The 228,785-nt window shown below is 38.4% G+C and carries 200 protein-coding genes, 2 tRNA genes, 1 other RNA gene, 1 pseudogene, 1 CRISPR repeat array and 2 other annotated features; of the genes and pseudogenes, 164 read left to right on the top strand and 40 right to left on the bottom strand.

Going from position 1 to position 228,785, the window contains the following annotated elements; all coding sequences use genetic code 11:
• The 17 genes from ACYSNQ_RS07575 to ACYSNQ_RS07495 form a co-directional block, all read left to right on the top strand.
• Positions 1-314: transposase (locus ACYSNQ_RS07575; protein WP_426082300.1), on the top strand; the 314-nt coding region annotated here is incomplete at its 5' end.
• A gap of 38 nt (positions 315-352) precedes the next feature.
• Positions 353-616, top strand: coding sequence for a hypothetical protein (locus ACYSNQ_RS07570; RefSeq protein WP_426082299.1), 264 nt, complete (start codon positions 353-355; stop codon positions 614-616).
• Between the two features lie 31 nt (positions 617-647).
• Positions 648-899 carry a hypothetical protein gene (locus ACYSNQ_RS07565; protein WP_426082298.1) on the top strand — a complete coding sequence of 84 codons (252 nt, stop codon included), beginning with the start codon at positions 648-650 and terminating at the stop codon, positions 897-899.
• 161 nt (positions 900-1,060) lie between these two features.
• The gene (locus ACYSNQ_RS07560; protein ID WP_426082297.1) at positions 1,061-1,384 is read left to right on the top strand and encodes a hypothetical protein; all 324 of its coding nucleotides are present in this window, start codon (positions 1,061-1,063) and stop codon (positions 1,382-1,384) included.
• Between the two features lie 396 nt (positions 1,385-1,780).
• A complete protein-coding gene (locus ACYSNQ_RS07555) occupies positions 1,781-2,164 on the top strand; it encodes a hypothetical protein (RefSeq protein WP_426082296.1) in 384 nt (127 codons plus the stop codon).
• A 236-nt stretch (positions 2,165-2,400) separates the two neighbouring features.
• A complete protein-coding gene (locus ACYSNQ_RS07550) occupies positions 2,401-3,159 on the top strand; it encodes a hypothetical protein (RefSeq protein WP_426082295.1) in 759 nt (252 codons plus the stop codon).
• Positions 3,143-3,451, top strand: a complete 309-nt coding sequence (locus ACYSNQ_RS07545) for a hypothetical protein (protein WP_426082294.1) — start codon at positions 3,143-3,145, stop codon at positions 3,449-3,451. The genes ACYSNQ_RS07550 and ACYSNQ_RS07545 overlap by 17 nt, the downstream gene beginning before the upstream one ends.
• Positions 3,452-3,458: 7 nt before the next feature.
• Positions 3,459-3,806, top strand: a complete 348-nt coding sequence (locus ACYSNQ_RS07540; protein WP_426082293.1) for a hypothetical protein — start codon at positions 3,459-3,461, stop codon at positions 3,804-3,806.
• 169 nt (positions 3,807-3,975) lie between these two features.
• Positions 3,976-4,296, top strand: coding sequence for a hypothetical protein (locus tag ACYSNQ_RS07535; RefSeq protein WP_426082292.1), 321 nt, complete (start codon positions 3,976-3,978; stop codon positions 4,294-4,296).
• Between the two features lie 176 nt (positions 4,297-4,472).
• A complete protein-coding gene (locus ACYSNQ_RS07530; protein ID WP_426082290.1) occupies positions 4,473-4,964 on the top strand; it encodes a hypothetical protein in 492 nt (163 codons plus the stop codon).
• A gap of 482 nt (positions 4,965-5,446) precedes the next feature.
• Positions 5,447-5,755 (top strand): hypothetical protein, encoded by a 309-nt coding sequence (locus tag ACYSNQ_RS07525; protein WP_426082288.1) that lies wholly within the window; start codon positions 5,447-5,449, stop codon positions 5,753-5,755.
• A 313-nt stretch (positions 5,756-6,068) separates the two neighbouring features.
• Entirely contained in the window at positions 6,069-6,410 is a 342-nt protein-coding gene (locus ACYSNQ_RS07520; protein ID WP_426082287.1) for a hypothetical protein, read from the top strand.
• 144 nt (positions 6,411-6,554) lie between these two features.
• Positions 6,555-6,947 (top strand): hypothetical protein, encoded by a 393-nt coding sequence (locus ACYSNQ_RS07515; RefSeq protein WP_426082285.1) that lies wholly within the window; start codon positions 6,555-6,557, stop codon positions 6,945-6,947.
• A 505-nt stretch (positions 6,948-7,452) separates the two neighbouring features.
• On the top strand, positions 7,453-8,358 hold the full coding sequence (locus ACYSNQ_RS07510; RefSeq protein ID WP_426082284.1) for a class I SAM-dependent methyltransferase: 906 nt from the start codon (positions 7,453-7,455) through the stop codon (positions 8,356-8,358).
• Positions 8,359-8,489: 131 nt separating this feature from the next.
• Positions 8,490-8,816 carry a hypothetical protein gene (locus ACYSNQ_RS07505; protein ID WP_426082283.1) on the top strand — a complete coding sequence of 109 codons (327 nt, stop codon included), beginning with the start codon at positions 8,490-8,492 and terminating at the stop codon, positions 8,814-8,816.
• Between the two features lie 124 nt (positions 8,817-8,940).
• A complete protein-coding gene (locus tag ACYSNQ_RS07500) occupies positions 8,941-9,312 on the top strand; it encodes a hypothetical protein (protein ID WP_426082281.1) in 372 nt (123 codons plus the stop codon).
• Between the two features lie 24 nt (positions 9,313-9,336).
• Positions 9,337-9,627 (top strand): hypothetical protein, encoded by a 291-nt coding sequence (locus tag ACYSNQ_RS07495; protein WP_426082280.1) that lies wholly within the window; start codon positions 9,337-9,339, stop codon positions 9,625-9,627.
• A 195-nt stretch (positions 9,628-9,822) separates the two neighbouring features.
• Here ACYSNQ_RS07495 and ACYSNQ_RS07490 read toward each other — a convergent pair whose 3' ends face one another.
• From ACYSNQ_RS07490 to ACYSNQ_RS07475, 4 genes are all read right to left on the bottom strand, one after another.
• Positions 9,823-10,194 carry a YxeA family protein gene (locus ACYSNQ_RS07490; RefSeq protein ID WP_426082278.1) on the bottom strand — a complete coding sequence of 124 codons (372 nt, stop codon included), beginning with the start codon at positions 10,192-10,194 and terminating at the stop codon, positions 9,823-9,825.
• 304 nt (positions 10,195-10,498) lie between these two features.
• Positions 10,499-11,599: an SIS domain-containing protein gene (locus tag ACYSNQ_RS07485; protein ID WP_426082277.1), complete on the bottom strand. Its 1,101-nt coding sequence runs from the start codon at positions 11,597-11,599 to the stop codon at positions 10,499-10,501.
• A gap of 66 nt (positions 11,600-11,665) precedes the next feature.
• Positions 11,666-12,472: an HAD family hydrolase gene (locus tag ACYSNQ_RS07480; protein WP_426082275.1), complete on the bottom strand. Its 807-nt coding sequence runs from the start codon at positions 12,470-12,472 to the stop codon at positions 11,666-11,668.
• Positions 12,472-13,533 (bottom strand): LacI family DNA-binding transcriptional regulator, encoded by a 1,062-nt coding sequence (locus tag ACYSNQ_RS07475; protein ID WP_426082274.1) that lies wholly within the window; start codon positions 13,531-13,533, stop codon positions 12,472-12,474. The genes ACYSNQ_RS07480 and ACYSNQ_RS07475 overlap by 1 nt, the downstream gene beginning before the upstream one ends.
• A gap of 186 nt (positions 13,534-13,719) precedes the next feature.
• Between ACYSNQ_RS07475 and ACYSNQ_RS07470 the strand changes: the two genes are divergently transcribed.
• From ACYSNQ_RS07470 to eno, 11 genes are all read left to right on the top strand, one after another.
• A complete protein-coding gene (locus ACYSNQ_RS07470; RefSeq protein ID WP_426082273.1) occupies positions 13,720-14,688 on the top strand; it encodes an ROK family protein in 969 nt (322 codons plus the stop codon).
• Positions 14,681-17,068, top strand: coding sequence for a glycoside hydrolase family 9 protein (locus ACYSNQ_RS07465; RefSeq protein ID WP_426082272.1), 2,388 nt, complete (start codon positions 14,681-14,683; stop codon positions 17,066-17,068). The genes ACYSNQ_RS07470 and ACYSNQ_RS07465 overlap by 8 nt, the downstream gene beginning before the upstream one ends.
• 3 nt (positions 17,069-17,071) lie before the next feature.
• A complete protein-coding gene (locus ACYSNQ_RS07460; protein WP_426082271.1) occupies positions 17,072-18,382 on the top strand; it encodes a PTS sugar transporter subunit IIC in 1,311 nt (436 codons plus the stop codon).
• Positions 18,383-18,505: 123 nt separating this feature from the next.
• Positions 18,506-18,715 (top strand) — a binding site (T-box leader).
• A 147-nt stretch (positions 18,716-18,862) separates the two neighbouring features.
• Positions 18,863-20,161: a histidine--tRNA ligase gene (hisS, locus tag ACYSNQ_RS07455; protein WP_426082270.1), complete on the top strand. Its 1,299-nt coding sequence runs from the start codon at positions 18,863-18,865 to the stop codon at positions 20,159-20,161.
• A 217-nt stretch (positions 20,162-20,378) separates the two neighbouring features.
• The gene (gene aspS / locus ACYSNQ_RS07450; RefSeq protein ID WP_426082269.1) at positions 20,379-22,148 is read left to right on the top strand and encodes an aspartate--tRNA ligase; all 1,770 of its coding nucleotides are present in this window, start codon (positions 20,379-20,381) and stop codon (positions 22,146-22,148) included.
• Between the two features lie 524 nt (positions 22,149-22,672).
• Complete coding sequence (locus tag ACYSNQ_RS07445) at positions 22,673-23,548, top strand: YitT family protein (RefSeq protein ID WP_426082268.1); 876 nt, start codon at positions 22,673-22,675, stop codon at positions 23,546-23,548.
• Between the two features lie 377 nt (positions 23,549-23,925).
• Complete coding sequence (locus tag ACYSNQ_RS07440) at positions 23,926-24,963, top strand: sugar-binding transcriptional regulator (protein ID WP_426082267.1); 1,038 nt, start codon at positions 23,926-23,928, stop codon at positions 24,961-24,963.
• Positions 24,964-25,001: 38 nt separating this feature from the next.
• Positions 25,002-26,003, top strand: a complete 1,002-nt coding sequence (gene gap, locus ACYSNQ_RS07435; protein WP_426082266.1) for a type I glyceraldehyde-3-phosphate dehydrogenase — start codon at positions 25,002-25,004, stop codon at positions 26,001-26,003.
• Between the two features lie 425 nt (positions 26,004-26,428).
• Positions 26,429-27,622 carry a phosphoglycerate kinase gene (locus tag ACYSNQ_RS07430; protein ID WP_426082265.1) on the top strand — a complete coding sequence of 398 codons (1,194 nt, stop codon included), beginning with the start codon at positions 26,429-26,431 and terminating at the stop codon, positions 27,620-27,622.
• Between the two features lie 160 nt (positions 27,623-27,782).
• On the top strand, positions 27,783-28,538 hold the full coding sequence (tpiA, locus tag ACYSNQ_RS07425; protein ID WP_426082264.1) for a triose-phosphate isomerase: 756 nt from the start codon (positions 27,783-27,785) through the stop codon (positions 28,536-28,538).
• A gap of 160 nt (positions 28,539-28,698) precedes the next feature.
• Positions 28,699-29,997, top strand: a complete 1,299-nt coding sequence (gene eno / locus ACYSNQ_RS07420; protein ID WP_426082263.1) for a phosphopyruvate hydratase — start codon at positions 28,699-28,701, stop codon at positions 29,995-29,997.
• Positions 29,998-30,616: 619 nt separating this feature from the next.
• Here the strand turns inward: eno and ACYSNQ_RS07415 are convergent.
• The 9 genes from ACYSNQ_RS07415 to ACYSNQ_RS07375 all read right to left on the bottom strand — a co-directional run bounded on the left by ACYSNQ_RS07415 (position 30,617) and on the right by ACYSNQ_RS07375 (position 40,688).
• A complete protein-coding gene (locus tag ACYSNQ_RS07415; protein ID WP_426082262.1) occupies positions 30,617-31,444 on the bottom strand; it encodes an enhanced serine sensitivity protein SseB in 828 nt (275 codons plus the stop codon).
• A 182-nt stretch (positions 31,445-31,626) separates the two neighbouring features.
• Positions 31,627-33,060: a gluconokinase gene (locus tag ACYSNQ_RS07410; RefSeq protein WP_426082260.1), complete on the bottom strand. Its 1,434-nt coding sequence runs from the start codon at positions 33,058-33,060 to the stop codon at positions 31,627-31,629.
• A gap of 2 nt (positions 33,061-33,062) precedes the next feature.
• Complete coding sequence (gene gnd, locus ACYSNQ_RS07405) at positions 33,063-33,968, bottom strand: phosphogluconate dehydrogenase (NAD(+)-dependent, decarboxylating) (protein WP_426082259.1); 906 nt, start codon at positions 33,966-33,968, stop codon at positions 33,063-33,065.
• 121 nt (positions 33,969-34,089) lie between these two features.
• Positions 34,090-35,502, bottom strand: a complete 1,413-nt coding sequence (locus ACYSNQ_RS07400; protein WP_426082307.1) for a glycoside hydrolase family 1 protein — start codon at positions 35,500-35,502, stop codon at positions 34,090-34,092.
• A 25-nt stretch (positions 35,503-35,527) separates the two neighbouring features.
• Positions 35,528-36,841: a PTS sugar transporter subunit IIC gene (locus ACYSNQ_RS07395; protein WP_426082258.1), complete on the bottom strand. Its 1,314-nt coding sequence runs from the start codon at positions 36,839-36,841 to the stop codon at positions 35,528-35,530.
• Positions 36,834-37,892: a mannonate dehydratase gene (gene uxuA, locus ACYSNQ_RS07390; protein ID WP_426082256.1), complete on the bottom strand. Its 1,059-nt coding sequence runs from the start codon at positions 37,890-37,892 to the stop codon at positions 36,834-36,836. The genes ACYSNQ_RS07395 and uxuA overlap by 8 nt, the downstream gene beginning before the upstream one ends.
• A 134-nt stretch (positions 37,893-38,026) precedes the next feature.
• Positions 38,027-38,710 (bottom strand): FadR/GntR family transcriptional regulator, encoded by a 684-nt coding sequence (locus ACYSNQ_RS07385; RefSeq protein ID WP_426082255.1) that lies wholly within the window; start codon positions 38,708-38,710, stop codon positions 38,027-38,029.
• 208 nt (positions 38,711-38,918) lie between these two features.
• Entirely contained in the window at positions 38,919-39,764 is an 846-nt protein-coding gene (locus ACYSNQ_RS07380; RefSeq protein WP_426082254.1) for a TIGR03943 family putative permease subunit, read from the bottom strand.
• 12 nt (positions 39,765-39,776) lie between these two features.
• Positions 39,777-40,688 (bottom strand): permease, encoded by a 912-nt coding sequence (locus tag ACYSNQ_RS07375; protein ID WP_426082253.1) that lies wholly within the window; start codon positions 40,686-40,688, stop codon positions 39,777-39,779.
• A 392-nt stretch (positions 40,689-41,080) separates the two neighbouring features.
• On the opposite strand from ACYSNQ_RS07375, the gene ACYSNQ_RS07370 reads away from it, so the two are divergent.
• The 13 genes from ACYSNQ_RS07370 to ACYSNQ_RS07310 all read left to right on the top strand — a co-directional run bounded on the left by ACYSNQ_RS07370 (position 41,081) and on the right by ACYSNQ_RS07310 (position 60,796).
• The gene (locus ACYSNQ_RS07370; RefSeq protein WP_426082252.1) at positions 41,081-41,755 is read left to right on the top strand and encodes a response regulator transcription factor; all 675 of its coding nucleotides are present in this window, start codon (positions 41,081-41,083) and stop codon (positions 41,753-41,755) included.
• Complete coding sequence (locus tag ACYSNQ_RS07365) at positions 41,728-42,867, top strand: sensor histidine kinase (protein ID WP_426082251.1); 1,140 nt, start codon at positions 41,728-41,730, stop codon at positions 42,865-42,867. Before ACYSNQ_RS07370 ends, ACYSNQ_RS07365 begins: the two co-directional genes overlap by 28 nt.
• Before the next feature lie 94 nt (positions 42,868-42,961).
• Positions 42,962-43,621, top strand: a complete 660-nt coding sequence (locus tag ACYSNQ_RS07360) for an ABC transporter ATP-binding protein (protein ID WP_426082250.1) — start codon at positions 42,962-42,964, stop codon at positions 43,619-43,621.
• A 1-nt stretch (position 43,622) separates the two neighbouring features.
• Positions 43,623-46,097, top strand: coding sequence for an ABC transporter permease (locus ACYSNQ_RS07355; protein ID WP_426082249.1), 2,475 nt, complete (start codon positions 43,623-43,625; stop codon positions 46,095-46,097).
• Positions 46,098-46,505: 408 nt separating this feature from the next.
• On the top strand, positions 46,506-47,819 hold the full coding sequence (locus ACYSNQ_RS07350; RefSeq protein ID WP_426082248.1) for an ABC transporter substrate-binding protein: 1,314 nt from the start codon (positions 46,506-46,508) through the stop codon (positions 47,817-47,819).
• A gap of 78 nt (positions 47,820-47,897) precedes the next feature.
• Positions 47,898-48,761: a carbohydrate ABC transporter permease gene (locus ACYSNQ_RS07345; protein ID WP_426082247.1), complete on the top strand. Its 864-nt coding sequence runs from the start codon at positions 47,898-47,900 to the stop codon at positions 48,759-48,761.
• Complete coding sequence (locus ACYSNQ_RS07340) at positions 48,761-49,585, top strand: carbohydrate ABC transporter permease (RefSeq protein WP_426082246.1); 825 nt, start codon at positions 48,761-48,763, stop codon at positions 49,583-49,585. Before ACYSNQ_RS07345 ends, ACYSNQ_RS07340 begins: the two co-directional genes overlap by 1 nt.
• 27 nt (positions 49,586-49,612) lie before the next feature.
• Positions 49,613-51,895: a glycoside hydrolase family 65 protein gene (locus tag ACYSNQ_RS07335; protein ID WP_426082245.1), complete on the top strand. Its 2,283-nt coding sequence runs from the start codon at positions 49,613-49,615 to the stop codon at positions 51,893-51,895.
• 269 nt (positions 51,896-52,164) lie between these two features.
• Positions 52,165-53,823, top strand: coding sequence for a glycoside hydrolase family 13 protein (locus ACYSNQ_RS07330; RefSeq protein WP_426082244.1), 1,659 nt, complete (start codon positions 52,165-52,167; stop codon positions 53,821-53,823).
• 20 nt (positions 53,824-53,843) lie between these two features.
• Positions 53,844-55,496 carry a glycoside hydrolase family 13 protein gene (locus ACYSNQ_RS07325; RefSeq protein ID WP_426082243.1) on the top strand — a complete coding sequence of 551 codons (1,653 nt, stop codon included), beginning with the start codon at positions 53,844-53,846 and terminating at the stop codon, positions 55,494-55,496.
• Between the two features lie 79 nt (positions 55,497-55,575).
• Positions 55,576-56,532 carry a LacI family DNA-binding transcriptional regulator gene (locus ACYSNQ_RS07320; protein WP_426082242.1) on the top strand — a complete coding sequence of 319 codons (957 nt, stop codon included), beginning with the start codon at positions 55,576-55,578 and terminating at the stop codon, positions 56,530-56,532.
• A 1,097-nt stretch (positions 56,533-57,629) separates the two neighbouring features.
• Complete coding sequence (locus ACYSNQ_RS07315; RefSeq protein ID WP_426082240.1) at positions 57,630-60,167, top strand: fibronectin type III domain-containing protein; 2,538 nt, start codon at positions 57,630-57,632, stop codon at positions 60,165-60,167.
• Between the two features lie 329 nt (positions 60,168-60,496).
• Complete coding sequence (locus ACYSNQ_RS07310) at positions 60,497-60,796, top strand: DUF1700 domain-containing protein (RefSeq protein ID WP_426082239.1); 300 nt, start codon at positions 60,497-60,499, stop codon at positions 60,794-60,796.
• A 67-nt stretch (positions 60,797-60,863) separates the two neighbouring features.
• Here ACYSNQ_RS07310 and ACYSNQ_RS07305 read toward each other — a convergent pair whose 3' ends face one another.
• Entirely contained in the window at positions 60,864-63,092 is a 2,229-nt protein-coding gene (locus ACYSNQ_RS07305; RefSeq protein WP_426082237.1) for an ATP-binding cassette domain-containing protein, read from the bottom strand.
• An 80-nt stretch (positions 63,093-63,172) separates the two neighbouring features.
• Between ACYSNQ_RS07305 and ACYSNQ_RS07300 the strand changes: the two genes are divergently transcribed.
• Positions 63,173-64,108: a helix-turn-helix transcriptional regulator gene (locus tag ACYSNQ_RS07300; RefSeq protein WP_426082236.1), complete on the top strand. Its 936-nt coding sequence runs from the start codon at positions 63,173-63,175 to the stop codon at positions 64,106-64,108.
• Between the two features lie 185 nt (positions 64,109-64,293).
• Here the strand turns inward: ACYSNQ_RS07300 and ACYSNQ_RS07295 are convergent, their stop codons facing one another.
• From ACYSNQ_RS07295 to ACYSNQ_RS07285, 3 genes are read right to left on the bottom strand one after another with little or no spacing between them, the layout of a single operon-like run.
• Entirely contained in the window at positions 64,294-64,953 is a 660-nt protein-coding gene (locus ACYSNQ_RS07295; RefSeq protein WP_426082235.1) for a methionine ABC transporter permease, read from the bottom strand.
• Positions 64,938-65,978, bottom strand: coding sequence for a methionine ABC transporter ATP-binding protein (locus tag ACYSNQ_RS07290; RefSeq protein WP_426082234.1), 1,041 nt, complete (start codon positions 65,976-65,978; stop codon positions 64,938-64,940). Before ACYSNQ_RS07290 ends, ACYSNQ_RS07295 begins: the two co-directional genes overlap by 16 nt.
• Before the next feature lie 9 nt (positions 65,979-65,987).
• Complete coding sequence (locus tag ACYSNQ_RS07285; RefSeq protein ID WP_426082233.1) at positions 65,988-66,839, bottom strand: MetQ/NlpA family ABC transporter substrate-binding protein; 852 nt, start codon at positions 66,837-66,839, stop codon at positions 65,988-65,990.
• Positions 66,840-67,202: 363 nt separating this feature from the next.
• Positions 67,203-67,465, bottom strand: a binding site (T-box leader).
• Between the two features lie 183 nt (positions 67,466-67,648).
• On the opposite strand from ACYSNQ_RS07285, the gene ACYSNQ_RS07280 reads away from it, so the two are divergent.
• Entirely contained in the window at positions 67,649-68,833 is a 1,185-nt protein-coding gene (locus ACYSNQ_RS07280) for a DUF6630 family protein (protein ID WP_426082232.1), read from the top strand.
• Positions 68,834-68,999: 166 nt separating this feature from the next.
• Here ACYSNQ_RS07280 and ACYSNQ_RS07275 read toward each other — a convergent pair whose 3' ends face one another.
• Positions 69,000-69,758 (bottom strand): IclR family transcriptional regulator, encoded by a 759-nt coding sequence (locus ACYSNQ_RS07275; protein WP_426082231.1) that lies wholly within the window; start codon positions 69,756-69,758, stop codon positions 69,000-69,002.
• A gap of 201 nt (positions 69,759-69,959) precedes the next feature.
• Here ACYSNQ_RS07275 and ACYSNQ_RS07270 point away from each other — a divergent pair, with 201 nt between their 5' ends.
• From ACYSNQ_RS07270 to ACYSNQ_RS07175, 20 genes are all read left to right on the top strand, one after another.
• Positions 69,960-71,414: an aldehyde dehydrogenase gene (locus ACYSNQ_RS07270; RefSeq protein ID WP_426082230.1), complete on the top strand. Its 1,455-nt coding sequence runs from the start codon at positions 69,960-69,962 to the stop codon at positions 71,412-71,414.
• A 14-nt stretch (positions 71,415-71,428) separates the two neighbouring features.
• Positions 71,429-72,202, top strand: a complete 774-nt coding sequence (locus ACYSNQ_RS07265; RefSeq protein WP_426082229.1) for a 2-keto-4-pentenoate hydratase — start codon at positions 71,429-71,431, stop codon at positions 72,200-72,202.
• Positions 72,203-72,218: 16 nt separating this feature from the next.
• On the top strand, positions 72,219-73,088 hold the full coding sequence (locus tag ACYSNQ_RS07260; RefSeq protein WP_426082228.1) for an acetaldehyde dehydrogenase (acetylating): 870 nt from the start codon (positions 72,219-72,221) through the stop codon (positions 73,086-73,088).
• 13 nt (positions 73,089-73,101) lie between these two features.
• A complete protein-coding gene (dmpG, locus tag ACYSNQ_RS07255; RefSeq protein ID WP_426082227.1) occupies positions 73,102-74,112 on the top strand; it encodes a 4-hydroxy-2-oxovalerate aldolase in 1,011 nt (336 codons plus the stop codon).
• Positions 74,113-74,127: 15 nt separating this feature from the next.
• The gene (locus ACYSNQ_RS07250; protein ID WP_426082226.1) at positions 74,128-74,919 is read left to right on the top strand and encodes a 2-keto-4-pentenoate hydratase; all 792 of its coding nucleotides are present in this window, start codon (positions 74,128-74,130) and stop codon (positions 74,917-74,919) included.
• A gap of 15 nt (positions 74,920-74,934) precedes the next feature.
• Entirely contained in the window at positions 74,935-75,126 is a 192-nt protein-coding gene (locus ACYSNQ_RS07245) for a 4-oxalocrotonate tautomerase (protein ID WP_426082225.1), read from the top strand.
• Between the two features lie 21 nt (positions 75,127-75,147).
• Positions 75,148-76,176 (top strand): VOC family protein, encoded by a 1,029-nt coding sequence (locus ACYSNQ_RS07240; protein ID WP_426082224.1) that lies wholly within the window; start codon positions 75,148-75,150, stop codon positions 76,174-76,176.
• Between the two features lie 172 nt (positions 76,177-76,348).
• Positions 76,349-76,807, top strand: coding sequence for a GNAT family N-acetyltransferase (locus ACYSNQ_RS07235; protein WP_426082223.1), 459 nt, complete (start codon positions 76,349-76,351; stop codon positions 76,805-76,807).
• 20 nt (positions 76,808-76,827) lie between these two features.
• Complete coding sequence (locus ACYSNQ_RS07230) at positions 76,828-78,336, top strand: hypothetical protein (protein ID WP_426082222.1); 1,509 nt, start codon at positions 76,828-76,830, stop codon at positions 78,334-78,336.
• A gap of 100 nt (positions 78,337-78,436) precedes the next feature.
• Entirely contained in the window at positions 78,437-78,955 is a 519-nt protein-coding gene (locus ACYSNQ_RS07225; RefSeq protein WP_426082221.1) for a GNAT family N-acetyltransferase, read from the top strand.
• A gap of 35 nt (positions 78,956-78,990) precedes the next feature.
• A complete protein-coding gene (locus ACYSNQ_RS07220) occupies positions 78,991-79,512 on the top strand; it encodes a hypothetical protein (RefSeq protein ID WP_426082220.1) in 522 nt (173 codons plus the stop codon).
• Positions 79,513-79,769: 257 nt separating this feature from the next.
• The gene (locus ACYSNQ_RS07215) at positions 79,770-81,362 is read left to right on the top strand and encodes a hypothetical protein (protein WP_426082219.1); all 1,593 of its coding nucleotides are present in this window, start codon (positions 79,770-79,772) and stop codon (positions 81,360-81,362) included.
• An 18-nt stretch (positions 81,363-81,380) separates the two neighbouring features.
• A complete protein-coding gene (locus tag ACYSNQ_RS07210) occupies positions 81,381-81,683 on the top strand; it encodes a hypothetical protein (RefSeq protein WP_426082218.1) in 303 nt (100 codons plus the stop codon).
• Positions 81,684-81,781: 98 nt separating this feature from the next.
• Positions 81,782-82,300: a hypothetical protein gene (locus ACYSNQ_RS07205; protein ID WP_426082217.1), complete on the top strand. Its 519-nt coding sequence runs from the start codon at positions 81,782-81,784 to the stop codon at positions 82,298-82,300.
• Positions 82,301-82,421: 121 nt separating this feature from the next.
• Positions 82,422-82,751 carry a nucleotide pyrophosphohydrolase gene (locus ACYSNQ_RS07200; RefSeq protein WP_426082216.1) on the top strand — a complete coding sequence of 110 codons (330 nt, stop codon included), beginning with the start codon at positions 82,422-82,424 and terminating at the stop codon, positions 82,749-82,751.
• Between the two features lie 1,216 nt (positions 82,752-83,967).
• Positions 83,968-84,189, top strand: a complete 222-nt coding sequence (locus ACYSNQ_RS07195) for a hypothetical protein (RefSeq protein WP_426082215.1) — start codon at positions 83,968-83,970, stop codon at positions 84,187-84,189.
• A gap of 184 nt (positions 84,190-84,373) precedes the next feature.
• Positions 84,374-85,066 (top strand): hypothetical protein, encoded by a 693-nt coding sequence (locus ACYSNQ_RS07190; RefSeq protein WP_426082214.1) that lies wholly within the window; start codon positions 84,374-84,376, stop codon positions 85,064-85,066.
• A gap of 158 nt (positions 85,067-85,224) precedes the next feature.
• On the top strand, positions 85,225-86,205 hold the full coding sequence (locus tag ACYSNQ_RS07185) for a DUF975 family protein (RefSeq protein ID WP_426082213.1): 981 nt from the start codon (positions 85,225-85,227) through the stop codon (positions 86,203-86,205).
• A gap of 212 nt (positions 86,206-86,417) precedes the next feature.
• Entirely contained in the window at positions 86,418-86,819 is a 402-nt protein-coding gene (locus ACYSNQ_RS07180; protein WP_426082212.1) for a hypothetical protein, read from the top strand.
• Positions 86,820-87,137: 318 nt separating this feature from the next.
• A complete protein-coding gene (locus ACYSNQ_RS07175; protein WP_426082210.1) occupies positions 87,138-88,055 on the top strand; it encodes an LCP family protein in 918 nt (305 codons plus the stop codon).
• Positions 88,056-88,159: 104 nt separating this feature from the next.
• Here the strand turns inward: ACYSNQ_RS07175 and ACYSNQ_RS07170 are convergent, their stop codons facing one another.
• Positions 88,160-88,603 carry a flavodoxin gene (locus tag ACYSNQ_RS07170; RefSeq protein WP_426082209.1) on the bottom strand — a complete coding sequence of 148 codons (444 nt, stop codon included), beginning with the start codon at positions 88,601-88,603 and terminating at the stop codon, positions 88,160-88,162.
• 79 nt (positions 88,604-88,682) lie between these two features.
• Positions 88,683-90,755 (bottom strand): LTA synthase family protein, encoded by a 2,073-nt coding sequence (locus tag ACYSNQ_RS07165; RefSeq protein WP_426082208.1) that lies wholly within the window; start codon positions 90,753-90,755, stop codon positions 88,683-88,685.
• A gap of 131 nt (positions 90,756-90,886) precedes the next feature.
• Between ACYSNQ_RS07165 and map the strand changes: the two genes are divergently transcribed.
• The 16 genes from map to ACYSNQ_RS07085 all read left to right on the top strand — a co-directional run bounded on the left by map (position 90,887) and on the right by ACYSNQ_RS07085 (position 107,677).
• Positions 90,887-91,651 carry a type I methionyl aminopeptidase gene (gene map / locus ACYSNQ_RS07160; RefSeq protein WP_426082206.1) on the top strand — a complete coding sequence of 255 codons (765 nt, stop codon included), beginning with the start codon at positions 90,887-90,889 and terminating at the stop codon, positions 91,649-91,651.
• A gap of 114 nt (positions 91,652-91,765) precedes the next feature.
• On the top strand, positions 91,766-92,680 hold the full coding sequence (locus ACYSNQ_RS07155) for a YihY/virulence factor BrkB family protein (protein ID WP_426082205.1): 915 nt from the start codon (positions 91,766-91,768) through the stop codon (positions 92,678-92,680).
• A gap of 131 nt (positions 92,681-92,811) precedes the next feature.
• The gene (locus tag ACYSNQ_RS07150; protein ID WP_426082204.1) at positions 92,812-93,954 is read left to right on the top strand and encodes a glycosyltransferase family 4 protein; all 1,143 of its coding nucleotides are present in this window, start codon (positions 92,812-92,814) and stop codon (positions 93,952-93,954) included.
• Positions 93,955-94,319: 365 nt separating this feature from the next.
• A complete protein-coding gene (locus ACYSNQ_RS07145) occupies positions 94,320-95,102 on the top strand; it encodes a glycosyltransferase family 2 protein (protein ID WP_426082203.1) in 783 nt (260 codons plus the stop codon).
• The gene (locus tag ACYSNQ_RS07140; protein WP_426082201.1) at positions 95,102-95,944 is read left to right on the top strand and encodes a glycosyltransferase; all 843 of its coding nucleotides are present in this window, start codon (positions 95,102-95,104) and stop codon (positions 95,942-95,944) included. The genes ACYSNQ_RS07145 and ACYSNQ_RS07140 overlap by 1 nt, the downstream gene beginning before the upstream one ends.
• Positions 95,941-96,654, top strand: coding sequence for a glycosyltransferase family 2 protein (locus ACYSNQ_RS07135; protein WP_426082199.1), 714 nt, complete (start codon positions 95,941-95,943; stop codon positions 96,652-96,654). The genes ACYSNQ_RS07140 and ACYSNQ_RS07135 overlap by 4 nt, the downstream gene beginning before the upstream one ends.
• Before the next feature lie 116 nt (positions 96,655-96,770).
• Positions 96,771-97,637, top strand: a complete 867-nt coding sequence (rfbA, locus tag ACYSNQ_RS07130; protein WP_426082197.1) for a glucose-1-phosphate thymidylyltransferase RfbA — start codon at positions 96,771-96,773, stop codon at positions 97,635-97,637.
• A 15-nt stretch (positions 97,638-97,652) separates the two neighbouring features.
• Positions 97,653-98,225 (top strand): dTDP-4-dehydrorhamnose 3,5-epimerase, encoded by a 573-nt coding sequence (rfbC, locus tag ACYSNQ_RS07125; protein WP_426082195.1) that lies wholly within the window; start codon positions 97,653-97,655, stop codon positions 98,223-98,225.
• 25 nt (positions 98,226-98,250) lie between these two features.
• Positions 98,251-99,279, top strand: coding sequence for a dTDP-glucose 4,6-dehydratase (gene rfbB / locus ACYSNQ_RS07120; RefSeq protein ID WP_426082194.1), 1,029 nt, complete (start codon positions 98,251-98,253; stop codon positions 99,277-99,279).
• Positions 99,280-99,552: 273 nt separating this feature from the next.
• Complete coding sequence (gene rfbD, locus ACYSNQ_RS07115; RefSeq protein WP_426082193.1) at positions 99,553-100,392, top strand: dTDP-4-dehydrorhamnose reductase; 840 nt, start codon at positions 99,553-99,555, stop codon at positions 100,390-100,392.
• Between the two features lie 109 nt (positions 100,393-100,501).
• Entirely contained in the window at positions 100,502-101,236 is a 735-nt protein-coding gene (locus tag ACYSNQ_RS07110; protein WP_426082192.1) for a glycosyltransferase family 2 protein, read from the top strand.
• Between the two features lies 1 nt (position 101,237).
• The gene (locus ACYSNQ_RS07105) at positions 101,238-101,585 is read left to right on the top strand and encodes a DUF2304 domain-containing protein (protein WP_426082191.1); all 348 of its coding nucleotides are present in this window, start codon (positions 101,238-101,240) and stop codon (positions 101,583-101,585) included.
• A complete protein-coding gene (locus ACYSNQ_RS07100; protein WP_426082190.1) occupies positions 101,585-101,923 on the top strand; it encodes a hypothetical protein in 339 nt (112 codons plus the stop codon). The genes ACYSNQ_RS07105 and ACYSNQ_RS07100 overlap by 1 nt, the downstream gene beginning before the upstream one ends.
• Positions 101,924-101,950: 27 nt before the next feature.
• Positions 101,951-103,870 carry a DUF2142 domain-containing protein gene (locus ACYSNQ_RS07095; RefSeq protein ID WP_426082189.1) on the top strand — a complete coding sequence of 640 codons (1,920 nt, stop codon included), beginning with the start codon at positions 101,951-101,953 and terminating at the stop codon, positions 103,868-103,870.
• Between the two features lie 68 nt (positions 103,871-103,938).
• Positions 103,939-104,901, top strand: a complete 963-nt coding sequence (locus ACYSNQ_RS07090) for a glycosyltransferase family 2 protein (RefSeq protein ID WP_426082188.1) — start codon at positions 103,939-103,941, stop codon at positions 104,899-104,901.
• Positions 104,902-104,926: 25 nt separating this feature from the next.
• Positions 104,927-107,677: a YfhO family protein gene (locus ACYSNQ_RS07085; RefSeq protein WP_426082187.1), complete on the top strand. Its 2,751-nt coding sequence runs from the start codon at positions 104,927-104,929 to the stop codon at positions 107,675-107,677.
• A 722-nt stretch (positions 107,678-108,399) separates the two neighbouring features.
• On the opposite strand, the gene ACYSNQ_RS07080 is transcribed toward ACYSNQ_RS07085, so the two are convergent.
• Positions 108,400-109,362, bottom strand: coding sequence for a lysylphosphatidylglycerol synthase domain-containing protein (locus ACYSNQ_RS07080; protein WP_426082186.1), 963 nt, complete (start codon positions 109,360-109,362; stop codon positions 108,400-108,402).
• 277 nt (positions 109,363-109,639) lie between these two features.
• On the opposite strand from ACYSNQ_RS07080, the gene ACYSNQ_RS07075 reads away from it, so the two are divergent.
• From ACYSNQ_RS07075 to ACYSNQ_RS06980, 20 genes are all read left to right on the top strand, one after another.
• Positions 109,640-112,486, top strand: a complete 2,847-nt coding sequence (locus ACYSNQ_RS07075) for a GBS Bsp-like repeat-containing protein (RefSeq protein ID WP_426082185.1) — start codon at positions 109,640-109,642, stop codon at positions 112,484-112,486.
• Positions 112,487-112,771: 285 nt separating this feature from the next.
• Positions 112,772-113,587, top strand: a complete 816-nt coding sequence (locus ACYSNQ_RS07070) for an ABC transporter permease (RefSeq protein WP_426082184.1) — start codon at positions 112,772-112,774, stop codon at positions 113,585-113,587.
• A gap of 27 nt (positions 113,588-113,614) precedes the next feature.
• Positions 113,615-114,823 (top strand): ABC transporter ATP-binding protein, encoded by a 1,209-nt coding sequence (locus tag ACYSNQ_RS07065; RefSeq protein ID WP_426082183.1) that lies wholly within the window; start codon positions 113,615-113,617, stop codon positions 114,821-114,823.
• A complete protein-coding gene (locus ACYSNQ_RS07060; RefSeq protein WP_426082182.1) occupies positions 114,820-118,029 on the top strand; it encodes a glycosyltransferase in 3,210 nt (1,069 codons plus the stop codon). Before ACYSNQ_RS07065 ends, ACYSNQ_RS07060 begins: the two co-directional genes overlap by 4 nt.
• A gap of 14 nt (positions 118,030-118,043) precedes the next feature.
• Complete coding sequence (locus ACYSNQ_RS07055; protein WP_426082181.1) at positions 118,044-120,191, top strand: glycosyltransferase family 2 protein; 2,148 nt, start codon at positions 118,044-118,046, stop codon at positions 120,189-120,191.
• Between the two features lie 183 nt (positions 120,192-120,374).
• Positions 120,375-121,301, top strand: coding sequence for a tRNA (adenosine(37)-N6)-dimethylallyltransferase MiaA (miaA, locus tag ACYSNQ_RS07050; RefSeq protein WP_426082180.1), 927 nt, complete (start codon positions 120,375-120,377; stop codon positions 121,299-121,301).
• A 5-nt stretch (positions 121,302-121,306) separates the two neighbouring features.
• Positions 121,307-122,548: a GTPase HflX gene (gene hflX, locus ACYSNQ_RS07045; protein ID WP_426082179.1), complete on the top strand. Its 1,242-nt coding sequence runs from the start codon at positions 121,307-121,309 to the stop codon at positions 122,546-122,548.
• Positions 122,545-123,807 carry a methionine gamma-lyase family protein gene (locus ACYSNQ_RS07040; protein ID WP_426082178.1) on the top strand — a complete coding sequence of 421 codons (1,263 nt, stop codon included), beginning with the start codon at positions 122,545-122,547 and terminating at the stop codon, positions 123,805-123,807. Before hflX ends, ACYSNQ_RS07040 begins: the two co-directional genes overlap by 4 nt.
• Before the next feature lie 314 nt (positions 123,808-124,121).
• Positions 124,122-124,505, top strand: coding sequence for a MerR family transcriptional regulator (locus tag ACYSNQ_RS07035; RefSeq protein ID WP_426082177.1), 384 nt, complete (start codon positions 124,122-124,124; stop codon positions 124,503-124,505).
• Between the two features lie 36 nt (positions 124,506-124,541).
• Positions 124,542-125,882 carry a type I glutamate--ammonia ligase gene (glnA, locus tag ACYSNQ_RS07030; protein WP_426082176.1) on the top strand — a complete coding sequence of 447 codons (1,341 nt, stop codon included), beginning with the start codon at positions 124,542-124,544 and terminating at the stop codon, positions 125,880-125,882.
• Positions 125,883-126,211: 329 nt separating this feature from the next.
• The gene (nifJ, locus tag ACYSNQ_RS07025) at positions 126,212-129,895 is read left to right on the top strand and encodes a pyruvate:ferredoxin (flavodoxin) oxidoreductase (protein ID WP_426082174.1); all 3,684 of its coding nucleotides are present in this window, start codon (positions 126,212-126,214) and stop codon (positions 129,893-129,895) included.
• Between the two features lie 234 nt (positions 129,896-130,129).
• Positions 130,130-131,017: a diadenylate cyclase CdaA gene (gene cdaA, locus ACYSNQ_RS07020; RefSeq protein WP_426082306.1), complete on the top strand. Its 888-nt coding sequence runs from the start codon at positions 130,130-130,132 to the stop codon at positions 131,015-131,017.
• A complete protein-coding gene (locus ACYSNQ_RS07015) occupies positions 131,014-132,135 on the top strand; it encodes a CdaR family protein (protein WP_426082172.1) in 1,122 nt (373 codons plus the stop codon). The genes cdaA and ACYSNQ_RS07015 overlap by 4 nt, the downstream gene beginning before the upstream one ends.
• 48 nt (positions 132,136-132,183) lie before the next feature.
• On the top strand, positions 132,184-133,542 hold the full coding sequence (glmM, locus tag ACYSNQ_RS07010; protein WP_426082170.1) for a phosphoglucosamine mutase: 1,359 nt from the start codon (positions 132,184-132,186) through the stop codon (positions 133,540-133,542).
• Between the two features lie 568 nt (positions 133,543-134,110).
• Positions 134,111-135,922 (top strand): glutamine--fructose-6-phosphate transaminase (isomerizing), encoded by a 1,812-nt coding sequence (glmS, locus tag ACYSNQ_RS07005; RefSeq protein ID WP_426082169.1) that lies wholly within the window; start codon positions 134,111-134,113, stop codon positions 135,920-135,922.
• Between the two features lie 229 nt (positions 135,923-136,151).
• Positions 136,152-136,442: a hypothetical protein gene (locus tag ACYSNQ_RS07000; protein WP_426082167.1), complete on the top strand. Its 291-nt coding sequence runs from the start codon at positions 136,152-136,154 to the stop codon at positions 136,440-136,442.
• A 123-nt stretch (positions 136,443-136,565) separates the two neighbouring features.
• The gene (locus tag ACYSNQ_RS06995; RefSeq protein ID WP_426082166.1) at positions 136,566-137,534 is read left to right on the top strand and encodes a hypothetical protein; all 969 of its coding nucleotides are present in this window, start codon (positions 136,566-136,568) and stop codon (positions 137,532-137,534) included.
• Between the two features lie 355 nt (positions 137,535-137,889).
• Positions 137,890-138,744 (top strand): hypothetical protein, encoded by an 855-nt coding sequence (locus ACYSNQ_RS06990; RefSeq protein ID WP_426082165.1) that lies wholly within the window; start codon positions 137,890-137,892, stop codon positions 138,742-138,744.
• A gap of 244 nt (positions 138,745-138,988) precedes the next feature.
• On the top strand, positions 138,989-139,792 hold the full coding sequence (locus ACYSNQ_RS06985) for an SGNH/GDSL hydrolase family protein (RefSeq protein WP_426082164.1): 804 nt from the start codon (positions 138,989-138,991) through the stop codon (positions 139,790-139,792).
• 483 nt (positions 139,793-140,275) lie between these two features.
• On the top strand, positions 140,276-140,683 hold the full coding sequence (locus ACYSNQ_RS06980) for a pyridoxamine 5'-phosphate oxidase family protein (RefSeq protein ID WP_426082162.1): 408 nt from the start codon (positions 140,276-140,278) through the stop codon (positions 140,681-140,683).
• Between the two features lie 328 nt (positions 140,684-141,011).
• Here the strand turns inward: ACYSNQ_RS06980 and ACYSNQ_RS06975 are convergent.
• Positions 141,012-141,083: transfer RNA gene (locus tag ACYSNQ_RS06975), tRNA-Arg, on the bottom strand.
• A gap of 59 nt (positions 141,084-141,142) precedes the next feature.
• Here ACYSNQ_RS06975 and rpoN point away from each other — a divergent pair.
• Positions 141,143-142,471, top strand: coding sequence for an RNA polymerase factor sigma-54 (gene rpoN, locus ACYSNQ_RS06970; protein ID WP_426082160.1), 1,329 nt, complete (start codon positions 141,143-141,145; stop codon positions 142,469-142,471).
• Between the two features lie 671 nt (positions 142,472-143,142).
• Complete coding sequence (locus tag ACYSNQ_RS06965; RefSeq protein ID WP_426082159.1) at positions 143,143-143,895, top strand: alpha/beta fold hydrolase; 753 nt, start codon at positions 143,143-143,145, stop codon at positions 143,893-143,895.
• Positions 143,896-144,393: 498 nt separating this feature from the next.
• Here the strand turns inward: ACYSNQ_RS06965 and ACYSNQ_RS06960 are convergent.
• Together ACYSNQ_RS06960 and ACYSNQ_RS06955 are read right to left on the bottom strand one after the other, a co-directional pair.
• Positions 144,394-144,466: transfer RNA gene (locus tag ACYSNQ_RS06960), tRNA-Thr, on the bottom strand.
• Positions 144,467-144,844: 378 nt separating this feature from the next.
• Positions 144,845-146,353, bottom strand: coding sequence for a helix-turn-helix domain-containing protein (locus tag ACYSNQ_RS06955; RefSeq protein ID WP_426082158.1), 1,509 nt, complete (start codon positions 146,351-146,353; stop codon positions 144,845-144,847).
• Positions 146,354-146,612: 259 nt separating this feature from the next.
• On the opposite strand from ACYSNQ_RS06955, the gene ACYSNQ_RS06950 reads away from it, so the two are divergent.
• From ACYSNQ_RS06950 to ACYSNQ_RS06875, 16 genes are all read left to right on the top strand, one after another.
• On the top strand, positions 146,613-147,602 hold the full coding sequence (locus tag ACYSNQ_RS06950; protein WP_426082157.1) for an immunoglobulin-like domain-containing protein: 990 nt from the start codon (positions 146,613-146,615) through the stop codon (positions 147,600-147,602).
• A gap of 384 nt (positions 147,603-147,986) precedes the next feature.
• On the top strand, positions 147,987-148,949 hold the full coding sequence (locus ACYSNQ_RS06945; RefSeq protein ID WP_426082156.1) for a ribose-phosphate diphosphokinase: 963 nt from the start codon (positions 147,987-147,989) through the stop codon (positions 148,947-148,949).
• Positions 148,950-149,312: 363 nt separating this feature from the next.
• Positions 149,313-150,215, top strand: a complete 903-nt coding sequence (rarD, locus tag ACYSNQ_RS06940; RefSeq protein ID WP_426082155.1) for an EamA family transporter RarD — start codon at positions 149,313-149,315, stop codon at positions 150,213-150,215.
• A gap of 68 nt (positions 150,216-150,283) precedes the next feature.
• The gene (locus ACYSNQ_RS06935) at positions 150,284-151,429 is read left to right on the top strand and encodes a cysteine desulfurase family protein (protein ID WP_426082154.1); all 1,146 of its coding nucleotides are present in this window, start codon (positions 150,284-150,286) and stop codon (positions 151,427-151,429) included.
• An 82-nt stretch (positions 151,430-151,511) separates the two neighbouring features.
• On the top strand, positions 151,512-151,853 hold the full coding sequence (locus tag ACYSNQ_RS06930; protein ID WP_426082152.1) for a DUF1831 domain-containing protein: 342 nt from the start codon (positions 151,512-151,514) through the stop codon (positions 151,851-151,853).
• Positions 151,854-152,338: 485 nt separating this feature from the next.
• Complete coding sequence (locus ACYSNQ_RS06925; protein ID WP_426082151.1) at positions 152,339-153,724, top strand: extracellular solute-binding protein; 1,386 nt, start codon at positions 152,339-152,341, stop codon at positions 153,722-153,724.
• 71 nt (positions 153,725-153,795) lie between these two features.
• Positions 153,796-154,674: a carbohydrate ABC transporter permease gene (locus tag ACYSNQ_RS06920; protein ID WP_426082150.1), complete on the top strand. Its 879-nt coding sequence runs from the start codon at positions 153,796-153,798 to the stop codon at positions 154,672-154,674.
• On the top strand, positions 154,671-155,483 hold the full coding sequence (locus ACYSNQ_RS06915; protein ID WP_426082149.1) for a carbohydrate ABC transporter permease: 813 nt from the start codon (positions 154,671-154,673) through the stop codon (positions 155,481-155,483). The genes ACYSNQ_RS06920 and ACYSNQ_RS06915 overlap by 4 nt, the downstream gene beginning before the upstream one ends.
• A gap of 73 nt (positions 155,484-155,556) precedes the next feature.
• Positions 155,557-156,585 (top strand): LacI family DNA-binding transcriptional regulator, encoded by a 1,029-nt coding sequence (locus ACYSNQ_RS06910; protein WP_426082148.1) that lies wholly within the window; start codon positions 155,557-155,559, stop codon positions 156,583-156,585.
• A 93-nt stretch (positions 156,586-156,678) separates the two neighbouring features.
• Complete coding sequence (locus ACYSNQ_RS06905; protein WP_426082147.1) at positions 156,679-158,988, top strand: glycoside hydrolase family 65 protein; 2,310 nt, start codon at positions 156,679-156,681, stop codon at positions 158,986-158,988.
• A gap of 157 nt (positions 158,989-159,145) precedes the next feature.
• The gene (locus tag ACYSNQ_RS06900) at positions 159,146-161,329 is read left to right on the top strand and encodes a glycosyl hydrolase family 65 protein (RefSeq protein WP_426082146.1); all 2,184 of its coding nucleotides are present in this window, start codon (positions 159,146-159,148) and stop codon (positions 161,327-161,329) included.
• On the top strand, positions 161,317-161,949 hold the full coding sequence (gene pgmB, locus ACYSNQ_RS06895; protein ID WP_426082145.1) for a beta-phosphoglucomutase: 633 nt from the start codon (positions 161,317-161,319) through the stop codon (positions 161,947-161,949). The genes ACYSNQ_RS06900 and pgmB overlap by 13 nt, the downstream gene beginning before the upstream one ends.
• 566 nt (positions 161,950-162,515) lie before the next feature.
• The gene (gene tsaA / locus ACYSNQ_RS06890; RefSeq protein WP_426082144.1) at positions 162,516-162,971 is read left to right on the top strand and encodes a tRNA (N6-threonylcarbamoyladenosine(37)-N6)-methyltransferase TrmO; all 456 of its coding nucleotides are present in this window, start codon (positions 162,516-162,518) and stop codon (positions 162,969-162,971) included.
• A 68-nt stretch (positions 162,972-163,039) separates the two neighbouring features.
• Positions 163,040-163,738: an alpha/beta hydrolase gene (locus ACYSNQ_RS06885; RefSeq protein WP_426082143.1), complete on the top strand. Its 699-nt coding sequence runs from the start codon at positions 163,040-163,042 to the stop codon at positions 163,736-163,738.
• A 185-nt stretch (positions 163,739-163,923) separates the two neighbouring features.
• The gene (gene mnmA / locus ACYSNQ_RS06880) at positions 163,924-165,042 is read left to right on the top strand and encodes a tRNA 2-thiouridine(34) synthase MnmA (protein ID WP_426082142.1); all 1,119 of its coding nucleotides are present in this window, start codon (positions 163,924-163,926) and stop codon (positions 165,040-165,042) included.
• A 165-nt stretch (positions 165,043-165,207) separates the two neighbouring features.
• A complete protein-coding gene (locus ACYSNQ_RS06875) occupies positions 165,208-165,576 on the top strand; it encodes a DUF1033 family protein (protein ID WP_426082141.1) in 369 nt (122 codons plus the stop codon).
• A 196-nt stretch (positions 165,577-165,772) separates the two neighbouring features.
• Here the strand turns inward: ACYSNQ_RS06875 and ACYSNQ_RS06870 are convergent, their stop codons facing one another.
• A complete protein-coding gene (locus ACYSNQ_RS06870) occupies positions 165,773-166,450 on the bottom strand; it encodes a DsbA family oxidoreductase (RefSeq protein ID WP_426082140.1) in 678 nt (225 codons plus the stop codon).
• A 327-nt stretch (positions 166,451-166,777) separates the two neighbouring features.
• Between ACYSNQ_RS06870 and ACYSNQ_RS06865 the strand changes: the two genes are divergently transcribed.
• Positions 166,778-168,865 carry a DNA topoisomerase III gene (locus tag ACYSNQ_RS06865; protein WP_426082139.1) on the top strand — a complete coding sequence of 696 codons (2,088 nt, stop codon included), beginning with the start codon at positions 166,778-166,780 and terminating at the stop codon, positions 168,863-168,865.
• Between the two features lie 235 nt (positions 168,866-169,100).
• On the opposite strand, the gene ACYSNQ_RS06860 is transcribed toward ACYSNQ_RS06865, so the two are convergent.
• Complete coding sequence (locus ACYSNQ_RS06860; RefSeq protein ID WP_426082138.1) at positions 169,101-169,388, bottom strand: MerR family transcriptional regulator; 288 nt, start codon at positions 169,386-169,388, stop codon at positions 169,101-169,103.
• Positions 169,389-169,508: 120 nt separating this feature from the next.
• Here ACYSNQ_RS06860 and ACYSNQ_RS06855 point away from each other — a divergent pair, with 120 nt between their 5' ends.
• From ACYSNQ_RS06855 to cydC, 9 genes are all read left to right on the top strand, one after another.
• Positions 169,509-170,537, top strand: a complete 1,029-nt coding sequence (locus tag ACYSNQ_RS06855) for an SDR family oxidoreductase (protein ID WP_426082137.1) — start codon at positions 169,509-169,511, stop codon at positions 170,535-170,537.
• Between the two features lie 90 nt (positions 170,538-170,627).
• On the top strand, positions 170,628-171,035 hold the full coding sequence (locus tag ACYSNQ_RS06850; protein ID WP_426082135.1) for a hypothetical protein: 408 nt from the start codon (positions 170,628-170,630) through the stop codon (positions 171,033-171,035).
• Positions 171,036-171,778: 743 nt separating this feature from the next.
• Positions 171,779-172,447, top strand: coding sequence for a CHAP domain-containing protein (locus tag ACYSNQ_RS06845; RefSeq protein WP_426082133.1), 669 nt, complete (start codon positions 171,779-171,781; stop codon positions 172,445-172,447).
• Positions 172,448-172,609: 162 nt separating this feature from the next.
• Positions 172,610-172,816, top strand: a complete 207-nt coding sequence (locus ACYSNQ_RS06840; RefSeq protein WP_426082132.1) for a hypothetical protein — start codon at positions 172,610-172,612, stop codon at positions 172,814-172,816.
• A 21-nt stretch (positions 172,817-172,837) separates the two neighbouring features.
• A complete protein-coding gene (locus tag ACYSNQ_RS06835; RefSeq protein ID WP_426082130.1) occupies positions 172,838-173,515 on the top strand; it encodes a lysozyme in 678 nt (225 codons plus the stop codon).
• Between the two features lie 303 nt (positions 173,516-173,818).
• Positions 173,819-175,228 carry a cytochrome ubiquinol oxidase subunit I gene (locus ACYSNQ_RS06830; protein WP_426082129.1) on the top strand — a complete coding sequence of 470 codons (1,410 nt, stop codon included), beginning with the start codon at positions 173,819-173,821 and terminating at the stop codon, positions 175,226-175,228.
• A complete protein-coding gene (gene cydB / locus ACYSNQ_RS06825; RefSeq protein ID WP_426082128.1) occupies positions 175,225-176,250 on the top strand; it encodes a cytochrome d ubiquinol oxidase subunit II in 1,026 nt (341 codons plus the stop codon). The genes ACYSNQ_RS06830 and cydB overlap by 4 nt, the downstream gene beginning before the upstream one ends.
• Positions 176,247-177,980, top strand: a complete 1,734-nt coding sequence (cydD, locus tag ACYSNQ_RS06820) for a thiol reductant ABC exporter subunit CydD (protein WP_426082127.1) — start codon at positions 176,247-176,249, stop codon at positions 177,978-177,980. Before cydB ends, cydD begins: the two co-directional genes overlap by 4 nt.
• Entirely contained in the window at positions 177,973-179,721 is a 1,749-nt protein-coding gene (gene cydC, locus ACYSNQ_RS06815) for a thiol reductant ABC exporter subunit CydC (RefSeq protein ID WP_426082126.1), read from the top strand. Before cydD ends, cydC begins: the two co-directional genes overlap by 8 nt.
• A gap of 166 nt (positions 179,722-179,887) precedes the next feature.
• On the opposite strand, the gene ACYSNQ_RS06810 is transcribed toward cydC, so the two are convergent.
• Entirely contained in the window at positions 179,888-180,868 is a 981-nt protein-coding gene (locus tag ACYSNQ_RS06810; protein WP_426082125.1) for a polyprenyl synthetase family protein, read from the bottom strand.
• Positions 180,869-180,996: 128 nt separating this feature from the next.
• On the opposite strand from ACYSNQ_RS06810, the gene ACYSNQ_RS06805 reads away from it, so the two are divergent.
• On the top strand, positions 180,997-181,899 hold the full coding sequence (locus ACYSNQ_RS06805; protein WP_426082124.1) for a prenyltransferase: 903 nt from the start codon (positions 180,997-180,999) through the stop codon (positions 181,897-181,899).
• Between the two features lie 31 nt (positions 181,900-181,930).
• Positions 181,931-183,142, top strand: coding sequence for an NAD(P)/FAD-dependent oxidoreductase (locus ACYSNQ_RS06800; RefSeq protein WP_426082123.1), 1,212 nt, complete (start codon positions 181,931-181,933; stop codon positions 183,140-183,142).
• Between the two features lie 500 nt (positions 183,143-183,642).
• Here the strand turns inward: ACYSNQ_RS06800 and ACYSNQ_RS06795 are convergent, their stop codons facing one another.
• From ACYSNQ_RS06795 to ACYSNQ_RS06785, 3 genes are all read right to left on the bottom strand, one after another.
• On the bottom strand, positions 183,643-183,882 hold the full coding sequence (locus tag ACYSNQ_RS06795) for a hypothetical protein (protein WP_426082122.1): 240 nt from the start codon (positions 183,880-183,882) through the stop codon (positions 183,643-183,645).
• A 14-nt stretch (positions 183,883-183,896) separates the two neighbouring features.
• A complete protein-coding gene (locus ACYSNQ_RS06790; protein WP_426082121.1) occupies positions 183,897-184,592 on the bottom strand; it encodes a CdiA C-terminal domain-containing protein in 696 nt (231 codons plus the stop codon).
• A 132-nt stretch (positions 184,593-184,724) separates the two neighbouring features.
• Positions 184,725-184,868 carry a hypothetical protein gene (locus ACYSNQ_RS06785; RefSeq protein ID WP_426082120.1) on the bottom strand — a complete coding sequence of 48 codons (144 nt, stop codon included), beginning with the start codon at positions 184,866-184,868 and terminating at the stop codon, positions 184,725-184,727.
• 59 nt (positions 184,869-184,927) lie between these two features.
• Between ACYSNQ_RS06785 and ACYSNQ_RS06780 the strand changes: the two genes are divergently transcribed.
• From ACYSNQ_RS06780 to rlmN, 9 genes are all read left to right on the top strand, one after another.
• The gene (locus tag ACYSNQ_RS06780; RefSeq protein WP_426082119.1) at positions 184,928-185,431 is read left to right on the top strand and encodes a hypothetical protein; all 504 of its coding nucleotides are present in this window, start codon (positions 184,928-184,930) and stop codon (positions 185,429-185,431) included.
• Between the two features lie 22 nt (positions 185,432-185,453).
• Positions 185,454-185,951: a hypothetical protein gene (locus ACYSNQ_RS06775; protein WP_426082118.1), complete on the top strand. Its 498-nt coding sequence runs from the start codon at positions 185,454-185,456 to the stop codon at positions 185,949-185,951.
• 265 nt (positions 185,952-186,216) lie between these two features.
• Positions 186,217-186,588: a tyrosine-type recombinase/integrase gene (locus tag ACYSNQ_RS06770; RefSeq protein WP_426082305.1), complete on the top strand. Its 372-nt coding sequence runs from the start codon at positions 186,217-186,219 to the stop codon at positions 186,586-186,588.
• Between the two features lie 117 nt (positions 186,589-186,705).
• A CRISPR array of direct repeats spans positions 186,706-187,129; the repeat unit is 30 nt; unit sequence ATTAACATTACAGTCTGTTTAGATTAAGAG.
• 400 nt (positions 187,130-187,529) lie between these two features.
• Positions 187,530-189,914, top strand: coding sequence for a DNA translocase FtsK (locus ACYSNQ_RS06765; protein ID WP_426082117.1), 2,385 nt, complete (start codon positions 187,530-187,532; stop codon positions 189,912-189,914).
• 489 nt (positions 189,915-190,403) lie between these two features.
• Positions 190,404-190,820: a YjdF family protein gene (locus ACYSNQ_RS06760; protein ID WP_426082116.1), complete on the top strand. Its 417-nt coding sequence runs from the start codon at positions 190,404-190,406 to the stop codon at positions 190,818-190,820.
• Positions 190,821-191,036: 216 nt separating this feature from the next.
• Positions 191,037-191,738 (top strand): GntR family transcriptional regulator, encoded by a 702-nt coding sequence (locus tag ACYSNQ_RS06755; RefSeq protein ID WP_426082115.1) that lies wholly within the window; start codon positions 191,037-191,039, stop codon positions 191,736-191,738.
• Positions 191,739-191,921: 183 nt separating this feature from the next.
• Positions 191,922-192,671, top strand: a complete 750-nt coding sequence (locus tag ACYSNQ_RS06750; protein WP_426082114.1) for an ABC transporter ATP-binding protein — start codon at positions 191,922-191,924, stop codon at positions 192,669-192,671.
• On the top strand, positions 192,661-194,490 hold the full coding sequence (locus ACYSNQ_RS06745) for an FtsX-like permease family protein (protein ID WP_426082113.1): 1,830 nt from the start codon (positions 192,661-192,663) through the stop codon (positions 194,488-194,490). Before ACYSNQ_RS06750 ends, ACYSNQ_RS06745 begins: the two co-directional genes overlap by 11 nt.
• 483 nt (positions 194,491-194,973) lie before the next feature.
• Complete coding sequence (gene rlmN / locus ACYSNQ_RS06740) at positions 194,974-196,044, top strand: dual-specificity RNA methyltransferase RlmN (protein ID WP_426082112.1); 1,071 nt, start codon at positions 194,974-194,976, stop codon at positions 196,042-196,044.
• Positions 196,045-196,662: 618 nt separating this feature from the next.
• On the opposite strand, the gene ACYSNQ_RS06735 is transcribed toward rlmN, so the two are convergent.
• The 3 genes from ACYSNQ_RS06735 to ACYSNQ_RS06725 form a co-directional block, all read right to left on the bottom strand.
• The gene (locus ACYSNQ_RS06735) at positions 196,663-198,390 is read right to left on the bottom strand and encodes a DUF4037 domain-containing protein (protein ID WP_426082111.1); all 1,728 of its coding nucleotides are present in this window, start codon (positions 198,388-198,390) and stop codon (positions 196,663-196,665) included.
• 326 nt (positions 198,391-198,716) lie between these two features.
• Entirely contained in the window at positions 198,717-199,487 is a 771-nt protein-coding gene (locus ACYSNQ_RS06730; RefSeq protein ID WP_426082110.1) for a DeoR/GlpR family DNA-binding transcription regulator, read from the bottom strand.
• Positions 199,488-199,503: 16 nt separating this feature from the next.
• Positions 199,504-200,265 (bottom strand): hypothetical protein, encoded by a 762-nt coding sequence (locus ACYSNQ_RS06725; RefSeq protein ID WP_426082109.1) that lies wholly within the window; start codon positions 200,263-200,265, stop codon positions 199,504-199,506.
• 201 nt (positions 200,266-200,466) lie between these two features.
• On the opposite strand from ACYSNQ_RS06725, the gene ulaG reads away from it, so the two are divergent.
• From ulaG to ACYSNQ_RS06640, 17 genes are all read left to right on the top strand, one after another.
• Positions 200,467-201,531: an L-ascorbate 6-phosphate lactonase gene (ulaG, locus tag ACYSNQ_RS06720; protein WP_426082108.1), complete on the top strand. Its 1,065-nt coding sequence runs from the start codon at positions 200,467-200,469 to the stop codon at positions 201,529-201,531.
• Between the two features lie 85 nt (positions 201,532-201,616).
• Entirely contained in the window at positions 201,617-202,075 is a 459-nt protein-coding gene (locus ACYSNQ_RS06715; protein WP_426082304.1) for a PTS sugar transporter subunit IIA, read from the top strand.
• Between the two features lie 15 nt (positions 202,076-202,090).
• Positions 202,091-203,560 (top strand): PTS ascorbate transporter subunit IIC, encoded by a 1,470-nt coding sequence (locus ACYSNQ_RS06710; RefSeq protein ID WP_426082107.1) that lies wholly within the window; start codon positions 202,091-202,093, stop codon positions 203,558-203,560.
• A gap of 44 nt (positions 203,561-203,604) precedes the next feature.
• Positions 203,605-203,904: a PTS sugar transporter subunit IIB gene (locus ACYSNQ_RS06705; protein WP_426082106.1), complete on the top strand. Its 300-nt coding sequence runs from the start codon at positions 203,605-203,607 to the stop codon at positions 203,902-203,904.
• A 104-nt stretch (positions 203,905-204,008) separates the two neighbouring features.
• Positions 204,009-204,650, top strand: coding sequence for a 3-keto-L-gulonate-6-phosphate decarboxylase UlaD (locus ACYSNQ_RS06700; protein WP_426082105.1), 642 nt, complete (start codon positions 204,009-204,011; stop codon positions 204,648-204,650).
• 1 nt (position 204,651) lies between these two features.
• Positions 204,652-205,512 carry an L-ribulose-5-phosphate 3-epimerase gene (locus ACYSNQ_RS06695; RefSeq protein ID WP_426082103.1) on the top strand — a complete coding sequence of 287 codons (861 nt, stop codon included), beginning with the start codon at positions 204,652-204,654 and terminating at the stop codon, positions 205,510-205,512.
• 13 nt (positions 205,513-205,525) lie between these two features.
• Positions 205,526-206,206 (top strand): L-ribulose-5-phosphate 4-epimerase, encoded by a 681-nt coding sequence (locus ACYSNQ_RS06690; RefSeq protein WP_426082302.1) that lies wholly within the window; start codon positions 205,526-205,528, stop codon positions 206,204-206,206.
• Between the two features lie 788 nt (positions 206,207-206,994).
• The gene (gene comGA / locus ACYSNQ_RS06685; RefSeq protein ID WP_426082102.1) at positions 206,995-207,951 is read left to right on the top strand and encodes a competence type IV pilus ATPase ComGA; all 957 of its coding nucleotides are present in this window, start codon (positions 206,995-206,997) and stop codon (positions 207,949-207,951) included.
• On the top strand, positions 207,905-208,948 hold the full coding sequence (gene comGB, locus ACYSNQ_RS06680; RefSeq protein ID WP_426082100.1) for a competence type IV pilus assembly protein ComGB: 1,044 nt from the start codon (positions 207,905-207,907) through the stop codon (positions 208,946-208,948). The genes comGA and comGB overlap by 47 nt, the downstream gene beginning before the upstream one ends.
• Entirely contained in the window at positions 208,945-209,268 is a 324-nt protein-coding gene (comGC, locus tag ACYSNQ_RS06675; protein ID WP_426082099.1) for a competence type IV pilus major pilin ComGC, read from the top strand. Before comGB ends, comGC begins: the two co-directional genes overlap by 4 nt.
• Positions 209,243-209,698 carry a competence type IV pilus minor pilin ComGD gene (comGD, locus tag ACYSNQ_RS06670; protein WP_426082098.1) on the top strand — a complete coding sequence of 152 codons (456 nt, stop codon included), beginning with the start codon at positions 209,243-209,245 and terminating at the stop codon, positions 209,696-209,698. Before comGC ends, comGD begins: the two co-directional genes overlap by 26 nt.
• Complete coding sequence (locus tag ACYSNQ_RS06665) at positions 209,673-209,999, top strand: competence type IV pilus minor pilin ComGE (RefSeq protein ID WP_426082097.1); 327 nt, start codon at positions 209,673-209,675, stop codon at positions 209,997-209,999. The genes comGD and ACYSNQ_RS06665 overlap by 26 nt, the downstream gene beginning before the upstream one ends.
• A complete protein-coding gene (gene comGF, locus ACYSNQ_RS06660) occupies positions 209,962-210,444 on the top strand; it encodes a competence type IV pilus minor pilin ComGF (RefSeq protein WP_426082096.1) in 483 nt (160 codons plus the stop codon). The genes ACYSNQ_RS06665 and comGF overlap by 38 nt, the downstream gene beginning before the upstream one ends.
• Positions 210,428-210,763, top strand: a complete 336-nt coding sequence (gene comGG / locus ACYSNQ_RS06655) for a competence type IV pilus minor pilin ComGG (protein WP_426082095.1) — start codon at positions 210,428-210,430, stop codon at positions 210,761-210,763. The genes comGF and comGG overlap by 17 nt, the downstream gene beginning before the upstream one ends.
• Before the next feature lie 222 nt (positions 210,764-210,985).
• Complete coding sequence (locus tag ACYSNQ_RS06650; protein WP_426082094.1) at positions 210,986-211,993, top strand: class I SAM-dependent methyltransferase; 1,008 nt, start codon at positions 210,986-210,988, stop codon at positions 211,991-211,993.
• Positions 211,994-212,026: 33 nt separating this feature from the next.
• A complete protein-coding gene (locus ACYSNQ_RS06645) occupies positions 212,027-213,214 on the top strand; it encodes an acetate/propionate family kinase (RefSeq protein WP_426082093.1) in 1,188 nt (395 codons plus the stop codon).
• 111 nt (positions 213,215-213,325) lie between these two features.
• A complete protein-coding gene (locus ACYSNQ_RS06640; RefSeq protein ID WP_426082092.1) occupies positions 213,326-214,144 on the top strand; it encodes a GNAT family N-acetyltransferase in 819 nt (272 codons plus the stop codon).
• Positions 214,145-214,462: 318 nt separating this feature from the next.
• On the opposite strand, the gene ACYSNQ_RS06635 is transcribed toward ACYSNQ_RS06640, so the two are convergent.
• The 5 genes from ACYSNQ_RS06635 to ACYSNQ_RS06615 form a co-directional block, all read right to left on the bottom strand.
• Positions 214,463-214,933, bottom strand: a complete 471-nt coding sequence (locus ACYSNQ_RS06635) for a universal stress protein (protein ID WP_426082091.1) — start codon at positions 214,931-214,933, stop codon at positions 214,463-214,465.
• Positions 214,934-215,068: 135 nt separating this feature from the next.
• The gene (locus ACYSNQ_RS06630) at positions 215,069-215,338 is read right to left on the bottom strand and encodes a hypothetical protein (protein ID WP_426082090.1); all 270 of its coding nucleotides are present in this window, start codon (positions 215,336-215,338) and stop codon (positions 215,069-215,071) included.
• Positions 215,339-215,407: 69 nt separating this feature from the next.
• Positions 215,408-215,599, bottom strand: a non-coding RNA gene (gene ssrS / locus ACYSNQ_RS06625) — 6S RNA.
• Between the two features lie 55 nt (positions 215,600-215,654).
• Complete coding sequence (locus ACYSNQ_RS06620; protein WP_426082089.1) at positions 215,655-216,935, bottom strand: replication-associated recombination protein A; 1,281 nt, start codon at positions 216,933-216,935, stop codon at positions 215,655-215,657.
• Between the two features lie 237 nt (positions 216,936-217,172).
• A complete protein-coding gene (locus ACYSNQ_RS06615; RefSeq protein ID WP_426082088.1) occupies positions 217,173-217,961 on the bottom strand; it encodes a hypothetical protein in 789 nt (262 codons plus the stop codon).
• A 595-nt stretch (positions 217,962-218,556) separates the two neighbouring features.
• On the opposite strand from ACYSNQ_RS06615, the pseudogene ACYSNQ_RS06610 reads away from it, so the two are divergent.
• From ACYSNQ_RS06610 to ACYSNQ_RS06575, 8 genes and pseudogenes are all read left to right on the top strand, one after another.
• Positions 218,557-219,185 (top strand): annotated as a pseudogene (locus tag ACYSNQ_RS06610) (DNA-3-methyladenine glycosylase).
• Entirely contained in the window at positions 219,127-219,615 is a 489-nt protein-coding gene (locus ACYSNQ_RS06605) for a DUF3013 family protein (RefSeq protein ID WP_426082087.1), read from the top strand. Before ACYSNQ_RS06610 ends, ACYSNQ_RS06605 begins: the two are co-directional and overlap by 59 nt.
• 18 nt (positions 219,616-219,633) lie before the next feature.
• Positions 219,634-220,581, top strand: a complete 948-nt coding sequence (prmA, locus tag ACYSNQ_RS06600) for a 50S ribosomal protein L11 methyltransferase (protein WP_426082085.1) — start codon at positions 219,634-219,636, stop codon at positions 220,579-220,581.
• A gap of 1 nt (position 220,582) precedes the next feature.
• On the top strand, positions 220,583-221,344 hold the full coding sequence (locus ACYSNQ_RS06595; RefSeq protein ID WP_426082084.1) for a 16S rRNA (uracil(1498)-N(3))-methyltransferase: 762 nt from the start codon (positions 220,583-220,585) through the stop codon (positions 221,342-221,344).
• 2 nt (positions 221,345-221,346) lie between these two features.
• Positions 221,347-221,982 (top strand): deoxyribose-phosphate aldolase, encoded by a 636-nt coding sequence (locus ACYSNQ_RS06590; protein ID WP_426082083.1) that lies wholly within the window; start codon positions 221,347-221,349, stop codon positions 221,980-221,982.
• A 361-nt stretch (positions 221,983-222,343) separates the two neighbouring features.
• Complete coding sequence (locus ACYSNQ_RS06585) at positions 222,344-224,557, top strand: RelA/SpoT family protein (RefSeq protein ID WP_426082082.1); 2,214 nt, start codon at positions 222,344-222,346, stop codon at positions 224,555-224,557.
• A 10-nt stretch (positions 224,558-224,567) separates the two neighbouring features.
• The gene (gene dtd, locus ACYSNQ_RS06580; protein ID WP_426082081.1) at positions 224,568-225,014 is read left to right on the top strand and encodes a D-aminoacyl-tRNA deacylase; all 447 of its coding nucleotides are present in this window, start codon (positions 224,568-224,570) and stop codon (positions 225,012-225,014) included.
• Positions 225,015-225,186: 172 nt separating this feature from the next.
• Positions 225,187-225,480, top strand: a complete 294-nt coding sequence (locus ACYSNQ_RS06575) for a choline/carnitine O-acyltransferase (protein ID WP_426082080.1) — start codon at positions 225,187-225,189, stop codon at positions 225,478-225,480.
• Between the two features lie 196 nt (positions 225,481-225,676).
• Here the strand turns inward: ACYSNQ_RS06575 and ACYSNQ_RS06570 are convergent, their stop codons facing one another.
• Positions 225,677-227,611 carry an ABC-F family ATP-binding cassette domain-containing protein gene (locus tag ACYSNQ_RS06570; RefSeq protein ID WP_426082079.1) on the bottom strand — a complete coding sequence of 645 codons (1,935 nt, stop codon included), beginning with the start codon at positions 227,609-227,611 and terminating at the stop codon, positions 225,677-225,679.
• Between the two features lie 197 nt (positions 227,612-227,808).
• On the opposite strand from ACYSNQ_RS06570, the gene ACYSNQ_RS06565 reads away from it, so the two are divergent.
• Positions 227,809-228,462: a redox-sensing transcriptional repressor Rex gene (locus ACYSNQ_RS06565; protein WP_426082078.1), complete on the top strand. Its 654-nt coding sequence runs from the start codon at positions 227,809-227,811 to the stop codon at positions 228,460-228,462.
• A gap of 168 nt (positions 228,463-228,630) precedes the next feature.
• Here ACYSNQ_RS06565 and ACYSNQ_RS06560 read toward each other — a convergent pair.
• Positions 228,631-228,785: transposase (locus ACYSNQ_RS06560; RefSeq protein ID WP_426082301.1), on the bottom strand; the 155-nt coding region annotated here is incomplete at its 5' end.

Here is a 228,785-nt window from a genome sequence, read left to right as displayed (position 1 = left end):
CAGAATGCAAGAAGAAGCTTTCAGATGAAAAAACAGGTTCGATTTATCGACAACGGAAAATCGATGTAGAACCAGTGTTTGGGCATCTAAAGGCTCATTTGGCGTTCCATCGTTTCCATTTACGTGGAAAACAAGGAGCGAAGATTGATGTTGGTTTGGCTCTCATGGCACTAAATCTAAGAAAATTAGGAAAATATATGGAGAGAAAGAGAAGGGAAGAAAAAAAAACAAGCCCGATTTTGACATTCATCATCAAAATCGAGCTTATTTTCTTTTTGAGAGTGGATTATGTCCCACTCCCGATTACAAGGTAAACGAAGCCTATAGGGAATGGGCGGAAAAAGAATTTGATTTGTATGGGCGTGAAATTAAGCGGGGCAACGATATAGATGAAATGAGCCGCTTAGCCATAGAGCTGCGTGAAGGGGTGGATTACGACACCGGACGTCCTCTAACTGATGTAGAAAAAGCCCAGCGCTGGTCCATCGTATTGAGCAGTATTGCTCAAGTGAGTATCGCAGCGTATTATGCAGGACATCCGTTGACTGTGGATGATGTGGTGTTGAAGGATAAGGGAACTAGTGGGGCTGTTCATGAAACTGGTGGAATCAGGTAGAACATGGATACCTTGGGAGGAATAAGAAGATATGGCAATTTATATGTTAATGGTTAAGGATTTTGAAGACGAAAAAAGAGTTGTATATAGTATTGGTCCTAATGAAAATAGATTAGGAAAAATTGAATATAATAAAATCGAAAAGAAAACATTTCTTTTGCAAAAAGTTGATGATGAAAAAATTCCGGATAAAATGTATGTACAATGGGCAACTCAAAGAATAGGACAGATACTTTATCGAGAAGACGGGAAATTTCCAGATAGAACTTCTGTAGAAAGATAAATGTAGAAATAAAAAGGTATTTTATCATGAGACGGGTAATCAATTGATAAAGTCTTGAATTAGTTTGACGAAAGGTACTAGTAATTTAAAAACTAATACCTTTATTTACATAGAAAGAAAAGCCATTTTAGGATATTAAAAACTTGAAAGGAAGATACTTTATGGAACCGTGGTATAAAATTGATAAGAAACTAAAAAGTGGTGAATACTCTACTGAAGATTTATTTAATTATTTATCACATGATAATGATGGTGTACTGTATAATACCCTTTCGGTAATTGCAGAAAACAAAATTCAAGATATATTGCTTATTGAAAAAATAACAAAAATAGCAACTGGAAAAGATATAGCTTTAACTAAGGGATTGCCTGGAGTAACTATCAAGTTTGTTGCGATAGCAACACTAAGAGAATTAGGTACTACAGAGTATTTTGATTTGTTGAATGATGAAGAAAAGAACATAGTGCTAGGTGCTTTTTCATAATAAAGATTTTAATGAGCTTTTAGCTTTGAAAACGATGAAAGTTTATCGAAACTATTTTAGAACAATTGGTATTTGATTAGTTGTCAGACACAAGCTAGTTTATGATGAAAAATTTAGGTCTCGCTTACCAGTTTAATAGATTCTGAGGGTGAAATAGGAAAGGTATATATTGAACTTCGTCATCTGTATAAATATTTTATAAGCAAAGTGTGTTTCTACCAGTTGAGGTAAGTGCGCTTTGTCTATTTTAACTGTTAGTAGATAAGGGAGTTAATTTGATTTGGCTCAGTTGGATAAAAGGCTCTACGGGAAGAGTCAAGCTAGTTGATGATACGTATATACGTACACATGATGACAAAGCAACTATCATACTAAGAGATAAGTGAGATGAGATAAATGAAAAAACTAACAATAGAACAGTCTTTTAAATACTACCTTTCTTCTTTAAATAGATTAGGTATGAAAATAATTAATTTAGAAGATAAAGAAATCAAACATCAAATATTTGAAGAATTAGCGATTGATTATCCAGCTTCTTTTAGTCAATATACACGGGAAGTATTAGAAGAAAATGATATAATTGATAGAAATATTTCTCTTCTAAGTAAACAGCTACAAACAAAGCTTTTAGAACTCGAAAGAGGAGAAGTTTTATGGCATGTAAAAGCAGTAAAAACAGCATCAGAATGGAAAGAAATTTTGCAATTGTCTGATGAAATCAAGAAATTGATACATCAAAAATGGACAAACGAAGAGTTAGATTTTTTATTAGGTAAATAATTCTTTTTACTATTAGATGTCCTTAAGTTATCAATGGATAACAAAAATGCTAGCTGTATTTATTTTACAAAAGTGTAGTGTTTTTCTATTAATAGAATTAGTATTTAGCAAATTTTTTGGTGTTATTGAGGAGGTATTAGCGAATCAAAAGCTGATACCTTTTGGTATGTAAAAAAACAAGATATTTATATTGCTCTCTTAATAAACTCAGTGCTGGTCACTGGGAACAAAAGTGATTGACCTTCCATGCGTTTTCTTCTATGCTGTTTACAGAAGTGAATGCTCTAAAGGCAGCGGTGAATACTGGTTTGGCGCAAATCAAAAGCGGCAGTGCCTACAATGCAGAATACGGTGTCTTTGATATGTCCCGTATGAATATGGACTGGGCGACAACGATTGCAGAAAAGGCAGCCGACTGGCGCAAGCGCAAACTAAAAGAAGAAGGCATGGACCTTGATGAGAAGCTGAAAACCAGAAGATACGTTCAGGTTGATTTATATGGAATGAAAAGCTGGATGTGGCTGGAAAATCCACCGTATATTTCAGCGGATGATTATAAGGTAAACGAAGCCTATAGGGAATGGGCGGAAAAAGAATTTGATTTGTATGGGCGTGAAATTAAGCGGGGCAACGATATAGATCAAATGAGCCGCCTAGCCATAGAACTGCGTGAAGGGGTGGATTACGACACTGGACGTCCTCTAACTGATGTAGAAAAAGCCCAGCGCTGGTCCATCGTATTGAGCAGTATTGCTCAAGTAAGTATCGCAGCGTATTATGCAGGACATCCGTTGACTGCGGATGATGTGGTGTTGAAGGATAAGGGAACTGTTAACACTAAAACAGATTTTGGTGCAGAAAATCCAGTATCTGGGAACGATTGGAATAATTATTTTAAAGAACAGTATGGAATTGATAATGTTAGATGGAAAAATCCAGTTACTATTGATGAAATTTTTGATACACCAAGCTTTTTACTTGGAAAAAAATCCTAAGGATATTGTCGATTTATTAAAAAATCAGGGGTGGACAGTTACTCCGCTAAAAGATGGAAGATATGCCGGAATCTCTTTTGATGAAGGGGGAGGATATAGTATGAATCCGCCAGTTGGAACTAGTGGAAGTTCACGCTATGTTCAATATCATCCGGGAAAAGGTCATCATGGTGAGTTTCCATATTATAAGGTTTCTGCTCCAAATGAACCAGTTGTAAGAATTTACTCTAATGGCAGATATGAACTGGATTTCAAAAAATTAGGAGTTAAGACTTACCATATTGAAAGGTGATAAAATTATGAGGTATGATATAGAGGAATTATCGAAGATATATGAACTTTTTATCAATGGAATGAAATTTTTTTCCAGTGATTTTAATAAGCAGAGCCAAAATTTAAAACATGCAGCTCTTTCTGATGAATTAGCCTCCGATTTTTTGCACACGGATTTTGTGAGAGCAGAAATATTATGTGAAAATGAATGGATAACAGAAACGCAAATGGATTTAATGAAAAAAATTAAATCCATATTAGAGCAGATGAGTTTAGAGAAAAATTTATGGAGTGATGCTGCTGTGAAAAATTCTATAGAGTGGAAAAAATGTCGAGAAATAGGAAAAGAATTACTTGAATCATTGGGGTATTAAGTTGTTACTTAAGTTATGTAGAATTAGCTACTTGTTGATATGCTGTTTTTTATAGTTTATAGTTTATAGTTGTATCCAAGCACTGTCTTTTGGCAGTGCTTTAGCCTTTTTAAAATATAGATAAGAAAAAATCCAGAGTTGGTCCATCGTATTGAGCAGTATTGCTCAGGTGAGTATCGCAGCGTATTATGCAGGACATCCATTGACTGTGGACGATGTGGTGTTGAAGGATAAGAAAACTGGTGATCAGGTAATAAAAGAGAATATATCATATGAGAAAGTCAGTGGGACAGTGGACGATTCTCCATATGATTATCCAAAAGATATAGACGGAAATCCTATTCCTCTTAATAAGCATGGTGAGGTGGGAAATGAAATACCTTTACCAGATCCTCTAGCAGAAGGTCGTCCTCACACTATTTTGGGCGGGAAAGCTAGTTCTAAAACTGGTGAAGTATACAGACAGCTGAATTTAATGGATCATGGCTAAAAGTGGATGGGTATGATGTACCCTTAAGTGAAGTGCATTGGGGAAATCATGGACAACCCCAAGATCATCCTGATGTTCATCAACATGTTTTTACTTACGATTGGGTTCAAAAACGTTGGATACGTGGAGGAGTGGAAACATTCCATTTTCCAAAATAAAAAAAGAGGTGGTGTGTTATGGAATATTCGGTGGATTTATTTATCAAAGAGGAATATATTATTGCTTTGGGATTAACTGAAATACTTGTTCATTGGGGGAATGAATGGTTTTCACAAGATCCACAGCAATTTTCATTTAATGAAGAATTAATTTTCAAGAAAAAAGAGGATATAAATTTTTTTAAAAAATCATATGCCCTATTTATGAACAATGCTGAGATAACTGATAACTATATTGGATTTAGATTATTAGGTGAGCATGAGCTAATTAAAGACTTGGAGTGGGCTGTTAATAAAGAAAAGTCGGAATTAATTGATAATAAACTGCTTAATTTTTTTAGAAAAGTTTATGCATTACCTGACTTCATCGTCTTTTTTGTAAAAAATGGAGATGAAATTGATAAACATATCAGTGTTGATAATGAAAAAGAAATGGTAAATGCAATTTGTGATAGGTTGGATTTGAAAAATACTTTAGGAGGAGTTTTAATAACTAAAAGTGTTAAATAAAAAAATTTGATTACAAGGTTGACAATAATGACATTATAGAATTGATTCAACCCACAGCACATGGTTGGGAAGGGCTAGCTTTATATTATCATCTTGATTCAGGTTGGTACGAGGAAAGCCTTTGGGAAATAAAAGATAAAAAAGTACACTAAATCAATTTCAAGGTTTAGATATAAACGAGTTGAGATATATATAGTCTAAATTAATTCTAAAAATAATTTGTGGAATATTAAATAATGCAATCAAAGATAGTAGGACTGTTTGGATTGCTTTAGCATAAAAAACGCGAATCCCTTAACTAATAGAAATGCATGCATAATATTAGACGACTAAGGATTGAGATTTGGCAAAGTAGCTGTTTGAAAGCTATATTAGAGAAAAATATAATTAGAAATATTTTACATGAATGAAAAAAATGACAAACTTTCAACAATAATTCCAAATAAAATGAAGATTTTAATTTAGGTTAGGAAGGTTTTGAAATGATCAATTCAGAAAAAGTAAAAATATTACTAGAAGAAAGAATAAAATTATTACCAGATGAGCCAAAAGTTAACAGAATTTGGGAAGAATTAATCGAGATTTTTTCAAAAAATAAAAAAGAAACAAATGAATATTTAGCAATGGCTTCGAGAAAGCAAATAGAATGGATAAGTGAGGTTTTTGAAGATATTTCTGAGAACTTGCAGAGCAAAGAATTTATTAGTTTACTCAAAGAGTTAGAGAAAAAATTTTCAGATTTAGATTTATCTGTTGATATTTTATATGCTGAGAAAGCATTAAAAAAATAAACATACAAAATGGCACTCTGTTACTGGATTACCAGTCAAATCAGAAATCCTTGATAGAGAGTATACAATTACTAGTTGTTAACAAAGCTATATTTATTCTACAGAAATTTAAATTTTTTCTACTAGTATAATAAGTGTTTGGAAAAACGTTAATATGATAAAAAAGGTTTAGTGATTTAAATGACAATTCACTTGAGTAATATTTCAATTTCTAACATAGTAAGGTATTACAAAAATGGTAAATACATTGATTTTCATAAACCAATAGGAAAGATAATATTATTTGGAAAACAATAAAAAGGAGAGTAAAGTTGTGTGGAAAAAGTTATCTTTAAAGAATGTTTCAAAAATTGAGCGATGTGTTGGTGAATATAATATTTGGATGATAGGAATTCTTCCGTTTGGTAAAATGAAAGTAAAAATTTATGAAGATAAATCAGGCACTTTCTCTGGTTATACAGATATTAATATAAAATTGAGGTCTGATGATAATTACCCAGAGTCTGCTGTTGGTTTTGGTAAAACTCAGCAGGAAGCATTGAGTGAAACAATAAAAAACTTTAACGAACTTTTAGAAAGAGAATATCCAAAAGAACAGTTTCCAGAAGGTTTATCAGATGACCATATTGAATATACAGAACCATCAGATTTTTAGTAATATAGGAAAAAATTATGCCATCTGATTGGCATTAGTTAGTAAAGCTTTGAATAGTATACAGGTACTTATTAATTAACTTGAACGAATATTTCCTAATATAAATTTTGTTATAAAATACAAAAAATAATTTGGAGGTTAAATATGTATCAATACGAAATATATTTCGCAAATGATTATCTTTTTGAAATAATGACAGACCTATCACAAATTATGGGAATAAAATATGATAATGATAAACTACAAAAAGTATTTAAGTTTAAGGAAAAGAATAATGCAGAAAATCTTTTTATCAGCTATGAAGAAAATAGACAATATTTTATTTGTATTGATTGCGATAATGTAGATTGGATATATCCTTTAATTGTAAGATGTTCTGTTAAACAACATGAAGGAGTTAATAAGTGTATGTTGGAATGGGATAATAGAATTAGAGAAGAGTATGGACAAGATTTAACAGAGCGGATTGGCAATAGCTATGGAAATGAAGATACCTTATTAAAAAGAATTGAATCAAAATATAAGATTAGTATTTAATAAAAAAGACACTCTATCACTTGTTAATCAAGCTGCCAATGGCTAAAAAAACAACTTGTGATTATTGTACGAAAAATGCAGTGTTTTTCTATTAATGGAATTAGTATTTAACAAATTTCTAATGTTATTGAGGAGGTATTAGCGAATCAAAAGCTAATACCTTTTAATACATAAAAATTAAGATATCCACATTACTTTCATAAAAAAATCAATACCTTCAACCACATTGAGTGATGATTTCTTATAAAATTCAGTATTGGTTATTTAAAACAGAAGTGATTGTCCATCCATGCGTTTTCTTCTAAGCTGTTTCCAGAACCGAATGCTCTAAAGCCAGCTTTGAATATTGGTTTGACTGAGATAACAAGCAGCTGGCTAGTCCAAGTGCAAACTGAAAGAAGACGGCGTGGATCGTTATGTACGATGAGGTAGGGACTTGATGAAAATTTATGGATAATATCACCAGATTAGACGGTTTTTAAGAAAAGAGGAGAGGGAAAGTTAAATGAGAATAACATTTGATGCTGTAATACCGGCTGTTGATAGTGGCCGATTGTTGATGAAGATACCTGCTGAAGCAGCTGCAGGATTAGAGAAGGAGACAACACAAAAGGTACGTGTAACAATTAATGATAAAACTTACATATGTAATCTACTCTGTAAGATGGATGGCTTCTATCTGCATATTATCAGTAAAATAAAAAAAGATATAGGCTTAGGTGCACCCACTTCATTTACCCTTGAATCTATTGATAATAACGAAGAAAAACAGGAAGGGATTCACGGACAGGTTTTAGCTTGGGAAACAACAACATGCAAATCATTAATGCAAAAGGTTGGTATGAAAAAAGATGCACGTGTGATTGATTTCGGTTGCGGGTATGGGCACTATACAATTGGCTGCTCGCTGGCATTAGAACAAACAGGCGAAGTGTTTGCAGTAGATTGTGACGCGAAAGCATTGAAGTGGATCAAGGAAAAAGAACAGAGATATGCAATCCATAACATCAAAACTATTCATACAAATGGAGCTTCAGCGCTTGATTTTCCTGATAATAGTATAGATGTGATTTTGCTTTATGATATCGTTCATATTCAAGATAAAGAATCAAAAAATTCGATGGCGTCGATTCTTTTTAAGGAAGCGTACAGAGTGTTGAAAAAAGGTGGGATACTCTCAACACTTAACTTCAGCGGTGATCTTAAAAAAATGATGATTGAAAATGAAAAGAAGGCGATGACTGTTGAATCCATAGAACGTGAAATCCTTGAAACAGGATTTGAGTATAGTCATTCGGTAGCTGATGGTATTCATTTTGATTGGTATCACAGCAAATACAGATTGGAAAAGGGCTTATTGTTTAGTGAGTTGGAAAGAGGCCATATTTATAATTACGTGAAACCGGGATAAAAATTTATGTCACAAAGATGGATTTCATTTTAGTTCTAAGTATGAGCGACCCACGGTTATGAGAATATTTAGTGATAACGTCATTCAATACGGAATACATCAAAGCCTTTTTCAAATGAGGAGAGATAGATTTGAAATCAACCTATAAAATATTAGAGCAACTTAGAAATAAAGAGTTGTCAACAAAGGAAATTGAAGCTTATTTAACGATTGAAGATACATTACTGATGTATCATATTGTTGGATATATTTCGATGAATAGTATAGATACTTGTGAGGTAAAAAAATATTTGTTGGAAATGTCATTTAAAGATGATGATAAGTTTTATGCCAATGGCTATTTATTAAGTCACATAGGTACAGCTGGATTAAAAGCCTTGGGGCAAATGGAACAATACAATAATGCAAAACCAGTGGAAAAAGAAAGAGTGGACTCGTTATTGGAAGATTGGAAATGAATCAGCGAACAGACTGGAAGTTACACGAATTATCTATTGATAGTGACTTAGCTAGTGTCGAAGAGCAAGGGAAGTAGTCGAGCTAAAATTGACTTTAAAGATTTGGGAATTGGGATGTACCCTATTGAAAGGTGTTAAAAGTATGAACTACGATATAGAAGAATTATCAAAGATATATGATTTTTTTATTGGGGGAATAAAATTTTTTTCAAGTGATTTTAATAAGCAAAGTCAACATTTAAAAAATGCAGTTCTCTCTGATGAATTAGCTTCTGATTTTTTGTATACAGATTTTGTGAGAGCAGAAATATTATATGAACATGAATGGATAACAAAGAAGCAGATGGAGTTAATGAGCAAAATCAAACTCATGCTAGAACAGATGGGACTAGACAAAGATTTATGGGACGACGATGCTGTTAAAAATTCTGAAGAGTGGGAAAAATGTCGGAAAATGGGAAAAGAATTACTTAAATCATTAGATAATGGCGAATGATTCAATTAGTATAGGAGAATGAAAATGAAAAAAATAGATAAATGGAAGATGGAAGAAGAACTGCAGAAAGCTTTAGCAATAGAGTTTGTTAGTGACTATTGTAGAGAGAATAAGTTATCAATTAATAAATTAGAAAAACAACGATTTAGTCTAAGTTATAATGAATGTGGTTTTCTTCAACCGAGTGATGTAAAACCAAATGGTCTTATAAACGATCAAGAAACTATGTCTAAAGCTACATTAATAATTAGAAAAAGTGGTGATGAGTTGATAATAGAGGAGACACCTTATACGAGGGAGTATTTAAAAAAATAGCATAGAAACTCTTTTTATTTTGCGGCGTAATTAATAGAAAGTGTTAGATGTTCATAGATAACAGGAAAGTCTTGATAGGGGGAGAAGTTTTAAACAAATTTATCCTTTCACAATGCATCAAAAAAAGCCCTTCTTCACAACTAAATAAACCACCTAAGCAAAGGCTGAACCAGTTTTTGCTTAGGTGGTTTATTATTATTCAATCGTAGTTAATGCTTTTTCCGGGACAGCCTCTCTGGCTACTTCTTCGTAAGTTTCAATGTACGCGCCCTTGTTGTACAGCTTTAAGTATTTTCCAGTGGTTAATTCGCTAATGGCATTGAAATCGACTTCTCTTGTTTTACCATTTTCATCAGCTGCTTTCTGGATATACCGGGCGGTTCCATAGCCGTTAATCTCATCGGCTTCTTTGGTTTTTACGTATACTTCGCCTTCGGAAACAAGGGGATTGAAACGATCAACGATTCCTGCAAGCTCACCGGAAGAATTTCTGGTAAACAAAACCAGTCCTCCTAATAGAATAACTCCTGCTGCTAGTAACCCTGCTAATCCTTTGACTAATTTCATAAATAAAATTCCTCTCTTTCTTTGGGGGGGGGCTGAAAATTTCGAGACAGTTATTCTTGTGTGCCGTTGAAATCTCAAACACGTATTGGTAAGACAAGAGCTATTTTATCATGTACAGAAATTTTGAAATCCGTCTACAGGTTGATTTCTAAGTCAAACTTATTGATGAAAGACTATCCTGCGGATGGCTTAGTTTTTCTTTGCTTGGAGCACAAAAACGCCTTTACAACAGCTGATCCTTGACGAACGATTGTAAAGGTATTTTTGCTTTGAACGGAGTTTATTCTATTTTTATAGATTGGACTTATACATAATCCTGAACGGTTGTCTTGCTTTTTACTGCTTGTGAGAAGTCAGTAAAGATGCGCTGAGTAATATCGATTCCTTTTTCTCTGGAAATATACCAGCAGAACACTTGAAAAGGAATAATCGCTAGATAAGGAGCCTTGCGTTCATCTTTGCAGTTTCCTAGGGCTAAAGTATGTTTGTCTGCTGCAGCCTCAGAGCGTAATGAAATTGTAAAGACATGAGAAGTATGTTTTTGCTCGTAGGCTTTTAAAAGTCCTGCTTTTTCAATAATTTCAGGCCTTGCCGGCGTATCAAGGAAAAATAAGCGGTGCTCCGGATTGATTTCTAGATAAGGTCCATGCATAAAGGCTTCAAGTTCAACCCCTTGAGAAGGAACCCGAATGGTTTCTGAAAATTTTGTCTCCATTTCCTTTGCTGTACCGACAGCAGGACCATAGGCAATAGAGGTAAAGCGCGGTGCTTGTTGAAAGTCCTGACGGTGCTGCTCAAAGAAAGCTGTCGCACGCTCAATTGACTGATTAAAGCGGCTGGTCAATTCAAGGAACTCATCCAATTCAGCAAGCTCTTGTTCTTCGGAAATTAAGCCTTTCTTAACACCGATTCTAAGACCTAAAAGCATCAGTGCCAGTACAGTTGCCGAAAAGCCCAAGGTCACATAGCCTACTCGTTCACGACCGGATAGAATATCTAATGTAGTCGTAGTAACTTTTGTGATTTCACTGTCTGGAATACTGGTAACTGCCATTGTATGAACGGAATGATGGGCGGTTACCTTAGCCATAGCTTCAATGGTTGAAGTGCTTTGTCCGCTCTGGGAAATACCTAAAACGACCTGCAGCTCAGGATCAATTTTTTCATAATGAGTAAAGTTGTAGGGCTCTTCGATCGCCAGCTTCACCCCGGCAACAGCCTCGATATAATACTTGGCGCTTTTGGCTGCATTGATACTGGAACCAGTTCCCAGAACCAGCCAGTTATCAGCAGTTAAGCTCAGACCTTGGATCGCCTGATCAATATTTTTAGGATAGCTTTTAATTGCGTTTGTCAGCTTGTCCTGTTCTTCTAAAATATAAGAAAGCATTGTGGGTTTTGTCATGTTCATGGACTCCTTTGTACTAGGGACTGTCTGAAATGGTCATTTCTCAATCATTTTAGGCAAGTCCTAATTAAAATAGTTGATTAGGAAGTTGGCAATGCCATCTTCTGTATTTGTACCGGTTACATATTTCGCCTGGCTTTTTAGCTGATCAACAGCATTTCCCATCGCCACACTGACGCCGGAGGCCTGCAGCATTTCCAAATCGTTCAGACCATCGCCAAAGCTGATAATCCGTTTTTGAGGAACCGCTAGGCTTTTTTGAATTTGTTGGATGGCGGTGGCCTTATTTACTCCTTTGGGAATCAGCTCGATATTGTTTGGATGGGAGGAGGAAACAGAAAGTAAATTACTTTTTAAGAGTATTTCCCGAATAGCATCGAGTTCTGATTCCCGTTCGTCAGCGATGACAATGCCGTTAACGATCCGTGTGCTGACAGACATTAAAGTGTCTAGAGAATCAACGAACAGAAAATCCTCTTCTCCATTAGCAATGCGGGACTGATCATTTCTCTGCAAGTATTCCGGCAGCTGTTCTGTGTAAAAAACGGTATGTTCTCCAAAGAAAAACATCGGCAGCTGACAAGCAGTTACTGTTTCATAAACTAGCGCCAGTGCTTCTTTTGATAGCTGCTTTTTATGCAGTGTTTCATTTACTGAGTAAATACTGCCGTTTGATGCTACAACCTGAGTTTGCAGGGTTAGCCGCTGAGCGACTTGGAGAGCCGAAGAATATTTGCGCCCAGTGGCAACATAAAACTGATGACCTTCGGTTTGCAGCTCAGTAATGACAGTTCTGGTTTTCTGAGAGATATTTTGTTCCCGGTCAACTAGTGTGCCATCGATATCCATAAAGATTAAGTGTTTTTCCATTACGTTGTTCTACCCTTTCTAATGCCGCAGGACTCGCGAATAATCAAATCTGGCGAATGCAGCTCAATAGAACCAAGCGGCTCCTCGTTGATTAGCTTCAGCAGTCGTTTAACGGCTAGCTGTCCTAATATTTGGTTATGCTGATTGATTGTTGTGATGCGGGGAATCTGATACTCTCCATCTGGAAAGCTATCGCAGCTGGCAATGGCGATATCATCTGGACAGGAAAGTCCGTGATCCGCCAATGCCCGAAAAGCACCCACAGCCACTCGATCATTGATAGCTAGAACCGCATCAGGCATTTCTTTTTGTCGGATGATTTCTGTCATGGTTTGATACCCATCCTCAGTATAGAAATCGCTTAAGTAAAGCAGAGAGGAATCAAAAGTGCTGTATAGTGAAAGTGCCTTTTCGAATGCCTGAACCCTCTGAGTGGTAATTTTAACGCCAGGTTCTCCGCCAATAAAACCAATCCTTCGATAGCCGAGTGCTAATAAATGCTGCATGGCTAAAAAAACACCTTTTTCTAAATCACGTTCAAGAAAGGAGCAGGAACAGTCTTTTTGCTTTTGACCGACAATCAGCACAGGCACCTGTTGATTCAAGTGCTCCAAGGCCAGTAGATATTCCGGATTGGGTTCATCTAAGTCGATTTCGCCTCCGAGAATCAGAACCCCGTCTACTTTCTTTTCAAGAATGGTGTTGAAGGTATCCCGCTCAGTAAAGCTGCTGTCTGCCTTTTTTTGGTGTCCTGCAGTCATTGTATTGAAAAGCAGCAGGGAATAGTTTTGGTCCTGACTGGCAAGTTCAATTTCTGAAACAAGAGAAGTGAAGTACGGGTTAGTAATATCTGAAACAACGACTGCCAATGTTCGTGTTTTATTTGAAACCATGCCTCGGGCGAGCATACTGGGTTGAAAGCCTTCTTCCTTGATGATTGCCTGAACCTTAGCTCTTTTAGCAGGAGAAACAGATGGATGATTATTTAAAACACGGGAAACTGTTGAAACAGAAACACCGCTTTTTTTTGCTATTTCTTTAATCGTTATATTCTTTTTCATGTGAAAGGTCCTCCTCACTTCTTAGTGTATGTTAGGTATGAAAAAAAATCAAGAATTTTTGGTAACGTTTCTAAAATGTTTTAAAAAGTATTGACAGACGTATTTGAGTGAGGTTATTATAAGCGTGTAAGCGAAATCAATATATAATTATTTGGTAACGTTATCAGATTGCTGAGGTGAGTAAAAATGATGCAGACTGTTTTGGCTGTTGATTTAGGAGGAACAAAGATATTGGTAGGGGAGGTCACCGAAAATGGTGAGATTCTGTCCAGTGAAAAATATCCTTCGAATGTAGAAAACCAGCGGGTTGCTGTAGATAAAATAAAAGAGGCCATAAAAGACTATTTACATAACCACGTTCTTCACGGAAAGCTTGTGGGTATTGGGATTTGTGTAGTTGGTCGTGTTGATACTGAACAGGGCGAATGGCTGGAAATCCACCCCGGTCTTTCAGAAAAGATTTTTGTTGCTGATGAGATAAGCGGGCTGTTCCATTTGCCGTGCTGGGTAACGAACGATGTTTCTGGGGCTGCCATGGCTGAAAATATGCTTGGAGTGGGAAAAAAAGTTAAAGATTTTGTCTACATCAATATTGGTACAGGAATTGCCGGACGGATTATTACAAACGGCAGGTTAATCACAGGAGGACACTTCAATGCCGGTGAGGTTGGTCACATGGTTGTTGATATGAACAGTGAAGAGCAGTGTGCCTGCGGACGGACTGGCTGTGTAGAGCTGTTTGCTTCAGGTTTAGGCATGCATAATCAGACGATGAAGCTGGCAGCTGATTATCCTGAGAGTTCGCTGATTTCAGCGAAGGAGGAGAACAAGCGGATCTCATTTCAAGCGTTAATTCAAGCATATGAGGCAGAAGATTTGCTGGCACAGAAGGTAATTAATCAAGCGCTGCAGGCAGCGGCGGCATTGACGATGAATCTGGTTCGCGTCAGCGATCCTGAAGCGGTTGTATTCGGCGGTGGTGTGATGAACAGCGGGTGGTTTTTGAATCATTTGGTAACGTTTCTAAATGAGAAAACAATCCGTTTTGTTACAAAAGGTTTTTCTGTAACAGCCCTTGATCCTAATGCCGTGGCTTTGAAAGGAGCAGCAGCATTGGTTTTTATAAAACAGAAAGGAGAAAGAAAGAATGCATAATTTAGAAAAAGAACTGAGAGCTTCCGGCTATATCCATCGGCCGCTTCCTTTGGAGAGAACCTGGTCCTTTGAAAAACAGCAGCTGGACAAAGAGGTCATTCTGGCACAGCGGGCATTAGTTAATGATTACCGCAGTTGGCAGCATCGAGGGCGAGGTGAGATTGAAACCGCTTCCGACTCAGTTTCTTTGTTTAGCAGTACGCGCTATGATTCTTGGGCGGAAGGGGCGCCTGAGGATGGCGACTATGTGAACTTTGGTGAAGTCGAAGCTTATCTTCCTCTTACCAGAGAAGATTGGACGGATTTTACCCAAATAAAACTGGATATTTCAGCTGCTTGTGTGAATGTCGTCAATCCCTATGTAACGATTACGCTGGAAAATGACGGTGAAATTAAGATTCCAGATATCTACAATCGGGAAGGAACCCACGTTATCAATTTAGAAGGACAGTCGGTCAGTACCTATGTGCTTGATATCAGCAATTTACCGAGGGAAGCGGTTATCGGTATTCGAATTTTTTCCGGAGCAAATGGTTCCTATATGAATCTTCCGGGGCAGCTAAGCTATACCATCAGCAATGTACGTTTGGAGAAAAATCAACATAGTACTTCTGCCAAGGGCTGGCAGGCTCCTAATAGGGAAATTGTGTTTTCTCATATCGGCTATCATCCTCAATTTACGAAAACAGCTATTATTAATCGGGATGATTTTTCTGAAATGGGGTTTATATTAAACGATTCAAAAACCGGAGCTATCGTCTTCCAAGGGGACATCCAAACAGCTGAAACAGAAAATGGTCGATTTGGCTTGCTAGACTTTTCAGAGGTTCAAAATGAAGGTGAATACTATCTTCAAATTGGTGAGGTAAGGACTCAGCCGTTTCAAATTGGTCAGGTAACTGCGCTGAAAGAAGCGTCTATCTGGAAATCCTTAAACTTTATTTTCTGTGAGCGCTGCGGCTGTCCTATACATGGTATCCATGGAACTTGTCATGAGGATTTGACAGTGGAGTATAAAGGAGCGTTAGTCAATTTCAGCGGCGGCTGGCATGATGCTGGCGATTTGTCACAGCAATTGGTCCAGACTGCGGAAGTAACGGCAAGTCTTTTCGAAGCCGCAGAAGCGGTGCAGGAAAATGAATCCTTGTATCTGCGGCTGCTGGAGGAAGGCGAGTGGGGCATTGATTTTATCCTGAAAACACGTTTAGACAGTGGGGATCGGATTACCAGTGCAGGAATTACTCGTTGGACAGACAATCGCATTGGCACGATGGATGATGCTCTACCTCGAATTCACAACAGCCCCTATGATAATTTCCTGATTACAGGATTACTGGCAAAAATAATTAAAACACTGCCGGTAGAATATGTATTGAGGGAAAAGCTGCTTCAGGTGGTGAAGGAAGATTATCTTCATGCACTGTCTGGATTTGAACAAACAGGCTTTAAGCATGAACCTGTCTTTTGGGAGCATACCTACAGCATGTCTAAAAGCGGATTTTTAGCAACGATGTCTTGGACTGCAGCGCTGATGTATCAGTTGACAGCGGACAGCAGTTATTACAAACAAATGACGGGCTGGTTTGAAGAGCTTCTGGAATGTCAGGAGCATGAGGGAATCCAGTTAGATGACGGCACTATTTTGAAAGGAATGTTTTATCGAGATGAACGTCATCAGGTTTTTCAGCATTTCAATCATCAGGCGAGAGAGCACCTCTATGCTCAGGCGTTTGAAGAGGTACTAGCTGTCGTAGGCAACCAACACTCTGCTGAATGGCGGGAGCGGGCAGAAGAGTATGCAGGATATCTAGCATATCTTGGTCAGTTTACTGATCCGTATCCAATGTATGCCAGCGGTGTCTATAAAGAGAACGAGTGGCAGGAAAAAGAAAGCTTTTACAAACAGCATTTACTTGTGGACGTAGAAGCAGAAGACAGCTATCAAAAGCAGCTGCAGCAGGGAATAAAAATTGGTGAAGGGTTATATGTAAAACGCTTTCCTGTCTGGTTCTCCTTCCGCGGCAACAATGGCATTCTGCTCTCAATGGGAAAAAGTGCAGCAGTGATGGGACGTCTTTTGGAAAAGCAGCAATTAGTAGATATGGGGCATCAGCAGCTTCAATGGATGGTAGGTAAGAATCCATTTGGGCAATCGATGATATATGGTGAAGGTTATAACTATCCACAGCAGTATTCTGTTTCTTCAGGAGAATTGACAGGAGAGATGCCGGTTGGGATGCAGACCTTTGGCGATGAGGACCAGCCGTACTGGCCCCAGTTTAACAATGCCACCTATAAGGAAGTCTGGGTTGGTATAGCGGGGAAATGGCTATCATTGACAGCAGAGTTAATCAAATTTGAAAATAGAAAAGGGGAATAACACATGATGAAAGACGGCGCTTTTAACAAAGAAGCTTTAGGGGAAAAAATTGCTTTATATGCAAATAAAGTCGCAAGCAATCGTTTTATCGGAGCTATTCGTGATGCCTTTGCTACAACGATTCCAATTACTATTACAGCAGCATTTTTCCTGCTGGTGAATAATGTACTCTTGACAGAGAATACAGGACTTCTGCGCGGGATTCCCGGCAGAGAAATAATTTCAGAAATTTGTCTGCAGGCGTACAATGGCACACTTGGAATTTTAGGCTTAATGGTAACGTTTCTAATTGGTGTTCGTTTAGCTCGTTCTTATCATTCAGATGGTGCGTTAGAAGGAATCATCGCCTTAGCATGCTATGTTTCACTTGTGCCAAACGTAATTAATATTACTGGCTTTGATGGAACAGAGATTCAGACATCCGGTGCATTAACGCAAACCTTTACAAGTGCTTCTGCCATGTTGCTAGGTATTCTGGCTGCCTTAATCAGTGTGCCAATGGTCACAAAATTATCGGCAAATAACCGTTTGAAAATAAAGATGCCTGAAAGCGTACCGCCAGCAATCGCAAAATCCTTTAACAGCTTAATCCCAGCTGTTCTGACAATAAGTGTTTTTGCTATCGGTGAGGTTGTACTGCGCACGGTGACTGGTCTGACTATACCGGAAATCATTGTCAATATTTTACAGGCACCACTAGTAGGCGGCTTCCAAACGCTTCCGGGAATTTTATTATATGTTTTTCTTTCAACCTTTGTATTCATTTTTGGTATTCATGGTGCTTTTGTTTTTGGTGCTATTTCTGGTCCAATCCTACTGACATCACTACAGCAGAATGTGGAAGCAATCAATGCTGGTTCGGCAGCACCGAATATTGTTACACAACCATTCCTTGATGCGTATGTTTATATGGGCGGCGGTGGAACTATGATTTGTCTGGTTATCGCGGTGCTGTTGTTTTCTAAAAGAGAAGATCAACGGATGATTGCTAAGCTGGGCGGTGTATCTAGTCTATTTAATATCAGCGAACCCATGATGTTTGGTCTGCCAATCGTGTTTAATCCAGTTTATGCAATTCCATTTTGTATCGTACCAATGGTATCTACCTTACTAGCTTATATTGCAACAAGTCTGCAGCTGGTAAATCCGACCTATATTCTTATTCCTTGGGTTACACCTCCAGTTTTATCCGGATATCTAGCAACAGCAGGAGATTTCCGGGCAGCTATTTTACAGATTGTAATCATTGTCGCAGGTACATTCATTTACATGCCGTTTGTTATGTTTTCCAATAAAATGGAAGAAAAGGCATAATCCAGCTGGAAGAATCAGATAGTATACTATAGATAATGATGAAGTAGCGAGTATTCGGTTAATAAAATTCAGAGAATTTCTTCTTGACTTTCATGAAAATCTCTAGTAGTTTATATATAATATTGAAAGTCAAAGAAGGAACGAGTAAATCTTGAATCCTATGTACAAGAGAAGGCTGCCGCTGGCTGAAAGCAGCTTCAAGGAGACGATTGAAAGACATTCCGGAGATGAATGGAGGAAAAGCCATTCCGTTGCGAGCGTTAATCGTTGAGATGAAAGAGCAATCTTTCAAAATTAGGTGGTACCACGTATGATTATTCATCCGTCCTTGTAGTGATACAAGGACGGATTTTTTTATTCTGTAAGACAGCTTTCAGCTGCATCAGAAGAAGTCAGCACTGAATAAATCCTAATATGCTGATAAATGATAAAACCGATAGTTAGATTTAATGAGGAAAAGAATGAATGGAGGAACAATCAATGAACTATCAAAAGCCGAAGGGCACAAGTGATTTATTGCCGGGAACAACAGAGCAATGGCAATTTATTGAAGAGACAGCCCGTCTCCTTTTCCGGGATTACCAATATCAGGAAATTCGCACACCAATTTTTGAACATTATGAAGTGATTTCACGCAGTGTAGGTGATACAACAGATATTGTCTCAAAAGAGATGTATGATTTTTATGATAAAGGGGACCGCCACATTACCTTACGGCCGGAGGGGACCGCGCCAATTGTTCGGGCATTTGTTGAAAACAAGCTATTTGGACCTGAATATGCGAAGCCGTATAAGGCATATTATATCGGACCAATGTTTCGTTATGAACAGCCTCAGGCTGGACGTATGCGTCAGTTTCACCAGATTGGGGTAGAAGCCTTTGGCAGTGAAAATCCTGCAGTTGATGTGGAAACAATGGCTATGGCTATGGATTTCTTCAAACAGCTTGGTGTCAATCAAATCAAATTGGTTATCAATTCTTTAGGAGATAAAGAAAGCCGTGCAGCTTACCGTCAGGCATTAATCGATTATCTTGAGCCGAAAGCAGATGAATTGAGTGAAGATTCTAAGCGCCGCCTTCATGAAAACCCACTAAGAGTGCTGGATAGTAAAGATAGAAAAGATAAAGCAATCGTTAAAGATGCACCCTCAATATTGGACTATCTGAATGAGAAATCAAAGACACATTTTGAAACAGTGACAGATATGCTTGATGAGTTGGGAATTTCTTATACAATTGATAAAAATATGGTTCGCGGTCTGGACTACTATACACAGACAATTTTTGAAATTATGAGTGAAGCCCCTGGTATGGGTGCACAGTCAACTGTCTGTGCGGGCGGACGTTATGATGGTCTGGTGGAAGAGCTGGGCGGACCGGAAACACCTGGTTTTGGTTTTGCGATGGGAATTGAACGGATTTTATTAACCTTGAAAGCTGAGGAAATCCTACTACCGGAAATTGATGAATTAGATGTCTATGTTGTGGGCATTGGAGCAGAAACCAATATTGCTTCATTAAAACTGGTTCAGGCTGTGAGGAATTTCGGATTTTCAGCTGACCGTGACTTTATGAATCGTAAACCAAAGGCTCAATTTAAGTCGGCAGCGAAGCTAAATGCCAAACTGGTTCTGACAATCGGTGAAAGCGAGCTTGCAGAAGGAATCGTGAATGTTAAAGGAATGGCAAGCCGGGAAGAAAAGCCGTTCAAGCTGACTGATATCTATGAAAATTTTGGTGAAGTTTATGATGAGATGACAACTGTGATGTTTGATTAAACTGATATTTTTGAAAGAGGTTGAGACAAAAGTGTTTTGCTCCGAGAAATAAGACGGATTATCCGAAAATAGCTTTTCATATTTTTGAGATAGTTCGGCATATTTCCGAGAGAGCTACTTTTGGAACACCGTTTATTCAGATTTTAGAGAAAGAAGAGTCCAGGCATTAACTTATGTCCCAAACGCAGGTTCAACTCAAATGAAAAGGAGAATGATGATGGTACAACGAACAGTATATTGTGGAAATGTAACGAAGGAATTAGTTGATAAAGAAGTCGTATTGAAGGGCTGGGTTCAGAAACGCCGGGATCTTGGCGGCGTCATTTTTATCGACCTTAGAGATAGAGAAGGGATTGTTCAGATTGTATTTAACCCTGAACATTCAAAAGAAGCATGGGAAATTGCAGACAAATGCCGCAGTGAGTACGTTATCGAAATTACCGGGAAAGTCCGCTATCGGGATGCAGATGCGATTAACCCTAAAATGCCGACAGGTGAGTTTGAAGTTATGGCAACAGCTATTACCATTCTTAATAAGGCAAAAACACCGCCGTTTCTGATTGAAGATGACAATAATGTCAACGACGAGCTGCGGATGAAGTACCGCTACCTTGATCTACGCCGTCCGGCGATGACTGAGAACTTCAAGCTTCGCCATCAAGTGACTAAATCAATTCGTCATTATTTAGATGACAGTTCTTTTATGGATATAGAAACACCTTATCTAGGCAAATCATCTCCTGAAGGGGCACGGGACTACTTAGTTCCTTCAAGAGTACATGCAGGGCATTTTTATGCATTGCCGCAGTCGCCGCAAATCTTTAAACAGTTATTAATGGGTGCTGGCTTCGACCGTTATTATCAAATCGTTCGTTGTTTCCGTGATGAGGACTTGCGTGGTGACCGTCAGCCGGAATTTACCCAGGTGGATATTGAGACAACCTTTCTGACTGCTGAAGAAATTCAGACAATGACAGAAGAGATGCTGGCTAAGGTAATGAAAGAAGCTAAAGGTGTAGAGCTGCCGCTGCCGTTTCCTCGTATTAGCTATGATGAAGCGATGGCACGCTACGGTAGTGACAAGCCGGATACCCGCTTTGATATGGAGCTGATTGATATTGCGCCAGTTGTTAAGGATGTTGAGTTTAAAGTGTTCCAAATGGCGCTGCAAAGCGGCGGACAGGTAAAAGCACTGAATGCTAAAGGAGCTGCAGACAAATACTCTCGTAAAGATATGGATAATTTAGGGCAGTATGTGAGTCAGTTTGGCGCTAAAGGCTTGGCTTGGCTGAAGGTAGAAGAAGACGGTCTGAAAGGACCAATTGCCAAATTCTTAACAGAAATTACTGATGAGCTGATTAAAGTAACTAACGCTGAGGTGGGTGATTTGCTGATGTTCGCGGCAGATACTCCGGGAATCGTTGCCGCCTCTTTAGGAGCTATCCGTACACGTATGGGGAAAGAGCTGAATTTGATTGATGAATCTAAATTCAACTTCCTGTGGGTTGTCGACTGGCCGCTATTTGAATATGATGAAGATGCGGAACGCTATGTCTCTGCGCACCATCCATTTACGCTGCCGCGTGAGGAGCATATTGAGTTGCTTGCTACAGCACCGGAGAAGGTTTACGCACAAGCGTACGACGTTGTATTGAACGGTTATGAGCTGGGCGGAGGTTCTCTTCGTATCTATCAGCGTGAGCTGCAGGAGAAAATGTTTGAAACGCTAGGACTTGAGCCTGAAGTTGTCCAAGAGCAATTTGGCTACTTGCTGGATGCACTTTCCTACGGTTTCCCGCCTCATGGGGGAATTGCTTTAGGATTGGATCGTTTGGTCATGTTGCTTGCTGGTGAGGAAAATATCCGTGAAGTGATTGCCTTCCCTAAAAATGGTAAAGCGGCTGATCCAATGAATAACGCGCCAAGTACAGTATCTCCGCTTCAGTTATTCGAACTGAATCTTGACGTAACAGCAGTAGATGAGTAAATAGACCAAGAGACATCACGCCGTTCGCGGGATGTCTCTTGTTTTTTTATATAAATAAGCTAACTGCCGCAGGGATGAATGTAAAAAAGGAGGCAACGGGTATTAATCGAAACAGTTACTGGACTACTCTTTAAGTTTTTTATAGACGCAGATAATCTTCTTTCATTATTAAGAAAATTTCGTATAATATATATAATCCTATTTAGAGCGTGTGTGGAAATTACACAAATATCTGATTTTTGGAGACAAATGATTTTTAATGGACCAAGATTAGGGGGAGACAGTACCATACTCCCATTACCTAAAATCGAATAAACAGCGTTTCAGGGGCTACTTCCTCAAAAAAATAAGTCGAATCATACTGAAAATGAAAGAACGCTTTAGACAGGTATCAATCAACAGCTCCTTGATTCCTGTCCAGTCTTTCGTGACAATTTCGTTGTACCCGCCTTATTTCTCAGGGTAGAAGACTATGTCCTATTTTCTTTGGAGAAAATGCAATATAGATGAGAGGCAGATAATATATGAAAAAAACAATTGCTGATATACCAGTTAACGACTACACAACAAAGCTGTCCGTATCGATTGTGTATGCAATTTTAGCTTCTGTAGCTATGAACTTTTTTTATCAGCCGGGAAATATTTATTCCAGCGGTATTACCGGATTAGCACAAATTCTGACCACACTTTCAACCAAACTGATTGGATTTAATGTACCGGTTTCTGTTACATTATTCGCTTTAAATCTGCCGCTGTTCTTTCTGGCATGGCTGAAAATAGGCAAGAAATTTACTATCTTTACATTTATCACTGTAGCTCTGACGTCAATTTTCATGCAGATTGTTCCCCAGACTGTGCTGTCTACGGATCCAATCATCTGCGCTATTTTTGGCGGCGGTGTGATGGGAGCAGGAATCGGGTTTGCCTTGAAAAATGGTCTATCGTCTGGCGGATTAGATATTTTCAGTATTACAATTCGTAAAAAAACAGGTCGTTCTGTCGGCTCAATTTCAATTTACTTTAATGCATTGATTGTCTTTGTAGCCGGTTATCTATTTGGCTGGCAGTATATGTTTTACAGCGCATTATCCATTTTTGTCAGTGGTAAAGTAACTGATGCTGTGTATACTAAGCAAAAGAAAATGCAGGTAATGGTCATCACTAAAAATCCAGATGCGGTAATTAATGAAATTCAAGGGAAAATGCGTCGTGGAATTACAATCATCCACGAGGCAGAGGGGGCTTATAAGCACGACAAACAGACGGTTTTATTAACAGTTGTGACACGCTTTGAACTACCGGCATTAGAATCAGCGATGAAAAAGGCAGATCCTTCAGCCTTCGTTAGTATTTCAGATAACGTCAAAATTTTAGGACGGTTTTATGAGGAAGAGTTATAACAGCGTTTTGGAGTGAACGCGGGATTAAAGGACCCGGCTCAGAGAAATAGAATGAAATGAGCCGGCTTAAATTTGGAGGTTTGAAACATAATAGCAGTGGCGGCTATCTCCGTTTTATCTGCTTTTATCTATTATTAAGAATGCTTTGAAAATGTAAAAATATTCAGAAAAATTTCACTCTGAAAGAAAATGTATGAAAGCAAAAAAAAGTGAGTTCTTTTCCTTGAAAAGAACTATGAAAACTGCTAGAATTACTTTGTGAGGTTAAAAAAAGTCTATTTAACTGAAAGAAGTTGAGTAGCTAGATTATTTTTTTAATGTTCATAGGTCGTTTTTAGTCTTACTTGGACATTTTTTGACCAACGGAGGAATCCATCATGCTGGAAGAATTGAAAATGATTGAGGCAGTTGCTCCAGATATGCTTGATGTAATGCAGGAAAGATACCATATTCTGCGAAACATTTACTGGATGCAGCCAATCGGCAGAAAAAGTCTTTCTGAAAGTATGGGATTGACTGAACGTGTTTTACGTACAGAAACGGATATGCTAAAGCAGCTCCAGTTAATTCAGTCATCTAAAAGCGGTATGACCTTGACTGAAAAAGGGATGGACGTTTATCAGGGACTTGAAAAGATGATGAATCTCCTATTCGGTATTCAACAGATTGAAATCGAAATTGCTCAGCTTTTTGGTATTCAGCGCTGTATCGTAATTGCCGGAAACAGTGATAATCAGCGCAAGGTATTAGATGAATTTGGCGAAGTACTGACGCATTCGCTGGACATGCTTTTACCTGAGGGCAACAACGTGATTGCCGTCATGGGCGGAACAACAATGGCTCAGGCCGCTGAGCACATGGGTCTTCTTGAAACTGAGACAAGACACAATCTGTTTGTTCCTGCAAGAGGAGGCATCGGAGAAGCACTGACCGTTCAAGCCAACTCAGTGAGTGCAGTAATGGCTCATAACACTGGGGGGCAGCATCGGGCGTTGTATATCCCCGAGCAGCTGAGTAAAGAGACGTATGATTCTTTGCTTCAGGAACCTTCTATTCAAGAAGTTTTAGAGCTAATCAGCCGCTCCAATGGAGTTGTTCACGGTATTGGAAGGGCGCTGCATATGGCAGCCCGGAGAAAAATGTCCGATGAAGAAATGATTATGCTGAAACAAAAAAATGCTGTAGCAGAATCTTTTGGCTATTTCTTTAACGAAGAAGGAGAAGTAGTGTATAAGATTCCAAGAATTGGTCTGCAGCTGAAGGATGTACAAAGTATTCCTTATGTTGTAGCAATTGCCGGAGGAAAATTGAAGGCAAAGGCCATTCGGGCATATATGAAAAATGCGCCAGAACAAACGTGGCTTATCACAGATGAAGCCGCAGCAAATGAGATTTTAAAAGGGGCAACCCTTTAAAATAAAAATTTTTGATTTTCATAAGGAGGAAATCTTTAATGACAGTTAAAGTAGGTATTAATGGATTTGGACGTATCGGACGCTTAGCATTCCGTCGTATCCAAGATGTAGCAGGAATCGAAGTAGTAGCAATCAATGATTTAACAGATGCTAAAATGTTGGCTCACTTGTTAAAATATGACACAACTCAAGGACGTTTCAACGGAACTGTTGAAGTTCATGATGGATCTTTCAACGTTAACGGTAAAGAAGTTAAAGTTCTTGCTAACCGTAACCCAGAGGAATTACCATGGGGCGAATTAGGTGTAGACATCGTTCTTGAATGTACTGGATTCTTCACTTCAAAAGAAAAAGCTGAATTACACTTAAAAGCTGGTGCTAAACGTGTTGTTATCTCTGCTCCTGGTGGAAATGACGTACCAACAATCGTTTACAACACTAACCATGATATCTTAACTGGTAAAGAAACAGTTATTTCAGGTGCTTCATGTACTACTAACTGTTTAGCTCCTATGGCTAAAGCTTTACAAGATAACTTTGGTGTTGTTGAAGGTCTAATGACTACAATTCACGCTTACACTGGTGACCAAATGACTCTTGACGGACCACACCCAGGCGGAGACTTCCGTCGTGCGCGTGCCGCTGCTGAAAACATCGTTCCTAATACAACTGGTGCTGCTAAAGCAATCGGTTTGGTTATTCCAGAATTGAACGGTAAATTAGATGGAGCTGCTCAACGTGTTCCTGTAGCTACTGGTTCATTAACTGAATTAGTTTCTATTCTTGACAAAAAAGTTACTGTTGAAGAAGTAAACGAAGTAATGGCTAAAGCTGCTAACGAATCTTACGGATATAACGAAGACCAAATCGTATCTTCTGATATCGTAGGTATGACTTTCGGTTCATTATTCGATGCTACTCAAACAAAAGTAATGACAGTTGGCGACCAACAATTAGTGAAAACTGTTGCTTGGTACGATAACGAAATGTCTTACACTGCACAATTAGTTCGTACTTTAGAGTACTTCGCTAACTTATAATTTCTGGTTTCGACATTCGTCTTAACAGAAATGCAGAGAATATTAAGCGGGGAAGCAACGCGCTTCTCCGCTTTTTGTTAGTTCTACTGTTGCAGGAGCTTCTAGTAGAATAATATGCGTACGAGAGTAGGACTCATTTTTAAATCGTTTTTACAGAAAAATGATTTCTGAAAAATGAGCTAGCCATGTAGTCTAGCTCTATGCGTTCCGCTTTTCTTTTTATGAAAATCATAAATAGTGGTAAAATAGACGGCGACAGAGAAAACCTTTGGGCGTTTTCTGCCGTAAACATACTAACTATATAAATTCTTTAGAAGCTACTATGTATGAAGAGCAGCCTTTTTCTGCGGTAGTAGATTGCAGGTACACATATATTGCTTGCTTCTGTAATAGGGTTTATATACAAACAGGAGGGAAATTTACGAATGGCTAAAAAGACAATCAAAGATGTAGATTTAAAGGACAAAAAAGTATTAGTTCGTGTGGACTTCAATGTACCATTGAAAGATGGCGTGATTACGAATGACAACCGTATTGTAGCAGCACTGCCGACAATTAAATATGTGATTGAAAACGGCGGAAAAGCAATTCTTTTCTCTCATTTAGGTCGTGTGAAAACGGAAGAAGATAAAGCTGGTAAATCATTAAAACCAGTTGCTGAACGTTTAGGTGAGTTATTAGGCAAACCAGTAACATTTGTTCCTGAAACACGCGGAGCTGAACTGGAAGCTGCAGTAAATAACATGAAAGACGGCGATGTTTTAGTATTTGAAAACACTCGTTTTGAAGATATTGATGGTAAGAAAGAAAGCGGAAATGATGCTGAATTAGGTAAATACTGGGCTTCATTAGGCGATGTATTTGTCAACGATGCATTTGGTACGGCTCACCGTGCACATGCTTCAAATGTTGGAATTGCATCAACTGGTATTCCAACTGTAGCTGGTTTCCTGATGGAGAAAGAAATCAAATTCATCGGTGAAGCAGTAGAAGCACCAAAACGTCCATTCATAGCTATCCTAGGCGGTGCGAAAGTGTCGGATAAAATCGGCGTAATCGAAAATCTAATTTCTAAAGCAGATAAAATCCTTATCGGCGGTGGAATGACTTATACATTCTACAAAGCAAAAGGCATTGAAATCGGAAACTCACTAGTAGAAGAAGATAAAGTGACTTTGGCTAAAGAATTGATTGAAAAAGCTGGCGACAAACTAGTATTGCCAATCGATTCTGTATGCGCAAATGAATTCAGCAATGATGTTGAAACTGTTGTAACTGATGGAGAAGCTGTTCCAGAGGGCTACATGGGCTTAGATATCGGACCTAAATCAATCGAGCTGTTCACAAAAGAATTAGCTGGTGCGAAAACAGTTGTCTGGAACGGACCTATGGGCGTATTTGAAATGAGCAACTTTGCTAAAGGAACAATTGGGGTTTGTGAAGCAATCGCTAATCTTGAAGATGCAACAACAATCATCGGCGGTGGCGATTCAGCGGCAGCTGCAATCCAATTAGGCTTTGCTGATAAATTCACACATATTTCAACTGGCGGCGGCGCAAGCTTGGAATTGCTTGAAGGTAAAACTTTACCAGGACTTGCAGCTATTAACGATAAATAATAAAAGCTGAAAGATTCGTTTAAACTCAGAGCAAATTAGGAAAATTAACTAAAGTCAAAGTAAGTGTTTAGTTTAATTTTATCTATTTGCCGAGGCGGTTGAATCGAGAAGCTGGATAATAATAAAAGCTGGATATTAAAAGAAAAGGAAGTGTCTTTAGATGCGTAAACCAATTATCGCTGGTAACTGGAAAATGAATAAGAACGCTAAAGAAGCAAAAGACTTTGCTGAAGCAGTAAAAACGAAGATTCCTACAAATGATAAAGTAGATTCTGTCATTGGATCTCCTGCATTATTTTTACAAGAGTTAGTTGAAGCGGCAAAAGGAACTGATTTGAAAATTTCAGCTCAAAACTGCTACTGGGAAACATCAGGTGCTTTCACAGGAGAAACTTCTCCTGCGGCATTGGCTGATTTAGGTGTTGACTATGTAATTATCGGCCATTCAGAACGTCGTGAGTATTTCCATGAAACTGATGCAGAAATCAATAAAAAAGCCAAAGCAATCTTTGCTAACGGCATGATTCCAATTTTCTGTTGCGGCGAATCTCTGGAAACCTATGAAGCAGGAAAAACTGCTGAGTGGATTGAAGGTCAAATCACTGCTGGATTGGAAGGCTTAACAGATGGACAAGTTAGTAATTTAGTTATTGCTTATGAACCAATCTGGGCAATCGGTACTGGTAAATCTGCAGATGCCAACATTGCGGATGAAATCTGTGGTGTTGTTCGTTCAACTGTAGAAAAATTATACGGTAAAGAAGTATCAGAAGCAGTTCGTATCCAATACGGCGGCTCTGTAAAACCAGAAAACATTGCTGAATATATGGCAAAAGAAAACGTTGACGGTGCTTTAGTCGGCGGAGCAAGTCTTGAAGCTGATTCATTCTTAGCATTGTTAGAGGCTGTTAAATAAAACAGACTTATAATTAAGATACGCAATAAATCGAAGATTCATCGAATAATTTATGAAATACGCAAAAAATGTTTGCATAGCTTAGGATTATTCACTACAATCATAATTAAGGGAGCTCGAATCCCCTTAGTATAAAACAAACTCAAAGGAGAGACAAAACATGTCAATTATTACTGATGTTTACGCACGCGAAGTCTTAGACTCACGCGGTAACCCAACAATCGAAGTAGAAGTATACACTGAAAGCGGAGCTTTTGGCCGTGGAATGGTTCCATCTGGAGCTTCAACTGGTGAATACGAAGCGGTTGAATTACGTGATGGCGACAAATCTCGTTACCTAGGTAAAGGGGTTGTTAAAGCAGTTGACAACGTTAATAACATCATCGCTGAAGCAATCATTGGCTACGATGTTCGTGACCAAATGGCAATTGATAAAGCAATGATCGAATTAGATGGAACTCCTAACAAAGGTAAATTAGGTGCTAACGCTATTCTTGGTGTTTCTATCGCTGTAGCTCGTGCTGCTGCTGATTACCTAGAAGTACCTTTATACCACTACTTAGGCGGATTCAATACAAAAGTATTGCCAACTCCAATGATGAACATCATCAACGGCGGATCTCATGCTGATAACAGTATCGACTTCCAAGAGTTCATGATCATGCCTGTAGGCGCTCCTACATTTAAAGAAGCGTTACGTTATGGTGCTGAAGTATTCCATGCATTAGCAGGAATCTTAAAAGCTCGCGGTTTAGCTACTTCTGTAGGTGACGAAGGTGGTTTCGCTCCTAACCTTGGTTCAAATGAAGAAGGTTTCGAAGTAATCATCGAAGCAATCGAAAAAGCTGGTTATGTACCTGGTAAAGATATCGTTCTTGCTATGGATGCTGCTTCTTCTGAATTCTACGACAAAGAAAAAGGTGTTTACGTTTTAGCTGATTCAGGCGAAGGCGAAAAAACAACTGAAGAAATGATCGCATTCTACGAAGAATTATGCGCGAAATACCCAATCATCTCAATCGAAGATGGCTTAGATGAAAATGACTGGGATGGTTTCAAAAAATTAACTGTTGCTTTAGGCGACAAAGTTCAATTAGTTGGTGACGATCTATTCGTAACAAACACAACTAAATTAGCTGAAGGTATCGAAAAAGGTATCGCTAACTCAATCCTGATCAAAGTAAACCAAATCGGTACTTTAACTGAAACGTTTGAAGCAATCGAAATGGCTAAAGAAGCTGGCTATACTGCTGTTGTATCTCACCGTTCAGGTGAAACTGAAGATTCTACAATCTCTGATATCGCAGTTGCAACAAACGCTGGACAAATCAAAACTGGTTCTCTTTCACGTACTGACCGTATTGCAAAATATAACCAATTATTACGTATCGAAGACCAATTAGGCGATGTAGCTGAATACAAAGGGTTGAAATCTTTCTACAACCTTAAAAACAAATAAGAATCCTTGATATAAAAGGGATGTTTGTAGTTTGGTTTAATTAAATGAATTACAAACATAAAACACTATCTTTTCTCTATAAAATTTAGAGGAGAGGTAGTGTTTTTTTGTGCTGTTAAGTGAATTGTTAGAAGAATATTTGCTGAATCGTGATGTGAGAGGACTCTCAATATAGGCAACAGAGCTTTGTCTGTTGGTAAGTAAAAAATTGCTGAATCTTAAATAAAAGAAGGTGAAAAAAATTTTTATACTGTCAGTATTTCATATGATGACTATGATTTAATAAGTTTTCTTTTAAAGGATATATCAACCTGGTAGTGAAGTAAATATAGGAGTAGCGTTTTTCTATTTTCACGAATACATTTTTGTAAATCTGATTTTTATATAGCAGCAATCACTGGTGTTGCAGAGATATAGTCAGAATGATTTGAAAATACGAATCTGCTGAAAATGGAAAAAAGTCGAATATTGGCGCAGTAGATGGCTTTCATCTCACTGTCACTTCTATTGGTCTGAAGCATGTTTAGCCATTAATTTTTCTTTGCAACACTAGTGATATTTTATTGAGAATTAAGTAGCATTTGCACTTTATTTATTTGATCTTTGATAAAATTGCAGACTAGTTATTTCGTGAATAGAAAGGAGCCAGATTCAGAGTGGCATTTTTTACAAAGCCTTCCTCAGAAGTATAGGGAATCATATCGATATACAAGCCATTAAGATAAGGCGTTGTGATTTCTGCAATGACAGGAAATAGCTTGTTTTTATCTCCTTCGAAGTCAACAATTAATAGATAGCTGGTTTCAGCTTCTTTCTTCATTAATTGAATCCAAGCACGGTTCACCGTTGTCTGCTTGTTAAAGAAGTTGTCTAGTTGACGGACTAATTCAGTTGGATAAGGCTCCGGCTGCCCCAACTGAACGGCAGTATCTTCGGTTACTTTTATTTCCGAATGTCCAGTTTCCAGAATGTCTTTTCTCATTTTTAAATGCTGAATAAGCTGTTTGGATAAGACAATATTTTCATTAAATGGATTAATGGACAGGCCAGTGATAGTCGGATTGCCTATAATCATTGAAGCAAGGTCATCAAAAGAAAAGACAAAAGCATTGTTTGATGGAGCCTGCTTCCAATGACTAACAGCCTTCCAGTCAGTAAAGGCAGGATAGTAATGCTCATTATTGGCATTTTCTAGTAAAGGAAACACAATGCTGGTCTTTTCTTTTAGCACATTGGTTCCGTTTGCAAGCTTCGTATCCAATGGTGCAGCGAGTAATAGAAAAACTGCCCGAGTACATACTTCTTCATAGAATTGATTAAGGTGTTCATCAGTCGTATCAGCAAGGTAATTTTCCCACCGTGCCAGCAGCTGTGGATTTTCAACAGCTTCGACTGATTGCTTAGAAGCTCCAGCTTTTTTCTTTTTAAATTTATCAAATAACCCCATTTAGATTTTCCTCCGATGATTTCGAATAGTTGGACTTGTTTAGAATTTTTGGATTGAGACATTTTTGAATCTTATGGTCTAACGTTAATTATCCTCTATTTTTCTAAGACTGTAAATGTCCTTTTGAAAAACGACAGAAAAAGCCTCAACTATCTTGGGAATTTCAGATAGTTGAGGACTGTTCAATTTTCTTGTTGTTGAAGTTTATACTGCTCAATTTTAGTTAAGAAATTCTCATAGATGTCCTGATAGGCAGAAGCTAACTCATTATTTTTTTTGATGCGCTGAAACGAAGTAGAAGGAACGGCAGTGAATGTTTGTTTCGCTAAACTAAGTAGACCAAAGCCTGGCTCATTGTTAGTTGAAAGTAGACAGTCTTTGCCGAAAATGGCACCCGCTAGTTTTGCTAATTCTTCATGGCGAAAAGCACCGCCGTTAATAGAAACCGCATCCTCCTCAATTTGGTTTGCGTCCATAATCATCCGCAAATTTAGCAATATGCCCTCGGCTGCTGCTCGAACAAAATGCTTCCTGTTGTGTGTCATAGTAATATTTTGAAAGGAACCTTTGAAAAAGGAATTCCAGAAAGGGGCACGTTCGCCATTGATAAAGGGGAGGAAAGTCAGACCATCAGCACCGATACTGGTCTCTTTTAAAATCAGATTCAAGTGATCAAAGAGTGTAGTAGGATTTTCCCAGAACAGGTTGCTAACCCATTCTAAGACAGCGCCACCATTATTGCTTGGTCCACCGATAACCCATAAATCTTTTTTTAGATAGTAGCAGAATGTCTGCCCGTTCTTATCCAGCTGTCGTTTGTTGGTTAGCTGCCTAACAGCACCGCTGGTTCCCAAGGTGATGCTGGTTGTTAGTCCAGTATTTAAATAGCCGGCATATGCCGCCAGACAGCCATCGCTGGCACCTGCTAAGAGCTGGACATTTGAGGCCAATCCCAGCTGTTGTTTTGTTTCCAATTGGATAGGCAGAAGCACATCTGTATCAATTAGCTCTGCCAACTGTTCGCGCTCGATAGAAACGTAACTGAGGATATCCTGATCCCAATCCAGATCGAGACTGTTAAACAGACCCGTTGCAGAGGCAGTGGAGTAATCAAGACAGTAGCTACCGGTAAAGTAAGCAACAACAAGCTCCTTTAGCCCAATCCATTTACCTACATTATTTTGCAAAATATCTTGTTGTTTAAAATAAAGCAGCTTGGAAAAAGGCGACATATAATGAATCGGTGTTCCGGTTTTTTGATAGACTTCCCGGCTAAACGGCAGCTTCTTAAAGGCCGCTGTTGAAGCTGCTGCCTGACTGTCTGACCAAAGCAGCAGCTCGCCATAGCTGCCGTCTTTAAAGACCGGCAGGAGACTGTGCATGGCTGTACTTAGAGCAATTGTGGCAATTGATTTCAGTTCCAGCTTTGAAAAGGCTGTGATACCGGCTTTCAGCTGAGTCAGAATTTCCTCAGGTTTTTGGTAGATTTTCCCGTTTTCGCCAGTATAGGTTTGAATACGAGCTTCTCTTTTTTCAATCAGATTCTTTCCCTGATAGAGGGAAAATTTAATTGCAGTTGTGCCGATGTCGATGGTTAGTACGCTGCTGTCTGACACATTTATTCCTCCTTGATTGTGGCATGTCCGCCAAATTGATTTCGTAGAAGCGCAACAACTTTTTCTGTTGTACGGTCGGTATTCTCTGAAGAGTAGCGGAAGAGAAGGGACTGAGTAATAATTGGCGCTGGTATTTTCAAACGAAGGGCTTCTTCAATCGTCCACTGACCTTCACCTGAAGAAGGAATGATACCTTCGATAGTATTTAACTGTTCTGGATGCAAAAAGATATTTTCTGTCAATTCCATCAGCCAGCTTCTAATTACTGAGCCGTGATTGAAAACATGAGCAACCTTAGCAAGGTCATAATCGAAGGGCGCATGATTCAAAATGTCAAAACCCTCTGCGATTGCCTGCATCATACCGTATTCAATACCGTTGTGAATCATCTTCAGATAATGACCACTGCCGGCCGGACCACAATAAAGAACACCTTCAGGAACGCAGAGGTCTTCGATTAACGAGGCTATCTCCTGGTAATGCTTTTCTTTGCCGCCGACCATCATACAGGCTCCTTCTAATGCCCCAGTCATCCCGCCAGATGTTCCTACATCAAAAAAATGTACCTTCTTTTTTAAGCAGTGTTGATAATTTTTCTGGCTATCGGTATATTTCGAATTACCAGCATCGATTAGTATGTCGCCTGGCTTCAAATAGGTCAAGCAGTCTTTAACCAGCTGATTTGTAGTCTTTCCAGCTGGCAGCATTAGCCAAACAAGTCGTTGTTCTTCATGTCTAGCGGAAAGCAGCTCTTCCAAAGTGTTGAAAAAGCGTGCACCAGATTGCTCAACCGAATTCCGCAAAGTTAAATCAAGGTCTGTACAATGAATAGAGTAGCAGTTTTTCTGAGCTAGATTATTTAAGATACCCATCCCCATTTTTCCGATACCAATCATTTCTATATTCATGTAGTATATTCTCCTCATTATATGATATAGGAAAAGCTCTTCCTAATCCACCAGCAAATTCTTTCCATCGAGGAAAGAAGCTGTTGTAAAAAAGTAGAAAGAGCGATTCGCAAGGTTCTGATTAAGTTAAGTTGTTTGTTAAATGAAGCTTCCTTTCAGTAACCAGTGATTTATACCAGCCGGCGGATTTTTTCAAAGACCGTGTTCGTTCTTCATTTAATTCGATTCTTACAAGGCCATAACGATTTTTAAAAGCGTTCATTGGCGAGACACAATCGGTAAATGCCCAAAGCATGTAGCCTTCGCAGTTAGCACCTTCTGCCACTGCACGCAAGAGCCAGGCAAGATGTTGAGAAATAAAATCTATTCTGTAATCATCCTGGACGATGCCTGCTTCATCTATATAAAGCTCTTCCTGTTCACGTCCCATCCCGTTTTCGGTAACCAGCCAAGGGATATCACCGTAGTTCTCCTTTAGATAGATAGCCATATCGTACATTACTTTGGGATAAATTTCCCAGCCGCGGGAGTTGTTCATTTTTCTTCCGGGTAAGTCGAAAGTTTCGTAAAACATTTCTGGGTGGAAGGGTGTTTCAGGGTTCCATTGGTAGCGGGGAGCCCGCACTCTTTTAGGATAGTACTGATTGATTCCTAGGAAGTCAACTGTATGTTCTTTAATCAGCTTCAGCTCTTCTTTTGTTGCTGGGAACATGATATTGTTCGCTTGACATAGTTCAATCAGCTCTTGAGGATATCCGCCTAAAATCATTGGGTCGAAAAATACTTTGTTAAAGAACAGGTCATACATATGAGCAGCTTTCTGGTCATGGACAGCACTGGAACGGGCATAAACCATTTCTGGGTTTAAAATACAGCCGATACGTCCTGCATACTCTTTCTCGTGGAAGAGCTTAACAGCTTTAGCAGTTGCCAATGCTTTGTGGTAATTCCAGGTCATCCATTTTTTAGAGTCTTGCTCGTGAGGCCAGCGAACAGCATCAAGATAACAGCGGGTTTGAGGCACAATTGGCTCGTTAAAGGTAAACCAGTGCTTCACTCGGTCAGCATAGCGTTCAAAGGCAATTTCAGCATATTTAACGTATAATTCAACAACTTTTTTTGAGCTCCAGCCATCGTATTTCTCTAAAAGAACACCTGGGACTTCATAATGCTCAAGACATAGCATTGGTTCAACACCAGCAGCAATAAGAGCGTCCACTACTCGATTGATATGGGCTGCATAGTCTTCATCGACAGTTAGTGCTTCATAATCTGTAAAAAAGCGAGACCAGTTAATGGAGGTTCGGTAATGAGTAAGTTTAATTTCCTTCATTAAATCAATATCCTTTTGATAATGGGTCATGAAGTCAGTTGCTTCGTCAGGTCCATAGCCATCATGCCAAACAAATGCTTCATTTTTATACCAGAGATCAAGAAAGGAATCCTGATTTTCTTTTTTTCCTTTCCAGCCTTCTGTCTGCCAAGCAGAAGAAGCCGCTCCAATCACAAAATTTTCAGGAATAGTTATGTCTATCATTTATTTTACCTCCAGAAAGAATTTAGTTTTCTAAATTAAGCTGCTGCCGATTAGAAATCTTAACAAATGGCAGATAAATTAATACTGAAACAATAATACAAATCAATTGAGTGATGACTGCACCCAAATCTCCAGCTGTAGCCAGATAACCATTGACCAACGGCGGCATCGGCCATGGAACCATCACGACAGCTTTTGCAGCAAAACCGAGAGCCGTTGCCACGTAACCAATGGTTCCTGTCACTAAAGGGGTTAAAATAAAGGGAATAGCTAAAATCGGATTCAGCATAATCGGCATCCCAAAAATAACAGGTTCATTGATATTAAAAATACCAGGAGCAGCAGACAGTTTAGCGATTTCCCTCATATCATCTCGTTTACCTACCATGAATATAGCAATCAGCAGTCCGATGGTCACTCCTGAACCGCCCATGCTCATGTACATATCCCAAAAAGGCATGGTGATGATGTTTGGAACTTCTTTCCCTGCTTCGAAAGCTTCCGTATTAACAGCAATAGCAGCTAATAGCAAGGGTTCTCTAACTGGTTTGACCATTTGATTTCCATGAATACCAATAACCCAGAAAACCTGAGCAATAAACATTAACAGCAAAATGCCCGGCAAACCTTGTACAACGTTTTCCAAAGGTTTTTGAACTAAGTTATAGATAATATCATACATATACATGCCGGTTAACGCTTTAACAGTAAAACCTAAGGTAGCGATGATAGCAATTGTTAGAACTGTAGGGAATAGAGCAGAAAAGCTGGCAGAGACATTTGTGGGTACAGTATCTGGCATTTTGATTTTGAGCTTATCCTGTTTTCCAAGCCAACAGTACAGTTCGATAGAAAGAATAGCAATAAACATTCCTAAAAAAAGTCCTTTTGTATCAGTAAATTGTTTAGCAAGAACATTTTCAGCGATTACTGATTTTTCTTCAAAAAGAAATTCGTAGGTGGTTGGGTTCACCGAAAGATAAGACATAACAGCTATGATACCGGGGAAAACACCTTTAACTTGATTTAGCTTAGCCAGCTCGATTCCTATCAAAAATACAGCATAAATTGTTAGAAAGCTAAGTGTAACATAAGAGATACTGTTAGCAATCGGTTTTAGCTGTCCTAAAAATTGAAGCGGTTTCAACTGAGCTAGTCCGTTTTCGGTATCGAAAACCATCGCTGAGAAGAGGGTACCGAATGCACCAGTAATAATCACTGGAATTAATGCAGCAAAAGCTTCTTTGATAACTTTGATATAACGAAGACTGTTGATTTTTGTAGCGACATTTCCTAAAACATCTGCAAAGCGGTCCATAAAGTTGCGGTTATCCATGTTTCTTTCCTCCTTTTGCTTGTAACGTTTCCCAAATTCCGTTTAAGTAGCTAGCTCCCAGCGCCCGATCAAATAATCCATATCCCGGACGTCCAGATTCCCCCCAAATCATGCGGCCGTGATCAGGTCTTAGATAGCCTTGATAGTGGTAGTCGTTCAACAGCGAGAGTACCTTTACCATATCAACAGAACCATATTTTGACATGTGGGCAGTTTCTTCAAAGCTATTATTTTCATGGAGCAGGATATTACGGGTGTGCATGAAGTACACGCGCCCCTTTTTCAAATATTTTTCCAGCATGGTATAGATATCGTTATCCACCCGTGCACCTAATGAACCGGTGCAAAATGTAATTCCATTAGCCGGACTGGGATTTAGCGCAAGAAGCTTGTCTAAGGCAGCATCTGTAGTGATAATCCGTGGTAATCCAAAAATAGCATAGGGCGGATCATCTGGATGAATCGCCATCTTTATCCCAACTTCTTCTGCAATAGGCAGAATCTGATCTAGAAAATATTTCAGATTTTCCCACAAATCTGCTTCTGAAATTGTCTGATAAGCATCGAATAAATCTTTCAGTTGATCCTTACTGTAGGATTCATCCCATCCTGGCAACGAAAAATCTCCTTTAAACGGATCTAAATTCTTTATTTTTTTAGTATCTAGGATGAGAGAAGTTGAACCATCTTTATTGACATAACTCAGGTCTGTTCGGGTCCAGTCAAAAACCGGCATGAAATTGTAGCAAATGGTTGTAATACCAGCTTTGGCTAAACGTCTGATGTTTTCTTGGTAATTTTGAATATATTTTGTTCGTGTAGGTCGTCCTAATTTAATATCTTCATGTACGGGAACGCTTTCGACTACCTGAAAAATCATCCCTTGTGCTTCAATCTTTTCTTTTAGTGAATAAATGGCTTGTTCTGGCCAAATCTCTCCAGCCGGCACACTATAGACAGCGCTGACAATTCCTTCCATATTGGGAATTTGGGCAATGTTTTCAAGCGAAATGGGGTCTTCATTTCCATACCATCTGAAACTAAATTTCATTTGAAATCCTCCTTTAAATCATCTGATGATTTAACTATAAAATACGTCTGATGATTTGTCAATAGAGAACGCTTTCTTTTTTATATAAAAAAAGAACCAGACCTCTCGGCAGATTCTTTCGATGGATTTAACAGCTATTCAAAGTGAGTTAAGCTCATACGGTTATAGGCCATGTGAATCATCATGGCATCGTAGGCGCCATTGCTATCATGCTTTTTGATAGCTTCAACGATTTCTCTATGCATGGTTAACGTTTCCTGCTTGACCTGCTGATTTGTATAATGGTCGTTGTATAGCAGGACAGATTCATTGATTATTGGGATTAAGTGATGCATGGCTACGTTGTTGCTGGCTTTAGCAATCAACGAATGAAACTCAATGTCTAGCTGCAGCTGCAGCTCAGTGTCCGTATTCATAACCGTTTCAATTTGTTTGCGTATGGAGTCGATTGCTGCAATCTCTTCTTCACTGGCATGTTCAGCTGCCAATGCTGCTACGCGCGGTTCCAAAAGATAGCGAATTTCGAATAAATCCTTTGTCAGCTTTAGACTGTCTTTAATCAACGAAAAGCCGAGAGGGTCAGTAGCTATGCCTCTTTTTTCGCTGATGAAGGTACCAGATCCTTGTTTAACCTCCAAAACGTTTCGGGAGGCGAGGGAGCGAACGGCTTCTCGGATGGTGCTACGCCCCACATCCAACTCTTTTGCTAAATCAAATTCATTTGGCAGACGATCTCCAACCTGAAGATTATGTGCATGGATATAGTCGATGATGCTGTCTGCAACTTGTTCAGGTAGTTTTTTGTTTTTCTCTTTCATAATAAACCCCTCACTCATCTGATGAATGTATTGTATCTCACTTTCATATTTGTTGCAAACTTAGCAATAATCAAGAAATCATCGCATGAATTGTAGAAAATTCGTCTCATTTGTGGAATCTACTTTGAGAGATGGGCAGGTCTTTATAAGTATTTGCTTGGTTCTCGCCATTTTTTGCTGCCTTCGTAATTCGGCTGTTTCTTATTGATCAAAATGACCGGTAAACATATTGATTCTCTGGAGCTGAGATTTGTTTCACTGATACGGCATTAACAATAGGCAATGTTCGCTGAAAGGGATGATAATACTCAGTAGAGAGGGTTCCCTTAATTTCGACCCAGTCATTGTTTGCTAATACCTGATTTTCGGGAAGGCGGGTCAGCAAACCAAAGACTCCAGCATCAGCTACACAATGAATAATTCCGAATCTGAAAACAAAGGTGTCTGATTCTGATTCTTGATTGGAGTGAAAGATAAATCCCTTGTAAGAGACAGATTTTCCCTGAAATTCACTGGGAAAGTTATAAATTAGTTCGACTATTTCTAAATAATTTTCATCTGTGATGGTCAGCACCTGATTATCTGCATATTCAGCCATCAGCTGATTCATCTGTTCGTCGTAATCAGCTTTATCAAAATAAATACTGGTATCTGGTTTCAGGTATTGAGTCTGCATATCAGGATCTCCAGTCGCCTCTTGGCTTAAAGGAAATTGAAAACCCTTTGCTTCGACAATTGTGGTATCCAGACTAACTGTCGGAAAAACAAAACCAACGACTAACGGCAATGCCAGTAGAATATAAGCAAAAATCTGTTGATAGGGCTTTAGTGAATGGTGATGCTCAGTTTCATGATCCTGTAGCTGTTTATAGGAACCAGATTTATCTTCTCTAGTCCAAGAGATTAGTTGAATGATTGCTAAAAATAAAGAGAGCACCATTGATAAAATAGCTAGGTAGCGGTAATGAGTGTTGATATATTGATTTAGCTTTCCAGAAAGCTGCAATGACATCATCAGTAAAGCGTAGCCGGCAAAAATAATAAACCGAGTCATGAAAAATCCTCCTTAGATAAAGTAAGCATAAAATGCTGTTAGAATAGTGATTAAAGCAATCAGCTTAACAATAAATGACAGTTTAAAGTAGCGTTTCATCATCAGTAGATTTTTGATATCTACCATCGGTCCAAAGACTAGAAAACCGACAACTGGACCTGAGCCAAAGAGACTAAGCAGAGAAGAACCGATAAAGGCATCAGCCTCTGAACACAGGGATAGGGTAAAAGCGATAAACAGCATAACTAAGATAGCTAACAGCTTTGTATGGCCCAATTGTAAAATTGCAGAAGTAGGTAAGTAGGTCTGCATGGAGGCTGCCAGTAGCGCGCCAATAACTAAGTAGCGTCCGGTATCAAAAAATTCGTCGATACCATGGGTGAGTACATGACTCATTTTATGAAACAGAGGCTCTTTTTTAGGGTTGATTTCTGAGGCATTTACTGAGCAGTCAGGTGCTTCCAATATTTCTTCAAAGGAAAGAATTGATTCCTTGTTGAAAAATGCCAGCCAACCGCCAACCACAAAAGCAATGAGAAAGCTACCGGCAACCCGCCAAAGAACAAACTGAACAGAATTTCCAAAGGCAATGTAGGTGGAAAACAGGACGATCGGATTGATAATTGGTGCTGTCAGCATGAAAGCAAAAGCAGTGTAGTCAGGAACGCTTTTCTTTAAAAATTGATGAACAATAGGTACAATCCCGCATTCGCAGGAAGGGAAGAAAAAACCCAGAATGCTTCCCAAAAAGATGCTTAATACTTTATTTTTGGGGAGTAGTCGAATTACTCGTTCGGGTGTCAGAAAAACATGAATGGCTCCGGAAATCAAACAACCTAGCAAAACAAAAGGAAAAGCTTCAATAACAATCGATAAAAAAATGGTGCTCATTTGTAGAACGGAATTAGGCAAAAAATGTTCCATAAAATAGTAAGCTCCTCAATATAAATAATTTCTATTAAAGTAATGATAGATCAAAAAAACAAAATAATAGCAATGCAGTTGAGCTGGTTAATACCATAAGGATAAAGTACGCTATATATACTTCACATATTTAACGCCTTTTTGGGTATTAAAACAAGCCCTTTAGTATAAATTTAAGTTAAAAATCAAATGGCAAAGCTGTGTTGATTGAGTGTTTTAAAGAAAAGGAATGAGAATCATGTGCCGACGGGAGTAAAAAGTACTGTCAACAATAAAAAACAGAAAAATTGTTTTTTTATGTTCATTTTTATTAAAATAGGTACTGCCAATCAGCCCTTTTTTTGCTATAGTTTAAGATAACGAATGTAATTAAATTGGGGATGGAGAAGAACATGAAAAAGATTTTATTGCTAGAGGATGATTTGAATTTAAACCAGGGAATCACCCTGTGTCTGGAAAAAGAGGGGTATGAGGTATTCCCGTGTAAAACAGTTCGCAGCGCAGAACAAATATTTGCTGCGGAAGAAATAGATATGATATTAAGTGATATTTCATTGCCAGATGGAAACGGTTTAGACTTTTGTCGTAAAATACGCCAGTATTCCAGTGTGATTATTATTATGCTGACCTCTTATAATCAAGAGTATGACATCGTTTTAGGCTATGAGCAAGGAGCAGACGATTATGTTACAAAACCATTCAGCCTGATGGTTCTATTGTCTAAGGTCAATACTTTAATGAAACGGTTTTCAAATGATGGGGCCAAGATTCTGTCTTCGGGAGATGTTAGGCTTCATATATCTGAGATGAAGGTCTTTTTAGAATCGGAGCTGACACAGTTGAGTAAGACGGAAATGCAGATGCTGATTTATTTTATGGAAAATCCTAAACAGATTTTGACTCAGGAACAGCTGCTTGAAAAAATTTGGGATAATAAAGGCGACTATGTAGACAGCAATACAATTTCTGTAAATATCAGTCGGCTACGGCAAAAAATAGGAAAAGAGAAAATCAAGACAGTGAGAGGAGTTGGCTATATATGGATCGGCGACGTCCAAAAATTCTAATAGCCAGTTTTATAGTTGGGACAATAGTAGTTATTCTGTTGCTGTTTTGGGGCTTTATGTCGTTGAAGCGGGCGACAGCTCTGGATATGTATCATGCGTTAGGTACCTTCTCTTCAGTTGAAAAGCTGAATGAGGCAACGGTGATTAATGGTTTTGAAGCCCCAGTTAATCAAGAAAAGGTTGCTGAAGGACAGCGGTTGGCTGCGAAATATGGTTATCAACTAGAGCGGACTCGCCAGCAGAAAAGTATTTGGCGTTTTATATTGTATACAATGTCAGTTTTAGTCCTTGCCGTGCTTTTCTGGTTGTTACTGCTGTGCAAAAGTCTGCAGGATAATCGGCGGATTAAAAAGGAAATGGCTGAACTGAACGAACAAATTCAAGAAGAGCTCAGGCGAAATAGTGTATTGCTGCAAAGAAAATATAAAGAAGACGGGCATGTTAAATCAGTGATTACAGATATTGCGCACCAGCTGAAAACACCAGTTGCATCTCTAAAAATGAGTATGGAAATTGCTGCCTCAGGAGATTTCACGCTAGAGGAGCGCAGCCGTTTTATTACACAAGGAGTTGCCCAAGTAGATAGGTTGGATTTAATGCTGGACTCGCTGGCTAATTTGTCTCATTTAGAAACAGGTCTAATTGATTTGGACATGAAGCCGTACTCCTTTCAACAATTGATTACAGAAGTAGTTAATAGTCTTATTATGAAGGCTGTTGCTAAGGATATAGAAATTGAAGTAGTGCTAACAGAGGATCAACAGATAATGGCGGATAGAAAATGGACAATTGAAGCGATTGGAAATATTTTAGAAAATGCAATTAAATATAGTCCGAAGGAAACCACAATTCAGGTAATTGGAACCTACCTGCCTAGTTATGTATTGGTTGAAGTGCGGGATGAAGGAGTAGGGATTCCAGAAGAAGAAATCAATCTTATTTATCAGCGCTTCTATCGAGGCAGTGCTACTGAGATTCTTGAAAAGGAAGGTTCTGGTGTGGGTCTGTATTTAGCACGTAAGATTATCGAAGAGCAGGGCGGTGTGATTCTTACTAAAAATAGACAACCAAAGGGCACAAAAGTACAATTAACAATCCCTTTGACTGAATAACAGCTTTCTTACAGTTCTGTTAAGAAAACTGAAATGAAACTGCAAGATTCCTTCTCTATACTGAAAGCAACAAGAACGAAAAGAGGGAATAATAATGGTATTGAAAATTAATGAATTAGTGAAAGAATATAATGATGGAAGTACAGTGATTAAAGCGGTAGATCAAACAAACCTACAGGTTTCAAAAGGGGAGTTTGTTGCAATTATTGGAAAATCCGGATCTGGGAAAAGTACTCTGCTCAATCTAATTGGAGCATTGGACCGCCCTGACTCTGGGGAAATCTATATTGATGGAAAAAGTGTGTTTGCCATGAAGGATGAAGAGCTGGCAGTTTTCCGCCGCCGTAAAATAGGATTTATCTTTCAAAGCTATAATTTGATTCCTTCTTTAAATGTCTGGGAAAATGTTGTATTACCGCTGGGGTTAGATGGACGAAAGGTAAATGAAGGATTTGTTAATGAGCTACTTGAAAAAATTGGATTGGATCAGAGAAAAAAAGCATTGCCAAGTACACTGTCCGGCGGTCAGCAGCAAAGGGTAGCGATTGCCCGAGCGATTGCTGCTGAGCCGGCAATCATTCTTGCAGACGAGCCAACCGGCAATCTTGATACGAAAACTGAACTAGAGGTATTGTCTTTACTAAAGCAATCAGTAGAGAAATATGGGCAAACTCTCATTATGATTACTCACGACGAATCGATTGCCCAGATGGCAGATAGAGTGGTCCGTATTGAAGATGGGCGGGTGATTTAAAATGATTAAGACAGTTGCCTGGGCAAATACAAAATATAACCGGGGAAAAAACTTACTATCCGGCACAGCTATTATATTAACTACTATTCTAATATTGCTAATTGTCACTATTGGTTTGGGTGCGGTAAATACACAAAATGCCGCTGTAAATAAACTGTATCCTACCTGGCATGCAATGTATCGTGGTGTCTCTGAAGAAACGGCCAGTCAGCTAGTTGAACATGCCGATATTGAAAAAGCAGGAGTACGTCAAGATGTCGGTTCGGCAAAGCTGGGGACTGGTGAATTATTTGTTACGTATTTAGATAAACAGGCCCTAGAACTGAATAAAATTAAGACTGTAGAAGGCTCTTTTCCGCAGAAAGACAAAGAGGTTGTTTTGTCAAAAAAAAGTTTAGCGTTACTGGGATACCCAAACGCGGTCGTTGGCGATCAGATAGACATTGCTTTTCAACCGTTTGATGCAGAGGGGCTGGGCTTTGAACGCACGGAGCATTTCATCTTGAGTGGACTATTGACTGATGAAAAAGAGACGAGCGGCGCAGCTGCGTATTCGATGATTGTTTCTGAGGAGATAATGAAAGCGTTGATTCCGGAAGCAGAACGTCAGTATCGCGTAGTGGTTCGTGTAACTCCTGAATATACTAAAACAGTTGATTTGGTTGAGGAAACAGGGAAGAAGATTGGTGAATCTTTTGGACTCGCGGAGACATCGATACTTATAAATACAGAATATTTATTTGCTAATTATACAGATCCTAGTTTTATTAGCGGAATGGCTGTTTTGATTTTAATAATTTCATTAGCAGGTGCGCTGACTATCTATAGTATTTATTATGTCTCATTGATTAACAAGGTACAGGAGTTCGGGAAGCTGAAAGCTCTAGGTGCAACGAAGAGACAGATCAACCGGATTGTTCTGTTGGAAAATATGATTGTTGCACTGTTGGCGATTCCAACTGGGTTAGTGTTGGGCGGGCTGCTGATTCTGTTCTTCTTTAAACAAATTATGTTCTCGTTTTTATCTGGCTCAGAGCTGTCAGCGGTATCAAAAGAGATGCTGGAGAATGGAGAAATTCAAATTTATATTCCTTGGGTATTTCTGTTAACTGCTGTAATTGGTTTGGCAACAGTGTTGATTTCTTCGCTAAAACCAATGCGTCTGGCTTCGAAGATTTCTCCAATGGAGGCAATGAATTACACAGGGCAAAAAGAAGGAAGCAAAGGAAAAAGAAGAGGGTACATCAGCTTATCTTTGGAAAAATTAGTGGGAGCCAATCTACTGAGAAACAAAAAAAGAACTTTGATTACAGTAATTTCTTTAGGGTTAATAGGCATTTTGTTCGTCACAATGGCAACTATTTTCAGCTGCATGAATCCAGATCAAATCGCACGAGATGAGATAAATGGTGATTTCCGGTTAATGATTAGCAACCATGCGGGAAATAAAATGAATCCAGAGCTTGAGTGGTCAGCGATTCAACAAAATAACCCCCTGAATGAAAAAATGAAAAAGAGAATTGAAGACATTCCCGGTGTAGAAAAAGTAAACGAGCATCAACTGCTGAACATGGAAATTCCTGCACTTATGGATGATCTCACAAATAAACCGTTAACTTCTTCTATTTATGGATTTAATGAGGATGAGTTTGATGAAATTAAAAAGAATATTACAGAGGGATCAGCTGGAAGCTTTAATGAGCTGAGTGTAGGAAATACTTTGATTGCTGACAGCTGGTTTTCAAAAAACTATCCGGAGGTTGCTGTTGGAGAAGAGCTGGAAGTGATTATAGAGGATGGTGATTCCAGCTATACAAAGAAAATGACCCTGATTGCCAAAGCAGATTTGACCAATGGACAAAGCGGACAAGGAACATTTATCACTTCAAATCAGGCATTGTCGAAGCTGACCACTACTAATTTAACGAATACGTACGATATTTATGCTGAGAAAAATCAACTTTCTGCTGTTCAAGCATCCCTTGAGGCGATTTCTAAAGAGCATGAAGCTTTTGAATTAGACGACTTTGAAGCAGTTCAGGAGAAGTGGCGTAGTGCAACAGCGATGACGACTGGAGCTGGTTATGGTATCCTTTTTGTTCTGGGAATTGTTGGAATCATGAACTTAATCAATACAACTATCGATAGTATTTTATCCCGAAAAAAAGAGCTGGGTGTTATGCAGGCAATCGGCATGTCTGGGCGTCAAATGAGAAAAATGCTGCAGCTAGAAGGCATTTTTTATGCACTGGGTATTTCTGGTCTGTCTGTAGGACTTGGAAGTCTTTTAGGATATCTGGCTTACAAGCATGCTGCAGAAAATGGCTTAATGCAAATCAAATTTTATCAGTATCCATTGCTGCAGGTTCTGCTGCTGGTAACTTTGGTATTTTCAGTTCAACTGATATTGACGTTTGCTACAACAAATTTAGTCAACAAGGAAACGATTATTAATCGTATACGTGGAGCAGAATAAGTCTGCGAAACTGTTTAAAAGTAATTGCTATGAGAAAACCAGTGTACAAAAAGGTAAAAAAGACTACAAATGATTGGGAAAAAGAAAGCATACCGAAACCCTTTGTTTAATTAGAGAGGTGTGATAGTGGTTGTAAAAGACAGCTATCGAAAGCAGAGTAAAATAAAAAGAGCGAAGCGTAAACAGAGCTTCGTTTTTTTATTTTACAAAAAAACGATTGCATTAATTAATAGATTTTTATTTTTGAAATATGCTCTTCAAAAAAGTAATAGTACAGAATAATACTCTTTATATAGCTGAAAAAAAGACTAAATTCATCTTGTTATCGGTAACATCATAAAAACGCTTGCAAAACAACGCAATCGATTGCACAATGATGGTGTAAATAAAAACTCTGGAGGGACCAAAATGAATAAAAGAAACTGGAAAAAAATTGGTTTAGGTTTATTGGCATCAGGATTGGTATTAGGTATGGCTGCATGCGGCAATGCATCTGATTCATCTGGCGGTTCAGGCGACAGTAAAGCAGCAGATAAAACGCAAATTGATATTTTCCAATTTAAAGTAGAGTTTAAGGATCAGTTTGAAGAACTGGCAAAAAAATATGAGGAAGAAAATCCTGATGTGAAAATCAATGTTGAAACAGTCGGCGGCGGTTCAGATTATGGAGCTGCATTGAAATCCAAATTCTCATCTGGCAATGAGCCCGACATTTATAATATAGGCGGTCCGGAAGATGTGAATATGTGGATTGATAACCTAACGGATTTAAGTGATACTGAATCGGCGAAACAAGCATTGGAAGGTACTTTAACTGGTGCAACAAAGGATGGCAAAGTTCTGGGACTTCCGTATAATATTGAAGGCTACGGTGTTCTATACAATAAAGAAATATTCAAAAAAGCTGGAATTGATGCAGAAAATATCACAACGTTAACAGACTTAGAAGACGCAGCAAAAACACTGGAAGCAAAGAAAGAGGAACTAGGGATTGATGCTCCTTTTGCTTTAGCAGCAAAAGAACAGTGGATTACTGGACTACATTCGTCCAATGCATTCCTGAACGCTGAATTTGACAACGATGTGATGAAAGCATTTGAAGCAAAAGAAGTTGAATTTTCGTATGGTGATCAGTTTAAGAAATATATTGATATCTCTAATAAATACTCTGTTCAGCCGACAAACAGCTTAGACTACTCTCAACAAATTGAACAGCTGTTTTCAAATGGTAAAGTTGCAATGACTCAACAAGGAAATTGGGTATATCCAACAATTGAAGGAATTGATGAAGAATTAGCTAATGAAAATATTGGTTTACTGCCAATTCCAATTGACGGTGTAACGGAAGGAACAATCCCAGTCGGCGTACCAATGTACTGGGGAGTAAATCCAAACGGTTCTGATGAAGAAGTGCAGGCAGCTAAAGATTTCCTTGATTATCTGTACACATCAGATGAAGGTAAGAAAATTGTTCTGGAAGATTTTAAATTTGTACCTGCCTACGAAGGCTATGATACAGAAAAGATTTCTGATCCACTATCTAAAGACGTCTACACATACTATACAGAAGGTAAAACTACTGGCTGGATCTTCATGGGTTATCCTGCAGGCTGGGGCGAACAAACCTTAGGTGCACAAATCCAAAAATATGTTGCCGGTGAAGCAAGCTGGGAAGAAGTATTGAAAACAGCACAGGATAAATGGGCTTCAGAGCGTAAATAAGCGAATGAATCTATTCAACAGCTGCACGGGAGACAATCACTACATCTCTCGTGCTTTTACATAAGGGAGGGACCACAAGTGAAACATCAAAAGAAAACCTGGTTTTATCTGTTTGCCGCACCTGTTGTGCTGGCACTAACATTAGTCGTTGTTGTACCGTTTTTGTATGGTGTATATTATTCTTTTACAAATTGGGATGCGGTAGCAAGAGGAGAATTCATTGGTCTGGAAAATTATGTGAATTTACTTTCCGACAGCGGTTTCTGGGCAGCAATCGGCTTTACGATTAAATTTGCTGTTGTTTCAATTATTTTAATTAATATTATTGGGCTAGGACTAGCCATGTTGGTTACCAGCAAATTCAAGGGCGCCAATATACTACGAACGGTCTTCTTTATGCCTAACTTGATTGGCGGACTTATTTTAGGATTTATCTGGCAGTTTATCTTTATTAATGCGTTTGGCGCAATCGGTGATGCGATAGGCAATGAAGGGTTGAAAACCTGGCTCTCTACTACGCAGACCGGGTTTTGGGCATTGGTTATCGTAATGTGTTGGCAAATGTCAGGCTACATCATGGTGATCTACATCTCTTATTTGCAAAATGTGGATGATGCATTACTGGAAGCCGCTGACTTAGACGGCGCAACGGCTTGGCAGAAATTTTGGCATGTGAAATTCCCATTGATTATGCCCGGCTTCACTGTTAGTCTGTTTATGACCCTGTCCAACAGCTTTAAGCTTTATGATCAAAACCTATCTTTAACAAATGGTGGACCTTATAATTCAACACAAATGGTTGCCATGAATATTTATAATAGTGCGTTTGTTGAAAATAAAATGGGCTATGCACAATCTAAAGCAGTTATCTTCTTTATCATTGTAGCTGTTATTTCACTGGCACAGGTTTATCTGACGAAGAGAAAAGAGGTTGAAGTCTAATGGAGAAACAAAAAGCAGGAAGTCGGTTAGTGCGCATGCTCTTAGGAATTCTTTTGGGTTTGATTTGGCTGATTCCTTTCTATCTGATGATAAGCAACTCATTTAAATCCAAGCAGGAAATTTTCACCAATCCATTGGGTATTCCAGATTCTTTTACTTGGGCTAATTACCCGGAAGCATTCACTCAATTGGATTTTATTAAAACCTTATTTAACTCATTACTGATTACTATACTCAGTGTGACAGTGATTGTGATTTTCTCAGCTCTTTGCGCGTATGCATTAGAACGGATGCAGACAAAGCTGAGTACCTTTATCTTTATGGTTTTTGTTGCAGCTATGCTGGTTCCTTTTCAATCTGTAATGATTCCGCTGATTTCCATTTTCGGGAAAGCACAGATGCTGAATCAAGCAGGAATAATTTTTATGTATCTTGGCTTTGGTGCAAGTATGTCAATTTTCCTTTATCATGGAGCATTGAAGAGTATTCCCAAAGCATTGGATGAAGCGGCAATTATTGACGGGGCGAATCGTTTTCAGGTTTTTTGGAAGGTCATCTTTCCCATGCTGAAGCCAACCACAGTGACTGTTGTAGTTTTAAATACAATGTGGATTTGGAATGACTATTTACTACCATCGCTGGTAATTAATTCACCAACGACTCAAACAATTCCACTTAAAATGTTTTTCTTCTTTGGACAATATACAAAACAGTGGCACTTAGCACTGGCAGGTTTAGTTATCGCCGTATTGCCTGTTATCATTTTCTACTTTATCATGCAGAAACAAATCATAAAAGGTGTTGCTGATGGTGCTGTGAAATAGGCACGGGCAGCAGGTTGGAGGGCTGAAATGTATAAACGACTATTCGATATCGATCCTTGGAAAATCTCGACAGGAACACTGGATCGTGAAAACAAGCGGCTGATGGAGAGTTTGACCTCCATCGGTAATGGATACATGGGAATGCGGGGGATGTTTGAAGAGCCATACAGCGGCGATTCTCATCAGGGACTATATCTGGCAGGCGTTTGGTATCCGGATAAAACAAGAGTTGGCTGGTGGAAAAACGGCTATCCTGACTATTTTGGAAAAGTTATCAACGCAGTGAATTTTATCGCAGTAGATATTTTTATTGACGGTACAGCTTTAGACTTGGCTGAGCAATCTGTAGCTGATTTTTATATGGAACTGGATATGAAAAATGGATTGTTGACCCGTCGCTTTGTCTATCAATCTGATTTGGCAGAAATTGCTTTTACTTTTGAACGGTTTGTTAGTATTGTAGATAAAGAACTGGCATTTGTACGCATCAAAGCTGAAGTTCTAAAAGGCACACCAGAAATTCAGTTCGTATCAAAAATGGACGGTGATGTACGCAATGAAGATAGTAATTATGAGGAGATGTTTTGGGAGGAAAGAGAACGATCATACGCTGAAGGAATCAGCTTTTTAACAACACAGACGATTCCAAATGCATTTGATATCCCTCGATTTACGGTGACTACAGCTATGAAAAACCAGCTCAATCAGTCACTTACAGGAGAAGTAGTTAGTGAGAAACTGGTAATTGGTGAACGGTTCATCTGGCAAGGAAACAGTGGAGCCAGCTTGGAATTGGAAAAAACAGTTGCTGTTGCGACAAGCCGTGACGTTCCAGAAGCAGAGCAGCTTCAAGCCGTGAAAGAAACGCTGCAGACAGGTCTGGCAGATTCTTTTGATAAACACTTGGAAAAACAAGCAGCAGCTTGGAAGAAACGCTGGCAGCTGGCAGATGTAGAAATTATCGGCGACGATGAAGCTCAGCAGGGAATTCGTTTTAACCTGTTTCAATTGTTTTCTACGTATTACGGCGAGGACGAACGCTTGAATGTAGGACCAAAGGGCTTTACTGGAGAAAAATATGGCGGAGCAACCTATTGGGATACAGAAGCCTATATTGTTCCCATGTATCTCTCTGTTACAGAACCAAAGACAACGCGCAAGCTATTAGAATATCGTTCCAGACAGCTGGATGGTGCGTTGCTTAACGCTCAACGTCAAGGACTAAAAGGGGCTTTATACCCCATGGTTACCTTTACCGGAGTGGAATGTCATAATGAATGGGAAATAACATTCGAAGAAATTCATCGTAATGGTGCAATCATTCATGCAATTTATAATTATACGAACTACACAGGTGACAAAACTTATTTACTGGGCGAAGGAATGAAGGTCGTTGTAAATGTAGCCCGTTTTTGGGCAGATCGTGTTCATTATTCAACCAGAAATAATTGTTATATGATTCATGGCGTGACAGGACCAAATGAATATGAGAATAATGTTAACAATAACTGGTATACTAATTATCTGGCAGTTTGGTGTTTACGCTATGCTCTGGAGCACTATGAACAGGCACTTTCAGAAATCAAGCATGAACTATTGGTTACTGGGGAAGAACGCAAGCAGTGGCAAGACATTGCTGAAAAGATGTATTTCCCATATGATGAAGAACTTGATATTTTTGTACAGCATGATACATTCCTCGATAAAGATTTGATGCCGGCAGAAATGCTGAAGCCGGAAGACCGTCCGTTGAATCAGAACTGGTCGTGGGATCGTATTTTAAGAAGCTGCTTTATCAAGCAGGCAGATGTTCTGCAGGGAATTTATTTCTTTGGAAATCAGTTTACCCCAGAACAAAAGGAAAAGAACTTTAATTTCTATGAGCCAATGACGGTTCATGAATCTTCGCTGTCTTCCTGTGTCCATGCAATTTTAGCAGCTGAACTTGGTCAGGAAGAAAAAGCGGTTGAGCTGTATAAGCGAACTGCACGCCTCGATTTGGATAATTACAATAATGACACAGATGACGGTCTGCATATCACGTCTATGAGCGGCAGCTGGCTGGCAATTGTACAGGGGTTTGCAGGAATGCGCACCTTTGATGACAGTTTAAGCTTCTCGCCATTCTTACCTGAAATGTGGGAAGGCTACGCCTTTACTATCAATTACCGTGGCGGCTTAATTTCAGTTAAAGTGGATCAGAATAACATACAGCTGGAGCTGCTTGAAGGCTCAACACAGCAGCTGTCTATCTATGAGGAAGACTATCTTTTAGAACAAACAGTGATTGTTCCTATTAAGCAAAAATAATGATAGCTATTGCTAATTAAGAACTGGCAAAGCAATCATTAGTATAGATTGCGAATAGTTCTGGGGGGAGTAGTAGAAAGCAAGAAAATGTGTTTTGCTGAGTAAATACGAAGCATAACAAAACATTAATTTAATGAAAATCATATGACAAGTGCTTAAACAGATGTTTTCAGCATAGAGGATAGAAAAGGCAGGTCAGAGCACAAAATGAGATTATTCTCTTTGTGCTCTGATTTTAGTTTATTTCCAGTTGAAAGAAGGGGAAGCTGATGAAGAAAAAATGGTGGAAAGAAGCGGTTGGGTATCAAATTTATCCGCGTAGCTTTAAAGATAGTAATAATGATGGAATTGGAGACTTAAATGGTATCAGAGAAAAATTACCCTACCTTAAGAAACTGGGAATTGATTTTATCTGGTTAAATCCGGTGTATCAGTCGCCTAATGTGGACAATGGCTATGATATCAGCGATTATCAGGCAATTATGGCAGATTTTGGTACGATGGCGGACTTTGATTTACTCTTGGCAGAAGCCCACAAGCTGGGAATTAAGCTGATTATGGATCTAGTCGTTAATCATAGCTCCGACCAGCATGAATGGTTTAAAGAATCTAAAGCGAGCAAAGATAATCCTTATAGAGACTATTATATTTGGAAAGATGGTATTCAGGGAGAGCCGCCTTCTGATTGGCAGGCTATTTTTGGCGGCTCCGTTTGGGAATATGATGAAAAAACGGAGCAATACTATTTTCATGCCTTTGCAAAAGAGCAGCCAGATTTTAACTGGGAAAATGAGCAGTTGAAAGAGAGGCTTTTTTCCATGATTCGCTGGTGGCTGGATAAAGGAATTGACGGTTTTCGGGTAGATGCAATCTCCCATATTCGCAAAGATGCCCATCATTTGCCGGCGCTTTTGGAAAATGTTCCAGGGAGGTATCAAAATATTCCAGGAATTGAGCACTATCTAGAAGAACTAAAGCAGGTCTTTGAAGAATATGACATTATGACCGTGGGAGAAGCGAGCGGGGTTAAGGCAGTTGAAGCAGAACAATGGGCTGGTGATGACGGCTATTTCAATATGATTTTTGAATTTGAGCATATTGGGCTTTGGAAACAGGAACAAGAAAAAAACTTTGATATTAAGGCATTTAAAAAGGCTCTCTCAAACTGGCAATATGCACTGGACGGCAAAGGCTGGAACGCACTTTATATGGAAAATCACGATGTTCCCAGATCCGTATCTGTTTTTGGTAATGACTCAGAAGAATATCGGGAGATTTCTGCTAAGGCGTTGGCAATGATGTATTTCTTCCTGCAGGGAACACCGTTTATTTATCAGGGGCAGGAGCTTGGGATGACGAATATGCCTTTTGAAAGCATTGAAGAAATCAACACACTGGATTCAAAGCAATTATACCGTGAACTGCAGGATGCCGGAAAATCTGAAGAAACAGCTTTAGCGACTGTAAATGCCATTACTAGAGATAATTCGCGAACACCGATGCAATGGAGTAATGATCAATACGCCGGCTTTTCAAATACAGAGCCGTGGCTTCGTATGAATCCCAACAAGCAGACAATTAACGTTGAAGCAGCTTTAGCAGATTCTGATTCTGTTTTCTATTTCTATCAGAAGCTAATTCGGTTGCGTAAACAGCATTCAGCACTGGTCTATGGCAGCTTTGAAGAGATTTTACCTGAGCATGAGCAGCTCTATGTGTATACAAGAAGAAATGAGGAAGCAGTGTTTTTGGTGCTGGTAAATCTTTCAGAGCAGCCGGCTAGTTACCAAATACCAAAACATATGAAGCAGCTGTCTGAAAAAGCTCAGCTGGTTCTAAGCAATTATCAGGCAGCGCAGGATTTGCCGCTGACAGATACCCTAGCCCCATTTGAAGCACGAACTTATCAGATTGATATGGGTAATTAATAAACAGCGGAGGAAAAACGATGGAAGAAACAGAAGTAGGAAATCAAAACGGACAAAATCAGAAATGGTGGCAGCAGGCAGTTGTCTATCAAGTTTATCCAAGGAGTTTCCAAGACAGCAATGGGGATGGAATTGGAGATATTCAGGGAATTATTTCCCGACTTGACTACTTAAAAAAATTAGGTATAACCGCAATTTGGCTGTCCCCAGTATACCAGTCTCCTAATGACGATAATGGCTATGATATCAGTGATTATCAGAATATTATGCATGAGTTTGGTACGATGGCTGACATGGAAGAACTGATTGATAAAGCAAAAGAAGCAGATATCAGAATTATTATGGATTTGGTAGTGAATCATACTTCTGACGAACACAAGTGGTTCATTGAGTCTAGGAAGACTAAAGATAATCCTTATCGGGATTACTATATTTGGCGGGATCCCGCAGCAGGAAAAGCACCTAATGAACTGCGCTCTATTTTTAGCGGCAGTGCCTGGCAGTTGGATGAGACAACAGGTCAGTATTACCTTCATTTGTTCAGCAAAAAGCAGCCGGATTTAAACTGGGAAAATTCTTCAGTCCGTCAAGAAGTATACAGCATGATGAACTTTTGGTTGGAGAAAGGTATTGGCGGTTTTCGCATGGATGTTATTGATTTGATTGGTAAACAGCCGGATCAGGAAATCACGGGAAATGGACCTAAGCTTCATGAATATCTTCAAGAAATGAATCAGGCCAGCTTCGGAAAATATGATGTAATGACGGTAGGTGAAACCTGGGGGGCTACGCCTGAAATCGCAAAGCTGTATTCTGATCCCAATCGTCAGGAGCTATCCATGGTTTTTCAGTTTGAACATATGGGACTGGATCAGCAAGAGGGAAAAGATAAGTGGGACTTACAGCCGTTGGATAAAAAGAAACTGAAGGAAGTACTATCTAAATGGCAGACCGCTCTTGGAAATCAGGGCTGGAACAGTTTGTTTTGGAATAATCATGATTTACCTCGAATTATTTCCCGTTGGGGGAACGACCAGAACTATCGGGAAAAAAGCGGTAAAATGTTTGCAATTCTACTGCACATGATGAAGGGGACACCATATATATATCAAGGGGAAGAAATCGGTATGACGAATCGACCGGTTGCTTCTATTGAGGAAGTTCAGGATATTGAAAGTATCAATATGTACCATGAGCGACTGGCAGCAGGCTATACAAAAGATGAGCTGCTGCGTTCAATTAATGCTAAAGGGCGGGATAATGCGCGCACGCCAATTCAGTGGAACAGCTCTTCAAATGCTGGATTTACTACTGGAAAACCGTGGCTGCCGGTAAACGAAAACTATCCTTCTGTGAATGTAGAACGGGCCCTTGAAAATCCTGAATCTATTTTTTATACTTACCAACAGCTGATTCAGCTGAGAAAAGAGCATGCTCTGATTGTTTGGGGCGATTATGCATTGATTCCTGATACGGCAGAGGAGGTTTTTGCCTATTATCGAGAATACAAGGGAGAAAAATGGCTGATTGTTGCCAATCTTTCAGACACAGCACAAGATTTCCTGTTAAAGGATACTGTAAAAGAGGAGATTATCAGCAATCGGACTGCCCCCATTTCCAATGCTAAGCTATTGAATCTGGAGCCATATGATGCTCTGGTGGTTCGTGTATAAAAGCAGCTTCTCATGTATAATAGAAGAAAAGAAATGCGGCTAATCTAAGTAACTAGCCAACTGGGAAGAGGTGAACGATGTGACCACACTATCTGACGTAGCTAAACTGGCAAATGTGTCCAAAATGACCGTCTCCAGAGTAATCAATCATCCGGAAAAAGTGACGGAAGAATTAAAGGAATTAGTTTATGAAGCGATGAAGGAACTGGACTATCATCCAAATATTGCAGCCAAAGCACTGGTCAAAAACCGCTCCCAGATTATTAAACTCTTTATCTTGGAAGAGATTGATACAACAGAGCCTTACTATATGAATCTGCTGATGGGGATTGCTAGAGCAGTTGGTAAAGCACATTATTCATTACAGCTGGTAACAAAGGATGGCTTTGACACTGGAACCTGTGACGGATACATCATTACTGGTTTTCGCGCCCACGATTTTGACTGGATTAAAAGCTTGGATAAACCAGTTGTATTGTTTGGCGAGAACAGTCAGGGAATTGATTTTGTAGACAGCGATAATCATTACGGTACGGAAATGACTACTAATTATGCAATCGCCTGCGGCTATGATGAAATTATTTATATAGGTATTGATGTGAATGAATCCTTTGAACAGTCTAGGGAACAAGGATATTTGCAAGCAATGGAGGCTAGCGGAAAAACCGGCAGAATTGAACGTTTTAATAATCGTTCGACGCTTAGTCAATTATTTATCGAAGCATATTGGGAAACACTTTCACCAAATACTTGCTTTATCTGCAGCTCAGACCGGCTGGCAATAGGAATTGAACGGGGAATTTCCAATAGTCGTGGTAAAATACCAGAAGAATACGGGATTATCGGTTTTGATGGTGTTTTCCTGGATCAGGTGAGCTCGCCAAAACTAACAACAGCTAAGCAGCCAATCGTCAAAATGGGTGAGGTCTGTGGAGAGATGCTGGTTAAAAAGATTGAAGAAAATGGAGGAAGCCAAGGCTATCGGCGTTTTTTACCGGAATTAATCGTCCGAGATTCTACAAAGAGTCAGTCGTAATTCTCCTGTAAAATACAAATCAGATAAATGGATGAGGTCGAGACAAAAGTGTTTAGCTCCGAGAAATAAGACGAATTATCCGAAAATAGCTTTTCATATTTTTGAGATAGTTCGACTTATTTCCGAGAGAGCTACTTTTGGAACGCCGTTTATTCGGATTTTAGAGAAAGAAGAGTTCGGGTATTTTCTTATGTCCCAAACTCTTTTTTGCGATTCCATCAGCATGAATTATTATTGATTCTTTTTTTATAGTTATATAGATGTTTTTTGCCAAAATCATATAAAGAATAGGTATAATCTATCTAGTTTCAATCGCATGAGTCAGCTAATTACAAAATATGAGTATGTCCTATCAAAAGCAGTCGAGATATCCTCGTGTTACTTTTTTTTTAAGAAATTATACTTTTTAGCTAAAAAATAAATTTTATTTGAAACTTTTCTGTCTGGATAGATGTCTAATAAGTGTCCGGACGAAAGAAGGAGAGTTATGGAAAAGAAAGTACAAATCAGACTGGTTAAGGAAGCAAAAGTTGGGATGCTCAGGCATTTGTACCGCTTTGTGAAGCATAACTATTCATAGACAAAAAAGTCCTTTATACTACTCTTGGATGACTTATCCAAGACCAATAAAAAGGACTAGCGCGTGGATGAGTATAACGTAAAAACATCTTTTCAGAAATGGTTTTCTGCAATCACCTTTGATTCTTTATCTGAGAAAACCAAATGAACCAGCAAAAACTTTGATTAGTATAGTAAAAAGCTTGATTTTAGAGCCATTCTAAAAATTCTCCTTTTTCATTTTCAGCAGGTTGGTGTTTTCAGATTATTCTGACTATATCTCTGCAACACCGGTGAAAGAATATATGTTGAAATATTCTATAAAAATATTTTATTTATTGTTATTTAAAATCTATATTTAACAGCCTTTGGATATAGTCTATAAAATTTTTAAAAGAAAAATATATCTTCATCTATAAGGGGTTCATTTTCTCATTTTTTTCCTAAACCAGCTGAAAACCTGATAAGCTAAAAAGTTTTTGCATGTTATAATTGAGTTGGTTAGTAGTCTAAATTATTAGGGCAAGGAGTGTGGGAGAATGAAGTTTTATAAAGAAAAACTGGCAAAATTAATGCTTGCTGTTACACTTATTTTTTCATTTAGTTTAACAGCTTCCAATGGTTATGCAGAGGAACAGGAACTGGTTGTCAATAATCTCAACCAAGTATTAAGAGATGATATTGGTACAACTGCCTATTTGAATTATCAGACAGAGGCTGTGAAATCCAGTAGTGTTCCTCAACCGAAAACAGTTATTTATTATTATCAGGATGGGGAAAGCTTTGATAAAGGGCACAATGGCAAGACTGCAGCGGCGACAACGGCAAATAGTCGAGTGGGCTATCACAAAGCTGTAGTGGAAGGCTTGAAGCCGCAAACCCTGTATCATTATCGTGTTGTCGATGAAAACACAGGAGCTGTTTCGAAAGAATATTCATTTGAAACGAAGGGAGCAGTTACAAACTTCTCTTTTGTTGCGGCAGCAGACGGCAATTACCGCAGTACTTCATCTTACCAAAACTATTTTGGTGTGACATTGTCTACGGCAGTGAACAAGTTTCCTGAATCAGCATTTATTATGCATACAGGAAAGGCCAATAGTACATTGACCGATGAAAAGCATTGGAATGGTTATTTTGGGTTAGCGCAGAATACGTTTGATCAGTATCCTTTGGTGCCAAATACAATTTCCAAGGGTTCTGCAAACAAGCTTTTCCAGCTTAATTATAATTTGACTGGTGTTAGTAATGATACTAGCAACTATTCATTTGTTTATGGAGATGCCTTATTCCTAAATGTTAACAGTCAATTGACCGGTACAAAAGATATTGAAAATCATATTAGCTGGCTGAAAAAAGAAGTTGCAACCAAAGGTCAAAGTAAATGGATTATTGTTAGTGTGGGAAACAGTATTTACGGCAGTTCTTCAACAGTAAGCTCGGCTAATAAAAAGCTGGCAGCTGCTTTTGATGAAGCTGGAGTAAATCTGGTGATTCAAGGGAATGATGATGCATATATTCGCTCATATCCGATTTCTAAGAGTGTAGTACTTTCCGATTATCCGGGAAGCACAGAAATTGCTCATAAAGATGGCGTTATCTACCTATCACCAGGTGCTTCCGGAGCTGAGCAAAAGAATGGCGCAACTGGTCGAGAATGGATTAAGACAGCCAGCAACTACAGCAGCAGTACTGTAAAAAAAGCTGCTGACTACAAAATGTACAGTAATATTCAGGTAACTGCTGAAAAAATTGAAGTAACAGCATATACAGTTAATGGACAAGTTGTTGATCAATTTGAAATCAACCGGAAGGATACGCCGGAAAGAGAGAGCCGCCAGCTAATACCGCTGGGTGTAAATAATGGTTTTGGTTCAGATTCGAAAACAACGCGTTCAATTACATGGCAATCTGATGCAACACTTAATTCAGCAGCGATTGAAGTTGTTGAAGCAGGTCAAGAGTTTACAGCAGAAAATACTATGGAATTCACGGGTACTTCAACTAAGAATAAAAGTATCCTCACAAAATACAATGTGAATAAGGTACAACTGATAGGTTTGACTCCAGGTACGAAGTATGAGTATCGCTTGCGTAACTATTATACAAATCCAAAGACTGGTTCAGTTACGACCTATTATAGTGATGTTTTCAGCTTTAAAACAGAGAGTCAGAAAGCAGAACCATTCACCTTTATTCATTTGGCTGATTCTCAAAGCTCACTAGACGGATATGCACCATATTTTGGCAATACCTTGAATAAAGCCTTGGGAATGTACCCGGAAGCACCATTTATTATTCATACAGGAGATATGGTGGAGACACCAAATGAAGCGAATTTCACCAGCTTCTTCAATGCAGCAGGCAATACGTTTGCTTCAACGGCATTCTTGCCAGTATTAGGAAATCATGAAGGGAGCTCTTCTTCTAACGAAGTATTTTATCAAAATACCTTCAGTGTAGATAATGTCAATGGCTTCCCATTGAACTACTCCTATGTTTACGGAAATGCGCTATTCTTTAACCTGAATTCAAATCATGATTCAGATAAAGAACTGGATAAACAGATTGAATGGATGAAAAAGGAAGTTGCTGAAAAAGGACAAGATAAATTTATCGTTGTGGCGTTCCATAAGAGTCCTTATGGCGGAAAATGGACTAGTTCTTCCAGTGGTTCATTGAGTTCAAAAAATATTAAGAAGAAATTGGTTCCTGTGATGGAAGATTTAGGTGTCAATCTGGTTCTATCTGGCCATGATCATAACTATATTCGCAGCTACCCAATTAAAAATAGTGTGCCAAATAAAACTATTTCAGATCACGGGAATATTTCAACAAGTGAAGATGGAACAATCTATATGGTTTCTAGAAATAGTGGGAAGAAAACGTACAAGATGGAATCCCGCAAAGACTGGACCGATGTTTTATGGGGCCCAAATGTTAAAGATATTACAGGAAAAGAGAATTATCCTGAGAATACAGTCTTTTCTGCAGTTGAGGTTACAGATTCTGCATTAAAGGTTACAGTGCGAACTGCCGGCTACGAAGTGATTGATGAATACACAATCACAAAATAATTGTAACTGTTAAAGCTAAGGCAGCAGAACAGACGAGGTTGTGACAGAAGTGTTCAGCTTCAAGCAATAAGGCGGAAATTCCGAAAATTGTTCCATAAATTTTTGCGAATTTCCGCCTTATTGTCGAAGAAGTTACTTCTGAAACACCGTTTATCCGGATTTAAGGGACTGAGGCATACTAATGTCACAGTCCCTTTTTTTAATTCGCTAGGTCTTTTATTGGAGAAGGAATGGACCTTAAGGCTGATAGGAAAATCAGTTCGTAGCTGGATAACGTTTCTAGTTTGCTCTGTTATACTAATAAAAAAAGCGAACGGAGATGTTTAAAAATGAAAAAAATCGGTGTAGTTTTGTTTAATGTATTATTTACTTCTTGGGCGTTGTTTACGGTATATGTATTGCTTGCAAGTGCTTGGTTCTCATTAGCAATGTTTGCGGTATCACCAGTCTTAGTAGTCGGAGCTTTTATAGTTGGGCTGCAGCATTTTATGATTCTCAATTTTGCCTTATCCCTGCTTCTGGCTTTAGCGGCACTTGTGATGATACCAGTACTACTGCAGGGAACCAGATTTGTTCAACGATTCGTTTCCGGATACTTCACACAAATGAGACTTATCTGGAACTCTTAATAGATTAAAAAACACCTCGAAGGACTCAGTGAAAACTGAAATCATCGAGGTGTTTTTATTTTTATGTTTAGTCAGATAAATAGCGCCCTGTAATTGAACGAGGGTGATTTACAGCTGATTCAGGTGTTCCCTCAAAGAGAATTTGTCCGCCGTTTTTGCCAGAGCCAGGGCCGAATTCAATCATCCAGTCTGCTAAGCGAATCATGGCAGTGTTGTGTTCGATTACATATAGGGTGTTGTTCTTATTCAGAAGCTCTTCAAATACATTTAAAAGAGCTTGGGTATCTTTATAGCTTAAACCACTGGTTGGTTCATCCAAAATAATGATTTTGTTTGAACAGTCCAAATTGCAGGCAAGCTTCAAGCGCTGAAGTTCACCGCCGGATAGAGTATCTAGTGTTTGTCCGAGCGTTAGGTAACCTAAGCCAATCTCATTTAGCCAGTGTATTTTCTTTCTGATTTTTTCCTGATTATTGAAGAAGGATTCGCTGTCTTCAATAGATAAACTCAATACCTGTGAAATTGATTTCCTTTGGTAAAAATAAGTAAGAGATTCCTGTTTGAATTTTGTACCGTGACACAGCTCGCAGTCAGCTCGTACAGCTTCGAGGAAAGCAAGCTCAGTTTCGATATATCCTTTCCCTTTACAAACTGGACAGGCTCCTTTGCCGTTAAAGCTGAATAAACCAGCGGGCACTTTATTTTCCTTGCTGAACAGCTTGCGGATATCATCTAAAATACCAATATAAGATGCCATAGTGGAGCGGCTGCTTGTACGCAGCCGTTTTTGATTAACGTAAAAAATCAAATCACCATACTTTTCCCGCAAACCTTCTGCAAAAGAGCTTTTCCCAGATCCTGCTACACCAGTGATTGCTAAAAGTCGATTTAACGGCAGTTTTACAGAGGCCTCAACGACGTTATTTTTTGAAATCTTTTCTGCAAAGAAGTATTTCTCTTTACTGACAGGCCGCTTTGCTCTTTTTAAGCTGGGCTGCTGTTTTTGACGAGCGGCCCATTCTGTATAAGGTCCCTGGCCAATCAGCTCGCCGCCATGAAGCCCTGCTCCAGGCCCTAACTCATAAACAGTGTCAGCCAGCTCAATGATTGTAGGGTCATGATCAATTAAGAGCAGCGTGTTTTCTTTTGCTTTGATTGCATGTATCAGTTGTCCGATGGCCTGCATATCCTGTGGATGCAAACCTGTGCTAGGTTCATCGAGAATATAGAGCATATCAGATAGACTGCTGCCGATTGAACGAATCAGTTTAATCCGCTGAGATTCTCCTCCAGAAAGTGTGCCGGTTTCACGCGACAAGCTAAGGTAGTTTAAGCCAACCTGACAAAAATAATCCAGCTGCTGGATTATTTTTTCTGTGACTTGCCGAGTTTCTTTAGGCTGCAGCTGTTCCAAAAACAATTTCAGCTCGTCCAGCTGCATGTCCAGACATTCACCGATGTTCTTGCCGTTTAATTGACAGGAAAGAGTTTTTTGATTTAGGCGATACCCGTGACAATCCGGGCAGGTGGTTTGAGTGATCACCCGCTGAATTTCAGGGAGGTATTTTTTTTGCTGCTTCGATGTAATGTGGATAAACGTCTTTTTGATTCTTGGAATAATTCCCTCATACATAGAAGATTTATACCAGCCAGGTAATGGATGGGGCGGTTTCAGCTCTGGTGAGTAGAGCAGAAGCTCAAGTTCCTCCTCAGAAAAATCTTTAATCTTTTTATTGTTGTCAAAAAGTCCTGAATCCACATATCGTTTCCAACGGTAGCTTCCTGGCTCGAACGTATCAAAGCAGATTGCTCCTTCATTTAGAGATTGTTCAGGATTCAATAATTCCTCCACTTTAAAAGTAGTCGTTAGACCCATACCTTGACAGGTGGGGCACATTCCTGCCGGGTTGTTAAAAGAAAACACATCTGAATAACCGACGAACGGCTGGCCAAAACGTGAAAAAAGAAGTCGCAGGGTTGGATTGATATCGGTTGCTGTTCCTACTGTAGAACGGCTGTTGTCTCCCATTGGCTTCTGATTAACAATCACAGCAGGTGAAAGATTTTCGATAAGATCGACTTCCGGAACGGGAAGATGAGGCATTCGATTTCTCACATAGCTTGGATATGTTTCATTCATCTGCCGTTGTGCTTCAGCTGCTATAGTATTGAACACTAATGATGATTTTCCAGAGCCGGACACACCGGCAAAGACATTAATTTGATGTTTTTCAATAGTTACATCAATATTTTTCAAATTTCTAGTACGAGCACCTCTAATTTTAATTTGACTCATAGTCATTCCTCCTTTACTCTATAAGTATATAAAATGAATATGACAAAAAATGTCATATTAAAGTATAAAGAGGGAAAAAGATGAAAAAAGAGCAGACAATTTATGAGATGATGTGGTATATCCAAAACAAGAAAGAGTTTACGGCACAGGAACTGGCTGACCGCTTCCAGTTATCCATAAGAAGTGTTTACCGTTATATCACAGATTTAGCAGATTTAGGTTTATATGTGGAGAGTAAGAAGGGAAGAAATGGCGGGTTTACAGTGCTGGCCAATCAGGTTTTACCACCGGTTCTATTTACGGAGAACGAAATTATTTCCTTGTATTTTGCAATACAGTCTTTGGCTAACTATGAAGAGTTTCCGTTTCAAATGAACACAGTTACTGCTGGTGAGAAGCTTTTATCGGTAGTTCCTAAGCAATTACAGGATAAGCTCCTTCATTTGGAGGATCATTTCCAGTTAGCAGTGCCCAAACAAGTAGTAGAAAATTCCTTTTTAAGTGATTTGATGGCAGCAGCAATGAATAAACAACAGATAGAAATAAAGTATCGTTCACCTCAATTTTTATCGGTCAAGGTTTTAGAACCGATTGGTATTTATGCAGCAAATGGGTTCTGGTATTTGTTTGCAGTTGATACTGCGAGGAAAGAGCCGCGACACTACCGGATTGACCGGATTCAGTCCGTTACGGTAGTTGCTGAACAAAATCAGACAAATTTGACATTGAAAGAACTGAATAAAGAATATGAACCGAAGGAGCCGGTAAAGATGTTGGTTGAACTGACGGCAATAGGTCTGAAACGTTGTTTAGAAAATCGATACCTTTCTAAAGGAGTACTATCTGATGAGAAAGGCAGGAGACTTGAATTGACGATTGATCAGCGGGATATCCCCTATACGGCTGAATATTTGATTATGCTTGGCAGGGAAGCAGTGATTAAGGAACCAAGAGAGCTTGTTGAGTTTGTTGTTCAAAAGTTGGAAGGGATATTGGAGCAGTATGCTGCAGAATGAAAAGAAGTCGATAGAGAAGACGCTCCATCAGGGGGTCATCCATTTATAGATGGGTGCTTTCTTTAAAAACTTAAAAAAAGCATTAAACGCTGAAAATCAAGCAGAATTTATCCTTGATTTTCAGCGTTTTCTAGTTTCGATTTCAATCCATATTTATTTGGGGAAAGATGGTTTTCTGTTTGTGGTTATTTTGTCAGGTGCTCCGCTAGACGGTCACCTAGCCATTGAATCAATTGAACGAAAATAATCAGTAGGACAATGATGATTACTAACACAAGAGTTTCATAGCGATAATAGCCGTATTGAATTGCTAAATCGCCGATGCCGCCTGCCCCAATTGTTCCGACCATGGCTGAGTAACCAAGCAGACTGATAATTGTTAAGACGACTCCCCGTACGAGAGCAGGCAGGCTTTCCGGGAGAATCACTTCCCGAATAATCAGACCGGGTCCCGCTCCGGAAGCAACAGCAGCCTCAAGAATGCCATGATTAATTTCTGCAAATGCACCCTCAGCGATACGTGCAAAAAACGGGATGGCAGCGATTGATAGGGCCGCAGCTCCACCCAATGGTGTATAAGGATCACCAAAAAGCAGTGCGAGAAACGGAATTAAAACAACTAATAAAATCAGAAAAGGTAGTGAGCGAAGTCCGTTTACTAAAAAGCCGGCAATACTATTAATAACTGGACGTTTAGCAAATAACGGACTGCTTGTAAAAAAGAGCAGCAGACCGATCAGTGTCCCAAACAAAATGCCAACAACAGTGGAAACAGCAACCATCAAGCCTGTGTCAGCCAGAGCTTTAGGTAAATGTTCCTGTAAGATGCTTAGCGTACTTTCCATGAACTCGCCTCCTCGTTTAAAATTTTCAGACTGTGGACATGCTTCTGAATTTCAGCAACAGCAGCTGCAATGGCACTATCTGTTCCAGTAAGATAAACAAATAAAATGCCAATTACGTCGTTTTGGATATACTCGATTTTTCCATGAGTAATACCAATCAGTACATCAAATTTTTTTGAAATTTCTGAAATTAAAGGATCTAATGCAGCGGTTCCCTGATAGCGAAGTTCCAACAAGGTTCCTTGATTTAGTGTATTTTTCAACTGATTTGGAATTGTCAGATTAAAGAAGCGGCTGACTAATTTCTTTGCAATTGCCGATTGTGGTTGAGCGAAAAGTTCAAATGTAGAGCTTTGCTCAACTATCTTGCCGTTTTCCATGACAGCAATACGTTGAAACAACCGCTTGGCTACTTCCAATTCATGGGTAATAAAGACGATTGTAATCCCCATTTCCTGATTGATCTTTTCCAAAAGCTTTAATATTTCTTCCGTTGTTTCCACATCCAATGCACTGGTAGCTTCATCGCAAAGGAGAATTTCCGGATCATTCGCTAATGCACGGGCAATACCAATCCGCTGTTTTTGACCACCGGAAAGATTATTCGGATAGCTGTGCTTTTTATCAGCTAAATCAACAAGTTTTAACAGCTCGTCAATTCTCTCTGCTTGCTTGTCTTTAGGATAATCCCCAGCTTTTAATGAAAAAGCAATATTTTCAGCTATCGTTCGGTTTTGAATTAAATTGAAATGCTGAAAAATCATCCCAATTTTCTGTCTGATTTTTCGAATACCTTGAGTATTCAGTGTGGTGATATCTTCTCCATTGATTTTTATCGTTCCTTCAGAGGGAAGCTGTAGGAGGTTCAGCGTACGAATTAAGGTACTTTTCCCAGCACCGCTTAATCCAATTATTCCAAAAATTTCACCGCTTTTCACCTGAAAAGAAACGTCATCTACTGCCTTGACTGTTTGCTTTTTTTGATTAAAGGCTACCGTTAAATGATTAACTTCAATTTTTGTCATAGCGCTGGCCTACTTATCTGTCCAGCTAGCTGGCTTGTCAAAATCCTTGAAAGGAGAATCAGCAATGCCATCTTTGAATTCCTGACTGCTTAACACTGCTTTTACGGCTTTGCCAAATTCCGAGTCGGCTTCATCACTACGAACAACAAAAACATTTTTGTATTCTTCCTTCAATGATTCAAGGGCAAGTGCATCGGCAGGGTCTAAAGAAGCTGCCCAGGCAAAGTTTCCGGGAACTAATGCTAAATCAACCGTATCCAGTGAACGAGCCAGCTGAGCCGCGTCCAATGTCTTAAATTCGAGATTTTTAGGATTTTCTGCAATGTCGCTAACAGTGGCTTTTGTTTCATCAACCTCTTTGTTTAAAGTAATCAAGTCATTGGCTTCTAAAAGCTGCAAAGTACGCGCAAGATTAGAAGCATCGCTGGCAATCGCCACTGTTGATTTATCTTTTAAATCGTTTAGACTATCAAGCTTCTTTGAATAAATTCCCATGCCTAGCGTTGGTACCCTGTCTAAGGCGGTTAAGGAAAGATTATTATCAGAAGAAAATTTTTCTAAATAAGCAGTGTGCTGAAAAAGATTACCATCGATTTGTCCAGTATCCAATGCTTTGTTTGGCTGAACGTAGTCATTGAACTGCTTAGTTGTCAACTTAAATCCTTGTTTTTCTAACAATGGAGAAATAACCTCTGATGCCATTTCTCCGTAAGGACCAGGAGCAACGCCAATCACAAATTCTTCCGTTTCTTTAGCAGCATCTGCTCCGTCTTTCTTTGCAGCTGATGAACCGCAGGCAGATAAAGATAATAAAATTCCCGTAGCTATAATTCCTGTAATTAATTTTTTCCATGTTTTCATTTGTCATTTCTCCTTTATTTTTTATTAACAAAAAAATGTGCCTGAAGAGAGTTCTCGTGCCAGTAATAATCCCTAAGATGGAAAAGAGGAGTACATGCAATATAACTTGTATTCAAACTATCAGAAGCTCCTATTCAGTCAATTCATGAAACCGTTTAGGTAGTTCCATGATTCTTGAGCAAGAAATTCCTTTCCATGGTGTGGTAAAGAAAAGGTTACAACGCTCAAAGCAATCGCCTTGTACTGTGCATCATCAATTCGTATAACTCATTGTGATTTACAGCATGCTTTTCATCATCTACTCTGCTTACGCAATCGTAGTGATTCAAAGTAAAACTCCCGCCCTTTTTCTACGTTATGCAGAAAAAGGACGGGAGTTAGATTCTCCGTGTTACCACCTTTATTTACTGTTTCCTTACGGAAGTACAGCCTCAATCAGTACAGATGTTCCTGTTTTTGTCATCGATACTGTGATGCTGTAACGGGCATTCCCGTCAGCTGCTAATCAAGGACTCGCAGCTGCTTGCTCAAAGACCATCTTCCAAACTGCTTCATTTATCCCTTCTCACCATTCAGGACTCTCTTAAAAAATCATCAGTATGTACTCTTCTTTTCAAAGCATTTTTGTTATTGAGAACACTATACTGGAATAAAAAAGACCTGTCAACCTAAAAGATGTGAAAATAATGAGAAGAGAACTCATTTAACTATAAAAAAACATTGAAAAACTGCCAAAAAGAAAAAAATTAGGTACTTTAACGTCATTTAATATGATAAAATCAAATGAAGAAAGAAAAGGGGCGCAAGGTATGAGATTTTTTAAACGAATATTTGGAAGAAAATCAGAACCAATTGAGATTGATTTGAAACCAATATCTAATATAAAAACAACAGAAATTAGCAAAGAAAAAGAGCTTAGGATTTTTCAAGACCTTTCAAAGCATGAACTGTCAAAAGTGGCTGAAAGTATTCAAGCCATTGCAGATAAACAAGCAAAGAATCAGAAACAGGCATATATTGACTTAGCCGGCTGGTTCACTCAGCGTAATCAACAGGCAGTTTCTGGGATGACACTGGCTCTGAATGATACGCAGGCATTTTTTGAACATTACCAGCTATTCTTGTCTCAGGGCTTTATTGAACAACTGACGGTTTCTGAGCTGGTTGAAGAATATGATGGTACATCCCTGTGGGACAAGCTGAACTGGGTCCTAAAGGCATGCGGCTACCTGACTGAGATTGATTGGAAAGAAGACGCAGAAGATTTTGTCTATTTTGTTGACGAAATTTTAAAAAAATATAACCTGTCTTTAGACCATACTAAAATTATTGATACGGAAGCCATGGCGCCTGAATTTTTTCAGCAGCTGAAAGAAGCAATGCCAGACCAATTAGTGCTTGTCTGCCTTGATTCAGAGTCCGATTCTTACCAGTTAGCTGTTTTACCAGTTGAATACGCTGAACAGGTGAGAAAGGCTGTAGAAGTCTTAAATCGACGGCTGCACTGGTTCTGGAAAGTTGGACAAATAGAAGAAGCAAAAATTTCGATTGGCAGCTACAAGAAAGTTTGTCAAAAAATCTGGCGGCTGTATATTCCTGCCCAAGGACAGTCTACTCATCTGTATGGAGAGCTGCTGCGTCAGGTAGAAAAGCTGCGTTGGGAAGCCCAAAATAATGGAAATATTAACTGGGATAGCAATTTTTCCTATTTTTGTGATTTTATCGGAGAAGAGTTGACACAAGATCCTGCAGTGCCTTTAAAAGACAAGCAGAGGATTTTAGAAGCAGTAACGACTTTAAAGGAAATCGGTGAGCGGACAGAACAATACCACGAAGGGCATATTTCTGATGAGGAGATGTTTGCTGAGGATTCCGCGTTGTTTGCCTATGTTAAGGATGACCTGTATGATATGTTGGGAAATTATATTGGTTATCTCTATGAAACAAATTTAGAGATACCAGCATTTACGCCAAAAGAAGGTATCTATCGGTAAAGGAATAGAAAATTTTAAAATAGGCTGGTGAGCAGCCGTAGTTCATTATTGAATGTAGAATTAAACACAGCTGTAAAAGGGGAGAAATAAGTGCCTCCTTTTACAGCTGTGTTTTTATTGGTAAAGAGAAGTCTGGGATATAAATAATAATTTTCCAGACTTTCTCTTATCTTCGAAAACCTAGATTCTCAGAAGCAGCTTTTGAGGCATCAATGATTAAGGGAACAAACTCTCTGATTTTCTTCGTAGAGAACCGGGTCGTTGCTCCGACGATTCCTAAGGAAGCTACAACAGAGCCGGAATAATCCCAAACCGGAGCAGCTAAAGAAGAAACTCCTTCTGTTAATTCATCTTTACTGTAGGCAAAGCCGGCTTTTTTTACTTTTTTCAGTTCCTCTCTTAATTGAAAGGGATTGGTTATCGTTTGTGGTGTAAAGGCATTTAACGGCATATCGAAGTATTTTTCCTGAAAGCTTTGTTCTTGGAATGCCAGTAGAATTTTACCGGAGCTGGTTGCATGGGAAGGATTTCGTTTTCCTAAGTGAGTTTGAATTTTTGTATGAGTGATGGATTCTTCTTTTTGGATATAAACAGTATCCAGCCCGTCTAAAATGGCGATATGACTGCTTTCACCTGTTCGTACGACTAGCTGGCTCAGCGCAGGAGATACCTCTTGCTGGATGCGCATGGCGCTTAGTGCTACACCGGCAAGGTTAATAATTGATAAGCCAAGCATATAAGATTGATTGTCCGAAGCTTTCTTGATAAAGCCTTCTGAAGCTAAGGTAGTTAAACTGCGGCTGACTGTGCTTTTGGCTAGACCGGTCCGTTCACTGAGCTCTGTGACTCTCAGCTTTGGCTGATCAGCGGAAAAACATTTTAGAATAAGCAAGGCATTCTTTACAGATTGTAGTTCACTGCTCATAAGTAATTCTCCTCCTTTGGCTTGTTCTTGTATACGGAACAGATATTTAAAAAAAAAAAAATGAAAACGCTATCTTTTCTTGGATTATAAACATAATTACAAGGAATTTAAAGTTTGTTGCTCATAGAGGAACTGAGAGCTGGGTCTTTTAACTGCTTTCCCATAAGATAAGAGCAAGAAAGAACGAAGGGGGAACGTCTAATGACACAAAAAAATAATCAAACGGGTATCGACTGCCGACATTATATTGATGGGAAATATGTTGATTCGATTAACGGTGCTGTTTTTGAAAATAGTAATCCTGCTACTAAAGAGAAGCTGGGAACTGTGGCAAAAGGAAGTAAAGAAGACGTTGATAAGGCAATCACCGCAGCAAAACGAGCCAAAGATGGCGAGTGGAAAAAAATGCCTATGCGTGAACGTTCAAAAATTTTAAGAAAAGTTGGTGATTTAATTCTTGAAAGGCTTGATGAGCTGGCCATGCTGGAGACATTGGACACAGGCAAACCATTGTGGCTATCTAAGACGCTGGATATTCCGCGGGCTGCTCACAACTTCCATTTTTTTGCGGATTATATGACTACGATTGGACAGGAAAGCTACCAGCAGGATGAAGTCGCGCTGCATTATGCAGTGAGAAAACCTGTTGGTGTAGTCGGCTTGATTAATCCTTGGAATCTGCCGCTGCTGCTGATGACCTGGAAGCTGGCGCCGGCTTTAGCTGCCGGAAATACAGTCGTAATGAAGCCGTCTGAGGTAACCCCGATGACCGCAACGGTTATTGCTGAAATATGTACGGACGCTGGTATTCCAAAGGGAGTTGTCAATCTGGTTCATGGGTTTGGCGAAGCTGGAGCAGCATTGTCAGACAGTCAGGATGTTGACGCAATCGCTTTTACTGGAGAAACAATCACTGGAACAGCAATTATGAAAGCTTCTGCACCATCACTAAAAAAATTGTCTTTTGAGCTTGGCGGGAAAAATCCCAATATCATTTTTGACAGCGCAGATATTGAAGATGCAGTGGAAACTTCAATACGTTCCAGCTTTTTAAATCAGGGTGAGGTTTGTCTCTGCGGTTCTAGAGTTTACGTACAAAAAGGAGTCTATGATGAATTTGTAGACAAACTGGTAAAACGTACGAAGGAGCTTAAAATAGGCGATCCATTAGCAGATGAAACCTTTGTCGGTTCGGTTGTCAGTGAAGAACACTACAACAAAGTTTTGAGCTACTTAGAGATTGCTAAGGAAGAACAAGGGACTTTTTTAACTGGGGGAAGAGCAACTCCGAACGCACCAGGTTATTTTATTGATCCAACGATTATTGTTGGTTTGGATAAAGATTCACGCTGTGTTAGAGAAGAGATATTTGGTCCTGTTATAACCATTCTGCTTTTTGAAACAGAAGAAGAGGTTTTGAAACAAGTAAACGATACAACCTATGGTCTAGCAGCAACGATGTGGACGCAGGATTTGAAACAGGCTCACCGGATAGCAGCAGAGATTGAGGCTGGTATCGTTTGGATTAACACTTGGTTCCTAAGAGATTTACGGACACCGTTTGGTGGTATGAAGCATAGCGGAATTGGACGTGAAGGTGGTGCACACAGCTTTGATTTTTACACAGAGCTGACAAATATCACTGTTAAGTTATGACGGGAGGAAGAGAAATGATTTTCAATGCAGCACAATTATCTGAGCATTTGGCATCTTCCAAAAAAAATGGTGGTGTTCAGCCGTTGACAGAACTGATTCCTCAGTTGAGTGTTGAAGAAGCTTACCAGGTTCAATTGAAAACCATCAGTAAACAACTCGCAGCCGGCAATAAAATTACAGGAAAAAAGATTGGTCTAACTTCTACGGCAATGCAGGATTCTTTAGGAGTATCCGAGCCTGACTATGGGCATCTTCTTGATAGTATGGAAATTATCAACGGGGGCAAGGTTCAATCGAAACAAGTCCTTCAGCCTCGAGTAGAAGGAGAAATTGCTTTCGTATTAAAAGAAGCTTTGAAGGGCCCCAAAGTGACCGCATTGGATGTCATTCAGGCAACGGATTATATTACGCCGGCCATTGAAATTGTCGACAGCCGAATTAAGGACTGGAAGCTAACCTTACAGGATACAGTGGGAGATAATGCATCATCAGGTCTATATGTTTTAGGTACAAAAAAATTCTCTTTGAAAGAAATAAACTTGCGGCTAACAGGTATGGCTCTTTATAAAAACGGTAAGCTGCAGAACACCGGAGCTGGAGCTGCCTGTCTGGATAATCCGATTAACGGAGTGGTATGGCTGGCCAATAAGCTAGCAGCTTATGATATCCAGCTGGAAAAAGGAGAAGTGATTCTTTCCGGGGCTTTATCTGCAGCAATACCAGCAGAGGAAGGCGACTATTTTGAAATAAAGTTCAATCAGCTGGGAAATGTAGCAGTGCGCTTTTAAAGAAGGAGGTAAGGTGATGGAGAAGTTAAAAGCTGGAATTATTGGTTCGGGAAATATTGGCAGTGACCTGATGATTAAGCTGCTGCGTTCAGAGTGGATTGAACCTGCAGTAATGATTGGAATTGATGACCAGTCAGAAGGCATGAAAAGAGCTCGAGCACATGGGTTGAAGACTTTTACAGGCGGAATTGACCAATGGGCTGAAGAAGCACCGGAATCAGCCGATATTTTGTTTGATGCTACATCTGCAAATGCTCATATTCATAATTGGGAGGTTGCTGGCCAACTGGAAAAATGGATGCTGGATCTCACTCCAGCTGCTATAGGACCTTTCGTGATTCCTCCAGTGAATTTAAAAAAACACATTCATGAGAAAAACATCAATATGGTTACTTGCGGCGGACAAGCCACAGTACCGATTATTGCAGCAATTGGAAAGGTAGCTCCTGTAAAATATGGGGAAATAGTGGCAACGATTTCCAGCAAAAGTGCCGGACCGGGAACTCGAGCAAATATTGATGAGTTTACAGAAACTACTAGCAAAGCCATCGAAGAAATCGGCGGAGCTGAAAAGGGCCGGGCAATCATTATCTTAAATCCGGCTGATCCGCCTATTCTTATGCGTGATACGGTTCGAGTATTAGTAGATGGTGAAGTAAATGAAGCAGCTATCACAGCAGCTATCAATGATCGAGTAAGAGAGGTACAGGCATATGTACCAGGCTATCATTTACGTTCAGAGCCAATTATTGACGGAAATGAAGTCACTGTTTTTATCGAAGTAGAAGGTGCCGGGGACTTTCTGCCTCCTTATGCCGGGAATTTGGATATTATGACCTCAGCTGCTATCCAGGTTGCAGAGGAAATTGTCAAAAATAATCAATGAAGGAGGGATAATCTTGAATGAAGATTTAGATGTAATTATCACAGAGGTTGCCTTGAGAGACGGCAGTCACGCAGTTAAGCATAGTTTTACTGAGGAACAAGTAAGAGACGTTGTTCGCGCCTTGGATCAAGCCAGGGTTCCATATATTGAAGTGTCTCATGGCGATGGTTTAGGCGGCAGTACGCTACAGTATGGTTTGTCTAAAGTTGATGAGTTTAAGCTGATTCAAGCGGCAGTGGAAACCGCAGAGTATTCTAAAATCGGTGTGCTGTTGCTGCCCGGGATAGGGACCCTTCATGAATTGAAGCGGGCACATGCACTCGGTGCCTCTCTGGTAAGAGTGGCAACCCATGTAACCGAAGCAGATGTCTCAGCTCAGCATATTCAGGAGGCTCGGAAATTAGGCATGACAACCATTGGCTTTCTAATGATGGCGCATATGGCTCCAGTCGACAAGCTGGTCGAACAGGCTAAGCTGATGGAAAGCTATGGTGCTCAAGCAGTTTATATGACCGACTCTGCTGGAGCATTGCTGCCGCAGCAGGTATATGAACGAATTTCTGCTTTAAAATCCGCATTGTCTGTAGAAGTCGGCTTTCATGCCCATAACAATCTTGGCTTGGCAATGGGCAATACCTTGGAAGCCATTCGAGCTGGAGCAACAAGAATTGATGGCAGTATTCGTGCTTTAGGTGCTGGTGCCGGCAATACACAGACAGAGGTACTGGTTGCTGCTTTAGAAAAAATGGGGGTTAAAACAGGTATCGATTTATACAAAATTATGGATGCCGCCGAAGCTGTTGTTGCACCGCTGCTGCAAGTGCCCCAGGAAATTACTAAAGAAAGTTTAACATTAGGCTACGCAGGAGTGTACTCCAGTTTCAGGCTGCATGCACAACGTGCAGGGGAAAAATATGGAATTGACCCTCGGGATATCCTGATTGAGTTAGGCCGGCAGAAGGTTGTTGGCGGTCAGGAAGATATGATTATTGATACCGCAAAAAAATTAATGGAGAAAAAATAAATCGGAGGTGAAGAATTGTTGGATGGCAAGAAAAGAAATGAGCTGGTCGATTATGTTTTAAATGCTCAAGACGAAAACTATGAGATTCTTAAAATTACCGAGAAACTTTATCCCAAATTAACAATGGCTGAAGCATATCAGATTCAGGCAGCGCTCATCAAGCGAAGACTGGATAGAGGTGAAAAAATTGTTGGGCCGAAAATGGGACTGACTAGTCTAGCCAAGCTTCAGCAAATGAATGTTTCAGATCCGATTTATGGCTATGTATTTGATACGATGGTTGTTCCAGATGGGGGCACTGCGGAAATGGCGGATTATATTCATCCTAAAGTAGAACCGGAGATTGGTTTTATTTTAAAAAAAGAGCTAAAGGGTCCTGGTGTTACAAAAGAAGCCGTTCTCGAAGCAACAGAAGCTGTTTTTCCGGCAATAGAAATTATCGACAGCCGCTATTTAAACTTTAATTTTACGATGACAGATGTTGTTGCAGATAATACGTCTGCCGCTGGTGCTGTATTCGGTACTCATCTGATTAGTCCAAAAGGCATAGATCTTGAAACTATCGGGGTTGTCCTACAGATTAATGGTGAGGTAAAGACTGTTGGTGCCGGTGCAGCTGTTCTAAATCATCCAGCAGAATCAGTTGCCTATCTGGCAAATATGCTGGCGGAAAAAGGAGAAGCTATAAAGCCGGGAGAACCCATTTTGACTGGCGGTTTAACAGAGGCAGTTGCCGTTTCTTCTGGTGATTATGTAGAAGTTAAATTTGGTGAAACATTAGGTGAAGTACGCCTATTTATGAAATAGTTCAGGAGGGAGCATATGCCACTCATTCATATTGAAATCATGGAGGGACGGTCAGAAGAAAAAATAGAGAGGCTGATCGCTGAAGTAACGGAAACAATTGAAAGCGTTTTAGAAGTGCCGAAACAAAATGTTCGTGTAATCGTTTCTGAGGTGCCGAAAACCCACTGGGGAATTGGCGGAGTGTCTGCAAAAAAACTAAAAAGATAAAAGGAAAAGGAGAACAAGAATATGACAAATACACAGGTAGAACCATTATTTGAAGTAGCGCAGCTGGCCATGGTAAATCTTTATACTCCAAAACTGGAAGAATCTGTTAAGTTTTTTGAAATCATGGGGATGATTGTCGTCAATCGCGATGAAGCAGGCTCTGTATATATGCGGGCGTATGAAGATCCTTATCAATACAGTATGAAGCTAACGCCTCATCATGAAGCAGGACTTGCAAAAGCCAGCTGGCGTGCAACTAGTCAGGCAGCCCTAGAACGGAGAGTAGCAGTTCTTTCCAATCTTCCTGAGGGGAAAGGCTGGGTGGAACCGGCTTTTGGCAGAGGAAAAGCGTATGAATTTACTAGTCCAGATAATCATTTGTTTGAAATTTTCTTCGATGTAGACTATTATGTTGCGCCGGAAGAATTAAAATCAAAACTAAATAACCGTCCTCAACGTCGTCCGCTTACAGGTGTTCCTGTTCGCCGATTAGATCATATGAACTGTCTATCTAAAAGTGTAGATAAAAATGTCGAATTCTTTACGGAACATCTTGGCTTTAAGGTTCGTGAATATTTAGCTAAAGAAGATGGCGGAAAAGGAGCTGCTTGGCTGTCAGTATCGCCGCTTGTTCATGAAATTGCTTTTATGGCTGATGGAATGTTGGATAAAGCGGAACCGGGTCGTCTTCACCATATTGCCTATTGGTTTGGTGATCCTCAAGATTTAGAATATCTATCTGATGCTTTAACAGAATTGGGTATCCCCATTGAAGCTGGTCCGCTGAAGCATGGTGTTTCTCAAGCTAAATGCATGTATGTTATTGAACCAGGAGGTAATCGGATTGAGCTGTTTGGAGATACAGGATATTTAATTTTTGATCCAACCTTTGAACCAGTTGAGTGGAAGCTGACAGATGCAGAAAAGGCAATCATTTGGTATGGTGCCAGCCTGCCACACAGCTACTTCCGTTATGGTACACCTGTGATTCCAGATGAAGAAATCATCCCGTTTTATCCCGCTGAACAGGAAGCCATCCTGACTAAGTAAGGATGAAATAATTGAATAGCAGAAAGAAACCGAAGCCCAAATTTAGCTGCTTCGGTTTCTTTTTTTTGCAGAGCTGCAAAGGTGCATCAACTAAAAGAGCTGTAATTAGCGCTTATTTATCAGGTATAATGAGAAGAACAGGTATAGGGGAAACGAATGAGGAGAGAAAAGGATGATTAAAAAAGCAGAGAAAACAGATGTACCTAAACTTGTTTGTCTGTACAACCAAGTAACAGATAAGCTGATAAAAAGAGGTATTCAACAGTGGCGTTATCCCTGGACAGAGCAGCAGATTGAAAATATTCTACCGATGCTGTTTCTTCTAAAAAAATCAGAACGGATTATTGGGAGTATGAGCATTTCAGAAATGGAAAATTTTCATGCGCATCATTTTGATGCGCCAGTTTTATTCATTGGAAAGATAGCCATTCATCCAGAATATCAAGGTCAGGGGATACTAGACAGACTGTTTGCCTTTGCTCAAAACAAAGGAGAATTTGAGCAAAAAGAGGTTTATTTTGACTGCTGGGCAGGGAATGAAAAACTGGTAACCTACTATAAAAAGAAAGCAGCATACATAAAAAATGTAGAAGAAGCAGGTTATGAGACAGCACTGTTTCAATTAAAATAAAAGGGAGGGAAAAGGATAAGATGAAACAAAAGGAACATCAAATTCAGCGTTTTAATCAACAAATGAGCACACATTCCAGTGGAGAAATGATTAAGTATTATTGCTACAAGCTGCGGTTGGATTATAAAAATCATCAGAATTATTTCGCTGTGCTGACTAGCTGTTTACATACATTAACACCTAAGGCTCTATTAGATACTTATAAGGAACTAAGAGCATTCTCCTACTATAAAACAGATAAATGGCAGTGGCTGAATTTAGATAAAAAACAGCTTAAAAGGATTAATGAGAAGGATTCCGGCTCTTTTTGGCTCTGGCTGACAGCTCATCCCAATGGTTATATTCGTGAGCTGGCTTGGGAGAAGCTTGTAGAATGGCCGCTAAAGCGTAAAGTGGTATTTTTATTAATGACGCTCAATGATAATGTGCCGGAGCTTCGTCAAATGGCTCTGGTAGCTTTAAGTCGACTGGACACCTGCTGTGAGGAGGACTGGGAATACTGCCTGCCCTTTATTCAGCGGCTCTCAGGATTAGGGCACAAAGAGAACATAGAATTACAGCAACGACTAGTCCAGGTGTTATTGACAAAGCCGAAAATACTCTTAAGAGCTCAGCAGTCAGAGGATGTCTTTATTTACCGCTATGCTTTTGAACTAGGGTTTTCAGCAGATGAGGAAACGAAAATGGAGAGCATCCATAATGGACTGAACAAGTCTGATAAAGTGACTTTAGCGAGAAGCTTCAAAGCTCTGATTGAAATAACCGAGCATCAGGAAGAACAGATTAGACAGCTGTTGTCTCATCCTCAAACAATTCTTCGAAAGCTCGCAAGCGAATGGAGTTACAGCCATTTGGAAAAAGAGGAAACGATGATTCCTAGGCTATTGGATAGTGCCAAAAGTATCCGTTATTTGATCAGAGATTATGTGGTCAAACAGTTTCCTGACATGAATATCCGCACGTATTATCATCAGCATCTTGAAACAAATGAAGTGACAGCACTGCAGGGGCTGGCAATGCTGAGGGACCCTCGTGATGAAGAGCAGATGAGAAAAAAACAAAACGATTCTAGGAAGAAAATCCGTACAGCGGTTCTTGATTGGGCAGTTTGCTTATCACCTCTGGAACAAGTCCCGCTCTTTTATCAAGGTCTTGCGGATTGCTCTAGGGAAGTACGGCAAAAGGCGATCGAGGGATTGAGGGCTATTTATACTCCTGCTATTAAAGGAGATATAATGAATCAGTTTCAGCAAACAGCAAATTTTTATTGCCAGCAAAGTATTTTAAATTTGCTGACGAGCAGTCCCAGAAAAGAATACCTGCTGATTTTATTTGAACTGTACCCTTGTGCCCTGAATGACGCTATTCAAGAGGCTATTCAAAGGCGAATCCAAAGCTGGTATAAGGAATGGAACCGCCATTTTTTCGTCCAGTTTACCGCTGCTGAAAAGCTTCAGCTAAGAAAGCTGTTGACCGGCTATGCTAATGATTCTAGCGAAATAGCCATATTGGGAGAGTTGTTTATCTGATTTGAAATGACTTGTTCAGCTTAGCAGGAATGAAAGGAAAAAAGCTTTTTCAGAGTAGTTATTGATAAAGGAAATACAACTAAAAAATGGAGTGTGTAGTATGAACAAAATACAATTAATCAAGCCTTCAATTGTATATGAAGGGCAGATAAAAGAATATAGAAACGAATTTCTACAGTCTAAGACTTCGATGGATGGCACCTCATTTCTTGCGGATTACGAAGATATAGAAAAATGGCTGGATTGTATCAAAATGAATAGCAACAGTGAAACAGTAGCAGAAGGACTGGTTCAAGCAACTCAGTTTCTGGCTGTTCGCGGGGAAGATCAACTACTTGTGGGAATGATTAGTGTCCGACATGAACTCAATGACTATCTTGCTCGAATTGGCGGCCATATTGGCTACAGTGTCCGGCCAAGCTTTTGGGGGAAAGGATATGCCAAAGAAATGCTAAAGCAGTCGCTGAACTTTTGCCGGCAGTTTGGGTTGAAAAAGGTTCTTGTAACCTGTGATCAAAGTAATTTTGCGTCTCGAAAGGTTATTTTGTCTAATGGGGGTGTATTTGAAGGAGAAGTAGAGGATGATGAAATAGTCGAACGGTACTGGATAAACCTTTAACAGGTAGTGATTAGCTAAATAGAAGGAGCGAATGAATGAAGCAGCAGATTCAAGCGTTATTCAGAGATAAAAAACACTTTGCTGCAATGACAGCAGAGATAGATATTCAAGTAGTCGGCTTTGAAGAATACTCTTTTAGTAAATCCGTCATGCAGGTAGATATTTTAATGGTACCTAAAAAGGAAATCGGGACAGTTAAGGATGCTTTCTCAGCGTTGTTTAAAAAAGAACTTTTTGATAGTGAAGAATGGCCGTTGGAGGAAGAACCAAACAAAAAAGATGCGGAGTGGTTAAATGCTCTGGAAAATGTTTGGATTCCTGCTTATTTTGGGATGCTCAATCAAATAGATATTCAAGCTGTTTCTCCTACAAGATTTTTTAGTTATCTGCATAATGATTTAGCAGCGGTTGAAACACCTTTGAAAATTGTCGAGCTGCTTTTGGAAAAAATGGATAAACCCGAGCTGATTCAAGTACAGAAGGGCTATACATACCGACGGATTTTTGGGCAGTCAAGTACACATTATTTTTTCTTTGATTACGGCATCTATGATTAGTTTTTTAGTTTACGAGTTGAAAGAGGGGAAGGCCTTATTCCTATTCCTGTATCTATTATTTATAGGGAACTAATTAGGAATAAAGCAGGAAGCAAAGAATTAGCAGCAGGAATCGTCAGATCTGATTGAAACCTGTGAAACACAATCAGCCTGTTTTTCAATTTTTATCATAAAAATAAAGCCATAATCTTTTAAGAATTGTTATAATATAAAATGATCGATTGGATCATGGAGAAAATAAAAAGGTGGTAATAAAAATGAAGAGAATATGGAAAGCTCGAAAGAAGGTTATTATTTTATCTGGATTGGTTTTGATCGGAATCTGTCTAGCTGTTGGTATATATCTGGAGCAAGAACACCGACTAGAGCAGGAACCAGATATGGGATTCAGTACAGAAATCAGACAATCAGATAAAACGTTGGAAAATGAAACGCTTATCTATTCGGCAAAAGGCTATATGGGCTTAATGGATGAGAACGGCAAGATATTACTGAATGGTGTGGAAGAGAAGATAACAGAAATAGAATCAATTCCAAATAGTAAGCTTTTTGCATGTCAAGATGAAAATTATAAAAGCTTTTATTACATTTCTGGAACTAATGAACGGTTGGAAGGAGACTATTCCATCTCAAAAAGTGCCTTTTCTAAAGGGGAGTACGGTGCGTACAGAGATACAGCTATAAATAGACTGGGAATCATCAAGAATAATGGTGAAATTATCAAAGCAGCCAGAGATATGAAGTTTGAACAGGTGAAATCAATTTATTTTGAAACTAGTTATTTAGCGACCATCCATTTTACAGATGGCAAGAGTGCAGTTTTAAATTATAAAGGCGAGCTGCTGACTGAGCGTTTTGAAGATTTATATATTAACAGCAGTGATAATCCAAAGGTTAAAGGGGCTATTGTTCAGATAAATGATGAAGAGGGAATTCTACATTGTGAAAAGGGCTGGACCTTAACACCTGTCAATGCCAGAGAAAAGAAAATTGAAGATATTTATAGTTATAGAGATAATACGGTTGCAAAGTATTACACTACAGACAATCAAAATGGCCTGATTGATGAAAACGGTGAAATCATCAAAACAGAGGATGGATCGCCTTTGCTTTTCCAATCCATTGGCACATTTAGTTCAGCTGGTATCGCCACTGCTAGAAGTGAGTTTGGCGAGGAATTGATTATTGATAAAACAGGCAAGATTCTAATGACTGGAGAAGAAATAGAGGAAAACGAACTGGGATCAATCTATGACTTTGATAAGGATGGTTATGCATTATCCTATTATAGAGACAAGGAGTTCAACCGCTCTTACGTCCTTATTGATGAAAATCTGAAAAAAGCAGCTGTTTTAGATTCTGATATGGATGACTATACTTATCTTGGGTTTGGTTTGCTTAGTGCGAGAGAAGTAGGGAATGGCAGCAAAAGCTATGCCTTGGTTAATATAGATGGAGATATACTGCTCTCTCAAGAGGAAGCTGAAAAAAGAAAGATTCATGGAATTACCCGCTTTGAAAACAGCAATTTTGCCACAATATATAATAAAGCGTATGACAATGGTTTAATTGATAAAAATGGAAAAGTTCTCTATACAATCAAAAAGGACCGGTCTATTACATTAGAAAAAATTCTGAATAGCTGGAGAGTTACACTTTATAAAGAAGGAATTAATGGTACAAATAAGAAGCTATACACGAACAAGGATGGCGAGTGCTTCTATGAGGAAAATGAGGATCAGCCAATTTTTATTGGGAAGGATATATTGATGATTGTAAATTCTGTGGGAATTACCGAGGTGTTTGATCAAGATGGCTATCTGATTGATAAAATAGCAGTGAAAGAATAGCGTGGAAGAGATCGCCTAATGAAAAACTTTAGAGCATGGGTTCATACTGCGACAGTCCTTCCTGATTACGTTAGCTGCCTGTCTGAGCTTTCTTGTCCCTCATGTGAAGGTAGGACACTTGATTACTTATATGTAGGGGATCAAAAGTCACGCATCGGTTACAGTCTGGTCTGGTGCAGCAGCTGCAATAAAGGAATCCAAATCAGCAGACTGCTTATTCCCGAAGAAATACCATTAGATAAAATTGTTTATTTTGATGATCCAAAGGGAGATAGTAAAATCAGCTCGGCTGTTCCTCACTTCAAGCGAGTGCATCCCTAAGTAAAATAGAACTATGTGGAAAGTATCGACAATTTTAGTTATTATATTTTTTGAAAAATAGTCGGGGAAGAAGCAGAGAAGGGGTAGGAAGAATACAGATGGATTTTCTTTTAGATATACTGATACCTGAAAGTGAGCTCTATGGAGTGGAGCTGCAGGAACTGCTTATAGCATGGGGGGAAGAAACATTTTCTCAAGACCCGCGGGAATATCGATTTGGCCGGAGTTTGCATTTTAAAGAAGTTAAGGGCTTTGACAGATATTTCCAAAAAACATTTCAGCAAAGCTATGATGAGGAAGCCTATCTTGCACTACACTTACAAAGTTCTCATCTTCAAGAGCTGCAGTTTAGGATATGCAAAAATGGAGCGATGGATTACAGTAATGAACTGATTCAGTTTGTGCAGAAGCTTTATCAGCACGTCCCCAATTTTTTTCTTCTACTAGAACTTTGTGATGAATTATCTGATGGCCCTTATGATACAGAAAATGCAGAAGAAGCCATTTATTTATTGAATGAAAGTTTAAGCTTAGTATCGGGTAAAGGGGTAATAATAACTAGAAATAAAAAAATCTCTTATAATTGGCTGAAAAATTTCAGGAAAGTAAAAAGTTGATAGTAAGAGTGAAGCAAGTGTTAATCTAACATAAACTACAGGCAGCTATCGAGAGCTTAACAAGGCTGAATAAGAAAATAGTTGTCGGATATAGAGCAAGCAAGCGGATGGAGGTAGAAGAATGGAAGAATTAATTCGTAAAATCAATCATTTTAGAGATGAAAGAGACTGGCGGCAGTATCACCACCCAAAAGATCTGTCTCTATCTATTTGTCTGGAAGCAGCTGAGCTTCTAGAGAATTTTCAATGGCTGACAGATGAAGAAGCTGTATCAAAAAATATGGAGAATATCAAGCAGGAGCTAGCTGATGTCTTAATTTATAGTTTGATGCTGGCGTCAGATTTGGAATTGGATGTTCATGAGATTATTGAAGACAAGATGAAGCTGAATGCGATTAAGTACCCAGTGGATAAGAGTAAAGGGAATAAAGAGAAGTATACGGAGCTGTAATTTTTATATAGGACGAGCTTTGTAAGTTATATTTATCAAGATAATGGCAAGGACAAATAAAAAGAGCTGTCTTAAAAGAAAACCGCAGGTATTAATTGGGTTATGACAGTTGGATGGCACATATTGAAACAAATAATAAGAGAGTGACTGGAAATTCTCTGTAAAATTCGGTACAATAAAGAAGCCAGTGCTCAGTGCTGGTAATTGGGCAAACTTGTCTAGATAGTTACGGCTGTCTATTCAAGGCTTCACAGAATGGTTGGCGCCATTTTGTGAAGTGCCCTTTTTATTTTATCCTGCCTGTGAAAGCAGGATAGAAAAAACGATACCAGGAATTACCCTAATATCGTTTACAATAGTTTTTATTCATAGCCCATCTGCTTTTTTGAAGTGACTGCACAAATAGGACCTTTACCTAAAAGATCGGTATCTATGCAGGGAGAGCATACAAAATAAGCAGCGGCGCGCTGACACTATTGGCAATATGTTGGGCAATTACGGTTGTCACAACGATTCTCTAAAATTCGGTTGGCGCCGAATTAAGAGAGCCAATGAATATATAAAATTGTTTTTTCTATCCCACGCTTATAAGTATAAACGAACAAAAAGAAAACGCAAGACAAAAAGTGAGAAAAAATACGAAGAAACGCCTGAAAATAACAGTTTCTTAAACGTACATTCTGCATTTATTTTGAAATTATAGTCTAATCAATTGATAAAATAAATATAAAAAATAACTTTATTTACAGGTAAATTCTATTGGGAAATGAGTATTATGATTAGGACCGTTACCTGTGACGTCATAGTATCCAGAAAATAAAAAGCTAACTTATTGATAGTGTCTTTCCAAATATCTTTCTATAGATGGATTGATTACAAAAGAAATAGTTACAAATTTTTTGTACAACAGTACCTTGATTGTGGATGGCTTTGTTGTCTTTAGTCTACTAAAAAAGTACTTTTTCCATGTTTTAAGCCTGAGTAATAAAGTCTGAATTCTTCGCATACATCAAAGTTATTTCACTTAATTATGGATGTAAAATAATTCTCATTTTTTTAGATTTAGATGTAAAAAATTGATAACAAATTATTCGTATTTTATGATACTATTTATAAAATGAAGATGAAAAGACTATCTCTTATTTTGAAAAGAATAGATGTTTAAGAAAGTTTTCGATGAATTTGACAAGTAGATTACTATTGGGGGAACGAGACAATGGAACGTAATCATAAAGACAGCAGAATAGCCGAAAAAGTTGCAGACAGTCTTTATAGTGCAGCTGATGATTTAATGAATAGCTTGAAAGAATTACCCCCAGATAATCAAGAAAATCATCTTCAAAAAGCAGTAGAGCAAGTGGTAAAGCCAACTGTAGAAATTAGTAAAATAGTGACTGAAGCAGCAGATCATTTGAAAAAAATATCTAAAGAACTATAAAATAAAGCGGATTGGCCCTATTAGAATTAAGTACATGAGGATTGGAATAAGCGATATAGCAAAGACTAAAAAGTAAATCAAGGCAGCTGTTTATGGGGATCCATTTTTTATGAGTGGCTGCAGCTAATAGGTCGATCTAAAAATAGTGTGGAAAGATTGTTTATGGAAGAAAGAGAGACTAATAATGAATATCTATATTGATTTACCTCAGGCGTTATCTCAGGTAGAGGGGATGAATAGGCTGTGTCAGGAGCAACAGACTATCTATGAACAACTAGCTAATCAGTTTCAAAAATTTATCTTGGAAACATCAAGTCGCTCAAAAGCATACGACTCAGCAAAACAGTATTTTGAAACGGTTTTGCTGCCCTTGATAAGAGGAGGAAAATTACTTTCGGAGATAGTTATTGAGGTAAACAATCAGTTTATAAAAAAATATTTGTCAACGGTCGACTACTGCAGTTTGAATGCTGCCGAGTTATCAGAGCAGATTAGCTATTGGGAAAATCAAATAGAAAAAATTCGACGCTTGCTCAAGGAAGTAGCTGATTCTACTCTTGAGCCTCTAAACAAAGCCTTTTTTATTAGTGAAAACACTACACTTTTAGGAATGTATGGTGAAATAAAAAGTGAATTGAATGGAAAGCTGAATCGTTTGCAGGCCTTCAATCACTATGCGGTAGACTTGTTTGATGAAATCATTCAGTTAGGAGAATGGCTGACAGAAGGCTGTCAGGTGGTTAGGAAGGGCTGGAATTACAAGGAGGCGTTGTTTGTAATTCCCGAAGAAGCAAATATGGGTTGGGCGGATCGCATTAATCAGGCAATTCTTAAACAGGAGAATAAAGAACAGCGTATATCTGTAGAAAATCTATAGAAGAGTGCCAGCAGCTATTATATTTTTCTACATAAATTGTAGGGAAAATTTCAGTCTTTCTATTGTACAAAGTACAGATTTTCGATATAGTAAAACTACTTACTTAGTAACAGATTCAGGTAAAAGGTGGATAATGGGTTAAAAAAGGAGAAAACAAGATGCTTAGAAGTGAAATAAAGAAACAGGCGCAGCGGCTGCTGCATCGAAATTATGGTCGTTGGAGCACGTTGCTGGTGATTCCGTTTATAGCAGTGGCGGGATATATTTTTATAATGATGGCTGCTACATCCAGCACTTCATATGATATGTATGATTATCAATATGAGTATGATGATTATTATGACTATGATCTTTGGGATGATGACGACAGCTATGACGGAGCTTCGGGAAACAGTTATATGGACGGCTATAACGATGGTTACGATGATGGCTATGACGATGGCTGGTATGATGCTTTTGATGACGACAGCTATTATGAAGAAGAGAACCAAAAAGAAGAAGGTCGAAACCTTCATGCATTGAATCTGCCTGTCCAAGGGTTCGATGAACAGCTTACTGCAAGAAATCACCTGTATGATTATAATTATGGTTATAGACGGTCTGGTTCTGTCCTTATTGGATTATTCGCCTTTCTATTTGGTTTAGCAATAGGTTTCGTCGTACTTTTATATCAAGCTATGATGAAATGGGCAGCTGTTGATAATGCCGAAGGTTTAGATTTTGGTCTAAAGCTGACCTTTACCAGGTTCTTTAAAGAAAATGGAAGGAGAGCTGTTCCTGCGAATTTACTGGTTTGGCTTTACACTTTCTTGTGGTCACTGCTATTTATTGTTCCAGGTCTGGTGAAGCAGATGTCTTATAGCATGACCAATTATCTGATGAGAAAAGATGAAAGCCTATCAGCGAAGGAAGCAATTGCATTGAGTATGGAGTTAATGAAAGGCTATAAAATGGAGTATTTTCTGTTTACACTGTCTTTTATTCCATGGTATGTACTAACATTTTTCAGCATGGGTATTTCACTATTTTACGTGACGCCATACTTTAGTGTTTCAGAGGCATTGTTCTTTGATCAAATTATTGCAGAAAAACATCATTTATTCAGTAAAGAGCTGGAAGCTGGCTTTACAGATTTTTAAACAATAAAAATAGCAGCTGTTGATAAAAGCTATTGACAGTATGATGAAGCGAGTAAACGCAAAAACTATAGGAGAGGCCTGTTTTCAGGCTAGCTCCTTTTTTTTGAAAGAAAAATGTTATAATGATAATAGTTCTCTTAATCGTCTCTAGTAGACATAAAACATAGAATGAATAATCAAAAAAAATAGATAGAATGTAATTGAGGTGCCTTATGAAAATAACTACTACAGCAATGAAAAATACGTTTAAGCGGCCAGAGGTTATCCTCTATTTGCTATGTGAAATTGCGTTAAATGCATTATTGTATTATCCGCTATCCTTTGCCATGGCTCTAGCTTCAGCAACAGGAACGGGCTTCTCTTTTGAACAGGTTTTCTGGCTGGTACCATTAATTAGTGCTTTATCAGGCTTATTCGCATTAGGGTTATCAAAAACTGTTAGCTATATGTTTTTTGCGATGATTTATGGACTAACTAAACTGTCTCTTATCGCTTATATTATTCAAAATTTTTTCCTGCAAAGCTGGTTTAGTTGGCTATTATTAGTGTTTATTCTTATAAGCGCCGCAATTCTTACCATCCAAATAAGAAAGAAATCAAACGAAAATAGTTAATCAACATTCTCTGATTTCCCTGCTCTTGTACTTGTTCTGATAGTCGTTGACAGTTGCTTTTTTAAAGGTCTTTTTGAGTTTAAAAAAAATAGATGTTATTTTTTTTGAATGCTTTTTCCTGTGAAAAAAATAAGAAATCTTAATATATCTTTAGTTGACTTCACTTTTCGATGTGGGTATAGTATTACTGTATTTATTATTGGTAAAAATAATTGTCAATTGAAAAAATGAATGGGTTAGTTAGTCTGTGTAATGGGGCTAGCTTTTGTGTTATGGGAATATGAACACTGGTATACAACAGTGGAAGGGACTTGACTGATGAAGAAAACAGCTAAAACTGGAATTATCATCTTGCTATTTATTGTATTTATCTTAGATGCTGTAGGCTGCTATGCTGCATTGACATTTTTTAGTGCCAAAGAAACAGCTGAAGCTAAAGCTATAGTAACCAAAAACAAAGATTTTACCGGAGATAATCAAGAAAGCGACAAAGAGCTGACAATTATGCTGATTGGTACTGACACCCGAGATGATGATGAAGATGACGGCCGCTCAGATACGTTAATGATTGCCCATTACGATACGCAGACTAAGCAGCCTAAGCTTATTTCGATTATGAGAGATAGTTTTGTCAATATTCCCGGTTATGGCTTAGATAAAATAAACGCGGCTTATGCCTATGGCGGGGCGAAGCTGACAAAAGAAGTCCTGAATGAAAGCTTTGGTATACCGATTAATTATTACGCAGTCATCGATTTTAGCCAGTTTAGTGAAATGGTGGATGAGCTATATACTGACGGCGTAGAAATCAATGCTGAAAAAGACATTAATTTGGATGGTGTTGATATATATGCTGGAAAGCAGAAGATGGACGGAAATACTTTACTTCAATATGCCCGATTTAGAATGGACGAAGAGGGGGATTTTGGACGGATTCGCCGACAGCAGCAGGTGATGAATGCCTTGGCGGATCAATCGAAGGATTTGGTTCCTATTCTTAAGCTGCCTAAGGTTGCAGGAGAAGCAGTTGGAAAAGTTGATACAAATGTACCGACTGATTTGATTATTGATTTAGCTAAGGATTTTCTGCTGGGTAAAGTAAAATCTTTGGAAAGCCTATCTGTTCCTGTAGAAGGTAGCTGGGATTTTAATGACTATACTTCTTCCGGAAGTGTCATTGAGATCGATGAAGCAGCGAACGCTCAGGCAATAAAAGAATTTTTAAATAAAGATTAAATAAAATTAACACCCGAAAATTGTTCAAGGACAATTTTCGGGTGTTTTGATTCTACTCACAAAATTTGATGTAGAACTTCATTTTTTATAAACAATCGGCTAAATTATGAAGCTGCTTCAGCTAAGGTTTTTGCAAAGGCTTCTAGATTTTGAATATCTTCTTCTTCAGCTGCCAGATCAACCTTTACACTGTCAGCTCCTTTGTTTGCTCCTGTTTTTACAAATACTGCTTCGAAATCATCAACAGATTTACAGAACTCTTCATAGAATGTATCTCCGGAACCACAAACACCGAAGGTTTTTCCAGATAAATCTACCTCCTGCAAATCTTCATAGAAATCAACAATTTCATCCGGCAATTCGCCATCACCGTAAGTATAAGTTGCCACAACACAAATATCAGCATCCTTAAAATCTTCAGCATCAACTTGCGTGCATTCATCAATCTCTACTTCGATATTTAAATTTTCAAATGCTTCTGCGACGATGTCAGCAATTTCTTCTGTATTTCCAGTCATACTTGCATAAACGATTTTAGCCAGTGTCATTTCATTTCCTCCTTAAAAATAGTACAGATAAGATTATAACAGAACTTCCTTAAGCCTGTAAAATTCTTTTAAATGCTTGCTATTGTAATACTCCGGCAATAGGCTGCTGGAGACCTATTTTAGTAGATATCTCTAAACCGGTTCGTACTTCCTCAGTATCTGCTACTGAAGGTATTTCTTCTGCCGTTTCTGTTTCGACAGATGTCTGTGCTTGGGAATCAGATTTAGCTTCTTCAGCAGCTGAAGAAGATGAACCACCTTCTATAGCTGTAGTACTACTGGAACTTTTAGCAGGTAATGCTTCCTGTAAAATGTTTTTCTCATAAAATTCAGATTTTTGAGTCAAATTTTCCCGTAAGGTTTCTATGCTGTGCGTTTCAGCAATCGTAATTCGATCAGAAAATAGATTCGTTCCTATTCCTAAGCGGTCACCGGGGATGGCAACGTTTAGACTGGCTAAGGTTGTTGGGAACATATCCATAGATGTAAATGTTCTGTTTTTTGAGTTTTCTGTAGTAATTGGTGCATTGACAAACATATTAAAAATGGTTCGCTCATAATTTTTAGGAAAATCAGCAACGAATTTTTGATCCATTGTTAGATGATCGCCGCTGATAACAATCGTTGTATTCTCATAAAAGTCTTGTTGACGGCACCAGATAAGGAAATCTGCAATCTGCTTGCTTGTATAAGAAATAACATTGGCATATTGATTGTCATATGGAGTCGGAGTGTCTTCTGTCAGTAAACCATCCGGGAAATGAGTATCTGCTGTTAATAACGTCAAATTAAATGGAGCCTCTTGCTTTGATAGTGAGGCTAGCTCAGTCTTTGAAAAATCAAATAGTTTTGTGTCTTCATACCCCCACCAAACCTTATAGTCTTCTGGGATATAGCCTCTATTTTTGGCTTCAATCGTATCCAGTATATCGTAATTACCGTGTTGTGTTAGGTAGGATCGTCTGCCCCCGAAAGTTGCATCAGAGCCCATGACGAAGGTTTGATTGTATCCTTTCTTTTGGAGAATATCGCCTATAGAAGTAAGCCCTGGCAAATAACTGCTTTCTCCAGAAGTATAGTTTTCATCCATACCGAAATTGTTTTCTATATCAAACCCAACGACATTTGACGGCTTTGCGAATCCTGATGGGACTTTTAAAGGCATTCCTGAAGTTTGAGAAACAATTCCAGCTGCTGTGTATTCAGCTCCAGGAACTTGCAAGGCTCCACCAATACCCTCTGTATTTGAGAAGTTTATAGCGTCATCACCAAGTAACACGGTTAGGTCCTCTAAGAGATTGTGCTTTTGAGTCCCTCCGGAAAGATTGTCTGTGTAGCTTGATTCAAAAGACTCAACAAAAATATAAATCAAATTTCTTTTCTTTTCAGGAAACTGTAATTGTACATTATTAGGGTCTGCATATTCTACTTCTAAAAAGTTTGATTTCTGAAAATAAAGTTTTACCTGAGCAATTCCTACCTGATTAAGACTTAAAAAGATGGAGCTTGAAAGAACAAGTAAAATTAAGACCAAAGGTAGGCACTTACTAATAATAGTATAAAATTTATTGTTGGATTTTAAATTAATAAGCGGTCTAGGTGAGAAAACATAAATTTTCATGAATAGATAAGTAATAAATATCGTTAGCATTAATGGTCCATTAATATAGCTGAAAACCTGCTCGTTGCTGGATCCGGATAGATTCTGAACATTATATAAAAGCTGCTCAACACTGACTGGGCCAAAGAGATTAATCAACCACACACTGCTTGAATATAGTAGTGTGGAAAAGAAAATAATCAAAGCGTAAATAAAAAGAAAGAAGTAATCCTTTATTAAAAATCTACTTTTAGTATTTGGTTGTTCAGTCTGCTTTCTTTTCACCTTGTAATAGCCTTTCAGTAATAACACTACGATGGTTGTAGTGAAAAGTGTTAAGAAATAGGTCAATCTATCCACCGGTTGTTCGAACGCAATGGAATGTCCTAAGACATTTGTATAAGAAAATAATGTGACAAGCCAAATAAATAAGCTGGTATCTAGCGAATTTAAAAGTAGTTTAATTCTTGTTTCAAACTGGAATAAAAGTAGTTGAAACAAATAAGTAATTAATGCTGCAATAAAAAAAGAAATAATCAAAATAAAATACAAGGCTAATCCCCTCCAATTAAGTATTTTAACATAAAAGCGATAGAATTTGGATAGATTTTAAAGTAGGAGGAATTTTTTATCTGTGATAAAATAGAGAGGTGAGAAAAATTTTTAGGAGACGATGAAATAAAATGATAACATTAAAATCAGCAAGAGAAATTGAAATGATGAACGAATCCGGAGAATTACTTGCGGATGTTCACCGTCATTTACGAGATTTTATTAAACCTGGGATTTCCAGTTGGGATATTGAAGTCTTTGTTAGAGACTTCATTGAAAGCCACGGCGGAGTTGCTGCACAAATTGGTTATGAAGGATATAAGTACGCAACCTGCTGCAGCATCAATGATGAGATTTGTCACGGTTTTCCTCGAAAAAAAGTATTAAAAGACGGGGATTTAATAAAAGTGGATATGTGCATCGACTTGAAGGGAGCAATGTCTGATTCCTGCTGGAGCTATGTTGTTGGCGAGTCAACACCGGAAATCGAGCACTTGATGGAGGTAACTAAAAAAGCTTTATATATAGGAATTGAGCAGGCGAAAGTTGGCAACAGAATCGGAGATATCGGCCATGCTATTCAAACCTATGTCGAAGGGGAGAATTTAGCAGTTGTCCGTGATTTTGTGGGACATGGAATAGGACCGACAATTCATGAAAGTCCTTCAGTTCCCCATTATGGTGAAGCAGGAAAAGGACTGCGGCTAAAAGAAGGCATGGTTATTACTATTGAGCCAATGGTCAATACTGGAACCTGGCGAATGAAAATGGATCCAAATGGCTGGACTGCCTATACTCAGGATGGCGGACTGAGCTGTCAGTTTGAGCATACACTGGCTATTACAAAGGAAGGGCCTAAAATTTTAACTTCCCAAGGGGAAGAACTAACCTATTAAAATAAATCTGCAGAGTCGCTGTGAATGGACAGCAGCTCTGCAGATTTTGATGGTAGCATATCATTTTTCAGGGAAAGTAGTAATTGACAGATAGGATGAGAAAGGGGAGCACTTATGAAGTGGATGGATAAGCTGAAAAGTAATCAAAAGCTCAACCGTTTTATTCACACAACACAGGAACGGATGGTCAGCTCTGAGATAGGAAATACGTCTGTTGTGGTTGCCTACTATCTGCTGCTCTCGCTGTTTCCACTGCTAATTACTATTGGCAACCTTTTGCCGTATTTGCGTATTGATCCTAATACTGTACTTCCATACGTAGCGGAGATTATTCCTGAAACAATTTTTAATGATTTAAAGCCGGCAATCAAATCTTTGCTGACACAAAGCTCCGGCGGGCTCCTCTCAATTTCTGCTCTAGCAACTCTTTGGAGTGCCAGTCAAAGTATTAATGCACTGCAAACCGCGATGAACAAAGCGTTTGGTGTGGAGCCTAGGAAAAATATTATCATTGTGCGGCTGGTTTCATTGGTAGTTATTGTATTATTTCTTGTTTCATTGGTGGGAGTTGTTGTTGTCCTGGGATTGGGACAAAATATTTTAGAGTTCCTTGAACCATTTGTTCATATACCAACCGACTTTCTTGATACGTTTGAAGCGTTGAAATGGCCGGTTACAGCGTTGGGCTTGTTCTTAGTATTAAGTTTAATTTATCTCGTTGTTCCTAATGTCAAGCTTAAAAGCCGCTCCGTACTTCCGGGAGCTGTTTTTGCTACAATTGGCTGGCTATTATTATCGCAGGTTTTCGGCATTTATATTACTTATTTTAGTTCAAGAGTTTCCGGCTATCAGATTATTGGAAGCTTTATTGTTTTGATGTTGTGGCTGAATTTTGCAGCGACAATCATCGTATTAGGCGGAATTGTGAATGCAGTTGTAGAGGATTATTTATCTCATGGCGAGATAGAGGACCGTGACGGCATGATAAAGCAGTTATTCAGCTCCGTAAAGAAAAAATTTAAGAAATGATTGAAATCGTTTAGTACCGAGGAACAAATGACCGCTTTTACTTTATACAGTGTTGTTTTTTTCTACATGTCTTGTAAAACAAGGCTTATTCTGTATAATATACGATGAACCTTAAGAAAGTAGGGCTTTTTATGTCTATGTTTATATATGAGATTATGCTTCGTCTTTTACTAACATTCATGATTTCATTGATTATTACACCAGTTGTTAAGCTTCTGGCTTTTCGGATTGGTGCGTATGATGCACCAGGCGAACGTCGTATAAACGAAAAAAATATGCCGACTGCTGGCGGACTGGCTATTTATTTTTCATTTAGTTTTGCCTGTCTGTTTTTGTTTCAGTCGGTTATTCCTCAGCAATATATTCTACCCATCCTATTAGCCGCCGGTATTGTAGTACTAACTGGGCTGATTGATGACATTTTTGAATTGTCGCCTTCAAAGAAAACTTTAGGAATTTTACTTGCTTCCTTAGTGATTTATTTTGTTGCCGAAATAAGAATTGATTATGTTACTTTGCCTTTTCTTGATCAGATTGATCTTCGCTGGTTTAGTCTGCCGCTTACCGTACTTTGGATTGTAGCGATTACCAATGCTATTAATCTTATTGACGGTCTAGATGGATTAGCTTCAGGGGTTTCAATGATTAGCTTGACGACAATAGGGCTAGTTGGTTATTTTTTTCTGCATGCCAATACTATCTACGTACCAATCGTTATTTTTATTTTAGTTGCAAGTATAGCGGGCTTTTTTCCTTATAATTTTTATCCAGCTAAAATTTTTCTGGGAGATACAGGTGCCTTGTTTCTAGGCTTTATGATTGCGGTAATGTCGCTGCAGGGCTTGAAAAATGCTACCTTTATTTCAATGATTACACCATTAATTATTCTAGGCGTACCAGTTACGGATACAGTCTATGCCATTATTCGCCGGCTGATGAATAAGCGTCCGATTTCATCTGCTGATAAAATGCATCTCCATCACCGTTTGCTTTCTCTTGGCTTTACACATAAGGGAGCTGTAATGACAATCTATGGTTTAGCACTGGTTTTCTCATTTGTAGCGTTGTTGTTTAGCTATGCCAGTCAGGTAGCTTCAATTTTATTGATTGTCTTTAGCTTAATCGGCTTGGAGCTGTTCATTGAATTGATAGGTCTGGTTGGTGAAAATCATCAGCCGCTGATGTATATTTTGCGAGTATTTGGCAACAAAGAGTTCCGGCAGGAGCAGTTGGATAAGCATGCAGGCAAGCATTCTAAAAAGAAGAAACGGTGATTTTGGAAATGTTACTGCCTATGGTATACTTTACAAGATAAAATAGTAGTTGTGACAGAAGTGTTTTGACTTGAAAGATAAGGCGGACTAACCGGAAAATGTCAAGGAGTCAAGGAACGGTGCAAGGAATCGAGCAGCTGTTGATTGATATCTATCCAGAGCTTTTCTTATTCTTGGCAGTATTCGATTTGCTTCTGAAGCGACAATTTTGAAATACTTTTTATTTGATTTTAGGGGATGGAGACATACTATTGTCCCAAGCCCCTTTTTTATATAAAAAAGCTTTATTGGCAAATGTTGCCAATTTAGGGAATCATCTTGTTAACTAAAACTGTAAGGTGAATATTAAGGGGTTTATCAGAACAATGACAAAAAAAATTACACTTTCGATTGTGACACATAACAGCAGACATATATTTGATGTTTTAAATGATTTAAAAAGGGAGCTCGGTGAAGACTCCAGCTATGAAATACATATTTTTGACAATGCTTCAGAAGAAACCTACTTGTCTCGGCTAAAGGACTATGAGCCGTTCATCACTATCCATTCCTGTGATGAAAATAAAGGCTTTGGTTTTGGCCATAATCGGATTTTTCAGCTCGTTGACACAAAATACGGAATAATTTTTAATCCAGATGTTCTAGTGAAAAAGGCTGTTCTGGATAAGCTAATTGAAAGAATTCAAGAGGATAGCCAACTTGCGGCGGTCTGTCCTAAAGTATTGAATGAAGATGGAACGACACAGTATCTGGTGAGACAGAAGCTGGATGTTTTTGACTATATGCTTCGGTTTATCCCCTTTAATTTTGTGAAGAAGCTGTTTGATAAACGGCTAAGCTTTTACGAATGCCGTGACCTTCCAGATGACAGAACCTCATTTATAAAAATGGGCTCCGGCTGTTTTATGGTTATTGATGTGGAGAAATATAGGGAGATACAAGGCTTTGATGAACGTTTTTTCATGTATTTTGAAGATAATGATTTGTGCCTTCGTTTTGGTCAAAAAGGCTATAAAATTTTGTATACGCCGTTGGAAACTGTGGTGCACTTATATGAAAAAGGAGCTCATAGAAGCAGAGCCTTATTCAAAATTTTTATGCAGTCGATGGGTAAATTTTTTAATAAATGGGGCTGGAGGTTTTTCTGATGGACCAACAACTACTCGCTGTAATTGTTCTTTACAAAAAAAAGCTTTCTGACTGTCCAAGTTATGAAACGTTTCTTTATGGTGCTGTGAATTTGGAAAAATTCTCTCTCTACATTTATGATAATAGTCCTGTACCGCAAACAGATGACCTGCTCGACTTGAGTAATGTTCATTACATACATGATGCTGACAACCCGGGACTGGCGAAAGCGTATAATGCCGCTTTGGATTTTTGTAATGAAGCTAACAGTGATTTGCTGCTGCTTTTAGACCAGGATACAGCAATAACAGTTTCAGATATTGAATATATAATGAAGTTTTCTGCCGCTGACACAACGAAGATGGGGGCTTTGGTTCCTAATGTGTACTCCGGTCAAGTGGAAATCTCACCAGTTTTTAGTAATCAGTACATCAGCAGAGAGCGTTCGTATCCAGAAGTTGGCGTTGCGAAAGATTCGGTGATGGCAATCAATTCTGGCTCAGTACTTACTAAAAAAGGTCGAACAGCAATTTCTAAGTTTAATGAGGAATTTCCTTTGGATTTTCTAGACCATTGGGTATTTTGGAAGCTGAATAAGGAGAAAGCTGCGGTTTATGTTCTTCCTCTCAAGCTTCAGCATAATTTATCTGTTTTAGATTATCGCCAAGTCAGCTTAGCGCGCTACGAATCAATTGTGACAGCAGAAACACTTTTTTATACGAAGTATGATACAGCAAAGCTTGACCTTCATAAGAAACATTTGCTGAAGAGGATTCTTAAACAGTTTCTAACGGTAAAAAATCGTAAAATCTGGCGGCGGACTTGGGCGGAATACCGTAGATTGGTAAGGAGTAAAACATGATTTCTGTATGTATTGCAGCTTATAATGGAGAAAAATATATTGCAGAACAGTTGAAGAGTATCCTGCCTCAGCTCAATGCTGAGGATGAAGTGATTATTTCTGACGATGGTTCTTCTGATCATACGCAGGAAATTGTTCTGCAGTTTGCTGCAGAAGATCTGCGGATTAAGTGGAGAAACGGACCAGGTAATGGCGTGATTGCTAATTATAATTTTGCAATTAGCGAAAGTCGAGGGGACTTCATTTTTTTATCTGATCAGGATGATGTCTGGCTGCCAAATAAAGTAAAAGAAACATTAGCATTTTTTTCTGCTCATCCGGAGAAGGAACTGGTAGTCAGCGATTTGATTGTGGTTGATGAAACGCTGAAACCGATTCTTTTATCCTATTTTGATTACCGAAAGGTAAAAACTGGTTTTTTATCTAATCTTTGGAAAAGCGGATATATTGGTGCTGGGATGTGTTTCCGCAAAAGCTTGAAAAATATTGCATTGCCAATTCCGCCAACTGTTCCAATGCATGATATGTGGCTGGGATTAATCAGCGACTATCATGGTAAGAGTGCCTTTCTAGATAAAGAACTTACCTATTATAGAAGACATGAAGCGAATGCCAGTGAAATAGCCACCAGTTCCAGTGGTATTCAAAAATTACGCTGGCGCATACAGCTTGCATGGGCATTGATTAAACGTCTACTATTGAAAAGATGAGAATTATTTTACAATTTTGTAAAATGTTAGGAAAATACATGACAAGTCCTTCGGATAATGAGATAATGGACGATGGTATGCAATAAATGAAATTTTAAATATGAAGGAGTTTTCCCATGAAAGGAATTATCTTAGCTGGCGGAAGCGGAACAAGATTATATCCGCTGACAAAAGCAACATCTAAACAATTGATGCCGGTTTATGACAAACCAATGATTTATTACCCAATGTCTACATTGATGTTAGCAGGGATTAAAGAAATACTGATTATCTCAACACCAGATGATACACCAAGGTTTGAGAGTCTGTTTGGTGATGGATCTGATTTGGGCATCCATATTGAATATGCTGTTCAAGAAAGCCCGGATGGTTTGGCTCAAGCATTTATTATTGGCGAATCATTTATTGGAAACGACAGTGTTTGTCTCGTATTAGGAGATAATATTTATTATGGCGGAGGACTTTCTAAGATGCTGCAAAGAGCGGCTTCTAAGGAAAGCGGTGCAACAGTTTTCGGCTATCATGTGAATGATCCTGAGCGTTTCGGAGTAGTCGAATTTGATGGGGATATGCAGGCATTATCTATTGAAGAAAAGCCTGAGCAGCCAAAATCAAATTATGCAGTTACTGGTTTGTATTTCTACGATAACGAAGTTATTGAAATCGCTAAAAACATTAAGCCTTCAGAGCGCGGCGAGTTGGAAATTACAGATGTGAATAAAGTTTATCTAGAAAAAAATAAATTGTCTGTAGAGGTAATGGGTCGTGGGTTTGCCTGGCTGGATACAGGAACTCATGAATCACTGCTTGAGGCATCTACTTTTATTGAAACAATTGAAAAACGTCAAAATCTGAAGGTTGCCTGTCTGGAAGAAATTGCCTATCGCATGGGCTATATTTCAAAAGAGCAACTGGTAGAATTAGCACAGCCGCTGAAGAAAAACGGTTATGGTCAATATCTGCTAAGACTGGCTGAAGGATAACAGGAGGCAAAACGAATGAAAGTCATCGAAACAAAACTTAAAGATGTCAAAATTATTGAAATGGATGTTTTTGGCGATCACCGTGGCTTTTTTACTGAAAGCTACTCAAAAGAAAAATTTTCTGAGCATGGATTGAATTTTGATTTCGTTCAAGATAACCATTCTCTTTCTAGTGAAGCTGGCGTGTTGAGAGGACTACATTTTCAAAAAGGCGAGGCAGCTCAGACGAAACTGATTCGAGTGGTTACTGGGGCTGTGTTGGATGTGATTGTGGATATTCGCAAAGGCAGTCCAACATATGGTCAATGGGAAGGATATATTTTATCTGAACATAATCATCGCCAGCTGTTAGTTCCTAGAGGCTATGCCCATGGATTTGTTACACTGACACCGAATGTCAATTTTATGTATAAGTGTGATAACTATTATAGTGCCGAAGCAGACGGAGGCATTGCTTTTGATGATTCCGAACTAGGAATTGACTGGCCAATTGATATTACAAAGGCAATTACTTCTGAAAAGGATCAAAAGCATCCTACATTGAAAGAATTTGAAGCAGAAAATCCATTTGTATATGGTGAAATCTAAAAACTGTTTAGGAGAGATCTTGTAGATGAAAAACATCATTGTTACTGGAGGAGCTGGTTTCATTGGCTCAAACTTTGTTCACTATGTGGTGAATAACCATCCGGAGGTTCATGTAACAGTATTAGATAAACTAACTTATGCTGGAAACAAAGAGAATCTTGCTGGATTGCCTGCCGACCGTGTAGAGCTGGTGGTCGGAGACATCGCGGATGCCGAGTTGGTTGATAAGTTGGTAAAAGAGACTGATGCAGTGGTTCATTACGCTGCAGAATCACACAACGATAATTCTTTAAATGACCCGTTTCCTTTCGTTCAAACGAACATCATTGGTACATACACATTGATTGAAGCGTGTCGTAAGTACGATGTTCGTTATCATCATGTATCAACTGATGAAGTTTATGGTGATTTACCTCTGCGTGAGGATTTGCCGGAGCACGGAGAAGGTCCAGGAGAGAAATTTACGGATGAAACACCATATAATCCCTCAAGCCCATATTCTTCTACTAAAGCTGGGTCAGATTTGCTGGTAAAAGCTTGGGGACGCTCATTTGGACTGCAGGCAACAATTTCCAACTGTTCAAATAACTATGGACCTTATCAGCATATTGAGAAGTTTATTCCTCGTCAGATTACAAATGTACTGAGTGGAATTAGACCTAAGCTATATGGGGCAGGAAAGAATGTACGTGACTGGATTCATACAAATGATCATTCTTCTGCTGTCTGGACAATTTTGACAAAGGGTCGTATTGGCGAAACTTATCTAATTGGCGCCGATGGTGAAGAAGACAACAAAACAGTTGTTGAACTGATTTTAGAGTTGATGGGACAGCCGAAAGATGCTTATGAGCATGTAAATGACCGGGCTGGTCATGACTTACGTTACGCAATCGATTCAACAAAATTACGTGAAGAATTAGGCTGGCAGCCTGAATTTACTAACTTTCGTGACGGCTTAGCCGATACGATTAAATGGTACACTGAAAATGAAGCTTGGTGGAAAGCAGAAAAAGATGCTGTAGAAGCTAATTATGCCAAAAATGGACAATGATTAATAAGCAACAATCATTGTTTCATTTGTTGATAATAGTTAGATAGATACTAGATTAAGCTTTTTGACTTGCTTACTCCTTCAAGTGAGCTGATTATTAGATGGTGAGACAGAAGGAGCTACGCTTGCTTCTGTCTCTACCTCTTTTTTTAAATAAAACGTATTTTATCAGTATATTGCTACATGAACATGTATAAAGTTTTAAGAAGTCCATAGGTTGGTAGTTTGAAAGAACAACGGATAAAACGAACAATGAAAGAGGCGAAACTAATTATGATCTTACTTACAGGCGGGAATGGTCAGCTGGGCACAGAATTACGTCATTTACTAGACGAACAAGGAATGACATATGTTTCCACAGATGCGGGAGAAATGGATATTACAAACGTAGAAGCAACCAGAGCATATATTTCTAAACTTAAGCCAACAGTTATTTATCACTGTGCGGCTTATACTGCTGTTGATAAAGCTGAAGATGAAGGCAAAGAATTAGATGAAAAAATTAATGTCGACGGAACAAAAAATGTTGCTGAAGCAGCAGAAGAAGTTGGGGCTACATTGATTTACATTAGTACTGATTACGTATTTGACGGTACAAAAAAAGATGGTGTCTATCATACGGATGACCAAACGAATCCACAAAATGAATATGGGCGTACAAAACTCTTGGGAGAGCAAATTGTTCAAAAAACAATGAGTAAGTATTACATTATCCGAACATCGTGGGTATTTGGAAAATATGGACATAATTTTGTTTTTACGATGCAGAAGCTAGCAGAAACAAGAAATCAGCTGACTATAGTGAATGATCAGTTTGGCCGTCCAACTTGGACAAGAACATTAGCAGAGTTTATGGTATTTATTATTGAAAAGCAAGCTAACTATGGAATTTACCATTTGTCTAATGAGAACAGCTGTAGCTGGTATGAATTTGCTAAAGAAATTTTGAAGGATACTAAAGTTGAAGTATTACCAGTAGATTCTAGTCAGTTCCCACAAAAGGCTACACGTCCGCAATATTCTGTGATGGATTTAAGTAAGACTGAAGCATTGGGATTTGTGATTCCAACTTGGCAGGAAGCTTTGGAACAAATGCTGGCTGGAATTGAATAATAAAAGTAAATAAGGTTCAGGGTTTTAACTAGTGCTTAAGATTTTCAGGAAAGTTCTAGTTGATGGGAAAAATAAATGGCATTAAAAGTTTGGCGAGAGAGGGTTTGCTATGTGTAGGGTACTGTTAATTATTCCGGCATATAATGAAGAGGCCAATATTCTTAATACTGTTAATATGGTATGGGCATATCAAAAGCAGTTGGAAGAACGGCAGGAGCATTATTCGCTGGATTATGTTGTAATAAATGACGGCTCTAAGGATAGAACAAAAGAAATCATTGAAGAACATCAGTTGAATGCCGTTCATTTGATTCAGAATTTAGGTATTGGCGGAGCTGTTCAAACTGGATATAAATATGCTTTTCAGTACAATTATGATATTGCTGTCCAATTTGATGGAGATGGACAGCATGATATTAATAGCTTAGATGCTATTGTTAAGCCAATAATTGATGGAGAATATGATTTTTGTGTGGGCTCTCGTTTTATTGACGGCTCATCTTCAGAATTTCAAACGACTTCAATGCGTCGAGCTGGGATAAAAATTATCTCTTTTCTAATCAAACTTGTAACAGGCAAAAGGATTTATGATGTGACTTCGGGGTATAGGGCAGCAAACAAAGAAATCATTCATTTTTTCTGCACCCGCTATCCAACTGAATATCCAGAACCGGAAACAATTGTTCATTTGTTGAAGAGGAAAGCCAGGATAAAGGAATGTCCAGTTAATATGATGGAACGTGCAGGTGGAAAATCGTCCATCCATTCATTTAAATCTGTAAAGTATATGGTAGAGGTTGGCACTGCTATACTAATCTCAGCCTTTATGAAGGAGGGCGATTGATTTGACAACATTATTTAGAATAGAAATGATGATTGTGGGAATCTTATTTTTCATTTTTGTCATTCGTTCAATTAATCGTAATAAGTTGAGCTTAAAAAGAGCAGCTAGTCTCCTTGTTTTAGGAGTTGCTCTCCTGCTATTTGGTATAGTACCCAGACTTGCTGAGAGTTTGAGCTCATTTTTTGGATTTGAGACAACCTCTAATTTCCTTTATTTTTGTGCGATTCTATTCTTGTTGATTTCAGCAATATTTCAAAGTATTTTATTGTCCAATCAGGAAGAAAAAATCAAAAATCTAGTTCAGGAAATGTCCATTTTGAAATCACAGAATAGTAAGGAGAAGAAATAATGATTTTATTTTTTATTTATGTTGTTTTATCTTCTTTAGGTCTCATCTTATTTAAACTGGGTTCTAAAGATTTGAATGTTGTTTTTCAACAGCAGCTATTTTCATTTTCCATGTCATGGATTGTACTTGCGGGTATCTTTTGCTATCTAGCCAGTTTTTTACTCTGGTTGGTAATAGTAAATAAATCAGAACTTTCATACATCTATCCGTTGTCAATCGCCTGTATAAATATTGCTATTTTAGTCGGTTCTCATTTTATTTTAAATGAAGCAATCGGAATCAAAGAGCTAGTTGGAACAGGGGTCATTATCATTGGAATTATATTAATGAAAATTTAAACTGTAAGGTAAGGATGGGAAACGTAAATGGGAAAGCGGCATGCAGTTAAATACAACAAAAAGCTTCTAATTGGGTTAATAGTGCTGACTGCGCTTGTAGCTGCGGTACTAATTGAAGCACTTGGGTTTAATTTTAAAAATATTACGGCTGAAAACGTTGATTTGAAAATTACAGAAATAAAGACGGCTGGTTTTAAGAAGGATGAACAAGGGAACTTAACAGCTGAGCAAAATAATGCAAATATTACCTTGAAGTTTGATAAGAAATTCATTAAAAATTTTAAGTATGATATTGGCTTAGTAACAGTTGGTGATTACCAAAATCCTCCCAAATATGAAGTACAAGTGAATGGTAAGGATCTCTTAAGAAAATATAATAGTGTGTATAATAATTATTTTGGGATTAAGGAAAAAACAATTGTTCTTAATCAAGAAACAAACGAAATATTTATGAGTTTTTCGAACATGAAGGATTCTGCAATTAAAATAGATAATTATAGAGTCGCAAACTATTTCCAATTTAATAAAGTTAGATTCTTGATTATTTTTATGTTTAGTTTATTAATACTTTTGATTATTTTCTTTAGGAAACTTGAAATAAAAATGGAAATTTTTACTCCAATAGTGATTGTTTCGTTTGGTTTACTTTGTTCTGTATTAGTTCCTCCCCATCATACATGGGATGAGTTTGCTCATTTTATTAAATCCTATGACCTTGCAGAAGGACATGTATTTCCTAAAAATGGTGTAGAACGAGAGTATCCGGTGGGGTTAGAAAAACTTGATTACACTGCTAATTTGGAATATCAGTCCTATGATGATTTTCTTGTCGTTAAGCAGCATCTTTCTGATGTATCTGCTGAGAAAAAAGAAAAGAAAGCTTATAATTCAACCGCAATTATCAATTTATTTGTTCCCTATATTCCCAGTGGTGTAGGCATGAAAATTGCAATGATTTTCAAGCTGCCTATTCTATATTATTTGATTTTTGGGCGAATGATGAATGTTTTATTATATGCACTTTTAGCTTATCTGGCAGTTAAGAAGACACCTGTTTGTAAAAATTTAATGGCGTTTTTTGCAATGTTGCCAATAAATATTTTTTTGGCGGCTTCGCTATCCTGTGATTTTCTGGCAACCGGCTGTATTTTGCTGGCGTTAGCTTATACATTGGATCTTCTTGTTAATAAAAAGAAAGCATCAGCTAAGGACATTGTACTTTTGTTTGTCTTGTATACATGTATTACTTTTGCAAAAGTTTCCTATGCGCCAATGTTCTTGTTTATGTTTTTACTGGGCAAAAATCAATTTTCAGATAAATCAAAACGCCGAATCTATTATGGTGCGGTTGTCATTGTGACGGCAGTTGTTGCTATAGGCACCTATTTATATGCCCAAAAGCTAGGCATTGTCCAGTGGCCTAAGGACGGGGTTGACAGTAAGCTTCAAGTACTGGGAATCCTAAAAAATCCGATTGGCTATCTGCAAATGCTGTTTACCTTTTTAGCAGATAACTCAATACACTACATTCAAAATATGTTCTCTTTCTTTGCTTATCTAGGGAATGCTACACCGCTGGTTGTCTTATTGACGACAGGAACAACGCTATTCTTGTCTTGGTTTGATTTGCCAAACTACCCTGTTAATGAGTTTGATGGACTTAGTAGAATTGATAAATCAATTCTTTATGTTGGAAGTTTTGGTGCTTTAGGCTTATCATTGACAGCCCTATATGTTAGTTTTACTCCAGTAGGTCAAAATGCTGTCCAAGGATTTCAAGGAAGATACTTGTTAGCGATTCTCTTTCCTGTTTTGCTTGCATTTAGAAACAAAGGGGTTCGCTCACCATTCGATAAAGCTTTTCTAGAAAGAGTGGTTTGCGTAATGATTATACTCGTTTCTATGCCGCTATTTCAGATGATGCTCACTTATTTTTATAACTCTTAGTACATTTAGAAGTATGGATATTGGGTATCTGTATTTTTTGAAAATAACTTTACAAAAGGATGAAACAAATGAAATTAATTATTCAAATTCCCTGTTATAATGAAGCAGAAACACTTGAAATTGCGTTGAATGATTTACCAAAACAAATCGATGGTATTGATAAGATTGAAGTCTTGATTATTAATGACGGCAGCCAGGATAATACTGTAGAAGTTGCAAAAAACTGGGGCGTTGACTACGTTGTCAACTTTAAACGAAATAAAGGACTTGCTAAGGGGTTCATGGCAGGGCTGGATGCTTGTCTGCGTAATGGAGCAGATATCATCGTTAATACGGATGCCGATAATCAATATAACGGAGCAGACATTGAAAAGCTAGTGCGCCCGATTCTTAATGGTGAAACAGATATTGTGATTGGAGAGCGTCCCATTGCTCAAACAGAGCACTTCTCACCTCTAAAAAAGAGACTACAAAAATTGGGAAGCTGGGTAGTTAGAAAAGCTTCGAAATCTGATATCCCTGATGCTCCAAGCGGATTTAGAGCTTATAGTCGAGTCGCTGCTATGAAAATGAATGTAGCTAATGAGTATACTTATACATTAGAGACTATCGTTCAAGCCGGTAGAAATAAAATTGCAATGACCTCAGTACCAATTCGAACAAATGGTGAGCTTAGACCTTCAAGGTTATTTAGCAGTATGTTTGGCTATGTAAAAAAATCTATGTTAACTATTTTAAGAGCTTTTATGATGTATAAGCCATTGATGTTCTTTACTGTTTTAGGTGGAGTCATGTTTACTGTTGGGGCTGTTTTAGGTATTCGTTTCCTGATATTTTTCCTTCAAGGTGCTGGTAATGGTCATGTTCAGTCATTGATTCTAGCAAGTACGCTGCTTTTAATTGGTTTTCAAACATTTGTTATTGGCTTGCAGGCGGATCTAATTTCTGCAAACAGAAAACTTTTGGAAGATATTCAATATAGAGTTAGAAAATTAGATTATGATTCATCAGAAAGAGAAGAAAAAAAATAATTAGCGGGGGAAAGAAATACTAACTATGAGAGAGCAAAAATTTCTTCATAAGATTAAAAGTAATATTTGGATATATGTAGGGTTGATACTTGTATTTTTATTGGTATTTTCTAGCATTGTATTTGATGATTTTAAACTATCTTTCACAAATATAATGTACGCTTTTCCACCGTTCAGTTCACAGAATGTGGCTATTGATGGTCCGTTGCTCTCAGACGTGGTTGATCAAAACTATACTGTTTTTTTTAACTATATTCATGATTTTACATTCACCTTTTGGAATCCCCAAGCAGGGATAGGAGTCCCGCAAAGCATGTGGTTCTTTCTGTTTCCACTGCATTATTTATTCCTGCTGCCGTTGGATATTGGAATATTTTTGTTTTCTTTATCCAAATTTCTTATAGGTTTTATTGGAATGTATTTACTAGTCAGAGAATACGGAGCAAATAAAAGCAGTTCTTTTATAGCGGGGATAATTTTCACTTTCTCTTCTATTTTAGTATATTGGCACGGATGGCCTCACACAAGTGTAGCAATATTGGCACCTTTCATGTTTTTATTGACGGAGAAGTTCTTTAAAACAATGAAATTGAAGTATCTGTTTTTATTATCAGCATTAACTTATTTTTCTTTAGTAGCTGGTATGCCGACATACACTGCTTACTTTTTATATTTGTTGGGGCTATACGTTTTAGTTTATACTATCAAGAATTTTAAAAATGACAAAAGAAAAATGATGATTATTTTTGTCTGTTTCTTTATCGCCATTATGGTTGCTGCGGTGGCTAGCCTTCCTTATACTGGAGATTTACTTACTTCAGTAGGTTCGAATGGCTATGCTGATTCGAGGAAGTATCAAGCAACACGAGTTTTGAATTTTGAACATATTCGTTCGATGATTTTTCCAACTATTCGTTCTGCAGGAATGGAAGGTCATGTAAATGAAGGAACAATGTACACTGGAATATTAGCAGTTCTTCTATTTCCTTTTTCTTTAATTAATAGAAAAGAGAAACGTACGACCGTTTTCTGGTTTGTTACTTCTGTTGTTTTGCTATTACTTATTTTTACCGGAGTATTCGATGTAGTATTTACAAGACTACCAATGATTAATACGTCGGCAAAACCACGAGTAATTGTATTGCTTAATTTTTCGCTAGCAATCCTAACTGGTTTAAACTTAAATGATTTAATGAGGAATGCAACGAGATCTGTTAAGAAGAAGCTAGGACTAATTGCTTGCCTTGGAATAGGCTTTTTCCTGTTTTTAGTTGCTGCGAATACGCTAGGTGTTTTTTCAGAGCTTGACCCAGAAAAACAAACTGAATTTTATCGGATTTATCTTGTGTTAATTGGAAGTAGTATGGCCATTGCTGCGGCACTATTTTCAAAATCCAAGAAGCTTAAAGGAATATTGGTATCTATTGTATCCTTACTCGTCATATGGGACATGGGAACATTCACTAAAGAATATCTGCCGATGATTGATAAATCAGCCGATGTGATTCCAGAGCCCACTGATACAATTAAATATATGCAGGAAAATACAAAAAATCAGGAAAAAATTGCGATGTTGGGTAATTGGAATCTGTTTCCTTCCACAAATGTGTTTTATGGGATTCGAGATATCAGAGGTCATGATTTTGCTTATACAAATGAAGAAATAATAAACTATTACAAAGCTATAGATAAAACGGCTTATGATTCACCAACTAGAATTAGTTTAAAACATATTGATAATATTAACCTCATTAAATACTTAGGTGTTAAGTATATTTCTACAAATAGTCTAACAACTTTGGATGATAGATATGCAGATATTAGCTTTGTTCCAACTTTGAGTGTTTACAAAGGACATGGTTTTGAGCAGGAATTTACTGCTACTGTGCAAGGATTAAGCCAAATGACTGTTTTAGTCGGAACTTCTGACTATGAATTTGGAGAAAATGATACATTAACTTTTGAAATCATCGATAGAAATTCGGGTAGTATTGCTAGTCAGGCAACAACAAAAGTTAAAGGCTTAAGAAATAATGCACCATTCACCTTTAAGTTTCCAAGCATTGATAATTCTTTGGATAAGGATTATGTGCTTAGAGTTTCCAGTAATCTAGCTAAAGAAATGCCAATGGCTTTTTATACTACCGAAAAACAAGTATATGATGGCGAAATCTTCTATGGAAATGAAGAAATCTCAGGTTCATTAATTCTAGCACAAACGAACGCTGAAGAAACTTACTATGGTAAAGATGGTTTCTTTACAACTGACATTGAGGAATATTCTGAACAGCTTGAGATAGTAAATTCTATTGTAGTTAAAGACTCAAAAAATGATATTTTAGAAGCTATGTCTGATGAGTATCAGCCAAACACGATGTTTATAACAGCAAAGGAAGCTGAAAAGCTAGACGTTGATGAAATTTCAACATCCGCTATCAAATCTAGTGAAGGTATAGAAGAGATAGAAAATCTTAAAAATGGCACAGTTACCTTCAAAACTAATTTTGAAGAACAACGAGTGGTTCTTTTAAATGAGTATAATGATAACAACTGGACTGTTTATGTTGATGGGGAAAAGGAAGCTGTTTATAGTGGGAATTACCTTTTGAGAGCAGTTAAGGTGCCGGCAGGTAATCATAGTGTTGAATTTAAGTATGAACCGAAATATAAGTTGCTGTTTACTAAAATTGCTATTGGTACGGCAGTTGTGTTCATTTTGCTATGGGTATCAATGAAGTGGTGGGAAAAAAAGTTAAGATTAAATAATCAAAACTAAACCAAAAAGGTTCTATTTCAACTTGTGTTGTTAGAACAAAAACTGAATGACATTGAAGAGCTTGAAACAAAAAACAGAGAAACTCTGATTTTGTTTCAAGCTCTTCTTCATGCTGCGAAAAATAAGATTTTGAATATTATAAGTACGCAAACGAAAATGATAGAAAGTGCGATAACTATGGGTAAAACACTTGATTCCCTTATTCTTGCTGTTTGGCTCTTTTGTGACACCATTGGAGAAAGAATAACGAAAAGCATTAGTGATTCCTTGTTTGTTTTTTTAGGTCTGTTTCTTTTTAAAACAAGTAGGAATCCTGACATCTAACGTATCGAGTTCCTCAAAGAAACGTAGGGCATCACGAAAGGGCTATTTGAAAACTGAATGGTGTCATAAGCGATGTGTAATATAGAATCATAACTAAGCAATTCATCGACATGTTTGTCTGAGCCAAGAGGCGCTTAACTAATGGATGGTACAGACAGAACTGACTATCCAGTTTAGATGAAACCTTAAGAAATAACTTCCAATATTTTTATCCATAGGAAACAACCGTTCTGATGCTTTGTGATTTCAATTGAGTTTATTTTTTCCACTTGTTGTTCCTTTATTTTTTTGAACATTCAAAAAATACTGACAGATTTTTCACTAACACAAAATGTTGTAGACCCCAAAAAAACTGGAACATTTTAGGAGCTAGTAGACTCCAGAAATGTTCCAGTTTTTTATTTTTCAATACTACTTTCTTTATGCTGGCCATCTTTTTTTAACATGTTAAAAATTAAGACCAATAAAAATGCCAGACCATCAGCAACAGTTGTCAAGACTCTAAAAATCACCATTGCAAAGGTAATTACTCCCTCATTTATGAGACCACCAGTGGCTCCAGCCATGACTGCTTCTCGAATTCCAATGCCTGCCGGTGCTCCAGGTGTAATAAAACCAACCAGCCAGGAAAATGTATAAGCAGAAAACAATTGAAGAAACAACTGAGGATTTAGGCTGACATCAAGAACATAAACAAGTAGAGCTGTAAACAACAGACTTTGAATCATCATTGTAAATATATAGTAAATCAAAGCTGAAACAAAACCTTTTAATGTTTGAAGAGTAATAAATTGTTTTATTGTTTTAAAAAAAGTATGAGCTTTTTCTCGAAAAGCATAGACAACCACTGCAGCACCAAGAATCAGAGCAATAAATCCGATACAAATAAAAAGTATCGTCTGTGAATTAAAATGAAAAGAAAAGCCATGCTGGAAAAAATAGATTGACGATAGAACAACTGCTGCCAGAACGTTAATAAAAATATCAAAAACAGTCGCTGTAGCTACTTTTAGATGTGGTATTTCACGTTTGGTTGCCAGCTCATTACGACCGACATACTGAAATACATTCCCAGGGAGATACTTTAGCAAATTAGATTTTGTATAAACCATGATTGTATCCCGCCAGGGCATTTTCTTGGCAGAAAAGATTTCCACCAATTTTTTCCACGGATAACAGTTAGTAATGATAATTATAGTTAAAATAAGAGTGATGCCTGTAATTGTGAAAATATTTTGTTGTTTAAATAAAATGGTGTAGTCCAGTGAACTGGTAAATAGTTTTCTGAAGACGAAAAACACTGCTACAAGGGTAATAATATTACCTAAAATATTCAGAATTTTTTTCACTTTTGTATTCATTATTTTCTCACTTTCTGATAGTTACTAGCTTCAATTTTACTCTAAAATAATTAGAGGAGCAAATTTTTTTGAGAGCTTGTTTAAGCTAAAGGAATAGTTAAAAAGTTATAATCTATCTTGCAATTAAAAGATTATTTGATTACTATTAAGTGTCTACATAGTTTTTTACTTAATAGTTGTTAAATAAAATGATAAACTATACATGCAAATTTACTTAAGTTTTAGATGAAGTTTGAATAATAGCGGGTTAAAAAAAAGAAAATGGAGTTTTAAATTAATGAAGAAAAAATTACTTTTTACAGCTAGTTGTCTAGCCTTATTTATGAATGCGGCTTTGCCAATGACATATGCTTTTGCGGAAGATACTGAACCGGGAATAACTATTCCTGAGGAAAACAATTCTTTGAGTGATGAGCTTCCTTCGCCACTTAATGAAGGAAGTAGCGTGCAGGAGTCTCAGTCGTCAGAAGAAGCTGAGCCATCGACTGAATCCTCAATGGAACTATCGGAAGCTCCTGTTGCTGAAATGAGTGAAAGTGATGTTGAAGAGGAAGTAAATGATCCAAATGGTTTTACAGAACCTTCTCCTAGTAGTCGTTCAGACCTTGCTATAGCAGCAAGAAGTCTGGCTCGAGCGACAATCGATACAGTTTATGCTGGTGAAAAGAATAGACCCGTTCTGAGCTTTATTGATATTTCTTCTCACAACGGCACAATTACAACTAGTCAGTACCAGATGATGAAGACCTATGGTGTTAAAGGGGTTGTGGTTAAATTAACAGAAGGAACTACTTATTTTAACCCGTATGCTCAGTCTCAAATAGCTAATGCAAAAGCAGCAGGAATGATGGTATCTGTCTATCATTACAGTCACTATACTACGACAAGCGGTGCTCAGAATGAAGCAGCCTTCTTTGCTAGCAAAGCTCAATCTTTGAATTTACCTAAGGATACAGTGATGGTTTCGGATATTGAAGAACCGACTATGCGGATTGCTTCTTTAAATACAAATACAACAGCGTTTAAAAATAAATTGAATGCAGCAGGGTATTCAAAAGTTGCCTATTATCTTTCTCAAAGCTGGCTGGATACAGCTGGAGGTTTATTTAATACAGGTCTTTTTGGAAAAGGAAATATTTGGGTAGCTCAATATCCTTATTCGCCAACTGCATCTCAGAACTGGAACAGTGATTTTTCTTCATGGCAGTGGTCATCCAACTTTTATTTCCCAGGTATTTCTCATCCCTTTGATGTGAATACGGACTATACTGGTTTGTTTACTAATAATGGCAACCAGTGGAAACCAAGTATCCCTGTAACTGCTCAAACGACTGTTAATGATACAAATGGCTCAGAAACAACTTTTAGAGCGACTGCTTCTGTTAGTGCAGGGGGTTATACACCCTATAGAGTCTATTTTCCAGCTTGGTCTGACACTGGCGGTCAAGATGACTTGATTTGGTATGAAGGTCAACTGAACAACGATGGTACTTGGAGTGCAAATATTGATATTACCAAACATAAAACTAGTGGAAAGTATCAGGTTCATACCTATGTTCAAATGCTTGCGACTACTGAGAGTATAAATACTGGTAGTAATTCGTTTTCGGTTACTCCGCCTTCCTTTGAAGCAAGTGTTGATGTAGCGGCAGCTGCTAAGGGGAAATTTGAAGTAACTATAAAACCGTCTTCTAATTCAGGTGTAAAAGAAATTCAAGTGCCTATCTGGAGTCAAGCAAATCAATCAGATATTCAATGGTATACAGCGAAGCTGCAGAATGATGGAGCTTACAAACTGAGTGCGACAATCAGTAATCATAATTACAATGTAGGGAACTATAAAGTTCATGTCTATATGACAACGAATAATGGTATTAGAGTGGCTAAGTCATTAGGTGAAGTAACGGTCAGTGAGATTGGAAATCTTAATGGGATAACTACAGTGGCAGATGTAGACGGGAAAGAGACGACCTATAAAGGAACTGCTTCTGTTGACATGGGTGCTTATGGAGACCCCTCAGCAATTTTGTTTGCTGTTTGGAGTCAACAAAATGGACAGGATGATTTAGTTTGGTATACTGCGGCAAAACAAGCAGATGGTACCTATACTGCCAATTTTGATATTAAAAGACATAAAACGGCTGGGATATACAGTGTCCATACGTATGCGCGTTTAAAAAACAACTCTATGAAAAACATTACTTCAGGAACATTTACGGTTTCGACACCAGGAGTTTCTGCAACTGTTGATACGAAGAATGCTGCTAAAGGGACATTCAGTGTTAGCATAAATTCATCCTCTAAATCTGGGATAAGTAAAATTCAGGTTCCTATTTGGAGCCAGCCTGGACAAAAGGATTTAAAATGGTACACAGCTGAAAAGCAGTCAGATAACACATACAAAGTAGTGGCTGATGTTGCAAATCATCAATTTAATAATGGCACATATACTGTTCATGCATACGTAGATGCAGGTAACGGGATTCGTGCAGCTGTATCTGCAGGGACAGTTAATGTTTCATTAGAGCCAGTCTCCGGCACTACTGAAATTAAAGACAGCAGCGGCAATGAAACTTCATATACTGCAAAAGCAAAAGTGAATATGGGCGGGTATGGTACGCCGGCAACCGTTTATTTTGCGACATGGAGCCAGGCTGGCGGTCAAGATGATTTAGTATGGTACACTGGCACAAAACAGTCAGACGGCTCATATTCAGTAAACATTCCAATAAGCAGACATAAAACTGCTGGAGTCTATAATGTTCATACTTATGTCAACTTAAAGAATGGAACGAAGAAGGCAATTGGAACCGATACGTTTACTGTCTCTACGCCTGATTTGACCGTTGCCACAACTAATATTAATCGTTCTAAAGGTACTTTTGACGTCATCGTTACTCCAAATTCAAAATCAGGAGTTGATAAAATTCAGGTACCTGTATGGTCTAAAAGCAATCAATCAGATATAAAATGGTATACAGCTGTAAAACAGGCGAATGGCACATATAAAGTGACTGTAAATAAACAAAATCATAAAAATGCTTCTTCGTTTACTGTTCATGCGTATCTTTATGCGAAAAATGGGATTACTCGTGCGATAAATGCAGGCAAAGTATCACTTTAGTCTAATTAGCTAAAAAGAAATAAATGAAGCTTAAAAGTAAGGGTTTGAAATAGATTCAATTTGAATTTTATTTCAAACTCTTTTCGCATGGTCTGAAAACTTCAAGTTTTGGTCGAAGCTTGATTTATAGAGTTCTTTTCAGTAAAATGGACATGTTGACCTCGAAGATAAGTATTAAATTTTTATAAAGCAACATACATCTTATCTCCAGATGGCATATAATACTTTTTGAGATAAAAGTGTAAATCGACAAATAACATATCTTTGATGCAGAAAGGAAAAAAAATGATTACAGCAACGAAAGAGTTAGTAAGTTTTATAAGAGATATTTACCAAAATAAGAAATTGACGATTCAATTTTCTTTTAATGATTTTAAATCACGTTATGCGGGTTCTTTTTTTGGGATTTTTTGGGCTTTTGTGAATCCGTTGGTAACAGTATTAACTTATTGGTTTGTTTTTGGATTCGGATTAAAAGCTGGTTTAACAGATGGGAAATACCCATTCCTTGTTTTTCTTGTAACCGGTATTGTACCGTGGTTTTTCTTTTCTGATTCATTAACCTCTTCTACTGGTGTGTTTAGAGATTATAATTATTTAGTGAAAAAGGTTGTATTCAACATTCGAATATTGCCAACAGCAAAGGTGATGTCCAATCTATATACACACTTGTTCTTTATTTTTATTACGTTAAATATTTGTATTCTGCACGGATTTTTCCCAACAATGCAGACACTTCAAATTGTATACTACCTATTTTGTTTATGTGCATTCCTTACAGGAATTACCTGGCTGACTGCATCTATTCAACCCTTCTTACCAGATATCATGCAGTTGATAGGGGTTCTTTTACAGACAATCATGTGGACATTGCCAGTATTATGGTCGCCAAGTCAGTTTTCCCCTAGAATTATCCAACTACTAAAACTGAATCCATTGTATTACATTGTGCAGGGCTACAGGGAATCATTTTTGAGTCAAGGTTGGTTTTGGGATCATTGGGCACTGACTCTTTATTTCTGGGGCTTTACGCTTGTACTATTGCTGCTTGGAGCAGTTGTATTTAAACGACTAAGACCTCATTTTTCAGATGTTTTATAATAGTAAAGAATTTAAGGAGACAGCGATATGTCAGAATATGCAATTCAAATAGATAATCTAACAAAAACATATAATATGTACGGAAAACCTTCTGACCGATTTAAAGAAGCTTTGGATCCCAGAAGAAGAAGCTATCATGATGTTTTTTATGCATTGAAAGATGTCAACGTTCATGTGAAAAAAGGTGAAATGATTGGATTTGTCGGAGAAAATGGTTCTGGTAAATCAACGATGCTAAAAATCATTACAGGAGTACTAACGCCCACATCTGGCACTTTAGAAATTGATGGGAAAATATCAGCTTTGCTGGAACTGGGTTCTGGTTTTAATCCTGAATATTCAGGATACGATAATATCTATCTGAATGGGATGGTTTTAGGATTTAGTAGAGAAGAAATCAGTGAGATGGAGCAGGATATTATTAATTTTGCCGATATTGGTGATCATTTGTATCAGCCGGTAAAAACCTATTCCAGTGGGATGTTTGTCCGTTTAGCATTTGCAGTGGCAATTAACGTTAATCCGGATATTCTGATTGTCGATGAAGCACTTGCTGTTGGGGATTTGGAATTTCAACTGAAGTGTATGGATAAATTTACAGAAATTAAAAACTCAGGCAAGACAATTTTATTTGTATCGCATGATATTAACTCTGTTAGACGTTTTTGCGACAGGGTGTACTGGCTCAAGAATGGGGAAGTAGTTGAAGAAGGAGATACAATGGAAGTTACTTCCAACTATGAAAACTTTCTGAAGAAGAAATCAATTAAAACAATTGAAGCTGAAAAAGTAATGAAGAATGAAGAAACGGTACCTGATATTGTTGAAGTGACAAGTGCTGAGCTACTTGATGGAACCTTACAGCCAGTTGATATCGTTCAGCAAGATGAAAAAGTAGTTGTAAAAATTAATTATACTGTTAAAAATGCCGATATCCGTAAACCAGTTTGTGGTGTAGCGATTCGGACTGTTGATAATCATTATGTCTGTGGTTTAAATACTCTGTTAGATAAAATTGAAATTCCTTGGGAACCAGGAGAAAATGTTTTTTATATTGAATACAATAAAATGTCTCTTCTGACAGGCGAATATTATTTTGATATTGCTTTCTTTGAAGAACATGCCACAGTACCATTGGAGTATAAAACAAAATACTTAAAAATGTTCATCAGCGGACAGTACACAGGCGAGGGCATTGTGATACTAGATCATGAATGGAAGGATACCATGAAATGAAGTATGATTTTGAAATGGATTTAGATGAAAGCACAAGTGTTGGCAAGATAGCTGCATATATCAATGAAAACAGTCGTGTGTTAGAGTTTGGTCCAGGAAATGGCAGAATGACAGAATATCTGCAGAAGGCCAAAAACTGTAATGTTTCTATTGTTGAACTGGATAAGGAACTATTTGATCATGTAAGTACTTTTGCTGATGATTCTTTTTATGGAAATATTGAAGAGTATACTTGGGTAAAGCACTTCGAAGGCAAGACTTTTGACTACATCATTTTTGCTGATGTATTAGAGCATCTCTTAAACCCTGTCAAAACATTAGAGATTGTCAAAGGATTTTTAAACCCAGAAGGGGAAATTCTGATTACATTTCCTAACCTGGCGCATAATTCTGTACTAATTAATTTGTTTAACAATAAGCTTGAATGGACAGAATATGGATTGTTGGACGCAACACATAAAACATTCTATACACAATCCGGTTTTGAGAAAGTGTTCGATTCTCTAGGACTATATATTAATAAAGAAGATTTTACAATCAATGAAGTAGGAAATAATGAGATTGATGCTCATTACGAAGACCTGCCGATTGAGGTCCACGATGCCTTTAGAAAGCGGCCCTTTGGAGAAGTTTATCAGTATTTCTACGCGTTAAAACAACATCCTGTTGAAGCGCCAGTCAGAATAACGCCAGATAATTCAAATTACTATAAGAGAGTAAAACTGGTTTATGATTACGGCGATTATGAAGAAGAAGAGATTGTTGTATTAAATACCTTTACAGGGGAAAACCGCAACTATTTTACCGATATTGCTAAAGAGGTGAAAAGTCTAACGATTTGGCCGTTTCCTGAAAATATTGGTGGAATCTTACGTTTCTTTATAGATGTTGAAGGTGAACAAGTTCATCGTTTTGAGACAAGTGCGGTATTTTATGAAAAGGAAAAATTTGTCTTTTCAAATATTTTTCCTGCCTATATAAAAATTGACCATGATGAAATTGCTGGAAAATCTGTTGTTCTTAACTTTGATTACATTTTTCAAGGACAGTTTATATTGGAATTAAATGATATGATGGCATCTATTCGTAAAATTCAGGAAGAAAAACAGTTAATAGCTGATCGGTATTACGAACTAGTAAAGAGTGATGAATGGATACCTGCTGATAGGAAAGGGGAAGAAAACTTCCCGCGTACACCAGTAGACGAACTGAATCAGACACTCGCTCTGAATATCGATGAGGTCACTCGTAATGAAGATAGTAATACTAGCTTTATCAGAGGCTGGGGTGTTTCGAATGATGATAAGAAACCGTTGAATTTCCAGTTGACAACTGATAGTGCTCCTTATTTTAAAGTAAAAAGAGTGTATCGGAAGGAAATCAATGAAGGATTTGGATTTCCGAAAGAAGAAAAATATGGTTTCGAAATCGAAGTGGCAGATTATGAGCTGGAGCAGTTCTTTAATTTTATTATTACGACTGCTTCTGGAAGAGTTTGTAAGGTTACAATCAATCGCCATATCGGTATCTATTATCCGCCAAGAGTACCTTCAAAGCTGCGCCGTGTTTTAGGTGCGGTGAAAAGAAAAGGCTTGAAGGGCTCTGTTAACTGGTTATTAAATCGAAAGAGTCAGCAAAATATTTATGAGCACTGGGTTGAAGAGCATGAGCAGTATGATGTAGATCAGATTAAAGCTGAAATAAGCAGCTTTGATTATCAGCCGAAAATATCTGTTGCTGTTCCAGTTTATAATGTGGAAGAAAAGTGGCTGGCAGCTTGTGTGGGTTCTCTTAAGAATCAGTTCTATGAAAATTGGGAATTGTGTTTAGCGGATGATGCTTCACCGAAAGAGCATATTCGTCCTCTGCTGGAAAAATATGCAGCAGAAGATGAACGTATCAAACTAATCTTCCGTGAGAAGAATGGCCATATTTCTGAAGCTACTAATTCAGCGTTAGAAATTGCGACAGGTGATTATGTCGGATTTATGGATAATGATGATGAGTTAGCTCCAAATGCATTATATGAAATTGCTAAGGCTTTAAATAAGGATCCAAAAATAGATTTCTTTTATACAGATGAAGACAAGGTAACTGCTGAAGGCAAACGATTTGATGCTTTTTTCAAACCAAACTGGAATCAGCAATTAATTTTACAACATAACTACATCACTCATTTTGTGGTTTTAAAACGTGAATTGCTAGATAGAGTAGGCGGGTTGCGTACGGAGTATAATGGCAGTCAGGATTATGATTTTGTGCTGCGGGCTACAGAAGCTGCAAGCAGTATCCATCATATTGAAGGGATCTTGTATCATTGGCGTGCTATCGAAACATCTACTGCCTTAAATCCTGAAAGTAAGGATTATGCCTATACAGCTGGTAAAAAAGCATTAGAAGCAGCCTTTTCTCGGCGGGGTATTAAAGTTAACGTAAAAATCGCAGAATTTTATGGCTGCTACAAAACTGATTTTGTGTATGAGGATCAGCCAAAAGTTTCAATCGTACTAGTTCATGACAGCAAACACTTAAACGATAATTTAGCAACATTATTAAGCAAAACCTATTATGCTAATTTTGAAGTTATCATTTCAACATCATCTAAAGCGAAAGTTACAATTAACGATAGCCGCTTAAGATTTGTCGATGGAGATATTAATGAACGAATCAAACAATCTGATGGGGAGTTTGTTTTACTACTGAATGAAAAACTGGCGCCAACTTCTGGATCCTGGCTAACAGAGCTGATGAACTATGGTAGACAATCAGAATCAGGCGCGGTCTGTGGAAAACTTTCTTCTACTGGCAACATGATTGCGAATATTGGTGTTTCTATCGATCTAGATAAAATGAAATTAATCTATCCTGAACGTGGGAACCCTGAAACTAATCTGGGGTATTACTACCGAGCTGCATTGCCAAGAGGGATATATGCGGCGACAGAAGATTGTATGATTTTCAGAAGAGCTGATTTTGATTCAGTCGGCGGGCTTTCTGAAGATTTGGGAAGCCAACTAATGGGTGTGGATTTAAGTTTGAAAATTCGTCAAAACTTAGGGAAAGATATCGTTTATACGTCTTATGCTAGACTTAAAGAATCAGACCATCTGGATATTGATGTTTCAAGAGAGCAAATAGAAAAACTGGGATTAAACTGGTCTGAACAGCAACTAGACGATCCGTATAAGAACTCAATCTCATTGTAAACCTGGAGGGAAAAATGGATAAGAACTTAACAGTTACAGTAGACAGCATTGTCAGAAATGGACAGGACAACACAGTTACAGTCAAAGGCTGGGCATTTGATGAAAGTTGTAAAGAAACGCCTAAAATAACCGTTCAGAATGAGATAAATGCAGAGGTTACAATTAGTCAATTTTATCGAATGGATGTTAATGTTCTTTTTGATTTGCCTAATGAAATGAACGTCGGTTTTGAATTTGTTGTTAAACCTAAAAGTCCTTCTGGAAGAGTAGTTTTTAACTTTAAAACGGCAAACGCAGCTACCTCATATACTGTTAATCTGAAAAAGAAATATCCTGTTGAAAAGGGGACTGAAACTCCTTTACAGCTAAAGCTGGGTAAGGTTAGAAAAGGGTTAGGGTACTTAAAGCGTAACGGAATTAGCAGTACAATTAGACGCTATAAATTAGAGAAATTTATCAATGGTGACGAGTATAGAGCGTGGATGACTCAAAATGAAACAGAAACGATTCGTGATTGGGAAAAAGCGTTAGCCAGTTTAACTGATCAACCACTTGTCTCTATTATTATGCCTGTATATAATGTTGAGCCGAAATGGTTGGTTCGCTGCATTGAATCTGTCCAAAATCAGGTATATAGAAACATTGAATTATGTATTTGCGACGATGCATCAACTAATCCTGAAATTAAGAAGATAATAGAGAGCTTTTCAGAAAAAGACCCTCGAATTAAAGCAGTGTTTCGATCTGAAAATGGACATATAAGCGTAGCTAGTAATGATGCACTGAATCTAGCAACTGGCGAATTCGTTGCGCTGCTGGATAACGATGATGAGCTGTCTGTCAATGCAATTTTTGAGATTGTTAAAGAAATAAACAACCAGCCTGATGTAGATTTAATTTATAGTGATGAAGATAAAATCGATCAAGAGGGAGCAAGATTTGAGCCTCATTTTAAACCTGAATGGTCACCTGATTTACTAATGGGGACAAATTACATCTCCCATTTAAGTGTGTTTAGAACCAAAATTCTAAAGGAAATCGGCGGCTTTAGAGAAGGTGTCGAAGGTGCGCAGGATTATGATTTGGTTTTGCGATTCACTGAAATTATTCCTGAATCGCATATAAAGCACATTCCAAAAGTTTTATACCATTGGCGTGTGCTCCCAGGTTCTACTGCGTTGTCTCAAAAGGAGAAGGATTACGCAAGTGACGGCGGCCTAAAAGCATTGAGGGATGCTTTGTCTCGGCGTAAGTTAAATGGAACAATTCAACCGGGAATTGCTCCGGGATTTTATGATGTTGCTTATGAAGTAATCGATGAAGAATTAGTTAGTATCATTATTCCGACCAGAAATGGATATGATGATGTAAAAACTTGTGTGGATTCGATTATTGAGAAAACAACTTATCCTAATTATGAAATTGTCATTGCTGATAATGAGAGTGATGACCCGAAAATGGATGAACTTTATAAAGGATATAAAAATAAGCTGGGTGAAAGATTTATTGTTGAAGAAATTGATATTCCCTTCAATTATTCAAAAATCAATAATATTGCTGCCGCAAATTCAAATGGAAAATACGTATTATTTTTAAATAATGATACACAAGTTATTGCTGAGGACTGGATGACTAGGATGGTTTCTTATGCTCAGTTTGACCGTGTAGGCTGTGTTGGAGCAAAACTCTACTATCCAGATAAAACAATTCAGCATGCAGGTGTCATTATGGGACTGGGAAATGTTGCCGGCCACGGACATCACTACTTCCCTAACGGCGATATCGGCTATTTTGGTCAGCTTTACCTAGATGTAGATTATCTGGCAGTAACAGCTGCTTGCGTCTTATTGAAAAAGGCAGATTTTGAGGCAGTCGGTGGTTTTGATGAGGAATTCACAGTGGCATTTAATGATGTTGATTTATGTATGAAAGTCTATGAGCTTGGAAGATATAATGTTTGGGCGCATCAGGCTGAACTCTACCATTTTGAATCAAAATCCAGAGGCTATGAAACAACACCAGAGAAACTGCAGCGTTTTGAAGGTGAAAAGAAACTCCTTCAGAAAAAATGGCAGACATATATTGATCATGATCCGTTTTACAGTCCGCATTTAACTCGCGGAACAGGTAATTTTACGATTCGTATAGAAGCGGATGCTTAAATTTGTCGTCATAAAATGATGGATAAACTGTGTTTAAACAATTTGTGAAAATGAGGGGTGGACATGTAATCGATATGTCCGCCCTTTTGTACTTTCATTTGATAGGAGCAATTTGGAATGATAGAATGAACAGTATAAAATCACGGAAGCATAATAATTTATTAATGGGTGAATGATTTGGGAATGAAAAAAGTATTAGTCATTGTTGGACCAACAGCAGTTGGGAAAACGGCATTAAGTATACATATGGCAAAAAAATTTGATGGGGAAATCATTAGCGGAGATTCCATGCAGGTTTATAGAAAATTAGATATTGGTACAGCTAAAGTAACAAAAAGGGAGATGGAAGACATTCCCCATTATCTGATTGACTGTCGGGATATTACAGATTCGTATTCAGCAGCTGATTTTCAACGTGAAGCCCGAAGCTGCATCGAAGCAATCAATGGTAGAGGCAAGCTGCCGATTGTGGTCGGTGGAACAGGTCTTTATATTCAATCTTTGCTTTATGACTTCCAGCTTGGCGGAAAAAAAGAAAATGAATCACTAAAGCTGCGTGAGGAGTATAACTGCTATGCGGAGCAGAATGGAAATGAAGCGCTTTGGCAGCAGCTTCAAGAGAAAGATTCGTTGGCAGCCGCAGCAATTCATTTTAATAACCGCAAGAAAGTTATCCGAGCGCTGGAAGTCTTTGATTTGACAGGCTATAGTATTATGCGGCCCAAAGAACAGCCGCAGCAGCTTTATGATTATTTCCTGGTCGGTCTGGAAACGGAACGGGAACTTTTGTATCAGCGAATCAATCAAAGAGTGGATGAAATGCTGAAACAGGGTTTGTTGGAAGAAGCAGAATATACTTATGAAAATCTGGAAATGCAGGCGGCACAAGGAATTGGCTATAAAGAGTTTTTTCCGTATTTTCAAGGAAAAATTAGTTTGGAAGAGGCCGTTGAGCAAGTCAAGCAAAATTCCAGACGCTATGCTAAGCGTCAGCTGACGTGGTTTAGGAACCGGATGCAGGCAAATTGGATTAATCTTATTCAGCAACCCGATAGCTTGGCTGAACTGGACAGTACAATCGAAAAGTGGCTGAAGCAGGAGAGAAGGTAGTAGAAATGGAGAGTAGTAAAGAAAAAGTGATTCTGGTCGGCGTAGAAACAGATGATAATACCAAACAGTTTGATTATTCCATGCAGGAATTAAAAAAATTGACTGAAACGGCACAAGGGGAAGTTGTCTTTTGCTTAACGCAGAAAAGGCAAAAAATTGACCGTCAGACAGTGATTGGCAAGGGCAAGCTGGAAGAATTAATTAATTTTTCAGATGCCTATGAGGCGGATTTGGTTATTTTTAATCATGAACTAACACCTAGACAAAATCAGCTGATTGGTGAGGCATTAGGTATTCGTGTAATTGATAGAGTACAGCTGATTTTAGATATTTTTGCTCTGCGGGCTCGTTCCAGAGAAGGTAAATTACAGGTAGAGCTGGCACAGTTGAACTATCTGTTGCCCAGACTAATTGGTCAAGGCAAGCATCTTTCCCGTTTAGGCGGAGGAATCGGCACTAGAGGGCCGGGAGAAACCAAGCTGGAATCAGACAGACGCCATATTAGAAATAAGCTGACGGCAATCAGAAGAGAGCTGAAAGAGGTTGCTGCGCACAGAGAACGAAGCAGACAGAAAAGACAAAATGCAGATGTATTTCAAATCGGCTTGATTGGTTATACAAACGCGGGAAAATCTACAATTATTAATTTATTGACAGCAGCTAAAACATATTCAGAAGACCAGCTTTTTGCAACGCTCGATCCTTTAACAAAGAAATGGCAGCTGCCTAACGGGATGGTTGTTACAATTACGGATACAGTAGGTTTTATTCAAGACTTGCCTACACAGCTGATTGAAGCATTTCACTCGACGCTTGAGGAAAGTAGAGAAATGGATTTGCTTCTTCATGTAGTGGATGCCAGTGCTGAAAATCGACTGCAGCACGAACAAACGGTAACAAAGCTAATAACAGAACTGGATTTGGGAAAAATTCCTGTTTTAACAATTTATAATAAGAGTGATTTGTTGCAGACGGATGAGTTCGTACCAACTTTGTTCCCTAACGTGTTGATTTCTGCTAAGAATAGTCAGGATAAAGAAAAACTGATTAATAGAATCCGCGAAAAAATGATGGAGTTGCTGGTGCCTTATGAGTTTGAAGTAAGTGCGGATCAAGGCCATGAGTTAAGCGCGTTAAAAAGACAGACAATCTTATTTTCAGAAGAATTTTTGGAAGATCAAAACAGCTATTTAGTGCGCGGCTTTGCGAAAAAAGAATCAAAATGGGTTAGGAGAAATGAAGAATGAGCTGGACAGAACAATTTCATCCCAAACTAGTTCAAAAAATAGCTGAAGTAACTCAGCAGATTGAACCTCGGATAAAAAAGCTGCAGCAAACTGCGTTGTCAAATCAGGCGAAGGTGCTGAGAGCCTTTAGAAACCAGCAAATATCAGAAGTACATTTTCAGCCGGTGACAGGCTATGGTTACGATGATTTGGGCAGAACGGCTCTGGAAAATGTATATGCGGAGGTTTTTGGTGCAGAACAAGCACTAGTTCGTCCACAAATTATTTCCGGTACCCATGCAATAGCAACAGCATTATTTGGCATTTTGCGACCTGGAGATGAGCTGCTGTATATTACAGGAACACCATATGACACACTGCTGGAAGTTATTGGTCTTACTGGCAATGGAATCGGCTCAATGAAAGAGTATAATATTGGCTATGATCAAATTGATTTATTAGCGGATGGTACAGTTGATTTTCAGAGCTTGGCAGGAAAAATAACAGCGAAAACCAAAATGATTGCAATTCAACGCTCCAGAGGATACGCAGCAAGACCCTCTTTTACGATTGAGGCTATCAAGGAAATGATTGAAAGAGTTCGAGCTATTGCTCCCGATATAGTAGTTTTTGTTGATAATTGTTATGGCGAATTTGCAGAGGAACTAGAGCCCACTCAAGTTGGTGCGGATATTATGGCAGGTTCATTGATTAAAAATCCTGGGGGAGGCATCGCTAAAACTGGAGGCTATTTAGCAGGAAAGGCAGAATTGGTAGAGCGTTGTGCCTATCGTTTAACGACGCCTGGGGTAGGGAGTGAGGGTGGTGCCATGCTCTATGCTGTCTATGATATGCTACAGGGCTTTTTCCTTGCTCCTCATGTGGTTAGTCAGGCAATCCAGGGAGCTGTTTTCACCGCGGCGTTATTGGAATCGTTCGGTGTGGAATCAACGCCAAAATGGAATGATGAACGGACGGATCTAATTCAAATGGTAGAACTAAAAAATAAGGATGCGATGATAGCTTTCTGTCAGGCAATTCAAAAATTTTCACCAATCGATGCGTTTGTTACTCCTATTCCTGCTTATATGCCGGGATACGAAGATGATATTATCATGGCAGCAGGAACCTTTGTCCAGGGGGCAAGCATGGAGCTGAGTGCTGATGGTCCTATTCGGGCACCTTATATCTTATATGTACAAGGGGGGCTTACCTTAGAGCATGTGAAAATTGCAGTTTCTAACGCAGTAAATGAAGTTTTTTATTCAAAAAAACAATAAATTTGTTTAAGTGGATTTTTTAAATTTTTACAAGCAGCAGGAGATAGTTGGTTTTTTTTCAATTATTCTTCTGCTGTTTTTTGTAAAAGCTGTCTAAGGTTTCGACTAATGATCTATTCAAGACAGCCTAATTTTAATAGTTTAATAAAAATAAACAACGGAAAAGAGCGGCTTAAAAGAAAAAGCAGCTTCCAGACAAGAAAAAAACGTTAAAACCGAACGAAAAATAATTAATGTGAGGAAACCTAACATTAATCGTTGACAAGAGAAAAAAGTGCTGTTATTCTATTACCAACTAAGAGAGGGGGGTGGATATGAGAGAAAAGGAACTGAGGAGATCAATGTCAGTTTTTCCGATTGGTACAGTTATGAAATTAACTGATTTATCAGCACGTCAAATTCGGTATTATGAGGAACAGGACCTGATTCATCCGGAAAGAAGTGATGGCAATCGCCGAATGTATTCATTGAATGATATTGATACACTGCTTGAGATAAAGGATTATCTTTCAGATGGTCTAAACATGGCAGGAATCAAACGGGTATACACAATGAAGCTAGAGGAACAGAAAAACGGCAAAAATTCCGGCAGGCCTTTAACTGATGAAGATGTCCGGAAAATTCTATACGATGAAATTCTTTCTCAGGGAGGACTGGCTCAACAGAATCCATTCCAATCGCAAGGACCGAAACTATAATTTCGGATAAAAAAATGAAGGACGTGAAGGGAACTTATGACAAGAAAAGAAAACAGTGTGGATGATATCAAACGAATTGCCGAGGAAGAGAATGTCCGTTTTTTACGATTAATGTTTACGGATATTATGGGAACGATTAAAAATGTTGAGGTACCTGTCAGTCAGTTGGAAAAGGTATTAAGCAACAAAATGATGTTTGACGGATCATCTATTGAAGGCTTTGTACGTATTGAAGAAAGCGATATGTACTTGTATCCTGATTTATCGACATGGATGATTTTTCCATGGGAAAGTGATCATGGGAAAGTTGCTCGTTTAATTTGTGATATTTATAATCCAAATGGCGAACCTTTTGCAGGCGACCCTCGTGGGAATTTAAAACGGGCTTTGACAGATATGAAGGAGCTTGGTTTTTCTTCATTCAACTTAGGACCAGAGCCGGAATTCTTCTTATTCAAGCTTGATGAAGATGGGGAAATTACAACAGACCTGAATGATAAAGGCGGTTACTTTGACTTTGCACCTACTGATTTAGGTGAAAACTGCCGTCGTGATATTGTCTTGGAATTAGAAAGTCTGGGCTTTGAAGTCGAAGCTTCTCACCATGAAGTGGCTCCAGGTCAGCACGAAATTGACTTCAAGTATGCGGATGTGATTGAAGCTTGTGACAATATTCAAACCTTTAAATTGGTTGTAAAAACAATTGCCAGAAAACATGGACTACATGCAACCTTCATGCCTAAGCCGTTGTTCGGGATCAATGGATCAGGCATGCACTGTAACATGTCATTATTTACTGAAGCTGGAAATGCCTTTTTTGATGAAGAAGGACCAATGCAGCTGAGCCAAACTGCTTATCATTTTCTTGGTGGCTTGCTGAAACATGCTCGTGCATATACGGCTGTGTGCAATCCAACAGTAAACTCATACAAACGTTTGGTTCCAGGCTATGAGGCACCTGTATACGTTGCCTGGAGTGGTAGAAACAGATCGCCCCTAGTTCGTGTACCTGAATCAAGAGGCTTATCTACTCGTTTGGAGCTGCGCTCGGTTGATCCTTCGGCTAACCCTTATCTAGCTATGGCTGTGCTGCTTCAAGCAGGACTGGACGGCATCAGGAATGAACTAACGCCGCCAAACGCTGTAGACCGCAATATCTACATTATGAATGAAGAAGAACGAAAAGAAGCACAAATTGAAGACTTGCCTTCTACAATCCACAATGCAATTAAAGAGCTTCGTAAAAATGAAGTGATGAGAGATGCCTTGGGCGAACATATCTTTGCAAACTTTGTTGAAGCAAAACGTATGGAATGGGCAGCCTTCCGTCAGACAGTTTCTGAGTGGGAAAGAGAACAATATTTGGAATTGTATTAATATCTATTGAAGAACTATGCAGCCGTTGTATTGCATAGTTCTTTTTTTATGCCATTCTAAACACTCTTCCGATGAAGAAATAACTATTTTTTTCACAATTTTTTCAAATGCTGATTATAAAAACTATAGTATGTCAGCAGAAAAAAATAAGATTTTTATGCATTATATAGCAGTCTATGAAGGAAACAGAAAAAAAAGAAATAATAAATTATTGTAAGTTTGTGAAAAAAATCTATAAAATGTTTCAATACCTTCAAGTATCCGTTATAATAAACTGGTATGTATAAATGATGAAATTATTTTTTGAAATAGAAGGATGATGAAATTAAATGCGTAAAATGAAAACAATGGACGGAAACACAGCAGCTGCTTATATCTCCTATGCGTTTACAGAGCTTGCAGCAATTTACCCAATTACACCAAGCTCAACGATGGCTGAGCTGGTGGATCAGTGGTCTGCTGAAGGTCGAAAAAATTTGTTTGGGCAACCAGTTAAAATTGTTGAAATGCAGTCAGAAGCTGGAGCTGCCGGTGTTGTTCACGGTTCATTAAAAACAGGAGCCTTGACTACTACTTATACAGCATCGCAAGGACTACTGTTGATGATTCCTAATATGTATAAAATTGCCGGTGAACTGCTGCCGACTGTTTTTCATGTTGCCAGTAGAGCAGTTACAACAGGTGCATTAAATATTTTTGGTGATCATGGAGATGTGATGGCAGCCCGTCAGACTGGCTTTGCTATGCTTTGTGAGAGTAGTGTTCAGGAAGTGATGGATTTATCTCCAGTGGCGCATTTGGCATCATTGGAATCCAAAATACCATTCATGAACTTCTTTGATGGATTTAGAACGAGTCATGAAATTCAAAAAATTGAAGTGCTGGAATATGATGAACTGCTACCGCTGCTAAACGAGGATGCCTTACAGGATTTCAGAGAGAGAAGTATGAATCCCAACCATCCTTCAGTTAGCGGAACAAATCAAAATCCGGATATCCATTTTCAACAGCGGGAAACAGTGAATCAATATTATGAGCAGCTCCCGGCTATTGTCAGAAATTATATGAAAGAAATCAATAAGCTGCGTGGAACCAATTATGATTTGGTTACTTATTATGGTGCAGAGGACGCAGAAGAAATTATTGTATCGATGGGTTCTGTTGCTCAGACAATTGAGCAGACTGTAGATTATTTAACAGCGGCTGGCAGAAAAGTCGGTTTCTTAAATATTCATTTATTCCGGCCGTTTCCTCTTGAGACGTTTTTAGAGAAGCTGCCTAAAACAGTAAAATCAGTAGCTGTGCTTGACCGAACAAAGGAAGCTGGTGCCGGCGGTGAACCGCTGCTGCTTGATGTTCAGAGTGCGCTTTATGAAAGTGACAGCCGTCCTGCTGTAATCGGCGGGCGCTATGGATTGGGCTCGAAAGATGTTTTGCCTAACCAGATTATTGCTGTTTATGACGAGCTATTAAAAGAAAAAAATGAAAGAAATACCCGTTTTACTTTGGGAATTGTCGATGATGTCACAAATACATCTCTTGATTCAGGAGAGTCATTAGACTTAACTAACCCAAAAACCTATCAGGCTAAGTTCTGGGGATTTGGATCAGATGGAACAGTTGGAGCGAATAAATCCGCTATTAAAATTATTGGTAATCATACGGATAAATTTGCACAGGGCTATTTTCATTACGATTCTAAAAAATCAGGTGGGCTGACTGTCTCCCATTTACGTTTTGGAGAAACACCGATTCGTTCCACTTATCTGATTGAAAATGCAGACTTTATTGCCTGCCATACAGCTGCATATCTGCATACGTATGACTTGCTGAAAGGCTTGAAAAAGGGTGGGACCTTCCTGCTGAACTCTATTTGGAGTGACGAACAGCTGGAACGATTTTTGCCAAATAAGCTAAAAAAATACATTGCTGAAAATGATATTCAGTTCTATACAATTAATGCTGTAAAGCTAGCTAGTGAAGTAGGACTAGGCGGCAGAATCAATACTGTTATGGAAACAGCCTTCTTTAAGTTGGCAAACATTATTCCTTTTGAAGAGGTTTTACCAATACTAAAAGATGAAGCCTTGAAGAGTTATGGGCATAAATCAATGGCAGTCGTTGAAAAAAATATTCAGGCAATCGACCGAACAGTAGAACTGCTTCATAAAGTGGATGTTCCAATGGCTTGGAAAGACTGTGAACTAAGTACAGAAAAAACTGATTTGACCGTTTCAAAATATGTAAGAGAAATCGTTGAACCGATTAATCGACAAGAGGGGAATGCGCTCTCTGTCGGAACATTGATTGATAACGGCATGGTGGATGGCCGAATGCCGTTAGGAACAACTGCTGTAGAAAAACGGGGCGTTGCTCTGGAAGTTCCGGAATGGATTAGCGACCGCTGTACAATGTGTAATGAGTGTTCCTTTGTTTGTCCTCATGCGGCAATTCGTCCTTTCTTAGCTGATGATGAAGAAATGACGGAAGCACCAGCAGGCTACATTGTCAGAGAAATGCGCGGCGCAGACGGCTTGAAATATCGTATTCAGGTTTCTATCGAAGACTGTACCGGCTGTGGACTATGTGTAGAAGCGTGTCCGGCAAAAGGAAAAGCGCTTGTGATGAAGCCATACAATGAACAAAAAGAACAAGCAATGAACTGGGCCTTCTCAATGACCTTGAGACAAAAGGAAAACCCTGCAAAAGCCAATACGGTTCTAGGCTCTCAGTTCAACAAGCCGTTACTTGAATTTTCCGGTGCCTGCTCAGGCTGTGGCGAAACGCCTTATGTAAAGCTGCTGACGCAAATGTTTGGCGACCGTATGATGATAGCTAATGCAACAGGCTGTTCCTCTATCTGGGGTGCTGCTGCACCAGTGGCACCATACACAACCAATGATCAAGGACAAGGACCTGCCTGGTCGAATTCCCTATTGGAAGACAATGCGGAATTTGGCTATGGAATGTTTTTGGCAAATCAGACAAGACGGGAATACCTAGCTGAAAAAATGGATGAAGGCATGGCTGCTGCTTCAGAAGAACTGCAGGCATTAATGAAAGACTGGCAGATTCATCTTCATGACAGTGATGGCACACAGCAACGGGCAGCTAAGTTAAAAGCAGCTTTAGAAAATGAAAAATCCGGACAGCCGCTGCTTGAAGCGGTGTATCAAGACAATGATCTTTTTGCCAAACCTAGTCAATGGATGATTGGCGGCGACGGCTGGGCTTATGATATAGGTTATGGAGGTATCGATCATGTACTGGCCAGCGGAGCGGATGTGAATATGCTGGTGTTGGATAATGAGGTTTACTCTAATACTGGTGGTCAGACATCTAAAGCAACTCCAGCTTCAGCTATTGCGAAGTTTTCAGCCAGCGGGAAATATGTATCCAAGAAAGACCTTGGGATGATGGCGATGACATACGGAAATGTATATGTTGCTCAAATAGCCTCTGGAGCTAATCAAATGCAAACAATTAAAGCATTTGAAGAGGCAGAAAAATTCCCTGGACCATCAATTATCATTGCATATACTCCTTGTATTGCTCACGGTTTAAAAGGCGGGATGAGTCAGACGCTTCAAGAAGCAAAAGAAGCTGTCCAGTCAGGATACTGGTCGCTTTACCGCTATAACCCTGAGTTAAGAGAAAAAGGCAAACTTCCGATGACCTTGGACTTCAAAAAACCAGTATTTGATGAGATGAAAGACTTTATGCGCAAGCAAGTTAGATTCTCGGCTTTAGAAGCGACACAAGCTGAATATGCTGGTAAGCTCTTTGAAAAAACGGTTAATGACGCCAAGACAAGATTCTATAATTATGCACGGCTAGCTGGACAGGAAGAAAAGCTGCGGGAAAAACTTGAAAAAAGCGAAATGTCTGTAACAGCAGAAAGTCGCCCTGTCAGAGAAAAGAAAGAACGTGTGAAAGATCCGGAAGCGGAAGCACGCCGGGCTGCAAGAAGAGCAGAACGGGCTGCTAAAAGAAGTCAGGAATCAAACGAATAGATAAAAATACGGTTTTTACTTTATCAAGGCTGGAAACTGGGCTGTATGATTTTGAGCGTAGCAAACGGGGTTAACTGTTGATAAATTGAAAATTGATTAGTTTTTTCATAACTTTTAGAAAAATGTGTGTTCATTTTTCTAAAAGTTTCTTTTGCTTATCAGTATTCTGTAATCTGTAAAAAATTTATGCTATACTAAAAAGGAATTCTTCAGAGAGAAGTGATAACCTATATGATATCTTTTCAAATCAGTCAGTTTTTTGATGTAAGTTATTGGCAGAAATTCATCTCGACGGATTTATTATCCCGCAATTTTATTATAAATATTATCGATATTCTGGTTGTCTGGTACTTAGTATATAAATTAATTATGCTGGTCAGAGGAACCAAAGCTGTTCAGCTTCTAAAAGGTGTAGCTGTTTTTATCATTATCCGAATAGTCAGTGAGATTGTCGGACTGCATACCTTATCCTGGCTGATGAATCAGGTGATTATGTATGGCGTAATTGCAGCCGTAGTCATTTTTCAGCCGGAAGTCCGGCGCGGCTTGGAACACTTGGGCAGAAGCTCTTTCTTCAAACCTTCTAAAAATGAGCAGCAGGAAGATGAAAAAATGATTTTGGCTTTTGACAAGGCGATTCAATATATGTCAAAGCGTAAAATTGGTGCTCTGATTACTGTTGCAAGAAACACAGGCTTAGAGGAGTATATTGAGACAGGAATCGATTTGGATGCGGATATTACCGGAGAACTGCTAATAAATATTTTTATTCCAAACACACCGCTTCATGACGGCGCGGTTATTGTTGAAGACGGAAAAATTGCGGTAGCTTCAGCGTATCTGCCTCTTTCCGAAAGTAATCTAATTCCTAAAGAATTTGGTACTCGGCATAGAGCCGCTGTGGGGATTAGTGAAGTAAGCGATGCAGTGACAATCATCGTCTCTGAAGAGACGGGAGATGTTAGTTTGACATTGAACAATGAATTAATCTCCAAGCTCACCCAAGAGGAATATTTGAAAATCCTCAGAGAAGAGTTGGTTCCTGCCGAAGATGAAAAAGATAAAAAGAACCTCCTACAGCATTTTATTGATGGTGTGACTAAAGGAGGGAAAAAGAAATGAAGAAGGCTTCACAAAGCAATTGGTTTTCCGGATTGCTGGCATTATTGTTTGCCTTGCTGCTTTTCTTTAATGCTAACTCAGACGGAAATTCTGGAAACACGGTTACAACTAGTCAGGTATACGATGAAATGCTCTACAGTATCCCTATTCAATTGAACTATGATCAAGACCAATACTTTGTTTCCGGCTATGAAGATACAGTAACAGTGCATCTAAGTAGTGCAAACCGGATTCAGTTAAACCTTGAAGCGAATGAAGATACTAGGAAATTTCAAGTAGTCGCTGATTTAACGAACGTTTCTGTTGGAACTTCAGAGGTCCCTCTAAGAGTGACAGGCTTGAGTTCAGCAGTTACGGCAAATATTGAACCGGCAACAATTACCGTTACGATTGAGAAAAAAGTAACAAAGAGCTTCGACGTAGAGGCACAGATTCCCGACAGCTTTAACGCAGAAGGGTATAAGGTGGAAAGCATTGCAGTTAGTCCTAAAAAAGTTGAAATAACCACTGGTGAAGAGACAATGGCAGAAATCGCTAAAGTGGTTGCACCGTTATCCAGTGTTACTCAATCAAGCGATACAATTAAACAAACGGTCAATGTACAGGCTTTAGACAGCAGAGGTCAAGTGTTAAGTATCGAAAATCCGGCACCACAGGTTAAAGTTACTGTACAGCTTTCTCTGCCTAAGAAAGAAGTTGCTCTAAGGGTTGTAAGCACAGGCTCGCCTCCTGCAGATGTTTCCGGCTATACATTTGATGTTTCTGAACAAATGGTAGAAATCAGCGGTTCTAATTCTGTATTAGAAACGATTGATACTCTGGAAGTCCCTGTAGATGTGACGGGCATCAGTACCTCTGTGAAGCAGACAGTAGGTATTCCGGCAAACGGTGATTATACAGTGTCGCCAACTAAAATTGAAGTAACAATTAATCCAGTATACTTACGTTCAGGCTCTGATAGTCAGGTGAACGGCGGGACTGGTGAAGGGACAGCTACTAGCAATTCGAGTAAAACAGAAGAAACAAAAACCTCGGAAACTAGCAGTGAGGTGAGTGGCAGTGGTGGCGAAAAGCCTTCTTCTTCAACCTCCTCGTCAGATACCCAAGAGTCATCCTAGTAAATAAGAGGTGCACAAAATTAACTAATGTGATTAAGGAGAATAGTGATGGGCAAATATTTTGGTACAGATGGAGTTAGAGGAATAGCCAATAAGGAGCTGACACCTGAACTGGCATTTAAATTGGGGCGTTATGGCGGCTATGTATTAAGTCAGCACGCAGAGGATGAATCGCGCAAGCCTCGAGTACTTGTAGGCAGAGATACTCGGGTATCCGGACAAATGCTTGAACAAGCATTAATTGCAGGCTTGTTGTCTGTAGGTATTGAAGTCTTCCAGCTAGGCGTCATTGCAACCCCGGGTGTGGCTTATCTAACACGTCTGCAGAAGGCTTCTGCAGGAGTAATGATATCTGCCTCACATAATCCCGCTGAAGACAACGGTATTAAATTTTTCGGTTCAGACGGTTTCAAATTGGTTGATGATCAGGAGCTGGAGATTGAAGCATTACTTGACAGCGAAGAAGATACATTACCGCGCCCCTCAGCTGAAGGCTTGGGCTCAGTTGAAGAATTTCCAGAAGGGCTTCTAAAGTACTCTCAGTTTCTTGTACAAACTATTCCCGGAGATTTGAATGATTTGACAGTTTGTATTGATGCTGCTAATGGTGCAACAGCAACTTCTGTCAATCGTTTGTTTGCTGATTTAGAGACAGATTTCTTCACTATGGGAACCAGTCCCAACGGCTTGAATATTAATGATGGTGTAGGCTCTACCCATCCTGAGAAACTAGCGGAAATGGTTGTTGAAAAAGGGGCAGATGCAGGTCTGGCTTTCGATGGTGACGGTGATCGCTTGATAGCTGTAGATGAGCTGGGAAATATAGTTGACGGTGACAAAATAATGTTCATTTGCGCAAAGTATCTGGCTGAGAAAAAACGCTTGAAAAAAAATACAATCGTTACAACAGTTATGAGCAACTTAGGTTTCCGTAAAGCTGTGGAAGCCGCTGGCATGGAAGATGTCATTACTCAAGTCGGCGATCGCTATGTTGTAGAAGAAATGAGAAAAAATGACTATAATTTTGGCGGTGAGCAGTCTGGTCATATGGTTTTTCTGGATTATAATACAACAGGAGACGGGATGCTTTCAGGGATTCAACTGCTGAATGTAATGAAGCAGACTGGTAAGAAACTTTCTGAACTTGCTGGAGAGATTACAGTCTACCCGCAAAAGCTGGTTAATATTCGCGTCACTGATAAGCATAATGCGATGGAAGTGCCAGCAATCAAGGCAATTGTTGAAAAAATGGAAGCAGAAATGAATGGTGATGGCAGAATTTTAGTGCGTCCATCAGGAACTGAACCGCTGCTTCGAGTGATGGCAGAAGCACCAACTAAAGAAAAAGTTGATTATTATGTAGATACGATTTCTGCTGTTGTTGAAGCAGAAATTGGGATTAAATAATATAAAAAAGAAAGTTTAAAAAAGTGCAGTATATGCCTTTTTTAAACTTTTTTGCTTTTCTTAAAGATCAAATCAGAAGTTGAACGATTTAATTTTATTTCAAAAATCGACTATTGCCAAACTCTATTTTTTGAAAGAAATTAAAATAATTATTTTTACTTTTTCAATGGCTGTCTAGTATAAAATATCGTTTTCAATGAGAAGAAAACACGCTTTTTTAGATGATTATGGACAATCAAATTCTTTCTTTTGTGTATATACCAATTATTTGTTTTATTTTTTTTGTTGACAAAATACTCTGTGTTGATATATTATTTATTATGTTTCCATGATACTTTTTAGAAGGAGGATTATGTATACCAATTAAAGGGGAGCGCCAGGCCTGGCAAATAACCAGGTGACGAGGGAGAAGTTTATCGAGGATTCGGCGGGTGACTTCAGGGACTGTACTCTACAGATTAGTCTAAAAAATAATTGTAAAATTATAACAAAGAGCTAATCACACAGATGGAAACACATGATGAAATTGTAGTGTAAGACTCAATTGGAGAAGGTAGGAAAAGACATTATGTGCGGAATTGTCGGAATCATTGGTAAAGAAAATGCAGCAGGAATATTATTACAGGGATTGGAAAAACTTGAATATCGAGGCTACGATTCAGCCGGGATTTATGTAACGAATGAAGCTGGTGAAGATCATTTGATAAAATCTCAAGGGAGAATCGCTGACTTACAAAGTAAAATAAAAGAAGAAGTCAATGGAAGCATTGGGATTGGTCACACGCGCTGGGCAACTCATGGAAAACCGAGTGAAAGAAATGCTCATCCTCATACTTCAGCGACAGGACGCTTCACATTAGTTCACAATGGCGTTATAGAAAATTTTGAAGAATTAAAACAGGAATTTCTTCAAGGAACAACGCTGAAGGGAGAAACAGATACAGAGATTGTTGTGTATCTAATCGAATATTTTTCGAAAGAAACAGCGAATGCTGGAGAAGCACTGAAAGCTGCTTTAAATGTAATTAGAGGCTCTTACGCTTTTGCTTTGATAGATAATCAACACCCAGAGGTTATCTACGTGGCTAAGAATAAAAGCCCCTTGCTGATTGGCTTGGGTGACGGGTTTAATGTGATTTGCAGTGATGCGATGGCTATGCTTCAGGAGACAAACCATTTTGTAGAAATTGCTGATGGAGAACTAGTGACAGTCAAAGCAGACAGTATTCACATTGAGGATCAGAAAGGAAATTTGGTTTTCCGTGAATCTTATGAGGCACAGCTGGATTTAAATGATATTGAAAAAGGGACCTATCCTTATTATATGCTGAAGGAGATTGATGAACAGCCGGGAGTTATGCGTAGAATTATTGAAAACTATCTAGATGATTCCGGAAAAGATTTGATTAATAAAGAGATTGTCAAAACCGTCTCTGAAAGTGATCGGTTATATATCATTGCTTGTGGAACAAGCTATCATGCAGGCTGGGCAGGACAAAAAATTCTGGAACAAATGACAGGAATTCCAGTAGAGGTTCATCTGTCCAGTGAATTTAGTTATAATATGCCGTTGTTGTCCAAAAAACCGATGTTCATCTTTTTAAGTCAAAGTGGTGAAACAGCTGACAGCCGTCAGGTGCTAGTACAAATCAATCAATTAGGTCTTCCGTCATTAACGCTGACCAATGCTGCCGGTTCAACTCTTTCTAGAGAAGCGACCTATACACTGCTGCTTCATGCGGGACCAGAAATTGCAGTTGCTTCAACGAAGGCATATACGGCACAAATTGCTGTTTTGGCAATTTTGGCTGTTAGTGCAGGCAGATACCAGAAGACGCAGGCTGCTGAAGCGTTTGATATTGCTCATGAGCTGAGCGTAGCAGCATCTGTAATGGAGGCAGTTATCGACGAAAAAATGCTGATTAGTCAATTAGTGGAAACATTTCTTAACAGCACTCGCAACGCATTCTATATCGGACGCGGGATGGACTATTATGTTTCGATGGAAGCAGCGTTGAAGTTAAAGGAAATTTCTTATATTCAAGCGGAAGGCTTTGCAGCTGGGGAGCTGAAACATGGAACAATTGCCCTAATTGAAGAAGGAACACCAGTTATTGGGATCATTACTGACAAAAAAACAGCAGCTCATACCCGTGGAAACTTAAAAGAAGTTGAGAGCCGGGGAGCACAGACCATAGTGATTGTTACAGAAGCTTTGGCTAAGGAAACAGACCAACTGGTTATTCCCGATGTCCATCCACTGTTGAGTGCCTTAGTCAGTGTGGTTCCTACACAGTTAATCGCCTATTTTGCAACTTTGCAAAGAGGCTATGATGTAGATAAGCCGAGAAATCTGGCAAAGAGTGTAACAGTAGAATAGTAGCTGATACAGGTGATTAAACAATCATGAAATTCCTGTTTCAAGTCATTGAAAATATCTCCAAAGAAAGAATCATAGGATTTTTTCTTTGGAGACTTTATATTGTGGAATATCCTAATTAAAAAACGGCTGTTATTAAAATGTAAAGTATACAGTTATGTTTCTAACTGCGGTTGAGATATGTTAGAATGAAACACAACAGCGAATACAAGAGCGGAGGAAACATGATATGGAACATCAGGTACAAGCAATGACGTTTGGGGAACTTAAAAAGATTGTGACAGAGTTAGAGAGCAACGAAGCTGTTACAGATGAAACCAGAATTTTTATTGATACTGGCTGGGATAGTGTTCAGGAAGTGGATCCGGAAGCCTTTCACGTAGAAAAAATAAAACAGTTTAAAGTTGAAGACGAGCTGACTAAGGAATGGTATTCAGGTTTTTCATTATTAGAGAAGTCAGAAAAAATGAAGGCAGATGGACCAGAAGAAACGGCAGTTATTTTGAGAAATTTATATTAAGTATTTTCTAAAAACAAAGAAAAGCTTATTTGAAAATCCTTTTTTCAAGTATACAGGCTTTTCTTTTTTTGTTATTATCAGTATAAATAGTGAATGAAAGGAAATAGAAAGGTGGTACTTCCGATGACGAATAAAATACAATTTCCAAGAAATTATGATCGATTTATCGAGTTGGGAAAAGAAGCGGCAAATCAGGAAAATTATCTTGAAGCAATAGACTATTTTGAAGAAGCGTATGCTATTCGTCAAGAATTTCCCTTAAATTATCTGCTGGTGAGTGTATATGTGAAAGCTGGAGAAAATAAACAAGGACTTGCTCTTGCTGAAGAGATGAGGGAGCAATATCTTTCCTGCCTGGAATACATGGATACATTTGTTCAACTGCTTATTCTGAATCAACGTTTCATTAGTGCTCACAGTATTGTGAACGAACAGATTTTAAAAGAAAACTGCGGTGAAATGCGTTCACTGGTTAGAATAAAGAAAAAAATTCGTCAGGCCGAACTCCTTCATCAGCAGTTTGAAGTAAAAAAAATTAATGCCCTTAAAGAGGAGCTTGCTCAGCTGAAAAATGTTGATTACTATCAGCAGCTGGCACTGATAAGAAAATCTGTTTATCTACCTCAGAAAGAGTTTGTGGAGATGGCGCAAGTCGTTCTAGTTGATAAAGCCGTTCATAAGCTCGTCCGTTCATGGGTACTGGAAGAATTGGCGCATTTACATTATAAAAAAGAGGTTACGTTTTTATGGCGTGACGGACGTACATATCAAGTCGTTCCTGCTTCTCTGACTAAACCACTGGAAACCTCCTCCTATCAGCGAATTAAGCTGTTTTTAGAAAAAGAGCTGCTTCATGATAATCATATTCTTTATTTTGATTTACAGGAGGAGGTCCAGCTACATTTCGCTTTATTGTATCCATTTTCAGATAAGCTGATTAAAGATCCCAAGCTATGGGCCATGTGTTATATTCATTCTTATAGTGATAGTGATGCAGAAGCCTACCGAGATTACCTGGATACAGAGGAAGCAGAGCAAATCAAAGAAATGCAGCAAAATGTCCGGTTTGAATTAGCTGGGCTAAATGCATAATTAAATAAAAAAGCTAAGGCTTACTGAGCAATGCAGATAAGTAAAACACACTATATAAAATTGTGTTGGCCGGACAAAAAAGTGAAATTAATTCTTAGGACTTGAAACAAAACCAGGAAATTACTGGTTTTGTTTCAAGTTCTTCTTTTTAAAGAAGAGAAGCATCGCCAATTATCTGGATAGCCAGTCAGTAGCTTCTGAAATTTTTAACAACAGATTTGATCATTTTTTTAACATTATATTTACGAAATATTTTTAATAATTTTTATATTAAAATTCATTTTTTGTATTTATCAAAATATAATCATCTGTTATGATTTAATTAGCAATAAGAAAGGAATTATTAAGTTAGAAGATGGAAAAAGTTACGGGAATAGTTGGGTTAGGGTTGTTGTTTGGACTACCGACTACAGCAAGGGCAGAGAATCGGGATTATGTTCGTTTTAACGACAGGTCTATTACTTACGATTTAAGTAGTACCTTTGATAGCTATGCTTACGATCAGAGGTATGTAGAATTAGATGAGCTAGCTGAGAAGCTGGAGCTTGGTCTGATTTCTGAAAACGATTATGATGTAGCATATGAAGCAATTTATCAAAAATGGGAAGAAAAGATGGATTTCACTCAGCAGTTTGGTTTGTTTACTCCAGAATTTTTAACTTCAATGGAACGCTTTAGCGGAGGTTTTGATGATAACTATACCTCTTTTAATGGTTTGGAGGTTGCTGTAAATCTCAAAAGCTTTGTAGGTGAAGAAGGGAACACTAAAGACATCCGACCGCTAAGAAAATTAACTAAATTAGAAGAGCTCAATATCGAAATAACAAACCAGCTTAATTTATATGATCTAAAAAATGCACAGAATCTTAAAGACCTAAGACTTTATACGAGAGGTTATGGTAATGAAGAGGAAGAAGCAGAAGAGCAGCTGCATACACAAGCTTTATTAACTGATATCTCTGCGCTTTCTGAGTTAAATCAACTGGAACATATCATGATTTCTTCAGAAGGAATCATGCCGACAATAACTTTAAAAAGAGGGACAACTTTCTATGAGCTATATGATCCAATTGTTCCTTCTGACCAATTTCAGGATGCAGAAATGAGCTATAGTTCTCAGGATGAAGGCGGGACTTCTTTAATGGAAAGCAATGAACGGCTAAAATGGCATAACTTAACAGGTCAAGAAGAATTTCTCTCATTCAGCTGAAATATTGAAAAAGACAACTATAGTTTTTCTGGTGAAGGTCAAATACCGATTCGCTGGAAATAAGCAGTAAAAGCAGAAAGATGCTTCTGTTTTAAAGCTAGCTTCATGTTTTATGCGTATTTGCTTGTTAAGCAAGCATTGCTGCTTACCTTGGAAAAAATAACAGATGTTAGGATTGGGTTAACAATCATTTTCATATTTGCTATAATTACCCTTGGAGTGTTTATTTAGGGGAGGATTATAGATGAAAAAGATTATTGGGCTGCTGATAGTGTTAGTAGTTGGCGGTTTTGCTTTCTGGGGATATGAGACGTTTTTCTCTATCGATGAGGTTCAAGGAGAAGATGTTTATGATGTACCAGCATTCTCTTCTTTAAATAGGATTACCTACTCTCCTATGGGAGACAGTATCTCCAATGGCGCAATTACTTATAGACAGGATCAACGTTTCATCAGTGTTTTGGCTGATGCAATCAGCGCTTATTTTAATATTGAAGTAAACGAAATGGGTGTATATAAATCGGGTGCCAAGCTAAGCGACTTAGGTATTTCGAGTGTTGAGCAGATAAAAAGTCAGGAGCCTGATTTTATTACGATTGAATATGGGACCAATGATATTAAATCATATAGTGGTGAAGAAAGCTTGACTCAGTTCAAAGCAAATCTATCATACGTTATTACTGAGCTGCAAGAAAAAAATAGAGTCATCGTACTGGTTACAACCTGGAATAGAGATGAGAAAATTTCTCAGCTTTATGATGATGTTATTATTCAAACCGGTGAAAAATATGGAGTACCAGTAGCGAATATCAGAGAATTGTGGACAGAGAGAAAAGATACGATTGATCCCAAATCTAAAAATAGTTATTTAGGCTATTCAGATAAACAGTTAATCAACGATATGCATCCAAATGAATTTGGTCATTCTGAAATTGCACGAGTCATATTTGAAACAGTGAAAGATGACTTAGCTGAGTATATTAATACGCCAGATGTCTCAGTATTAGGCGAGTTATTTTCCACGACCTCAATCTCTACTGTAAAGTAAAAGGATGGATTTAGCTGGGTAGATATTTATGGACAAAATGGCTTGTTTTTTGACTGAACTAATTGGTGCTTGTCTCTATAATAATTTATGTTGGTAGAAAATCCTTAAGGAAAATCTGCCAACATTTTTTAGTGTTTAAACGCAAGAAAAGGAACAATAAACGGATAAAAAAGATTTAGCTGTACGGGTGGATAGCAATATTGTCATTATCACCTCTTGCTCAAAAGTCTGCTGACTCAGACAGATAATGTTGATAACGATTCAACTATATTTAATGCTGCAGGTTGTTTATGGTAACAAAAAAATAGGCAAGCTGCTCATCAATAAAGTCAGCTGCTTCTGATTAGCTATCCAGACCATTGGTAAAGTATTCTTGTGTTAGTAGAAAAATCAGAAGTTCTGCTTCAAAATTCGGGGTTTATAATTCCTAATTCATTTCACTTTAGGTATAATAGATTAAAGATGAAAAGAGGCGGCGTGGAGATGATTGAAGAAATTCGCAAATTAATTGCAGGGGGCAATTCTTTTTTACTGTCCACGAATGATCGAAATGGATTTCCAAATACAATAGTTGTGTCTAAACCGATTGCAAGAGTTGATTTTCATACATTGAAGTTTTATGTAGACGGTGATGGCGATACTGTCAAGAATATTCAGCAAAACAACAAAGGGAACGTTTGCTGTTATAATGATGGAACATTTGAGAGCCTGCTGCTGAAAGGTGTTTTCTCTGTTCATTCGATTGAGGATTATCAAGTGATTGAAGACCGCTTGAATGATTATCAAAAATTGCTGAATCATAAGAATCCGGTTATTCTTTCTTTTGAAGTGTATACTGCTAAAATTCACCAATATGGAACCACTGTTTTTAAAGAAATTGACAAGCCCTAAGCAGGCAAACTGGTCGCTGCTAAAAGACTGTGTACAAGAACTGTCTTATTTCAAATGTATCTTTATCTGAATTTAAAGAGCTGCATCAATGTCAACTTGACAAATGGTGCAGTTCTTTTTTATAAAAAAACACATCCTAAGATGTGTAAAAACCAATTTTGCTCTTGTTTACTTTCGCTCAGTCGACAGTCTGGAGATTAAATCAAAACGTCGGTTTTCTTTGAAAACCGACGTTTTGATTGCTGTTAAAAGTGTGTTATAATCCTGTAAGAAGCCTTATGGGACAATGTTTATATCACTATAAGTTATTACTCTCTTTTTTGAAAAACGCGTCCTGAGGGAATCGAACCCCCGTCTCAAGAACCGGAATCTTACGTGATATCCACTACACTAAGGACGCAAGCACGAATACTAGTTTAGCTGATATTTCGAAAAAAAACAAGTAGGAGATTGAAATTTATGAAATTTGAGCAGCATTTGTCGCAGCAGCAGAAGCAAACACAAAAGCTTGCTATGACCCAACAGCTCCAGCAATCAATTCAGGTATTGCAGTATAATTCAGAAGAACTGCAAACATATATAGAAAATAAGGCGTTGGAAAATCCTTTGATTGAGCTGCAAAGTGGTCTTAACTCGCATACATACTCCGCCGGAGGTACCGGTCAATATAATAATGACAAAGAGTCCAATCTAATGAATCAGATACCAGATAATTCGCTTTCCTTGTTTGAGTATGTGATTGATCAGATTCACTTGAATTATCGAGATACATATTTGCGGAGTCTGATTTTATTTTTAGCAGAATTTCTTGACTTGAATGGCTATCTAACAATTTCTTTGGAGGAAGCAGAAAAGCAGACTGGAGCAGATGCAGTCCAAATGCTGGACGCATTAGTTTTACTGCAACAGCTTGATCCTGCTGGGGTTGGTGCAAGAGACTTGAAAGAATGTCTGTTGCTTCAAATTGAAAGGGATAATCAAGCTCCAGCGCTTGCCTATATAGTTATTGAAGAAGAATTTGAAGCTTTTGCACAAAAGAAATGGGCAACTATTAGTAAAAAATTTGATATTGAACTATCGGAGATACAAGAGATTTTTGATTTTATTCAAACATTGACTCCATCGCCCGGCAGTATATTTGGTTCGACTGCAGGACTATATATTCGTCCAGATTTAAAGGTTGTGAATCATGAAGGGCAGTTGACGGTGATTTCCAGTAAGGAGGGAATGCCGGCAATACGTTTTCAAGAGGCCTATTTTAAAAAAATGGAGCAGACGGATGATCAGGAAGTAAAAGCATATATTGTAGAAAAGAAAAAGGAATTTGAATGGCTGCAGAAAACAATCGTTCAACGTGGAGATACTATTTTACGTGTAGGAAAAGAAATCGTGGAACGTCAGCAGGCGTTTTTCCTTGAAGTTAGTCGTCCGCTAAGGCCAATGACCCTAAAAGAAATTGCTAAAACTTTAGATATTCATGAATCCACAGTAAGTAGGACAGTCAATGGAAAATATATGGAAACTGAATTTGGTTCGTTTGAACTGCGTTCTTTTTTTTCTCAGGGGATTGCTAGTACTGAGCGGAATGGCGAAGATCGTTCAGCAGTTGATGTGAAACAACAAATCCAGCAGCTGATTGCAGCTGAGGACAAAAGCAGACCCATTTCAGATCAAAAACTGGTTGAAAGCTTAAAAGAAAAGAATATCGATATTGCCCGCAGGACGGTAGCCAAATATAGAGAGGCTTTGGGAATTCCAGCGTCCTCTAAACGTAAAAGGTATGATTAAAGAAACGATCGAAGAAAATTTCTTTAAGACTAGAGAATTACAGTTGAATAATCGTTGGCGAGAAATATTGATTCAAAAAAACATCTATAAGAATAAGCCGGATATACTGAAAATTGCTGTGTCTGTTTTCAGTATATCCGGTTTATTGCTCGTGGCTTAATATTTTTATACAGGGCACCGAATTTCTAATTATTTTGAAAAAATTTTTATAGCAAAATAGTAAAGAAATGCCAGCATCCGACTGGTCAACCTTAGTGGCAGCATCAGAAGAGGTATAGCGGAATAGTTGCTATAATGAGCCAACCAAAAGCTGTCTCTCATCCTTTAATACAAGCATAAAAGATACTGCTTAAAGTAAAATTTCTAGTAAAAGCATTAAAAAGAAAATTGACTAAAAAGTGAATTTCAAAAAAGGAATACAAAGTTTCTTTACTCGAATTATCTAGCCGGAGTCGTTATTCAGTCAAGAAAACAATAGTCATGGGTAGATAACTAAACCATGATTCTCAGCAGGGGCTTACCAAAATTATGGTACAATTTATTAAAAGAAATAGAGAAGGGTGGGCTTGTGATGGGCTGCTGGAATAAAAAAATAGAACAGCAAGGTTAAGTACTGCTGTTGCCTTGCTTGTTCATCAGAATCAATTAAATGAATACAGGAGGGAAATGCTATGAGCTATTTCAAGTACAAACAGAAGAATATTTATTTTTCAGTAGCTGGAGAAGGAGAGCCAGTGCTCTTTCTTCATGGAAATACGTCCTCATCAAAAATGTTTGAGCCGTTATTGCCTCGTTATAATGGCTGCCGAATTATATTGATTGATTTTTTAGGATATGGAAAGTCGGATAGAGTCGAAGAGTTTCCAACTAATCTATGGATGGATGAAGCTCGACAAGTGGTTAAGCTGATTGAACATCTCAATTTAAAGAGTATTTATCTAGTTGGGACAAGTGGAGGGGCATGGGCAGCAGTTAATGCAGGATTACTTCGTCCGGATTTAATTAAAGGTGTCGTAGCTGATAGCTTCGATGGAAGAACGCTTCATACTGGTTTTGCTGAAGAGCTTGTGCAAGAAAGAGCTACTGCTCAATCCAATCCAGCAGCTGCTGAGTTTTACGAGTGGTGTATAGGTAGTGATTGGCAAGAGGTTGTAGCCAAGGATACTGCTGCCTTATTGAGACTTTCAAAGTCCGAACAAGAATTATTTATCAAACCTTTGTCAGCCTTTAAAAGCGGACTGCTTCTTACAGCTTCTAAGGAAGATAAAATGATTCGCCCAATGATTGAGCAGGAGTATAAAAACATTCAGAAAGACATTCCACAAGCAAAAATTGTTCTTTTCGATGAAGGTGGACATCCTGCCATAGGCACGAATGCTGAACAGCTAGCGCAAGAGATACACCAATTCATTGAGGAAGAATGAATAAGTAGTGCATGAATGTTTGATAGAGATAATTGAGGTTAGATTGAATAAAATGAAAATTATTGTAAGGTGAATAGAATCAAAAGCAGAGTAGCTTCCAGCTGTTCTGCTTTTGAATTAGGGGAAATAAGTGAGGAAGGGAATAGATGGAAGAACTGAAGCTTACTTTTGATTTCAGCTATTCCTCCTTCGTTGAACAAAATAAAAAAGCCAGAAAGCTTTCTTATTTATAAATTTCTTTAAAATAGTCTACTCAATTACAATATCTTCTGTTGCAACAGGCTCGCCTAATGAAAACATTTCATCCGTAAAAGTAACAAGGATTGCTTCTCAAGAGTTGTTCCTCATTTAATTTATTTAAGCACAACATTCTCTGAATTTTTTGAAATCAAAAATTTCAAATTATATGGAGATAATTAAAGATTAGAAAGGGAAAAAATACATAAATAAAAAAACGACGAAGCGATTAAAAAATAATCGTCTCAGCGTTTATTAGAAAGCCACCTGACGGGCTCGAACCGTCGACCCCCACCTTACCATGGTGGTGCTCTACCAACTGAGCTAAGGCGGCATTTACATAACACAAGATACAGGATAACGTATAGCTATAAGCTTGTCAACTGGTTTTTATAAAATTAACCGTCGATTTCAGCTGCAGATAGAGCTAACCTGTGTAACCCCGATGATTAAGTTAGCATCATCACCTTTTTTCGTGATTTTCATCGCAAAGGTTGAATTATAACAACAGATAAATCTAAAAATGTTTATGTAAATAAAGTAGTTTGGATATATGATATCTTTTAAAAACAGTGAACGCAAGAACAATTGATGTCCTGCGTTTACTGTCTTAGTTTGATGATGAATCGTTTTGGGAACTAATCATCAATATGAGAGAGACTATGCTTTTTTTAGCTTTTTGCTTCGTCCCATTTATTTTTTCACGTATCCTTTAGCACATATTCGCTGCAGTAGTTTTAGCATTTCTATGTGCTCGCAACTGACTGCGTTCAATGATCTTTCTCAACTCAATAATGTTTCGCGGGGATAAAATATCTTCTACGACGACAATCTTATCCTTAGCAAAGTAATCAATATGATGGTTGCTAACATAGAGGTCACAATTATTCGTTGATTTGCGGGCATTGAAATCAAAATACGAAGTATTTTGAGTGACAACATTAATAGTATTGCAGAAATTCAATTTTAAGATGGAACCCAAGACTTCGGCATGTTCTTTGCCAAGGTCGCTAAGTACAGTAATTGAAATGGGACTGCGTTTACTGTATAAGTAGGTAGGAAGATTTTTCCAGTACATCATAAAATCATGGAGAATTTCGTTCAGATACATGGATTTCCAAGGAAACTGATCTCGCTTTTCCAAGTGGCTTAAGGTTTTAGAAATAGTGTTTGAGAACAAAATAAAGTTTTGGCGAATTGACTTACTTGAGTAAAAGAAACGTGAATAAATAATGTGCTTTTTATAGGGAAACACTTGATGGAGATAATAAATATTTTCAATGACCTGTTTGATTTTTTGACTGCTAATCGCATCTATTGGGATATCTAGTTCATTCACAAGATCCTCTATTAAAGAGGCCGCAGCAGATGAGATTATTTCTTTGTCCGTTTCTTTTTCTTGTCCAAAAATCCACCAAAAAACAGTATAATAAAAATCTTTATACCAGTCGTAATTTTGATCCTTTTTAGAAAAGGAATTGATTGAATCCAGTTTTTCTTGATAATCAGGCACCTTTGATTGTGCTAAAAATCCGGAAAAGGCTGAAGAAGTTGGCCATTCATTTTCTGTAGAGAAACCTTGATTAATTCTAGTTAAGGTTACTGCGATTGAGAACACCATATGAATAAGACGAATGTCGCTGAGATAAAGCTGAAAGTCTTCATTAATCTGCTTGACTAGTTCCAGTATTTTCTCTTTATCTAACTGAAAAGGCCAGTGATGAATACCGTAAACTTCTACAAAATAGGAAGTAAAAAAGTAACGGATTTCCCGTTCGCTTTTCCCTGAAAAAATAAACGGATTTCTCTCCATCATAATATTTCTTTCCCGCAAAGGAATATTAATTCTTTTCGATAATCTGTAGATTGATGAACTGCTGGTAAAACATCTTTTTTCGATACTTTCCGAGTACTCTCCTGGATGAAAAAAGACAGTTTCCAAAAGAGAAAAAGTATCTGAGTTTTTAATGATATCTGTATAGATATCATGAATCGAGTGATGGGCGGAGACAGACAGCTTCACACCGTATTTCTTGGACATGTCTATGGAGAGGTGTTCAGGCCAGCGTCCTTCTATATAGCGACAATCCATCATAACTGTTTTAGTCGAACAGTGAAGTTTTTTAGAGAGTTTCTCAGTTGTTAGCCAGTCCTCGCTGCCGTAGAGCAGGTTTAATAGTAAGATACGTCGAGACATATCTGTTGATAATAATCGTTCCATAATAAATTCGCTCCTCGTTTCAAAATCTTCCTATGTTTGAGAACATTTTGACATAGCCTTGTTATATAAGCGATTATACCATTTTTTTTCTATTTTTTTAAATTTAAAACAATCGAATTGTTATGTGTTTGAGACTAACAGGTATATTATAAGAATATAGAAAAGCAATAAATTTTGAAAAGACATAAAAATTTAATAAAAAGCAGATTTGAATTTATCGATAAATGTAAATCTCACCAATTAGCTTGGAGGGATCGACATGAAAACAAATGTAATGAAAATCGCAATGGCTGTAGGATTACTAACTTTTGCGGGAGGAACTACTTTTGCCGAAATCTATGACAAATCAGCTGATGAACAAAAAAAACACACACAAGTAAGTACAGATGCTGCCACAGATCAAACAAGCAGCAAAACTGCAGATTCTATAGCCGAAGCTAAGCCGATTGACACAAAAGCTGAGCTGAAAGCGAAGAAAGAAGCAGAGAGCAGCAGTAACACAGGTGCAGATTTTGTGCCGCCAGTAGTTACAGCAAATGCTGTAACGGTCAGTGTCGGCCAACTGGTAAATATTTATGAAGGCGTAACAGCGTATGATGATTACGATGGAGATCTTTCTGCAGCAGTTGGGGCAGAAGGAAATTTAGATACATCTAAAGCCGGTACACAAACTATTCGTTTTTCTGTTGCTGACAGCAGTGGGAATATTGGTTGGGCAGATAAAACCTTTACGATTACTGCACCTGAAAGCGTGCAACAACCAGCAGTTGTGACCGCACCGGCTGCTTCAACTAGTCAGCAGAATACTGAGGGAAATGACTCAGCGTCTGCTTATCAACCTATGACTATTTATATAAATGGTCAGGCAATTCCCTATCAAAATGGTGGTCAGGGCAGCGGTCAAAGTATCATTGACGGCAATCCTTACGGAACCGCCTCTACTTGGGGAGGAGCGGCAGTGCAGTCTGGCAGCGACGGACTAAATACACATTTTATTGGTCATAACCCAGGTATTTTTAATGCTGTTTTTTCTTTAGGAAGCGGCAGCCAGATAATCGTAACAGATGGTACCGGAGTACCAACGACTTATACAGTCAGCAGTATGGTACGGGTCGATGATTATGGCGCAGAGCTGAGCAGTGGAGCAGACATGTGGGACATGATTACTGGTTCTGGCGGCGGCGAGCGAATCTCACTGCAGGCATGTATCAATGATGATACCAATCTGATTGCATTTGCTTATAATTAATTGTAGTTATGCACATAAATTTCCCCAAAATTTATGCTAAAAGGCTGGGAATTGAGTCTATCTTTTTAAATTTCCAGTCTGATATAACCCTAGTTTTCTGTAAATGAAATACTGGGGAGGAATGCCGAGGATTTCAGTCCTCGGCTTTTCTATGTTCACAGAAATTCTGATGAACGTGAAAGAGCAGCTTTTGCAGAGATTTTTTTAAGGAGAACTATTATTTCAGTTTCAAAAGTATAAATAGTCTTAAACGTTATTTACTAAATAGGCTGGTTAGATAGGAATGGTTCCTACTTTTAGCAATAGTTTTCAATGTTTCATGATTTTTCGCTCAATCAGTGGTAAAATAAATGAGCGAAGAAAAAATAACAAATGGAGGAAATCATGGTTCGGAAATATGAAGATGAAACGCTGCGGATTTTTAGTTTGAATGCCAATCAACCCTTAGCAGAAAAGATTGCCGCTGGAATTGGTACAGAATTAGGAAAAAGTACAGTTCGTCAGTTCAGTGACGGAGAAATTCAAATCAATATTGAAGAAAGTATACGGGGAGACCATGTTTACCTCATTCAATCTACAAATGCACCTGTCAACGATCATCTGATGGAGCTTTTGATTATGATTGATGCATTGAAAAGAGCCAGTGCTAAAACAATTAATGTGGTACTGCCTTATTACGGTTACGCCCGTCAGGATCGAACAGCAAAGCCAAGAGAACCGATAACCGCCAAACTGGTGGCAAATATGCTTGTGGAGGCTGGTGCAACCAGACTGCTTACATTGGATTTGCACACTGTTCAGGTTCAGGGGTTCTTTGATATCCCGGTAGATAATCTTTTTACAATGCCTTTGTTTGCTCAGCATTATCAAGATCAAAAACTAACTGGAGAAAATATTGTAGTGGTTTCACCAAAAAACAGCGGGGTTCAGCGGGCGCGCAGTCTGTCTGAATATCTGAACGCGTCTTTAGCGATTGTGGATCAGTATGAGGAAGACGGTAAGCGTTCCGGCTATGTTATTGGTGAGGTCCAAGATAAAATCTGTATTCTGGTTGACGATATTATTAATACCGGGGAGACATTGACAACAGCAGCTGATATTTTAGCTGAAAACGGTGCTTCTGAAGTGTATGCTTGCGGCTCTCATGGACTGCTTTCACAGGGAGGTAAAGAACGGATTGATGCTTCGCCGATTAAGCAGCTGTGTGTGACAGATTCCGTTGTTGTTTCAGAGGACCGTAGACCAGAGTGTTTGACCATTGTTTCCTGTGCTGATTTAATGGGCGAAGCGCTGAAGAGGATTCACGAGAATACACCAATGAGTCCGCTGTTTCACTTAAAAAAATAATAGTTTTAGAGCTGAGATAAAGAGGTTGGAACAGAAACAGTTGATTTCAAGCAGTAAGAAGGAATTTGTGAAAATTGACTTATAAATTTTTGCTAAATTACAGCTTATTGCCGAATAAATTGTCTCTGTCCCACCATTTATTCGGTTTTAGGCATACTAAAAGTCTGGGAATTTATTTTTATGTCCCAGACTCTTTTAAACCCCATTTACCAGTGAAAGAGGTTTGCTGAAAAAAGCATAAGGCTAAAAAAAAATAGTTCTTGGTTTTTACAAACGGATGCTGCACGGAGTTGTTTGAATTTTTTTTGCTTTCAATTTTATATAATGATTTTTTTAATAGATGTTTTGATGGGAGGAGAAAAAATGAAGGAACAGAAAAAGGGAATTATATTAGGGTTTGCAGCATATATACTATGGGGAATTATCCCGCTGTATTGGAAGCTGCTTCCAGAAGTAGATGCATTGGATATTTTATGCTACCGAATCGTCTGGTCTTTTTTATTTATGAGCCTCTATATTTTTCTGACCAGAAAAGGCGCCGCATTTTTAGCAGAAGTTAAGGCCGTTCTAAAAAGCAAAAAGAAAACAGTAGGGATCGTTGCAGCCGCGGTTTTAATTTCAATCAACTGGTTCACCTTTATCTATTCCGTTAGTCAGGGGCGGGTGACTGAAGCTAGCTTAGGATATTATATGAATCCGTTAGTTAATGTTTTATTAGGAACAGTTATCTTGAAGGAACGACTGAATCGGATAGGAATTGTCGCTTGCCTGCTGGCTTTGACAGGGGTAGTGCTGCTAACTATTCAAACAGGTGTTATTCCTTATGCGTCACTCATCATGGCTTTTTCTTTTAGCCTATATGGGCTGTTGAAAAAGCAGATAGAAGTCAGTTCGTATACAGGTCTAACACTGGAAACACTAATTATTTTGCCAATTGCACTGATTTATCTATTATTTTTTTCAAAACAGGGATTTATGGCTTATACCGGCTCAACAAATCTACTATTAATGGGTGCTGGTGTTGTAACGGCTATTCCACTATTGTTGTTTGCGGAGGCGGCTAAACGGATTTCTTATATTATTGTTGGGTTTATTCAATATGTTAATCCGACAATTATGCTTTTATTTGCTGTTTTCCTATTTCACGAGCCTTATTCAACTGCTCAATTTACCGCATTTGGCTTTATTTGGTTGGGAATCGCAGTCTTTATGTACGGCAGTTTTCTTTCCTATCGAAAGGAACAGCAATTTTTAAAAGAAGAATAAGGATGCTTTGATGAAATCTAAGCTCTATGTTAGAATAACTCAGTAATAATGACGAAAGGACGAATCCGATGAAATACATTTATTTAGATCATGCAGCAACAACCCCTATGCATCCTGATGTGATTAACGAGATGACTGAGGTAATGACCACCAATTACGGCAATCCTTCAAGCATCCATGGTGTTGGTCGAGAGGCTCATCGGAAGCTGGAAGCTGTTCGTCAAATTATTGCGGAAAGTCTTCATGCTGCACCCCATGAGATTATCTTTACTAGTGGTGGAACAGAAAGCGATAATACAGCGATTATTGAGACTGCATTGAGAATGAAGGACAAAGGGAAACATCTCATCACTACTGCTGTAGAACATCCTGCGGTACTTGAGCCGATGAAATATCTGGAGACGATGGGCTTTGATGTAACGTATCTTCCTGTAGACAGCTCAGGTAGGGTAACAATTGAAGCATTTGAAGAAGCGTTAAATGAGGAAACGATTCTTGTTTCTATTATGTATGGAAATAACGAAACGGGTCAATTGATGCCAATTAAGGAGATCGGTGAACTTTTAAAAGAGCATCAAGCAGTTTTTCATACAGACGCTGTTCAAGCTTATGGTTCAGAAGAAATTGATTTACAGAAAATAGGAATTGACTTTTTAAGTGCTTCGGCCCACAAAATAAATGGTCCCAAAGGTGTTGGCTTTTTATATAAAAGAGAAGGAATCCGTTTACTCCCCTTTATGCATGGAGGGGAACAGGAAGAAAAAAGACGAGCTGGTACAGAAAATCTGGCTGGTATTGCAGGAATGGGAAAAGCAGTGGAACGTTTGTCAACTGAGGCGAAGCTGCAACAAAAAAAGAAAAATCAACAGTTTCAATTATTGATCTTGAAGCAACTGACTGAAGCAGAAATTGCTTACCAGCTAAACGGTTCGCAGGAGCAAAAACTTTCTCATATCCTAAATCTTTGGTTTAAAGGGGTTCCTAATGATTTATTATTAATGCACCTTGACCTCAATCACGTTGCTGTATCGACAGGATCAGCTTGTACAGCTGGAACAGTTGAGCCTTCTCATGTACTGGAAGCTATGTATGGTGAGGGACATCCTGCTGTTAATGAATCGATCCGGATTAGCTTCGGTTATGAAAATACAGAGGAAGAGATAGCAAAATTTATGGATATTCTGATTCAGACAGTAAAACGACTGACTGAATAAAAGAAATTAATGAAAATAGACTAGAAAAAACTCGTGTCAACCACTATAATAAAAGATGAATTGAACAAAAGAGGTGAAATAAATGGCGTTTACAGAAAAAGCAGCAGCACAAGGATCGGAAATATTTTATAAAGTGAATTCCGCTGCAAAACGATACACACTTAGAGACAATGGCTTTACTGAAACCAATTCTGGGAACTTCCAACTGATTCGTTCGCTGGATGCAACCCCTCAAAGTAAAGAAGGATTCAAGCTGAAACTCACGATTTCCAAGGATTTGAAATTATTGAAGATGTCAGTGACAACTGCAAATGGGCTAAAGTCTATGAATATTTTCAAAGGAGATAATCATCAAATGAGTCAGGAGAAGTTTTATTTCCTGATGGATGGAATGATTAGCCGTGGTGTTCTGGAAAAAGCTTAATTGATTTGAATCATTGATTCGTAGACAAAGACTCAAGAAATTACTTGGGTCTTTTTTCTTGTTTAAATGGCTATGTTATTACTGTGCCTATCATTTAACTAAAGACTTCAGTACAAACAAAACTGGAAAAATCAGCTGTAATAAATCTCACAATACAACAACTAGTTCAAGATTTACCTGGTATTCTTTTTTTGTGTAAAGGCTGAAAAACATGTTAAAGCATTTGAAGTGTGTAAAAGAATTAGTTATAAAAAATCATTCGAAAAAATAAAAAAATTCGATAACATCTACAAAAATTATGAAGCTTGGAAATCAGCAAAAATTAGTTGGATTTAATAACAAACGATTAATAACAAATAAAAAAAATACAAACAAAATAATAATAAAACAAATGAAAGCGCTTGACAAGATTTTAGTTTAACGTTAAACTTGTTTTGTAAGTATAAGTTTAACGTTAAACCTACAAAATATAGGAGGGCTTACAAATGAAGAAGAAAGTCATCGCAGCGTTGTTCTCAGTTTTATTAATTGGTGGTTTGGCAGCATGCTCATCAGGCAAGGAAAGCCAAACATCATCAGGTACCAAAGACACAACAGAAGATAAAGGAATGGACGTAATCGGCGAAACAGTGAAATTTGATCCAAATAAGCTAGTGAATGATGGCGAATCGATTAAAATTGATTACTGGACTTGGAACGAGGGCGATCCAGCAATTGAGATGGCTAAAGAGTATGAAAAAATCTATCCGAATGTTGAAATCAAAGTCGTTAACCAGCCTTGGGAAGATTATTGGACAAAGCTGCCATTATCATTAAAAGGGAAAGATGGTCCGGCAATTTTTAATATTCATAATTCACAACATGATATTCTAATCCCTTATTTAGCACCTTATGATATTTCAGTAGATGATTTGAAGGCTGATTTTACATCAGTTGATCCTCATGTGATTGATGGAAAAGTATATTATACTGACAGCTTAATTAATACCGGAAACTTCTATTATAATAAAGCAATGTGGAAAGATGCTGGATTAACCGATGCGGATATTCCAAAAACCTGGGATCAGTTTAGAGAAGTCGCGAAGAAGCTGACTAAAACAGAAAATGGACAAATCACTCAGGCTGGTTTTAACTATAACTTTGAAAACTATAGTGCAATCTATGAAGGGTTGAATTACCAAAAAGGCACATTGTTGTTTAAAGACGATGGTAAGGTCGTAAACTACGATAATAAAACAACTGAAGAAAACATGCAGTTCCTAATTAATCTATATGAAAAAGATAAGGTTGGTTCAAAGGACTTTGGGAAAGAAGCAAAACAAAGCTTTGGTAATGGTCAAACAGCAATGGTTTATATGTGGGGCTGGTATTTAAATGAACTGAATACAAACTATCCAGATATTGATTTTGGTGTTTTTGCAACGCCGACGCCAACAGAAGATGTACCATTTGCTTATGACCGTTACAATGGAGAAAGTACGCCAGGAATTAACAAGAATCAGTCAGAAGAACAGCAAGCTGTAGCACAGGACTTCCTGAGATATTGTCTGGCTAATGATGAATATTCTAAAAAAGGTGCTTTGGCATTAGCGTCATTCCCGACAAAGAAATCATTAGCGGATGACTCTGAAATTTTAGAAAATCCTGTATTGAGTGCGATTGCTCCTCGTGTAGACCGTCTAATCTGGCCTGGTGCCTTTCCTGCAACAGTTGAAAAAACAGCAGATCAGACATTAGATGATGTTTTATACAATGGTAAAGATATGAAACAAGCGATTAAAGATGCACAGGAAAAAATGGAATCTGAAATGAAGGATACAGATTTTACATCATTAGAATCTAGTTACGAATTCTTTGACGAAGCAAAATAAGTATAGCTTAGAGGGGATGGGGATATTCATGTCCCTTCCCCACTTAATAAAAGAATGAAGGAGGGATAATGATGGAACAAAAATCAGTTAAACCTACGTTTTTCAGCTTGAAAAATATTACGGTTACTTTACTTGTGCTATATTTTGCGGTTTTTCTAGTCTATCCGATTTATAAAGCTTTTGCCGGAAGTCTTCATGACTGGAATCCGCTGATTGATAAATATAATTTTGTTGGTCTGGATAATTTTAAAAATGTCTTAACGAATAAGCTGTTTTGGAGCTCAATGAGCAACACATTTATCTTTGCATTTTTCTCAGTGGTGTTCCGGGTGATTATCGGATTAGGTCTTGCAACGCTGCTGTATTCAAAATTGGCACGTTTCAAAACATTCTTTAGAGGGATGTTTTATATGCCGACAATCACACCATTAGTTGCGGTTTCCTTTGTTTGGATGTGGATGTTCAATCCTCAGTTTGGCTTAATTAATAAACTCTTTCAACTGGATATTAACTGGCTGATGAACTCTAAATGGGCGATGCCGGCAATTATTATCATGACAATATGGAAGGACTTTGGTTATGCTACGGTAATCTTTTTAGGCGGATTAATGGGGCTGCCGGAGGATGTATTTGAAGCAGCAGATATTGATGGAGCAAATAAGTGGCAGCGTTTCAGTCAGATTACCTGGCCATTACTTCGTCCAACAACACTGTTTGTAGTTATTACTTCACTAATCACTTATCTGCAGGCGTATATTCAGGTTTTGATTATGACCAAAGGCGGACCAGGAACCAGCACTTATGTTATTTCTTATTTAATTTATGACGAGGCCTTTGAAAAATACAATTTTGGGACAGCCTCAGCAATGGCAATCATCCTATTTGTCATCATTGGTATTTTAACCATTATTATGTTTAAAATCACTGGAGAAGGGAAGTTGGACAAATGAAAACAAAACGGATTCTGTTCAATCTGCTTCTGCTAGCCCTTGCATTGATAACAGTGGTTCCATTCATTTGGATGCTGCTTTCCTCATTTGCTACGAATCAGGAAATTGTGCGGGTAGACGGCGGTTTGTTTCCTACACCGAATACCTTTCAAAACTACATAGATGTTCAGGAAAAGTTTGATTTTATGCGGATGTTTTTCAATAGTCTGTTCATCTCTGTAACGATAACTGCAATCACAATTTACACCAGTGCTTTAGTAGGATTTGTTTTTGCTAAGTATCGCTTTAGAGGAAGAAATTTGCTCTTCGGTGTGGTACTCAGTACGATGATGCTGCCTTGGGCAGTAACAATTATTCCTAAATATGAGATGATGCTTGATTTTGGTTGGCTGGATTCCTATAAGTCGCTAATTATTCCAGCAATGATCAGTGGTTTTGGTATCTTCCTGTTCCGGCAGTCAATTTCTCAGATTTCTGATGAGATGCTGGAAGCGGCGAGAGTAGACGGTGCATCTGAATTCTTCATCTTTCATAAAATCATTCTACCCATGTCGCGCAACACGATTGCAAGTTTGGCAATTTTTCAGTTTTTATGGAGCTGGGAAGACTATCTATGGCCGTTCCTGATGATTAATGATGAGAAGAAACAGCTGATTTCTGTCGGATTGAGAATGTTCAACGGACAGTACGGAACAGACTACGGCGGATTATTTGCGGCAACTTCAATTTCAATCATCCCGGTTATCATTGTTTATATCATTTTCCAGAAGCAATTTATTGCTGGTGTGGCCAGCGGTTCAGGGAAGTAAAAAAAGAAAGATTGGATACTTCTTTACCTTATGGATATAATAGTTGTAAATAAACAAGAAGATGGTGAAGAAAATGCGGGTAACAATCAAACAAATTGCACAGGAGGCTGGCGTAAGTATTACAACGGTTTCCAATGTCATCAATAAAAAAGCCCATCGAGTTTCAAAAGATAAGATTGATCTGATTGAGGAAATCATAAAAAAATATAATTATGCACCAAATATGAATGCCAGAGCACTGGTACAATCCTCTTCAAAGCTGATTGGTCTGCTTTATTATTCAGACAAAGTAGATATTGATTTCTCCGACCCTTTTGTTACTGAGGTTCTGGAAGGAATTGAACGTCGGGCAAAGGAAGCCGGTATGTTTACGTTGATTCATAATGTTACTTCAGTGGAGGACGTAGAGGCTGTTCAGAGAAACTGGAAATTTGAGGGATTTATTGCTGTTGGTGTATCCGCAGAATTCTTCAGTGAGATTAACAAAATTATTCAAGCACCTGTTGTGTTTGTTGATACCCATCTCACAGATGAAGAGAGCTATCTGGCAGAGCACTCGAATAACCGGGTGTTCATCAATACAGATGATTTTGAAGCGGGGCTTATAGCAACCCGCTTCCTGATAGAAAATGGGCATAAAAGGTTTGCGTTTCTGACCTATCCTTTTGACGAAGATACAACAGGAGTTATCGAGCAGCGCTATCAAGGCTTTAATAAAGCCTTGAGAAACAGTAATTTGAGTTTTGAGCGCAGACATCTTTATACGAGAGATGATTTTGATCAGATGGCTGCCCGGTTAACTGAATTTACCGCAGTAGTAGTTACTGCAGATTTTCTGGCAGTTTCCTTTATTCATTCATTAAAGGTGAAGGGATTATACGACAGAGAGAAAATAGCAGTTATTGGTTTCGATGATATTAAGTATGCAGAAATTAATGATCCCCCATTGACAACTATTCGTTTGGATCATGTCAAAAAAGGAGAAATGGCATTAATTAAGCTGCTTGAAATTATTGAGGAGCCAGATAAAGAGAATCAATCGCTTTATTTTCTTTCTGGAGAATTGATTGTCCGGCAATCTGTAACGAAAGTGACTGAGTAAGAAATTCAGTAAACAAAGGAATGTCTTTTTGGGACATTCCTGCAGCCTGTTTCAAAAAACGTACTTTAAATAAAACAGGTGGTGTGTAGGCACATGGCAAAAATTGCAGATGAATACTTTAAACTTAATCCTTGGAAGATTATCGAAACTGGCTTTAATCCTGAATATGAGCAGGTGTCAGAGTCTATTTTCTCTCTAGGAAATGAATATATGGGCGTTCGCGGCTACTTTGAAGAAGGATCTTCGGGGGAAACTCTATTAGGCAGCTATTTTAACGGTATTTATGAGTTCAGCCGAAAAAAGGCGCTTTCTCATTACAAAGGAATTGTTACGAAACCTCATTTCATGCTAAATACCGTTGACTGGTTATATACAAGAATTATGATTGACGGTGAGCGGTTGGATATGAATGCGATTACTTTTGAAGATTTTTCTAGGGTACTCGATTTAAAAAACGGTTGTTTAACACGATCTTTTGTTTGGATAACGAAAACTGGAAAACGTTTGAAGGTTCAATTTGAACGCTTTCTACATATGGAAAATTCAAGCAGCGGCTATCAAAAAATTTCGTTTAAACCTTTGAATTTTAACGGAAATCTTCAGCTGATTAGTGGAGTTGATTTCAATACAAAACATGGTCAGGAGCCAGTCTCCTTCTGGAAAGAAAAGCGAAAAGGACAGCTTAATGCGCAGGAAGATTTAGCAATTATCGGCCAAACGATTTCTACTGGTCAGCAAATATTTTCCGGATTTCATCTGAATAGTAATCAGAAAGCAGAAAAGAAACTGATAGAATCAGACAAGCTAATCGGATATGAGCTTCAGCTGATTTTAGAAGAAGGACAAGAAGTCATTGTAGAAAAGCTTGTTTCTAATCTTATTAAGAAACAGCCTGCTGATACAGATGAATTGTGGCAGGAAGGAACAGACGCAGTCGAAGCACTTTCTCTTCAAGGCTATACGAAAGGACAAGAAGCTCAGCAAAACTATTGGCAAAATATCTGGGATAACTTTGATATTCGAATTGACGGGGATGAAAAGAACCAGCAGGGAATCCGGTTTTGCATCTTCCAGCTGCAGCAGACTTATCATGGACAAAATGCTTCAAACAACATTGGGGCTAAAGGTTTAACAGGAGAAGCATACAGCGGTCATGCATTTTGGGACACAGAAACCTGCTGTTTACCTTACTATCTATTTAACAATCCAAAGGCGGCTAAAAACCTGCTTGAATTCCGCTATTCAACTTTGGAGGCTGCAAAGCGCAGAGCCAAAGAATTGGATTGTCAAGGTGCCTGTTATCCAATTGCTACGCTGAATGGGGATGAGGCGTGTGACCTTTGGCAGCATGCCAGTACACAGTTTCAGCCAAGCACAGGAGTAGCCTATGGTATCTGGCATTACAGTCACCTAACAGGAGATAAAGAATTTCTATACAGTCATGGAGCAGAGATGCTGGTAGAAATTTCCCGCTTTTTGGAAGCACGGGGAGATTGGAGTCAGCTGACAAATAAATTCGGCTTTTACGGTGTAATGGGACCGGATGAGTTTCAGGTGATGGTCAACCATAACGCATATACCAACTATATGGCAAAAATGACATTTGAGTATACAGTGAAGATACTGAAACAAATGCTTAAAGAAGCGCCAGAGCAATTTGTGGCAGTACAGGAAAAAACTGGCGTAACAAAGGATGAGTGGGAAAACTGGGCGCATTGTGCAGAAGAAGCGCTGTTCTTTGAAAGAGAAGATGGTGTTATCGAACAACACGATGGATTTTTTGATTTGCCTCATATTGATATTCAAAAGATTCCTGTGACGGATTTTCCATTGTATTCTCACTGGTCCTATGATCGTATCTATCGCAATGATATGATCAAACAGCCGGATGTTTTGATGTTCCAATTCTTATACAATCAACAGTTTTCTAAAGAATCTAAGCGGGTAAACTACGAGTACTATGAACCTAGAACGATTCATGAATCTTCATTGTCACCGTCTATTCATTCTGTATTAGCGGCTGAATTAGGCAAATTTGATGAAGCCTTTGATTTCTTCAGCTTTGCGACTCGGATGGATTTGGACAATTACAACCGCAATACGAATGAAGGGCTTCATACGACATCTATTGCCGCCGCCTGGATGAATATTGTCTATGGCTTTGGTGGACTTCGGAGTGACGGCAGCCAGCTGGTTTTGAACCCAATACTGCCGGTACAGTGGACAGGCTATTCCTTTAGAATCCAATATAACGGCAGCATCATTGAAGTTGCTGTTGCTGATAAACAGGCGACTCTTCGAACAGTTGCCGGCAAGCCAGTAACAATGACCGTCTATGGACAGGAAAGAACGATTGCTGAAGCAAGCAGTCAGTTGATGATTCCAGAACAATGGCAAGTTTAAAGAACTGTCAGTAGCTTTTCTCGACTGGTGAGACCTGCCTGAGGAGTAGCTGGACTTGGAAAATAGGCGAATCACTATTAGGGAGATTGGGCAGGGATGAAGAATTTTCTCTCAATCTTCCTTTTTGTCGAAATTAAGAAAAATTGGAGGAGAAAACATGAGCTGGATTATTTCAGAGACTGGAAAACAGCTGGACAAAGCTGTAGATTTTGGAAATAAATTCCTTATCGGTAATGGCTATTTCGGCTATCGGGGGACGCTGGAGGAGTATACAAAGAAAGAGATGGTTGCCTGTAATCTATCTGGAATTTACGATCAACGGGGAACCGCTTGGCGGGAACCCGTTAATGCGCCTAATGGATTGTTTACAAAGCTAACAGTAGCTGGAGAAAACATTGATTTAACAACCTGCGATATTGAAGAGCATCTTCAGCAATTAGACATGTACAAAGCCGTTCATCAGCGAAAAACAGTTTTTAAGGGAAGCAACGGGCTAGTGACAGTTGAAAGTGAGCGTTTCGCAAGCAGCAGCGACTCCCATCTCCTGGTCATGAGCTATTCTTTTTCTTTAGAGAAAACTGGGGAAGTTCGGCTTTTAACAGGAATTGATAAGCAGATTTGGGATATTAATGGTCCTCATTTAACGGATTTTACCGTTCATAAAGAGACAAGCGTCATTGGTTTATCTGCTGTAACCAGTGAATTAGGAGAGACCGTAATCACAGCTGAAACAGCTGCTTTTAACGAAGATATACAGCCGCAGCTGATTGATTCAGAAGCCGGTGTTTTTCATGAATTTACATTTACCGCTGAAGCGGGGAAAACATATACTTTGACTAAAACAATTGCGGTTTACACATCAAAGGATACAGAGAATCCTGTCGAAACAGCACTTGAGAGCAGCCGGAAGGCGAACAATATCGGCTATGAAGTCTTGAAAGAACAGCATGAGGAACAGTGGAAAAACTATTGGTATGTATCAGATGTTGAAATTGAAGGGGATGAAGAAGCTCAGCTGGCATTACGTTACAGTATTTATCAGCTGCTAAGTATCGCCCCTAGAAAAGGACAACCAGTATCAATACCGGCTCGGGGGCTGTCAGGTCAGACGTATAAAGGAGCTGTTTTCTGGGATACAGAGATGTTTATGCTGCCTTTTTTCCTGCATACAGCACCTGATGTAGCAAAAAGCTTGATGGATTATCGAATTCGCACATTGGATGGGGCCAGAGCAAAAGCAGCTGAATATGGCTTTAAAGGTGCTTTCTATGCCTGGGAAAGCCAGGAAAATGGACAGGATGCTTGTTCAGACTACAATGTTACAGATGTGTTCACTAAACGACCAATGCGGACCTACTTCCGTGATAAGCAAATTCATATTAGCGGCGATGTTGCCTACGGTATTTGGCAAACCTATTTAATGACTGGTGATCAGGAGATTTTATTCGATGGAGGAGCTGAAGTCATTCTTGAATGTGCCCGTTTTTATTATTCCTATTCCTATTATCGTTCTGAGAAAGAACAGTTTGAGCTGATTGATGTAATTGGTCCGGATGAATACCATGAACGTGTTTATAATAATGTGTATACAAATAAAATAGCGGCTTACACACTGGATATTGCACTAAAAACACTGGAAATTATTAGTGAAAAACCGGATTTTTACCGAGCGCTTATTGAAAAGCTGAATTACGAGGAAGAAATTCTAAATCTAAAAAAAATGAAAGTCGCTTTATATATTCCGGAACCTGATGAAGAAACCGGTGTTATTGAGCAGTTTGACGACTACTTTAAGCTTGAGGATACAACTGTGGATGAGGTTCGCTCGCGGCTAATCGACCCGAAAGAATACTGGGGCGGTGCCTATGGTGTGGCTTCAGATACACAAATCATCAAGCAGGCAGATGTCGTGTTGATGCTGAACTTATTTAAAGAGGATTATTCAAAAGAAGTAAAAAAAGCCAACTGGACCTACTATGAACCACGAACAGAGCATGGTTCTTCTTTAAGTCCCTGTATTTATGCCTTGCTTGCCTGTGATGTTGGCGATCCTGAGTGGGCATATCCGTACTTCATGAAGACTGCCTCCGTTGATTTAACGGGACAGACGAAACAATTTGCTGGAACCATTTATATTGGTGGAACCCATCCGGCAGCGAACGGTGGCGCTTGGATGGCTGCAGTTCTTGGCTTTGGCGGATTGAAGATAGAAAACGGCAAGCTTTCAACAAATCCCAAGCTACCAAAAAAATGGACAAAGCTAAGCTTTAAAGTTTGTAGAAATGACGGAATTTATCAAGTGGAAGCAGGAAAGGACGGCAGTAAAATATGGAAACGATGAAAGGTGCAATATTTGATTTGGATGGTGTAATTGTGGATACTGCAAAGTATCATTATCTGGCTTGGAAAAAGCTGGCGAATCAGCTAGGATTCGATTTTACTGAAGAGCAAAATGAACGATTGAAAGGTGTCAGCCGAGTGCGTTCACTGGAAATTCTTTTGGAGATTGGCGGTATTAATTTAACTGAGGAAGAGCAGGAAAAGTACAGAGAACTGAAAAATGAGTGGTATCTGGATTATATTAAAGATATGAAAACAGATGAGCTTTTAAAAGGGGCAAAGGAATACATCCTGCAGCTTAAAAAAGCCGGAATTAAGATTTCTTTAGGGTCTGCCAGTAAGAATGCAGTTTTAATTCTAAAGAATTTAGACATTTATGATCTTTTTGATGCAATTATTGATGGTAATCAAGTATCCAAGGCTAAGCCTGATCCAGAGGTTTTTTTAAAGGCAGCAGAAGCACTAGGATTAGATTCGTCAGTGTGTACTGTTTTTGAGGACGCCGAAGCAGGGGTTCAGGCTGGAAAAGCGGCAGGAATGTATGTAGTTGGAATCGGAACAAAAGAGAATCTTCCAGAGGCAGACAGGGTTGTTGCTGGACTTTACGAATTATTAGTTTAAAAATTTAAGTGACTGATAATTTTATAATGGAGTAAAGATAGAAGGTCTAAGTTGTATGGGAGCGGGCAACTCCTGCGGTTACTCATCGCAGTTTAAAATCTGACAAGTGCTCCCGCGGTTACTCGTCGCAGCCTAAAACCCGACAAGTGCTCCTGCATTACTGTTTATTCGATTTTCATGTGAGTGAAACATAACTCTTTGAGTTATATCTCACTCACGTTTTTTTGCTTTAAAACTGAACAAAAGAAGAAGTAGAAATAATTTTTTGAAATAAGCTGCCTTTTTATTAAAAGTTTTGAAGCAGCAAGAAAAAGTATAGCCTAAAGAATAGGTGCTATTACGATTGCGTTCCTTATTCTCCATGATTAATACTTTCAGTCAACCGTTCTTGTATTGTTACGCTTAAAATTTGCTATGAATGCAAATGATGATATCCCTGCGTTTAGTTTCCCCAAAAAGTGAAACTACTGCTATAAGAAAGTTCTCTTTATGCTAAAATGAGAAAAGAGAATAGTTGTCAGTTATTTGTAAAAGAAGAGAGGGCTGCTGAAAAAAGGAGAGTGCCTATGCCTATTGAAATCGAAGCAATTGGAATTGTAGATAATCAAATAAGCCAGCGTAAGGATAACTCATGGGGAACAGACCTATCCAAGGTTATTCTAAAATCAAATTATTTTGGCGGATTGAAAGGCTTATCAGAATTTTCTCATGTTCTGATACTCTATTATCTGAATCAAGCACATTTTGATGAAAAAAATCATTTGCAAAGAAAGCCGCAGAACAGGGAAGATATGCCTTTAGTAGGAATTTTTTCCCAAAGAGGAAAGGATCGCCCAAACCAAATCGGGATTACAGCAGTAGAGGTAGTTTCTGTTTCGGAAACTACGTTAACAGTGAAAGGGCTGGATGCAATTGACGGCACGCCGGTTTTAGACATTAAACCATATTATCCCATGTATGATTGTAAAGATGAGGCAATTGTTCCGGAGTGGGTCAATCGACTAATGAAAAGCTATTTTTAAATGAAAAAGAACTTGATTTTATTAATAGCAGGAAGTAAAAGAATAATTGAAAGAAACAGAGGAAGAACATGCAAAAAGAATACATTAAAATCCAACATATTCCAGCACTTTTATGGGGAAAGCAATCAGACCGACTATACGTTGCGGTTCATGGCGATCAGTCTAACAAAGAAGACAAAGTTATTGCACTGCTGGCTGAAGAAGCAGTGAAGAAGGGGTTTCAGGTGCTTAGCTTCGATTTACCTGCTCATGGAGAAAGAATAGGTGCAGAACCTCAAAATGCTCAAATATATATTGAAGAGCTTGAACAAGTAATGGTCTATGCAAAAAAACAGGCAAAAGACATTTATTTGTTTGCCAATAGTATTGGCGCCTATTTTAGCTTACTAGCTTTTTCTGATGAGAAGCTAAAGCAGACCTTGTTCTTATCACCTATTTTAGATATGGGTCAGCTTTTTGAAAAGATGATGCTTTGGGCGGGAGTCAATCCTGACCAGCTGCAAAAGCAGCAGGTTATAGCCACACCCTTCAAGACTCTCTATTGGGCGTACTATACTTATGTTAAGGCACATCCTATTGTAATGTGGGATATACCAACTGCTGTTTTATACGGTACCCTTGATAACTTAACAGATATGTCAGTGATAAAGGATTTTTCCAGCCGATTTCCAGTTGATTTAACGATTATGGAAGACAGTGAGCATTTTTTCCATACAGAGAAGCAGCTGGCTTTTTATCAAGCATGGCTACAGCAAATGATTAGTTAATTGAACGGCAGCAGCGACCTTGCCTGTCGGGGGAACAGTATTTATTGGCAATAGTTATTTAGGTTTTTTTATAATTTTGCGAACATCTTTACATCTCATGAATTCCTAGTATAATGGAAAGCACTGGAAAACAGCGACCTTCAAATCGTGGATGTTTCAGAATCTATAAGAATGATGGTGAGAAAATGACAAACAGCAAGATACGTGTTGTCGTCGGAATGAGCGGCGGGGTTGACTCGTCGGTTACAGCACTGCTTTTAAAGGAGCAGGGCTATGATGTTGTAGGCATCTTTATGAAAAATTGGGATGATACCGATGAAAATGGTGTCTGTACAGCGACAGAGGACTATAAGGATGTTGCTAAGGTAGCCGATCAAATTGGTATTCCCTACTATTCGGTGAATTTTGAAAAGGAATATTGGGATCGTGTGTTTGAATATTTTTTAGCAGAATATCGACTTGGCAGAACACCGAATCCCGATGTTATGTGTAATAAAGAAATCAAATTTAAAGCCTTTTTAGACTATGCTATGCAGTTAGGTGCAGATTATGTGGCTACAGGACACTATGCACAAGTAGCGCGTGATGAAGACGGAACCGTCCATATGCTGAGAGGTGTAGATAATAATAAGGATCAAACATATTTTCTAAGTCAGCTGTCACAAGAACAGTTAGCTAAAACTATGTTTCCGTTAGGCAGCATGGAAAAATCAGAAGTCCGTCGTATTGCAGAAGAAGCAGATTTAGCAACTGCAAAGAAAAAGGATTCAACTGGTGTTTGCTTTATCGGAGAAAAGAATTTCAAGGAATTCTTAAGTAATTATTTACCGGCTAAGCGCGGCAATATGGTCACTGAAGATGGTGAAGTGAAAGGTCAGCATGACGGATTAATGTATTATACAATTGGTCAGCGGCAAGGACTTGGAATTGGAGGAGGCGGTCAATCGCAAGAACCTTGGTTTGTGATTGGCAAGGAGTTGGAAACAAATACTCTTTATGTTGGTCAAGGCTTCCATCATCCGACACTCTATGCTACACGTCTGGATGCCAGCCAAATTCATTTTACGACAAATGAAGAAAGAGTAAAGGAATTCCGCTGTACAGCAAAGTTCCGTTATCGTCAGCAGGATGTTCCCGTGACTGTTAAGCTTTTATCTGATAATCGGGCCGAGGTCATCTTTGATGAACCAGTCCGTGCAGTAACACCAGGACAAGCAGTGGTATTTTATGATGGCATGGAATGCCTTGGCGGCGGTCTGATCGATCAGGCATATAAAGACGCAGAAGTTCTTCAATATGTTTAAAAGTATGGGATGCCTTTGATTGATTTATCAGAGGCATCTTTCTAATAGCTAGACCAGCTTTTATGTTAAAATAAGATAACGGATGTTCTTTTTAAGCTCAATTGCTTGCATCTTTATCTGGAACTGACTACAATAGCATTTGTATGAATTGAAGAGGTGAAAAGAGTGTATCAAGTAATTTTAATGTATGGTGATAATGAACCATGGTGGTTTTTTGAAGAGTGGCGGGATGACATCATTGAAGAGAAAACGTTTGACTGTTTGGACGAAGCAGCTGCATATTACATAGAAAAGTGGCAGGAAATTTCCTCAAAATATACATATACAAATGCAAAGCCTAACTATCTTTCAGCCTTTTGGAATGATGGGGATGAGCGCTGGTGTGAAGAGTGCGATGATGATTTACAGCAGTATATGGGACTTGCCCTGCTGCAGGATGATCAGCCGGTAAATTTTGAAAGCGGCAAGGATCTCTATGAAGCTGGTGACCAATGCGGCAAAGCCAAGTGCTGCAAAAGAAGTGTTGCCAACTAACAGCAAAAAAAGTAGTTTAATTAGGTAAGATAGACGTATTTAGAAATAAGCTGCATATCTAAAATAGGAAAACTATTTTAGATATGCAGCTTATTTTTTAAATTGCTTTATTAAAAGTTACACGTGGAATAAATGACTAAATCCGGCAGATTATGCCATATTTTCTATAGCAGAATTGCTTTTAATCGTTACATACTCATTTCCTGTTTTCTATTGTACAAGCCCTGTTGTTTGCGTCTGTTGGTTCAAGAATTTCAATCACGGGCGCCTCTTTTTCTTTAATTGTCTGAAGTGCTTGAATAATCTGTTCCAGAGGCTGAGCCCCGTTAATCAAATATTTTCCATTTACAATTAATGCCGGGACACCTTTCAGCTGGTAGGTATCAGCCAAATGAAAGTCAGCTTCAACCAAGGCCAGGGTTTCTGGTGAATCAAAGGCTTCCTGCCACTTTGTGAAGTCGATTGAAGATGATTTGATTAGGCGTTCAATGACAGCCAAATCTTCGATATTTTGGTTTTTGACAAATAGCTCCTCTTGAAGAGCATCAAAGATATCCCAGTAACCGGCTTCTCCTGCAACAACGCCAGCGGCTTTTGCAGCAAGCAAGCCATTCATTGAAGTTGGAAATAAAAAATCTGTTTTTTTCATTCCTTTAATATTAAACCGGTGAAGCTCATCATTTTGATTGGCATGTACCCAGTGAGAAAGAATTTCCGATTTGGCTTGTTCTCTACTGCCAAACATTTGTGCTAGATCCTGTGGTTCTTTTGCTAGTGGAAATGAACGGTGAACAATTTGAACTTGTCTCATTCGGTAAGACATAGGAAAACAAAAGCTACAGATGACATCATGAAAAAATTCGATTGCTATCATAAGAACTCCGTTATTTTGAATTTTACACTTACAATTAGTAAGTATGTAGTTTTTGACTTTATATTTCAATAAGAAAGACTTAAGTAAAAAGCAAAGAGAGAGAAGAATGTGGTAGAATAAAGGCATTGAATTTTTTAATTAAGAGAAAAACTATATTAATACTGTAAAAGACTAGGAATTCATGTTATTTTCTTTGGTCGATGATTAAAGCAATAAATGCTAATAAATACCCGAGATACTCGGCTAAAAAAGCATCTTGCTGTGTTTTATGTAGGAATTGATTTTTCAGAGATTATTATAGATGAAACAGGAAAGTGAGTGAAATATATGGCGAACAAACAACTGATTATTGCTGAGAAGCCTAGTGTTGCTAAAGATTTAAGTAAAGTGCTGGGTGCAAACCAAAAAAATAAAAGCTATTATGAAGGGCCTACGGTAATTGTAACTTGGGCACTGGGTCATCTTTTAGGATTAAAAATGCCAGAGGATATTAATAAAGAATGGCAGTCTTGGCAAATGGAGACGTTGCCAATGGTGCCAAAGAATTTAGGCATCAAGCCTCTGCCTAAAACTGGCCATCAGTTAAAGGCAATTAAGCAATTAGCAAGCCGCAAAGATGTCACAGAAGCAGTGATTGCTACAGACGCTGGACGGGAAGGCGAGCTGGTTGCCCGTTGGATTCTTGAATATATCCGCTTTGAAAAACCAGTGAAGCGCTTATGGATTTCTTCACAGACAGATAAGGCAATCAAGGATGGGTTCAGAAAGCTGCGCCCAGCTAAAGAGTACGATAACCTTTACTACTCTGCGCTGGCACGGGCCAAGGCTGATTGGCTGGTTGGTCTGAATGTGACACGGGCTCTCACTGTAAAATATCAGGACAGTCTTTCAGCCGGTCGTGTGCAAACACCCACATTGGCATTGGTAAGAGATCAAGAGAAAAAAATTGAAGGCTTTCGTCCGCAAAATTATTTTAGTGTAGATTTAAATTATCATAAAGAAAAAGGACGCTTGGTTCAAAAAAATCAATTTGCGTTTAAAGAACGCAGCGAGGTAGAAGCTTTTGTGAAAGAGCTAAGTAAGAATAATGGAAAGGTTTCAGATATACAGGATAAGATGAAAACAGAAGCTGCTCCATTACCTTACGATTTGACTGAAATTCAGCGGGATGCCAACCAGCGCTATCAGTTCTCGGCAAAGAAAACATTGTCGCTGGTACAAAGTCTGTATGAATACCACAAAATCGTATCTTATCCTCGGACAGACAGTAAGTATTTGACAACAGATATGAAAGACACAATGAAGGAACGTTTACAGGCTATCAGCTCCAGCTTTCCAGAAGCGAAGGAATACCTGAAAAATAATGGTCAGGTTGTCTTGAACAAAGTATTTAATAATGAGAAGGTTAGCGATCACCATGCCTTGATTCCTACTGAACAGCGTCCTCGCTTTGAAAAATTGAGCAATGACGAACAAAAAATTTATTTAATGATTGTTGAACGTTTTCTAGGAATCTTTGCCCAGCCTCATAAAGTAAATCAGCGAAAAATTACCGTTTCTTTCGGCAAGGAAAATTTTGTTTTTAGACAGAATAAAGTAGAGGTTGCTGGTTGGAAAAAAGAAAAAGAAGCCGCTGCTGCCCCAACGGCGGATTGGAAAACTGGAATGAGTATTCAGCCGAATTTTTCAATTAATAAGGAAATGACGACTCCCCCTAAACCACTTAATGAAGGAACACTGCTGGGAGCAATGGAAAAACATAGCCTTGGCACTCCTGCAACTAGAGCTGAGATTATTGAAAAGCTGATTAAATCAGAATTGATGGAAAGAACAACACAAGGTTTGCTGGTTTCTCCTAAAGGGAAGCAGCTGCTTCAGTTGGTGAATCCATCTCTGGTGACACCTGAGCTAACTGAGAAATGGGAAAAAACATTGGAGCAAATTGCTCATGGTAAGAAAAACAGCAAGGAATTTTTGAAAGAGATTGAACAGGATACCAGCCGTTTGGTAAGTGAAATCAAGAAAAGCGAAAGCCGCTACCAGGATTTTTCCCTGACACAAAAAAAGTGTCCGGACTGTGGTGAAAACTTGCGTGAAAAAAATACTCGTGATGGAAAAATTTATGTTTGTTCAAATCAGGAGTGCAGCTACAGAAGAAGAAAGGATCCCAAGGTATCCAATCACCGTTGTCCTCAATGCCACAAGAAAATGGTGATTATTGATGGTAAGAACGGCTCTTATTTCAAATGCAATACTTGCTCCATAAGTGAAAAGATTCCAGATAAAAAGCAGCGCAATAAAAAAATTACTAAACATGAAGAACGCCAACTGATGAAAAAGTATTCTCAAAAAGAAGAACCAGGAGAAAGCGCCTTGGCACAAGCTTTAAAAGCAGCGCTGGGAGAAGATAAATAAAAAAATAGTTTCGTTATCGTTGGATTGAAAAAAGGAGTGATGACTGGTTGAGGTCATCACTCCTTTTTCTAATTTAACCCCGAGTTACTTTTGTATAAGGATTTGGCAGGTGATACGCGTCCTTTTCAGCAGAAGCAAAATTTCGTTGTAGATTAATGATTTTTACAGCATCTGTAGAACTGTAGGTATCAATTTTTATTTCTATTTCTTTTAGATTCTCATTTAATTCCTGAATTTATGCTAATACGTTACTTTTATGGGTAGAAAGTAATTCTTTGCGGGCAGCAATTGTATCAGGTCCTTTAAGAACACAATCAATAAAGGCTCGGATATCTTTGATTGGCATGCCAGTATTTTTTAGACAGCAAATGGGTTGCATTAAGTATAAATCAGACTCAGTAAAAGCACGGTGCCCAGACGAATTTTTTGAAACAAATGGCAGCAGCCCTTGTTTGTCATAAAAATGAATTGTAGGAATCGACAAGCTAAATAGCTCTGAGACCTCTTTAATAGAATAAGTCATTGTTTCTCTCCTCAAAAAAGTTAATCAAAACTCTTGACCTAAACAGTACTTTAGGTTCTATGATGATAATTCATCAAATGAATGATAGATTCAATTTTATGATTAGCGGAGGGAAAAGAGATGCAGAATAATGTTTTAGTAACAGGAGGTACAGGATTTCTTGGAATCCAAATAATAGTTCAATTGCTGCAAAAAGGGTATAATGTGAGAACTACCGTGCGTTCAATCAATAGCAAGGAAAAAATTATTGAAATGCTTAAAGAAAACGGTACAACATCAGTTGAACAGCTTCAGTTTTTTGAGGCTGATTTATCCAAGGATGACAATTGGGAGACGGCTATAACAGATTGCGACTATGTTCTGAGTGTTGCTTCACCAGTTTTCGTTACTAGACCAAAAAATGAAGAAGAAGCAATCCGTCCAGCGGTTGAGGAAATTAGTAGAGTATTAAGGGCAGCTCGGAATTCAGGGGTAAAGCGTGTCGTAATGACATCCAACTTTGGATCCGTTGGATTTAGTAATAAAGATGCATCAATTCCAACAACTGAAAAAGATTGGACTAAGGTAGACGAAAAAGGATTATCTATTTACGAAAAATCTAAGCTTCTAGCTGAGCAGTCTGCTTGGGATTTCATCAAAAATGAAGGAGGCTCATTGGAATTTGCAGCAATTAATCCAGTAGCTATATTTGGTCCATCTTTGAGTGCTCATATTTCAGGAAGCTTTGAAATTTTACAAGGTTTATTAAATGGATCAAGCAAAAGAATACCAAATATACCTTTAAATATTGTAGATGTCCGAGATGTTGCTGATTTGCATATTCGGGCAATGACCAGTGAAAAGGCGAATGGACAGCGATTTATTGCTTCTGCTAAAGGTCAAATATCAATAACTGAAATAGCATCAATAATCAAGAAAAAGCGACCCGAAGCTGCCGGAAAAGTCCCCTCAAAAATATTACCTAATGGAATTATCCGTATTTCTTCGTTGTTCAGCAGACAAGCTAAAGAAGGGGTACTCCTTTTGGGAATGAGCCGTAATGTCAGTAACGACAAAGCAAAAAGGGTTTTAGACTGGCAGCCGATTGCAGATAATGAAGGTATTATTTTAGCCTCCATTGATAGTATGATCAAGCATCATCTTATATAAAACGGCTTAACTGGAAAATAGAGTTGAGCTTAACTTGGAAAGGCGGGGATTGTTACGGAAAATAGCATAACTCAATTAGAAGGTCAATGGTTGATTAAAGGGTCAACTTTTCCTATGTGGCTTTCTGGAAAACGTCAGGTGCCAAGTATCAGCTATAAAATACTCAATCGCCATCCACTTAAACTATTGGATATAGTTACATATCAAACGAATACTGGGAAAATAAGAAAAATCACTGGTATAGATACGTTTAGAGAAGAGTTATTCGTTTGGCGAGGCAAAGGAGTTTTAAAAATTCTGACTAGTAAATGGCGAGTGATTGGCTTGACGGACAATATTCTGGTGATTAGATTTGATGCCTCTCTTGTAACCCCAGCAGGAATCGATGTTTTGGTACGGAAAGGTACAGAAATAGGCAGCCTTGGAGCTGTGCTTACTAACAACACTGATAAGTTTGGGCTTACGATTGATGAAATCAGCAGATTGAAATGGATTTAATCATATTAATAAGCACAGTAAAAGAATAGTTTTTGAAAAACTAGTTATATGACAATTTGTGTTGTAGGACAAAAAACTGAATAAACTTGTTGAGCTTAAAACAAATGCAGGAACTCCCTGCCGTTGTGTACCAACCTCCAAAAGTTAGACCTGAAAATCTAACTTTTAGAGGTTGGTACACCGTTGTTTTAAGTTCTTTTATTTGAAGAAAGGAAACAAAGCGAATAATCTGGGCAGCTAAGCCAATAGTTCATTATGCTTTGCCTCGAGTAATCCCAGAGACAGGCTTTACAAAGTCTATTCGTAGCTGGACAGCTAGCTTCAATTGTCGTTTAAGCAAGGGTGATATTTGATATTAACAGGTGTGAGTATTCAAGTCCGTGGAATCCTTCAATAACAATTTTCAATAACGTTGCAATCTTCCATAGTGTTTCTATTCTTGAGTCGTTCCATACCAAAGAGCATTCAGCGTTTTTACCTGTAGTTGATCCAGTATATGATTCATTTGTTGGATACACGGAAACGCTCCGTAATAATTTGTGCACGAGAAAATACCTTTTGAATTAACTAGTCATAGCTGACATTCATGTTCATGCTAAAATTATACTCTTTAGCAAAAACTCATGATTATGGGAGGAATTTAACAGTTATTTGACAGTTTTTGCTTACATATTCTGGTTATAATTCTTACATAGGATATCCTAAATAAATAAACATTCGAATGGTAGAAAAGGAGTAAGAATATGGTAAAAGCAAGTAGTGTAGCAACTTATGTAAACAGCCTTGTCGGTCAGCGTATCGATATGGACAATGCTTATGGCTCACAGTGTATGGACTTGACGATTCATGTCATGAAAAAATACTTTGACTGGTGGCCCAGCGGCAATGCGATTCATTTAACAACACAGGCTATCCCAGCCGGCTTTCAGCGAATTCGGGTAACCAATGCTGCGAGTATCAAAAAGGGGGATGTCCTTATTTGGGGACTGGGCATATATGCTCAATATGGACATACAGCAATTGCTGTAGAGGATGGGCAAGGAGATGGAACTTTTGTCTCTGTAGATCAGAACTGGCATAACTCAAGTTTAGAATTTGGAAGCCCGGCAGCTAGAGTTCTTCATAATATGGATGGTGTCTGGGGTGTTATTCGTCCTAATTATGAAACGGAGTCTGCACCATCGCCTTCAGAGTCACTTTTCGATACCCCGTGCTTCTTTGAAGTAGAGGGGGATTCCACGACTTACTATTTTGATGGTAAAGGGATTACAGGGATTGCTCATCCAGATGAAAAGGGTATTTTGAATACAATCTATAAAGCCAATTACGGCAAAGATATGCCGACAGTTCATCGAGCAGTGGGCTGGTTCTCAAGATTGCGCAGTGTATCGACGCGTCCGCTTGTAAAATAAGTGGAAAAACAGTATATACTTTATATTTGGAAAGAAAAGTGGGAGTTTTATGAAAGTTTGTATTGCTCATTTTAGAATATAATTAACTTATAGAGATGACAGCGCTGATATTTCTATAAAACAAACAACTATTTATTAAAATTATTAAGGAGGAAAATAATTATGAAATGTTTTTTTGAAGTAGAAGGAGATTCAACAATTTATTATTTTGACGGTAAAGGAATTACGGGGATTGCCCATCCAGATGAAAAAGGTATTTTGAATACAATCTACAAAGCAAATTACGGGAAAGATATGCCAACGGTTCGCCGAGCAGTAGGCTGGTTCTCAAGACTACGTAGTGTATCCACACGTCCGCTTGTAAAATAATACTACTGAGGAGGTGGAAGAATGGCAAATGAAAATATGAAGATTTCTCAAGATGGAAGAAATCTAATTAAAAAATGGGAAGGTCTTCGTTTGACTGCCTATCAGGATTCTGTAGGTAAGTGGACAATCGGGTATGGACATACGAAAGGTGTTTATCCAGGAATGACTATTTCAGAAAGTCAGGCGAATGCTTTTCTAGATGAAGATATCAAATCACATGCATCTGGTATTTTCAACTACGTAGAGGTTCAATTAACACAGGGACAGTTTGATGCTTTAGTGAGCTTTCACTTTAACTTAGGTGAGGCGATTCTTGTGGGTTCTCAGCTGTTGGTTTATCTAAACAGCAGGCAATGGCAGGCTGCAGCAAACGAAATGAAAAAATATGTTTATGCAGATGGTGAATTTCTACAAGGTTTGCTTAATCGTAGAAACGATGAAGTAGCATTGTTCTTAAAAACAGGCGGAGTTGTAGAGGACGCCCTATTTGACACACCTTGTTTCTTCGAGGTGGAAGGTGATTCAACAACTTATTACTTTGACGGTAAAGGGATTACAGGAATTGCTCACCCAGATGAAAAGGGTATTTTGAATACAATCTATAAAGCCAATTACGGGAAAGATATGCCAACGGTTCGCCGAGCTGTAGGCTGGTTTTCAAGATTGAGATCAGTGTCTACTCGTCCCACTGTTAAATAACTAATCTGAAAATATAGTTAGTAGAAAAAGCCTTATCGGGGATCAACCGATAAGGCTTTTTTTAAATTGGAGTAAGCTGCTGATTTATAGAGAGAAAAAATCTGGTTTTTTATCGTAAAGCAATGATTTATTTTTCCTAATAATTAGAATACTCTGAAAAATTCGTTTTTTTTCATTTTTCCATTTCGAAAGTCTTGGTACTTTTGCAATAAAGGAGTATACTCAAAAGGACATCATAATAATTATTATTTTATAGTGCTTTTTCTTATATGAAGAAAAAGCTGAGAACAAGGAGGGTGTTTTATGGATATTGTTACGTTGGCAAGATTCCAGTTTGGAATGACAACGGTATTTCACTTTTTCTTCGTACCGTTTTCCATCGGTGTTGCCTTGGTTGTAGCAATCATGGAATCGATGTACGTTTGGAAAAAGGATGAGCGCTATCGGAAGATGGCAAAATTTTGGGGGAATATTTTCCTTCTAAGCTTCGCAGTAGGGGTTGTGACCGGAATTATTCAGGAGTTTCAGTTTGGGATGAACTGGTCTGATTATTCTCGCTTTGTTGGGGATATTTTCGGAGCACCGTTGGCTGTGGAAGCACTGCTGGCTTTTTTTATGGAGTCAACTTTTTTAGGTTTGTGGATTTTTACTTGGGATCGCGTCAAACCAAAGGTTCACTTGCTGTTCATGTGGCTGGTGACAGGAGCTTCAATGCTCTCCGCGTTTTGGATTCTGGCTGCTAACAGCTTTATGCAGCATCCGGTAGGCTACACGCTGCGTAATGGTCGGGCAGAAATGACTGATTTCGGAGCTTTGCTGACGAATCATCAAGTTTGGTACGAATTTGCTCACGTAATCGCGGGAGCGATTACCATGGGTGGAATGATTGTTGCCGGACTAGCGGCTTTTCAAATTTTGAAAAAGCGGGATACAGAGTTTCATAAACGTTCCATGCGTTTAGGCTTAGTGGTTACTTTAGTCGGTTCAATCCTTGTTTTAGGTGCTGGTGATGCTCAGATGAAAGCATTGATTGACGATCAACCGATGAAATTTGCGGCGATGGAAGGAGCTTATGAAGATTCTGGCGATCCAGCTGCCTGGACCTTGATTGGCTGGGCGGATGAAGCGAAGCATAAGCAGGTTTTTGGTATTCAAATTCCTTATATGCTGAGTATTTTATCTTATAATAAACCTTCCGGTGCTGTAGACGGGATGGACACAGTTAACAAAGAACTGATTGAAAAATATGGCGAAGATAATTATTATCCGCCAGTCAACACTTTATTCTGGAGCTTCCGTGTAATGGCTGGTTTTGGCATGCTGATGCTGCTGGTTGCGGTGCTAGGGTTATTCTTTACGCGTAAGAAGAAACCTTCTCTTTATGAAAAACGCTGGATGCTTTGGATTATGGGGTTATGTACGTTTGCACCATTTTTAGCTAATACAGCTGGCTGGCTGATCACAGAGCTGGGACGCTATCCTTGGACAGTTTACGGGTTATTCAGAATTGAAGACAGTGTATCTCCTAATGTATCAGTGACTTCGCTTTTAATTTCGAATATTATCTATTTTATTCTATTTGCAGGTCTGGCAACAGTTATGATTTATCTGATTACAAGAGAATTGAAAAAGGGACCTGATTATGAAGAAAAAATGCTGGCACAGCAAACAGCCTCTTCAGATCCTTTTGACAGGGAGGTTTTCAGTAAATGAGTAATCTGCAGTTATTATGGTATGTATTAATTGGTGTCTTATTTTCAGGCTTTTTCTTTTTAGAAGGCTTTGATTTTGGTGTAGGTATGGCAGTTCAGACTTTGACGCATGACGATCATGAAAAAGATCAGGTTGTTGAAAGTATTGGACCGGTTTGGGATGGCAATGAGGTCTGGCTGTTGACAGCAGGAGGCGCAATGTTTGCTTCCTTTCCCTATTGGTACGCTTCATTGTTTAGTGGCTACTATCTAATTTTGTTTATTATTTTAGTGGGATTGATTATCCGTGGTGTTTCCTTTGAATTTCGTCATCGGATGCCTGAAGGACCTAAAAGAAATATTTGGAACTGGACCCTGACAATCGGCAGCTTTTTAGTCCCATTTTTCTTTGGTGTTTTATTTATCAGTATGATTCAAGGGATGCCAATTGATGAAGCAGGGAATATGTCAGCGGGCTTTACAGACTATATTAATCTGTTTTCACTAGTCGGCGGAGTGGCTCTTACCCTGTTGTGCTACCTGCACGGGCTAAACTATATCGCATTAAAAACAGACGGCCCAGTCAGAGAACGGGCGAAAAATTACGCCGAATTTCTATATTGGATTCTTTATGTGGGACTAGTTGTTTTTGCTGTCCTATTGTATTTCAAAACCGATTTCTTTGAACTGCACTTTATGACAACCCTCCTTTTATTGGTTGGAATTGTCGGCTTGACTGTGATTGCCAATATTAGTGTGTTTAAGAAAAAAGAAATGCTGGCATTTGTTGCAAGTGGTCTAACCTTGGTTTTATTGGTAGCGTTGCTGTTTAGCGGGTTATTCCCACGAGTAATGATTAGCTCTTTAGGCTCTGCTAACGATTTACTAATCGAGTCAGCTTCCAGCAGTCCCTATACACTAAAAATTATGAGCTGGATTTCTCTAACGATTTTACCATTTGTACTGGGGTACACGGCTTGGACATATTACGTTTTTAGAAAAAGAATTACCCATCCTCTCCATGCGGCGGGGTATGGTGAATGATCGATAAGGCAATCATGAAGATGCCTGAAACCAAACGAATGATGTTATTGCTTGCAGGATTTTCTTTCCTGCAGGCAGTCTTTATTATTGGGCAGGCGTATTATTTAGCAAAAGCGATTACTGGCTTATGGGGCGGCGGTTTATTGGAAGAGCAGTGGCAGTTTCTGCTGGGGTTCTTTTTATTTTACGCTGGTCGTCACATTATTACCTTTTTCAGGGATCAGCAGCTGGATAATTTTAGTTACAAGGCATCAAGAGAATTACGTGAGCAGCTGCTGACTAAAATTTTCCGATTAGGTCCAGTTGTTGTTCAAAAAGAAGGCACAGGAAATATTGTTACCATGGCTTTAGAAGGTATTCATCAGACTGAAAATTATTTTCAGTTGATTTTGATGAAAATGATTAATATGATGGTGATTCCCTGGATTATCTTAGCGTTTCTTTTTACGCTGGATATTCGTTCTGCGGTTATCCTGTTAATTGTATTTCCGATAATTATTGTATTTATGATTATTTTAGGTTATGCAGCACAAAGTAAAGCGGATAAGCAGTATAAGGCTTTTCAGCTGCTCTCTAATCATTTTATTGATTCGCTCAGAGGTTTGGACACATTAAAACTGTTTGGACTAAGCAAAAAGTATGCTGACAGTATTTACTCTACTAGTGAGCGTTTCAGAGAAGCAACTATGAGTACTTTGAAAATAGCGATTCTATCAACTTTTGCGCTTGATTTTTTTACAACCTTATCAGTAGCAGTCGTTGCCGTTTTTCTAGGTCTAGCGTTGCTAAATGGGCAGATTATTCTATTCCCGGCACTAACAACACTAATTTTGGCACCGGAATTCTTTCTGCCAATTCGTGATTTTGCTGGTGATTATCATGCAACACTGGATGGAAAAAATGCGTTTCAGGCTATCCACAGCGTGTTGGAGCTGCCGGAGGCTTCTCAGACAGAGCAGCTGACATTACCGGAATGGTCAGCAACTGATAAGCTTTTTGTTCAAAATCTTAGCTTTACTTATCCAGAACAGGAACGTTCGACTCTGAAAGAGCTTTCTTTTTCTGTTGAAGGACTGCAAAAGGTGGGAATCATCGGCGCCAGCGGCTCTGGGAAATCTACGTTGATTAATCTACTGACGGGGTTTCTTACACCGGAATCAGAAACAAGCTTCTTGCTTAACAATCAAGCCCTTCCTCATATGGCACAGCAGGACTGGCAGAAACAGATTTTATATATTCCACAAAATCCCTACGTGTTTCAGGATACACTGGCAAATAACATTCGATTCTATACGCCGGAGGCTACTGATGAGCAGGTTGCAAAAGTGATTCAGCTGGTTGGCTTGGATGAACTGACAGCTGAGCTGCCGAATGGCATTGAGACTGTTATCGGTGAAAGCGGCCGAATGCTTAGTGGCGGTCAGGCTCAGCGAGTTGCACTGGCACGGGCGTTTTTGGATGCACAGCGGCGAATTTTGATTTTTGATGAGCCGACAGCTCATTTGGATATTGAGACAGAAGTCGAGCTTAAAGAGAAAATGCTTCCGTTAATGGAAAATCATCTTGTGTTTTTTGCTACTCATCGGCTCCACTGGATGAAGGAAATGGATTTCATTTTAGTGATGAATGAAGGTCGTCTGGTTGAGTGGGGGACCCTTCCGGAACTGCTGGAAAAAAATGGTTATTATGTATCGTTGATACAAGAGATGAGGGGGGAAAGTGATGAATAAACTCCCGATAAATACAGCAGATTACCGAAACGATAAATGGGTAAAGCCTTTTTTGAAAAAGTATAAAGGATTATTAGCTGCTGCATTATTTTTAGGTTTTCTGACATTTTTTAGTGCTGGTGCATTAATGTTTAATTCCGGCTATTTAATCAGTAAAGCTGCCTCACTGCCTGAGAATATTTTAATGATATATATCCCAATTGTATTAACTCGGGCATTCGGCATCAGCAGACCGGTTTTTCGGTATATTGAACGACTGGTTAGCCACAACTGGGTATTAAAAATGACATCAGATTTACGTTTGAAGCTCTATTTAACTTTAGAAAAGAGAGCAATGTTTTTAAAGTCTGATTTTCAGACAGGGGATCTTTTGGGTTTACTTTCTGAGGATATTAATCATCTGCAGAATTTGTATCTGAGAACTATTTTCCCCACTGTGATTGCCTGGATTCTTTACACATTTATTATTATCGGTTTAGGATTATTTTCGTGGTGGTTTGCTTTAGCTATGCTGCTGCTTCTGGGAAGTATTGTTTTTCTGCTGCCGCTGCTTTCGTTAATAGTAAATGGTGCACGTCAGGAAAAACAGAAAGTTTCTAAGAATGAGTTATACAAGACATTAACTGATAATATTCTAGGTGTTTCCGATTGGATGTTTAGTCAAAGAGGTGCAGATTTTGTTGCATCCTATGAAGCACAGGAGAGGAAATTACGCGGACTAGATGAAAAGACAAAAAAGTTTGACCGAAGCAGAGATTTTACATTACAGTTGCTGTTTGGTTTGATTGCTTTAGCTGTCTTATCATGGACAGCATTCCGTTTTCCTGGAAATCATGGCGGAGCGGCTAACTGGATTGCAGCTTTCGTGTTAACTATTTTTCCACTGATTGATGCGTTTGCACCGCTACCTGCTGCTGCTCAGGAAGTGAATATTTATGGAGATTCTATTCGTCGTTTGAACGAGCTGCCGGATAATCATGAAGAAAGCAGAACACAGGAGCTAACGCCAGAGACCGTGGATATCAATATTAAAGAATTGACTTTTGCTTATTCAGAGCAGGAAAAAAATGTGCTGGATCAGCTGACGCTAACTATTCCAAGGGGCGAGAAGCTGGCTATTTTAGGGCGTAGCGGTTCAGGAAAGAGTACATTTGCTTCGTTGATTCGGGGAGACCTTCTTCCTACAGCGGGGCAGGTATTGTTGGGAGATGTTCCAACAGCGTTGTTTGGCGATCAGATTACCCAATGGATAGGTGTTATTCAACAGAAGCCGTATTTGTTTCGTACTACGATTTTGAATAATATCAGACTAGGCAATGAGCATGCTTCTGAAGAGGAAATCTGGCAGGTTTTAGAGCAGGTGGGCTTGAAAAAAATGGTGACGCAGCTGCCTGAAGGACTACAGACAATGGTTGATGAGGCAGGCCTGCGTTTTTCCGGAGGGGAACGCCATCGACTGGCGTTAGCAAGAATTCTCCTGCAAAATACACCAATTGTGTTGCTTGATGAGCCAACAACGGGTCTTGATCCAATTACAGAGCAGCAGCTTTTAGCCACTTTTTTTGAAGTGCTGCAGGACAAAACAATCATTTGGATTACCCATCATCTCCAAAGTGTACAATCTATGGATCAGGTCATATTCATTGAAAACGGCAAATTGACAATGAAAGGAACACCAGAACAGCTAATGGCAGAGAATGCTCATTACCAGCAGCTTTATCGTGTGGATCAGGGCTTGTAGCAAGCTGCTAAATGGAAAGGGCACCAAAAAAACGGTCTGTAAATCGCATTTTTTGGCGATTGGCAGGATTACAAAAAGAGAGGGACTAGACATCGATTGTCTCGGTCCCTCTCCTTAATTGTAAAGCTGCAAATTGAAATGAGAACAGCAGCAATAAAATAGGCTGTTAATAAGAACGGCCTAATAAAAGTTCAGTTAGCATTTTCAATTGTTTCGTGCTGTCACACGGAGGTAGTTTTTCAATATCTGAAAGGGCTTTTTCCGTCATTCGACCGGCAAACTCTTTTGCCTTACTTACACCGTTGAGCTGATGGACAAGTGCTGCCACTTCATTTGCTTCTTCTACTGTAATCAGCTCCTGCTTATCAAGATAAGGCGCTAATAAACTGCTGTGTTCTTCCAAAGCAAAAATTAAAGGGAGTGTGTATACCCCTTGAGAGATATCTTCGATAGTAGGTTTTTTTAGAACAACTTCGGTAGCTGAGTAATCAAGAATATCATCATAGATTTGAAAAGCAATACCGATATGACGTCCGATTCTACTTGCTAGTTTTTCTACTTCCTTTGGCGCGTGACCAAAATGAGCACCTTCAATACAGCTGAGAGAAAAAAGCTCAGCCGTTTTTCCAGTTACGCTTCGCAAGTAGTCAGTAACAGTGATATGCTTATTGTAGCGTGTATACATTTGATCCAGCTCACCCAGAAGCAGGCGTTTCATCGAGTGGGCATTAATGCGAAGAAAATCCGAGCCTTTCATTGTATCTGCCAGTAAATCGAAAAATTCTGTAAATAGCAAATCACCAGTATAGACGGCTACATCCTTACCGTATTTCGACTGTATAGTCTGAGTTCCTCGGCGCAGCGGCGAGTCATCAATAATATCATCATGGACTAATGTAGCCATGTGTAGAATTTCCAAAGATGCAGCAATTTTTACTAGCTGCTGCTGATTCTGTTGTTCCTTATTGCCCATTTGGGCGAAAATAAAGAAAAAAGCCGGACGGAGCATTTTGCCGCCGGAGTGATTCAGCTCAAGCAGTGCTCGTTCGATTTCTTTATTGCGAATATTAATTTTGTTTTCAATCAGCAGACTTGTTTCAATCAACTGCTGCTGAACCAGTGGAAAGTGTGTCCAAAAATCCTTCATAACAAAGTAGTTCCTTTCAATAACTCCATACTATTGATTGTATATGATATTGAGAAATAAATACAGTAAATTATTCGATTCAATTATGAAGCATATTTTAGCTAAAAGAAAGGAGAGAGGAGTATAATTTGAATAGAGATATCTTTTTTGAATTAGTTGAATTAAAAGCAAAAACTGCTAGTGTCCTGCCATTTCTGCTAGGGTTGTGTTATAGCTGGTATCACTATCGCCAGACACATCTGTTGTATGTATGCATTTATTTTGTTGCAATGTTCATTTTTAATATGGCAGTTGATATTTTAGATAATTATAATGATTATCTTCATGCAAAAGAAGGACATGATTATAAAGAAAAGACGAATATTATCGGACGAGAGGGTCTTTCATTGAAACAGCTCCGCCATTGGATTATCTGGATGATTACTGGTTCAGCATTGATTGGCATTGCTCTTTCAGTAATAGTCGGCTGGCCGTTGCTGGCGATGGGTGTCTATTGTTATTTAGTCGGCATCTTTTATTCCTCAGGGCCGAAACCACTGTCCAGCTTACCTTTAGGAGAAGTATTGTCAGGAATTACAATGGGATTCATGATTACGCTGATTTGTGTTTACATTAATACTTTTGAAGAATTTCAATGGACACTGTCAACAATCGGCGAGGTTTTCATGATTTCTTTACCAAATACCTGTCTGATTGCCAATTTGATGCTGGCAAATAATATTTGTGATTTGGAAGAGGATGAAAAAAATCATCGCTTTACTTTGGTACATTACTTAGGAAAGGGTAATGCGTTAAAACTATTTGTTCTGCTGCAGGTGATTGCTTTTGCAGCAATTGCTTATAGTGTCTGGTCAGGCCTGGCACCAATTACGCTGCTTTTAACATTCTTAATCATTCCTTTTGTCTGGAAGCAGACGCGACAGCTTCTTCAGGAGCAGATAAAAACGAAAACATTTATTTGTGCGGTAAGAATTCTTGCAGCAGGTGCTTTCGCTCAGGTTGTTTTTTTTGCCATTGGTTTATGGCTGTAATAAATGAAATGTGTGAGAGGAGAGAATTAACATGAGTAAACAGGTCATCATCTTAGGAGCAGGGTATGCAGGACTGAGGGCGCTTCATGAACTACAAAAGGGAGCGGCAGATTTAAAAATTACATTGGTGGACCGTAATGCTTACCATTATGAGGCGACAGACCTTCATGAGGTTGCGGCAGGAACACAAACAAAAGACAAAATCAGCTATCCAATCAGTGATGTGGTAAAAGCCTCATGTACTACCTTTATTCAGGGAACTGTGGACAAGATCGATCCAGACAATCAGACCGTATTATTAGAGGACGGACAGGTACTCACGTATGATTATCTAGTTGTCGCCTTGGGGTTTGTGTCTGAGTCATTTGGTATTCCTGGAGTAGAAGAATATGCTTTACAGATGGTGGATGTTGCTACGGCAGAACAGATTCATCAGCACATCGAAGAGCAGATGAAGACTTACAAAGAAACCAAAGACCCTGAACTACTAAAAATTGTGGTCTGTGGTGCTGGATTTACTGGGATAGAACTGCTGGGCGCGTTTGTTGAAGGTCGAAAACATTTTGCGGAACTAGCTGGAGTTGAACCTGCGGCGATTGAGCTTTACTGTGTTGAAGCGGTCACCCGTTTATTACCGATGTTCAGTGAAAAACTGGCAGACTACGGTATCCAGCGATTAGAAAAATGGGGAGTAAAATTTTTAACTGGAAAACCAATCAAGGAAATTAAGCCCGATACGGTGGTTTATCAAGAGGATAAAGAAACAGGAGCTGTTACAGAGCTGAAAGCCAAAACCATTATTTGGACAACGGGCGTCAGCGGCAGCCGCGTAGTCGGAGCTTCCGGCTTTGAAGCAAAACGCGGCCGGGTGATGGTTAATCCAGATTTAACTGCACCAGCACATGAAAATGTTTATATCGTTGGCGACTGCTCCGCAGTCATGGATATGGCCAGCAACCGTCCTTATCCGACCACTGCTCAGATTTCATTGAAGATGGGGGAGCAGGCTGGCAGAAATATCAAGGCTCAATTGAAAGGTAAGGCGACAGAACCCTTCACCTTCCATTCATTAGGCTCAGTATGCTCTATTGGAAATACCCATGCGTTTGGTGAAGTTGGAAAAACCGAAGTAAAAGGCTATCCCGCTTCCTTTATCAAAAAAGCAATTATGGACCGTTCCTTATTAGAAACAGGCGGTGTAAAAGAAGTAATGGCGAAAGGCCGTTTTGATTTTTATCATTAAAGAGAACTGTGGCATCGACGATACCACGATGCCTCAATCTCTGTAATAACTTATGAATAGATTGTTGAATCGTATAAGAGGACGGCTTGAGTATATACTTAAGCCGTCCTCTTTGTGAATTTTTAAAGCTTTGGTATTATATTTTGTTTAGATTAAGAGCGTGGCCAACTAAAAACAACTGAGCACTATAATCACTTAACATTATACTCTGTAATCGTGACTAGAAATCATACTAAATCAGACTGAACTAGAGCGCTGATATATCAGTATTTTTAGTATTTAAGTAATCAGAATTAGCAATATTAAATTTTTAAACCGGAGTGTAAATCGGGATGCAAAAAATCAAAACATTAAGTAAAATTAATCAATAGAAAAACAACGGACGAACAGCTAACAGCTTTCAAAATATAAAGGTTGTTTTTTTGTACTAAAAAAGACCGCCCATTATTGAGCGGTCTAAATGCTTTGATTACCAATCTTGTGTTTGAATACCTTTTTATTTAAAAAATATTTTCTTCCAAAACATATTGATATTTTAGTTTACCTTCATCAAATACATATAATCTTTTACACACAGGGCATCTCCAAACATCTAATTTTGGAAAAGGTATATCTACAGAATCAGTCATTCCTAAATTAATTAACTCATCCCATTCTTTATCTGTATATACACGCAACTCTATATCATTGGGAGACATGCCATTGGACAAAACTTCTCCACATTTACATTGAAATCTCATATGCTATATTCCTCCTATTTTGATACTATCGTACCTTCTTTAGTCCATATCTCTACTTTACCAGGAAATTTCCCATTTGGATATTTCCCGGCTGCTCTAGCTAATATCTCTTCAGCCTGACTCTTAGTCAAACCCGCATCAATACCATTTATGATAACGTCATTTGCGTTTTGTTTAAACGCCTCTTGAATACGTTTCATACCTGTATTTGTGTTAGGATTTCCCAAGGTTTTCAATTCTGTTCTTACTCCATCAATTTTAAAATCAGGAGTTTTTATTCTAGCTTTTGGATCAACTGGAATTATTTCTACATCTTTACCTTGAGACCTCAATATATCTACTGCATTAATTTCCTCTTTAGTTAATCCATCTAAACTCCCTATCAACTTACCTTTAACTCCACTAGCTTTTTCAGCTTCGTTTAAATCGTCTACCTTATCAATAATCTTATAGTCCCCGACATCATTCAGTTTGTTGAATAATTTCAGCTCTTTTTCTGTTAACGATACGCCATCTAAAAGCTTATTGCCTAGTCTAACATTATCTAATAAAGCAAGCACCTTTTTCGCAGATAGTACCTCTAACACCGTCCAAAATCCTGCTTGCATCCATTCATCAAAGGTTAAGCTTTCACCTGTGACGGGGTCTCTTCCTAAAACAACCCTGTACAAGTCGTAAGCGCCTGAAAACTCGCCCGCTACGTTTAACATTCAATCTCAACGCCCAACCCTGAAACACTTTTTGCACCACGAAAGCCAGAGTTTTTTTTAATATAAGTGGGCGCCTCTTGTCGTCCATATGGTTTGAGTTTTGATCCTGAAACGTTCTAAGAGCTGTTTTATTTACTCGTGGTTTAAGTCATCAATGTCTATGATTAAATCTGTATCAGTAAGGAGATAACCCGCATCCTGAAAGCTTTCAAGGCTTTCAGAAACATCGACGTTATTGGCTGCGTGTTTTTCTCCCGGTAAGTATTCTATAGACAAAGTATTTACACCTGCTTTCTTTTTTGGTTTAATGAGTAATAAATATGTGAGGTGTTGTTATGAATAGAATGGTAGCATTTTTAATAAAGAATTTGGGAATACTTGTTAATGTAGGTCTTTTTTTTGTTTCCTTTTTTCTTGTTTCTAGTTTAATACTTGTAAATGGAATTATGGTTCTTGTGTTCGATCATTTTTTTCCTTATTATCCAGAAGAGCATTTTCTTAGATTCTTACTAATCTTATTTGCTTTATCCGTCTTTCTAAATATTCTATTGTTCAGAGGATATATGAAAGCTACTGAAATAAATTTCACAAATCAGTTTTCTTTAGTTATCGATATTTTCACAAGTACAATTTCATTTTTCCTATTTTCCATTAATTTTCTTGCTGATAGCTTAGTAAATACAACCCAGATTAATGTTTTCCTTTTTCTTATTTATCCTATAAACGTATCGTTTAAGATTATAAAATACTTTTTTTCATCTTCTGAGAAAGAGATGGAAAGCAGTGAACAAACGATTAAAATTAAAAATATTTACATGCCAAATCGAAAATATAAGTAACAAGAAAAGGAGATAAAAAATTATGCAAAAAGAAGTTGAAAAAGAAAAAGCAATTAAAAAAATTTTTGACAATTTTAGTAATGGTTATTTATTTAATCTATGCGGGGCTATTTTGCACTCAGCTTTTTGTGGAACACTCGTTATGCTTTCTTTAAGATTGTTCCCACAGGAAGTTATAAAAGAAAACTTTACTTTATACTTTTTTATCGTTTTTGTTTTAATTGTTTTTTTAGGTGCTCTATTTTGTTTGTTTTTCGATAAATTCATGTCTAAAGTAATTAAAACTACTGTTAAAAAATATAGTTTTTGGATTGATATGTTTGCTTCTTACGTTTCTTTTCTAATAATTTTGATTATTGTTTTAAAACTTGATTTTGATAGAGAATCTCTACAAGTTTTTTTCGTTTTTACTTTTCCTACTATGTCGAGTGTCAAAGCATACAATCATTTTAGAAAATCAGAAAAAGAAGCTATTCCCACCGCTGCAGAACCTTCTGACCGAGTTCATAATAATAATTAATATCAATCTTCCGGCTAAAATCCGGAAGTTTTTTATATCTTCATTCCATATCATCAGATGATCCGGAACATCCGGGAACCGAACTAAACCGCCATCGGCACGTTTTTTACAAAGATGAATACCATCTTTTTTTATTGGGAAAATTCGATTGATTTCATTGTATTTATTTCCATGTTTGTCGTATGCCCCCTTATAGGTGCCGCCTGCTTGTAGTACAATCTGGAAAAGTTTTGGATTGTCTAAGTTATTGCTTATTGTGTCTAATATGTCTCGATCATACACAATGCATATATTAAAACGATGGAAAATGAAACAAAGAGAACTACTTTTCTCATATGGTAAAAAGGATGTTGAAATGATTTTCACCACTCTTGACAATAAATTTATTTCTCGCTCAACAGTCTATTATCATTCAAATAAAGCAGCTAAAAGATTGAGCCTTGCGCCTATCGGGTGTCATGGATTCCGTCACACGCACGCTACTTTATTATTTGAGGCAGAAGGTACTACAATCAAAGATGTTCAAAACAGGTTAGGACATTCTGATATTAAGATAACATTAAACATATATACCCATGTTTCCGAAGAACGTAAAAAATCAGTAGTGGAAAATCTGCAGAAAATAGCGGATTTTTAAAACGAAGTGTAAATTAGGGTATGAATTTTACAGAAATAACATTTATAAAATGAAAAAACGTCCAATCCTTTGTAGCTCTATGGATTGGGCGAATGAATAAAAATTATTTTACTCGTCACTTATATTACACTCTGTTTAGATTAAGAGGATTGGCTGAGAAAATACTCAAACGGCTTTTCCTTTATTAACATTACACACTGTTTAGATTAAGAGACTGATTCTGCACCTCAGTTCAAGACACGTATTGAGATTAACATTACAGTCTGTTTAGATTAAGAGTTCTAGTCAGAATGATGTAATTCGAATGAATATTGAATTAACATTACAGTCTGTTTAGATTAAGAGGTTGCCGGGCTATTAGCGTACCTATTTTGTGAAAAATTAACATTACAGTCTGTTTAGATTAAGAGGTAAATAAAATTGTTTTGAAAGGAAGTAAATAGAAATTAACATTACAGTCTGTTTAGATTAAGAGGATTTCAATTTAGCGGGCTTGTGATCCTGAAAAATAATTAACATTACAGTCTGTTTAGATTAAGAGCCGCTACATTCTAACCCTTGGTATGACTGGTCTGAAGCAGCAGTTTCTGTCGACCTCGGTATTTTTCTTCTTTCACTACAAATATTAAGGCAATGATAACATAATGTCAATGATCCCAAGTGTTAATCTCAGCTTTCTTTAAGCATATGAACCCTGTGAACAGTGGTTTTCTAAGCGGTTATAAAAAGGGTTGACTAGAATTAAATAAGTCTGTCGATATCCCTGCTTATTTACAGTATCCAAGGTCGACAGTAAATAACTGGTGATACAAACTATATTTTTTGGTAATTTAAGGAAAACTGGTAAAGTTTTCCTTTTTAAATGGGAAAATCGAATGGGGGTACTTTTGTTCGTCTCTTTTTTTAGGTATAATGGTCTTTGTCGGAAAGAGGGAGGATTAATGGCACAGAAAAAGAAAACCAAGAAACAACAAAAGCAGCAGGAACAGCTGCGCTACATTTTTATTGGTATTTTTTTCGTATTCTTTGGTTTGTTGGGATTATTAAAATTAGGATTTTTAGGTATATTGATTGCGAATGGATTACGTTTCGCAGTTGGAAATACATTTTCTGCAGCAGCAATTCTGTTGATGCTCTACGGTTTTTCACTAGTCCTCTTTGGAGATAATTTTCCAATTAAGTCGGCTCGTCAGATTATAGGCGGTAGTCTAATTTATGTTGGTTTCTTATTATTCATTCACGCATACTGGTTCCGTAATATCAACAGTGCTTCTCCAAATATTATCAATACTACCTGGGATTTTCTAAAAATGGATCTCAGCAGGAATAGTATCAGTGAAAATGTCGGTGGTGGAATGCTGGGCGCGCTCTTGTATTCAGCCACACACTTTTTAGTTGCTCAACTGGGCAGTTATATCATTGCAGTGATAATCATAGCATTGGGAATTTTTCTGATTAGCAAGCTTGAGATTCAGCAAGTTTTAAACGGGATTCAGAGGCTTCGCAAGCTGCTTAGCAACATGTTTGCAAAAAGCGACGAGCGAATGGCGGCAAGAGCCCAGAAGCGTTCTGAAATGAAGCAGCTTAAGGAAGAAGAAAAACAAGAGAAAGCCCGAGAAATGGCAGAACAATGGCTTGAAAAGAATCAGGTTAGACCCCATACTGCAGGGGAACAGCTAGCGAAAGAAGAAATGGCGCTGTATACAGAGGCTGCTGAACAAGAGCCGGAACAGTTAACATTAGTTCCTATTGACAGCTTTCAAAATCAGGAGCAGCTGTCTCCTGATGATTACTACGGACCTGAACCGGAAACTGATTTTTCAGAAACGGAAGATCCGACAGATTTGGAGTTTGAAATTTCTGCTGAAACAGAAGACAGAGATTATCAGCTGCCTGTGTCTTCATTGCTGGATTCCATTCCAGCGGCAGATCAAAGTGACGAATACCAAAAAATTGAAAAGAATATTTCAGTTCTTGAGCAAACCTTTCAGAGTTTTGGTGTCGATGCCAAGGTTGTCAAAGCTAGTCTGGGACCTGCAGTAACAAAGTTTGAGGTTCAACCGGCTGTCGGCGTTAAGGTTAGTAAGATTGTCGGCTTAACAGATGACATCGCGTTAGCACTAGCCGCCAAGGATGTGCGGATGGAAGCTCCAATTCCTGGGAAATCTCTGATAGGAATTGAAGTACCCAATAATACAGTCAGTACGGTATCCTTCCGTGATGTTGTTGAAGCTCAGCCCAGCCATCCAGATAAGCTGCTTGAGGTGCCGTTGGGAAGAGATATTTCAGGTATGGTACAATCTGCTGATTTGACTAAGATGCCTCACTTACTGATTGCTGGTTCAACAGGGAGTGGGAAATCAGTCGCTATCAATGGGATTATTACCAGTATTTTAATGCGGGCAAAGCCTCATGAAGTTAAAATGATGATGATTGACCCTAAAATGGTTGAATTGAATGTTTACAATGGGATTCCTCATCTGCTAACCCCTGTTGTAACGAACCCGCGCAAGGCAGCTCAAGCACTGCAGAAGGTTGTTCAGGAGATGGAGCTTAGATATGAGAAATTTGCTGGAGCCGGGGTTCGAAATATTTCCGGCTACAATGACTTAGTGAGACAGAGAAATATTGAAGCTGGTGAAAACCATCCGATTTTACCGTTTATTGTCGTGATTGTTGATGAGTTGGCCGATTTAATGATGGTTGCCAGCAATGAAGTTGAGGATGCGATTATTCGCCTGGCTCAAATGGCGCGGGCAGCAGGTATCCATATGATTCTAGCTACACAGCGACCTAGTGTAGATGTTATTACTGGGATTATCAAGGCCAATGTCCCTTCACGAATTGCTTTTGCTGTATCAAGCGGAACGGATTCCCGCACAATTATTGATAGTAATGGTGCAGAAAAACTGCTTGGACGAGGAGACATGCTTTATCTGCCGATGGGAGAAAACAAACCAATCCGTGTTCAGGGAGCATTTATTTCTGACCAGGAAGTAGAACGAGTGGTCAGCTTTGTGACAGAACAGCAGGAAGCAGACTATCAGGAAAATATGATGCCGACTGAAGAAGTAGCTGCGGCACCGGGTGAGATGCCACAGGATGAACTATATGAAGATGCCAAGGCTTTAGTAATTGAAATGCAGACGGCGAGTATTTCACTGCTGCAAAGGCGTTTTAGAATTGGTTATAATCGAGCAGCGCGTTTGATTGACGAACTGGAAAGTAATCGGGTTATCGGTCCATCAGAAGGTAGTAAGCCGCGCAAGGTTTTTGTTGAAGCGGAGCCGGAAGAAGAGCCGCCATTCCCGGAAGAAGAACAGTAAAAATAATAATAGTGGAAGCAAAAGATTAAGCTTGGAAGAATAAGCTGAAAGAATACTAGAATAGTTTTTATTCGTTTCAACTCATGTCTGTTTAATGTTGAAAAGGCTACTCTAGCGTTTTCATTAATTGGATTTTTTAGAACTGGAACAGGGTCGGATTGACTCATGTTTCAGTTCTTTTTTATTAAAAGAGAATATTTTTCAACAATTAACCTTCTTATTAAATTCTCACAATCTAGCTTTTGCTAGAAAAAGAAAAAAGAGTCTCTATATACCGTTTTTCTTAAGATTTATTAGACAAAAAGCATAAGTTAGCTGTTATGTTTCTTCTTTTTATTAAAATCAAATTGCATTCTGCTTCATTTATTGTATGATAGAGATAAGAGCATAAAAACACGTTTTGGTTGGTAGTCCAAAAGCAGTAATTGTCAGTAACCTTCCCTCCTGGGTCGTCCATTGTTCTTTTTCCAAACTAAGGGAGGAAGCAGCGTGGAACTAACAATTTATTTTAATGGTCAGTATTGGAGCGGGTTGGTAGAGTATGTGGATAGTGAACAGCATTTGAGAGTCTATCAGCATATATTTGGTTCGGAGCCTAAGGATGAAGAGGTGTACCAATTTGTAATTACACAGTTGCCTGTACTTTTGGAGCAAGAATGGCATAGTCAGATAAAAAAAGAACAGATAGAAAAAAAGCCTATAAATCCAAAACGTATTCAACGCATGATTGAGAAACAGAAGAGGCAGCCGATTTTATCCACAAAATCTCAAGCAGCAATAGCAGAGCAGCAGGAAAGCTTGAAGCTTTTGAGAAAACAGAAAAAGCGGAAACGGACAATTGAGAAGAAGCAGCAGATTTTTGAAAAGAAGCAGGAAAAGCGTTTAGAAAAGCGAAAGGGACATTAGAGCATGTCTAATTTTCCTGTGGTGTGCTAGCTATTTAAAGGTAAAGTTTTTCTGGAAATCGTTGTTTAATGATGTGTCTGTTAGTAGTTGTTGTTCTGTTTTATTTAAGCGTAGAGAGTTTCTATAGATACAAGAGCAATAGTGAGAAGGAATAGAAAATTTATTTTAGCAGCAGCTGAAACCAGTTATTGATTGACCAAGTCAAGGGGGAGCATGATGAGAAGGAAAAGCGTTTTATATCTAGATGTGGCGGAACAATTAAAAGCAGATATTATAAGTGGAAAGTATCCAGTTGGTTCACTACTTCCTACAGAATCTGAACTCGAAGAAATATTTGAGGTAAGTAAAATAACAATACGCCGTGCAATTGAAATGCTTGCAGATGAAGATTTGGTAGCGAAAAAGAGCGGAAAGGGTACAACCGTTTTAAGTAATCGTCCCTATAACAAGCTGTCAAAAGCAGGAACGTTCACTGAGTTTTTAAATGAATCTGGTTTGAATGTTGTGAAGAAAAACCTAACATTGGATGTTATCAACCTAACAGAGGAGGCTGCCGCCTATAAATATATAGGGAAAAAAGCGGTTAAATTTTCCAGAGTCTATACATTGGATGAACAGCCGTATATTTATTTTGAGTACTTTCTGCCAATAGAACTTGCGGATGTCTCAATTGAAAGCTTTGAAAAGGAATCTCTGTATCGTATTTTGGATCAGCACAAAATAGAAATTTTTCGATTTGAGGATAGTTTTCAGATTATTCAGCTAACTGATTGGCAGCAGGAGATTTTGGATACAACAGAAACAGTTGGGTTGAAACGGATTCGACGTTCTTTTGGCAGACACGATCAAGTTGTCGAATACTCTGAAGCAATCTATAATACTGAAATGCATCCATATGTTATTGAATATGAAGCATAGTTAAAAACTGGAATCAGCAGGCAGGCTCTTTAGCATAAGGAGCCTGCTTTTTGCTGTCAAAAAACTATTTTTACGGCTTTACAAGTGAATATGACAAAAATGTAAGCACAATGTTATTCCTTTCAATTGTTAAAAAGACCAGATTTTCATAGAATGAAGTAGAAAGAAATGGAGTGATTAAAAATGCTGCAAGTTAAAAATTTAAGTAAAACATATGGTGATGAAATCAAATATCAAGCATTAAAAGGGCTTGATTTAACTGTTGAGGATGGAGAATTTATCGGAATTATGGGACCTTCCGGCAGTGGTAAAAGTACATTTTTAAATCTGTTGGCGACAATTGACCAGCCTACTTCTGGAGAAATAGTATTGAACGGCAAAAACCCTCATAAACTGGATCAGGAGGCAATCGCTAAATTTAGACGGCGGGAGCTGGGCTTTATTTTTCAGAGCTTTAACCTGATGCCTACTTTGACTGTGGAAGAAAATATTGTTTTGCCTTTAACTTTAGATGGTGAAAAAATTAATGTGATGAAGAGAAAATTGCACCAGCTAGCTGAAAAATTAGGTATTGCACCATTATTAACAAAACGGATTGGAGAAATATCCGGCGGACAGGCACAGCGTGTGGCTGTTGCTAGAGCGATGATTCATCAGCCGCAGCTGTTGCTGGCTGATGAACCGACGGGGAATCTGGATACTAAATCCTCTAAAGATGTAATGAAGCTCCTACAGCAGCTGAATAGAGGAGAGCAGGCAACTATTCTGATGGTTACCCATGATCCTTTGGCAGCCAGCTATTGCCAAAGAATTGTGTTCATCAAGGATGGTGAATTGGTTGGTGAAATCAAACAACAGCAAGGACAAAAACAATTCTATGATGAGATTATGACCAATCTTGCAATGATTGAAGGTGTTGAGAATGAGTTTTAGTCAATTTGTAATCCGCAATACAATCAGAAACAGACGGCTGTATTTAGCCTATTTCCTAAGCACACTATTTGCTGTGATGGTTTTTTTCACCTTTACTGGTTTTGCTTTTCATCCGGCATTATCTGATGGATTAAATGCCAGTGCCCAAAAAGGGATGATGGCTGCGGCAATTATCATTTATGGCTTTTCTTTTTTCTTTGTACTGTATTCGATGGATGTGTTTATTCAATCGCGTAAGAAAGAATTCGGGGTATTAATGATTCAGGGCATGAGCCCTAAACAACTGAAACGCATGATTTTTATTGAAAATCTAGTTATTGGTTTTTTTGCAACAATTATTGGCAGCATTGTAGGAGTAGGTTTTTCCCAGTTGATTTTATTCCTCAGCAACAAGCTGATACATGTTAGTCTTAGTTTCTATTTTCCATTACAGGCAATGATAATAACTCTAATCTCTTTTTCCATTTTATTTTTAGCTATTTCTTTTTTCATTCAGTTTCGTTTACCAAAGCTCAAGCTACAGACGTTACTGAAAGCTGGAGATATGGGAAAAGGGACAATCAAGGGTTCATTTATCAAAGGATTATTAGCAATTATACTAATTGGCATCGGTTATGGTGTAGCACTGCTGTCACCAGGTCAGCTGGTTCCAATAGTTATGCTGCCGGTGATTTTTCTGGTTGTTTTGGGAACGAGGTTTCTGTTCAATCAACTCAGTGTCTGGAGTATTGAAAAGCTGAAGAGTAAAAGACAGATTTTTTGGAAGAAAACCAACATGGTTGTCTTTTCGGATTTGGCCTTTCGTATGAAAGATAATGCTCGCTCCTTCTTTCTCGTATCCATCATTTCAACAGTTGCTTTTGCGGCTATTGGGACCCTTTACAGCTTTCAACAAATGATTTTAGGGTCAGTTGATTCTATGCCGTATGAATTTCAGCTATCTGGTGAAATAGCAGAAACAGCACCGATTGATACTGCCTTTTCCGCATTATTGGAGCAAAAAGGCATTCAGGTGCAACGGGGTGACTATAAGACATATACGGATCAGAACCATGTAAACTTTATTAAAGAAAGTGACTACAATCGGTTGGCAGAAATTGCGGGACAACCCAAGATAGTGGTTAACGGACAAGCAATTCAACTGTTATTTGATACAGAGTTTGGTTCAGGAAATGAACCAGAAGCGGTCACTCAGGTTCAATTGCCAAATCAACAGCTTTTAGCAGTACAGAAGCAGGAAAAAGAAACTATTTTGCCAGTATTCAGTACAACAGTTGTTGTCCCTGATGCGACTGACTTAGATACATTGGGTTACACTCAGGGAACAGTTTGGCAACCGCAGGATCTTTCACGAGAAGAATTAATTGATCTGGGAAAATCTCAGGAAGGTAATTATCAGTTTTCTGCAAAAACCTATTCTACACAAATGATTTTAGACAGCTATAAACCCATTTTATTTGTAGGTATTTTCATTGGAATTGTCTTCTTTGTCTCTGCCGGAAGCTTCCTTTACTTCCGCTTATACAGTGATATGGATGTCGATGTAGAGAAGTTCAGAATGATTTACAAAATGGGATTAACGAAAAAAGAATTGAAAAAAATGATCAATCAGCAGGTGGCTATTCTCTTCTTTACACCAATTATTGTTTCAGTTATACATGGTGCAGTTGCACTGACAGCCATGTATCATATATTTAATCAGGGAATGCAGCTGGCAGGTTGGCAGGTATTGGGTGTATTCATTTTGATCCAGGCCGCCTACTATCTAATTGCGAGAATCTTCTACTTTAAAAAAGTCTATCGGCTTATTCAAGCCTAATTGGCTGCCAACATGTTAGTGGTTGAATTTAAGCGTTTTTTACAAAAGAAGCTTTTCCCAAAAGGTTATGAACGCTAGCGCTACTTTTTTTGCTGGTACTGGGTGAACAGGCTGTGTTCTTTGGTTTTTCTGAAAGTGTTTTTTTAAAATCATCAGGTATCTGAGGCAAGGGCGGGCTTGGAACAATATAAATTCCCAGATTCTCAGTATGTCTGGGACCAAAATAATGGCGGTCCAAAAGCCGCCTCTTCAAAAATAAGCCATACTATATTGGAAATGTAGCTATTTTCGTTTAGTATGGTTTATTGCTGAAAAACACAGTGATGTATGAGCTGATGTTGAACAGTATCTGCCTGGTTCTTGAAGCAAAACACTTTGGCTTAACCTCTTCTTTTTCCTATCTTGAAAATAAGAGAGCTGTTGCAATGCAAGAAAGAATGGGTTATAGTATGAATCGAAGTCTTGATGAAATGAGGAAAACTAGTGGAAAAGATATCCATTTACGGGTTGACTAAAGAAGAGCTGATCAACTGGTTTATTGAAAACGGTGAAAAGAAGTTCCGGGCTACACAGGTTTGGGAATGGCTGTACATAAAACGTGTACGCACGTTTAGTGAAATGACGAATTTATCTAAAAATTTAATTACTATACTAGAAGAAAACTTTATTATTAATCCTTTGCGACAGGTAATTATTCAGGAGTCAAAGGATGGCACAGTAAAATACTTGTTTGAACTGCCGGATAAAAACATGATTGAGACAGTTTTGATGCGCCAAGAATATGGTCTTTCTGTTTGTGTGACCACGCAAGTTGGCTGTAATATTGGCTGTACCTTCTGTGCCAGTGGATTATTGAAAAAGCAGCGGGATTTAACAGCTGGAGAAATAGTTGCACAGATTATGGAGGTTCAGCACTATTTTGATGAGCGTGGACAGGATGAACGAGTGAGCCACGTTGTCGTGATGGGAATTGGTGAGCCATTTGATAACTATGACAATCTGATGAACTTTCTGCATACAATCAACGATGCCAAGGGCTTGGCTATTGGGGCACGTCATATTACCGTCTCAACAAGCGGTCTAGTACCGAAAATCAAAGAATTTGCCGATAATGGTTTACAGGTTAATCTCGCGATTTCCCTACATGCACCAAATAATGATGTTCGTACATCCATCATGCGAATTAACCGCAGCTTTCCGATTGAGAAACTGATGGAAGCAGTCGATGAGTATCTGGAAAAGACTAATCGGAGGATTACCTTTGAATACATTATGCTGAACCATGTGAATGACCGAAAAGAACATGCTCAGCAGCTGGCAGATTTGCTGAAGAATAAGAAAAAGCTAACCTATGTAAATCTGATTCCTTATAATCCTGTAAGCGAACATGATCAGTACAGCCGCAGTGATAAAGCTGACGTGCTGGCATTTTATGATGTGCTTAAGAAAAATGGAATTAACTGTGTTATTCGCAGAGAGCATGGCACAGATATCGATGCTGCCTGTGGACAATTGCGTAGTAAGCAAATAAAAAAAGAAAAAGCAGCTAAATAAGGCGGCATAGTTACTATTCAAAAAAGATAAATTAACAAGCGGGGACTGAAACATTCGTCAAATTGATGATGTTCCAGTCCTTAAAAATTGTATAAACGGTATTCCAATGATTCATACTGCCTCAGGACTCCAGCAGCGAAAAGGTATGCAGGGAGAATGATAGACGAAAAAGCAGTTCCATTAGAAAGAAGCCGAAATATATTGAGAATAGTTGCTTAAGGCTCTCACCTTAGTTCCTATTTTCAGTATATTCCGGCTTTTTAATGTTTAGTACGTAGTCACTCATTCTGCGTTCTATACGAGCTGCTTGTGCAAATTGGCCAAACGAGTGACTAAATTCTCTCCAGTATTATAGGCGTATAAGATAGACAGTTTAAAGCAAAGCAAGGGTTGTTTCTGAATAAGTGCAATATTCTCCACGTAAATAAGTTTCTATGAAAGTGTTTTTTGCTTGTCATTCTTCGAATAGAGGTGCCATTGAGAGTTTTTTGAGAAAATGAAATTTGCCAACTGACTCTGACAAAGGGCTTTTCCACCGATATTTTCCTTAGCCTAAAACTAAAATAAATCCAGAGTAACTGCTTTTCTGGTAAGTTCTTTTCTTAGTTTTTAGTGTCCTTATAATACCCATGAATTTCCTCTTTTTAGCTGAGGATTTTTGATTTTTTCCATTATTTCTTCTGCCTGGTAGGTTAAGAAGCTAACATTAGATTGAGAAAGACCCTCTGCATTGAAATAGCTGACTAAGCGTCTGCACATAGTTTCTATCAGCTCTTCTTGATTATTCTCTTTATTAACCAGCAGCAGATTTAAATCGTCCGTAGTTTCTTGACCAAAAAGAGGACAGCTGGAAAGGGAACGTTCTACCCATTTGTAAAAAGGTAAATATCGTCTGTTGATTAGATGGACGCATTCGCTATAGTAGTGAATAAATTCTCCTAGTGCAGCCTGCGCACCAATTTGATTGTTTCTTTTTAGACATCGAAAATAGTTATATTGTCCTGATTGTGCAATTTTATTACAGCAATAGGCCATTTTTTTGAGGCGGATATCTTCGGGATAATAGGCTAGTAACTGTTTTCTAAAGGCGGTGAACTGTCCTAAATTATCCATGAAAACCTGACCATTAGTAGCGATAGAAAGAAAATCCTGAGGAATACGCAGCCACTCTTGAATGGTTTGTGGAACTGACTCACACAAGGTGAAATTCTTATAAAATTCTTCAATAGAATAGACATCCAGTTGAGCTGTCAGCGACGAAGATATAGTAGTTATTTCATCGATATATTCCAGATATTTTTGTCGCGGCAGCCATAAGCAGCATCTTGTTTTGAAGTCATGATCTCGCGAATAGGCATCATCAAATTCGTAGCATTCAGACCCCTGACCGACTAATCCAAAAGCACAGAAGGGGAAAATCTCTGGTAATTTATTCTGAAACAGCGCTAGTACTTCAGTTTCAAAAAAATGCCGGGCAGCCTCCATTCCATAACCACCTCTGTCCGTTTCACAAGGGATGGAAGAAGCCGCTTCAGCGATAGCTTCTTTTTTTAAGATACTATTCAGTGTTTGAATATGCCCTGTAACTGCCTGATAATCCCTGCTTTCTTCACCGTAGGTGTCCCTAATCAATTTCTGACTGACCTCATAAAGACTTAGGCTTTTAGAAAACTCCCCTCGTTTATAAAAAACACTGGCCATATTATTAAGTATAACTGCATACAACGGATGTTTTTTGCCTACTGTATTTCTCAGAAGCTCTTCTGCTAAAACCAAATAGGATTCTGCCTCCGGCTGTTTCGTTTGTTTACAAATTTCAAAAAGATTGTTGTAGCTGATTGCCAAAGGAACAGCTAATCGAGGTGAATCTTTAATAAGTTCAACAGCATTCATCAACAGTTGATAGGCTTGTTTGTACTCACCCATATTTTGATAAACAAGAGAAAGATTATTGCACAGACTAGCATAAGGATAATCAAATAGATTTAGGTTTTCGTATAGTTCTTTTGCCTGTAAAAATATTTTTTCGGATTTTACTAGTGAGCCCTGTGCTCTTAAAACATTCGCCAAATTTGTCAACGTAGTGGCGTAAGCTTCTGAATGACGGGAATAGAACCAGTCAATTAAATCCAATGCTTCAGTCAATGCTTCAACAGCCTTTGGATAATTGCCGGTAACACGCAGTGCACCTCCATATTCATTAAGTATCTCAATTGTTTTTGCTATTTTCTGTTCCTGCTTTGCCGCAGCTAATGCTTTTTCCAGCGGAATCAGCATTTCTTTTTCGTTTCCTTCACGCCAATAGCTGTGCGCTTGAGCCAAATGTTCTTCTATACTATTACTCATCAGCCTTCACTACTCCTTTTTTAGCTCTTGAAAACTATGAAACTTGCCCGAATATCCCGATAATACGCACTAGTGCAATTAATGGTAGCGCTTACTTAATATCATAGCTCAAAAAAACTTCTCTGTAAATATTCCTAAGAGTAGAAACGTTGAATAACTTTAATTTTGCTCATTTAAACAGGTTATAAATGATACCAGTGAAATAGGTATGAAGACTACAACGATAATTTTGTGCAGGTTTTATTCTTATTTAAACAGATAGAAACTGCTGAGCTGTCTAGAGCATTCAGCAGTTTTTATCTATGTGACAGTCTTTCTATGCTTAATCAAACCTCTACCTGAATAACATGAACCCCTTCTTTTTCTATTGCGTTAATGGCTTCAGGAGAGGCAAAGGTGTCTGTAATTAAGTAATCAATATCCTTAATATTTCCGCTGGTAAAGTTAGATGAAAAACCAATTTTTCGATAATCTGCAACAACAATGACCGGTCCGCGGGTTCGCTCAATAATTAAAGAATTAATCTTAGCTTCATGGAGAACGGGAGTAGTGATACCATCCTCTAAGCTTAACCCTGAACAGCCGATAATAGAAATATCAGATGACATCTTTGAAAAGGATTCAATGGCGATATCTCCAACCAATGCTTCTTTAGGAAAACGGATTTCCCCGCCTGAAAGAATAACAGTCGAATTAGGATGATGATCAATATTGGCAACCTTCACATTGTTTGTGACAATAGTTACGCGTTTTTCTTCCAGCTTTTTAATGGCAGCGAGAGCGGTAGAGCTAGTATTAATAAAAAGTGTATCTCCCTCGCTAACAAATTCAGCAGCTTTTTGGGCAATTAAACATTTAAGTATTTCCAATTCTTTGTTGTAAAGCTGCTCATTTTCTTTTTGAATTATCTTTGCCTTGCCGTGTTCCCGTATCACCTGACCCATTTTTTCAAGTGCAGTCAAGTCGCGGCGAATTGTAACTTCTGACACTGCCAGCTGCTCGCTAATTTCTTTAATTGATATAGAGGAAGCAGCGGTTTTTAGCAAGTCAAGAATACGCTCTCTTCTCTCCTGAATTGTCTTGTAGGAACTCTTCATAAAAATCTCTCCCTGTTCATATAGTCGTTAAGTGCAAAGTGTTTCCCAGCGTTCGAGCTTCCTTCAGCAAACGGTTTCCATCGGACACTGCACCAGACTTAACAGTGCTGCGGCCCTGCATATAGTAGAGATAAGCGAGTTCCCGATTATTTAGTCGACTAGTGTCAACCTGTTCAAAGGCTTCTAGGCTCTTTTTATTTCTACCTTGAACATAATACTTTATTCCCTCAATTTCTGACCAAGAATAAAGGGGACTAATCTGCTTTGTTTTTAGTTGTTTTAACTTAGTAAGCGATTCTAGCGCTGTATCTGCTTTTTCAAATTCCTCTAAAAAATAAAAGCAGTGAAGTTGTGTATGGTAATAAATAAAAAGGTAGTCAAAGGTCGAGCGGAAAAATTTTTCGTTCTTTGCTAAGTGCTCCAGACATTCATTATAATGACCTTTATCCATTAGTAATAAGGCATCGAAGATACGAAGGGAACCAGTAAAGCCCTTGAACAAATCAGCTTTATACAGCTGTTTCTTCAATTGCTCTGCTTTGATAATATCACAATCGAAAGTTAGTGCGCAGATCATTTTTTCATAGCTTCTTTTTAGATATTCAAACAGAAGTGTGACAGCTAAAGCAGCAATACCAACAACTGAAAAAAACAATTTAGATTCCAGTTTAGGAGATGTAGCTGCTAAATAGATGATATAACCGGCAAAGATACTGTAAATACTCCAGAGTAGTAGTTTTTTCCCAGAATGAAAGACAGTCCACAATATTTTTCTCATGATTCTCACCTCAAACATTATACTATCATAAAACAATCTTAATTTGCACTAAAAAATGATTAAATGCTCGAAAAATATTTAAAAAATGGTCAAACGTTCTTAAAAATATGAAATGCTCATAAAAAAAGATTGAAAACGCTTGATTTTGTTGTAGAATAAATTTGTAAACGAAAACAAACGTGAAAAATTAGGAGGCAGCGTATGGCGACAATTCATGATGTAACAAAAGAGAGCTGGATTTTAAGTACATTTCCAGAGTGGGGCACTTATTTAAACGAAGAAATAGAAAAAGAAGATGTTAAAGAAGGAACAGTTGCGATGTGGTGGCTAGGCTGTACGGGAATCTGGCTAAAATCACATGAAGGGACGAATATACTTTGTGATTTATGGTGTGGAACAGGTAAACGTACACACGGAGACGGTAAGATGAAAAAAGGACATCAAATGATGCGGATGAGCGGATGTGAAAACATGCAGCCGAATCTACGAACTCAGCCATTTGTTATTGATCCATTTGCGGTAAAGAATGTAGATGCATTAGTTGTAACCCATATCCATTCAGATCATCTGGATATTAATACGGCTGCAGCAGTCCATCAGAATTGCCCGGAGGCATCGTTTATCGGACCGCAAGAGGTTGTAAATACTTGGCTGGAATGGGGAATTCCAAAAGAAAAGACAATAGTTGTCAGACCAGGGGACCGCATTAAAGTGAAAGATGTTGAAGTAGCCGCATTGGAAGCATTTGACCGGACAGCGCTGGTAACTTGTGAAGATCCTGAAGTAACATTAAAGGAAAAAATGCCTCAGGATATGGATGAGATTGCAGTAAACTATTTATTTGAAACGAGCGGCGGTAATATTTATCATGCAGGAGATTCCCACTATTCCAATATGTTTGCTAAACACGGCAATGAACATAAAATTGACGTTTGCTTAGGCGCCTATGGTGAAAATCCAAGAGGAATTACAGATAAAGTAACATCTGTTGATATGCTTAGGATGGCCGAATCACTAAATGCAAAGGTAGTAATTCCAGTTCATTACGACATCTGGGCGAACTTTATGGCAGATCCGAAAGAAATCACGGAAATCTGGAAATTTAAGAAAGATCGTTTAGACTACCAATTTAAACCATTCATCTGGCAAGTAGGTGGTAAATTTACTTATCCTAATGATAAAGACAAACTGGAATTTAATTTTTATCGGGGATTTGAAGATGTCTTTGCTGTGGAGAATGATACGCCATTCCCATCATTCCTGTAAAAAGCATATAAATAAAAGAAATCGGGATGGAAAACAAAAAATTCCTCCCGATTGTTTAAAAATAAAAAATGGAAGGGGATACATGATGCTGAAGTATTTCTATGAAAATGATTTAGTACGTTTTAGCGAAAAAAAGCCGGGAAATTGGGAAGAGGCAGTCCAGATTAGCTGCGATAATCTACTTGAGAAGAAAATCATCAATCAGACTTATGTAGAAGAAATTATTGCCTGTGTTAAAGAATTTGGTCCTTACATCGTTATTGTGCCAGGGGTGGCTATGCCGCACTCTTCAGAAAAAAGTAAAGGGGTCTTTGGGACAGCTATTTCCTTTACAAAAATGCCAGCAGACGTTGTATTTGAAGAGGGAAATCCGGAAAAAAATGCCTGTTTATTTTTTACACTGGCAGCTAAAAATCCGGAAGAACATATGGAAAATATTGCGAATTTATCTGAGCTGCTGATGGTAGAAGGCTTGATTGAAGATTTATCTGCGACAAACTCACTGGCAGATTATCAAGGAGTTATGGAAAAATATCAATTATAAGAAAGAGGGGATAAAATGGATCAGGTTTTAGATTTTTTACTAGGAATTTGGGACTATTTTGCTGCAAACATTCTTACGCAGCCTGCGTTTCTTATTGGATTTATTGTGTTATTAGGTTATGTATTATTGAAGAAACCGATTTATGAAAGTATCGCAGGTTTCTTAAAGGCGACTGTAGGGTATCTGATTTTGTCTGTTGGTTCCGGCGGACTGGTTAATAATTTTCGGCCAATCCTTGTTGGACTAAAAGAACGTTTCGATTTAGACGCCATGGTTATCGATCCTTATTTCGGACAAAATGCAGTCACCGCTGGAATTGAAGAGACCTTTGGGCGGACCTTCAGTGATACGATGATTTTACTGTTAATTGCCTTTGTTATGAACATTTTGCTGGTTCGTTTCAAAAAGTATACAAAATTAAGAGCCGTATTTACCACAGGAAATGTTCAGATTCAGCAGGCGGCAACCGCCTTTTGGCTGTTACTCTTCTGTTTCCCGGATTTAGGCCGTATAGAAATCCTGTTGGTAATGGGACTGGTTCTAGGTTGTTATTGGGCAGTTGGTTCCAATTTGACCGTAGGAATCACACAGGAGCTGACTGAAGGGGCTGGCTTTGCCATTGCCCATCAACAAATGTTTGGAATATACATTTTTGCCCGCTTAGCTGAAAAAATGAAAAAAGGAAAGAACAATAAACGAATTGAAGATATTAAGTTTCCAGGTTTCCTTTCCATTTTCAATGAAAATATGGTCTCCACATCCATTTTGATGCTGTTTTTCTTTGGAATAATTATGGTTATATTGGGGCAAGACTATCTGATTCAAGCTGAATTTATGGTTGAAGGGCAAAGCTTTTTCTTCTATATTTTACAAACATCCTTGTACTTCGCCGTTTATCTGGCAATTCTGCAGTTAGGGGTTCGGACCTTCGTGGATGAGCTGACGCAATCCTTCCAAGGAATTTCTAATACGTTGCTGCCAGGAGCTGTTCCCGGCATAGATGTTTCTGCCTCACTAGCCTTTGGTTCGCCCAATGCGGTAACAATTGGCTTCCTGTTTGGCGCATTAGGACAGTTTGTAACCATCGGCTTATTAATTTTATTTAAGTCACCAGTCATTGTAATTGCCGGATTTATTCCGCTATTCTTTGACAATGCAGCGATTGCTCTGTTTTCAAATAACCGTGGAGGAGTAAAAGCTGCTTGTATTTTCCCATTTATCTCTGGGATTATACAGGTTGTTGGTTCCGCTCTAATTGCTTCATTTGTAGGACTGGCACAGTATGGCGGGTATTTAGGCATGTTTGACTGGGCGACAGTTTGGCCAATTGCTACATTACTGATGAAATTCCTTGGCTATTTTGGTATTGCAGTAGTTGTTCTGCTTCTACTAGCCATTCCGCAGCTTCAGTATCGTGCGAATCCGGAAGGCTATTTCCTGATTGCTGAAGATTATGATGAGTATGTAAAAAAGATGGCAGCTTAAATTAAAGGAAAAACACTAACTATAATTAATAGGAGGAAATAATAATGAGAGTATTAGTATCGTGTGCAAATGGATCAGGAACAAGCTTGATGATGATGAGAAGTGTAGAAAAAGGCTTGAAAGAGCTTGGCTTTGAAATCACAAAAATTCATCATTGTTCAATTGCAGAGGGAAAAAGTTCAGCTATGCAGTATGATGTAGTATTTACACCTATGAATTTTCTGCATATGTTCGATGCTGTAAAGGAAAAGGGTGTGACTGTGATAGGAATCAAAAATGTCATGTCTGCAAAAGAGGTACAAGAAAAAGTACAGGAAACGGATTTAGAAGCGACCTATAAGTAAAACAGAAAGCTTCTAAATTTATAAAAAGGCTGGATTAGAAATGAGCGCGGGATAGATTTGTTTCGTATCCTGCGCTCTTAAACTAGAGCGGGAGGAAAATTAATATGAGCAGACCAAATTTACAAGTTGCGTTAGATCATTCAGATCTAGCCAGTGCATTAGCTGACATCGTAAAAGTTGGAGAAGTTGTAGATATAGTAGAAGTAGGAACGATTCTCTGCTTACAAGCAGGAGAGGAAGCGATTCGCTGCATACGGGCGCTATACCCGGATAAGCGAGTGATTGCAGATACAAAATGTGCTGATGCCGGAGGAACGGTTGGAAAGAACTGTGCCGATGCGGGTGCGGATTGGATGACTGTTATATGCTGTGCAACAATCCCTACTATGAAAGCTGCAGCTGAGCAAGTTGGAGAAGTTCAAGTAGAGCTTTATGGCGACTGGACCTTTGAACAAGCACAGCAATGGCTGGATGCCGGCATCTCACAAGCCATCTATCATCAAAGCAGGGATGCTCTTTTTGCAGGAGAAACTTGGGGAGAAAAGGATCTGACTAAAGTTAAAAAGCTGATAGATATGGGCTTTAGAGTATCTGTTACTGGAGGCTTAGAGGTAGAAACCTTAAAACTTTTTGAAGGCGTAGCTGTCTACACATTTATTACCGGGAGAGGAATTACCTCAGCAAAAGATCCTAAACAGGCTGCTCAGGCTTTTAAAGATGAAATTAAGCGTATTTGGGGGGAGTAGAATGACCACTTTAGGAATTTATGAGAAGGCGCTCCCTAGAGGAATCAGCTGGGTAGAGCGGTTGACTCTTGCTAAAGAGCTGGGGTTTGATTTTGTAGAAATGTCTATAGATGAAACAGATGAACGATTAGACCGATTGACTTGGGATAAAAAGCAAAGGAAAGAAGTCATTGATGCAGTTCATGATACCGGAGTTAAAATACTATCTATTTGCTTGAGCGGACACCGGCGGTTTCCTTTCGGATCGAAAGATGCAAGCGCAAGAAAAAAAGCACTGGAAATTATGGCTCAGGCAGTGGATTTAGCTTCTGATTTAGGTGTTCGAACAATTCAGCTAGCGGGCTATGATGTGTATTACGAAGAGAAGACAATTGCTTCCCGAAATTATTTTATTGAAAATTTAAAAAAAGCTGTTACGTTAGCAGCAGCAAAAGAAGTGGTTTTATCTATTGAAATTATGGATGATCCTTTTATCAATTCCATTTCTAAATTTCTGAAGATTAAAAAGCAAATTCCCTCGCCTTATTTACAGGTTTATCCAGATTTAGGCAATCTTTCTGCATGGTCGGAAAATGATGTCGGTTATGAATTAGAAGCAGGAATCAGCCAGATATCGGCTATTCATTTGAAGGATACACTGGCAGTAACAGCAGATTTTGATGGAAAATTCAAGGGAGTTCCATTTGGTACAGGCTGTGTCGACTTTTCAGGATGCTTGAAAACCTTGAAACGTCTTGGATACAGCGGACCATTCCTAATTGAAATGTGGAGTGAAACTAGTTCAGACCCTAAAAAAGAGATTGAAGATGCCAAGGAGTTTCTATTTCCTTATTTGAAGGAGGCGGGATATTTTGAGAGATGAAGTAATTAAAAAAATGAAGGAACGGGTTTTTCAAGCGAATTTGGCTTTGCCAAAAGCAGGTCTGGTGAAGTTGACTTGGGGCAATGTCAGCGAGATTAATCGAACTTTGGGTGTGATTGTAATCAAACCCAGCGGTGTACCATATGAGAAAATGACAGTAGAAGATATGGTGATCACTGATTTAGATGGAAATATGTTGACAAAGGGTATGAAGCCCTCCTCTGATTTGGCAACTCATGTCATTCTCTATAAAGAATTTTTAGAAATTGGTGCAGTTGTACATACCCACTCCAAATATGCTGTTATGTGGGCGCAGGCCGGCCGAGAAATTCCAGCGTATGGAACAACCCATGCTGACACTTTCTATGGTCCAGTCCCTTGCACCAGACAGCTTAGTGAGAAGGAAGTCAAAGCAGCCTATGAAAAAGAAACTGGAAAGGTCATTGCTGAACTGTTTCAGCAGCAGTCAGTTGATCCACTAGCTGTTCCAGGAGTTCTTGTCTATGGGCATGGACCTTTTACCTGGGGAGCAACACCTCAGAAAGCAGTAGAAAACAGTATCGTGTTGGATGAAATTGCAGAGATGGCACAGTCAACCGAGGAGATAGGAGGAAAAATAAAACCGATTCCTAACTATTTATTAGACAAGCATTATTTTAGAAAACATGGTAAAAATGCTTATTATGGACAATAAAATGAAAAAGGATTATAGTTTAATTAGATGGAATTGTATAAAATTTCAAATTAATTACGTTTAATTATTACTAAAAAAATAATTAATATTTTTAGTATGATTTCTCAAAGAAATAGCTTTCAGGTATAAGAAATTGAGAAGAAATAAATTTTTTTGTTTGATATAATGTAAGGGATCTAATGCTTTGTTTAAGCATAAAATCAAGGCGTTTTGCTGACCCTTTCAGCTAAATGCCTTGTTTTCTCAAAAATTTTAATAAATCTGACAATTTTTGAAAACCACGAGAGCAAAATTTTTAGTATAATGATGGTATCAAGTATTAATAAACTATTTTGGGGAAGATAGTGCATTAAATCTCTTTATAATACAACAGCTACTGTTCAGGCAGTAGCTGTTGTATTATTTTATGCACTAATTCTGCATATTTTACAGAAAGACAATAAGAGATAAGTAAGAAATCGATTAAATAGTGTATTTCTTAAAAATAGAGTTGAAAAAGACAGTTGAAAACACTATCTGCCGACTAATTATATTAAATATAGGTGATATCTCCTGCCAGTTTCACTTATGTAGGAACATCTAGTGGAACGGTATGCGTACGAAGAAAAAGGCAAATGCTTATCCTAATTACGGCAATTGCCACCTCTTTTCGTAAACAAAGATAGAAGTAGGATATTTTTATTTTTTAATAGGAGCTGTATTTCTTCCGAAGTCTGAAGTTCATTAATTTCAGACTTTTTTTGCATGTTTAGAATTCTTTTGCGTAGCTTAATCTTGAGGAGGAAGCTATGGATATTAAAGAATTTTCAAAAGAGCTGATTGAATGGGGTGTACAAAATAAAGCTCAGGATCTGTACATCTTACCTGAAAGGACAGGCTATAGCATTTTATTTCGAACAGTTCAGCATAGGCAAAAATATAAACAGCTGTCAAAAGAACATGGAGAGAAGCTAATATTTCATTTTAAGTTTATTGGACAAATGGATGTTGGTGAAAAGAGAAAGGCACAGACTGGAGCAGTTACATACGAGGTTAGGGGACAAGAACGCAGGCTTCGGCTATCTTCCGTAGGGGATTTCCGGCAAAGAGAAAGCTTAGTCATTCGTTTTCTACATTTTTTTGGAGACAGCAAAGAGTATTACCTGCTGCCTAAACAGTTGGAAACGGTCAGTAAAGAGGTGAAGGCAGCTGGACTGCATTTATTTTGTGGTCCTGTTGGTTCAGGAAAAACTACTTTAATGTATAAGCTTGCTAAAAATTCAGGAGTAGATGCTCAGATTATTTGTATTGAAGACCCTGTGGAAATTGAAGAGGAAACATTTCTCCAGCTACAGACAAACAATAAAATAGATATGACCTATAATGCATTGATTAAGGCTTGTCTTAGACATCGACCGGATATTTTAATAATCGGTGAAATCAGGGACGGACTAACTGCTCAAGCAGCCATTAGAGCCTCACTAACAGGGCACACAGTTTTTGCAACAATACACAGCAGGGGCATTACTGGAGCGACTGAACGTTTACTGGAGTTGGGCATACAGACCAGAGAACTAGATGAGTGCCTAAAAAGTATTATCTATCAGCGGTTGTTGACGGTAGATATTGAGGGGGAGATTCCTGCTTTACTGATGGAGTATCAGTTCTCTGAATCAAAAACAATGGGGTGGAACAATTTATTGAGAAAGGTATGGGCTTATGGATTTATCAGTACGGAAATTTATTACAAAGAAAAAAGAACCTAAATTAACTAAAAAACAGTCTTCTGGTTTTTTTAAGCTTTTAGCAGAGCTGTTAATGAACGGTTTTTCTTTAAACGAAAGCTTTTCATTTATGAGAAAAGCCAAGGTATTGCCGGCAGCATTAATTGATTTTCTCATAGATGGGTTGGAAAGTGGTGAGGAATTAACCGAATCTTTAGTAAAATTGGAGGTTTCTTCTGAAATTATCACTCAAATAGAATTCGCTCAAAGGCATGGAAATCTAGCGGCAACTTTGACAGGCATTGAACAACATATGGGGATTATGCAAAAACAGAGAGAGAACCTTTCAAAGATACTTATCTATCCATTTATTCTTCTACTGTTCCTATTTGCAGCACTCATCGGTATGAGACAATTTTTGTTGCCCCAGCTTCAGATGAGCGGCCTAACAACTACTGATAATTTTGGTATTCAATTTGTTAGAGCCAGTCCCTATGTTTTAGGTGGCGGTATGCTGCTGCTTATATCATTGACTATCAGTGTTCGCCTTTTGCTTAAAAGAAAGACTCCTTTTAATAGAGCCGTATTTCTAGCAAAAATACCAGGATTTCGATCATACTATATTCAATATACCTCAGCATTTTTTTCTTTGGAATGGGGAAAGCTTTTTTCTCAGGGAATGGAAATTAAGCATATTGTTGTCACAATGAAGGGGCTCCTTAATGAATCACTGATGAGGGAACTATCCGAAATCATTGAGAGAGGTTTGCTAAAAGGGGAACCTTTCTACAATCAGTTAGAATATTTTCCGTTCTTTTCTGAAGAGCTGGCATTAATTATTCAACAAGGAGAAGTTAAGGGAAACTTAGGAAAAGAGCTAATGATTTATAGTGAAATATGCTGGAGAAGCTTCTTTCTGCGAATAGAAAAGCTGATTCAATGGCTTCAGCCAATAATTTTTTTGATTATTGCATTGGCTGTAGTTGGAATTTATGCAGCAATGCTGCTGCCAATTTATGGAGGGATTGATACATTATGAAACAACAAAAGATAGCAAAAAATCACAAAAATAATAATATGGAAAAAAAGCTGCGTAAAAAAAAGCTAAAAGGTTTTACACTTTTGGAAATGCTCATCGTTTTATTAATCATTTCCGTTCTAATTCTGCTTTTTGCTCCAAATTTATCTAGACAAAAGGACAATATTGACAAAAAGGGCAATGCAGCGATTATCAAAGTCGTGGAAACACAAATGGATGTCTATCGTTTAGAAAATGATCAGACACCAACAGTGGATACCTTACTTTCAGAGGGCTATATTACACAGGAGCAATATGATAAATATCAGGCAAATAAGTAAAGAATACCAGGGCTTCACGCTGATTGAGGCTTTGTTGGTTCTGTTGGTAGCTGCATTTCTTATTAGCATGCCCTCATTGTTGCTAAAGCAAAGCCAGCAAAATATCATTGTGGGACAGTTTTTTATGCGGTTTGAAAAGCATCTGCTATATGTTCAGCAAATGGCGATTGTCAGTGAACGAGATTCAGGCATTTATCTTAATACGAAAGAAAGCCGATTGATTTTCTCCTCTGCAAATGGGGAGGAAATATTGAATATCCCAGAGGAGCTGGTAGTTCAGGGACCTCAAAAAATAGTGTTTAAAAATGGTACGGGAAATAATGGCTCATTGTCAAAATATAGTTTTGAATGGGTCTCTAAGAAAGAAAGGATTGAATTTCAGTTTCAGATGGGAAATGGAAGATATGTCAAAAAAATTCATAAAATATAATGGCTATTTATTTATAGAAAGTTTTTTAGCATTAACGATGCTTACTCTGATAATTGGTACTTATCTTTCTGTGAATAGTCTTTTATTAGAAAAAACAAAAGCACAGGAAACACAACTGGAGATGAAGCGGCTTCTTTACGAAGAAGTGAGGCATTATGAAAACTATGGTGGAACAGCTAGCAAAGTCATTTTTAGAAATAATACTTATTATCAGCTAAGTATTACACTGGAAAATAAGAAAATTGTAAAGGCGGCTATTAAAAATGGGGAAGAATCATTTACGGTTGAAGAAATTGAATAGAAGAATGAGGCTATCTGGTTTTACGCTGTTGGAATGTCTGCTTGCATTATTTCTTTTTTCGTTCATCGGTATAATTAGTTCAGGTTATATCCGGCATACCCAACTGCTGACTAGACGTCTAAACAATGCTTCTGAAAAAGAATGGCATGCCTTTCAAATTCAATTGGAGAATGAACTGAAAGAGTGCAGTTTGACTGCTTTGGAAAGTGAAAAGCTAACCTTGTATGACCAGAAGGAGCAATACACGGTACTTATTGAATTTAAATACAATAAAATAGTGAAGTCAGCAAACAACGGGTATCAGCCACTACTGACTAAAGTGGAAAGAGCTATTTTTACTAGAAATGAAAATCGAATACAGGTAGATGTATTGTTTGAAAACGGCAGAAATCATAAGGGTTGCTGGATTATTCCTAAGGAGCTTGAGTATGAAGCAGAGGTATAGAGGCAGTACGATGATAACAGCATTACTCTTTTTCTATTTATTTGGTGTCTTATTTTTAATTGTCGCAGAGGATTATCAATTAACTGTTCAATATTCAAAAAAGACACAAGCCTTTTATACAGCGAAAGTAATCTGTTCAATGTTTTTATCAGAATTTCGACAGTATCAGAATGAAGATAATCAAGGGACAAAAACTTATTCAAAAGGAGTACTCAATTATAAATTAGAGAATCAAAAAATGACAATGATTGTTCAGACTTCTGGGGCGACCTATACCTTCTATGAAGCGGTTAAAAAAACAGAAAAAGATAAAGAGTAAAAAGTTTGTGAATTGTGTATCTAAATCTAAATGAAAATAACTGGTACAGAACAGCAGTCTGAATGGAAATAATGAGATTTTTTTCATGAAACTGCTGTTTTTCTACTGTAAATGCTGAATTTACAAATAATGTTATAAAATTGATTGATTATTATGCGTTTTTTAGATAAAATAGAACAGGTATGAAAGTTGTTATATTTTTTAAGAAGTTGAGGTGTTTTTTTGTTTTCTGAGAAAATGGAAAAGGCTTTCGAATTGCTGGAAGAAGCAATAACTTTACTGAAGAAATCTTTAGATATTTCTTTTTTAGATGCTTATATTGAAAATGGAGATAATCTTCTAGATGATTTTACGGTCAGAGTTCTTGATGGAAAGCCTGAAGAAGCCACGGTTTTGAAACTGGAAGAGATTTATAAGGAATTTCGACAGATTGATCTAAAGCCAGAGGAGCTTAGTCGTTTGACACAGCTTTTGCTGCTGAAAGGAAACAAGGATGAACCTTTGCAAGCCAACCATCAGCTAACACCAGACGGTATTGGCTATTTGTTCATGTACTTATTAGAAAGTTTATCTGCTGAAACAAAGGATTTACGGATTTTAGACATTGCATCAGGTATGGGCAATCTATTATTAACCTTGGTTGTGAATCTGCAGATGAACGGTTATAGGATGACAGGCTATGGTGTGGATATTGATGATACATTATTAGCAGTTGCATCAGTAAATAATGGCTTAGTCAAGTCGAATATTCATCTATTTCATCAGGATGGTCTACAAGATTTACTCATTGATCCAGTTGATGCAGCTGTCAGTGACCTGCCGATTGGCTACTACCCTAATGATGATAAAGCAAAGCAATTTACTGTTGCTTCAGAAAAAGGACATACATATGCACATCATTTGTTGATGGAGCAGGCGATGAATTATGTGAAGCCCGGCGGCTTTGGGCTATTTTTAGTACCTTCAAATATATTTGAATCAGACCAGAGTCAATATCTAAAAAAATGGATTCAGGAACAAGTATTTTTGCAAGGTTTAATTCAATTGCCGAATGAACTTTTTCAATCTGAACAATCGAGAAAAAGTATCATGATTGTCCAAAATAAGGGAAACGAAAGCGTGCAGGCGAAAGAAGTCCTTCTTGCCAAGCTGGCGACAATGAAAGATCCAAAAAACATCACTCAGTTCTTTCAACAATTTGAAGCCTGGAAAGCTTCAAATTTAAAATAAAAATTACTTAATTCATTTAAAGAGGAGAATATCATGTCTAAAACAATTGCAATCAACGCTGGAAGTTCAAGTTTGAAATGGCAATTATACGTAATGCCAAATGAAGAAGTTATCGCTAAAGGAATCGTTGAACGTATTGGATTAAATGATTCAATTTTTACAATCAAGTATGGTGACGATAAAAAGTATGAAGAAATCATTGATATTAACGATCACGAAGTTGCTGTTAAAATGCTGCTTGATAAGTTGATTGAATTAAATATTCTTGGTTCATATGATGAAATCACTGGGGTTGGTCACCGTGTGGTTGCTGGTGGAGAAGACTTTAAAGATTCAGCTTTGATTGACGATGAAGCACTGGCAAAAATTGAAGCATTGGCAGATCTTGCTCCTTTGCATAATCCAGCAAATGCAATGGGAATTAAAGCATTCAAAAAGATTCTACCAGACATCGTAAGTGTGGCAGTTTTTGATACAGCTTTCCATACAACAATGCCTAAGCACAATTATTTATATAGTATTCCAACTGAATACTATGAAAAGTTTGCCGCACGTAAATATGGAGCTCACGGAACAAGCCATAAATACGTAGCACAACGTGCTGCTGAAATGTTGGGCAAACCAATTGAAGAGCTGAAAATCATCACTTGTCACTTAGGGAACGGTGCATCAATTACAGCTGTTGACGGCGGTGTTTCTGTAGATACATCAATGGGCTTCACACCGTTAGCCGGCGTAACAATGGGTACTCGTTCTGGAGATATTGATCCTTCATTACTTCCTTACCTAATGGAAAAGCTTGGTTTGACTGATATCAAGGAAATGATTGATATTTTAAACAAAAAATCCGGTTTATTAGGATTATCAGGTATTTCTAGTGACATGCGTGACTTGGAATCAAATATTGACAAAGAAGAAGTACAAACAGCATATGACATCTTTACAGACCGTATCCGTAAATATATCGGCAGTTATGTAACTGTAATGAACGGTGTGGATGCAATTGTGTTCACTGCGGGAATTGGAGAAAATGATTCTCATGTCCGTAGCGAAGTAATTAAAGGAATGACTTGGTTCGGTTGTGAAATCGATGCTGAGAAAAATAATGTGCGCGGGAAAGAATCTGTGATTTCAACTGAAGATTCAAAAGTAAAAGTACTATTGATTCCTACAGACGAGGAATTAGTAATTGCGCGTGATGTTGAGCGTTTCCGTAAATAATCAACAAATAGCTTACCGAAGCCAAAGAACCCTTCACTCTTACTACTGAGTGAAGGGTTCTTTTTAAAAAGTTAAGTGAAACAATAGTCGATTAAGAAAGGTGTGAGAGATGTGTTCCAATCTTTTAAGGAGACTCCTTCAGCAGTTCGGACTGAACTATGGAATCAGGGATTTTCAGATTATTTAGTACCCGTTAAGGTGACGGAGCAGCAGCTGAATGATAGGCTTAGTTTTTTGAAGCTAAAGGATGATTGGTCTTGGATATACTTGAGTGATGGAAAGCCTGCTGGAATTATTTTGTATGGTGAAGCAGTGTGGGGGCAAGAAAAAGTAGGCTGGATTGGAGGCTTGGCAGTTCATCCAGAGTATCGCAGCAAAAATATAGCAAAGCTTTTGATGAATCAGGCTGAGACAATAGCCAAGCAGCATAGCGTATCCAGAATGACGCTGGAAGTAATTACTGAAAATACTAAGGCAGTTGAACTCTATAAAAAGCTAGGCTATTATATTGCATCGAAGGTTCTAGTTCTAAAAAGAAAAGTAACAGAAAAACCGCAAAGTAAGCTGTCTTTTTCAAAAATAGCAGCTGAACAAATTGTAGAACCGGACAATACTCCTTGGCAAAACTGGCTAAGTCATGGAAATGAGGGCTATAAAATCAGTTCAGAAGAAAATAAACGGATTGGAACAATAGTATTGTCGAGAAATGAACAGCAGGTGACGATTTGTCAGATGAATCTTGTTGATTTCAACAAAGATGGCGAAAACATGATAAGAAATCTAGCGGAAGCATTTGGCCGTGAACAGGTTGTAGGGATGAACTTCTCTGAATCATCGCAAGAGACTAAACAGCTGTTGAATATAGGTTTTAGCCCAATTGTAGAGCAGTATCAGATGGAAAAAAATTATAATACAGATGAACTAGAGTAATCAAACTAAAAATTAATCTATTCTAAAAAATAAAATGAGCAGGCAAGACATTAATCCGTGTTTACTTCCTAATACTGAGGGAGCTATCAGCAGCTATTCGAATTTCTTCGTAAAGTTTCTTAACAATTTTCATCTACTTTGTATTATGCTCCAAGGCGTCATACTTTTGCCCTAACTCTCTTACAATTAAAAAAGGCCAGACAAAAGCTGTTCTTCTGGAAACAAACTGAAAGTCACAAAATTAAAAAATCATTTTTGTGAACATCATCTGATTTCCAAAAGCTGAATGCTTTTGGCTGGGTCCTATTTTTATAGCTTTTATTCTACTTCTTTTGGTACCTTATTGTCTAAATCTGTTCTTACAACAAGGACATCACTGGCGGCATTGCGGATAACGTATTCTGAAACAGATCCGATAAATAGCCGTTCTACAGCGTTTAGTCCAGTTGCACCAATCATGATAAGATCAACATTGTGATCTTGAGGAAGCTGCTTGGCGATGATTCCTTTCGGCGATCCGTATTCAATAACGGTTGAAACCTTTTCGCAGCCGTGCTCCTCTGCTTGTTTTTTGTAGTCATCCAATGTTTGTTTAGCCATTTCTGTTGCCTGCTCAGCCAACATCCCATCAAAAGAAGAGATGGATTGGAAAGCCCGCGTGTCAATGACATGCGCTAGTAGTAGTTCTGCATCATTTCTCATTGCTACATTGACAGCCTTTTTGAAAGCCAGTTCTGCTTCCGCTGAGCCGTCGACGGCTACCATGATTTTACGATAATTTTGTAACATAGGAATCAACTCCTTTATTATTTACTCTATATGAATCCTGCGAGGTGTCCCAAAGGATTTATATAACATTAAATCGTTCTACACTATTATTGTAGAACAAAACAGTCGAAATTCAAATCAAAAAGGGTAAAATTCTCATATTTTTTTTGAGAATGAGATTCCAAAAACTGCGGCAAGCATTAATAGAAAGATAATATAGACTAAGGAAAGATAAAATAGATTGATAATTGCTGTTACAATACCCAACACTCCGAAAATTAAGAACAGGCGGCTAAAGCTATCAAAAAAATCTGAAGAGATGTCTTTTTTTAATGCAGCTGCAAGAAGAGGAAAGCTCTTTTTTAAATAAATACTGATGATAAAAGCGAGTATAGCTGCAGCTAAAATAAGAAAACGAATAAGCATAGTATTCCCCCAAAAAAAGAAACTGCGACATCTACATTAATGTCACAGTTTCTGGAAAGTTTAAAAAAAGGATAATCCGTCGATGCCGTTATTTGTCCTATAGTATTGATCCCGCACTTAGCAGGTGGGTTCCACGATCCCTGATTTTGAGCTACCAAATGAAAAGGCATGCTACCCATCTGGATACTAGTCGGATCCCGAGATATCAATAAAATGTTCGGTCAACACACAAAAAAGACAACGCGCACATCACAGATTAACCATCTTTATAATAGCATAGCTTCTGCCATCCGGCAATGACCATGCATTGGAGAATTTATGAATTTTCTTGTTTCCATTTTTGAATTCGGTCGTATTGCTGATGAAGGGCTTGTTCATATTTTCCAGTGTCAATCGGTTCATAGTATTTTGCATTTTTTAGTTTATCCGGTAAATACTGCTGATTCACCCAAGCATTTTCAAAGGCGTGAGGATACTGATAGCCAATTCCGCGGTTTAGTTCCTTGGCCCCAGAATAATGACTGTCTCTTAAGTGATCAGGAACCTCTCCGGCATTACCGGCTTCGATATCTGCAATGGCCCTGCTTAATGCCGCATTTGCAGAATTAGATTTGGGTGAGAGACAGAGTTCAACAACAGTCATAGACAACGGCATAATAGCTTCAGGAAAGCCTAGTTTTTCAGCGGCCTGTACAGCTGTAACTGCTCGCGCAGCAGCTGTCGGATTTCCCAGCCCAATATCTTCATAGGCAACAACCATTAGACGGCGACAGATAATCGGTAAATCACCTGCGACGACTAATCGACCTAAATAGTGAAGCGCAGCGTCCACATCACTTCCACGAATCGATTTTTGGAAGGCAGAAATAACATCATAATGAGCGTCGCCGTTTTTATCATGTGTCAGTGCTTTTCTCTGAATGCATTCTTCAATAATCGATAGTGTAACGACAATTTTTTGCTCATTATTTTCCTTCGTCGATTTTACAGCTAATTCTAACCCATTTAAAGCACTCCTCAAATCGCCGTTTGTTGCTCGAGATAAATGCAGGAGAGCTTCTGGTTCTAATATTATAGAATATTCTCCTAATCCTCTTTCTTTGTCTTCCAAAGCCCAGTTCACAGCAGTTTGAATATCTTCTTCGCTTAAAGGTTTTACTTCAAAGATTTGTGTCCGGCTGCGTATTGCAGGATTAATAGTAATATAGGGGTTCTCAGTTGTTGCTCCAATCATAATAATTCGTCCGCTTTCCAGATGTGGAAGCAAAAAATCCTGTTTGGTTTTATCCAAGCGGTGAACCTCATCCAGCAGCAGAATAACTGTTCCGCTCATTTTTGCTTCTTCCGCAACTATTTGCAAATCCTTTTTAGTATCTGTTGCCGCATTCAGCATTCGAAAGGCATAGTTCGTAGAACCGGCAATTGCACTGGCTATACTGGTTTTTCCAGTTCCCGGTGGTCCGTAGAGAATCATGGAAGAAAGCATACGTGCCTCCACCATACGGCGGATAATTTTTCCTTCTCCTACAAGATGTGTTTGACCAACAACTTCATCTATATTTCTTGGCCGCATACGGTAGGCTAGCGGTTTTTGCATAGGAATACTTCCTTTCTGTTCATAATCGTAAATTGATAAAAGCTTACAAGACTGCACATAAGACAGGAATGAAAGTCTGAATCTTAGAAGGCAAAGTGATATGAAGTGCCAACTGGTGCTTATTACAGCTAAGTATTGCAGCAATTCATTTTGTTCTTGTCATCTGTTTAGATATTGCGGAAACAGGGTGGGAAATTTTGTTCATAATCCTTGTTTGTTTTAGAGTCATGTATCTTGCTAAGCAGTATAGCGCTTCAATGCATTTTGCGCATGACTTTTTATATAGTTGTTTCCAGCTTCCGCAGCTTTCTCAAGCGGAGGACGTGCAGGCAGGAAATTGTGAAAAGCAAATAGATAAGGCAGCTCTTGTAAAATATACATATTTTCATTATCCAAGAAGGGCAGAAGCTCATAAAGGTGTTCTTTTGGCATGAGATAAAAAGCCTGAAAAGCGATTTGGGCATAAGCATCCTCATCTAAAAACTGAGAAAGCTGCCCCAGTAGTATTTTACTACAAGCATAATTCTGCTGCATTTCACTGGAGCTGTCAGCTTTCATTGGAAAATCCGCAACTGGCTTGTTTTCCGATGACTGAGCGCCCAGTTCAGGTATGTATAGATTCTCAATGCTTCCATCTGCCACCCGTTGGATAAACGAATCAACTGTTTTATATAAAGGAACATAAAAAGGGTTTCCATGATCAAGAAACATAATTTTTCCTCTTAACGGTCCTTGATAAAAAAGTCCAGCGTAATTACTTTCATCATCTGTCCATAAGAAGCAGACATCCGGCAACACTTCAGTCATCATGGAAAGGGCCTGAAATTCTTCACTAGTAATCAAATGGATTTGCGGGTGTAGCGAATTGTAGTTTTGCTGAAAAATACTGTCCAGCTCACTTTCCAGAAGATTGAAGGGAGCAAGGGTTTGCCGATTGATAGACAGTTGTTTCGGTTCAGAAGAAGCTGCCGGTCTTTTCTTTGCTGAGTCTGCCTTTTTTCTAAAAAGCTGATTAAAGAAAGCCATAATAATATCCTCTTTCCGGAATAAACACACATAAAAAAATAAGAAGAGCTATTCCAATTCTTATACACTAGTATACCATGTTTTTATCATAAGAACATACATTCGCATGTTGTTTGGTAAGAGGATTTTATCCGGTGATAGAATCAATTTGGCATAAGAAATTTTATTTATTTTTTACTGCAGACGTTATTTGAAGAGACTCTGCAAAAGACGAATAATGATTTATCAATATGTTTGCTGAAAAATGAACAAGCTTTTTTCAAAAAAATTTTTCTTGTAATTAGGTCAATCCCTTTGCTCTTATACTTTTGTAAGAGCAAGAATATGATACAATATATATAAATACTGTTAAAAAAACAAGACTAGCCGTGATTAGCTTTTTATAAAGCAAGCTTTGACTTTTTGTGATTTATTAATAAGAAGATATACGCAAAGGTTGAAGATTAGATTTGCTGGAGAGAACCACAGGAAGATTACCTGTTTTCATGGCTTATTTTCTATAGATTGTGTATGATAGAGGGTGGCAAAATTGAATAATATCAAGCAATACTTTGAAAAACACACGACAGAAGAGATTGCCCGCTATCTGCTGGGTATGTATTTGGAGCATGAAACAGCAGCTGGCACGTTGGCAGGATATATTGTTGATGCAGAAGCATATTTAGGTCCGGAAGATGAGGCGGCACATAGCTTTGGTATGAGGAATACTCCACGACTGCAGGCAATGTACGGCAGACCAGGAACAATTTACCTATACACGATGCACACACATTTGATTCTAAATATGGTCACCGGAGATGAAGGACACCCGCAAGGAGTAATGATTCGAGGACTGCAGCCGGCTGCAGGTGTTGAAGAGATGATTATTCACCGGAAAGGACGTAGCGGACCGGAGTTATCAAATGGACCAGGCAAGTTGGTTGCTGCATTAGGGATTAGCCGGGAACTGTATGGTCAGTCGATTTTTGACAGCCCGCTGCACTTGGTTTCGGAAAAGAGGAAATATCCTCAAAAAATTCTTGAACTGCCGCGTATCGGTATTCCGAATAAAGGAATTTGGACAGAGGCGCCGCTCCGTTTCGCAGTTGCGGGGAACCCATATATATCTTTACAGAAGAAAGCTGGGGTGGATCAAGAAACCCTGGGGTGGAAGGATGAATAACTAATGAAAAAACAAACAATACTCGATTATTTGAATCAGCAGCTGGAAAAGAAAATAACTGAATTTGATACCGCTATTGACTGGGATACACGGAATCATACGATTGAAGTAGTCGTTCGGTTATTTGCGGAAAATAAGTCAGGAGAACGAATTGATGATGCGCAGGGAGTGGTATCAGAATCTGAAATTATTGAGTTTGAAGATGGCTTATTGTTCTATAACACTCAAAAAGTAAAGCAGATACCTGATGCTTCAGATTATATGGCAGTAATCCCTTTTGATGGGAAAAAAGGCATGTCAAAAGGAGAAATTGATGGAGCACTGACGTATCTAAATGAGGTGCTGATTAACGGTCAGGATAGTCTTCTTGAATTTTTGACAGATGGGGATAAAGAAACATTTGAACTAGTATGGAATGATGATGAATTTAAAAAAGCTATTAAGGAAGCCAGCACAGCTACAGACAGCTATTTTCCTTATCCAAGCTATTAAAAAGGCGGTATTAAGCAAATGAAGTGGACAGAAGTGAAAGTTGAAACGACAAGTGAGGCTGTCGAGGCGGTCTCCAATATTATGATGGAAGCGGGAGCCAGCGGTGTTGCTATAGAGGATGCGCTGGATGTTGAAAATTTTGAAAGCGACATCTATGGTGAGATTTTAGATAAAGATCAGTTTGCTCATATTAAAGAGGGAGCGTTAGTTATGGCGTATTTTCCAGAGACTGCTTTTTTACCGGAAATTGTTCCGTTCATCCAAGAAAATATCTCCCAGCTGCCGAAGTTTGGCTTGGCGATTGGAAAAAATAAATTGACCGTTAGTGAAGTAGCCGAGAGTGACTGGGCGACAGCCTGGAAAAAATATTATCATCCCGTACGGGTAACCCGATACTTGACGATTGTACCAAGTTGGGAAAAGTATGAACCTAAAGATTCAAAAGAGCATATCATTACTTTAGATCCGGGAATGGCATTTGGAACAGGCACTCACCCGACAACACGTTTGACGCTGCAGGCCTTGGAAACTGTTTTACGGGGCGGTGAAACCCTGCTGGATGTAGGAACTGGTTCCGGCGTTCTGAGTATTGCTGCAAAATATTTAGGTGCTGAAACTGTTTATGCATATGATTTAGACGATGTAGCCGTTGCTGCGGCCAAAGAAAATATGGCGTTGAATCCCGTTGCTGCTGATGTTCAGGTTGGTGCAAACAATCTATTGACAGAAATCGCAGTTGAAGCTGATGTGATTGTAGCGAATATTCTGGCAGATATCATTGTATTGATGGTGGAAGATGCATATCGCTTATTGAAAAATTCCGGGACGTTTGTTGTTTCAGGGATTATTAGAGAGAAAAAAGAGATGATTCTTGAAAAGATGACAAGTGTTGGTTTTCAGGTGGATCAGATATTCCAGCAAGGTGACTGGTATGCCATTATTTTAAAAAAATCAGAGGACGAATAATATGCAGCGCTATTTTGTAAAAGAATCTTATAGAAATCAAGAAGTCTTTGCTGTAACAGACGAAAATTATCATCATATTGTACGGGTCATGCGTATGAAGCCGGAAGAAGAGCTTTATTTAGTGTTTGAGGACGGCATCGTTGTATTGGGAGAGATAACAGCGATTGATGAACAGACGGTCTCAGTTAGAGAACTGTCTAAAGAAACAGCGGATAAGGAACTGCCCATCCACGTAACCATTGCTTGCGGACTACCCAAAGGAGATAAGCTGGAATGGGTTGTGCAAAAAGGAACAGAGCTAGGCAGCAGCAGCTTTATTGGCTTTCCGGCTCAAAATTCGATTGTTAAATGGGATCACAAAAAGCTGGCTGCCAAAACGAAGCGGCTGATAAAAATAGCTCAGGAAGCGGCTGAACAATCTCACCGTCAAAGAGTTCCTGAAATACAGTTACTGGAAAAAGAAGCACAGCTGCTTGCTATGTTTTCAACCTATGATAAAGTGCTGATTGCTTATGAGGAATCAGCAAAACAAAATGAGCGGAGCAAACTTGTTGACGTGTTAACAAGTCTTAACACAGGTGCACGGCTACTGTTTGTGTTTGGACCGGAGGGCGGTTTTTCATCTGAAGAGATTGCGTTGTTTGAGCAAAGCGGAGGCATATGCTGTGGTTTAGGACCTCGTATCTTAAGAGCTGAAACGGCTCCGCTGTATGCATTGAGTGCGGTTAGCTATCAACAAGAATTGTTGTCGCAAGGGGGTTGAATATGGGGATTGATTTAAATCGGATTTCTGTTATTTTGCTGGACCCGGCAATGACCGACCAGCAGTTAAAAGAAGAAGTTTTATTTATCAGGGAATATAAAATAAAAATGATATATGTTTTGCCGTATCATGTGAGGCGAACGAAACAGCTTCTAGAGGGCACTGAAGTTCACGTTGGCAGTATTGCCGATTACCCATTAGGAGTCGGCACCTTGGCGAAACAGGCGTTTGAAACAGGGGAACTATATCGGGATGGAGCGACAGAGGTTCAAATTACTGCTACTTTAGAAAATCTTTCAATCAGTAAACAAACCTATCAAATGTTGGCACCACTGGCTTTTGGAAAAGGAGAACTAGGTTTTTTTATTGATATCGAAGAGATGACAGAGGAGGAACGGGGACGAATCGCCATTCAGATTGGACGGACAAACGTGAAGCTGATTTCCCTAGGCTCTAATTTGTCAGTTGAGACGGCGTTGTTTAATTTAGGGATGTTTCGAACAATGCGGGACCGTTATCTGGAAATCCAAGTGAACGTAGACAATCCGACCTTATTGGAGATGGAAATATTGCTTCAAACTGGAGCAACGACTATTGGTGTGAACAATCCTAGAGAAATTCTACCTTTATTTACATGATTCCGAGAAATGAAGGAATTGAAAATTTGGGATTTTAGAGTATAATAAGAGGGTATTGAAAGTGCTGCTGCTTCAAGTAGTACTTTTCTTTTTTACAAAAAATAGCTGTTGTTGTACCGAATACTCCTAAGCAAATGACAACAAAGGCGTGTAGGAAAATGACAGCAAACAATAAATACGCACTTTTAAAAGAGCATCGGCAGTGAAAAGACAGTCGCTGATTCCAGCTAAATTCTGCTATGCTGTTTTAAGATTGAAAAGATTTTGCCATGGTACTTTTCTGCAGCAAGTCTGTAGTTTTAGGCTTGGTGAAGAATTGCGGACAAAGCTACCCGCTGAAAGCTGAAGGAGAGTGAGAACGATGCCGAAAGATGAAATTGTAACAGGACCGGAAGTTATAAGGATTGTATCAAAATATATGTCAGAGAAACACACTGCTTTTGTTGGGAAAGCATACGAGTACGCAAAAGAGGCACATGAGGGGCAAGTCAGAAAATCTGGAGAGCCGTATATCATTCACCCGATTCAGGTTGCAGGTATTCTTGCTGAGCTGCATATGGACCCTCATACCGTAGCTACAGGGTTTCTTCATGATGTAGTAGAAGATACAGATGTGACTCTGGATGACTTAAAAAATGAATTTGGCGAAGATGTAGCTATGCTTGTTGATGGCGTGACCAAGCTTGGAAAAATCAAATATAAGTCTCATGAAGAACAACTGGCTGAAAATCACCGTAAGATGCTGTTGGCGATGGCGCAGGATCTTCGGGTAATTATGGTTAAGTTAGCCGATAGACTGCACAATATGCGCACATTAAAGCATTTACGTGATGATAAGCAAAGAAGAATTGCACAGGAAACGCTGGAAATCTATGCGCCTTTAGCTCATCGCTTAGGGATGAGCCGTATCAAATGGGAGTTGGAAGACACAGCACTTCGCTACATCAATCCAAAACAGTACTACCGGATTGTTCATTTAATGCAGTCGAAACGTGAAGAACGGGAAGAATATATTTTTGAAGCGGTTGAAGATATCAAAAAGGCTACAGAAGATTTAGAAATTTATGCTGAAATTTATGGCCGTCCAAAGCACATTTATTCGATTTATCGGAAGATGAAGGACCAGAAGAAGCAGTTTACAGAAATCTATGATTTACTGGCAATCCGTGTGATTGTTGACTCGATTAAGGACTGCTATGCGGTACTGGGCGCAATCCACACAAAATGGACACCTATGCCTGGACGGTTTAAAGATTATATCGCTATGCCGAAAGCTAATATGTATCAATCCATCCATACAACTGTGATTGGTCCAAAAGGAAATCCTGTTGAGGTTCAGATACGAACACATGAGATGCATCAAATTGCTGAGTTCGGGGTAGCTGCTCACTGGGCGTATAAAGAAGGCAAGACAGATAAGGTGGAGGAAGATCCATCTGGTAAACAGCTGAGCTGGTTTAGAGAAATTCTTGAACTTCAAGATGAAAGCTATGATGCATCTGATTTTATGGAAAGTGTTAAAGGAGACATCTTTAGTGACAAGGTTTATGTTTTTACTCCGACTGGGGATGTAACCGAATTGCCGAAGGGCTCTGGTCCACTGGACTTCGCTTACAGCGTGCATACGGAAATTGGCAATAAAACAACCGGTGCCAAGGTTAATGGCAAAATGGTACAGCTGGACTACACGCTGAAAAATGGAGACATAATTGAAGTCCTTACCTCGCCAAACTCTTTTGGTCCGAGTCGTGACTGGCTGAAGATGGTTAAAACAAGTAAGGCGAGAAATAAGATTAAACGCTTTTTCAAGGTACAGGATAGAGAAGTCAATGTCATTAAAGGACATGATGCAATTACAAAATACCTAAACGAACACGGCTTCCAGCCTAAAGAGTTTATGAATAAGGCAAAAATTGCTGAAGCCTTAGAGCGGTTCAACTATCAAACTGAGGATGATTTATATGCGGCGGTTGGATATGGTGAAATCAGTGCCCAGGTCGTTTCCAACCGTTTGACTGAGAAGGAACGGAAGCAGATTGAACTGGAGAAACAAAAGCAGGAAGCGGAAGAGCTGATGACTCAGCCGGTGAAGAAAGAATCAGATAAAATGAAGGTTCGGCATGAAGGCGGGATTGTGATTCAGGGAATTGATAATTTACTGATTCGTTTGAGCCGCTGCTGCAATCCGGTTCCGGGAGATAAAATCGTAGGGTATATTACTAAGGGACGAGGAGTCTCTATTCATCGGGCGGATTGTCCTAACGTACAGCATCAGGAAGAGCTGGCTGAACGGATGATTGAAGTGGAATGGGAGAACGCAGATAATATTCATAAGGAATATGATGCAGATTTGGAAATCTACGGCTATAACCGCAGCGGTTTATTGAACGATGTTTTACAAGTAATAAGTTCAATGACTAAAAATCTTGTCAGTGTGGAGGCAAAGCCGACAAAAGATAAGATGGCGACGATTCATATCACTGTGAAAATCCAAAATCTTTCTCATTTGAAAACAATTGTCGATAAAATCAAAAGTGTACCAGACATTTACAGTGTTCGCCGGACGAACGGATAGGAGGAGTAAGTTGAAAGCTGTGATTCAAAGAGTCTCCAGTGCCCGTGTAAAACTGGAACAGAAAGTGATTGGGAAAATCGGTCATGGCTTCATGATTCTGCTAGGTATTCATGAAGAGGACACGCTGGAAGATGCTGCCTATTTAGTTCGAAAAATTAGTAAACTGCGTGTTTTTGAGGATAATGAAGGTAAGATGAATCTGGATATTCAGGCAGTACAGGGGAGTATTCTTAGTATTTCACAATTTACGCTATATGCAGATACTAAAAAGGGAAATCGACCGAGCTTTATTCAAGCCGCACGTCCTGAGCAGGCTATTCCGTTGTATGAAGCATTTAATCAGCAGCTGGAAGCAACCGGCATCTCTGTTGAAACCGGAGAATTTGGCGGAGATATGGATGTAGCACTGACAAATGATGGACCAGTAACAATCATTATCGATACAAGAGAAAAATAATAATAAAGTTCCTATTACCAAAAAAATTGATTTTTGATAATAGGGGCTTTTTTTGTAAACTTTTATAAATGCTCAGAAAAATTGGTATAATAAGTTAGTGAGCGTTTACATTTGTTTGCAGGAAGGTGTTGGAAAAAAACTTGCATAAATATAAAAAAAACGATTGCCTCATTTGGAAAAGCTGCCTGTTCCTGATTTAGAAGATACATTAGTGGAGCTGTTTAATTGGGCGAGTCCCTTTATAACGGCTGAAGAAAGCAAAGAACTCAGCCGCAGTCTGGAAGAATTTTCTGAAGGAACTGGCAGAGTACTTCAGGAGCGCTTATTAAAGCATCAGCAGAACAGCTCCGGCAGCTGGTTGGCTTCTTTTTGGCAGGACAGCTATTTAAGCGGCAGAGGACCTGTCCAAAGCGAGTCTAATTTTGCTCTGGTTCCTTCGCTATCCAGTTATCAGCACATTACGTAGAATTACTAAAGAAACAAGAAAAGCTGAAAAGTTAGACGTAAAAAAGAGCTGTAGGGTTTATCCTTAGGACAAACCCTATAGCCCTTTCAACCTCAATAAATAGGCAAATAACTATTTATTAAGGCTGAAAACTCAACATTTTTCTGATAATTGAAGGAGAAAGCTGAAGTTTAGAAAAAGCTTCAAATAGGGTGTTCTAAGACTCCATTTCTTCTAATTCAAGACTCAAATCTTCCCATTCTTGTAGCTGCTGTTCTTGTTCTTCATGTGCTTTTTCCAGCTTTTTATTAAGTTCCATCAGCCCGACATGGTCATCGGCAACCTCAGGACGGCTCATTTCTATTTCTAATTCAGCAATATGCTCATCCAATTTACTGAGAGTTTCTTCAATCTGAGTAATTTTTCGTTTCAGATTTCTTAAGATTTTCTGAGCTTCTTTGTTCTGGTAAAAGTTATTTTTATTGCTGGCGAATACTTCTTTCTCTTGCGCTTCACCTGCGGCTAAAGCGGCAAGCTCTTCCTCTTCTTTTTTCTTTTCTAAATAATAATCATAATCGCCTAAGTAGAGCTTACTTCCATTTTCCGATAGTTCAATGACTTTGGTAGCAATTCGGTTAATGAAGTAGCGGTCATGGGAAACAAAGAGCAAGGTGCCTTCATAATCAATCAAGGCGTTTTCCAATACTTCTTTATTGTCAATGTCTAGGTGGTTAGTTGGCTCGTCAAGAACCAGAAAATTTTCTTTATTCATTGACAGCTTAGCCAGAGCAACACGGGCTTTTTCTCCGCCGCTTAATAATGGAATAGTTTTTTCTACATCATTCCCGCTGAACAAAAAGCTGCCTAAAACACTGCGGATATCTTTCTCCGGAGTCGTTGGATGCTCATCCCATAATTCTGCCAAAACGGTTTTGTTGCCATGAAGAGTTGCCTGCTCCTGATCATAGTAGCCAATTGAAACATTTGTTCCGAGAAAAGCTTGTCCTTTAATAAAGGGTAACGTGCCGATAATCGATTTTAAGAGTGTGGATTTTCCAATACCGTTGGGTCCAACTAATGCAATTGCTTCCTGTCGGCGGATATCCATAGTAATAGGAGCAGAAAGGATTGTGTCATCATAGCCAATCGCCGCGTCTTCAACTTGTAAAACGACGTTCCCGGAAACCTTCTCAATATCAAAAAGAAAATTAGCAGATTTTTCATCTCCGGCAGGGCGATCCAGCCGCTCCATTTTTTCCAGTGTTTTTCTACGACTTTGCGCCCGTTTGGTCGTAGAAGCCCGTACTAGGTTCCTAGCGACAAAATCTTCCAGCTTTTGAATTTCAGTTTGCTGTTTTTCAAATGCTTTCCATTCACTAGCTAGCTGTTCGGCTTTTAGTTCAAGGTATTTAGAGTAATTTCCTTTGTAGTAGCGCATCTTTCGTCTGCTGATTTCATAGATTTCAGTTACGACCTTATCTAAAAAATAACGGTCATGAGAAACAATCAGCAGTGCGCCAGAGTAGTTTGGCAGGTAGCCTTCTAGCCACGACAAGGTCTCAATATCCAAATGATTGGTTGGTTCGTCGAGAATCAGCAAGTCTGGTTTCTGGAGTAACATTCGGGCCAATGCCAAACGAGTTTTTTGTCCCCCAGACAGTGAGGCTACCGGACGATCGTAAAAGCTGTCATCAAAACCGAAGCCATGCAGCACAGAACGAATCTCATTTTCCATGCTGTAGCCGTTTTTGTCTGAAAAGTCCTGCTGTAGTCTATCGTATTCCTTTAAGATTGAAGGGTAATTAGCTGCCTCAGGATCTGTCTGACTAATCTGCTGTTCTAGCTCCCGCATTCTGTTTTCCATAGCAGTAATAGCTGAGAACGCCAGCAGCATTTCATCCCAGATGTTTTTTTCAGAGTCCAGCCCAGTGTCCTGAGCAAGATAACCAATGGTAGCTGTTTTGGTTTTAGAAATAGTTCCAGCATCCGGAGCCTCTACTCCAGCAATGATTTTCAAAAGTGTAGATTTTCCAGCACCATTCCGACCTACCAGAGCAATCCGGCTGTTGTCGGCTATTTCCATTTGTATATTTTCAAACAAAGTTTCAGCGCCAAAAAAACGGGCAATCTGATTTGCTTGTAGTAAGATCATGGTTCTATCCTCATTTCATCGTAATCTTTCTTAGTTTAGCATAAAATACTAAAAAATTCAGTTACATAAGAAGCTGTAGGTTATAAAACAGAAGATTTAGGCAATAAATAGTTTTTTATGAGCACCAACGTTGCTTTTTAGCTCTTGGAACTGCTATTATTAGTAGTGGAGATATAGAATGAGTTGGAGGTATGAATGTGAAAGAGCAAACGATACCAAAAGCCACTGCGCGTAGGCTTCCTTTATATTATCGTTATTTACGTATTTTATATGATGCTGGTAAAAGTAAAGTTTCCTCAACTGAGTTGAGTGAAGCAGTTCAAGTTGATAGCGCTACGATTCGTAGAGATTTTTCTTACTTTGGTGAGCTGGGAAAACGGGGCTATGGCTATGATGTAGAAAATCTAATGAACTTTTTCGGTAAAACACTAAATGATGATGAATTAACCAATGTAGCTTTAATTGGTGTTGGGAATCTGGGCAGTGCCTTATTGAAGTACAAATTTCATCAGAGCAACAGTATTCGTGTGAGCTGTGCTTTTGATATCAACGAAGAAATCGTTGGACGAATCGTAGATGGTGTTCCTGTCTATCCTATCGAGGATATGCTGGAGCAAATCAAGATTCAACAAATTGAGGTGGCAATTTTAACGCTACCTGCCAGAAAAGCGCAGGATGTTGTAAATCAGCTAGCTGAAGCGGGGATTAAAGGAATTTTAAACTTTACCATTGCCCGTCTGGCAGCGCCATCAGATGTATTGATTCAAAATGTCGATCTAACCAATGAACTGCAAACATTAATCTATTTCCTGCATCACGATGGAGATTTGATTGAGACAGGTGAAGAATAGACGGTAAAAGCAATTAAGATGGACGTCCTGAAACCTGGGAATTACACAAGATGTTGTTTAGTATCTGTCTTTTCGTTTAATAAAAAAGGGCTCTTTGTCAACTAATGTTGGTGAAGAGAAATCTTAGAATTTTTGAAGATCAAGAGGAAACATTTCTCTTGGTCTTTTTTAGTTTACAATTAAAGCGTTGCCGTGACGAATCATAATTCGCAGTTTGAAATTGTAAAAGCTACGGAAGCCATACGCATTCCGTTTTAAAACTTTGATATGGTTGTTTAAACATTCCAGCGGTCCATTGGAGTAGGTGTGTTGAAGAGCATTTT

This window comes from Enterococcus sp. LJL51, assembly GCF_054871795.1.
The sequence above is the reverse complement of the archived record's forward strand: the minus strand, read 5'-3'. Positions and strand labels throughout refer to the sequence as shown.

What these genes read in the sequence shown, in the direction of transcription:
- ACYSNQ_RS06615 (WP_426082088.1), bottom strand. Translation starts at nt 217,961, where the DNA reads ATGGCTTTCTTTAATCAGCTTTTTAGAAAAAAGGCAGACTCAGCAAAG.
- ACYSNQ_RS07145 (WP_426082203.1), top strand. Translation starts at nt 94,320, where the DNA reads ATGACAAAAAAAATTACACTTTCGATTGTGACACATAACAGCAGACAT.
- ACYSNQ_RS07330 (WP_426082244.1), top strand. Translation starts at nt 52,165, where the DNA reads ATGAAGAAAAAATGGTGGAAAGAAGCGGTTGGGTATCAAATTTATCCG.
- ACYSNQ_RS07215 (WP_426082219.1), top strand. Translation starts at nt 79,770, where the DNA reads ATGAAGAGAATATGGAAAGCTCGAAAGAAGGTTATTATTTTATCTGGA.
- comGB (WP_426082100.1), top strand. Translation starts at nt 207,905, where the DNA reads ATGGATTTATCAGTACGGAAATTTATTACAAAGAAAAAAGAACCTAAA.
- ACYSNQ_RS07465 (WP_426082272.1), top strand. Translation starts at nt 14,681, where the DNA reads ATGCATAATTTAGAAAAAGAACTGAGAGCTTCCGGCTATATCCATCGG.
- ACYSNQ_RS07265 (WP_426082229.1), top strand. Translation starts at nt 71,429, where the DNA reads ATGATTTTCAATGCAGCACAATTATCTGAGCATTTGGCATCTTCCAAA.
- nifJ (WP_426082174.1), top strand. Translation starts at nt 126,212, where the DNA reads ATGCGTAAAATGAAAACAATGGACGGAAACACAGCAGCTGCTTATATC.
- ACYSNQ_RS07155 (WP_426082205.1), top strand. Translation starts at nt 91,766, where the DNA reads ATGAAGTGGATGGATAAGCTGAAAAGTAATCAAAAGCTCAACCGTTTT.
- ACYSNQ_RS06765 (WP_426082117.1), top strand. Translation starts at nt 187,530, where the DNA reads ATGGCACAGAAAAAGAAAACCAAGAAACAACAAAAGCAGCAGGAACAG.
- ACYSNQ_RS06605 (WP_426082087.1), top strand. Translation starts at nt 219,127, where the DNA reads ATGAAAAAACAAACAATACTCGATTATTTGAATCAGCAGCTGGAAAAG.
- ACYSNQ_RS06780 (WP_426082119.1), top strand. Translation starts at nt 184,928, where the DNA reads ATGAATAGAATGGTAGCATTTTTAATAAAGAATTTGGGAATACTTGTT.
- ACYSNQ_RS07290 (WP_426082234.1), bottom strand. Translation starts at nt 65,978, where the DNA reads ATGACAAAAATTGAAGTTAATCATTTAACGGTAGCCTTTAATCAAAAA.
- ACYSNQ_RS06910 (WP_426082148.1), top strand. Translation starts at nt 155,557, where the DNA reads ATGCGGGTAACAATCAAACAAATTGCACAGGAGGCTGGCGTAAGTATT.
- ACYSNQ_RS07100 (WP_426082190.1), top strand. Translation starts at nt 101,585, where the DNA reads ATGATTTTATTTTTTATTTATGTTGTTTTATCTTCTTTAGGTCTCATC.
- ACYSNQ_RS06810 (WP_426082125.1), bottom strand. Translation starts at nt 180,868, where the DNA reads ATGAAGGATTTTTGGACACACTTTCCACTGGTTCAGCAGCAGTTGATT.
- ACYSNQ_RS06630 (WP_426082090.1), bottom strand. Translation starts at nt 215,338, where the DNA reads ATGCTTATTCGTTTTCTTATTTTAGCTGCAGCTATACTCGCTTTTATC.
- ACYSNQ_RS06900 (WP_426082146.1), top strand. Translation starts at nt 159,146, where the DNA reads ATGAGCTGGATTATTTCAGAGACTGGAAAACAGCTGGACAAAGCTGTA.
- ACYSNQ_RS06995 (WP_426082166.1), top strand. Translation starts at nt 136,566, where the DNA reads ATGACGAATAAAATACAATTTCCAAGAAATTATGATCGATTTATCGAG.
- ACYSNQ_RS06865 (WP_426082139.1), top strand. Translation starts at nt 166,778, where the DNA reads ATGGCGAACAAACAACTGATTATTGCTGAGAAGCCTAGTGTTGCTAAA.
- ACYSNQ_RS07060 (WP_426082182.1), top strand. Translation starts at nt 114,820, where the DNA reads ATGAAGTATGATTTTGAAATGGATTTAGATGAAAGCACAAGTGTTGGC.
- ACYSNQ_RS06635 (WP_426082091.1), bottom strand. Translation starts at nt 214,933, where the DNA reads ATGTTACAAAATTATCGTAAAATCATGGTAGCCGTCGACGGCTCAGCG.
- hisS (WP_426082270.1), top strand. Translation starts at nt 18,863, where the DNA reads ATGAACTATCAAAAGCCGAAGGGCACAAGTGATTTATTGCCGGGAACA.
- ACYSNQ_RS07140 (WP_426082201.1), top strand. Translation starts at nt 95,102, where the DNA reads ATGGACCAACAACTACTCGCTGTAATTGTTCTTTACAAAAAAAAGCTT.
- rfbD (WP_426082193.1), top strand. Translation starts at nt 99,553, where the DNA reads ATGATCTTACTTACAGGCGGGAATGGTCAGCTGGGCACAGAATTACGT.
- gnd (WP_426082259.1), bottom strand. Translation starts at nt 33,968, where the DNA reads ATGAATATAGAAATGATTGGTATCGGAAAAATGGGGATGGGTATCTTA.
- ACYSNQ_RS07380 (WP_426082254.1), bottom strand. Translation starts at nt 39,764, where the DNA reads ATGACTCGGTTTATTATTTTTGCCGGCTACGCTTTACTGATGATGTCA.
- ACYSNQ_RS06920 (WP_426082150.1), top strand. Translation starts at nt 153,796, where the DNA reads ATGGAACAAAAATCAGTTAAACCTACGTTTTTCAGCTTGAAAAATATT.
- ACYSNQ_RS07445 (WP_426082268.1), top strand. Translation starts at nt 22,673, where the DNA reads ATGAAAAAAACAATTGCTGATATACCAGTTAACGACTACACAACAAAG.
- ACYSNQ_RS07280 (WP_426082232.1), top strand. Translation starts at nt 67,649, where the DNA reads ATGAGATTTTTTAAACGAATATTTGGAAGAAAATCAGAACCAATTGAG.
- ACYSNQ_RS06665 (WP_426082097.1), top strand. Translation starts at nt 209,673, where the DNA reads ATGTCAAAAAAATTCATAAAATATAATGGCTATTTATTTATAGAAAGT.
- ACYSNQ_RS07110 (WP_426082192.1), top strand. Translation starts at nt 100,502, where the DNA reads ATGTGTAGGGTACTGTTAATTATTCCGGCATATAATGAAGAGGCCAAT.
- ulaG (WP_426082108.1), top strand. Translation starts at nt 200,467, where the DNA reads ATGGCGACAATTCATGATGTAACAAAAGAGAGCTGGATTTTAAGTACA.
- ACYSNQ_RS07480 (WP_426082275.1), bottom strand. Translation starts at nt 12,472, where the DNA reads ATGGAAAAACACTTAATCTTTATGGATATCGATGGCACACTAGTTGAC.
- ACYSNQ_RS06925 (WP_426082151.1), top strand. Translation starts at nt 152,339, where the DNA reads ATGAAGAAGAAAGTCATCGCAGCGTTGTTCTCAGTTTTATTAATTGGT.
- ACYSNQ_RS07235 (WP_426082223.1), top strand. Translation starts at nt 76,349, where the DNA reads ATGATTAAAAAAGCAGAGAAAACAGATGTACCTAAACTTGTTTGTCTG.
- ACYSNQ_RS07335 (WP_426082245.1), top strand. Translation starts at nt 49,613, where the DNA reads ATGTATAAACGACTATTCGATATCGATCCTTGGAAAATCTCGACAGGA.
- ACYSNQ_RS06835 (WP_426082130.1), top strand. Translation starts at nt 172,838, where the DNA reads ATGGCAAATGAAAATATGAAGATTTCTCAAGATGGAAGAAATCTAATT.
- cydD (WP_426082127.1), top strand. Translation starts at nt 176,247, where the DNA reads ATGATCGATAAGGCAATCATGAAGATGCCTGAAACCAAACGAATGATG.
- ACYSNQ_RS07305 (WP_426082237.1), bottom strand. Translation starts at nt 63,092, where the DNA reads ATGAGTCAAATTAAAATTAGAGGTGCTCGTACTAGAAATTTGAAAAAT.
- glnA (WP_426082176.1), top strand. Translation starts at nt 124,542, where the DNA reads ATGACAAGAAAAGAAAACAGTGTGGATGATATCAAACGAATTGCCGAG.
- ACYSNQ_RS06645 (WP_426082093.1), top strand. Translation starts at nt 212,027, where the DNA reads ATGTCTAAAACAATTGCAATCAACGCTGGAAGTTCAAGTTTGAAATGG.
- ACYSNQ_RS06840 (WP_426082132.1), top strand. Translation starts at nt 172,610, where the DNA reads ATGAAATGTTTTTTTGAAGTAGAAGGAGATTCAACAATTTATTATTTT.
- ACYSNQ_RS07075 (WP_426082185.1), top strand. Translation starts at nt 109,640, where the DNA reads ATGAAGAAAAAATTACTTTTTACAGCTAGTTGTCTAGCCTTATTTATG.
- comGA (WP_426082102.1), top strand. Translation starts at nt 206,995, where the DNA reads ATGGATATTAAAGAATTTTCAAAAGAGCTGATTGAATGGGGTGTACAA.
- ACYSNQ_RS06965 (WP_426082159.1), top strand. Translation starts at nt 143,143, where the DNA reads ATGAGCTATTTCAAGTACAAACAGAAGAATATTTATTTTTCAGTAGCT.
- ACYSNQ_RS07475 (WP_426082274.1), bottom strand. Translation starts at nt 13,533, where the DNA reads ATGAAAAAGAATATAACGATTAAAGAAATAGCAAAAAAAAGCGGTGTT.
- prmA (WP_426082085.1), top strand. Translation starts at nt 219,634, where the DNA reads ATGAAGTGGACAGAAGTGAAAGTTGAAACGACAAGTGAGGCTGTCGAG.
- tpiA (WP_426082264.1), top strand. Translation starts at nt 27,783, where the DNA reads ATGCGTAAACCAATTATCGCTGGTAACTGGAAAATGAATAAGAACGCT.
- ACYSNQ_RS06725 (WP_426082109.1), bottom strand. Translation starts at nt 200,265, where the DNA reads ATGAGAAAAATATTGTGGACTGTCTTTCATTCTGGGAAAAAACTACTA.
- ACYSNQ_RS06590 (WP_426082083.1), top strand. Translation starts at nt 221,347, where the DNA reads ATGGGGATTGATTTAAATCGGATTTCTGTTATTTTGCTGGACCCGGCA.
- ACYSNQ_RS07285 (WP_426082233.1), bottom strand. Translation starts at nt 66,839, where the DNA reads ATGAAAACATGGAAAAAATTAATTACAGGAATTATAGCTACGGGAATT.
- ACYSNQ_RS07230 (WP_426082222.1), top strand. Translation starts at nt 76,828, where the DNA reads ATGAAACAAAAGGAACATCAAATTCAGCGTTTTAATCAACAAATGAGC.
- ACYSNQ_RS06795 (WP_426082122.1), bottom strand. Translation starts at nt 183,882, where the DNA reads ATGAGATTTCAATGTAAATGTGGAGAAGTTTTGTCCAATGGCATGTCT.
- ACYSNQ_RS06905 (WP_426082147.1), top strand. Translation starts at nt 156,679, where the DNA reads ATGGCAAAAATTGCAGATGAATACTTTAAACTTAATCCTTGGAAGATT.
- ACYSNQ_RS06930 (WP_426082152.1), top strand. Translation starts at nt 151,512, where the DNA reads ATGGCGTTTACAGAAAAAGCAGCAGCACAAGGATCGGAAATATTTTAT.
- ACYSNQ_RS06950 (WP_426082157.1), top strand. Translation starts at nt 146,613, where the DNA reads ATGAAAACAAATGTAATGAAAATCGCAATGGCTGTAGGATTACTAACT.
- ACYSNQ_RS07560 (WP_426082297.1), top strand. Translation starts at nt 1,061, where the DNA reads ATGGAACCGTGGTATAAAATTGATAAGAAACTAAAAAGTGGTGAATAC.
- ACYSNQ_RS07375 (WP_426082253.1), bottom strand. Translation starts at nt 40,688, where the DNA reads ATGGAACATTTTTTGCCTAATTCCGTTCTACAAATGAGCACCATTTTT.
- miaA (WP_426082180.1), top strand. Translation starts at nt 120,375, where the DNA reads ATGAAAAAAGTATTAGTCATTGTTGGACCAACAGCAGTTGGGAAAACG.
- ACYSNQ_RS06860 (WP_426082138.1), bottom strand. Translation starts at nt 169,388, where the DNA reads ATGACTTATTCTATTAAAGAGGTCTCAGAGCTATTTAGCTTGTCGATT.
- ACYSNQ_RS07240 (WP_426082224.1), top strand. Translation starts at nt 75,148, where the DNA reads ATGACAAATACACAGGTAGAACCATTATTTGAAGTAGCGCAGCTGGCC.
- ACYSNQ_RS07360 (WP_426082250.1), top strand. Translation starts at nt 42,962, where the DNA reads ATGGTATTGAAAATTAATGAATTAGTGAAAGAATATAATGATGGAAGT.
- ACYSNQ_RS07315 (WP_426082240.1), top strand. Translation starts at nt 57,630, where the DNA reads ATGAAGTTTTATAAAGAAAAACTGGCAAAATTAATGCTTGCTGTTACA.
- ACYSNQ_RS07220 (WP_426082220.1), top strand. Translation starts at nt 78,991, where the DNA reads ATGAAGCAGCAGATTCAAGCGTTATTCAGAGATAAAAAACACTTTGCT.
- ACYSNQ_RS07015 (WP_426082172.1), top strand. Translation starts at nt 131,014, where the DNA reads ATGAAGAAGGCTTCACAAAGCAATTGGTTTTCCGGATTGCTGGCATTA.
- ACYSNQ_RS07385 (WP_426082255.1), bottom strand. Translation starts at nt 38,710, where the DNA reads ATGAAAGAGAAAAACAAAAAACTACCTGAACAAGTTGCAGACAGCATC.
- ACYSNQ_RS07395 (WP_426082258.1), bottom strand. Translation starts at nt 36,841, where the DNA reads ATGGATAACCGCAACTTTATGGACCGCTTTGCAGATGTTTTAGGAAAT.
- ACYSNQ_RS07485 (WP_426082277.1), bottom strand. Translation starts at nt 11,599, where the DNA reads ATGACAAAACCCACAATGCTTTCTTATATTTTAGAAGAACAGGACAAG.
- ACYSNQ_RS07080 (WP_426082186.1), bottom strand. Translation starts at nt 109,362, where the DNA reads ATGAATACAAAAGTGAAAAAAATTCTGAATATTTTAGGTAATATTATT.
- rpoN (WP_426082160.1), top strand. Translation starts at nt 141,143, where the DNA reads ATGAAATTTGAGCAGCATTTGTCGCAGCAGCAGAAGCAAACACAAAAG.
- ACYSNQ_RS07430 (WP_426082265.1), top strand. Translation starts at nt 26,429, where the DNA reads ATGGCTAAAAAGACAATCAAAGATGTAGATTTAAAGGACAAAAAAGTA.
- ACYSNQ_RS07515 (WP_426082285.1), top strand. Translation starts at nt 6,555, where the DNA reads ATGTATCAATACGAAATATATTTCGCAAATGATTATCTTTTTGAAATA.
- ACYSNQ_RS07530 (WP_426082290.1), top strand. Translation starts at nt 4,473, where the DNA reads ATGGAATATTCGGTGGATTTATTTATCAAAGAGGAATATATTATTGCT.
- ACYSNQ_RS06700 (WP_426082105.1), top strand. Translation starts at nt 204,009, where the DNA reads ATGAGCAGACCAAATTTACAAGTTGCGTTAGATCATTCAGATCTAGCC.
- ACYSNQ_RS07490 (WP_426082278.1), bottom strand. Translation starts at nt 10,194, where the DNA reads ATGAAATTAGTCAAAGGATTAGCAGGGTTACTAGCAGCAGGAGTTATT.
- tsaA (WP_426082144.1), top strand. Translation starts at nt 162,516, where the DNA reads ATGCCTATTGAAATCGAAGCAATTGGAATTGTAGATAATCAAATAAGC.
- ACYSNQ_RS06710 (WP_426082107.1), top strand. Translation starts at nt 202,091, where the DNA reads ATGGATCAGGTTTTAGATTTTTTACTAGGAATTTGGGACTATTTTGCT.
- eno (WP_426082263.1), top strand. Translation starts at nt 28,699, where the DNA reads ATGTCAATTATTACTGATGTTTACGCACGCGAAGTCTTAGACTCACGC.
- ACYSNQ_RS07070 (WP_426082184.1), top strand. Translation starts at nt 112,772, where the DNA reads ATGATTACAGCAACGAAAGAGTTAGTAAGTTTTATAAGAGATATTTAC.
- rfbC (WP_426082195.1), top strand. Translation starts at nt 97,653, where the DNA reads ATGAAAGTCATCGAAACAAAACTTAAAGATGTCAAAATTATTGAAATG.
- ACYSNQ_RS07180 (WP_426082212.1), top strand. Translation starts at nt 86,418, where the DNA reads ATGAAAATAACTACTACAGCAATGAAAAATACGTTTAAGCGGCCAGAG.
- ACYSNQ_RS07085 (WP_426082187.1), top strand. Translation starts at nt 104,927, where the DNA reads ATGAGAGAGCAAAAATTTCTTCATAAGATTAAAAGTAATATTTGGATA.
- ACYSNQ_RS07470 (WP_426082273.1), top strand. Translation starts at nt 13,720, where the DNA reads ATGATGCAGACTGTTTTGGCTGTTGATTTAGGAGGAACAAAGATATTG.
- glmS (WP_426082169.1), top strand. Translation starts at nt 134,111, where the DNA reads ATGTGCGGAATTGTCGGAATCATTGGTAAAGAAAATGCAGCAGGAATA.
- comGG (WP_426082095.1), top strand. Translation starts at nt 210,428, where the DNA reads ATGAAGCAGAGGTATAGAGGCAGTACGATGATAACAGCATTACTCTTT.
- uxuA (WP_426082256.1), bottom strand. Translation starts at nt 37,892, where the DNA reads ATGAAATTTAGTTTCAGATGGTATGGAAATGAAGACCCCATTTCGCTT.
- ACYSNQ_RS07350 (WP_426082248.1), top strand. Translation starts at nt 46,506, where the DNA reads ATGAATAAAAGAAACTGGAAAAAAATTGGTTTAGGTTTATTGGCATCA.
- ACYSNQ_RS07210 (WP_426082218.1), top strand. Translation starts at nt 81,381, where the DNA reads ATGAAAAACTTTAGAGCATGGGTTCATACTGCGACAGTCCTTCCTGAT.
- ACYSNQ_RS06585 (WP_426082082.1), top strand. Translation starts at nt 222,344, where the DNA reads ATGCCGAAAGATGAAATTGTAACAGGACCGGAAGTTATAAGGATTGTA.
- ACYSNQ_RS06570 (WP_426082079.1), bottom strand. Translation starts at nt 227,611, where the DNA reads ATGATCTTACTACAAGCAAATCAGATTGCCCGTTTTTTTGGCGCTGAA.
- ACYSNQ_RS07555 (WP_426082296.1), top strand. Translation starts at nt 1,781, where the DNA reads ATGAAAAAACTAACAATAGAACAGTCTTTTAAATACTACCTTTCTTCT.
- ACYSNQ_RS07370 (WP_426082252.1), top strand. Translation starts at nt 41,081, where the DNA reads ATGAAAAAGATTTTATTGCTAGAGGATGATTTGAATTTAAACCAGGGA.
- ACYSNQ_RS07095 (WP_426082189.1), top strand. Translation starts at nt 101,951, where the DNA reads ATGGGAAAGCGGCATGCAGTTAAATACAACAAAAAGCTTCTAATTGGG.
- ACYSNQ_RS06885 (WP_426082143.1), top strand. Translation starts at nt 163,040, where the DNA reads ATGCAAAAAGAATACATTAAAATCCAACATATTCCAGCACTTTTATGG.
- ACYSNQ_RS07090 (WP_426082188.1), top strand. Translation starts at nt 103,939, where the DNA reads ATGAAATTAATTATTCAAATTCCCTGTTATAATGAAGCAGAAACACTT.
- ACYSNQ_RS06870 (WP_426082140.1), bottom strand. Translation starts at nt 166,450, where the DNA reads ATGATAGCAATCGAATTTTTTCATGATGTCATCTGTAGCTTTTGTTTT.
- aspS (WP_426082269.1), top strand. Translation starts at nt 20,379, where the DNA reads ATGGTACAACGAACAGTATATTGTGGAAATGTAACGAAGGAATTAGTT.
- ACYSNQ_RS06845 (WP_426082133.1), top strand. Translation starts at nt 171,779, where the DNA reads ATGGTAAAAGCAAGTAGTGTAGCAACTTATGTAAACAGCCTTGTCGGT.
- ACYSNQ_RS06745 (WP_426082113.1), top strand. Translation starts at nt 192,661, where the DNA reads ATGAGTTTTAGTCAATTTGTAATCCGCAATACAATCAGAAACAGACGG.
- ACYSNQ_RS07300 (WP_426082236.1), top strand. Translation starts at nt 63,173, where the DNA reads ATGAAAAAAGAGCAGACAATTTATGAGATGATGTGGTATATCCAAAAC.
- ACYSNQ_RS06770 (WP_426082305.1), top strand. Translation starts at nt 186,217, where the DNA reads ATGTCTCGATCATACACAATGCATATATTAAAACGATGGAAAATGAAA.
- ACYSNQ_RS07055 (WP_426082181.1), top strand. Translation starts at nt 118,044, where the DNA reads ATGGATAAGAACTTAACAGTTACAGTAGACAGCATTGTCAGAAATGGA.
- ACYSNQ_RS07225 (WP_426082221.1), top strand. Translation starts at nt 78,437, where the DNA reads ATGAACAAAATACAATTAATCAAGCCTTCAATTGTATATGAAGGGCAG.
- ACYSNQ_RS06915 (WP_426082149.1), top strand. Translation starts at nt 154,671, where the DNA reads ATGAAAACAAAACGGATTCTGTTCAATCTGCTTCTGCTAGCCCTTGCA.
- ACYSNQ_RS07340 (WP_426082246.1), top strand. Translation starts at nt 48,761, where the DNA reads ATGGAGAAACAAAAAGCAGGAAGTCGGTTAGTGCGCATGCTCTTAGGA.
- ACYSNQ_RS07000 (WP_426082167.1), top strand. Translation starts at nt 136,152, where the DNA reads ATGGAACATCAGGTACAAGCAATGACGTTTGGGGAACTTAAAAAGATT.
- ACYSNQ_RS07295 (WP_426082235.1), bottom strand. Translation starts at nt 64,953, where the DNA reads ATGGAAAGTACGCTAAGCATCTTACAGGAACATTTACCTAAAGCTCTG.
- ACYSNQ_RS07495 (WP_426082280.1), top strand. Translation starts at nt 9,337, where the DNA reads ATGAAAAAAATAGATAAATGGAAGATGGAAGAAGAACTGCAGAAAGCT.
- ACYSNQ_RS06620 (WP_426082089.1), bottom strand. Translation starts at nt 216,935, where the DNA reads ATGCAAAAACCGCTAGCCTACCGTATGCGGCCAAGAAATATAGATGAA.
- map (WP_426082206.1), top strand. Translation starts at nt 90,887, where the DNA reads ATGATAACATTAAAATCAGCAAGAGAAATTGAAATGATGAACGAATCC.
- rfbA (WP_426082197.1), top strand. Translation starts at nt 96,771, where the DNA reads ATGAAAGGAATTATCTTAGCTGGCGGAAGCGGAACAAGATTATATCCG.
- ACYSNQ_RS07170 (WP_426082209.1), bottom strand. Translation starts at nt 88,603, where the DNA reads ATGACACTGGCTAAAATCGTTTATGCAAGTATGACTGGAAATACAGAA.
- ACYSNQ_RS06790 (WP_426082121.1), bottom strand. Translation starts at nt 184,592, where the DNA reads ATGTTAAACGTAGCGGGCGAGTTTTCAGGCGCTTACGACTTGTACAGG.
- ACYSNQ_RS06715 (WP_426082304.1), top strand. Translation starts at nt 201,617, where the DNA reads ATGCTGAAGTATTTCTATGAAAATGATTTAGTACGTTTTAGCGAAAAA.
- ACYSNQ_RS07440 (WP_426082267.1), top strand. Translation starts at nt 23,926, where the DNA reads ATGCTGGAAGAATTGAAAATGATTGAGGCAGTTGCTCCAGATATGCTT.
- ACYSNQ_RS06730 (WP_426082110.1), bottom strand. Translation starts at nt 199,487, where the DNA reads ATGAAGAGTTCCTACAAGACAATTCAGGAGAGAAGAGAGCGTATTCTT.
- ACYSNQ_RS06985 (WP_426082164.1), top strand. Translation starts at nt 138,989, where the DNA reads ATGAAAAAGATTATTGGGCTGCTGATAGTGTTAGTAGTTGGCGGTTTT.
- ACYSNQ_RS07415 (WP_426082262.1), bottom strand. Translation starts at nt 31,444, where the DNA reads ATGGGGTTATTTGATAAATTTAAAAAGAAAAAAGCTGGAGCTTCTAAG.
- mnmA (WP_426082142.1), top strand. Translation starts at nt 163,924, where the DNA reads ATGACAAACAGCAAGATACGTGTTGTCGTCGGAATGAGCGGCGGGGTT.
- ACYSNQ_RS07260 (WP_426082228.1), top strand. Translation starts at nt 72,219, where the DNA reads ATGGAGAAGTTAAAAGCTGGAATTATTGGTTCGGGAAATATTGGCAGT.
- ACYSNQ_RS07065 (WP_426082183.1), top strand. Translation starts at nt 113,615, where the DNA reads ATGTCAGAATATGCAATTCAAATAGATAATCTAACAAAAACATATAAT.
- ACYSNQ_RS07185 (WP_426082213.1), top strand. Translation starts at nt 85,225, where the DNA reads ATGCTTAGAAGTGAAATAAAGAAACAGGCGCAGCGGCTGCTGCATCGA.
- ACYSNQ_RS07355 (WP_426082249.1), top strand. Translation starts at nt 43,623, where the DNA reads ATGATTAAGACAGTTGCCTGGGCAAATACAAAATATAACCGGGGAAAA.
- ACYSNQ_RS06690 (WP_426082302.1), top strand. Translation starts at nt 205,526, where the DNA reads ATGAAGGAACGGGTTTTTCAAGCGAATTTGGCTTTGCCAAAAGCAGGT.
- ACYSNQ_RS06705 (WP_426082106.1), top strand. Translation starts at nt 203,605, where the DNA reads ATGAGAGTATTAGTATCGTGTGCAAATGGATCAGGAACAAGCTTGATG.
- pgmB (WP_426082145.1), top strand. Translation starts at nt 161,317, where the DNA reads ATGGAAACGATGAAAGGTGCAATATTTGATTTGGATGGTGTAATTGTG.
- ACYSNQ_RS06800 (WP_426082123.1), top strand. Translation starts at nt 181,931, where the DNA reads ATGAGTAAACAGGTCATCATCTTAGGAGCAGGGTATGCAGGACTGAGG.
- ACYSNQ_RS07275 (WP_426082231.1), bottom strand. Translation starts at nt 69,758, where the DNA reads ATGAGCAGTGAACTACAATCTGTAAAGAATGCCTTGCTTATTCTAAAA.
- ACYSNQ_RS07525 (WP_426082288.1), top strand. Translation starts at nt 5,447, where the DNA reads ATGATCAATTCAGAAAAAGTAAAAATATTACTAGAAGAAAGAATAAAA.
- ACYSNQ_RS06695 (WP_426082103.1), top strand. Translation starts at nt 204,652, where the DNA reads ATGACCACTTTAGGAATTTATGAGAAGGCGCTCCCTAGAGGAATCAGC.
- ACYSNQ_RS06945 (WP_426082156.1), top strand. Translation starts at nt 147,987, where the DNA reads ATGGTTCGGAAATATGAAGATGAAACGCTGCGGATTTTTAGTTTGAAT.
- comGD (WP_426082098.1), top strand. Translation starts at nt 209,243, where the DNA reads ATGATAAATATCAGGCAAATAAGTAAAGAATACCAGGGCTTCACGCTG.
- comGC (WP_426082099.1), top strand. Translation starts at nt 208,945, where the DNA reads ATGAAACAACAAAAGATAGCAAAAAATCACAAAAATAATAATATGGAA.
- cydC (WP_426082126.1), top strand. Translation starts at nt 177,973, where the DNA reads ATGAATAAACTCCCGATAAATACAGCAGATTACCGAAACGATAAATGG.
- hflX (WP_426082179.1), top strand. Translation starts at nt 121,307, where the DNA reads ATGGAGAGTAGTAAAGAAAAAGTGATTCTGGTCGGCGTAGAAACAGAT.
- ACYSNQ_RS06855 (WP_426082137.1), top strand. Translation starts at nt 169,509, where the DNA reads ATGCAGAATAATGTTTTAGTAACAGGAGGTACAGGATTTCTTGGAATC.
- ACYSNQ_RS06735 (WP_426082111.1), bottom strand. Translation starts at nt 198,390, where the DNA reads ATGAGTAATAGTATAGAAGAACATTTGGCTCAAGCGCACAGCTATTGG.
- ACYSNQ_RS07540 (WP_426082293.1), top strand. Translation starts at nt 3,459, where the DNA reads ATGAGGTATGATATAGAGGAATTATCGAAGATATATGAACTTTTTATC.
- ACYSNQ_RS06750 (WP_426082114.1), top strand. Translation starts at nt 191,922, where the DNA reads ATGCTGCAAGTTAAAAATTTAAGTAAAACATATGGTGATGAAATCAAA.
- ACYSNQ_RS07270 (WP_426082230.1), top strand. Translation starts at nt 69,960, where the DNA reads ATGACACAAAAAAATAATCAAACGGGTATCGACTGCCGACATTATATT.
- ACYSNQ_RS07310 (WP_426082239.1), top strand. Translation starts at nt 60,497, where the DNA reads ATGAAAAAAATCGGTGTAGTTTTGTTTAATGTATTATTTACTTCTTGG.
- ACYSNQ_RS06955 (WP_426082158.1), bottom strand. Translation starts at nt 146,353, where the DNA reads ATGGAACGATTATTATCAACAGATATGTCTCGACGTATCTTACTATTA.
- ACYSNQ_RS06775 (WP_426082118.1), top strand. Translation starts at nt 185,454, where the DNA reads ATGCAAAAAGAAGTTGAAAAAGAAAAAGCAATTAAAAAAATTTTTGAC.
- comGF (WP_426082096.1), top strand. Translation starts at nt 209,962, where the DNA reads ATGGGGAAGAATCATTTACGGTTGAAGAAATTGAATAGAAGAATGAGG.
- ACYSNQ_RS06935 (WP_426082154.1), top strand. Translation starts at nt 150,284, where the DNA reads ATGAAATACATTTATTTAGATCATGCAGCAACAACCCCTATGCATCCT.
- ACYSNQ_RS07175 (WP_426082210.1), top strand. Translation starts at nt 87,138, where the DNA reads ATGAAGAAAACAGCTAAAACTGGAATTATCATCTTGCTATTTATTGTA.
- ACYSNQ_RS07510 (WP_426082284.1), top strand. Translation starts at nt 7,453, where the DNA reads ATGAGAATAACATTTGATGCTGTAATACCGGCTGTTGATAGTGGCCGA.
- glmM (WP_426082170.1), top strand. Translation starts at nt 132,184, where the DNA reads ATGGGCAAATATTTTGGTACAGATGGAGTTAGAGGAATAGCCAATAAG.
- ACYSNQ_RS06980 (WP_426082162.1), top strand. Translation starts at nt 140,276, where the DNA reads ATGATTGAAGAAATTCGCAAATTAATTGCAGGGGGCAATTCTTTTTTA.
- rarD (WP_426082155.1), top strand. Translation starts at nt 149,313, where the DNA reads ATGAAGGAACAGAAAAAGGGAATTATATTAGGGTTTGCAGCATATATA.
- ACYSNQ_RS07035 (WP_426082177.1), top strand. Translation starts at nt 124,122, where the DNA reads ATGAGAGAAAAGGAACTGAGGAGATCAATGTCAGTTTTTCCGATTGGT.
- ACYSNQ_RS07200 (WP_426082216.1), top strand. Translation starts at nt 82,422, where the DNA reads ATGGAAGAATTAATTCGTAAAATCAATCATTTTAGAGATGAAAGAGAC.
- ACYSNQ_RS07365 (WP_426082251.1), top strand. Translation starts at nt 41,728, where the DNA reads ATGGATCGGCGACGTCCAAAAATTCTAATAGCCAGTTTTATAGTTGGG.
- ACYSNQ_RS07205 (WP_426082217.1), top strand. Translation starts at nt 81,782, where the DNA reads ATGGATTTTCTTTTAGATATACTGATACCTGAAAGTGAGCTCTATGGA.
- ACYSNQ_RS06830 (WP_426082129.1), top strand. Translation starts at nt 173,819, where the DNA reads ATGGATATTGTTACGTTGGCAAGATTCCAGTTTGGAATGACAACGGTA.
- ACYSNQ_RS06595 (WP_426082084.1), top strand. Translation starts at nt 220,583, where the DNA reads ATGCAGCGCTATTTTGTAAAAGAATCTTATAGAAATCAAGAAGTCTTT.
- ACYSNQ_RS07190 (WP_426082214.1), top strand. Translation starts at nt 84,374, where the DNA reads ATGAATATCTATATTGATTTACCTCAGGCGTTATCTCAGGTAGAGGGG.
- ACYSNQ_RS06755 (WP_426082115.1), top strand. Translation starts at nt 191,037, where the DNA reads ATGAGAAGGAAAAGCGTTTTATATCTAGATGTGGCGGAACAATTAAAA.
- ACYSNQ_RS07150 (WP_426082204.1), top strand. Translation starts at nt 92,812, where the DNA reads ATGTCTATGTTTATATATGAGATTATGCTTCGTCTTTTACTAACATTC.
- ACYSNQ_RS07565 (WP_426082298.1), top strand. Translation starts at nt 648, where the DNA reads ATGGCAATTTATATGTTAATGGTTAAGGATTTTGAAGACGAAAAAAGA.
- ACYSNQ_RS07135 (WP_426082199.1), top strand. Translation starts at nt 95,941, where the DNA reads ATGATTTCTGTATGTATTGCAGCTTATAATGGAGAAAAATATATTGCA.
- ACYSNQ_RS07195 (WP_426082215.1), top strand. Translation starts at nt 83,968, where the DNA reads ATGGAACGTAATCATAAAGACAGCAGAATAGCCGAAAAAGTTGCAGAC.
- ACYSNQ_RS06990 (WP_426082165.1), top strand. Translation starts at nt 137,890, where the DNA reads ATGGAAAAAGTTACGGGAATAGTTGGGTTAGGGTTGTTGTTTGGACTA.
- ACYSNQ_RS07245 (WP_426082225.1), top strand. Translation starts at nt 74,935, where the DNA reads ATGCCACTCATTCATATTGAAATCATGGAGGGACGGTCAGAAGAAAAA.
- ACYSNQ_RS07460 (WP_426082271.1), top strand. Translation starts at nt 17,072, where the DNA reads ATGATGAAAGACGGCGCTTTTAACAAAGAAGCTTTAGGGGAAAAAATT.
- ACYSNQ_RS07040 (WP_426082178.1), top strand. Translation starts at nt 122,545, where the DNA reads ATGAGCTGGACAGAACAATTTCATCCCAAACTAGTTCAAAAAATAGCT.
- ACYSNQ_RS07325 (WP_426082243.1), top strand. Translation starts at nt 53,844, where the DNA reads ATGGAAGAAACAGAAGTAGGAAATCAAAACGGACAAAATCAGAAATGG.
- rfbB (WP_426082194.1), top strand. Translation starts at nt 98,251, where the DNA reads ATGAAAAACATCATTGTTACTGGAGGAGCTGGTTTCATTGGCTCAAAC.
- cydB (WP_426082128.1), top strand. Translation starts at nt 175,225, where the DNA reads ATGAGTAATCTGCAGTTATTATGGTATGTATTAATTGGTGTCTTATTT.
- gap (WP_426082266.1), top strand. Translation starts at nt 25,002, where the DNA reads ATGACAGTTAAAGTAGGTATTAATGGATTTGGACGTATCGGACGCTTA.